Annotated in this window: 226 protein-coding genes, 1 tRNA gene, 1 other RNA gene and 1 pseudogene (2 of these 229 only partly in view); 137 read left to right on the top strand and 92 right to left on the bottom strand. The window is 66.5% G+C overall.

Features of this window, described 5'->3' with window-relative positions; translation table 11 throughout:
- Window positions 1–643: the 5' portion of a 2-hydroxyacid dehydrogenase gene (locus LZ586_RS09375; protein WP_235076040.1), read on the bottom strand. It extends 326 nt beyond the left edge of the window; the window shows 643 of its 969 coding nt (coding positions 1–643); it begins with the start codon at window positions 641–643; its stop codon lies beyond the left edge, outside the window.
- 202 nt (window positions 644–845) lie between these two features.
- Here LZ586_RS09375 and LZ586_RS09370 point away from each other — a divergent pair, with 202 nt between their 5' ends.
- The 9 genes from LZ586_RS09370 (at window position 846) to LZ586_RS09330 (ending at window position 9,770) form a co-directional block, all read left to right on the top strand.
- A complete protein-coding gene (locus LZ586_RS09370) occupies window positions 846–1,247 on the top strand; it encodes a glycine zipper 2TM domain-containing protein (RefSeq protein WP_235076039.1) in 402 nt (133 codons plus the stop codon).
- A gap of 203 nt (window positions 1,248–1,450) precedes the next feature.
- Complete coding sequence (locus tag LZ586_RS09365; RefSeq protein WP_235076038.1) at window positions 1,451–3,931, top strand: circularly permuted type 2 ATP-grasp protein; 2,481 nt, start codon at window positions 1,451–1,453, stop codon at window positions 3,929–3,931.
- 6 nt (window positions 3,932–3,937) lie between these two features.
- Window positions 3,938–4,831: a transglutaminase family protein gene (locus tag LZ586_RS09360; protein ID WP_235076037.1), complete on the top strand. Its 894-nt coding sequence runs from the start codon at window positions 3,938–3,940 to the stop codon at window positions 4,829–4,831.
- Window positions 4,832–4,926: 95 nt separating this feature from the next.
- Window positions 4,927–5,850: a DnaJ C-terminal domain-containing protein gene (locus LZ586_RS09355; RefSeq protein ID WP_235076036.1), complete on the top strand. Its 924-nt coding sequence runs from the start codon at window positions 4,927–4,929 to the stop codon at window positions 5,848–5,850.
- 90 nt (window positions 5,851–5,940) lie between these two features.
- The gene (locus LZ586_RS09350) at window positions 5,941–6,813 is read left to right on the top strand and encodes a YihY/virulence factor BrkB family protein (protein ID WP_235076035.1); all 873 of its coding nucleotides are present in this window, start codon (window positions 5,941–5,943) and stop codon (window positions 6,811–6,813) included.
- Window positions 6,810–7,613: an enoyl-ACP reductase FabI gene (gene fabI, locus LZ586_RS09345; RefSeq protein ID WP_235076034.1), complete on the top strand. Its 804-nt coding sequence runs from the start codon at window positions 6,810–6,812 to the stop codon at window positions 7,611–7,613. Before LZ586_RS09350 ends, fabI begins: the two co-directional genes overlap by 4 nt.
- The gene (locus tag LZ586_RS09340) at window positions 7,610–8,137 is read left to right on the top strand and encodes a GNAT family N-acetyltransferase (protein WP_235076033.1); all 528 of its coding nucleotides are present in this window, start codon (window positions 7,610–7,612) and stop codon (window positions 8,135–8,137) included. Before fabI ends, LZ586_RS09340 begins: the two co-directional genes overlap by 4 nt.
- On the top strand, window positions 8,134–9,201 hold the full coding sequence (aroC, locus tag LZ586_RS09335; protein ID WP_235076032.1) for a chorismate synthase: 1,068 nt from the start codon (window positions 8,134–8,136) through the stop codon (window positions 9,199–9,201). The genes LZ586_RS09340 and aroC overlap by 4 nt, the downstream gene beginning before the upstream one ends.
- Before the next feature lie 131 nt (window positions 9,202–9,332).
- A complete protein-coding gene (locus tag LZ586_RS09330; protein ID WP_235076031.1) occupies window positions 9,333–9,770 on the top strand; it encodes a hypothetical protein in 438 nt (145 codons plus the stop codon).
- Between the two features lie 39 nt (window positions 9,771–9,809).
- On the opposite strand, the gene LZ586_RS09325 is transcribed toward LZ586_RS09330, so the two are convergent.
- Window positions 9,810–11,099 (bottom strand): adenylosuccinate synthase, encoded by a 1,290-nt coding sequence (locus LZ586_RS09325; protein ID WP_235076030.1) that lies wholly within the window; start codon window positions 11,097–11,099, stop codon window positions 9,810–9,812.
- A gap of 134 nt (window positions 11,100–11,233) precedes the next feature.
- On the opposite strand from LZ586_RS09325, the gene LZ586_RS09320 reads away from it, so the two are divergent.
- Entirely contained in the window at window positions 11,234–12,241 is a 1,008-nt protein-coding gene (locus LZ586_RS09320) for a fumarylacetoacetate hydrolase family protein (protein ID WP_235076029.1), read from the top strand.
- Between the two features lie 11 nt (window positions 12,242–12,252).
- Here the strand turns inward: LZ586_RS09320 and LZ586_RS09315 are convergent, their stop codons facing one another.
- The 6 genes and pseudogenes from LZ586_RS09315 to LZ586_RS09295 all read right to left on the bottom strand — a co-directional run bounded on the left by LZ586_RS09315 (window position 12,253) and on the right by LZ586_RS09295 (window position 18,801).
- Window positions 12,253–12,825 (bottom strand): 2'-5' RNA ligase family protein, encoded by a 573-nt coding sequence (locus tag LZ586_RS09315; protein WP_235076028.1) that lies wholly within the window; start codon window positions 12,823–12,825, stop codon window positions 12,253–12,255.
- Between the two features lie 11 nt (window positions 12,826–12,836).
- Entirely contained in the window at window positions 12,837–16,199 is a 3,363-nt protein-coding gene (locus LZ586_RS09310) for an error-prone DNA polymerase (protein ID WP_235076027.1), read from the bottom strand.
- Window positions 16,196–17,179: a DUF6504 family protein gene (locus LZ586_RS18280; protein ID WP_413777334.1), complete on the bottom strand. Its 984-nt coding sequence runs from the start codon at window positions 17,177–17,179 to the stop codon at window positions 16,196–16,198. The genes LZ586_RS09310 and LZ586_RS18280 overlap by 4 nt, the downstream gene beginning before the upstream one ends.
- Before the next feature lie 228 nt (window positions 17,180–17,407).
- Window positions 17,408–17,704, bottom strand: a pseudogene (locus tag LZ586_RS18275) (DNA polymerase Y family protein); the annotation flags it as partial.
- A gap of 58 nt (window positions 17,705–17,762) precedes the next feature.
- Window positions 17,763–18,185, bottom strand: coding sequence for a hypothetical protein (locus LZ586_RS09300; protein WP_235076025.1), 423 nt, complete (start codon window positions 18,183–18,185; stop codon window positions 17,763–17,765).
- Complete coding sequence (locus LZ586_RS09295) at window positions 18,106–18,801, bottom strand: ImuA family protein (protein ID WP_235079773.1); 696 nt, start codon at window positions 18,799–18,801, stop codon at window positions 18,106–18,108. Before LZ586_RS09295 ends, LZ586_RS09300 begins: the two co-directional genes overlap by 80 nt.
- 277 nt (window positions 18,802–19,078) lie before the next feature.
- Between LZ586_RS09295 and LZ586_RS09290 the strand changes: the two genes are divergently transcribed.
- The 6 genes from LZ586_RS09290 (at window position 19,079) to rarD (ending at window position 26,618) form a co-directional block, all read left to right on the top strand.
- Window positions 19,079–21,178 carry a M3 family metallopeptidase gene (locus LZ586_RS09290; RefSeq protein ID WP_235076024.1) on the top strand — a complete coding sequence of 700 codons (2,100 nt, stop codon included), beginning with the start codon at window positions 19,079–19,081 and terminating at the stop codon, window positions 21,176–21,178.
- Window positions 21,179–21,412: 234 nt separating this feature from the next.
- Window positions 21,413–22,678: a 3-methyl-2-oxobutanoate dehydrogenase (2-methylpropanoyl-transferring) subunit alpha gene (locus tag LZ586_RS09285; RefSeq protein WP_235076023.1), complete on the top strand. Its 1,266-nt coding sequence runs from the start codon at window positions 21,413–21,415 to the stop codon at window positions 22,676–22,678.
- A gap of 32 nt (window positions 22,679–22,710) precedes the next feature.
- Window positions 22,711–23,715, top strand: a complete 1,005-nt coding sequence (locus LZ586_RS09280) for an alpha-ketoacid dehydrogenase subunit beta (RefSeq protein ID WP_235079772.1) — start codon at window positions 22,711–22,713, stop codon at window positions 23,713–23,715.
- 5 nt (window positions 23,716–23,720) lie between these two features.
- Window positions 23,721–25,037, top strand: a complete 1,317-nt coding sequence (locus LZ586_RS09275; protein ID WP_235076022.1) for a dihydrolipoamide acetyltransferase family protein — start codon at window positions 23,721–23,723, stop codon at window positions 25,035–25,037.
- Between the two features lie 16 nt (window positions 25,038–25,053).
- Entirely contained in the window at window positions 25,054–25,530 is a 477-nt protein-coding gene (locus LZ586_RS09270; protein WP_235076021.1) for a GNAT family N-acetyltransferase, read from the top strand.
- Window positions 25,531–25,712: 182 nt separating this feature from the next.
- Window positions 25,713–26,618: an EamA family transporter RarD gene (gene rarD, locus LZ586_RS09265; RefSeq protein WP_235076020.1), complete on the top strand. Its 906-nt coding sequence runs from the start codon at window positions 25,713–25,715 to the stop codon at window positions 26,616–26,618.
- Window positions 26,619–26,620: 2 nt separating this feature from the next.
- Here rarD and LZ586_RS09260 read toward each other — a convergent pair whose 3' ends face one another.
- On the bottom strand, window positions 26,621–27,400 hold the full coding sequence (locus tag LZ586_RS09260) for a crotonase/enoyl-CoA hydratase family protein (protein WP_235076019.1): 780 nt from the start codon (window positions 27,398–27,400) through the stop codon (window positions 26,621–26,623).
- 56 nt (window positions 27,401–27,456) lie between these two features.
- On the opposite strand from LZ586_RS09260, the gene LZ586_RS09255 reads away from it, so the two are divergent.
- Together LZ586_RS09255 and LZ586_RS09250 are read left to right on the top strand one after the other, a co-directional pair.
- Window positions 27,457–27,906, top strand: coding sequence for a PaaI family thioesterase (locus LZ586_RS09255; RefSeq protein ID WP_235076018.1), 450 nt, complete (start codon window positions 27,457–27,459; stop codon window positions 27,904–27,906).
- Entirely contained in the window at window positions 27,903–28,280 is a 378-nt protein-coding gene (locus LZ586_RS09250) for a PaaI family thioesterase (RefSeq protein ID WP_235076017.1), read from the top strand. Before LZ586_RS09255 ends, LZ586_RS09250 begins: the two co-directional genes overlap by 4 nt.
- Window positions 28,281–28,445: 165 nt before the next feature.
- Here the strand turns inward: LZ586_RS09250 and LZ586_RS09245 are convergent, their stop codons facing one another.
- Both LZ586_RS09245 and LZ586_RS09240 read right to left on the bottom strand, forming a co-directional pair.
- Window positions 28,446–29,636 carry a PQQ-dependent sugar dehydrogenase gene (locus LZ586_RS09245; RefSeq protein ID WP_235076016.1) on the bottom strand — a complete coding sequence of 397 codons (1,191 nt, stop codon included), beginning with the start codon at window positions 29,634–29,636 and terminating at the stop codon, window positions 28,446–28,448.
- Window positions 29,633–30,775, bottom strand: coding sequence for a PQQ-dependent sugar dehydrogenase (locus tag LZ586_RS09240; protein ID WP_235076015.1), 1,143 nt, complete (start codon window positions 30,773–30,775; stop codon window positions 29,633–29,635). Before LZ586_RS09240 ends, LZ586_RS09245 begins: the two co-directional genes overlap by 4 nt.
- A gap of 214 nt (window positions 30,776–30,989) precedes the next feature.
- Here LZ586_RS09240 and rimP point away from each other — a divergent pair, with 214 nt between their 5' ends.
- From rimP to uvsE, 11 genes are all read left to right on the top strand, one after another.
- Window positions 30,990–31,535: a ribosome maturation protein RimP gene (gene rimP, locus LZ586_RS09235; RefSeq protein WP_235076014.1), complete on the top strand. Its 546-nt coding sequence runs from the start codon at window positions 30,990–30,992 to the stop codon at window positions 31,533–31,535.
- Window positions 31,536–31,538: 3 nt separating this feature from the next.
- Entirely contained in the window at window positions 31,539–33,161 is a 1,623-nt protein-coding gene (nusA, locus tag LZ586_RS09230; RefSeq protein ID WP_235076013.1) for a transcription termination factor NusA, read from the top strand.
- Window positions 33,162–33,220: 59 nt separating this feature from the next.
- A complete protein-coding gene (locus LZ586_RS09225; protein ID WP_235076012.1) occupies window positions 33,221–33,922 on the top strand; it encodes a DUF448 domain-containing protein in 702 nt (233 codons plus the stop codon).
- Window positions 33,923–33,930: 8 nt separating this feature from the next.
- On the top strand, window positions 33,931–36,756 hold the full coding sequence (gene infB, locus LZ586_RS09220) for a translation initiation factor IF-2 (protein ID WP_235076011.1): 2,826 nt from the start codon (window positions 33,931–33,933) through the stop codon (window positions 36,754–36,756).
- Between the two features lie 129 nt (window positions 36,757–36,885).
- Entirely contained in the window at window positions 36,886–37,287 is a 402-nt protein-coding gene (rbfA, locus tag LZ586_RS09215; RefSeq protein ID WP_235076010.1) for a 30S ribosome-binding factor RbfA, read from the top strand.
- A 31-nt stretch (window positions 37,288–37,318) separates the two neighbouring features.
- Window positions 37,319–37,906, top strand: coding sequence for a thymidine kinase (locus LZ586_RS09210; RefSeq protein WP_235076009.1), 588 nt, complete (start codon window positions 37,319–37,321; stop codon window positions 37,904–37,906).
- Between the two features lie 33 nt (window positions 37,907–37,939).
- A complete protein-coding gene (truB, locus tag LZ586_RS09205; RefSeq protein ID WP_235076008.1) occupies window positions 37,940–38,938 on the top strand; it encodes a tRNA pseudouridine(55) synthase TruB in 999 nt (332 codons plus the stop codon).
- Window positions 38,939–38,959: 21 nt separating this feature from the next.
- On the top strand, window positions 38,960–39,229 hold the full coding sequence (gene rpsO / locus LZ586_RS09200; RefSeq protein ID WP_235076007.1) for a 30S ribosomal protein S15: 270 nt from the start codon (window positions 38,960–38,962) through the stop codon (window positions 39,227–39,229).
- 174 nt (window positions 39,230–39,403) lie between these two features.
- On the top strand, window positions 39,404–41,848 hold the full coding sequence (gene pnp, locus LZ586_RS09195) for a polyribonucleotide nucleotidyltransferase (RefSeq protein WP_235076006.1): 2,445 nt from the start codon (window positions 39,404–39,406) through the stop codon (window positions 41,846–41,848).
- 294 nt (window positions 41,849–42,142) lie between these two features.
- Window positions 42,143–43,378, top strand: a complete 1,236-nt coding sequence (locus tag LZ586_RS09190; RefSeq protein WP_235076005.1) for a YihY/virulence factor BrkB family protein — start codon at window positions 42,143–42,145, stop codon at window positions 43,376–43,378.
- A gap of 65 nt (window positions 43,379–43,443) precedes the next feature.
- Window positions 43,444–44,532 (top strand): UV DNA damage repair endonuclease UvsE, encoded by a 1,089-nt coding sequence (gene uvsE / locus LZ586_RS09185; protein WP_235076004.1) that lies wholly within the window; start codon window positions 43,444–43,446, stop codon window positions 44,530–44,532.
- 119 nt (window positions 44,533–44,651) lie between these two features.
- On the opposite strand, the gene ssrA is transcribed toward uvsE, so the two are convergent.
- Window positions 44,652–45,032: a transfer-messenger RNA gene (gene ssrA / locus LZ586_RS09180) on the bottom strand.
- Window positions 45,033–45,090: 58 nt separating this feature from the next.
- Between ssrA and LZ586_RS09175 the strand changes: the two genes are divergently transcribed.
- Window positions 45,091–45,519, top strand: coding sequence for an RrF2 family transcriptional regulator (locus LZ586_RS09175; RefSeq protein ID WP_235076003.1), 429 nt, complete (start codon window positions 45,091–45,093; stop codon window positions 45,517–45,519).
- Here LZ586_RS09175 and mscL read toward each other — a convergent pair.
- The gene (gene mscL, locus LZ586_RS09170) at window positions 45,516–45,974 is read right to left on the bottom strand and encodes a large conductance mechanosensitive channel protein MscL (RefSeq protein WP_235079771.1); all 459 of its coding nucleotides are present in this window, start codon (window positions 45,972–45,974) and stop codon (window positions 45,516–45,518) included. The genes LZ586_RS09175 and mscL overlap by 4 nt on opposite strands.
- Window positions 45,975–46,105: 131 nt before the next feature.
- Between mscL and LZ586_RS09165 the strand changes: the two genes are divergently transcribed.
- From LZ586_RS09165 to LZ586_RS09150, 4 genes are read left to right on the top strand one after another with little or no spacing between them, the layout of a single operon-like run.
- A complete protein-coding gene (locus LZ586_RS09165) occupies window positions 46,106–46,687 on the top strand; it encodes a LemA family protein (protein WP_235076002.1) in 582 nt (193 codons plus the stop codon).
- Window positions 46,688–46,722: 35 nt separating this feature from the next.
- The gene (locus tag LZ586_RS09160) at window positions 46,723–47,565 is read left to right on the top strand and encodes a TPM domain-containing protein (protein WP_413777333.1); all 843 of its coding nucleotides are present in this window, start codon (window positions 46,723–46,725) and stop codon (window positions 47,563–47,565) included.
- Between the two features lie 2 nt (window positions 47,566–47,567).
- The gene (locus LZ586_RS09155) at window positions 47,568–48,236 is read left to right on the top strand and encodes a TPM domain-containing protein (RefSeq protein WP_235079770.1); all 669 of its coding nucleotides are present in this window, start codon (window positions 47,568–47,570) and stop codon (window positions 48,234–48,236) included.
- Window positions 48,233–48,757: an NUDIX hydrolase gene (locus tag LZ586_RS09150; RefSeq protein ID WP_235076000.1), complete on the top strand. Its 525-nt coding sequence runs from the start codon at window positions 48,233–48,235 to the stop codon at window positions 48,755–48,757. Before LZ586_RS09155 ends, LZ586_RS09150 begins: the two co-directional genes overlap by 4 nt.
- A gap of 196 nt (window positions 48,758–48,953) precedes the next feature.
- Here LZ586_RS09150 and LZ586_RS09145 read toward each other — a convergent pair whose 3' ends face one another.
- Both LZ586_RS09145 and hrpB read right to left on the bottom strand, forming a co-directional pair.
- Complete coding sequence (locus LZ586_RS09145) at window positions 48,954–49,235, bottom strand: NADH dehydrogenase ubiquinone Fe-S protein 4 (protein WP_235075999.1); 282 nt, start codon at window positions 49,233–49,235, stop codon at window positions 48,954–48,956.
- 27 nt (window positions 49,236–49,262) lie between these two features.
- Window positions 49,263–51,806 (bottom strand): ATP-dependent helicase HrpB, encoded by a 2,544-nt coding sequence (gene hrpB, locus LZ586_RS09140; RefSeq protein WP_235075998.1) that lies wholly within the window; start codon window positions 51,804–51,806, stop codon window positions 49,263–49,265.
- Between the two features lie 60 nt (window positions 51,807–51,866).
- Between hrpB and LZ586_RS09135 the strand changes: the two genes are divergently transcribed.
- A complete protein-coding gene (locus tag LZ586_RS09135) occupies window positions 51,867–52,088 on the top strand; it encodes a hypothetical protein (RefSeq protein ID WP_235075997.1) in 222 nt (73 codons plus the stop codon).
- A gap of 113 nt (window positions 52,089–52,201) precedes the next feature.
- On the opposite strand, the gene LZ586_RS09130 is transcribed toward LZ586_RS09135, so the two are convergent.
- On the bottom strand, window positions 52,202–53,215 hold the full coding sequence (locus LZ586_RS09130; RefSeq protein ID WP_235075996.1) for a polyprenyl synthetase family protein: 1,014 nt from the start codon (window positions 53,213–53,215) through the stop codon (window positions 52,202–52,204).
- A gap of 94 nt (window positions 53,216–53,309) precedes the next feature.
- On the opposite strand from LZ586_RS09130, the gene LZ586_RS09125 reads away from it, so the two are divergent.
- The 5 genes from LZ586_RS09125 (at window position 53,310) to LZ586_RS09105 (ending at window position 58,207) form a co-directional block, all read left to right on the top strand.
- Window positions 53,310–53,594 (top strand): chorismate mutase, encoded by a 285-nt coding sequence (locus LZ586_RS09125; protein ID WP_235075995.1) that lies wholly within the window; start codon window positions 53,310–53,312, stop codon window positions 53,592–53,594.
- Window positions 53,591–54,331 (top strand): hypothetical protein, encoded by a 741-nt coding sequence (locus LZ586_RS09120; RefSeq protein WP_235075994.1) that lies wholly within the window; start codon window positions 53,591–53,593, stop codon window positions 54,329–54,331. The genes LZ586_RS09125 and LZ586_RS09120 overlap by 4 nt, the downstream gene beginning before the upstream one ends.
- A gap of 15 nt (window positions 54,332–54,346) precedes the next feature.
- Window positions 54,347–55,468 (top strand): glycosidase, encoded by a 1,122-nt coding sequence (locus LZ586_RS09115; protein ID WP_235075993.1) that lies wholly within the window; start codon window positions 54,347–54,349, stop codon window positions 55,466–55,468.
- 172 nt (window positions 55,469–55,640) lie between these two features.
- Window positions 55,641–57,212 (top strand): alpha-amylase family glycosyl hydrolase, encoded by a 1,572-nt coding sequence (locus tag LZ586_RS09110; RefSeq protein ID WP_235075992.1) that lies wholly within the window; start codon window positions 55,641–55,643, stop codon window positions 57,210–57,212.
- The gene (locus LZ586_RS09105) at window positions 57,209–58,207 is read left to right on the top strand and encodes a glycosyltransferase family 4 protein (RefSeq protein WP_235075991.1); all 999 of its coding nucleotides are present in this window, start codon (window positions 57,209–57,211) and stop codon (window positions 58,205–58,207) included. The genes LZ586_RS09110 and LZ586_RS09105 overlap by 4 nt, the downstream gene beginning before the upstream one ends.
- A 1-nt stretch (window position 58,208) precedes the next feature.
- On the opposite strand, the gene smc is transcribed toward LZ586_RS09105, so the two are convergent.
- The 4 genes from smc to LZ586_RS09085 are packed head-to-tail and all read right to left on the bottom strand — an operon-like array spanning window position 58,209 to window position 63,710.
- Complete coding sequence (gene smc / locus LZ586_RS09100; RefSeq protein ID WP_235075990.1) at window positions 58,209–61,613, bottom strand: chromosome segregation protein SMC; 3,405 nt, start codon at window positions 61,611–61,613, stop codon at window positions 58,209–58,211.
- Between the two features lie 29 nt (window positions 61,614–61,642).
- Entirely contained in the window at window positions 61,643–62,398 is a 756-nt protein-coding gene (locus tag LZ586_RS09095; protein ID WP_235075989.1) for a thioredoxin domain-containing protein, read from the bottom strand.
- Between the two features lie 32 nt (window positions 62,399–62,430).
- The gene (locus LZ586_RS09090; protein ID WP_235075988.1) at window positions 62,431–63,150 is read right to left on the bottom strand and encodes a thioredoxin domain-containing protein; all 720 of its coding nucleotides are present in this window, start codon (window positions 63,148–63,150) and stop codon (window positions 62,431–62,433) included.
- Window positions 63,147–63,710, bottom strand: a complete 564-nt coding sequence (locus LZ586_RS09085; protein WP_235075987.1) for a DUF721 domain-containing protein — start codon at window positions 63,708–63,710, stop codon at window positions 63,147–63,149. The genes LZ586_RS09090 and LZ586_RS09085 overlap by 4 nt, the downstream gene beginning before the upstream one ends.
- A gap of 27 nt (window positions 63,711–63,737) precedes the next feature.
- Between LZ586_RS09085 and LZ586_RS09080 the strand changes: the two genes are divergently transcribed.
- The 3 genes from LZ586_RS09080 to nudC are packed head-to-tail and all read left to right on the top strand — an operon-like array spanning window position 63,738 to window position 66,930.
- Entirely contained in the window at window positions 63,738–64,799 is a 1,062-nt protein-coding gene (locus tag LZ586_RS09080; protein WP_235075986.1) for an A/G-specific adenine glycosylase, read from the top strand.
- Window positions 64,787–66,064, top strand: a complete 1,278-nt coding sequence (locus LZ586_RS09075) for a serine hydrolase domain-containing protein (protein ID WP_319937973.1) — start codon at window positions 64,787–64,789, stop codon at window positions 66,062–66,064. Before LZ586_RS09080 ends, LZ586_RS09075 begins: the two co-directional genes overlap by 13 nt.
- Window positions 66,061–66,930 (top strand): NAD(+) diphosphatase, encoded by an 870-nt coding sequence (nudC, locus tag LZ586_RS09070; protein ID WP_235075985.1) that lies wholly within the window; start codon window positions 66,061–66,063, stop codon window positions 66,928–66,930. Before LZ586_RS09075 ends, nudC begins: the two co-directional genes overlap by 4 nt.
- Window positions 66,931–66,933: 3 nt before the next feature.
- Here the strand turns inward: nudC and LZ586_RS09065 are convergent, their stop codons facing one another.
- Window positions 66,934–67,824, bottom strand: a complete 891-nt coding sequence (locus LZ586_RS09065) for a prephenate dehydratase (protein ID WP_235075984.1) — start codon at window positions 67,822–67,824, stop codon at window positions 66,934–66,936.
- Window positions 67,825–67,927: 103 nt separating this feature from the next.
- Between LZ586_RS09065 and LZ586_RS09060 the strand changes: the two genes are divergently transcribed.
- On the top strand, window positions 67,928–68,623 hold the full coding sequence (locus LZ586_RS09060) for a c-type cytochrome (protein ID WP_235075983.1): 696 nt from the start codon (window positions 67,928–67,930) through the stop codon (window positions 68,621–68,623).
- A gap of 54 nt (window positions 68,624–68,677) precedes the next feature.
- Here the strand turns inward: LZ586_RS09060 and LZ586_RS09055 are convergent, their stop codons facing one another.
- Together LZ586_RS09055 and LZ586_RS09050 are read right to left on the bottom strand one after the other, a co-directional pair.
- Window positions 68,678–69,547 carry an LOG family protein gene (locus tag LZ586_RS09055; protein WP_235075982.1) on the bottom strand — a complete coding sequence of 290 codons (870 nt, stop codon included), beginning with the start codon at window positions 69,545–69,547 and terminating at the stop codon, window positions 68,678–68,680.
- Window positions 69,548–69,592: 45 nt separating this feature from the next.
- Window positions 69,593–70,270 (bottom strand): extensin family protein, encoded by a 678-nt coding sequence (locus LZ586_RS09050; RefSeq protein ID WP_235075981.1) that lies wholly within the window; start codon window positions 70,268–70,270, stop codon window positions 69,593–69,595.
- Window positions 70,271–70,383: 113 nt separating this feature from the next.
- Between LZ586_RS09050 and LZ586_RS09045 the strand changes: the two genes are divergently transcribed.
- The 5 genes from LZ586_RS09045 to LZ586_RS09025 all read left to right on the top strand — a co-directional run bounded on the left by LZ586_RS09045 (window position 70,384) and on the right by LZ586_RS09025 (window position 75,967).
- Window positions 70,384–71,271, top strand: a complete 888-nt coding sequence (locus LZ586_RS09045) for an alpha/beta hydrolase (protein WP_235075980.1) — start codon at window positions 70,384–70,386, stop codon at window positions 71,269–71,271.
- Window positions 71,272–71,360: 89 nt separating this feature from the next.
- A complete protein-coding gene (locus LZ586_RS09040) occupies window positions 71,361–71,849 on the top strand; it encodes a hypothetical protein (protein WP_235075979.1) in 489 nt (162 codons plus the stop codon).
- Window positions 71,850–71,975: 126 nt separating this feature from the next.
- The gene (locus LZ586_RS09035; RefSeq protein WP_235075978.1) at window positions 71,976–73,130 is read left to right on the top strand and encodes a phosphoserine transaminase; all 1,155 of its coding nucleotides are present in this window, start codon (window positions 71,976–71,978) and stop codon (window positions 73,128–73,130) included.
- Window positions 73,131–73,268: 138 nt separating this feature from the next.
- A complete protein-coding gene (gene serA, locus LZ586_RS09030; RefSeq protein WP_235075977.1) occupies window positions 73,269–74,846 on the top strand; it encodes a phosphoglycerate dehydrogenase in 1,578 nt (525 codons plus the stop codon).
- A gap of 20 nt (window positions 74,847–74,866) precedes the next feature.
- Window positions 74,867–75,967 (top strand): ATP phosphoribosyltransferase regulatory subunit, encoded by a 1,101-nt coding sequence (locus tag LZ586_RS09025; protein WP_235075976.1) that lies wholly within the window; start codon window positions 74,867–74,869, stop codon window positions 75,965–75,967.
- A 34-nt stretch (window positions 75,968–76,001) separates the two neighbouring features.
- Here the strand turns inward: LZ586_RS09025 and LZ586_RS09020 are convergent, their stop codons facing one another.
- From LZ586_RS09020 to LZ586_RS09005, 4 genes are all read right to left on the bottom strand, one after another.
- Window positions 76,002–77,435: a mannitol dehydrogenase family protein gene (locus LZ586_RS09020; protein ID WP_235075975.1), complete on the bottom strand. Its 1,434-nt coding sequence runs from the start codon at window positions 77,433–77,435 to the stop codon at window positions 76,002–76,004.
- A gap of 30 nt (window positions 77,436–77,465) precedes the next feature.
- Window positions 77,466–78,437, bottom strand: coding sequence for a retropepsin-like aspartic protease (locus tag LZ586_RS09015; protein ID WP_235075974.1), 972 nt, complete (start codon window positions 78,435–78,437; stop codon window positions 77,466–77,468).
- A 50-nt stretch (window positions 78,438–78,487) separates the two neighbouring features.
- Window positions 78,488–80,878 carry a ligase-associated DNA damage response DEXH box helicase gene (locus tag LZ586_RS09010; protein ID WP_413777332.1) on the bottom strand — a complete coding sequence of 797 codons (2,391 nt, stop codon included), beginning with the start codon at window positions 80,876–80,878 and terminating at the stop codon, window positions 78,488–78,490.
- 85 nt (window positions 80,879–80,963) lie between these two features.
- Window positions 80,964–81,155 carry a hypothetical protein gene (locus LZ586_RS09005; protein WP_235075973.1) on the bottom strand — a complete coding sequence of 64 codons (192 nt, stop codon included), beginning with the start codon at window positions 81,153–81,155 and terminating at the stop codon, window positions 80,964–80,966.
- A 96-nt stretch (window positions 81,156–81,251) separates the two neighbouring features.
- On the opposite strand from LZ586_RS09005, the gene LZ586_RS09000 reads away from it, so the two are divergent.
- Window positions 81,252–82,247: a ligase-associated DNA damage response exonuclease gene (locus tag LZ586_RS09000; protein WP_235079684.1), complete on the top strand. Its 996-nt coding sequence runs from the start codon at window positions 81,252–81,254 to the stop codon at window positions 82,245–82,247.
- A 142-nt stretch (window positions 82,248–82,389) separates the two neighbouring features.
- On the opposite strand, the gene LZ586_RS08995 is transcribed toward LZ586_RS09000, so the two are convergent.
- The 6 genes from LZ586_RS08995 to LZ586_RS08970 all read right to left on the bottom strand — a co-directional run bounded on the left by LZ586_RS08995 (window position 82,390) and on the right by LZ586_RS08970 (window position 87,052).
- Window positions 82,390–82,788, bottom strand: a complete 399-nt coding sequence (locus LZ586_RS08995; protein WP_235079683.1) for a hypothetical protein — start codon at window positions 82,786–82,788, stop codon at window positions 82,390–82,392.
- 27 nt (window positions 82,789–82,815) lie between these two features.
- Window positions 82,816–84,330, bottom strand: a complete 1,515-nt coding sequence (gene rpoN, locus LZ586_RS08990) for an RNA polymerase factor sigma-54 (RefSeq protein ID WP_235079682.1) — start codon at window positions 84,328–84,330, stop codon at window positions 82,816–82,818.
- 6 nt (window positions 84,331–84,336) lie between these two features.
- Window positions 84,337–85,113 carry an LPS export ABC transporter ATP-binding protein gene (gene lptB, locus LZ586_RS08985; RefSeq protein ID WP_235079681.1) on the bottom strand — a complete coding sequence of 259 codons (777 nt, stop codon included), beginning with the start codon at window positions 85,111–85,113 and terminating at the stop codon, window positions 84,337–84,339.
- A 118-nt stretch (window positions 85,114–85,231) separates the two neighbouring features.
- The gene (locus tag LZ586_RS08980) at window positions 85,232–85,795 is read right to left on the bottom strand and encodes an LptA/OstA family protein (protein WP_235079680.1); all 564 of its coding nucleotides are present in this window, start codon (window positions 85,793–85,795) and stop codon (window positions 85,232–85,234) included.
- Window positions 85,795–86,439, bottom strand: coding sequence for an LPS export ABC transporter periplasmic protein LptC (gene lptC / locus LZ586_RS08975; protein WP_235079678.1), 645 nt, complete (start codon window positions 86,437–86,439; stop codon window positions 85,795–85,797). Before lptC ends, LZ586_RS08980 begins: the two co-directional genes overlap by 1 nt.
- Window positions 86,432–87,052 (bottom strand): ribonuclease D, encoded by a 621-nt coding sequence (locus LZ586_RS08970; RefSeq protein ID WP_235079677.1) that lies wholly within the window; start codon window positions 87,050–87,052, stop codon window positions 86,432–86,434. The genes lptC and LZ586_RS08970 overlap by 8 nt, the downstream gene beginning before the upstream one ends.
- 366 nt (window positions 87,053–87,418) lie before the next feature.
- Here LZ586_RS08970 and LZ586_RS18230 point away from each other — a divergent pair, with 366 nt between their 5' ends.
- Window positions 87,419–88,276, top strand: a complete 858-nt coding sequence (locus LZ586_RS18230; protein WP_319938053.1) for a cold-shock protein — start codon at window positions 87,419–87,421, stop codon at window positions 88,274–88,276.
- Between the two features lie 197 nt (window positions 88,277–88,473).
- Complete coding sequence (gene pncA, locus LZ586_RS08955; protein WP_235079676.1) at window positions 88,474–89,118, top strand: bifunctional nicotinamidase/pyrazinamidase; 645 nt, start codon at window positions 88,474–88,476, stop codon at window positions 89,116–89,118.
- 31 nt (window positions 89,119–89,149) lie between these two features.
- Here the strand turns inward: pncA and LZ586_RS08950 are convergent, their stop codons facing one another.
- The 3 genes from LZ586_RS08950 to LZ586_RS08940 form a co-directional block, all read right to left on the bottom strand.
- On the bottom strand, window positions 89,150–90,742 hold the full coding sequence (locus LZ586_RS08950) for a cisplatin damage response ATP-dependent DNA ligase (RefSeq protein WP_235079675.1): 1,593 nt from the start codon (window positions 90,740–90,742) through the stop codon (window positions 89,150–89,152).
- 85 nt (window positions 90,743–90,827) lie between these two features.
- Window positions 90,828–91,325 (bottom strand): Dps family protein, encoded by a 498-nt coding sequence (locus LZ586_RS08945; RefSeq protein WP_235079674.1) that lies wholly within the window; start codon window positions 91,323–91,325, stop codon window positions 90,828–90,830.
- Window positions 91,326–91,430: 105 nt separating this feature from the next.
- Window positions 91,431–91,994, bottom strand: a complete 564-nt coding sequence (locus tag LZ586_RS08940) for a TMEM165/GDT1 family protein (protein WP_235079672.1) — start codon at window positions 91,992–91,994, stop codon at window positions 91,431–91,433.
- A gap of 168 nt (window positions 91,995–92,162) precedes the next feature.
- Between LZ586_RS08940 and rpmG the strand changes: the two genes are divergently transcribed.
- Window positions 92,163–92,330, top strand: coding sequence for a 50S ribosomal protein L33 (gene rpmG, locus LZ586_RS08935; RefSeq protein WP_066808222.1), 168 nt, complete (start codon window positions 92,163–92,165; stop codon window positions 92,328–92,330).
- A gap of 15 nt (window positions 92,331–92,345) precedes the next feature.
- On the opposite strand, the gene LZ586_RS08930 is transcribed toward rpmG, so the two are convergent.
- Entirely contained in the window at window positions 92,346–92,759 is a 414-nt protein-coding gene (locus LZ586_RS08930; RefSeq protein ID WP_235079670.1) for a response regulator, read from the bottom strand.
- A gap of 37 nt (window positions 92,760–92,796) precedes the next feature.
- Here LZ586_RS08930 and LZ586_RS08925 point away from each other — a divergent pair, with 37 nt between their 5' ends.
- The 9 genes from LZ586_RS08925 to LZ586_RS08885 all read left to right on the top strand — a co-directional run bounded on the left by LZ586_RS08925 (window position 92,797) and on the right by LZ586_RS08885 (window position 99,240).
- Window positions 92,797–93,063 carry a DUF3572 family protein gene (locus tag LZ586_RS08925; RefSeq protein WP_235079668.1) on the top strand — a complete coding sequence of 89 codons (267 nt, stop codon included), beginning with the start codon at window positions 92,797–92,799 and terminating at the stop codon, window positions 93,061–93,063.
- The gene (locus LZ586_RS08920) at window positions 93,060–93,707 is read left to right on the top strand and encodes an HAD family hydrolase (protein WP_235079666.1); all 648 of its coding nucleotides are present in this window, start codon (window positions 93,060–93,062) and stop codon (window positions 93,705–93,707) included. Before LZ586_RS08925 ends, LZ586_RS08920 begins: the two co-directional genes overlap by 4 nt.
- Window positions 93,704–94,174, top strand: a complete 471-nt coding sequence (locus LZ586_RS08915) for a RidA family protein (RefSeq protein WP_235079664.1) — start codon at window positions 93,704–93,706, stop codon at window positions 94,172–94,174. The genes LZ586_RS08920 and LZ586_RS08915 overlap by 4 nt, the downstream gene beginning before the upstream one ends.
- Window positions 94,175–94,241: 67 nt before the next feature.
- On the top strand, window positions 94,242–94,688 hold the full coding sequence (locus tag LZ586_RS08910; RefSeq protein ID WP_235079662.1) for a hemerythrin domain-containing protein: 447 nt from the start codon (window positions 94,242–94,244) through the stop codon (window positions 94,686–94,688).
- A gap of 4 nt (window positions 94,689–94,692) precedes the next feature.
- Window positions 94,693–95,745: a glycoside hydrolase family 5 protein gene (locus LZ586_RS08905; protein ID WP_235079660.1), complete on the top strand. Its 1,053-nt coding sequence runs from the start codon at window positions 94,693–94,695 to the stop codon at window positions 95,743–95,745.
- A 117-nt stretch (window positions 95,746–95,862) separates the two neighbouring features.
- On the top strand, window positions 95,863–96,285 hold the full coding sequence (locus LZ586_RS08900) for a hemerythrin domain-containing protein (protein ID WP_235079659.1): 423 nt from the start codon (window positions 95,863–95,865) through the stop codon (window positions 96,283–96,285).
- 39 nt (window positions 96,286–96,324) lie between these two features.
- Window positions 96,325–96,864: a hypothetical protein gene (locus LZ586_RS08895; RefSeq protein ID WP_235079657.1), complete on the top strand. Its 540-nt coding sequence runs from the start codon at window positions 96,325–96,327 to the stop codon at window positions 96,862–96,864.
- A 367-nt stretch (window positions 96,865–97,231) separates the two neighbouring features.
- On the top strand, window positions 97,232–98,272 hold the full coding sequence (locus tag LZ586_RS08890) for a D-cysteine desulfhydrase family protein (RefSeq protein WP_235079655.1): 1,041 nt from the start codon (window positions 97,232–97,234) through the stop codon (window positions 98,270–98,272).
- The gene (locus LZ586_RS08885) at window positions 98,269–99,240 is read left to right on the top strand and encodes an alpha/beta hydrolase (protein ID WP_235079642.1); all 972 of its coding nucleotides are present in this window, start codon (window positions 98,269–98,271) and stop codon (window positions 99,238–99,240) included. The genes LZ586_RS08890 and LZ586_RS08885 overlap by 4 nt, the downstream gene beginning before the upstream one ends.
- Before the next feature lie 5 nt (window positions 99,241–99,245).
- Here the strand turns inward: LZ586_RS08885 and mutS are convergent, their stop codons facing one another.
- A complete protein-coding gene (mutS, locus tag LZ586_RS08880; RefSeq protein WP_235079767.1) occupies window positions 99,246–101,822 on the bottom strand; it encodes a DNA mismatch repair protein MutS in 2,577 nt (858 codons plus the stop codon).
- 179 nt (window positions 101,823–102,001) lie between these two features.
- Here mutS and LZ586_RS08875 point away from each other — a divergent pair, with 179 nt between their 5' ends.
- Window positions 102,002–104,260 carry an NADP-dependent malic enzyme gene (locus LZ586_RS08875; RefSeq protein WP_235079641.1) on the top strand — a complete coding sequence of 753 codons (2,259 nt, stop codon included), beginning with the start codon at window positions 102,002–102,004 and terminating at the stop codon, window positions 104,258–104,260.
- A 9-nt stretch (window positions 104,261–104,269) separates the two neighbouring features.
- Here LZ586_RS08875 and LZ586_RS08870 read toward each other — a convergent pair whose 3' ends face one another.
- From LZ586_RS08870 to LZ586_RS08845, 6 genes are all read right to left on the bottom strand, one after another.
- Entirely contained in the window at window positions 104,270–105,058 is a 789-nt protein-coding gene (locus tag LZ586_RS08870) for an SDR family oxidoreductase (RefSeq protein WP_235079639.1), read from the bottom strand.
- 243 nt (window positions 105,059–105,301) lie between these two features.
- The gene (locus tag LZ586_RS08865) at window positions 105,302–106,180 is read right to left on the bottom strand and encodes an NAD(P)H-hydrate dehydratase (RefSeq protein WP_235079637.1); all 879 of its coding nucleotides are present in this window, start codon (window positions 106,178–106,180) and stop codon (window positions 105,302–105,304) included.
- Window positions 106,177–106,956: a histidine phosphatase family protein gene (locus tag LZ586_RS08860; RefSeq protein ID WP_235079635.1), complete on the bottom strand. Its 780-nt coding sequence runs from the start codon at window positions 106,954–106,956 to the stop codon at window positions 106,177–106,179. Before LZ586_RS08860 ends, LZ586_RS08865 begins: the two co-directional genes overlap by 4 nt.
- Window positions 106,957–107,005: 49 nt before the next feature.
- Window positions 107,006–107,956, bottom strand: a complete 951-nt coding sequence (locus LZ586_RS08855; protein WP_235079634.1) for an aldo/keto reductase — start codon at window positions 107,954–107,956, stop codon at window positions 107,006–107,008.
- Window positions 107,953–108,123 carry a hypothetical protein gene (locus tag LZ586_RS08850; protein ID WP_235079632.1) on the bottom strand — a complete coding sequence of 57 codons (171 nt, stop codon included), beginning with the start codon at window positions 108,121–108,123 and terminating at the stop codon, window positions 107,953–107,955. Before LZ586_RS08850 ends, LZ586_RS08855 begins: the two co-directional genes overlap by 4 nt.
- A gap of 31 nt (window positions 108,124–108,154) precedes the next feature.
- Complete coding sequence (locus LZ586_RS08845) at window positions 108,155–108,397, bottom strand: lipoprotein (protein WP_235079631.1); 243 nt, start codon at window positions 108,395–108,397, stop codon at window positions 108,155–108,157.
- Window positions 108,398–108,509: 112 nt separating this feature from the next.
- On the opposite strand from LZ586_RS08845, the gene LZ586_RS08840 reads away from it, so the two are divergent.
- From LZ586_RS08840 to alr, 5 genes are all read left to right on the top strand, one after another.
- The gene (locus LZ586_RS08840) at window positions 108,510–109,463 is read left to right on the top strand and encodes an ArsR/SmtB family transcription factor (RefSeq protein ID WP_235079625.1); all 954 of its coding nucleotides are present in this window, start codon (window positions 108,510–108,512) and stop codon (window positions 109,461–109,463) included.
- Entirely contained in the window at window positions 109,460–110,377 is a 918-nt protein-coding gene (metF, locus tag LZ586_RS08835) for a methylenetetrahydrofolate reductase (RefSeq protein ID WP_235079620.1), read from the top strand. Before LZ586_RS08840 ends, metF begins: the two co-directional genes overlap by 4 nt.
- Before the next feature lie 154 nt (window positions 110,378–110,531).
- Window positions 110,532–111,578, top strand: a complete 1,047-nt coding sequence (locus LZ586_RS08830) for a homocysteine S-methyltransferase family protein (RefSeq protein ID WP_235079617.1) — start codon at window positions 110,532–110,534, stop codon at window positions 111,576–111,578.
- Between the two features lie 134 nt (window positions 111,579–111,712).
- Window positions 111,713–114,385, top strand: coding sequence for a methionine synthase (metH, locus tag LZ586_RS08825; RefSeq protein WP_235079616.1), 2,673 nt, complete (start codon window positions 111,713–111,715; stop codon window positions 114,383–114,385).
- Between the two features lie 67 nt (window positions 114,386–114,452).
- Window positions 114,453–115,481 (top strand): alanine racemase, encoded by a 1,029-nt coding sequence (gene alr / locus LZ586_RS08820; protein WP_235079614.1) that lies wholly within the window; start codon window positions 114,453–114,455, stop codon window positions 115,479–115,481.
- Window positions 115,482–115,484: 3 nt separating this feature from the next.
- On the opposite strand, the gene LZ586_RS08815 is transcribed toward alr, so the two are convergent.
- From LZ586_RS08815 to LZ586_RS08800, 4 genes are all read right to left on the bottom strand, one after another.
- A complete protein-coding gene (locus tag LZ586_RS08815) occupies window positions 115,485–116,474 on the bottom strand; it encodes a 2OG-Fe(II) oxygenase (protein ID WP_235079613.1) in 990 nt (329 codons plus the stop codon).
- Between the two features lie 119 nt (window positions 116,475–116,593).
- On the bottom strand, window positions 116,594–119,992 hold the full coding sequence (locus tag LZ586_RS08810; protein WP_235079611.1) for a TonB-dependent receptor domain-containing protein: 3,399 nt from the start codon (window positions 119,990–119,992) through the stop codon (window positions 116,594–116,596).
- A gap of 187 nt (window positions 119,993–120,179) precedes the next feature.
- Complete coding sequence (locus LZ586_RS08805; protein ID WP_235079609.1) at window positions 120,180–121,361, bottom strand: acetyl-CoA C-acetyltransferase; 1,182 nt, start codon at window positions 121,359–121,361, stop codon at window positions 120,180–120,182.
- Between the two features lie 34 nt (window positions 121,362–121,395).
- Window positions 121,396–122,388 (bottom strand): alpha/beta hydrolase, encoded by a 993-nt coding sequence (locus LZ586_RS08800; RefSeq protein ID WP_235079608.1) that lies wholly within the window; start codon window positions 122,386–122,388, stop codon window positions 121,396–121,398.
- An 88-nt stretch (window positions 122,389–122,476) separates the two neighbouring features.
- Here LZ586_RS08800 and phaR point away from each other — a divergent pair, with 88 nt between their 5' ends.
- Entirely contained in the window at window positions 122,477–123,046 is a 570-nt protein-coding gene (phaR, locus tag LZ586_RS08795; protein WP_235079607.1) for a polyhydroxyalkanoate synthesis repressor PhaR, read from the top strand.
- A 4-nt stretch (window positions 123,047–123,050) separates the two neighbouring features.
- Here phaR and LZ586_RS18135 read toward each other — a convergent pair whose 3' ends face one another.
- Window positions 123,051–124,112, bottom strand: a complete 1,062-nt coding sequence (locus LZ586_RS18135) for a methyl-accepting chemotaxis protein (protein ID WP_413777321.1) — start codon at window positions 124,110–124,112, stop codon at window positions 123,051–123,053.
- Between the two features lie 136 nt (window positions 124,113–124,248).
- On the opposite strand from LZ586_RS18135, the gene LZ586_RS08785 reads away from it, so the two are divergent.
- The gene (locus LZ586_RS08785) at window positions 124,249–124,401 is read left to right on the top strand and encodes a hypothetical protein (protein WP_235079598.1); all 153 of its coding nucleotides are present in this window, start codon (window positions 124,249–124,251) and stop codon (window positions 124,399–124,401) included.
- Between the two features lie 6 nt (window positions 124,402–124,407).
- On the opposite strand, the gene LZ586_RS08780 is transcribed toward LZ586_RS08785, so the two are convergent.
- The 10 genes from LZ586_RS08780 to LZ586_RS08735 all read right to left on the bottom strand — a co-directional run bounded on the left by LZ586_RS08780 (window position 124,408) and on the right by LZ586_RS08735 (window position 136,786).
- Window positions 124,408–125,553, bottom strand: a complete 1,146-nt coding sequence (locus LZ586_RS08780) for an aspartyl protease family protein (protein WP_235079596.1) — start codon at window positions 125,551–125,553, stop codon at window positions 124,408–124,410.
- Between the two features lie 68 nt (window positions 125,554–125,621).
- The gene (locus LZ586_RS08775) at window positions 125,622–127,187 is read right to left on the bottom strand and encodes a CpaF family protein (RefSeq protein ID WP_235079595.1); all 1,566 of its coding nucleotides are present in this window, start codon (window positions 127,185–127,187) and stop codon (window positions 125,622–125,624) included.
- Window positions 127,188–127,288: 101 nt separating this feature from the next.
- On the bottom strand, window positions 127,289–128,815 hold the full coding sequence (locus tag LZ586_RS08770) for a hypothetical protein (protein ID WP_235079593.1): 1,527 nt from the start codon (window positions 128,813–128,815) through the stop codon (window positions 127,289–127,291).
- A gap of 53 nt (window positions 128,816–128,868) precedes the next feature.
- Window positions 128,869–129,120, bottom strand: a complete 252-nt coding sequence (locus tag LZ586_RS08765) for an ATP synthase F1 subunit epsilon (protein WP_235079766.1) — start codon at window positions 129,118–129,120, stop codon at window positions 128,869–128,871.
- A 125-nt stretch (window positions 129,121–129,245) separates the two neighbouring features.
- Window positions 129,246–130,697, bottom strand: a complete 1,452-nt coding sequence (atpD, locus tag LZ586_RS08760) for a F0F1 ATP synthase subunit beta (protein ID WP_235079765.1) — start codon at window positions 130,695–130,697, stop codon at window positions 129,246–129,248.
- Window positions 130,698–130,742: 45 nt separating this feature from the next.
- A complete protein-coding gene (locus tag LZ586_RS08755; RefSeq protein WP_235079591.1) occupies window positions 130,743–131,621 on the bottom strand; it encodes a F0F1 ATP synthase subunit gamma in 879 nt (292 codons plus the stop codon).
- A 100-nt stretch (window positions 131,622–131,721) separates the two neighbouring features.
- Complete coding sequence (gene atpA / locus LZ586_RS08750; protein WP_235079589.1) at window positions 131,722–133,251, bottom strand: F0F1 ATP synthase subunit alpha; 1,530 nt, start codon at window positions 133,249–133,251, stop codon at window positions 131,722–131,724.
- 11 nt (window positions 133,252–133,262) lie between these two features.
- On the bottom strand, window positions 133,263–133,817 hold the full coding sequence (locus LZ586_RS08745; protein WP_235079588.1) for a F0F1 ATP synthase subunit delta: 555 nt from the start codon (window positions 133,815–133,817) through the stop codon (window positions 133,263–133,265).
- Between the two features lie 183 nt (window positions 133,818–134,000).
- On the bottom strand, window positions 134,001–135,419 hold the full coding sequence (locus tag LZ586_RS08740; protein ID WP_235079587.1) for a DEAD/DEAH box helicase: 1,419 nt from the start codon (window positions 135,417–135,419) through the stop codon (window positions 134,001–134,003).
- A 197-nt stretch (window positions 135,420–135,616) separates the two neighbouring features.
- Window positions 135,617–136,786 carry an alpha/beta fold hydrolase gene (locus tag LZ586_RS08735; RefSeq protein WP_235079585.1) on the bottom strand — a complete coding sequence of 390 codons (1,170 nt, stop codon included), beginning with the start codon at window positions 136,784–136,786 and terminating at the stop codon, window positions 135,617–135,619.
- 61 nt (window positions 136,787–136,847) lie between these two features.
- Here LZ586_RS08735 and pncB point away from each other — a divergent pair, with 61 nt between their 5' ends.
- Genes pncB through ada form a run of 3 tightly spaced genes read left to right on the top strand, consistent with a single transcriptional unit; the run spans window position 136,848 to window position 139,740 of the window.
- Window positions 136,848–138,152 (top strand): nicotinate phosphoribosyltransferase, encoded by a 1,305-nt coding sequence (pncB, locus tag LZ586_RS08730; RefSeq protein ID WP_235079584.1) that lies wholly within the window; start codon window positions 136,848–136,850, stop codon window positions 138,150–138,152.
- Between the two features lie 58 nt (window positions 138,153–138,210).
- Entirely contained in the window at window positions 138,211–138,639 is a 429-nt protein-coding gene (locus tag LZ586_RS08725; protein WP_235079583.1) for a PilZ domain-containing protein, read from the top strand.
- 60 nt (window positions 138,640–138,699) lie between these two features.
- On the top strand, window positions 138,700–139,740 hold the full coding sequence (gene ada / locus LZ586_RS08720; protein WP_235079580.1) for a bifunctional DNA-binding transcriptional regulator/O6-methylguanine-DNA methyltransferase Ada: 1,041 nt from the start codon (window positions 138,700–138,702) through the stop codon (window positions 139,738–139,740).
- 115 nt (window positions 139,741–139,855) lie between these two features.
- Here ada and LZ586_RS08715 read toward each other — a convergent pair whose 3' ends face one another.
- From LZ586_RS08715 to LZ586_RS08700, 4 genes are all read right to left on the bottom strand, one after another.
- A complete protein-coding gene (locus LZ586_RS08715; RefSeq protein ID WP_235079578.1) occupies window positions 139,856–141,391 on the bottom strand; it encodes a S1C family serine protease in 1,536 nt (511 codons plus the stop codon).
- 66 nt (window positions 141,392–141,457) lie between these two features.
- The gene (locus LZ586_RS08710; RefSeq protein WP_235079576.1) at window positions 141,458–142,981 is read right to left on the bottom strand and encodes a hypothetical protein; all 1,524 of its coding nucleotides are present in this window, start codon (window positions 142,979–142,981) and stop codon (window positions 141,458–141,460) included.
- A gap of 72 nt (window positions 142,982–143,053) precedes the next feature.
- Entirely contained in the window at window positions 143,054–145,225 is a 2,172-nt protein-coding gene (locus LZ586_RS08705) for a primosomal protein N' (RefSeq protein ID WP_235079574.1), read from the bottom strand.
- Window positions 145,226–145,266: 41 nt separating this feature from the next.
- Window positions 145,267–145,941, bottom strand: a complete 675-nt coding sequence (locus LZ586_RS08700) for a DUF2490 domain-containing protein (protein WP_235079572.1) — start codon at window positions 145,939–145,941, stop codon at window positions 145,267–145,269.
- A gap of 108 nt (window positions 145,942–146,049) precedes the next feature.
- On the opposite strand from LZ586_RS08700, the gene LZ586_RS08695 reads away from it, so the two are divergent.
- The 3 genes from LZ586_RS08695 (at window position 146,050) to LZ586_RS08685 (ending at window position 148,187) form a co-directional block, all read left to right on the top strand.
- The gene (locus LZ586_RS08695) at window positions 146,050–146,442 is read left to right on the top strand and encodes a hypothetical protein (protein ID WP_235079570.1); all 393 of its coding nucleotides are present in this window, start codon (window positions 146,050–146,052) and stop codon (window positions 146,440–146,442) included.
- 25 nt (window positions 146,443–146,467) lie between these two features.
- The gene (gene fsa / locus LZ586_RS08690; RefSeq protein ID WP_235079569.1) at window positions 146,468–147,124 is read left to right on the top strand and encodes a fructose-6-phosphate aldolase; all 657 of its coding nucleotides are present in this window, start codon (window positions 146,468–146,470) and stop codon (window positions 147,122–147,124) included.
- Window positions 147,125–147,296: 172 nt separating this feature from the next.
- A complete protein-coding gene (locus LZ586_RS08685; protein WP_235079567.1) occupies window positions 147,297–148,187 on the top strand; it encodes a tyrosine recombinase XerC in 891 nt (296 codons plus the stop codon).
- Here the strand turns inward: LZ586_RS08685 and LZ586_RS08680 are convergent.
- The 3 genes from LZ586_RS08680 to LZ586_RS08670 are packed head-to-tail and all read right to left on the bottom strand — an operon-like array spanning window position 148,184 to window position 150,160.
- Window positions 148,184–148,774, bottom strand: a complete 591-nt coding sequence (locus LZ586_RS08680) for a DedA family protein (RefSeq protein ID WP_235079565.1) — start codon at window positions 148,772–148,774, stop codon at window positions 148,184–148,186. The genes LZ586_RS08685 and LZ586_RS08680 overlap by 4 nt on opposite strands.
- A 10-nt stretch (window positions 148,775–148,784) precedes the next feature.
- Window positions 148,785–149,744 (bottom strand): glutathione synthase, encoded by a 960-nt coding sequence (gshB, locus tag LZ586_RS08675; protein WP_235079560.1) that lies wholly within the window; start codon window positions 149,742–149,744, stop codon window positions 148,785–148,787.
- A gap of 41 nt (window positions 149,745–149,785) precedes the next feature.
- Window positions 149,786–150,160, bottom strand: a complete 375-nt coding sequence (locus LZ586_RS08670; RefSeq protein WP_235079558.1) for a YraN family protein — start codon at window positions 150,158–150,160, stop codon at window positions 149,786–149,788.
- 99 nt (window positions 150,161–150,259) lie between these two features.
- Here LZ586_RS08670 and LZ586_RS08665 point away from each other — a divergent pair, with 99 nt between their 5' ends.
- Entirely contained in the window at window positions 150,260–150,457 is a 198-nt protein-coding gene (locus LZ586_RS08665) for a hypothetical protein (RefSeq protein ID WP_235079557.1), read from the top strand.
- On the opposite strand, the gene rsmI is transcribed toward LZ586_RS08665, so the two are convergent.
- Window positions 150,454–151,287: a 16S rRNA (cytidine(1402)-2'-O)-methyltransferase gene (rsmI, locus tag LZ586_RS08660; RefSeq protein WP_235079556.1), complete on the bottom strand. Its 834-nt coding sequence runs from the start codon at window positions 151,285–151,287 to the stop codon at window positions 150,454–150,456. The genes LZ586_RS08665 and rsmI overlap by 4 nt on opposite strands.
- A gap of 11 nt (window positions 151,288–151,298) precedes the next feature.
- Between rsmI and LZ586_RS08655 the strand changes: the two genes are divergently transcribed.
- A complete protein-coding gene (locus tag LZ586_RS08655) occupies window positions 151,299–152,510 on the top strand; it encodes a penicillin-binding protein activator (protein ID WP_235079555.1) in 1,212 nt (403 codons plus the stop codon).
- A 197-nt stretch (window positions 152,511–152,707) separates the two neighbouring features.
- Here LZ586_RS08655 and hemW read toward each other — a convergent pair whose 3' ends face one another.
- A complete protein-coding gene (gene hemW / locus LZ586_RS08650; RefSeq protein ID WP_235079553.1) occupies window positions 152,708–153,853 on the bottom strand; it encodes a radical SAM family heme chaperone HemW in 1,146 nt (381 codons plus the stop codon).
- Between the two features lie 199 nt (window positions 153,854–154,052).
- Here hemW and LZ586_RS08645 point away from each other — a divergent pair, with 199 nt between their 5' ends.
- From LZ586_RS08645 to LZ586_RS08635, 3 genes are all read left to right on the top strand, one after another.
- Complete coding sequence (locus LZ586_RS08645) at window positions 154,053–154,841, top strand: TIGR04255 family protein (RefSeq protein ID WP_235079546.1); 789 nt, start codon at window positions 154,053–154,055, stop codon at window positions 154,839–154,841.
- 125 nt (window positions 154,842–154,966) lie between these two features.
- Window positions 154,967–155,314, top strand: a complete 348-nt coding sequence (locus LZ586_RS08640) for a hypothetical protein (protein ID WP_235079544.1) — start codon at window positions 154,967–154,969, stop codon at window positions 155,312–155,314.
- Window positions 155,292–155,744, top strand: coding sequence for a hypothetical protein (locus LZ586_RS08635; RefSeq protein ID WP_235079543.1), 453 nt, complete (start codon window positions 155,292–155,294; stop codon window positions 155,742–155,744). Before LZ586_RS08640 ends, LZ586_RS08635 begins: the two co-directional genes overlap by 23 nt.
- Here the strand turns inward: LZ586_RS08635 and LZ586_RS08630 are convergent.
- From LZ586_RS08630 to LZ586_RS08610, 5 genes are all read right to left on the bottom strand, one after another.
- On the bottom strand, window positions 155,741–157,339 hold the full coding sequence (locus LZ586_RS08630; RefSeq protein ID WP_235079542.1) for a recombinase family protein: 1,599 nt from the start codon (window positions 157,337–157,339) through the stop codon (window positions 155,741–155,743). The two genes, LZ586_RS08635 and LZ586_RS08630, sit on opposite strands and share 4 nt — an antisense overlap.
- A 129-nt stretch (window positions 157,340–157,468) precedes the next feature.
- Window positions 157,469–157,915 carry a hypothetical protein gene (locus LZ586_RS08625; protein ID WP_235079540.1) on the bottom strand — a complete coding sequence of 149 codons (447 nt, stop codon included), beginning with the start codon at window positions 157,913–157,915 and terminating at the stop codon, window positions 157,469–157,471.
- A complete protein-coding gene (locus tag LZ586_RS08620; RefSeq protein WP_235079538.1) occupies window positions 157,912–158,394 on the bottom strand; it encodes a hypothetical protein in 483 nt (160 codons plus the stop codon). Before LZ586_RS08620 ends, LZ586_RS08625 begins: the two co-directional genes overlap by 4 nt.
- Window positions 158,391–158,582, bottom strand: a complete 192-nt coding sequence (locus tag LZ586_RS08615) for a hypothetical protein (protein WP_235079537.1) — start codon at window positions 158,580–158,582, stop codon at window positions 158,391–158,393. Before LZ586_RS08615 ends, LZ586_RS08620 begins: the two co-directional genes overlap by 4 nt.
- Window positions 158,583–158,665: 83 nt before the next feature.
- Entirely contained in the window at window positions 158,666–159,442 is a 777-nt protein-coding gene (locus LZ586_RS08610) for a S24 family peptidase (protein ID WP_235079535.1), read from the bottom strand.
- 55 nt (window positions 159,443–159,497) lie between these two features.
- Between LZ586_RS08610 and LZ586_RS08605 the strand changes: the two genes are divergently transcribed.
- The 32 genes from LZ586_RS08605 (at window position 159,498) to LZ586_RS08450 (ending at window position 184,916) form a co-directional block, all read left to right on the top strand.
- Window positions 159,498–159,797: a hypothetical protein gene (locus tag LZ586_RS08605; RefSeq protein WP_235079534.1), complete on the top strand. Its 300-nt coding sequence runs from the start codon at window positions 159,498–159,500 to the stop codon at window positions 159,795–159,797.
- Complete coding sequence (locus tag LZ586_RS08600) at window positions 159,794–160,192, top strand: hypothetical protein (protein ID WP_235079532.1); 399 nt, start codon at window positions 159,794–159,796, stop codon at window positions 160,190–160,192. Before LZ586_RS08605 ends, LZ586_RS08600 begins: the two co-directional genes overlap by 4 nt.
- Window positions 160,189–160,656, top strand: a complete 468-nt coding sequence (locus LZ586_RS08595; RefSeq protein WP_235079531.1) for a phage regulatory CII family protein — start codon at window positions 160,189–160,191, stop codon at window positions 160,654–160,656. Before LZ586_RS08600 ends, LZ586_RS08595 begins: the two co-directional genes overlap by 4 nt.
- Window positions 160,656–161,000 (top strand): hypothetical protein, encoded by a 345-nt coding sequence (locus LZ586_RS08590; protein WP_235079528.1) that lies wholly within the window; start codon window positions 160,656–160,658, stop codon window positions 160,998–161,000. The genes LZ586_RS08595 and LZ586_RS08590 overlap by 1 nt, the downstream gene beginning before the upstream one ends.
- On the top strand, window positions 160,997–161,569 hold the full coding sequence (locus LZ586_RS08585) for a hypothetical protein (RefSeq protein ID WP_235079526.1): 573 nt from the start codon (window positions 160,997–160,999) through the stop codon (window positions 161,567–161,569). Before LZ586_RS08590 ends, LZ586_RS08585 begins: the two co-directional genes overlap by 4 nt.
- Window positions 161,500–162,687, top strand: a complete 1,188-nt coding sequence (dnaN, locus tag LZ586_RS08580) for a DNA polymerase III subunit beta (RefSeq protein WP_235079525.1) — start codon at window positions 161,500–161,502, stop codon at window positions 162,685–162,687. The genes LZ586_RS08585 and dnaN overlap by 70 nt, the downstream gene beginning before the upstream one ends.
- 11 nt (window positions 162,688–162,698) lie before the next feature.
- Complete coding sequence (locus LZ586_RS08575) at window positions 162,699–162,944, top strand: hypothetical protein (RefSeq protein ID WP_235079520.1); 246 nt, start codon at window positions 162,699–162,701, stop codon at window positions 162,942–162,944.
- Between the two features lie 508 nt (window positions 162,945–163,452).
- Window positions 163,453–163,650, top strand: a complete 198-nt coding sequence (locus LZ586_RS08570) for a DUF2312 domain-containing protein (RefSeq protein WP_235079764.1) — start codon at window positions 163,453–163,455, stop codon at window positions 163,648–163,650.
- 2 nt (window positions 163,651–163,652) lie between these two features.
- A complete protein-coding gene (locus LZ586_RS08565) occupies window positions 163,653–164,243 on the top strand; it encodes a hypothetical protein (RefSeq protein ID WP_235079518.1) in 591 nt (196 codons plus the stop codon).
- Complete coding sequence (locus LZ586_RS08560) at window positions 164,240–165,094, top strand: hypothetical protein (RefSeq protein ID WP_235079512.1); 855 nt, start codon at window positions 164,240–164,242, stop codon at window positions 165,092–165,094. The genes LZ586_RS08565 and LZ586_RS08560 overlap by 4 nt, the downstream gene beginning before the upstream one ends.
- Window positions 165,091–165,585, top strand: a complete 495-nt coding sequence (gene ssb, locus LZ586_RS08555) for a single-stranded DNA-binding protein (protein WP_235079510.1) — start codon at window positions 165,091–165,093, stop codon at window positions 165,583–165,585. The genes LZ586_RS08560 and ssb overlap by 4 nt, the downstream gene beginning before the upstream one ends.
- Before the next feature lie 92 nt (window positions 165,586–165,677).
- On the top strand, window positions 165,678–168,545 hold the full coding sequence (locus LZ586_RS08550) for a phage/plasmid primase, P4 family (RefSeq protein ID WP_235079508.1): 2,868 nt from the start codon (window positions 165,678–165,680) through the stop codon (window positions 168,543–168,545).
- 187 nt (window positions 168,546–168,732) lie between these two features.
- Window positions 168,733–169,311, top strand: a complete 579-nt coding sequence (locus LZ586_RS08545; protein ID WP_235079507.1) for a hypothetical protein — start codon at window positions 168,733–168,735, stop codon at window positions 169,309–169,311.
- 177 nt (window positions 169,312–169,488) lie between these two features.
- Window positions 169,489–169,839 carry an HNH endonuclease gene (locus LZ586_RS08540; protein ID WP_235079506.1) on the top strand — a complete coding sequence of 117 codons (351 nt, stop codon included), beginning with the start codon at window positions 169,489–169,491 and terminating at the stop codon, window positions 169,837–169,839.
- 73 nt (window positions 169,840–169,912) lie between these two features.
- Window positions 169,913–170,392, top strand: coding sequence for a hypothetical protein (locus LZ586_RS08535; RefSeq protein WP_235079505.1), 480 nt, complete (start codon window positions 169,913–169,915; stop codon window positions 170,390–170,392).
- Between the two features lies 1 nt (window position 170,393).
- Window positions 170,394–172,157, top strand: coding sequence for a terminase large subunit (locus LZ586_RS08530; RefSeq protein WP_235079504.1), 1,764 nt, complete (start codon window positions 170,394–170,396; stop codon window positions 172,155–172,157).
- Window positions 172,157–173,413, top strand: a complete 1,257-nt coding sequence (locus tag LZ586_RS08525; protein WP_235079503.1) for a phage portal protein — start codon at window positions 172,157–172,159, stop codon at window positions 173,411–173,413. The genes LZ586_RS08530 and LZ586_RS08525 overlap by 1 nt, the downstream gene beginning before the upstream one ends.
- 1 nt (window position 173,414) lies before the next feature.
- Complete coding sequence (locus LZ586_RS08520) at window positions 173,415–174,293, top strand: S49 family peptidase (RefSeq protein WP_235079502.1); 879 nt, start codon at window positions 173,415–173,417, stop codon at window positions 174,291–174,293.
- A gap of 81 nt (window positions 174,294–174,374) precedes the next feature.
- Window positions 174,375–175,676, top strand: a complete 1,302-nt coding sequence (locus tag LZ586_RS08515) for a phage major capsid protein (RefSeq protein ID WP_235079501.1) — start codon at window positions 174,375–174,377, stop codon at window positions 175,674–175,676.
- A 70-nt stretch (window positions 175,677–175,746) separates the two neighbouring features.
- A complete protein-coding gene (locus LZ586_RS08510; RefSeq protein ID WP_235079500.1) occupies window positions 175,747–176,196 on the top strand; it encodes a hypothetical protein in 450 nt (149 codons plus the stop codon).
- Window positions 176,197–176,206: 10 nt separating this feature from the next.
- Window positions 176,207–176,872 (top strand): hypothetical protein, encoded by a 666-nt coding sequence (locus LZ586_RS08505; RefSeq protein WP_235079499.1) that lies wholly within the window; start codon window positions 176,207–176,209, stop codon window positions 176,870–176,872.
- Between the two features lie 19 nt (window positions 176,873–176,891).
- Window positions 176,892–177,428 carry a head-tail connector protein gene (locus tag LZ586_RS08500; protein WP_235079763.1) on the top strand — a complete coding sequence of 179 codons (537 nt, stop codon included), beginning with the start codon at window positions 176,892–176,894 and terminating at the stop codon, window positions 177,426–177,428.
- Window positions 177,428–177,769: a phage head closure protein gene (locus LZ586_RS08495; RefSeq protein ID WP_235079498.1), complete on the top strand. Its 342-nt coding sequence runs from the start codon at window positions 177,428–177,430 to the stop codon at window positions 177,767–177,769. The genes LZ586_RS08500 and LZ586_RS08495 overlap by 1 nt, the downstream gene beginning before the upstream one ends.
- On the top strand, window positions 177,766–178,179 hold the full coding sequence (locus tag LZ586_RS08490; RefSeq protein ID WP_235079497.1) for a hypothetical protein: 414 nt from the start codon (window positions 177,766–177,768) through the stop codon (window positions 178,177–178,179). Before LZ586_RS08495 ends, LZ586_RS08490 begins: the two co-directional genes overlap by 4 nt.
- A 2-nt stretch (window positions 178,180–178,181) precedes the next feature.
- Window positions 178,182–178,553, top strand: a complete 372-nt coding sequence (locus LZ586_RS08485; RefSeq protein ID WP_235079496.1) for a DUF3168 domain-containing protein — start codon at window positions 178,182–178,184, stop codon at window positions 178,551–178,553.
- Between the two features lie 16 nt (window positions 178,554–178,569).
- The gene (locus LZ586_RS08480) at window positions 178,570–179,049 is read left to right on the top strand and encodes a phage tail tube protein (RefSeq protein ID WP_235079495.1); all 480 of its coding nucleotides are present in this window, start codon (window positions 178,570–178,572) and stop codon (window positions 179,047–179,049) included.
- A gap of 2 nt (window positions 179,050–179,051) precedes the next feature.
- The gene (locus tag LZ586_RS08475) at window positions 179,052–179,432 is read left to right on the top strand and encodes a hypothetical protein (RefSeq protein WP_235079493.1); all 381 of its coding nucleotides are present in this window, start codon (window positions 179,052–179,054) and stop codon (window positions 179,430–179,432) included.
- 125 nt (window positions 179,433–179,557) lie between these two features.
- Window positions 179,558–179,728 carry a hypothetical protein gene (locus LZ586_RS08470; RefSeq protein WP_235079492.1) on the top strand — a complete coding sequence of 57 codons (171 nt, stop codon included), beginning with the start codon at window positions 179,558–179,560 and terminating at the stop codon, window positions 179,726–179,728.
- Window position 179,729: 1 nt separating this feature from the next.
- A complete protein-coding gene (locus LZ586_RS08465) occupies window positions 179,730–183,248 on the top strand; it encodes a phage tail tape measure protein (RefSeq protein ID WP_235079491.1) in 3,519 nt (1,172 codons plus the stop codon).
- Window positions 183,245–183,838 carry a hypothetical protein gene (locus tag LZ586_RS08460; RefSeq protein WP_235079490.1) on the top strand — a complete coding sequence of 198 codons (594 nt, stop codon included), beginning with the start codon at window positions 183,245–183,247 and terminating at the stop codon, window positions 183,836–183,838. The genes LZ586_RS08465 and LZ586_RS08460 overlap by 4 nt, the downstream gene beginning before the upstream one ends.
- Window positions 183,835–184,482, top strand: coding sequence for a hypothetical protein (locus LZ586_RS08455; protein ID WP_235079489.1), 648 nt, complete (start codon window positions 183,835–183,837; stop codon window positions 184,480–184,482). The genes LZ586_RS08460 and LZ586_RS08455 overlap by 4 nt, the downstream gene beginning before the upstream one ends.
- A gap of 14 nt (window positions 184,483–184,496) precedes the next feature.
- On the top strand, window positions 184,497–184,916 hold the full coding sequence (locus LZ586_RS08450) for a DUF6950 family protein (protein ID WP_235079488.1): 420 nt from the start codon (window positions 184,497–184,499) through the stop codon (window positions 184,914–184,916).
- On the opposite strand, the gene LZ586_RS08445 is transcribed toward LZ586_RS08450, so the two are convergent.
- Window positions 184,913–185,236, bottom strand: coding sequence for a hypothetical protein (locus tag LZ586_RS08445; protein WP_235079487.1), 324 nt, complete (start codon window positions 185,234–185,236; stop codon window positions 184,913–184,915). The genes LZ586_RS08450 and LZ586_RS08445 overlap by 4 nt on opposite strands.
- Window positions 185,237–185,429: 193 nt before the next feature.
- On the opposite strand from LZ586_RS08445, the gene LZ586_RS08440 reads away from it, so the two are divergent.
- The 10 genes from LZ586_RS08440 to LZ586_RS08395 all read left to right on the top strand — a co-directional run bounded on the left by LZ586_RS08440 (window position 185,430) and on the right by LZ586_RS08395 (window position 194,753).
- Window positions 185,430–188,279, top strand: a complete 2,850-nt coding sequence (locus LZ586_RS08440) for a hypothetical protein (protein ID WP_235079486.1) — start codon at window positions 185,430–185,432, stop codon at window positions 188,277–188,279.
- Window positions 188,279–190,261 carry a hypothetical protein gene (locus tag LZ586_RS08435; protein ID WP_235079485.1) on the top strand — a complete coding sequence of 661 codons (1,983 nt, stop codon included), beginning with the start codon at window positions 188,279–188,281 and terminating at the stop codon, window positions 190,259–190,261. Before LZ586_RS08440 ends, LZ586_RS08435 begins: the two co-directional genes overlap by 1 nt.
- Window positions 190,262–190,360: 99 nt before the next feature.
- Window positions 190,361–190,648: a hypothetical protein gene (locus LZ586_RS08430; protein WP_235079484.1), complete on the top strand. Its 288-nt coding sequence runs from the start codon at window positions 190,361–190,363 to the stop codon at window positions 190,646–190,648.
- Window positions 190,645–190,920 (top strand): hypothetical protein, encoded by a 276-nt coding sequence (locus LZ586_RS08425; RefSeq protein WP_235079483.1) that lies wholly within the window; start codon window positions 190,645–190,647, stop codon window positions 190,918–190,920. The genes LZ586_RS08430 and LZ586_RS08425 overlap by 4 nt, the downstream gene beginning before the upstream one ends.
- 24 nt (window positions 190,921–190,944) lie before the next feature.
- A complete protein-coding gene (locus tag LZ586_RS08420) occupies window positions 190,945–191,220 on the top strand; it encodes a hypothetical protein (RefSeq protein WP_235079481.1) in 276 nt (91 codons plus the stop codon).
- Complete coding sequence (locus tag LZ586_RS08415; protein ID WP_235079479.1) at window positions 191,204–191,767, top strand: lysozyme; 564 nt, start codon at window positions 191,204–191,206, stop codon at window positions 191,765–191,767. Before LZ586_RS08420 ends, LZ586_RS08415 begins: the two co-directional genes overlap by 17 nt.
- Window positions 191,764–192,162: a hypothetical protein gene (locus LZ586_RS08410; protein ID WP_235079478.1), complete on the top strand. Its 399-nt coding sequence runs from the start codon at window positions 191,764–191,766 to the stop codon at window positions 192,160–192,162. The genes LZ586_RS08415 and LZ586_RS08410 overlap by 4 nt, the downstream gene beginning before the upstream one ends.
- The gene (locus tag LZ586_RS08405; protein ID WP_235079477.1) at window positions 192,056–192,382 is read left to right on the top strand and encodes a hypothetical protein; all 327 of its coding nucleotides are present in this window, start codon (window positions 192,056–192,058) and stop codon (window positions 192,380–192,382) included. Before LZ586_RS08410 ends, LZ586_RS08405 begins: the two co-directional genes overlap by 107 nt.
- A gap of 28 nt (window positions 192,383–192,410) precedes the next feature.
- Entirely contained in the window at window positions 192,411–192,716 is a 306-nt protein-coding gene (locus LZ586_RS08400) for a hypothetical protein (protein ID WP_235079475.1), read from the top strand.
- Window positions 192,717–193,055: 339 nt separating this feature from the next.
- Entirely contained in the window at window positions 193,056–194,753 is a 1,698-nt protein-coding gene (locus LZ586_RS08395) for a hypothetical protein (protein WP_235079473.1), read from the top strand.
- A 9-nt stretch (window positions 194,754–194,762) separates the two neighbouring features.
- Here LZ586_RS08395 and LZ586_RS08390 read toward each other — a convergent pair whose 3' ends face one another.
- From LZ586_RS08390 to LZ586_RS08355, 8 genes are all read right to left on the bottom strand, one after another.
- Window positions 194,763–195,053, bottom strand: coding sequence for a hypothetical protein (locus tag LZ586_RS08390; protein ID WP_235079472.1), 291 nt, complete (start codon window positions 195,051–195,053; stop codon window positions 194,763–194,765).
- Between the two features lie 96 nt (window positions 195,054–195,149).
- On the bottom strand, window positions 195,150–195,542 hold the full coding sequence (locus LZ586_RS08385) for a type II toxin-antitoxin system HicB family antitoxin (RefSeq protein WP_235079471.1): 393 nt from the start codon (window positions 195,540–195,542) through the stop codon (window positions 195,150–195,152).
- A 45-nt stretch (window positions 195,543–195,587) separates the two neighbouring features.
- The gene (locus LZ586_RS08380; protein ID WP_235079469.1) at window positions 195,588–195,773 is read right to left on the bottom strand and encodes a type II toxin-antitoxin system HicA family toxin; all 186 of its coding nucleotides are present in this window, start codon (window positions 195,771–195,773) and stop codon (window positions 195,588–195,590) included.
- Between the two features lie 94 nt (window positions 195,774–195,867).
- The gene (locus LZ586_RS08375) at window positions 195,868–196,167 is read right to left on the bottom strand and encodes a hypothetical protein (protein WP_235079467.1); all 300 of its coding nucleotides are present in this window, start codon (window positions 196,165–196,167) and stop codon (window positions 195,868–195,870) included.
- A gap of 3 nt (window positions 196,168–196,170) precedes the next feature.
- Window positions 196,171–196,431 (bottom strand): hypothetical protein, encoded by a 261-nt coding sequence (locus tag LZ586_RS08370; protein ID WP_235079466.1) that lies wholly within the window; start codon window positions 196,429–196,431, stop codon window positions 196,171–196,173.
- A 5-nt stretch (window positions 196,432–196,436) separates the two neighbouring features.
- Window positions 196,437–196,673 (bottom strand): YozE family protein, encoded by a 237-nt coding sequence (locus LZ586_RS08365; RefSeq protein WP_235079464.1) that lies wholly within the window; start codon window positions 196,671–196,673, stop codon window positions 196,437–196,439.
- 176 nt (window positions 196,674–196,849) lie between these two features.
- Window positions 196,850–197,500 (bottom strand): SOS response-associated peptidase family protein, encoded by a 651-nt coding sequence (locus LZ586_RS08360; RefSeq protein WP_235079462.1) that lies wholly within the window; start codon window positions 197,498–197,500, stop codon window positions 196,850–196,852.
- A gap of 1 nt (window position 197,501) precedes the next feature.
- Window positions 197,502–197,834: a hypothetical protein gene (locus LZ586_RS08355; protein ID WP_235079460.1), complete on the bottom strand. Its 333-nt coding sequence runs from the start codon at window positions 197,832–197,834 to the stop codon at window positions 197,502–197,504.
- 160 nt (window positions 197,835–197,994) lie between these two features.
- On the opposite strand from LZ586_RS08355, the gene LZ586_RS08350 reads away from it, so the two are divergent.
- Window positions 197,995–198,474, top strand: coding sequence for a hypothetical protein (locus tag LZ586_RS08350; RefSeq protein ID WP_235079458.1), 480 nt, complete (start codon window positions 197,995–197,997; stop codon window positions 198,472–198,474).
- Window positions 198,475–198,693: 219 nt separating this feature from the next.
- On the opposite strand, the gene LZ586_RS08345 is transcribed toward LZ586_RS08350, so the two are convergent.
- From LZ586_RS08345 to LZ586_RS08325, 5 genes are all read right to left on the bottom strand, one after another.
- Window positions 198,694–198,924, bottom strand: coding sequence for a hypothetical protein (locus tag LZ586_RS08345; RefSeq protein WP_235079457.1), 231 nt, complete (start codon window positions 198,922–198,924; stop codon window positions 198,694–198,696).
- 74 nt (window positions 198,925–198,998) lie between these two features.
- Window positions 198,999–199,072, bottom strand: a tRNA-Gly gene (locus LZ586_RS08340).
- A 90-nt stretch (window positions 199,073–199,162) separates the two neighbouring features.
- Window positions 199,163–199,576: a YbaN family protein gene (locus tag LZ586_RS08335; protein WP_235079762.1), complete on the bottom strand. Its 414-nt coding sequence runs from the start codon at window positions 199,574–199,576 to the stop codon at window positions 199,163–199,165.
- Between the two features lie 113 nt (window positions 199,577–199,689).
- Window positions 199,690–202,470 (bottom strand): TonB-dependent receptor, encoded by a 2,781-nt coding sequence (locus tag LZ586_RS08330; RefSeq protein ID WP_235079455.1) that lies wholly within the window; start codon window positions 202,468–202,470, stop codon window positions 199,690–199,692.
- Between the two features lie 164 nt (window positions 202,471–202,634).
- On the bottom strand, window positions 202,635–203,567 hold the full coding sequence (locus tag LZ586_RS08325) for a Gfo/Idh/MocA family protein (RefSeq protein WP_235079454.1): 933 nt from the start codon (window positions 203,565–203,567) through the stop codon (window positions 202,635–202,637).
- Between the two features lie 124 nt (window positions 203,568–203,691).
- On the opposite strand from LZ586_RS08325, the gene LZ586_RS18130 reads away from it, so the two are divergent.
- From LZ586_RS18130 to LZ586_RS08305, 5 genes are all read left to right on the top strand, one after another.
- Window positions 203,692–203,823: a hypothetical protein gene (locus LZ586_RS18130; RefSeq protein ID WP_261346043.1), complete on the top strand. Its 132-nt coding sequence runs from the start codon at window positions 203,692–203,694 to the stop codon at window positions 203,821–203,823.
- Between the two features lie 27 nt (window positions 203,824–203,850).
- A complete protein-coding gene (locus LZ586_RS08320) occupies window positions 203,851–205,008 on the top strand; it encodes an aldose epimerase family protein (RefSeq protein WP_235079452.1) in 1,158 nt (385 codons plus the stop codon).
- Between the two features lie 26 nt (window positions 205,009–205,034).
- Window positions 205,035–206,180, top strand: a complete 1,146-nt coding sequence (locus LZ586_RS08315) for a cellulase family glycosylhydrolase (RefSeq protein WP_235079761.1) — start codon at window positions 205,035–205,037, stop codon at window positions 206,178–206,180.
- Complete coding sequence (locus LZ586_RS08310; RefSeq protein ID WP_235079451.1) at window positions 206,180–207,196, top strand: family 43 glycosylhydrolase; 1,017 nt, start codon at window positions 206,180–206,182, stop codon at window positions 207,194–207,196. Before LZ586_RS08315 ends, LZ586_RS08310 begins: the two co-directional genes overlap by 1 nt.
- A gap of 114 nt (window positions 207,197–207,310) precedes the next feature.
- Window positions 207,311–208,678, top strand: coding sequence for a cryptochrome/photolyase family protein (locus tag LZ586_RS08305; RefSeq protein WP_235079449.1), 1,368 nt, complete (start codon window positions 207,311–207,313; stop codon window positions 208,676–208,678).
- 3 nt (window positions 208,679–208,681) lie between these two features.
- Here the strand turns inward: LZ586_RS08305 and LZ586_RS08300 are convergent, their stop codons facing one another.
- Complete coding sequence (locus LZ586_RS08300; RefSeq protein ID WP_235079448.1) at window positions 208,682–209,422, bottom strand: FadR/GntR family transcriptional regulator; 741 nt, start codon at window positions 209,420–209,422, stop codon at window positions 208,682–208,684.
- A 194-nt stretch (window positions 209,423–209,616) separates the two neighbouring features.
- Here LZ586_RS08300 and LZ586_RS08295 point away from each other — a divergent pair, with 194 nt between their 5' ends.
- From LZ586_RS08295 to LZ586_RS08285, 3 genes are read left to right on the top strand one after another with little or no spacing between them, the layout of a single operon-like run.
- Window positions 209,617–211,239: a sodium/sugar symporter gene (locus LZ586_RS08295; RefSeq protein WP_235079760.1), complete on the top strand. Its 1,623-nt coding sequence runs from the start codon at window positions 209,617–209,619 to the stop codon at window positions 211,237–211,239.
- Window positions 211,240–211,243: 4 nt separating this feature from the next.
- Window positions 211,244–212,119, top strand: a complete 876-nt coding sequence (locus LZ586_RS08290) for a 2-dehydro-3-deoxygalactonokinase (RefSeq protein ID WP_235079447.1) — start codon at window positions 211,244–211,246, stop codon at window positions 212,117–212,119.
- Entirely contained in the window at window positions 212,116–212,742 is a 627-nt protein-coding gene (locus tag LZ586_RS08285) for a 2-dehydro-3-deoxy-6-phosphogalactonate aldolase (RefSeq protein WP_235079442.1), read from the top strand. The genes LZ586_RS08290 and LZ586_RS08285 overlap by 4 nt, the downstream gene beginning before the upstream one ends.
- A gap of 447 nt (window positions 212,743–213,189) precedes the next feature.
- Here the strand turns inward: LZ586_RS08285 and LZ586_RS08280 are convergent, their stop codons facing one another.
- The 3 genes from LZ586_RS08280 to LZ586_RS08270 all read right to left on the bottom strand — a co-directional run bounded on the left by LZ586_RS08280 (window position 213,190) and on the right by LZ586_RS08270 (window position 219,356).
- Window positions 213,190–214,755 carry an efflux transporter outer membrane subunit gene (locus LZ586_RS08280; protein WP_235079759.1) on the bottom strand — a complete coding sequence of 522 codons (1,566 nt, stop codon included), beginning with the start codon at window positions 214,753–214,755 and terminating at the stop codon, window positions 213,190–213,192.
- A 128-nt stretch (window positions 214,756–214,883) separates the two neighbouring features.
- Window positions 214,884–218,078, bottom strand: a complete 3,195-nt coding sequence (locus tag LZ586_RS08275) for an efflux RND transporter permease subunit (RefSeq protein ID WP_235079441.1) — start codon at window positions 218,076–218,078, stop codon at window positions 214,884–214,886.
- A complete protein-coding gene (locus LZ586_RS08270) occupies window positions 218,079–219,356 on the bottom strand; it encodes an efflux RND transporter periplasmic adaptor subunit (protein ID WP_413777331.1) in 1,278 nt (425 codons plus the stop codon).
- A 570-nt stretch (window positions 219,357–219,926) separates the two neighbouring features.
- On the opposite strand from LZ586_RS08270, the gene hisS reads away from it, so the two are divergent.
- From hisS to LZ586_RS08250, 4 genes are all read left to right on the top strand, one after another.
- Entirely contained in the window at window positions 219,927–221,276 is a 1,350-nt protein-coding gene (gene hisS / locus LZ586_RS08265) for a histidine--tRNA ligase (RefSeq protein WP_235079438.1), read from the top strand.
- Window positions 221,273–222,346, top strand: a complete 1,074-nt coding sequence (prfA, locus tag LZ586_RS08260) for a peptide chain release factor 1 (protein WP_235079436.1) — start codon at window positions 221,273–221,275, stop codon at window positions 222,344–222,346. The genes hisS and prfA overlap by 4 nt, the downstream gene beginning before the upstream one ends.
- A gap of 628 nt (window positions 222,347–222,974) precedes the next feature.
- Window positions 222,975–223,784 carry a peptide chain release factor N(5)-glutamine methyltransferase gene (gene prmC / locus LZ586_RS08255; RefSeq protein ID WP_235079430.1) on the top strand — a complete coding sequence of 270 codons (810 nt, stop codon included), beginning with the start codon at window positions 222,975–222,977 and terminating at the stop codon, window positions 223,782–223,784.
- Between the two features lie 270 nt (window positions 223,785–224,054).
- On the top strand, window positions 224,055–224,882 hold the full coding sequence (locus LZ586_RS08250) for a DUF4167 domain-containing protein (RefSeq protein WP_319938052.1): 828 nt from the start codon (window positions 224,055–224,057) through the stop codon (window positions 224,880–224,882).
- 66 nt (window positions 224,883–224,948) lie between these two features.
- Here LZ586_RS08250 and LZ586_RS08245 read toward each other — a convergent pair whose 3' ends face one another.
- Window positions 224,949–225,251: a hypothetical protein gene (locus LZ586_RS08245; RefSeq protein WP_235079426.1), complete on the bottom strand. Its 303-nt coding sequence runs from the start codon at window positions 225,249–225,251 to the stop codon at window positions 224,949–224,951.
- 65 nt (window positions 225,252–225,316) lie between these two features.
- On the opposite strand from LZ586_RS08245, the gene LZ586_RS08240 reads away from it, so the two are divergent.
- Window positions 225,317–225,638: the 5' portion of a CBS domain-containing protein gene (locus tag LZ586_RS08240; RefSeq protein ID WP_235079425.1), read on the top strand. The gene runs 107 nt beyond the window's last position; the window shows 322 of its 429 coding nt (coding positions 1–322); the start codon lies at window positions 225,317–225,319; the stop codon falls past the right edge of the window.

Here is a 225,638-nt window from a genome sequence, read left to right as displayed (position 1 = left end):
CAATCAGGTTCCGCGTTCCAGCGCCACCCGGCACGATCGCGATCAGCACGTCGGACGCTTCCGTCAGGCCGACCAATGTCGGATGATAGTCGAACAGCACGTCTTCCTGCTTGGACCGACCGTGATAGGCGACCGCGACGTCGAACCCTTCCAGTCGGCGGGCCACTGCCTTGCCGATATTACCCAGCCCGACGATACCGATCCGGCGTCCGCGCAGCGTCGGCGACAGCGGAAATGCCCCCTTCAGCCACTGCCCCTCACGTAGAAAGCGCTCGGCCTGCGGTATCTGTCGCACCGTGGCGAGCAGCAAGCCAATGGTCAGGTCGGCGACTTCCTCATCCAGAACGCCTGGGGTGTTTGTGACCACCACGCCCCGCGCCGCGGCGGCGGCAGCATCGACATTGTCATACCCGACCCCGAAGCTTGCGACGATCTCCAGCGCGGGCAGCTGCGCCAGAAACGCATCGTCGATTCGGCCGTGATAGGTGCTCGTCGCGGCGCCTCTAATATGCGGGCCCACACTGTCGAGAAATGCGTGCCTATCGGGTTGTTCCCATAGCCGGTGGGTCGTGAACGCTGATTCCAGCGCGTCCATCACCGACGGGAGCAGCGGGGCGGTGATCAATATCTCGGTTGAATTCATCTGAAACCCTTTAGCGCGCATATTGCCCGTTCGTCAGGGTGCCTCACGCTTTTCGCGTGGAAGCTCGGCAGTCTCCGGACGATCTATTCCCACGCTGCGGAACCCTAACCCAGTCAACTCCGTTCCTCAGACCTCGGACATATGTCCGCCTGGTGCTGCGGCCTGCCCCCCTGCCGTGCGCCGTCCTGAGGGAGTTCAGTATATGAAGAAGTTTCTGGCCGCATTCGTAATGGCATCTATGGCCGTGCCGGCGATGGCAGCTCCGGCCGACGCTCAGTCGAATCGTGAATATCGTTCGCAGAGCAACAACCGTGATTATCGCTGGCGCGACAACGACCGCAACTGGGAGCCGACGCGCAGCTACCGTGAAGGCCGCCGCGACCGCGAACGCCGCCTTGGCCGCAACGACCGCATCTACAAGGGCCGTGACGGCCGCGCCTATTGCCGCCGTAACGACGGCACCACTGGTCTGGTGATCGGCGGCATCGGCGGCGGCGTGCTCGGCAACCTGGTCGGCGGCGGCACGCTCGGTACGCTGCTCGGCGCCGGCGGCGGTGCGCTCCTCGGTCGCGAAGTCGATCGCGGCAACGTTCGCTGCCGCTAAGCTAAGTAAAGATCCAATCGCCCTCTCCCGCTTGTGGGAGAGGGCTCTTTCCGTGGGTGCCGCCATCAGCGGCTACGCAAGCGGCCGATGAACTTGTGATGCTTGTCGGCATGTAAGCCGCGCTCCTTCGCGCCGATCCCTTGTTGCCAGCCCACCTGCTTTCCCGCATCACGCACGTACTCAGCCCATTTGGGGAAGCGTTCTTGGCCAGCCGTGCCGCGCCTTTGTTCGACGCTGCGACCATCGCCGATCGCTGGATGGCCGATTATTGCGCCCGTGCCGCGACGGGCGACGTACTGTGCTCTAAAGGTCAGGACGCTGCATGGACGGCGCTGTTCGAAGAACTGGCGACGATCGGCGGTGACGACTGGGGCTTGGTACGCGAACGCGCCCGGCGTCATGCTGACGATATCGGGACCGGCTTTCGCGTCGTAGGTGAGGGCGAGGAACGTCCCTGGCCGCTCTCCCCCGTACCGCTCCTCTTGGAAAAGGCCGAATGGCAGGACATCGTCGCTGGCGTTGTGCAGCGCGCGGACCTGCTCGAGGCGGTGCTTGCCGACCTTTACGGCCCCGGCGATCTCGTCGGCGAGGGGCATGTCCCCGCCATGCTGGTCACCGGCAGCCCTTATTTCCTCCGGCCGCTGGACCGGCTGGAGCCGCCGGGAGGGCGGCACCTCCATTTCGTCGCCTTCGATCTTTGCCGTGGCCCCAGTGGCGAATGGCGGGTCCTCGCCGATCATCTCCGCGCACCGGCCGGCGCCGGCTTCGCACTTGAGAACCGCCTGGCGATGTCACGGACCGTCGGCGGGCTCCAATCGCGCCTCAATATCGAGCGCCATGCGCCCTTCTTTGCCGCGTTCCGCGACGGGCTCGCCGCGCGCTGCCGCCGCGTCGACCCGCGGATCGCGCTGCTAACGCCGGGCCGGCTCAATCCGAGCTATGCCGAACAGGCGCACCTCGCGCGTTATCTCGGCTTTCTGCTGGTCGAAGGGCCGGATCTCGTTGTGCTCGACGACCAGCTCTATGTCCGCACGATCGCCGGGCTCAAGCGTATCGACGCGCTGTGGCACCGCCTGGATCCGCGGCTGCTCGATCCGCTCGCCCTCGACTCGCATTCGACCATCGGCGTGGCGGGTCTCGTCGACGCGATGGCGGCCGGAAACGTCGTCGTCGCCAACGCTCCCGGGGCGGCCCTGCTGGAAGCTCCCGCCTTCGCTGCCTTCCTGCCCTCGCTGGCGGAACGCCTGCTAGGCGAACCGCTTTCACTACCGAACATCGCCACGTGGTGGTGCGGCGGCGATGCGGAACGCGGGTATGTCGCCGATCATCTCGACGAGTTGGTCATTGGACCCGCATTCGGTCCAGCGCCGCTCGGCTTGCCCGGCGACAAGCCGGTTCTCGGCGCATCGCTGAGCGTCGTTCAGCGTGCCGCGCTGCTCGACGATCTCACGCGCCGTCCGCAGGACTATGTCGGCCAGGAAGCCGTCCAACTCTCGACGATGCCAGTGCCCGATCACGGCGACCTGGTGTCACGTCCTTTCACGCTGCGGGTCTTCGCCGCCCGAGGTGCCGATGGCGGCTGGTCGGTGCTTCCCGGCGGCTTCGCCCGGATCGGCATGCACGAGGATGTCCGCGCCGCAGCGATGGGGGAGGGCAGTTTGTCGGCCGATGTCTGCGTCCACGGTCCTGATCCGGTCGCGCCGGTTTCGCTGCTGCCGGCGCAGGAGGGCGTACGCCTCCGTCGGAATCCAGGCACATTGCCGTCGCGCGTTGCCGACAACCTCTTCTGGCTCGGCCGCTATCTGGAACGCGGAGAGGCGCTGCTCGGCGTGTTGCGCGTGCTGCTCGGCCACTCGATCAGCGCGGACACCGGGGCGGCGCTTTCAGCCGATACCGTCGAACGGCTCGCCCGTCTCGTCGTTGCCGCCGATGCAGCGCCCGCGCCCAAGGGCCTGCGCCGCGCGGACCTGACGCAGCTCGTGCGCACGGCGATGGAAGCCGAGGACCGCTGGCACAGCGTCCGCAAGATCAACACGCAGGCCCGTTTCATCGGCCAGGTGTCCCGCGATCGGCTCTCGGCAGACATGATCCGCTTGCTCGATGCGCCTTTTCCGGAACGTGGCGTGCTGCTCGATCGGGCCGGCTCGCTTCAGCGTCGCTATTCGGCGCTCGCAGGACTCGCCGCCGAGCATATGGCACGCACCGATTCCTGGCGCTTCCACGACCTCGGCCGGCGGGTCGAGCGGGCGTCGGCGATGCTTCGTTTCCTCCGCGCGTTCGGTGGCAAGGATGCGACCGCGGACGATCTCTCGACCTTGTTGGACCTCGCCGACAGCCAGATCAGCTATCGCCAGCGCTACCTGGCCGGCATCGCCCGGGCGGCGGTGGTGGATCTGGTCGCCCTCGACCCCGGCAATCCGCGTGGCGTCGCTTTCCAGGTAGCGGCGATCTCGGCGCATTTGAACACGCTTCCAGTGCTGTCGGACGATGGGTTGGCCGAGCCGCAACAGGAACTGGCCAGGTCACTCGCAGCCAGCTTCGTCACGACAAAGGTCAATGTGTTCGACGCGCCTGTCATTGATTCGTTGTTGCTGCGGCTGGGTGAACTTTCCGAAGCGATATCAAAGCGATATTTTCTGCAAGGCCCAGAGCCGCTGCGGTCAGCTTCACTGATTTGGGTGTAGATCGGGATGCTCTACCAAATTTGCCACGTCACTCGGTTTCAATATGCCCGACCGGTCGCGTTCGCCCGAAACAACCTGCGCCTCAAGCCCATCCTCTGGTCGGGTCAGCAGGTCGAGGACTACCAACTCCTGATCGACCCGCAGGCCCGAACCTATCCCGCCCGCGCCGAGGCCGGTCTCGCCAATGTGGTCCGTCTCGTACTCGACGCGCCTTCCGATTCCCTGACGATCGAAAGCCGTGCCCGCGTGCGGGTCGAGCGCCCGATCCCGATCCCGCGCCCCGACGATCCCAGCCTGGAGCAGATCGCCGCTTGGGCTCGTGCGAGCCACGATGCGTCGCCCGCCAGCCCGGCGGCCTATCTGTTCCCGTCGCCCCTCATCGCGCTCGACCGGGACATAGCCGCCTGGTGTGCGCCCGATCTTTCCCCGAGCCGCGGGATACTCGAAGCCGCGATGGCCCTGGCACACCGGATCCAGCGCGAGTTCGCCTTTGACCCCCATGCCACGCTGGTCGACACTTCTCCCAGTGAAGCTTTTTCCAAGCGCGGCGGTGTCTGCCAGGACTTCGCTCAGATCATGATCGCCGGCCTGCGCGCAGCCGGTCTTCCCGCCGCCTATGTCTCTGGGTATCTTCGCACCTTGCCCCCTCCGGGTCAGCCCCGCCTTGTTGGTGCCGACGCTACGCATGCCTGGGTCCTGGTCTGGGGTGGCCCGCAACTCGGCTGGGTGGGGGTCGATCCGACAAACGGTATCTGGATGGCCGAGGACCATGTCGTCGTCGCCATCGGCCGGGACTATGCCGACATCGCGCCGATCGACGGCATCGTGCTGGGCGCCGGCGCGCAGAAGATGAGCGTGTCGGTGGACGTGGAGCCGCTCGAAAAGGCGGTCGCCGCTTGACGAGCCTTGCGTAACGCGCCGCGCGCGACAATCTTCCATTCAAACCATCCGCCTCTAAGAGCGGATATGCATTCGTTTGTCCGACGGGGAATTTAGTGGCCGATCCTTACGCAACTCTGGGCGTGGCGCGAGGCGCGAGCGAAGCCGACATCAAGAAGGCGTATCGCAAGCTCGCCAAGGAACTTCATCCCGACCGCAACAAGGACAATCCCCAGGCTTCGGAGCGGTTCAGCAGCGTGACCCACGCCTATGACCTGCTCACTGACAAGGACAAGCGAGCCCGGTTCGATCGCGGTGAGATCGATGGCGATGGTAATCCGACCTCGCCGTTCGGCTATGGCGGCGGTGGCGCACCGCAGGGCGGCTTCCAGGCCGACTTCAACGGCGAAGGCGGCGACTTCAGCGACATCTTCGACGGGTTGTTCGGCGGCGGCGCGCGCCGTGGCAGTGGAAGCGGCTTCAGCGGCGGCTTTGGCGGCTTCGGCCGCCGCGCGGCGCCGAAAGGGGCGAATGTTGCCTATCGCCTGGCCGTCACCTTCGAAGATGCGGCCAAGCTCAGCCCGCAGCGCATCACGCTACGCGATGGCAAGACGATCGATCTGAAATTGCCTGCAGGGGTTGAAAGCGGAACCCAGATGCGCCTTGGCGGCAAGGGCGAAGAGGGGCCAGGCGGACCCGGCGACGCGATCGTCACTATCGAAGTCCAGCCGCACCGCTTCTACACCCGTATCGAGGACGACATCCGCCTCGATCTTCCGATCAGCCTGTCCGAGGCTGTGCTCGGCGCCGAAGTGCGCGTGCCCACTCCCGACGGCCCAGTGATGCTTCGGGTGCCGAAGGGGTCGACGTCGGGCAAGACGCTGCGCCTCAAGGGGCGTGGCTTTCACAAGAAGGGCGGCGGACGTGGCGACCTGCTGGTGACGCTCATGGTCGATCTGCCGGTCGATGACGACGCGCTGATCGAGTTCGCGCAAGGTTGGCAAGATAAGGGGAACCCGCGGGGTCGCATGGGCGTCTGAGCCCATGTGATAGAACAGGGGATATCGCCGGAATCGCCGGAAGCACGTCGGCGAGGGCTCGGCAGCACGCTGCATGGACGACTCAGTCAGATGGGTCTGTCGGAGCGCTTCTTCGTCGTGCTTAAGCGCGTGGCGGTTGGAACCTACACCGACGGGTTCACCTACGCGGGCAACCTCGCCTATCTGTCGCTGGTCACGCTGTTTCCCTTCTTCATCGTGGCGGCCGCGATCGCGCAATTGGTCGGCCGCAGCAGCGAAGGCATACGGACACTCGAGGTGTTCCTGCAGACCGTGCCTCCCGATGTCGCGGACGTGCTGCGCAAACCGGTCTCGGACGTGCTTCAGGCGCGGACTGGCAACCTGCTTTGGTTCGGCGGCCTTGTCGGACTGTGGACGACCGCCGGCTTTATCGAGACGCTGCGCGGGATCCTCCGCTCGGCGTACGGAACGCAGTCGAGCACGCCCTTCTGGCGCTATCGCCTGGGGGCAGTCGGAATGATCGTCGCGGCGGTGATGCTCGCAATGGCGGCGCTCAGTCTCCAGGTCATTCTCAGCGCAGCGGAGCAGTTTCTCTACAAGATCCTGCCGCTTGCGACCGATGCGCAGAAGCTCGTATCGCTTTCGCGCTACGCGCCCTCCCTTGCATTGTTCGGTGCGCTGTACCTGCTATTCTACTCGCTTACGCCCCATCGATACCGCAAGCGTAGCTTTCCGAAATGGCCGGGGCCCGCGTTCGTCACGATCTGGTGGCTGGCGACCACCTGGGCTTTGCCGCTCAGCCTCTCCACCCTTGGCGGATATGACCTGACTTACGGCAGCTTGGCTGGCGTGATGATCGCGCTCATCTTCTTCTACATAATCGGTCTGGGCGTGGTGATTGGCGCCGAACTGAACGCGGCTCTGGCGGAAGTGCCCCCCGACAAGCTAGGGGAAGCTCCTGAGAAGGAGGAAGTGGCGTCGTGACAGGATTGATGCAGGGTAAGCGCGGGCTGATCATGGGGCTCGCCAACGATCGTTCGCTCGCTTGGGGCATCGCGCAGAAGCTGCATGAACAAGGCGCAGAACTCGCGTTCAGCTATCAGGGCGATTCGCTTGAAAAGCGCGTGCGTCCGCTGGCAGAGCAGCTGGGCAGCGACTTCCTGATCGATTGCGATGTCGCCGATATGGGGGCGCTGGATGCTGCGTTCGAGACGTTGGCGGCACGCTGGCCGACGATCGACTTCGTCGTGCACGCCATCGGCTTCTCCGACAAGAACGAGTTGCGCGGCGGCTATGTCGACACCAGCCTCGACAACTTCCTCATGACGATGAACATCAGCGTCTATTCGTTCGTGGCGGTGGCAAACCGCGCGTCGAAGATGATGCCGAACGGCGGCAGCCTGTTGACGCTGAGCTATTACGGCGCGGAAAAGGTGATCCCGCACTACAATGTGATGGGTGTCGCCAAGGCCGCTCTGGAAACGAGCGTCCAGTATCTCGCGGTCGATCTCGGTCGCGACAAGATCCGCGTCAATGCGATCTCGGCCGGCCCGATCAAGACGCTGGCGGCGAGCGGGATCGGCGATTTCCGCCTGATCCTCAAGTGGAACGAACTAAATTCGCCGCTCAAGCGCAACGTCACGATCGAAGATGTCGGCGGCGCGGGCCTGTATCTGCTCAGCGATTTGTCGAGCGGCGTCACCGGCGAGACCCACCATGTCGATGCGGGTTACAACGTCATCGGCATGAAGGCCGAAGACGCCCCCGACATCGCACTCGCGTGAGCATCGCGATCCGCCCGGCGACGGGCGGCGATGTGGCGGCGATCGATGCGCTACTGCGCCAGGTCTTCTCAAAGGCCGAGGAAGCGGTCTTCGTCCAGCGCCTGTGCGTGGACGGCGACATGGTGCTCATGCTCGTCGCCGATGACGAGGAAAGCGGCGCATTGACTGGCGCAGTGGTCTTTAGCCGGATGGGCGCCGATATCGATGGCAAGCCGATCGCCGCGGTCGCGCTGGCACCGCTTGCCGTGGCAGCCGAGTATCGCGACCAAGGCATTGGCGAGGCCTTGGTACAGGCCGGCCTTTCACAATTGAAGGCGGCGGGAGCCATGCTCTGCTTCGTCTTAGGAGAGCCGGGCTTCTATGAGCGGTTCGGCTTCTCGGCCGATTGGGCGCGCGGATTTGCCTCTCCTTATGCCGGTGACTATTTGATGGCGCTGCCGTTGCAGGACGGTGCCATGCCGTGCGGCGAGCGCGGTGCAGCGACGCATGCCGCGGCGTTCGAGCAACTGAGCGGGGACTGGTGAGCTACAACAGCTTTGGACGGGTATTCCGTTTCACCACCTGGGGCGAGAGCCACGGGCCGGCGCTGGGCGCCGTGATCGATGGCTGCCCGCCTGGGCTGCACTTGTCCGAAGCCGACATCCAGCCGTTTCTCGATAAGCGCCGCCCCGGTCAGTCCCGCTTCACCACCCAACGTCAGGAGCCGGATGAGGTTCGTATCCTTTCGGGCGTGTTCGAAGGGCGTACGACCGGAACGCCGATCAGTCTGCTGATCGAGAATGTCGACCAGCGCTCAAAGGATTATTCGGAAGTCGCGCGGGCGTATCGGCCGGGCCATGCTGACTATGCCTACGACCAGAAGTACGGCTTCCGCGACCATCGCGGCGGCGGCCGTTCGTCCGCCCGCGAGACCGCGGCTCGCGTAGCGGCTGGGACAGTTGGGCGGCTTGTGATCCCGGAGGTGCGCATCCGCGCCTGGGTCGAATCGATCGGCGGCGACTCCATCGATCCTTCTGCCTTCGATGCGGACGAGATCGACCGAAACCCGTTCTTCTGTCCCGATGCGCAGGCGGCTAAGCGTTGGGAAACGCTGATTGATGGCGCGCGTAAGGCGGGATCGTCGCTCGGAGCTGTCATAACGTGCGAAGCCACTGGCGTTCCCGCGGGCTGGGGGGCGCCATTGTACGCGAAGCTCGACAGTGAGCTGGCTGCCGCTTGCATGTCGATCAACGCCGTGAAGGGCGTTGAGATCGGCGACGGGTTCGCTGCCGCCGCCTTGACCGGCGAACAGAATGCCGACGCGATGCGTCCCGGAAATGACGGCCCTGAGTTCCTCGCGAACCACGCCGGGGGCATCGCTGGCGGCATCTCGACCGGCCAGCCTGTGCTGGTGCGGGTGGCCTTCAAGCCCACCAGTTCGATCCTGACGCCTGTTCCGACGATCGACCGCGCGGGGGCGGCAACCGAGATCGTGACGAAGGGGCGGCATGACCCTTGTGTCGGTATTCGCGGTGCACCCGTGGTGGAGGCCATGATGGCGTTGGTGCTGGCGGATCAGAAGCTGTTGCACCGCGCCCAGGTCGGTTGATATCCTAACTAAAGTGTAGATCCTGCGATAAGCGGGGCGTAACATGCGGCGAGTATTCAAAGGGTTGCAACTTAAGGCGCCGCTAGTCCGTTCGACACTTGCAAGCTTTGATAAACGCAGGAGTCGGATTTATGCGAAACTTTTATTTGATCGCCGCAGGCGCGTTGTTGCTCCCGGCGGCTGCATTTGCTCAGTCGACTACTGGCGGCAGCACCACCGGAACGACGGGTAGCAGCACCATGGGCACTACTGGCTCCGACCAGAGCACCACGACCGCCAGCCCGCAGGGCCAGCCCACTACCGGCACCAGCGCCAATCGGCGCCAGGGCGACCGCACAGGCACGACCAGCACCCGCCGCGGCGGCCGCGCCGGCACGACTGGAACTACCGGTACGCACGGTACGACCGGGTCGGGAACGACGACGACTGCTCCTGATACCATGGACTCCGGCAGCGACACGCTTGGCCGTCCAGACACGAGCACGGGCACCGGCACGACCGGGACCACCACCAATCCGGGCACGACCACCGGGACCACCACTACGACCGGCACTGTGCCGCAGCGCTAAGGCTTCAGGGGAGTTCGGCGGCATCGGCCGCCGGACTCCTCAGTCGGCGAACGGATCCCGGACCAGGATGGTGTCCTCGCGCTCCGGGCTCGTCGAGACCAATGCCACCGGGCACTGGATCAATTCCTCGACGCGCCGGATATACTTGATCGCAGCGGCCGGAAGCTCGGCCCAGCTACGCGCGCCGGCGGTCGATTCCGTCCAGCCTGGCATCGTCTCGTACACTGCCTCGACCAAAGCCTGATCCGCGGCATTGGCGGGATAATAGTCGAGTGCTTCGCCGCGCAGCCGGTAGCCGGTGCATACCTGGATCTCCTCGAAGCCGTCCAGCACGTCCAGCTTCGTCAGCGCGATGCCCGTGATGCCCGATACCGCCACCGATTGGCGCAACAGTACGGCGTCCAGCCACCCACAGCGGCGCTTTCGACCCGTGACCGTCCCGAACTCGCGGCCCCGCGTGCCAAGCCGCTCGCCGACATCGTTTTCCTGCTCAGCCGGGAACGGACCCGACCCCACCCGGGTAGTATAGGCCTTGGCAATGCCCAGGACGAAGCCGACTGCGCTTGGCCCCAAACCCGATCCGCCGGCGGCCGCTCCCGCAATGGTGTTGGAAGACGTCACGAACGGGTAGGTGCCGTGATCGATGTCGAGCAGCACGCCTTGGGCGCCCTCGAACAGAATGCGACGGCCGCGCGAACGCGCTTCGTTCAGCATCCGCCAGACTGGCTGTGCAAAGGGTAGCACGAAGCCAGCGATCTCGCGCAGTTCCTCGACAAGCGCCGCACGGTCGATCGGCGGCTCTCCGAATCCCGCCCGCAAAGCGTCGTGATGTGCAGCCAGACGATCAAGCTGAGGCTCAAGCTCGTCGAGGTGCGCCAGGTCGCACACCCGGATTGCGCGCCGACCGACCTTGTCTTCATATGCTGGACCGATGCCACGCCGCGTCGTGCCGATCTTACCCGCGCCGCTGGCATCTTCGCGCAGCGCATCCAGGTCGCGGTGAAACGGCAGGATCAACGGACAAGTGTCGGCAACCATCAGTGTCTGGGGCGTGACGTCGACGCCTTGGCCGCGAATGCGCTCAACCTCGTCGCGCAACGCCCAGGGGTCGAGGACCACGCCATTGCCGATCACGCTTGGCGTGCCGCGGACGATGCCCGAAGGAAGCAGCGAGAGCTTGTAGACATTCTCGCCTACCACCAGCGTGTGGCCGGCATTGTGCCCGCCCTGGAAGCGCACGACCACGTCGGCGCGCTCCGCCAGCCAGTCGACGATCTTCCCCTTGCCCTCATCGCCCCATTGGGCGCCGATCACTGCGACGTTTGCCAAGTCCGCTTCCTTTCGCGGGCGCCCTAATCGTCTGCGGGGGCTGCGTCCATGTCCTTGTGCGGTTTGCGGCATCGCGCATGAGGGAACTCGACACCTTCGGCGACCGGACTATGGTTGGGGAAAGGAGAGTGTGGATGAAGCTGGCTAGCCTCAAGCATGGACGCGACGGTAAGCTCGTGGTGGTGTCCGACGATCTGGCATGGTGTGCCGATGCCAGTCACCTCGCTCCGACTCTACAGGCCGCACTCGACGGCTGGGACTTGCTTGAAGGCGATCTGCGCAATCTCGCCACCGATCTGGCGCACGAGACGATCCCGCGTGAGCGCTTTCATGAGCGGATGGCCGCCGCACCGCTGCCACGCGCATATCAATGGGCGGATGGCTCGGCCTATGTGAACCATGTCGCGCTGGTGCGTCAGGCGCGGGGTGCCGAGATGCCGGAGAGCTTTTGGCACGACCCGCTGATGTACCAGGGCGGTTCCGACGGTTTCCTCGGCGCGCGCGACCCTATCCCGCTTGCCGACGAAGCCTGGGGCTGTGACCTGGAGGCAGAGGTGGTGGTGGTCACCGGCGACGTGGCGCGGGGGGCGACGCGGGAAGAGGCGCTGGCAGCGGTGCGGCTGATCGGCCTCACCAACGATGTCTCGCTGCGCAATCTCATTCCCGGCGAGCTCGCCAAGGGATTCGGCTTCTTCCAATCCAAGCCGGCGAGCAGCTTCTCGCCGGTATTCGTGACGCCCGATGCGCTCGGCGAACGGTGGCGGGACGGCAAGCTGCATGGCAAGTTGATGGTCGATCTGAACGGCCAACCGTTCGGCCGTGCCGAGGCGGGCGAGGACATGACGTTCGACTTCGGTACGTTGATCGCCCATGCCGCCAGGACGCGGCGGCTGGGCGCAGGCACGATCATCGGCTCGGGCACGGTGTCAAACCGCGACGCGGGCGGCGGCCCGGGCAAACCGATTGCCGAGGGCGGTGTCGGCTATTCCTGTCTCGCAGAGGTGCGCACGGTGGAGACGATCCTGCGCGGCAAGCCCGAGACTCCATTTCTCAAGGGCGGCGACACCGTGCGCATTTGGATGGAGGACGAGCGGCACCACCCGATCTTCGGCGTGATCGAACAGGCAGTGGAGGCGGGCTGAGCGTCAGTCGCTCAGCCCTGTGTCGGGATCATGAAGTCGAACGCACCTTGACTGGCTTTTAGCTTCCAGCGACCCAGTAGCTGGTGACCTTCGCCACGGATGCTGTTGATGAGCAGCAACTCATCCATGCGCCACTGCAATGGTGAGATTGTTTCATTCCGCTTCTGCCAGTCGCTGTAAGCGAGTGTCAGGTGCGGATTGAAATCGTACTCAGGGAGGGGCACATCCAGGCTGATTAGGCGCCGCACAAGCTCTCTTTGCAGCGCGCGCAACGCGCGCGCGTTAGAACTCACGAGCGCATTGCCCTCCAGTCGATTGAGCATAACCAGGAGTGGTTCTGCTTGTAGCGAGGCGACCGTGGAGCAAATCTGTTCCAGCTGCGTGGCAGATAAGGCTCTAATATCACCAAAGGGTTGGAGCGTGATGTGAAAGCGCTCCAGCGGGTACTTGGCTTGCAGGCCGAGCAGACGACGCTCTCGATCGATCTCTAAGGCCAGCGCATGCGGCGGCTTTGCCATGAGATAGAGCTGTTGTTCGCGATGGAATGGGGGAAGGGTGGTTGCTTCGGACGTGGCGCTAAGCATGTTTGATACTCCTAGTGGAAATCGCGCGACTTCACGGGGATGACCGTGTCGTCATAGGGGCCGGCCAACGCGGCGTAGCGCGAGGGCGGCGGGTTCCAGTGTTTCCGGGTGCGGGGGTCGGCACCGCCATTGCGGGCGCCGTCCGATGGCGCGGTCATGCGCGGCAGATCGGCATTGCCGACCTGGCGGAGCAAATGGGTGAGGTCGATCACCTCTTCGGCGATGACGTGCACCACCAGCCCCTCGCGCTGCACGCGGCCGCACACCGCGATCATCGTCGCAGACATGATGATGCGGCGGAAGATGCGGAAATTGCGCTCCCATACGATCGTATTGGCGATGCCGGTTTCGTCCTCGATCGTGACGAACACGCTCTTGGCGCTGCCCGGCTTCTGGCGGACCAGGATGATGCCGGCGACGGTGATCCGAGCGCCGTCCTTGAGCACGAAATTTCCCTCGCCATGCTCCTCAACCAGCTTGCCGCACGGCGTGATGCGATCGCGCGCCAGTCCCTGGCGGAGAAAGGCGATCGGATGCGCGCGCAGCGTCAGCTGGGTGGCGCGGTAATCCTCGACCACTTCACGGCCGGCAGTCATCGGTACTAGGGCAACCGGCGCCTCCGCTGCCTCGGGCTGGATCTGCCCTTCGCGCACATCGGCCGCGGCAAACAAGGGGAGCGGGGCGTCACCCAGCGCCTTGATCGCCCATAGGGCTTCGCGCCGGTTGTGCCCGAAGCATTGGAACGCATCGGCGCGCGCGAGCTTCTCCAGAGCGGCCACCGGCACACCGGCACGCCGCCAGACATCATGGACCGACGTGAAGGAGCCGGAGGCGCGAGCATCGATGATCTTGGCAGCCTGTTTGGCGTCTAAGCCATGCACGATACGCATGCCGAGCCGCAGCGGCCGGAGATCGCACCAGTCCTGCTCGGTACCGGCAAAGCGCAGCGGCGGCACGCGTAGCGGGGCGGTCGCCTCCATCACGCTGGTATCCCAGTCACTGGCGTTGACGCAGACGGGGTGCACCTCCACGCCATGCTCACGCGCGTCGCGGACGATCTGCGCAGGCGCGTAGAAGCCCATCGGCTGGGCGTTGAGCAGCGCCGCGCAGAAGATGTCCGGGTGGTGGCACTTCACCCAGGACGAGGCATAGGCGATCTTGGCGAAGCTGGCCGCATGGCTTTCGGGAAAGCCGTAGCTGCCAAAGCCTTCGATTTGTCGGAAAGTTCGTTCCGCGAAGTCGCGTCCGTAATCATTTGCGACCATGCCTTCGACCATCTTCTCTTTGAAATGCGTGACGCCGCCGGTCATTTTGAACGTGGCCATCGAGCGCCGCAGTCCATCCGCCTCTGCCGGGGTGAAGCCGGCGCCAACGATCGCCACCTTCATTGCCTGCTCTTGAAACAGCGGTACGCCAAAAGTCTTTTTGAGCACCGCTTCCAGATCAGCCTTGGGATATTCGGGCTTCTCCTTGCCTTCGCGGCGGCGAAGATAGGGGTGCACCATGTCACCCTGGATCGGCCCAGGGCGTACGATTGCGACCTGGATAACGAGGTCATAGAATTCCCTCGGCTTCAGCCGCGGCAGCATCGACATCTGCGCCCGGCTCTCGATCTGGAAAGTGCCGAGCGTGTCGGCTTTCTGGATCATCTTGAACGTTGTGTCGTCGTCGTCCTGCATCTGGCGTGAAGCCAGCGTCAGCCGGATGCCCTTATGCTGTTCGAGCAGTTCGAATGCCCGGCGCATGCAGCCGAGCATGCCCAAACCGAGGACATCGACCTTCATCAGGCCGAGCATCTGGATGTCGTCTTTCTCCCATTCGATGACCCGGCGCTCCGCCATCGTCGCCGGCTCGATCGGCACGATCGCGTCGAGGCGATGCTGCGCCAGCACGAACCCGCCGGGATGCTGGGACAAATGGCGCGGCGTGCCGATCAGCTGTTGCGCGAGGTCGAGTGTCAGGGCCAGCCGAGGGTCCGTCGCGTCGAGGTTCAGCGAATCGAGATGTTCCTGCGGAACGCCGGCCTCGGACCAGCCCCATACCTGGCTGACTAGGCTGCCCGTCAGGTCCTCGGGCAGCCCCAGAACCTTGCCGACCTCGCGCACTGCGCCACGCGTACGGAAGCGGCTGACCACCGCGGTCAACGCAGCATGATCATGACCGTAGGTCTGATAGATCCATTGGATCACTTCTTCGCGACGCTCATGCTCGAAATCGATGTCGATGTCGGGTGGCTCGTTGCGTTCACCCGAGATGAAACGCTCAAACAGTAGCTCATGCTTGATCGGATCGATCGAAGTGACCCCGAGTACATAACAAATCAGCGAGTTGGCCGCGGATCCACGGCCTTGGCACAGGATTTCCTGACTACGTGCATATCGAACGATTGAGTTGACCGTCAGGAAGTAGGGCGCATAGTCGAACCGCTTCACGAGGCGGAGCTCCTTGTGGAGCATTTTGGAATAAGCGCGGGGCTTATGGCCACTGAATTGCTGTCGCAACGCCGCCCAGGCGAGCTTTTCCAGCGCCCGCTGCGGTGTTTGGCCGCTCATCACGATTTCGTCGGGGTATCGGTAGCTTATATCCCGCAACGAAAAGGTACAGCGCTCCACGATCGCTTCGCTTGCGGCTAGCGCTTCAGGATAGTGGCGGAAACGCCAGTCCATCGCTTTAGGCGACTTGAGGTGGCGATCGGCATTCCGCTCTCGGCGAAAGCCCAGTTCGTCGATCGTGCACTTCTCCCGGATCGCAGTCATCACGTCCTGGAGCAGGCGATTGTCGAGATGATGGTAAAGCACGTCGCCTGTCGCGAGCGGAACAAGACCGTGGCTGCGTGCGGATCTACTCAGTTGATATAGTCGCATCGCATCGCCTGGACGGCGTTGCCGCGTCAGGCAGACATGGCCACGCGCGCCAAAGATTTCGGCCATCCACTCCATGGACAATGGATCGGCGGCATCGGCAAAGCCTGGCACCAAGGCACCGACCAAACCCTGGGCATGAGCAGCTACATCCTCCCAGTGGAGGAAGCATTTTCCTTTCTCGCCATGCTGCGCGTCGGCACGAGCCTTGCCCAAGGTGAGCATCCGCGTCAGCCGGCTCCAAGCCGCTACGTCCTCCGGCCAAACCAACAGCGACGTACCGTCCACCAGATCGAGCCGACACCCTAGAACCGGGCGAACCCAGATCCCTTCTTTTTTCTTGATTTCCTCGGCTGCGTGCAGCGCGCGTACCACCCCCGCTACGGAGTTTCGGTCGGTGACGCCCAGCGCCGGCATGCCCATCGCCGCTGCTGCTATGAACAATTCCTCTGGTGCCGACGCGCCGCGCAGGAACGAATAATGCGTGGTTACCTGGAGCTCGGAATAGGTCATCCGAACACCCCGTGCAGGTACCAGCTGAGGTCGCCGGTCACCGGGCGCTCGCCGTCGCCCGAGCGGAATAGCCAGTAGCGGTGGCCGGCATCGTCCTCGACATGGAAATAGTCGCGTACGGCGTGGCGTTCGGCGTCGCGCTTCCACCACTCGCCGAACACGCGCTCGGGGCCGTCGGCGCGGATGACCTTGTGCGACTGGCCGCGCCAGGTGAAGCGCCGGGGCGGCTGGTCGGGCAGTTCGGCCATGACATGGTCGAGCCGCTCAGGGCGGCGCAGCAGCCGGGCAGGCTTGGGCCAGCCCGGGTGCCAGGGATGCAGCGCAGCGTTGCGGTCTAACCGGCGAATGTCCTGCGCCTTGAGCGCAGCCGCGGCGCGTTCGGGCGGGTCCAGCACCGGGGCGCGGGCGGCGCTGCGTTCGGGGACGTCGCTTTCGACCGGGCGGGTGCGCCACATGCGGCGCTCGCCGATGCGCGTGGCCAGTGTGTCGACCAGCGCGGCGAGGTCGGGCGGGCTTTCGGTTTCGAGGCGTTCGTTGAAGGGCTCTGGCCCTAGCCGCTCGCTGCGGCGCAGGTGGAGCGTCATCGCGTCGATGCCGTAGCCGGGCTCGATCTCCTCGATGCGGCGCAGGAGCAGGCGGAGCAGGTGGGCGGAGTCGCGGTTGGGTCGGGAGAGGCCGATCGCGATGCGCTGCGGTACCCCGTCGATGCGGTCGGCGACCAGTTCTACGCGTCGCGCGCCCAGGCCGGCCTGGGCGAGTTCGGTCGCGAGGCGGGGAACCAGTTCGCCTAGCCAATGGGTAATCGCCTCTGGGCTGGCGATGGGTTCGGCGAAGCGCTGGGAGACGGCGATGGGGTCGGGAGGGATCACGGGCCGCAAGGGTTCGGCGATATGACCGAGCGCCTGGTCGAGGCGCAGGACGATGCTGGCGCCGAAGCGGCGCACCAAAGGACCACGGGGCAGGGCGGTCAATTGGAGCATCTCGTTGACGCCCAAGCGGTGCAGGAGCTCGATCTGGGCGGGCTCCAACCGTAGGGATTCTATGGGAAATCTGGACAAGAGGGCGGCGTGTTCACCCGGCGGACAATGCAAAACCGCGCTTTTTCGGCTGTTTTGGCACTGATTTCCCGCAGAATCCGCATGCGCGAGCGCCCAGGCGGCACCCGGGGTGTCGGCCACCGCCAGCCGCGCGGTGACGCCCAGCCGGGCGAGCATGCGCACCAGCCGCCGCGCCATGCGCACCTCTCCGCCATGCAGATGCGCGACCCCGGTCAGGTCGAGGAACAGCGTGTCGTCGCCCTCGACCGCGACGGTGGGCGACCAGCGGCGGGCGAGCGCCATCGCCAGCTGCTCGAGATCGGCGCGGTCGCCGTCGGGATCGGCCGGGCGGATGTCGAGCCCCGCCAGCTGCGCGCGCGCCTGGGCCAGCGCCATGCCCGGCGTGATACCGAGCGTCTGGGCAGCCGGGGAAGCGGCGGCGACGATCTGGCGGTTGGCGGTGCGCAGTGCAGTGACGAGCGGGGCACTTAAATCCTCCCCGACACGGGGAGGGGGACCGCTCGCGTCAGCGAGTGGTGGAGGGGGCGCCACGGGCGGCGCGCTCGCGGCGATCCCCCTCCACCATGCTGCGCATGGTCCCCCTCCCCGTTCCGGGGAGGATTTTGGGGTGTCCCCACGCGTCTGACTTGATCCGCTTGAAGGCATGCTCCGCCGCGACGTCGCAGCGGCCGAGGTCGCGGATCGGCGGGCGCTGGTGCTGGGGCAGCGCGTCGATGTGGCGCTGCCGCTCCTCGCGGGCCCAGCGCGCGCCGGGACGCCAGCCGCCGCCGCGCGGCACCGAGCAGCCCTTGGCATGCTCGGTGGCCATGGCCGCGCCGATCGCCGTGAAATCGGCAGGTGCGCGCGCCTCAGGCGACGCGCGTCGTTCCGCCCGCCGCAGCCGGTCGATTGGCCAGCTTGGCAGGAAGATCGCAGCGACCCGTTGCATCGCATGCCTCCACTTCTAGTTCGAATGAATCGCCGCCGCGTTGCCGCGCGACACTGAGCCGCCAGCGCGGCCGACCGATGCCCTCGACGGGCAGGGGGGTGGATGGCGCCGAGGCGACTCGCCAGCGCGTCACCGCCGCCGAGGGTACGCCGAGCGGATCGACGCCCTCGCGCGAGTGGCGCTTCATGAGCAAGGCGATGGTGCGCCCGCCCTCGGCCGCCAATTGCAGCCGCCGCGTGGCGGGCATCGCCACGCGCTTCACTTCGCCAATCACGGCGCCCAGGCCGCGGTGCCGGAGCCCTTCCTCCATGATCGCCAAGGCTTCGGCATCATCCATCGCCTCGGCATAGATCAGCCTTTTGTGATCGAGCCCGACCTGCGACAGCCCCGGCGCGAACAGGTCGTGGCGGCGCACCACCCAGAGCACCGGTCCCCAGGCGCGCGCGGCGATGCCGGCCATGAACAGAGTCGCGGCGCAGTCGTCGCCCATGTCGGGAGTGGTGCCGGCAACCTCGTGCAGCGCATCGAGCCTGAGGCCGCCATCGCCCAGCCGCGAATCCAGCGCGCCGATGCCGAACGGCAGCACCGGGCGGCGCTTGAAACCCGTGGTTTCCATGGCGCGGAGTTGCTCGCGAAGCTGGGTCAGGATAGCGGGATCTGGCACGGCGCGACTCGAACTGGGGACTCGGGAACTGGTATGTTCCTATTCTGTTCCAACCGGCCGCCGAGTCAACCAGCCATTGCGATTCATCCACAAACCATTGCCATGCAGTGGATATTCCCTAGGCTGCGCGCTTTCCGCACCGGTTTTGGAGCCAGACCGAATGATCCTCAGCCTGCGTCTTGCGTTGCTTGCATCCCCGGCACTTCTCGCCCTGCCTTTCGGAGCCGCGATGTCCCAGACCGCCCCCCAAGCCGCCCCCGCCACTAGGCCCGCGACCACGCCGGCAATCGATCCCGCGCCGCTGCTGGCGCCCTGGCCCGGCGGCCATGAAGGGGTACCGCCCTGGGACAAGGTGAAGCCGGCGATGTTCCCGGCCGCCTTCGAGCAGGCGATGGCGACGGCGCGCGCCGAGTTCGTGAAGATCCGCGACAATTCCGCCGCGCCGACGTTCGAGAACACGATCCGTGCGAGTGAATTGTCGGGCGAGCAGATGGGCCGGCTGTTCGCGGTGTGGGGCGTGTACCAGAGCAACCTGGCGACGCCCGAGGTGCAGGCGATCGCCACCGAATGGAGCCCCAGGATCTCGGCGTTCTTCACCGAGCTGAGCCTGGACCTCAAGATGTTCGCGCGGGTGAAGGCGCTCTACGACAGCCGCAAGAGCCTGGGCCTCAACGCCCAGCAGATGCGGTTGCTCGAGCGCGAGTATCGCAGTGCCGTGACGTCGGGGGCGCTGCTGAACGAGGCGCAGAAGACCGAAGTGAAGCGCATCAACCAGGAGCTGTCGCGCGCCTATACCGAGTTCAGCCGCAAGGTGCTGGCCGACGAGGAAAAGGCGATCGTCCTGGACAACGAAGCCGAGCTTGCCGGACTGTCCGACAGCTTCAAGGCGAGCCTGGCCGAAGAGGCCAAGGCGATGGGCCAGCCGGGCAAGTGGGCGGTGAAGAACACGCGCTCGTCGGTCCAGCCGCTGCTGATGTACGCGACCAACCGGCCGCTGCGGCAGCGCATCTACAACGCGTTCATCAACCGCGGCGACAATGGCGACGCCAACGACACCAACGCGACGATCGCCCAGATCCTGAAGCTGCGCCAGGAGCGCGCCAAGATCCTGGGCTTCAAGAACCATGCCTGGCTGCGCATGGACGATACCATGGCAGAGACGCCCGAGAACGCGACCAAGCTGATGATGTCGGTATGGCCCGCCGCGGTCGGCCGCGTTCGCCAGGAAGTCGCCGACATGCAGGCGTTGGCCAATCAGGAAAGCGCCAAGATCACCATCGAGCCCTGGGACTATCGCTTCTACGCCGAGAAGGTGCGCAAGGCGAAATACGACCTCGATGAGAATGAAGTGAAGCCGTATCTGGAGTTGAGCAACATCCTCCAGGGCGCCTTCTGGGCGGCGGGGCAGCTCTATGACCTGGATTTCAAGGAGAATACCGGCCAGATCCCGGTGTTCCAGAGCGACGTGCGCACCTTCCAGGTCAGCGACCGCAAGACCGGCAAGGAAGTCGGCATCTTCTATTTCGATGGCTATGCCCGCGCCGGCAAGCGATCCGGCGCGTGGGCGACGAGCTATCGCGGGCGCTCGGGGCTGCGCGGCAACCACATCGTGCTGGCGTCGAACAACAACAACTTCACCAAGGGTGGCGCCGGGCAGCCGACGCTGATCAGCATCGACGATGCGACGACGCTGTTCCACGAGTTTGGCCATGCGCTGCACAGCCTGCTGAGCAACGTCTATTACCCCGGGCTGGGCGGCACGCCGCGCGACTTCGTCGAATATCCCAGCCAAGTGAACGAGAACTGGCTGATGACGCCCGAGGTGCTCAACCGCTTCGCGAAGCATTACCAGACCGGCGCGCCGATGCCGGCTGCCCTAGTGGCGAAGATCGAGAAGGCATCGACCTTCAACCAGGGCTTCGACACGGTCGAATATCTGTCCTCGGCCATCGTCGACATGAAGCTGCACGACCGCGACGTGGCGGTCACCGATCCGGACGCGTTCGAGCGCGAGACGCTGGCCAGCATCGGCATGCCTCAGGAGATCGTGATGCGGCACCGGTTGCCGCAGTTCAATCACCTGTTCTCTAGTGACGCCTATTCGGCGGGCTATTATTCGTATCTGTGGTCCGAGACGATGGATGCCGACACTTGGGCCGCGTTCCAGGAAGCCGGCAGCCCGTGGGACAAGAAGACCGCCGACCGGTTCCGCGCGACGTTGCTGTCGACCGGGAACGAGACCGACCGCAAGGACGCGTACAAGGCGTTCCGCGGTCGCGATCCCGATGTGAAGGCGCTGTTCAAGCGGCGAGGCTTCCCGACGCAGTAAACCCGTCCTTTCTATCTCCCTCTCCCTCCGGGGAGAGGGGCATTAAGCGAGCGATCCCAAGACAGCTTGCGACAAGCAGCCTCTCTCCTCCTCTCCCAAACAAGTCTCTCGTGAAACTATCTATGTCAGGGCTGCTGTCCCAACTCGACAGCGGGTTTGAAATTTTATAACACGCATCAGAAACACGATTCCGAGCGTTCTTCTTGGGCGACACGGATCCATTCTGGAGAGCCCATGGACGCCTCGCGCGCCAATCTGCCGCCGCTTTCGCTGCACGTGCCGGAGCCCAAGTTCCGCCCGGGCGACCAAGCCGATTTCAGCGATGTCGAGGTGCCGCCCGCGGGTTCGGCGCGGCGTCCAGATACGGCCGACCGGGCCGACAGTTTCCACGAGCTTGCCTATACGCTGATCCGGGTGCTCGACGAGAACGGCCAGGCGGTGGGTCCGTGGAACCCGCGGCTGGATGCGGATGCGCTCCGGAAAATGCTGCGGTCGATGGCGCTGACCCGCGCGTTCGACGAGCGGATGTTCCGCGCGCAGCGCCAGGGCAAGACCAGCTTCTACATGAAATCGACCGGCGAGGAGGCGGTGTCGGTTGCGGCCACCATGGCGATGGCGTCGGACGACATGTGCTTCCCCAGCTATCGCCAGCAGGGCATCCTGCTCACCCGCGGCTATCCGCTGGTGGACATGATGAACCAGATCTATTCCAACAGCGCCGATCCGCTCCAGGGACGGCAGCTGCCGATCATGTATTCGTCCAAGGAATACGGGTTCTTCTCGATCTCCGGCAACCTCACCACCCAATATCCGCAGGCAGTGGGCTGGGCGATGGCGAGCGCGGCCAAGGGCGATACGCGCATCGCGGCGACCTGGTGCGGCGACGGCTCGACCGCCGAGGGCGACTTCCACTCGGCGATGATCTTCGCGACGGTGTACAAGGCGCCGGTGATCCTCAACGTCGTCAACAACCAGTGGGCGATCTCCAGCTTTTCCGGCTTTGCAGGCGCCGAGGCGACGACCTTCGCGGCGCGGGCTATCGGCTATGGCATCGCCGGGCTGCGGGTGGACGGCAACGACGCGCTGGCGGTCTATGCCGCGACGCAATGGGCGGCCGAGCGCGCGCGGACCAACCAGGGGCCAACGCTGATCGAGCATTTCACCTATCGCACCGAAGGGCATTCGACCTCGGACGATCCCACCGCCTATCGCTCGGCGGGCGAGCCGACGGCGTGGCCGCTGGGCGATCCGATCCGGCGGCTGAAGGATCATTTGATCGCGATCGGCGAGTGGGACGAGGCGCGGCAGGTGGCGATGGACCGCGACTGCGCCGAGGAGGTGAAGCGCGCGCAGAGGGAAGCCGAGAAGAACGGCATCCTGGGCCACGGCATGCACCAGCCCTTCGAAACTATGTTCGAGGGCGTGTTCGAGGACATACCCTGGCACTTGAAGGAACAGCAGCAGCAGATGATCGCCGAGCGCAAGGCGGCGGGGATATGAGCGACGCCGCAGAAGCGGGCGCGACCCCGCGGATGAACATGATCCAGGCGATCAATTCGGCCATGGACGTGATGATGGAACGCGACCCCGGCGTGGTCGTGATGGGTGAGGATGTCGGCTATTTCGGGGGTGTGTTTCGCGCGACCGCCGGGCTCCAGGCCAAGTACGGCAAAACCCGCGCGTTCGACACCCCGATCACCGAGATCGGCATCATCGGCGTGGCGATCGGGATGGGCGCGTACGGGCTGCGGCCGGTGCCGGAGATCCAGTTCGCCGATTACATCTATCCTGCGCTCGACCAGCTGGTGAGCGAGGCGGCGCGGCTGCGCTATCGCTCGAACGGCGACTTCATTTCGCCGATCACGGTGCGTTCGCCTTATGGCGGCGGCATCTTCGGTGGGCAGACGCATTCGCAATCGCCGGAGGGCATCTTCACGCACGTTTCGGGCATCAAGACGGTGATCCCGTCGACGCCCTACGACGCCAAGGGGCTGCTGATCGCCGCGATCGAGGACAATGATCCGGTGCTCTTCCTCGAGCCCAAGCGCATCTATAACGGGCCGTTCGACGGGCATTACGACCGCCCGGCCCGCAACTGGACCGCGCACCCCGCGAGTGACGTTCCCGCCGGCCATTACCGCGTCGAACTCGGCAAGGCGGCGACGGTCCGCGAGGGCGAGGCGGTGACCATCCTGTGCTACGGCACGATGGTGCATGTCGTCGCCAGCACGGTCGAGGAAATGGGCGTCGATGCCGAGATCATCGATCTGCGCACGCTCGTCCCGCTCGATATCGCGGCGATCGAGGCATCGGTGAAGAAGACCGGGCGCTGCATGATCGTCCACGAAGCGACGCGCACTTCGGGCTTCGGCGCCGAATTGTCGGCATTGGTCCAGGAACGCTGCTTCTACCATCTCGAAGCGCCGATCGAGCGCGTCACGGGCTTCGACACGCCTTATCCCCACAGCCTCGAATGGGCCTATTTCCCGGGCCCGGTCCGCATCGGCGAGGCACTCAAGAAGATCCTGAAGGACTGATCGGCATGGCACGCTTCACTTTCCGTCTGCCGGACATCGGCGAAGGCATTGCCGAGGCCGAGATCGTCGCCTGGCACGTCCGCGTCGGCGAACGCGTCGAGGAAGACCAGCAGGTCGCCGACATGATGACCGACAAGGCCACAGTCGAAATGGAATCGCCGGTGTCGGGGATCGTCGTCGAGCTCGCGGGTGAGGTCGGCGATCAAGTGCCGATCGGCTCGGCGCTGATGATCGTGGAAACCGATGCCGAGGTGGCGGCGGCGCCGGTGCCCGAAGAGATAGAGGCGCAGATCGAGGCCGAGAATCCCGGGGTCGAGGAGGTGGCTGAGACCACTCTCCTTCCTTCCAGGGAGGGACCGGGGGCGGGTGGCGAGCAAAGCGAGCCTACCGCAGCCGAAGCACAGCCAGCTCCTTCGGCGCCGGCACCCACCCCCAGCCCCTCCCTTGCAGGGAGAGGAGAAGAGAAGGTGCTCGCTTCGCCGGCGGTCCGCGCGCGCGCTGCGGACCTGGGCATCGACCTGGCCGAAGTGAAGTCGGATGGCGACCGCGTGCGGCATGCCGATCTCGACGCGTTCCTGCGGTACGGGCAGGGGCAGGGCTATCACGCGCCGCATGCATCGCGGGCGCGCGAGGATCAACCCGTCAAGGTCATCGGCATGCGGCGGCGCATCGCCGAGAACATGGCCGCGTCGAAGCGCGCGATCCCGCACTTCACCTATGTCGACGAGATCGACGTGACCGCGCTGGAGGCGATGCGCGGCGACTTGAACGCCAATCGCGGCCAGCGTCCGAAGCTGACCATGCTGCCCTTCCTGATCGTCGCGATCTGCCGCGCGATCCCCGATTTCCCGATGCTCAACGCGCGCTATGACGACGAGGCCGGCGTGGTCACGCGCCATGGGCGCATCCATCTCGGCATGGCGGCGCAGACCGATGCCGGGCTGATGGTCCCGGTGATCCGCGACGCGCAGGACAGGAATGTCTGGCAGCTTGCCGCCGAGATCACGCGGCTTGCCGAGGCGGCGCGGACCGGCAAGGCCAAGTCGGAGGAGCTTTCGGGCTCGACGCTGACGGTCACGTCGCTCGGGCCGCTCGGCGGCATCGCCACCACGCCGGTGATCAACCGGCCCGAAGTGGCGATCATCGGGCCCAACAAGATCGTCGAGCGGCCGATGTTCCATGGGGACGACATCGTGCGGGCCAAGCTGATGAACCTGTCGATCAGCTGCGATCACCGCGTGGTCGACGGGCATGACGCGGCGAGCTTCGTCCAGGCGGTGCGCAAGCTGCTCGAAACGCCCGTGCTGCTGTTCGCCGACTGAGATGCAGTGGCGGGCGATGACGGCGGACGATCTCGACGGCGTCGTCGCGGTCGCCGCAGTGGCGTTTCCCGAGCATCCCGAGGGACGCGCCTGTTTTGCCGAGCGGCTGGCACTGTGCCCGCAGCTCTGCTTCGTCCTCGACGATGACGGCGCCGTCGCCGGATACCTGATCGCCTATCCCTGGCCCCAGGGCGCCATCCCGCCGCTCGACACGCTGCTGGGTGGGCTGCCCGAGGATCGAACCGCGCTGTACCTGCACGACCTGGCGCTGTCGCCGAGGGTGCGGGGCGGAGGGCAGGCGGCGGCGGGTATCGCGCTGCTGCTCGAGCGTGCCCAGACGATGGGCGCGGCGACGATTTCGCTGGTTTCGGTCAATGGTTCGGCTGGTTTCTGGGAGCGGCTTGGCTTTGAAGCCGTCGCGGCGCCTGCCGGCAAGCTTGCCAGCTATGGGGATGCTGCGCGGTACATGCGGCGGGAGGTTCCGGGTTCCTAGTTGGTCCGGGGTCCGGGGACGTGGCGTGTAGGCGCTCTGGCACCCGACGAGATTCCTGGACGGCGCGCGGTCCCTCTCACCCGCTTCGCGAGGGAGGTATGGTTCATGACCTTGGTTGGCGCGGGCGCTATTATCGTCCTGCCGCTTGCCGCACCGCACAAGCTGGGCAATGACTCCTAGCTGTGAAACCATCCACTTCTTCGGGCGAACCCGGTGGGCTGCTGCTCGCGGTCGGTGCCTATACCATCTGGGGCTTCCTGCCGCTCTACTTCCATGTGCTCAAGGCGGTGCCGGCGCTGCAGGTGCTCAGCCACCGCGTGGTCTGGTCGGTGATCCTGCTGGTGGTCGTGGTGCTGCTGCTGCGCCGGGCGCGGGCGATCTTCCTGGCGGTGCGCGGTCGTACGCTGCTGCTGTTGTGCGCCAGCGCGGTGCTGATCGCCACCAACTGGCTGGTCTATATCTGGGCGGTCCAGCACGAGCATGTGCTGGAGGCGAGCTTGGGCTATTTCATCAATCCCCTAGTAAGCGTCGGGCTGGGCGTCGCGCTGCTTGGCGAACGCTTGCGGCGGTGGCAGGGGATCGCCATCGCGATCGCCGCTGCCGGCGTGCTGGTGCTGACGCTGACCGGCGGCGGCGCGATCTGGATCCCGCTGACGCTGGCGCTTAGCTTCGGCTTCTACGGGCTGATCCGCAAGGTAGTGGCGATCGACGCGCTGGGTGGATTGACTGCCGAGACCGTGCTGCTGGCGCCGCTGGCGATCCTGGTGCTGGCCCATGCCAGCGCGCAAGGCGAGAGCGCCTTCGGCCAGACCTCGAGCACCGACATGCTGCTGGTCCTGGCCGGTGCGATCACCACCGCGCCGCTGTTGATGTTCGCGGCCGCGGCACGGCGCATGCCGCTCGCGACCATTGGCCTGCTGCAATATATCGCGCCGTCGCTGCAATTCGCCGAGGCGGTGATCCTGTTCCACGAGCCGGTGACCAGGATCCACATCGTCACCTTTGCGCTGATCTGGAGCGGGTGCGCGATCTACGCCTGGGACAGCCTCAGGGCCGCGCGGGCACGCGGGGTGATGGAGCCGGGCTGACTTCAGTCGGTGAAGACGGGGTCGCGCTTCTGGAGGTTGGCCATTACCGCCTCCATCTGGTTGGGCGTGCGGAGCAGCGCGGCCTGTTCGCGGCTCTCGGCAGCAAGAATCGCCGCCGCATCGCCCTCCTGGTTGGCCAGCCGCTTGGCGGCGCGGATCGCATCCGGGCTGCGCGCGGCGATGCTGCGAGCCAGCGCCAGGGCCTCGGCATGCGGATCCTCGGCAATGCGAGTGACGAAGCCGAGCCGTGCTGCCTCCTCCGCCTCGAAGGTGCGGGCGGTGTAGGTGAGTTCGCGCAGCACGTCGTCCCGGATCAGCCCGCGCCATAGCGCGAATCCCGCCATGTCGGGGACGATGCCCCATTTGAGCTCCATCACCGAAAGCTTCGTTCCAGGTGCGGCGATCCGGACATCGGCGCCGCTGGCGATCTGGAGCCCACCGCCGAGCGCCATGCCGTGCAATGCGGCGATCACCGGCACGCGCAGCGTCCGCCAGCCCCAGGCGACCTGCTGAAACAGGTTGGCGGGGCCGTGGCTTCGGTCCTCGATCGAGGCGCCGGGGCTGCCCGCCGCCATACTCGCCATGTCGAGGCCGGCGCAGAAGCCGCGGCCCTCGCCCGAGAGCACCACCGCGCGCAGGCCGGGCGCGGCACCCAGCCGGTCGATCGCCGCCGCCAGTTCGGCGAACATCGCAGGGTCGAGCGCGTTGAGCTTGTCGGGCCGGGCAAGGCGCACATCGGCGACGCCGTCCTCGATAGCGATGGTCACGGGGGGTTCGGTCATGCGCTGCTCCTTCTGGACGCTTTCGTACCGCGGCGCGTGCATGCTACCAAGCCGCGATGAACGAGGATGAAGCGGCCGGGGCCCGCCGGTTCGACCCCAAGCGCCTGTTCGAAAGCCGCTTTGCCGGGCATGGCGCGACCCTGGGCATCGACTATCATGACCATGGCAGCGACTGGGCGGAACTGGCGCTGCCTTATGCCGAGAAGCTGATCGGTGACCCGGCCTCGGGGGTGATCGCCTCGGGTCCGATCCTGGCGCTGATGGACATGGCGACGAGCGTCGCGGTGTGGCTGAAGGTCGGCATGTTCTTGCCGCACGCGACGCTGGACCTGCGCATCGACTATCTGCGGCCCGCCAAGCCGGGGGGGACGGTGATCGGGCGCGGCGAGTGCTACCGCATCACCCGATCGGTCGCGTTCGTGCGGGGGCAGGCGCATGACGGCGACCCTGGCGACCCGGTTGCGAACGTCGCGGCGACCTTCATGGCGGCGGAGAGCTATCGATGAGCATTCCGCCTTATGCCGCGCTGCTGGGGCTGCGCATCGAGCCGGGCGAGACCGCGCCGACGCTGGTGATGCCCTTCGCAATGGACGTGGTCGGGCGTCCGGGATTCCTGCACGGCGGGGCGATCGGCGGGCTGCTGGAGATGGCGGCGATCACCGCGCTGGATCAGGCGCTGGATCGAGAGGGCGGCGGCCGCTTCAAGCCGATCGGGATCACCGTCGACTATATGCGCGGCGGCCGCGACAAGCCGACGCATGCCCGGGGGACAGTGACGCGGCTGGGCAAGCGTATCGCCAACGTGGAAGCGATCGCCTGGCAGGACGATGCCGGCCAGCCGATCGCCAAGGCGCGGACGAATTACCTGATCCTGCGATAGGGAAGCCAGTTCGAGGGAGCGCCTTTTCTTCGTCACCCCGGCCTGGAGCCGGGGCCGCTGCGCAGCGCCATTAGAAGAAGCGGGATCCCGGCTCCAGGCCGGGATGACGGAGGATCTGTCCGGTTCTCGCCCTGAGAAGCGAACCGCGCCTTACCACGCCCCGCCTCAGCGCGGGACCAGCCGAATCAGCCGTCCGTTGGCGTTGTCCTCCAATACCCAGATCGCGCCGTCGGGGCCCTGCTCGACTTCGCGGATGCGTTGACCCAGGCCGATGCGCTGCGCCTCGCGGCCGCTGGTGCCGTCCAGGTCCACGCGGATCAGCCCCTGGCCGACCAGTCCGGCCAGGATCGCATCGCCCTTCCAGGCGGCGAACAGGTCGCCGGTGTAGATGATCATGCCGCCCGGCGCGATGACCGGGCTCCACGATACCACCGGCGCCTCATAGCCGTCGCCAGGGCTGTGATCGGGGATATTGCTCCCGTCGTAATTGTTGCCGTTGGAGACATTGGGCCAGCCATAGTTGCGGCCCGCGGTGATCAGGTTGAGCTCGTCGCCGCCCGCGGGGCCCATCTCGCTTTCCCACAGCCGGCCCGCCGCGTCGAAGGCGAGGCCATACGGGTTGCGGTGACCCAGCGTCCAGATCTCGGCAAGCGCGCCGGCGGTTCCCGCGAACGGGTTGCCCGAAGCGGGGGTGCCGTCGTCATTCAGGCGGACGACCTTGCCGATGGTGGTGGCGTTGCTCTGCACCTGGTTGATCGCCCGCCGATCGCCGGCAGTGACGTACAGCTTGCCGTCGGGCCCGAACGCCATGCGGCCGCCATATTGGCCGGGGTCGGAGACCTTGGGCGTCTGGCGCCAGATCACCGTGACATTGGCCAGGCGGGCGCCGCCGGCATCCTCGGTCAGCGTGCCGCGCGCGATCGCCAGCCCGCTGATGCCGCCCTGCGGCTCGGCGTAGCTCAGATACACCAAGCGGTTGGTGGCGAAGCCGGGATGCAGCGCCACGTCCAGCAGTCCGCCCTGTTCCTGGTTGCGCACGGCGGGCACGCCGCCAAGCGGCGCGGACTTGAGCCCGGCGGTGGTGGCGATGCGCAGGGTGCCGGCCTTCTCCGTCACCAGCATGCGCCCGTCGGGCAGGAAGGTCATCGCCCAAGGGCTGTCGAAGCTGGCAACCACCGTCGACTGCACCGCGGTGATCGGCGGCGCGGGCGTCGGGCTGGAGGTCGGTGAGGGCGACGGGCTTGGCGACGGGCTCGGCGTCGGCGTCGGCGCGACGACCGCGCCATTGCCGTCGCTGCCGCCGCACGCGGTCAGGGCGAGCAGCGCCGCGGCTGCCAACCAGCGGGCGGCGCTCACTTCGCGCGCTCCAGCTTGAGCAGGCGGCCCTGCGAGTCGCCGCCATCCTCCAGCAACCAGATCGCGCCGTCGGGGCCTTCCTCCACTTCGCGGATGCGCGCGTTCATCGGCCATTGGTCGCCCTTCGTTGCGTTCGCGCCGTTGACGTCGACGCGGACCAGCGACTTGCTCGAGAGCCCGCCGATGAACAGGTCGCCTTTCCATTGGGGGAACATCCTGCCCGAATAGACCATCAGGCCGCCCGGGCTGATCACCGGGTTCCACCAGACCTTGGGCGCCTCATAGCCGTCGCCGGGCTTGTGGTCGGGAATGTCGCGGCCGTCATAATGGCTGCCGTTCGAGGCATTGGGCCAGCCATAGTTGCGGCCGGGCAGGACCAGGTTGACCTCGTCGCCACCCTTGGGCCCCATTTCCTGTTCCCACAGATTGCCGGCGCCATCGAAGGCGATGCCGAGCAGGTTGCGGTGGCCATAGGACCACACCGCGGGGTGGAAGCCCTTGGCTGCCAGCGGATTGCCCGCAGCCGGCGTGCCGTCGTCGTTGAGCCGCAACACCTTGCCCAGCGTGACCTTGGGATCCTGCGCGGGGGTGAACTTCTGGCGCTCGCCATTGGTGAAGAACAGCTTGCCGTCCTTGGCAAAGGCGATGCGGCCGGAGAAATGGCCATTACCCTCGACATAGCTGTTGGCGCGGAACAGCGTCTGCACGCCGTCGAGGCGGGGGGAGGCGCCGTCGACCAGCTTCCCGCGCGCGAGCACCACGCCCTTCAGCCCCTGGGCATTGGCTTCGGAATAGCTGAAATAAACCCAGCGATTCTGCGCGAACTTGGGATGAAGGACCACGTCCATGAGGCCGCCCTGGCCCTCGCTCATTACCGGGGGCGTGCCGCTGACCGGTGTCTTCTGCCGACCGTCGGCGGAAACGAGCAGCAGCGTGCCGGCCTTTTCGGTCACCAGCATGCGGCCATCGGGGAGGAATGTCATCGCCCAGGGCGATTCGAAGTCCGCCACCGGCGTGACGGTGAACGGCTGGCCGGCGGCCTGCGGCTGCGCCGCGCCTTCTTTCGCACTCGCGCCGCTTTCGGCATTGCATGCGGCGAGCAGGATCGGGACGAGGAGAAGGCGAGCTTTGACGGTCATATACGCTGGTCCTCACGGAGCTGGTTGCTACGCAACGCATGGACGCCGTTACGGCTCCGTCATCGCTTTGCGTCTTCCGTGCAGAAGCCGCTCTTGCCGACCCGGTAGGGAACGCGTATATCGCACGTGCTTTCTCGACATCGTCAAACATGCCGAGGTCGGGGCCCGCAGGGCTCCGGCGCCGAACCTGCTTATCTATTGCCGGAGACCCTGCTTGGCGGACATCGCCGCATTGACTGCCCTGATCGAACCCGAAGCCAAGGCGCTCGGGCTCGCGCTCGTGCGCGTCAAGATGTTCGGCGGCCAGTCCGATCCGACGTTGCAGGTGATGGCCGAGCGCCCGGATACCCGCCAGCTGACCATCGACGATTGCGCCGACCTGTCGCGCCGCATCTCGGACCGGCTGGACGAACTGGAGGCCGCGGGCCGCGACCCGCTCGATTATGCCTATCGCCTCGAAGTGAGCTCGCCGGGCATCGACCGCCCGCTGACGCGGCTCCAGGATTTCGAGGACTGGAAGGGGCATGAGGCACGGATCAACCTGACCGAGCCGACCGCCGACAACCGCAAGCAGCTGACCGGCGACCTGATCGGCGCCGAGGGCGACCAGGTCTCGATCGACGTGCGCAAGCACAAGGCCGTTACCGTGCCGTTCGCGCAGATTGCCGACGCCAAGCTGCTGATCACCGACAAGCTCATCGCCGCCACCGCGCCGCTCTCCACCGAGGGCGCCGAAGACATCATCGAAGTAGAAGGGTAAGCCATGGCCACTGCCATCACTGCCAACCGGGCGGAACTGATCGCGATCGCCGATTCGGTCGCGAAGGAAAAGCTGATCGACCGCGCCATCGTCATCGAGGCGATGGAGGACGCGATCCAGCGCGCCGCCAAGAACCGCTATGGCATCGAGAACGACATCCGCGCCAAGCTGGACCCGACCACCGGCGACCTCCGCCTGTGGCGCGTGGTCGAAGTGGTCGAGGCGGTCGATGACTATTTCAAGCAGGTCGACGTCGCCCAGGCGCAGAAGCTCCAGAAGGGCGCTGCGCTGGGCGACTATATCGTCGATCCGCTGCCCCCGATCGAGTTCGGCCGCATCCAGGCCCAGGCCTCGAAGCAGATCATCTTCCAGAAGGTCCGCGACGCCGAGCGCGAGCGCCAGCATGAAGAGTTCAAGGATCGCGTCGGTGAGATCATCACCGGCGTCGTCAAGCGCGTCGAGTTCGGCCATGTCGTGGTCGATCTGGGCCGCGCTGAGGGCGTGATCCGCCGCGACCAGCAGATCCCGCGCGAAGTGGTCCGCGTCGGCGACCGCGTCCGCTCGGTCGTGCTCAACGTCCGCCGCGAGAACCGCGGCCCGCAGATCTTCCTCAGCCGCGCGCATCCCGACTTCATGAAGAAGCTGTTCGCGCAGGAAGTGCCCGAGATCTACGACGGCATCATCGAGATCAAGGCAGCTGCCCGCGACCCGGGCTCGCGCGCCAAGATCGGCGTCATCTCGCACGACTCCTCGATCGATCCGGTCGGCGCCTGCGTCGGCATGAAGGGCAGCCGCGTGCAGGCCGTCGTGCAGGAGATGCAGGGCGAGAAGATCGACATCATCCCCTGGTCGCCCGACACCGCCACCTTCGTGGTGAACGCGCTCCAGCCGGCCAACGTCGCGCGCGTGGTGATCGACGAGGAAGAGGACCGCATCGAAGTGGTCGTTCCCGACGACCAGCTGAGCCTCGCCATCGGCCGTCGCGGCCAGAATGTCCGTCTCGCCAGCCAGCTGACCGCCAAGGCGATCGACATCCTGACCGAGACCGACGCGAGCGAAAAGCGTCAGCAGGAGTTCGTCCAGAATTCCGAGAGCTTCCAGAACGAGCTGGACGTCGACGAGACGCTGGCCCAGCTGCTGGTCGCCGAGGGCTTTTCGAGCCTCGAGGAAGTCGCCTATGTCGAGCTCGCCGAGATCGCGAGCATCGAAGGCTTTGACGAGGAACTCGGCCAGGAGCTGCAGAGCCGCGCGCAGGAAGCGCTCGACCGCCGCGAGGAAGCCAATCGCGAACTGCGCCGCGGCCTGGGCGTCGAGGACGATCTGGCGACCATCCCCTACATGACCGAAGCGATGCTGGTCACGCTGGGCAAGGCGGGCATCAAGACGCTCGACGACCTGGCCGACCTTGCCACCGACGAGCTAGTTGCCAAGAAGCGCGCCGAGCCGCGCCGTCGCGGCAACGACAGCCAGCGCTCCGAACGGGCCGAGGACAAGGGCGGGATCCTCGCCGAATACGGCCTGTCGGACGAGCAGGGCAACGAGATCATCATGGCCGCCCGCGCACACTGGTTCGCGGACGAAGCGCCCGAAGCTACGGAGGACGCTGTTGCGGAATCCGAACAATGATACGGCTCGCGTAGTAGCGGCATTCCAACGAACCCCTCCCTTGCAAGGGAGGGGCATGGATGAGTGATCCCATTCGCACCTGCATCCTGGCGCGCGAGGAATCGCCGCGTGAGGGGCTGATTCGGCTCGCCTTGTCGCCGGACGGCGAAGTGCTGCCCGATGTCCGCGCCAAGGCGCCGGGCCGCGGCGCCTGGATCGGCGTGGCTCGGGCCGAGCTCGATGCGGCACAGGCCAAGGGCAAGCTCAAGGGCGCGCTGTCCCGCGCGTTCAAGACCGGCGAGCTGCGCATTCCGGAAGATCTGGGCGCCCGCATCGCCGCGCAGCTGGAGCGCCAGTTACTCGACCGGTTGGGCCTGGAGTTCAAGGCCGGGCATGTCGCGATAGGCGGCGAGCGCATCCAGAACGCGGCGCGTTCGGGCCAGCTTCACCTGTTGCTGCACGCCAGCGACGCCGGCGCCGACGGGGCGGGCAAGCTCGCCCAGGCATGGCGTGTTGGCTCGGACGCGGAAGGTTCGGGGAAGAGGGGCTTAACATTGCCGCTCCCACGCACCATATTGTCCTTGGCGCTGGGCCGCGAAAATGTGGTACACGCCGGCGTGACAGACGCCAAAGCCGCCAGGCGGGTGAGCGACGTGCTCGACCGATGGCTGCATTTTATCGGACCCGATCTCGGCTCCAGCGCTTGCGAATCCGGTTCGCAGGGCGCATCGGCGCTGCCGCAGGGTGCGCCGCAAGACGAACGACTGACTGAAGGATTTTGAAGGCCCGCATGAGCGACTCCGACAACGAAAAGCCGAAACTTGGCATGCGCCAGCCGCTGGGCCTGAAGCGCACGGTCGAGACGGGCAAGGTGAAGCAGAGCTTCAGCCATGGCCGCTCGAACACCGTGGTCGTGGAAGTGAAGCGGCGCCGCGTGCTGGGTCCGCAGGGCGGGCCTGCACAGGAAGAACAGACGCAGGCAGCGGCTCCCGAGCCGGTTGCCGCAGCGCCCGCGCCTGAGGCGCCGCGCGCTCCCGCGCCCGCGCCGCGTCCGCCTGTCTCCAACGAAACGGCACAGGAGCGTCAGGCGCGCCTGCTGCGCGAAGCCGACGACCAGCGCATGCAGTCGCAGGAAGAGGCGCGCCGCCGAGAGGAACGCGCGCGTACCGAGGCTATCGAGGCACAGCGCCGCGCCGCCGAAGAGCGTGCCCGCGCCGAGGCCGAGGCCGCCCAGGCTCCCCAGGCAGCCGCGCCCGAGCCCAAGTCGGAGGAGCTCGCTCCCGCGCCTGCGCCCGTGGTCGAAGCTGCGCCGGCGCCTGCCGCCGAGCCCGTAGCGACGCCAGCACCCGCTGCGACTCCGGCGCCTGCGCCTGTGGCGGCACCGACGCCCGCGCCCAAGCCCAAGCCCGCTCCGGCGCCCGTACCCGCGGCACCGCCGCGTCCGGTTACCCTCCAGCTCGATCCGTCGCTGCCCGCGCCGCGCCGGTTCACGCCCGTGCAGCGCCCGGAAATCCCCCGGCCGCAGCCCAAGCCAGCGCCTGAGCCCGCACCTGCGCAGCAGGCGCAGCCGGCGCAGCAGCGTCCCGCCGGCGCCGCTCCGGCCGCCGGGGCCGCGCGCCCCGGCGTCGCTGGCTCTGCAGTGGGTGGTGGCCTGCCGCCGCGCCGTGGGCCCGAGCCCGCGCGTCCGCAGCAGCGCGACCGCAAGGGTGACGACCGCCGCCAGTCAGGCAAGCTCACCGTCACGCGCGCCCTGGGCGGCGACGATGGTGCCCGCGCCCGCAGCCTCGCGGCGCTCAAGCGCGCCCGCGACAAGGAAAACCGCCGTCACTTCGGTGGCCCGCGCGAGCCGCAGATCAAGCAGGTCCGCGACGTCGTGGTGCCGGACGCGATCACCGTTCAGGAACTCGCCAACCGTATGGCCGAAAAGGGCAGCGACCTGGTGAAGGCGCTGTTCAAGATGGGCATGCCCGTCACGATCAATCAGACGATCGACCAGGACACGGCCGAGCTGCTGGTGACCGAGTTCGGCCACAACATCCAGCGCGTGAGCGAAAGCGACGTCGATATCCAGGCAGACACGGTCGTGGAAGCCGACGACAAGCTGCAGCCGCGTCCGGCGGTGGTGACGATCATGGGTCACGTCGATCACGGCAAGACCTCGCTGCTCGACGCGCTGCGCGGCACCGATGTGGTGCGCGGCGAGGCCGGTGGCATCACCCAGCATATCGGCGCCTATCAGGTCACGCTGAAGGACAAGTCGAAGATCACCTTCCTCGACACGCCGGGTCACGAAGCCTTCACCGAGATGCGCGCACGCGGTGCCAATGTCACCGACATCGTCGTGCTGGTGGTGGCCGCGAATGACGGGCTGATGCCGCAGACGATCGAGGCCATCAATCACACCAAGGCGGCTGGCGTGCCGATGATCGTGGCGATCAACAAGGTCGACCTCGACAGCGCCAATCCGCAGCGCGTGCGCGAGCGTCTGCTCGAGCATGAAGTGGTGGTCGAGGAAATGGGCGGCGACGTCCAGAACGTCGAAGTCTCCGCGCTCAAGAAGATGGGTCTCGACGAGCTGATCGAGAAGATCCAGATTCAGGCCGAACTGCTCGAACTGCGCGCCAACCCCGACCGTGAGGCCGAGGGCACGGTGATCGAAGCCAAGCTCGACAAGGGCCGCGGCCCGGTCGCGACGGTTCTCGTAAACCGCGGCACGCTGCGTGTCGGCGACGTGTTCGTCGTCGGTGCCGAAAGCGGCAAGGTCCGCGCATTGGTCGACGACAAGGGTCGCCAGATCAAGGAAGCGGGTCCGGCGATGCCGGTCGAGGTGCTGGGTCTCTCCGGCGTGCCGATGGCGGGTGATCCGCTCCAGGTCGTCGAGAACGAAGCCCGTGCCCGCGAAGTGGCCGAATATCGCCAGGGCGTCGCGCTCCAGAAGCGCACCACCAATGCCCCCGCCAGCCTCGAGAGCATGTTCTCGGCGCTGAAGGAGAAGCAGGCGATGGAATATCCGCTGGTTGTCAAGGCGGATACCCAGGGCACGGTCGAGGCGATCGTCGCGGCGATCAACAAGATCTCGACCGATCTGATCCGTGCGCGCGTGCTCCATTCGGGCGTCGGCGGCATCACCGAGAGCGACGTGACGCTGGCGGGTGCCAGCGGCGCGCCGATCATCGGCTTCAATGTCCGTCCGAACGCCAAGGCACGCGAGATCGCCGAGCGTCAGAAGGTCGCGTTCAAATATTATGACGTGATCTACGATCTCACCGACGAGATCCGCGCCGGCATGGCCGGGCAGCTCGGGCCGGAAGCGTTTGAAACCGTGGTCGGCCGCGCCGAGATCAAGGAAGTGTTCTCCGCCGGCAAGCACGGCAAGGCGGCCGGTCTGCTGGTCACCGAGGGCATCATCCGCAAGGCGCTCAAGGCGCGCATCACGCGCAACGATGTCATCATCTACCAGGGTGAGATCGCCTCGCTGCGGCGCTTCAAGGACGATGTCGCCGAAGTGCGCGCAGGCCTTGAATGCGGTGTGACGTTCACGCAGAACTTCACCGACATCAAGGCGGGCGACTATCTCGAGACCTTCGAAGTCGAGATGCGCGAACGCACGCTCTAATTTTTCCCTCTCTCCGCTTGCGGGGAGAGGGTGCCGAGCGAAGCGAAGGCGGGAGAGGGGCAAGTCAGGCAGTGCGGAACTGCCCCTCTCCCCAGCCCTCTCCCCTGAAGGGGAGAGGGAGTCTGAAGAATGAAACACGCCGAGACCACTGAAACCCGCTCCGTCCGCCTGCTCAAGGTCGGCGAACAGGTGCGCCATATTCTGTCCGAAATCCTCCAGCGCGGCGACGTGCATGACGATGTGCTGGCCAAGCACATGGTGTCCGTCACCGAAGTGCGGATGTCGCCGGATTTGCGCCACGCCACGGCGTTCGTGAAGCCGCTGCTCGGCAAGGACGAGGAAGCGGTGCTCAAGGCGCTTCGGACCAACACCGCCTATCTTCAGCGCGAGGTCGCGGCCCGCGTGAAGATGAAGTACGCGGCCAAGCTCAAGTTCCTGGCCGACGAAAGCTTCGACGAGGGCAGCCATATCGACAAGCTGCTGCGCGATCCCAAGGTCGCACAGGATCTGGGCGAAGAGGCGCAGGACTGACAGACGCAGCCGCTGCGCCTAGGAGCCTCGCATGGCCAAGCTCTATTTCTACTACGCCTCGATGAACGCGGGCAAATCGACCACGCTGCTCCAGGCCGACTTCAATTATCGCGAACGCGGTATGCGGACGCTGCTGTTCACCGCCGGGGTGCATGATCGCGGCGGGAAAGGCGTGATCGATTCGCGGCTCGGAATCCAAGCGGCGGCGGTGCCGTTCGACAGCGAGACCGACCTTCAGACCATCGCCCAGGATGCGCATTTCCAGACGCCGCTCGCCTGCGTGCTGGTGGACGAGGCGCAGTTCCTGACCGCGCAACAGGTGCATCAATTGGCGGCGCTGTGCGACGAGGATGATATTCCGGTGCTCGCTTACGGCCTGCGCACTGACTTTCAGGGGGCGCTGTTCCCCGGCTCGGCCGAATTGCTCGCGCTCGCCGACGCGCTCATCGAGATCAAGTCGGTATGCGAATGCGGGCGCAAGGCGACGATGAACCTGCGCGTCGACGATTATGGCCGCGCGATCCGCGAAGGCGAGCAAAAGCAGATCGGCGGCAATGAGCGCTATGTCGCCTTGTGCCGCCAGCATTTCATGCAGCGCATGGGCCGCACGTCGCGGTAGCGCCGCGCCGCCGGCTCCGATAGGCGCCGGGCGATGCATGGATGGATCATTCTCGACAAGCCGCTGGGGCTCGGCTCCACTCAGGGGGTGAGCGCGGTCAAGCGCGCGCTGCGCGACGGCGGCTATGGCAAGTTCAAGGTCGGGCATGGCGGCACGCTCGATCCGCTGGCGACCGGCGTGCTGCCGATCGCAGTCGGCGAGGCGACCAAGCTCGCCGGCCGCATGCTCGACAGCGACAAGGTCTACGACTTCACGATTGCGTTTGGGGTGCAGACCGACACGCTCGACCTTGAGGGGGTGGAGATCGCCGCATCCCCGGTGCGTCCGACGCTGGCGCAGGTCGAAGCCGTCCTGCCGCGCTTCACCGGCCCGATCGAGCAGGTCCCCCCGGCCTATTCCGCGCTCAAGGTCGACGGCGAGCGCGCCTACGACCTCGCCCGCGCCGGTGAGGACGTCGTGCTCCCGAGCCGCAGCGTGACGATATATGCTCTTCATTCCTCCCCGGTACGGGGAGGGGGACCGCTCGCCGAAGGCGAGGGGTGGAGGGGGCGCTCCACAAGGGAGTCGCCTGGGGAAAACCCCCTCCCCGATGCTCCGCATGGTCCCCCTCCCCGTGCCGGGGAGGAATTGCGTGAAATCACCCTCACCGCCCATGTCTCCAAGGGCACCTATATCCGCAGCCTCGCCCGCGACATCGCGCTCGCGCTCGGCACCGTCGGCCACGTCACCATGCTCCGCCGCATCAAGGCCGGCCCGTTCACGCTGGGATCCGCGATTCCGCTGGACAAATTGGCCGATACCGCTAAGGCGCGGCAGCTTGAACGCATACTCCTGCCGTTGAGGGCGGGGCTGGACGACATCCCGGCTCTATCCCTCACCCCCGACCAGGCAGGGCTGCTCCGACAGGGGCGGGTTCTGGCCGGGATACACGCTGACGAGGGCCAATACTTCGGCTGTTCCGGGGAAATCCCGGTGGCGCTGGTGGAGGTCCGCTCCGGAGAGGTCCGGGTCGTCCGCGGTTTCAATCTGTAGAACGATGTCGAAGGAAAGCCTATGACGATCACGGCAGAGCGCAAGGAAGCGCTTATCACCGAACATGGCCGCGAGAGCGGTGACACCGGCAGCCCCGAAGTTCAGATCGCGATCCTCACCGAGCGCATCGTGAACCTGACCGAGCACTTCAAGACCCACGCGAAGGACAATCATTCGCGCCGCGGTCTGCTGCTGATGGTCAACAAGCGCCGCAGCCTCCTCGATTATCTTCGCAAGAAGGATCAGGCCCGCTACACCGATCTGATCGGCAAGCTCGGCCTTCGCAAGTAACCGGAAAGGCGGCCCTCGGGTCGCCTTTTTGTCATTTCGGCGCTTTATCGCCGGATTGTCCCCCATTGCGGGGGCACAAAGGGGAGCGGCAATTCGGCTGGTCCCCACGAGCCACTATCGGCTCGACCAAATAGGCCCCCGCTCGCATCGGGCAGCGGGAGTGAAGGAAAATCTATGTTCGACAAGAAAACCGTATCGATCGAGTGGGGCGGCAAGACGCTGACCCTCGAAACGGGCAAGGTTGCCCGCCAGGCCGATGGCGCCGTCATCGCAACGCTGGGCGAGACCGTGGTGCTCTGCGCCGTGACTGCCGCCAAGTCGGTGAAGGAAGGCCAGGACTTCTTCCCGCTGACCGTTCACTATCAGGAGAAGTTCTCGGCCGCGGGTCGTATCCCCGGCGGCTTCTTCAAGCGCGAGCGCGGCGCGACCGAGAAGGAAACGCTGGTTTCCCGCCTCATCGATCGTCCGCTCCGCCCGCTCTTCCCCGAGGGCTTCTACAACGAGATCAACTGCATCGCGCAGGTCCTGTCCTATGACGGCGAGAACGAGCCGGACATCCTCGCGATGGTCGCCGCTTCGGCAGCGATGACGCTGTCGGGCGTGCCCTTCATGGGTCCGATCGGCGCCGCGCGCGTCGGCTATGACGGCACCGATTATATCCTCAACCCCACCGACGAGCAGGTCGATGCCGGTCTTCTGGACCTCGTCGTCGCCGCAACGCACGACGCAGTGATGATGGTCGAATCCGAAGCCAAGGAGCTTTCGGAAGAAGTCATGCTGGGCGCCGTGATGTTCGCGCACCGCGAATCGCAGCGCGTGATCGATGCGATCATCCAGCTCGCCGAGCAGGCCGCCAAGGAGCCTTGGGAACTCAAGACCCAGGACGACAAGGTCGAAGTGAAGGCCAAGCTCAAGAAGCTGATCGGCAAGGATCTCGAGGCAGCCTACAAGCTGACCGACAAGCAGCAGCGCCAGACCGCGATCAATGCGGCACGCACCAAGGCCCGCGAAGGCATGGCCGATCTCAAGGACAGCGATCCCCAGGCCTATCTCGCCAGCCTCAAGCTGGTGAAGAAGCTCGAGGCCGACATCGTCCGCACGGCGATCCTCAAGGAAGGCCGCCGCATCGACGGCCGCGACACCAAGACGGTCCGTCCGATCGAGGCGGAAACGCACTTCCTGCCGCGCGCCCACGGTTCCGCTCTGTTCACGCGTGGCGAGACTCAGACGATCGCGACCTGCACGCTCGGCACCCGCGACGCCGAGCAGATGATCGACGGTCTGGGTGGCCTGTCCTACCAGCACTTCATGCTGCACTATAACTTCCCGCCTTATTCGGTCGGTGAAGTCGGCCGCTTCGGCGCGCCGGGCCGCCGCGAAGTCGGCCATGGCAAGCTGGCGTGGCGTGCGCTGCACGGCGTGCTGCCCACCAAGGAAGAATTCCCCTACACGATCCGCCTGACCTCGGATATCACCGAGAGCAATGGCTCGTCGTCGATGGCGACGGTGTGCGGCGGTTCGCTGTCGCTGATGGACGCCGGCGTGCCGATCAAGGCACCCGTTGCGGGCATCGCGATGGGCCTGATCCTCGAGGGCAAGGACTTTGCGGTCCTCAGCGACATCCTCGGCGACGAGGATCACCTCGGCGACATGGACTTCAAGGTTGCAGGCACGGCCGAAGGCATCACCACGATGCAGATGGACATCAAGATCGCCGGCATCACCGAAGAGATCATGAAGGTCGCGCTGAGCCAGGCCAAGGACGGCCGCATCCACATCCTGGGCGAAATGGCCAAGGCACTGGGTGAGACTCGTTCGGAGCTCTCGGCGCACGCACCGCGCATCGAGACCTTCTCGATCGACAAGTCGAAGATCCGTGAAGTGATCGGTACCGGCGGCAAGGTAATCCGCGAGATCGTCGCCACCACCGGCGCCAAGGTCGACATCGACGACGAAGGCGTGATCAAGGTCTCGTCCTCGGATCCGGCACAGATCGAAGCGGCGATCGCTTGGATCAAGGGCCTCGTCGAAGAGGCCGAAGTCGGCAAGGTCTATAACGGCAAGGTCGTCAACATCGTCGATTTCGGTGCTTTCGTGAACTTCATGGGCGGCAAGGACGGTCTCGTCCACGTCTCCGAAATGAAGAACGAGCGTGTCGAGAAGCCGACCGACGTCGTGTCGGAAGGCCAGGAAGTGAAGGTCAAGGTCCTCGAGATCGATCCGCGCGGCAAGGTTCGCCTGTCGATGCGCGTCGTCGATCAGGAAACCGGCGAAGAGCTGGAGGACACCCGTCCTGCACGCGAGCCGCGCGGCGACCGTGAAGGTGGGCGCGAAGGCGGCCGCAGCGGCGGCGGCGATCGTGGCCCGCGCAGCGAAGGCGGCGATCGTCGTCGTGACGGCGGCCGTGGTGGCGATCGTGGTCCGCGTCGCGAAGGCGGCGGTGACCGTGGTCCGCGCAGCGAAGGCGGCGATCGCGCACCCCGCGAGGGTGGTGATCGCGGTCCCCGCGGCGAAGGCCGCGGAGATCGTGGCCCGCGTCGCGAGCGTTCGGAAGGCGGCAAGGAAGAAGGCGGCGAGAATATCGGCCTGCCCTCGTTCCTCACCGGCAACGACGACTAAGCGTCCGCTTCAAACGGAAACAGGAAGGGGCCCGGGAAACCGGGCCCCTTTTCTGTGCAATCCTCCCCCGCAAGGGGAGGTGGCAGCCCACAGGGCTGACGGAGGGGTATCCCCGCCCGAAGCAGCGCCACGGCGCTCCGCACGCCGCTTCCCCTAGCACGGGAGGATTGAAGATCCCGCCCTCCGGAACGTCCAGCCCCCAGGCGCGCTATGTCCGCCTAGGCGGCAAGCCGCCGCACCTAACAGGGGCTAGGAATGGATGCCAAGGGAAGGGACGCCACGAGTCCCTGGAAGATGCCGCTCGCCGGCTGGAAGCAGGTCGCGGTCCGGACGTGGAAGGAATCCTCGGACGACAATGTCGGCCTGATCGCCGCGGGCGTCGCCTTTTACGGGTTCCTCGCGCTCGCGCCGACGCTTGCCGCGATCGTGCTTTGTTATGGCATCTTCGCCGATCCGCAGGCGGTGATGAAGGACATGCAGGCACTGACGTCGATGGTGCCGGCCGACGTCGCGGAAACCATCGGCGAGCAGCTGATGCAATTGGTCCAGTCGTCGGACGGCAAGAAGGGCATGGGCGCGCTGATCGCGCTGGGGATCGCGATCTTCGGTGCGCGCAACGGCGCCGGGGCAGTGATCACGGCGCTCAACATCGCGTATGAGGAGCATGAGAAGCGCAGCTTCGTCATGGTCAACCTGACCGCGCTGGCGCTCACCGCCGCGGCGGTGGTCGCCGCGATCCTCGCCGCGCTGGCGCTTGCCGCGCTCGCCACGCTGGGCCGGCTGATGCACTATGATGCCAGCGCGCTGCCCGTCGTCGGCACGATCGTCACCTATGTGCTGCTCACCCTGGCCGGGGCAGCCGCCGCGGCGGCGCTCTATCGCTTCGGCCCCTCGCGCAGCAAGGCGAAGTGGACCTGGCTCACTGCCGGCTCGCTCTTCTCCGCCATATTGTGGCTGGGCCTCACCCTCGGCTTCGGCGCCTATGTCCGCTACGTCGCCAAGTTCGATGCGACCTATGGCTCGCTGGGCGCCGTCGTGGCGCTGCTGACCTTCCTCTATTTGGCGTCCTACGTCCTGCTGTTCGGCGCCGAGCTCAATTCCGAGCTCGAGCACCAGACCACCGAAGACACCACGACGGGCGCCGAGCGGCCGATGGGCGCGCGGCGCGCCTGGGTCGCCGATCACGTCGCCGGAGACGGCGATCCCAAGCCCGAAGGCACTGGCCTAGCGCCGAAGATCCCCGATCCCGAGCCCGCCGTGCCGGCAAAGCCCGCGCCAATCCCCGTCGTGCCGTTCGCGCGCATGTCCAGCGCTGCCCCGCCCGCCCGCGAAACCCCCGGCACCGGCTTCGTCGCCGGGCGGGCAGCGGTGCGGGCGGCGCGCATCTCGGGCCTGCCCAAGGTCGGCTGGCTCACCACCGGGCTCGCCGGATTCGGCCTGTCGATGGTCCGCAAGCGGGGCAAGGCCGGGGCAGGGGTGGCGCTGATCGCCGCGGCCACCGGCCTGTCCTGGCTGCGCAGGCGCGACTAAGCCGCGCCTCGCGCGTTCGGCCGCACATGGTTGAATCGACAGCACTTCCGGCCCGCCCGCTCCGCTTGGGCTTTCCCGTCAAGGTGATAGGAAAGCCCGAGCTCAAGAGCAACGACACGCGCCGTTGGCAGAACGGGCCGCATCTCAAATATTCGCTCGAGCAAGTCGATCGGATCCTCGACTATCTCCACGCGCATCAGCTCGACATGTACCGGCTGTCGTCGGATCTCGCGCCGTACGCCACGCACCCCGATCTGCCGCAATTCCACAATCAGGTGGCGGAGAGCGATGCCGAACTCCGCGCCTTGGGCGCCAAGGCGCGCGACTTCGACATCCGCTTGTCCTTCCACCCCTCGCAATATGTGCTGCTCAATTCGCCCGATCCCAAGCTCACCGCCAAGAGCATCTGGGATCTGTCGAGCCAGGCCGAGATGCTCGATCGGATGGAGTGCGGGCCAGAGGCGGTGATGGTGACGCATGTCGGCGGCGTCTATGGCGACCACGCCGCAAGCCGCGCGCGCTGGATCGAGGGTTGGGAGCAATGCCCCGAGCATGTCCGCCGCCGGCTGGTGCTCGAGAATGACGACATCCGCTTCTCCGCCGCCGACGTGCTGTGGATCCACGAGCGCACCGGCGTGCCGCTGATCTTCGACTATCAGCATTTCTGGTGCCTCAATCCCGAACGGCTCGACATCCGCGACACGCTCGAGCGCTTCCTCGCCAGTTGGCCGCAGGGCGTGCGTCCCAAGATCCACTTCTCCTCGCCGCGCACCGAGCTGCGCGAGATCAAGCAGAAGCTCACCGACAAGCAGCGCGCCGCGGCGGGGACCAAGGCGCGCACGCGCACCGTGCTCCGCCCGCCGATCTGGACCGGCCATTCGGATTTCACCAACCCGTTCGAATTCGCCACCTTCATGCGGATGGCGCAGGGGCTGGAGTTCGATGTGATGATGGAAGGCAAGTCGAAGGATCTCAGCCTTTTGAAGCTGCGCCCCGATCTGCTTCGCTTCGCTCCCGACGTGGCGGCCCGCTTCGGCATCCGCGCCGAGGACGCCGACGCGCTGGCCCGCGACGAAGCCGCGCTGGAAGCGGGCGTGGATGCCGAGGAGTCACCCGACGTCGACGAAGGCGCACAGCCCCTCGCGGCGGCGTAAAGCAGGCCAGGCATATCCACGGCTGGCTCCCCGGCGAAAGCCGGGGCCAGCTGCGATGCCGTCGAGAAGGCGGCACTTCAGAGCGCCTGCACCTCGAGGGTCGAACCGAATGTTGGCTGAGTGGGGAGCTTCTGTTGCCCGGTGCTCCCCGTACCGCTGGAATCCGCTTCTGTTGCCCGGTGCGGTCCAACCGCGCATTTTAGAATAACCTTAGGCCGTTAAGCCTTGGGGTTACGCCGCAATAGCGAGTGCTTCGTTATCGTTGGCACTTGTGTTTCAGACCGTCACAGTGGCCCACGCTGAGAGATAGATGGCGCTTTTCAACACACGTCGATCCTAGTTCGGCCCCGTCATGAACCCCGATCGCTCGAGGATTATGGTGGAGCCGCCGGGTACCGCCCCCGGGTCCGCTGCGCCTATTGTACGCCTTCGTTTATCCCCATAGCCGAGCAAGCCCGGCAAGAAGGCATATAGGGGCTGTTTCGGTTCATGAAAAGGCCAGTCGTGCATTGCTACGGCCCTTCACAGAATCGCATTCACTTGCCATGGGGAAGCACCATGTTGACGCAGCGTTCCCGCTACGCGCTCCGCGCGATGCTGTTCCTGGCGGAGCAGCCTGTCACCGCGCCCACCGCGATGAACCGGATCGCCACCGGGGCGACGGTGCCGCGCAAGTTCCTCGAACTGATCCTCGCCGATCTGCGCGATGCCGGGTTCCTGCTCTCGACGCGCGGCAAGATGGGCGGATACCGCCTCGCCCGCGCGCCGCACCTCATCTCGCTGGGCGAGATCATCCGCGTGATCGAGGGGCCGTTGGCGCTGGTCCCCTGCGTCAGCCGTACCGCCTACCGCGCGTGCAACGACTGCAAGGACGAAGCGACCTGCGCCATCCGCATCGCCATGTCGCGCGTGCGGGACGAGACCGCGCGCATCCTCGACGGCACCAGCCTGGCCGACGCCACCGCCACGGAGCTCGCCGCCGCCTAAGCCGCGTCGTTGCGCTGCTTGAGCGCGTCGCGAATCTCGCGCAGGAGCTTCACCTCCTCGGGCTCGGGGACCGGTGCGGCGTCGCCCGCAGCCTTCTCATGCTCGACGACGCGGATCGCTCGGTTGACGCCGCGCACCAGCAGGAAGACCATGAACGCCAGGATCAAGAAGTTGATCACCACGGTGGTGAACTGGCCGAAGCCGAACAGCGGCACGCCCGCCGCCTTGAGCGCGGCGTAATTATCCGGGGATCCGGCATAGCTCGCCGGGATTGGTCCCAGGCGAATGAAGTAGCTCGAAAAATCGAACCCGCCGAAGGCCCAGCCGACCAGTGGCATAATCAGGTCGTCGGTCAGCGACTTGGTGATCGTGCCGAACGCGGCGCCGATGATCACGCCTACCGCGAGGTCGAGCACGTTGCCGCGCGCGATGAAGGTTCGGAACTCCTTCCACATGCCGTCCATTCTCCCGTCCACTGTCCTGCGGTTCGTTACATGTCCGATTTCGCTTTCGGGCTCCAGTGTTCTTGCCGTATAAGACACCGGCCCCATCTAAGGGCCTCAACTGGGTTGGAGGATCTTACCCGATGAAGTTTCGTGCTGCGACCGCGCTTGTTCCCGCCATCCTGCTGGCGGGCTGCGGCCTCAACAGCGTTCCCACCGCCGAGGAAGAAGCCAAGGCGAAATGGGCCGATGTCCAGACCAACTACCAGCGCCGCGCCGACCTGATCCCCAACTTGGTCGCGACGGTAAAGGGTGCCGCGGGATCCGAGGGCAAGATCCTCAACGACGTGGTCAGCGCCCGCGCCCGCGCAACGCAAGTCCAGGTGACCGGCGACGACCTGACCGATCCAGCCAAGATGTCGGCGTTCAACCAGGCGCAGAACGGTCTGTCGCTGTCGCTCCAGCGGCTGCAGGAGGCATATCCGCAGCTGCAGAGCCAGGACAATTTCAAGACGCTGATGTCGCAGCTGGAAGGCACCGAGAACCGCATCGCGATCTCGATCCGCGACTATAACGGCTCGGTGCAGGCCTATAACACCCGCATCCGCACCTTCCCCGACGCGGTCGGCGCGAAGATCTTCTACGGTGCCAAGCCGATGACGCCGTTCCAGGCCAAGGCGGGCGCCGACACCGCGCCGACGGTGGACTTCGGGAACACCAACTGATCCCGCGTCTCGGGATCAAAGGAAACAGCGTGACCATCCACCGCGCGTTTGCGTTCGTCCTCAGCCTGCTCCTGCTGCCGCTCGCGGCGCAGGCGCAGAGCTTTCCCAAGCTGACGGGTCGCGTGGTCGATGCCGCCAACCTGCTCTCGCCGGAGCAGGAGGCGCAGATCACGCAGCTCTCCGAACAGGTCCAACAGGCCTCGTCGCGTCAGTTCGTCGTCGCGACCATTCCGGATCTCGGCGGCTATGATATCGCCGATTACGGCTATCGACTTGGCCGCGCCTGGAAGATCGGCCAGTCGGAGGCGAACAACGGCATCGTGCTGATCGTCGCTCCGGCCGAACGCAAGGTCCGCATCGAGGTCGGCTACGGTCTCGAACCGATCATGACCGACGCGCTGTCGAACGCGATCATCACCGAACAGATCATTCCGCGCTTCAAGGCCGGCGACCTGGGTGGCGGCGTAGTAGCCGGCGCGCAGGCGATCGGCGAGCAGATGAAGCTGCCGCTCGAGGCCGCCGAGCAGCGCGCCCAGCAAGAGACGCAGAAACAGGCCAAGGCGGCCCCGCGGCAGACGCGCAGCAGCGGCGGCGGCGTCCCCTGGGGGCTGGTATTCTGGGGCGTGATCCTGGTTTTCGTCATCCTTCCCATGCTGTTCCGTGGGCGTGGTCGCCGCGGCGCCCGGCGCTATCGCGGCGGGGGTGACGGCGGCGCGCTGCCGATCATCCTGTGGAGCATCGCCAGCGAGATGAGCCGTGGCGGCGGCTCGGGCTGGGGCGGCGGTGATGGTGGCGGCTGGGGCGGCGGAGGCGGCGGTGGCGGCTTCTCGGGTGGCGGCGGATCGTTCGGCGGCGGCGGCGCTTCGGGGAGTTGGTGACGATGCGATTGAGCGAGGCCGATCATAGCCGCGTCACTTCCGCGGTAACACGGGCAGAACTGTCCACTGATGGCGAGATCGTCACGGTAGTGGCGGGGCGCTCCGATGCCTATCACGATGTCGCGCTGCACTGGACGGTGCTGGCGATGCTGCTGGTGCTGGCGCTGCTCGCCTGGGTGCCGAGCCCGGTGGAATGGCTTCACTCCCACCTGATCGACGCGTGGTCGGACACGCCGCCGCGCTGGTACCTGACCTTCGCGCTGTTGCTGATGGCGGTGACGTTTCTCGCCGCGCGGCTGCTGCTGGCGCTCGACGGCGTCCGCATGCTGCTGACCCCGCGCGCCACCAAGGCGCGCCGGGTCCACCGCGCCGCGATGAAGCTGTTCCGCACAGCCGCCGAGAAGCGCACCAAGGCGTCGACCGGCGTGCTGCTCTACCTCAGCCTCGCCGAGCACCAGGCCGAGATCATCGCCGACGAGGCGATCCATGGCCGCGTGGAGCCGGAAATCTGGGGCGCCGCCATGGCCGCGTTGATCGCCGACGTGAAAGACGGCCGGCCCGGTGACGGCATGGCCGCGGCGGTGGAGCAGATCGGCGCCATCCTCGCACAGCATTTCCCGCGCAGCGAAGGCGACACCAACGAGCTTCCCGACCGTTTGATCGAGCTATGAGCGAAGAGCCTGTCGAGATCGCCTGGGAAGGAAAGTGGATCCAGGCCAAGCGCCAGGGCAGCTGGGAGTTCGTTTCCCGCGCACGTGGCATCAAGGCGACGGTCATCGTCGCGATAGACGAGGACGATCATATCCTGCTCGTCGACCAATACCGCGTGCCGCTCGGCAAGCGGTGCCTCGAGTTGCCCGCCGGGCTGATCGGCGACGAGCACGACACCGACACGGTGGAAAGCGCTGCGCGCCGCGAGCTGGAAGAAGAGACCGGCTATACCTGCGCGGAAGTCGAGGATCTTGGCGAGTTCTACGCATCGCCCGGCATGGTGAGCGAAAGCTTCTACCTGGTCCGCGCCACCGGCTTGTCGAAGATCGGCGAAGGCGGCGGCGTCGACGAGGAGGACATCAACGTCCACCGCGTGCCGATGGCGGAGATCTCGACGTTCGTCGCCCAGAAGCGCGCCGAAGGCTTCGGCATGGACGTGAAGATGCTGCTGTTGCTTGCAGGCGACCTGCTCCGCCTCTGAAATCCTCCCTGGGGAGGGGGACTAGCGAAGCCTGTAGAGGTATACGCCCCAAGCAATGAAGCTCAGGCAAATTCGGTGTCATCCCGGCCTTGAGCCGGATTCCGCTTCTTCTGCAGGTTAAGGCAGCGGGACCCGGCTCAAATGCGGGGAAACGAAAGAAGAACGCGGATCCTCCCCAAAAAGGGAAGATCAGAGCTTACCGGAAATTATCCGCGTAGGCCTGCAGCTTCAGCTTGCGCTCGGGGGCTGGCACGACGTGGAACGCATAGCCTTCACGCTCGGCATAGGCGGTCGCCTCGTCCAGCGTCGGGAAGGTGATGCGCACCTGGTTCGACACATCGCCGCCACCGTTCCAGCCGGTCAGCGGGTCGGCTTCCTGGGCCTTGAGCGGCTCGAGCTCGAGCATCCACACGTCCAGGCGCGAGCGCCCCGACTGCATCGAGTTCTTGGGACGCTGAAAGATACGAGCGGTCTTCACTTGGGGCCTCCAATGATCACGCCCGCTCTAACGCGCGGAAGCGCGTCTTGCATCCGCATTTTTCGTGCGCAGCGTGGCCGATGCATTGGCTGGGTCATCGGGCCATGGGTGGCGGGGATAGCGACCGCGCATCTCCTTGGCGACCGCCGCCCAGCTCCCCGCCCAGAAGCCCGGTAGGTCGCGCGTGGTCTGGATCGGCCGCCCGGCGGGCGAGGTCAGGCTCAGTACCAGCGGCACGCCGTCGCCGATCGTCGGATGCGTCGCCAGCCCGAACAGCGCCTGGACGCGCATCTCGACGCGCGGTCCGCCCTCCGCGCTATAGTCGATCGCATGGCTCGACCCCGCCGGCGTCTCCAGCCGTGCGGGTGCCAGCCGGTCGAGCGTGCGCTGGCCCTCCCAGCCCAGCAAGTTCTGCAAGGCCTGAGTCAGCCCCTCCGCCGCTACGGCGTCCAGCCGCCGCTTGCCCGCCAGCAGCGGCGTCAGCCATTCGTCCAGGCTCTCGATCAGCGCGGCATCCGACAGCGCGTCATAGCCGCCATAGGCTGCGCGGGTTCGTAGCGCCTGCGCCGTCTCCGACCAGGGCAGCAGCGCCAGCCCATGCTCGCGAACGCCTTCCAGCAACGCCGCTTCGATCTCCGTCGGATCGGCCGCCGAGTCCGGCCCGCTCGACAGCCGGATCGTACCCAGCCGCCGCTCGCGCATAGCCTCGGTACGGCCGGTGGCGGGATCGAAGCGCACACTGCGCCGTGTCTCCGTGCGCGCGCCGAACAGGGTTTCGATATCTGCGAAGTCGATCTCGACCGCCGACAGGATCCTCGCGCCCGCGGCCATTCCCTGGGTCTCTGCAACCGCCAGCCACTCGGCGCGCGCGAGCGAGGAGGTCGGATCGAGCTTGAACCCGCGCCCGCCCACCGACGCCCAGGTCTCGCCCGATCCATCCCGCCGCTTCGCCACGCGATCCGGAAAGGCCAGCGCGATGCAGGTGGCGACACCTTCTCCCCTCCCTCCAAGGGACGGGCTGGGGGTGGGTGGCGAGCGCAGCGAGCCTCCTGCGGGTGCAGTCAAGCGCTCTCCTTCGGATCGCGCGCCCACCCCGGACCCCTCCCTTGCAGGGAGGGGAGCCAATTTGCTCCACCGCTCGGCCAGCCGGCGCCCATTCTCCGCACGCTGCCCGCGCTCGCTCCGCCAGCGCCGCAGCCGCGCCTCTAGATCGGCATCGTTCCCGCCCAGCCCACGTTCGCCGAGCAGCACCGCCACTTCCGCCGCCGTCCGCGCCAACCCCATTTCGCCCGCGCGCACCAGCATATGCCCCAGCCGCGGCGGCAGCGGCATCCGTGCGATTGCCTTGCCATGCTCGGTCGGCCGCCCGTCGCCGTCCAGCGCTTCCAGCACGCCAAGCCGCGCGCGCGCCTCGGTCACCGCAGCCTCGTGCGGCGGATCGAGCCAGGCGAGTTGGCGCGGATCGCTCACGCCCCACAAGGCGCAGTCGAGCGTCAGCGCCGACAAATCGGCCTCCAATATTTCGGGCGGGTCGAAGCGCGGCAGCCCTGCCGTCGCCGCTTCCTCCCACAGCCGATAGGCGACGCCGGGTCCCTGCCGCGCCGCGCGCCCGCTGCGCTGCGTCGCCGAAGCCTGGCTCGCCCGCTCGGTTACCAGCCGCGTCATCCCTGCGGCGCGGTCGTAGCGCGGCCGCCGCGCCAGCCCCGAATCCACTACCACCCGAATGCCATCCAGCGTCAGCGAAGTTTCGGCGATCGACGTCGCCAGCACCACTTTGCGCCGTCCTTCCGAATCCGGCGCGATCGCCGCGCGCTGCGCCCCCGGTTCCAGGCTGCCGTGCAGCCGGTGCAGCACCGCGCCTGGCGGAATGTCCAGCCGCTCCGCCGTGCGCTCGATCTCCGCCACGCCAGGCAGAAAGGCGAGGATGCCGCCCTTTTCCTCACGCAAGGCCGTGCGGATCGCCGCCGCCACCGAATCCTCGATGCGCGCTTCCGCCGCCCGGCCGATATGCTTCAGCGTCAGCGGGTAGGATCGTCCTTCGCTCTCCACCACCGGCGCCCCGCCCATCAGCCCGGAGAAGCGTGAACCGTCCAGCGTCGCCGACATAGCCACCAGCCGCAAATCGGGACGCAGCCCGGCTTGCGCGTCCAGCGCCAGCGCAAGGCCGAAATCGCTGTCCAGGCTGCGCTCATGCACTTCGTCGAACAGCACCGCCGACACACCCGCCAGCTCGGGGTCGCCCTGGATGCGGTTCACGAAAATGCCTTCGGTCACCACCGTAACCCGCGTCGCCGCTGATCGCTTGGCGTCCATCCGCGTCGCATAGCCGAAGGTCCGTCCCACGGGCTCGCCCGCCAGCGCCGCCATCCGCTCGCCCGCCGCGCGCGCCGCCAGCCGCCTGGGCGACAGCAGCAGCACTTCGCCCGTACACCATGGCTCGTGCAACAGCGCAGGCGCCACCGCCGTCGTCTTTCCCGCACCCGGCGGCGCGACCAGAACGGCGTTCGAACCGGCGCGCAGCGCGTCGAGCAGCGCGGGCAACACGGCGTGGATCGGCAGAGTCTCGCTCATCGTGCGCAACCAATTGCGCGAACCCGGGTTGGGCGCAATCGAAGGATAGGAGCGAACATCATGGCAGCACGCACACTTGCACAGTTCACCATCACCACCGACGCGGAAGGCGATTACGTCCTCCACCTCGAGGATGACGACGGCGAGACGTTGGAGTTCACCGCCAGCTACGAGCAGCTCGACCTGATCGTCGAAGCGATCGAGGAACAGCTCGACAATGACGAAGAGGACATGCTCGGCGTAGACGACGAGGATGAGGCGGATACCGAAGAAAAGGAATAAGGCGTTTTTAGGCGAGCAACCGGCCTTCGGCAGAGGCCGGGCCGGTTGCCGCAGCCTCGATCCTCCCCTGTAAGGGAGCATCGAAGCGTACTGAATTCTGCGCCGCGGTCGCGTCAGTAAGCCCGCGCCACGGCGAACTCGACTGCCTCGACCATTGCATCCTTGGCCGCGCCATTGGCGAACCCGCCCAGCGCGTCGATCGCCCGTTGCCCATAATGCCGCGCCCGCGCCAGCGTGTCGTCCACCGCCCGGCTAGCCTGCACCAGCCGCACCGCCTCGGCGAAATCCTCGTCCGCGACCCGCCGCCCTGCGATCGCTTCCTTCCAGAAGCCGCGCGCCGCCTCGTCGCCGCGAGCGTAAGCCAGGATCACCGGCAGGGTCATCTTGCCTTCGCGGAAATCGTCGCCCGCATCCTTGCCCATGGTGGTCGCGTCGGAGACATAGTCGATCGCGTCGTCGACCAATTGGAACGCGATGCCCAGATTGCGGCCATAGGCGTCGAGCGCCGCTTCCTCGGTCTCGGGCCGTTCGGCGACGATCGCGGCGATCCGGCAGGCGGCGGCGAACAGCGCGGCGGTCTTCGCGCCGATGATGTCGAGATAGCGCTGCTCGGACAGGTCCAGCCGCCGCACCGCGGTCAGCTGGTTGACTTCGCCCTCGGCGATCACCGCGCTGGCGTTGCTCAGCACCTTGAGCGCCTTGAGGCTGCCGCTCTCGACCATCAGCTCGAACGAGCGGGAGAACAGGAAATCGCCGACCAGCACGCTCGCCGGGTTGCCCCAGATGATGTTGGCGGTGCGACGGCCGCGGCGCAGGTCCGAGCTGTCGACCACATCGTCGTGCAGCAAGGTGGCGGTGTGGATGAACTCCACCGCCGCCGCCAGCCCGTGGTGACGCGTGCCGGTAAAGCCCAGCAGCTGCGCGCTCGCGAGTGTCAGCATCGGTCGCATCCGCTTGCCGCCGCCCGCGATCAGGTGCCCGGCGAGCTCGGGGATCAGCGGAATGTCGGAGCGCATCCGGTCAAGGATGACCGCGTTGACCATGTTCATGTCATGGGCCACCAGCCCGAGCAGGGGTTCCAGCGAAGGCTCGGGGCGCGAGCCCAGGCGATGGATGGTGGCGCTCATGGGTGGGCCTCTGGCCTGTTGCCGCCGTAAAGGCAAGTGGATGGGGTTGCACGTCCGCGTGCCTCGGGCGAAAGGGGCCGGGGAGGGCCATCACATGCCGGACGCCACGCTTACTCGGTTTCGCCAGAGCATCGACAATATCGATGCCGCGCTGGTCTTCCTGCTCGCCGAGCGGTTCAAGGTCACGCAAGCGGTGGGCGAGTACAAGGCGCAGGCCGGGCTTGCGCCCGCCGATCCCGGGCGCGAAGAGGCGCAGATCGCGCGCCTGCGTTCGCTCGCCAAGGATGCCGATCTCGACCCGGAATTCTCCGAGAAATTCCTGCGCTTCATCATCGACGAAGTGATCCGCCACCATGTGCAGCTGCGGGACGGCGCGTGACTAGCCGCCTTGTCACAGCCGGTGGAGTTTTGGCGCTGCTGTCCGCCTGCAACGCGCTGCCCGAAGACTATGCGCCCAAGCACAAAAAGGCCGAGCCGGCGGCCAAGGCGACTCCGGTCGCCGCACCCAGTTCCGTGGCGACGGTCGCCGCGGACGATCCCGCCCGGCTCGATGCCGCCCGCGCCGTAGTGCCGGCCAAGATCGACAGCTATGTCTTCGACGGCGACGACAAGCTGGTCGACACGCCGTTCGGCCCGGTGCTGCTGCGCCACGGCCATACTCCTGATGCCGGCCACAGCGAGCCCGGCGTAATCGCGGCTTATTACCTGCGCCCGGAGGGAGAGCGTTTCGCACTGGTCAACAGCTATCCCGACGCGGCGGTGAGCGGCAGCTTCGGCAATCTCACGCGCTGGTCGGTATCGGGTGCCTTTACCGATCTGCCGGTGATCGTCGTGGAGGGCGGTGGCACCTGGCAGGGCTGCACCGTTGGCCTCACCGACTTGGTCGAGCTTCGCCCGATCGGCCCCGCGGCGATTGCCAGCATCACCACCACCTTCGACACCAGCGGCATGACCGAAGCCGCGGGCGAGGAATATAGCGGCACGATCACCGATGTGCGGCGCGACCGCGGCTTCACGGTTCGCTACAAAGGAACCGACTCGTTCGCCGAGCGATACGTTCGCCGTGGCAACCGCTTCATCCTCGAAGGAGGCGAGAGCCGCATCACCGGCTGCTGAACGAGGGGAGGGCACATGCCCGCAGGCGACGATTATCTGATCTTCCGCCCGGACGATGTCGACCTTTCCCGTTCGCCGCTGCGCCGCTCGATCGCCGAGCCGACTTATGTGCTCGGCGCGTTCAACCCGGGCCTGACCCGGCTGCCGAACGGCAATCTGCTGCTGATGGTGCGCGTGGCCGAGGCGTTGCGCGACCCGGTGCAAGGCGACTGCGCCCGCGCAATCCGCTGGACGCCTGAAGGCTACGTCCTCGACGCCCATGCCCTGCACGGCCTCCACATCGACGATCCCCGCCAGTTCGCCTTGAAGGACCGCAGCCCGCGCCTGCTCGGCCTCACCTCGCTATCCTGGTTGCTCCCTGTCGAACTCGACGCGCAGGGCCGCGAGATCGTGCGCATCCACTACGACAAGGCGATCGAGCCGACCGCGTCCTTCCTCGACTATGGCGTCGAGGATGCCCGCATCAGCCGCATCGGCGATACCTGGTGGATGACCGTCTGCGGCGTCTCGGCCGAACGCCACTGCACCGCGATGTACCGCTCATCGAACGGGCTCGACTACGCGCTGCTCGGCGTCGTGCTCGACCACCAGAACAAGGACATGCTGCTGTTCGAAGGCCAGGTCGGCGGCAAGTACATGGCGCTCACCCGGCCACTCGGCGAAGTCTATTTCGCCTATCCGCAGGACAGCGAATGGCTCGGCGGTCCGTCGATCAACATGGCCCAGTCCCCCGACGGGCTGCATTGGAAGCCGCTCGACACCCCCGGCATCCGCGCGCGCAAAGGCACCACCAGCACCCAGCGCATCGGTGGCGGCAGCCCGCCGATCCTCACCGACGATGGCTGGATGATGATCTATCACGGCGTCGAGAAACAGGGACTGGTCGGCGTCTATCGCAGCTTCTGGGCGGTGCTCGACCGCGATGATCCCGCGCGCATTCTCCGCCTGGAGGACCAGACGCCGCTGTACGAAGCCGATCCCGCGCTCACCGCCAACATCGCCCACCAGATGTACCTGCCCACCCCGGTCGTGTTCACGACAGGGATCGCCGATGCCGGCGACCACTATATCGTCGCGCACGGCGAGGCCGACCTCGCCTGCCGCATCAGCCATATCCCGAAGGAGCGGTTCCGGTGAGACTTCCTCTTTCTTCCGTCATCCCGGCCTTGTGCCGGGGCCCACGGCGCCGCACCGGAAGTGCTCCCGCCGCCACACCCTCGCGCGCCGCACGGTGGACCCCGGCACAAGGCCAGGGTGACGGAAGAAGTGAGAAGGTGCTGACTTCCTCTCGCATCGGAAGGATCACCCGGTGACCGACCCGCTTTGGTGGCAATCCGGCGTCATCTACCAGATCTATCCGCGCTCCTTCCAGGACTCGAACGGCGACGGCATCGGCGACTTGCCCGGCATCGAGGCGCGGCTCGACGCGCTGGTCGAACTCGGCGTCGACGCGGTGTGGATCTCGCCCATCTTCCCCAGCCCGATGGCGGACTTCGGCTATGACGTCGCCGATTATACCGGCATCGATCCGCGCTTTGGTACGATCGAGGACTTCGACGCGCTGCTCGAGGCCGCGCACGACCGCGGCCTCAAGCTGCTGCTAGACTTCGTCCCCAACCACAGCTCGGACCAGCATCCCTGGTTCCTCGAAAGCCGATCCTCGCGCGACAATCCCAGGCGCGACTGGTACATCTGGCGCGACGCCAATCCCGACGGCTCGCCGCCAAACAACTGGATCAGCGACTTTGGCGGCTCGGCCTGGGAATGGGATGAGACCACCGGCCAATATTACCTCCACGCCTTCCTCAAGGAACAGCCCGACCTCAACTGGCGCAATCCAGAGGTGCAGGCGGCGATGCTCGATGCGATGCGCTTCTGGTTCGACCGCGGTGTCGACGGGTTCCGCATCGATGTGCTCTGGCACATGGTCAAGCACGCCGACTTCCCCGACAATCCCGCAAACCCCGATTACGCGCCTGGCATGGGCGAGATGTTCAGCGTCCTCCAGCTGCACTCGACCGATCAGGAGGAAGTCCACGGCATCGCCGAGCGCATGCGCAGCCTTGCCGACGTCTATCCCGAGCGGGTGCTGATCGGCGAGATCTATCTGCCGCTCGACCGACTGATGCGTTATTATGGCACGCAGGCGCCCGGCGTGCATCTCCCCTTCAATTTCCAGCTGATCGACGCGCCTTGGGACGCGCCGCACCTCGCCAGGATCATCGCCGAGTACGAAGCAGCGCTGCCCGCAGCCGCCTGGCCGAACTGGGTGCTCGGCAACCATGATCGCCCCCGCGCCGCGACCCGCTTCGGCCCCGAACAGGCGCGCGTCGCCGCGATGCTGCTGCTCACCCTGCGTGGCACCCCGACGCTCTATTATGGCGACGAGATCGGCATGGCAGACGGCACCATCCCCGCCGACCAGACCCAGGATCCCCGCGAGTTGCGCGAACCCGGCATCGGCCTTGGCCGCGATCCGGTGCGCACGCCGATGGCCTGGGACGACAGCCCGAACGCCGGCTTCACTACCGGCACCGCCTGGCTGCCGCTCCACGCCGACTGGCAGACGCGCAACGTCGCCGCCCAGCGAAGCGAAGCCGGATCGATGTGGCAGCTCCACCACGACCTCCTCGCGCTGCGCCGCCAGCACCCCGCGCTCGCAGTCGGCGACTGGCACCCGGTTGACGCCGGCGGCGACCTGCTCGCCTATGAACGCCGCCACGGCGACCAACGCCTGCTGATCGTCCTCAATCTAGGCGACCAGCCGCAGGGCTTTTCGATCCCCGAATGGGCCGAAGGCTTCACGCCGCTGCTTTCCACGCGCGGCGGCACGCCTGATCCCGCGCTCCTCCTGCCCAATGAAGGCCTTATCCTCGCATGAAGATCGCAATGCTGGCGCCGATCGCGTGGCGCACGCCGCCGCGCCATTATGGCCCCTGGGAACTCGTCACCAGCCTGCTGACCGAGGCGCTGGTCGCCAAGGGCGTCGACGTCACCTTGTTCGCCACCCAGGACTCGATCACCTCCGGCACGCTCGCCGGCGTCGTTCCGGCCTCCTATGAGGAAGACCCGAGCATCGACGCCAAGGTCTGGGAATATCGCCACCTTGCCCATGTCTTCAGCCGCGCCGCCGAGTTCGACCTGATCCACAACCAGGCCGATTTCCCCGCGCACGCCTTCGCGCCGTTGGTAGACACGCCGATGGTCACCACCATCCACGGCTTCTCGTCGGACCGCATCCTGCCGATGTACAAGCCGTTCGAGCATCGCGTGCACTATGTCGCGATCTCCGACGCCGACCGGCATCCGAGCCTCCGCTACGCCGCCACCATCCACCATGGCATCCGCCTCGACGAGTTTCCGTTCGATGCTCATGGCAGCGACGACCTGCTCTTCTTCGGCCGCATGCACCCCGACAAGGGCGCTGCCGAAGCCATTGCGGTAGCGCAGGCGACTGGCCGCCGCCTCGACCTCTACGGCATCATCCAGGACCAGGGTTACTTCGACCGAGCGGTGAAGCCGCACCTCGGCGATCGCATCGTCTATCATGGCCCCGTGGGCGGCGAGGCGCGATTGAAGGCGCTGGGCGGGGCGAGAGCGCTGCTCCACCTCATCAACTTCGACGAACCTTTCGGTCTGTCGGTGGTCGAGGCGATGGCCTGCGGCACCCCGGTGATCGCGATCAATCGCGGCTCGATGCCCGAACTGATCACCCCCGACACCGGCGTGCTGGTCGACTCTGCGGATCAAGCCGTCGCAGCAGTCGAAGCGCTGGCGGTGGACCGCACAGCCTGTCGCACCCGCATCGAGCAGCACTTCTCGGTCGAAGCGATGGCAGACAACTATATCCGGCTCTACGAACGCATACTAAGCTAGCTTACTCCGCCGCCAGCAGCGTTTCCGCGCCGCCCAAGTCCACCGACACCAGCCGGCTGACTCCGCGCTCGACCATCGTCACGCCGAACAGCCGGTGCATCCGGCTCATCGTCGCGGCATTGTGCGTGACGATCAGGTAGCGTGTTTTCGTCTCTTCGCTCATCCGCTCGAGCAGCCCGCAGAAGCGGTCGACATTGGCGTCGTCCAGCGGCGCATCGACTTCGTCGAGCACGCAGATCGGCGCGGGCTTGGTCAGGAACAGCGCGAAGATCAGCGCCACCGCGGTCAGCGCCTGTTCGCCGCCCGACAACAGGGTCAGCGATTGGAGCCGCTTGCCCGGGGGCTGCGCCAGGATCTCCAGCCCGGCCTCGAGCGGATCGTCCGAGTCGATCATCTGGAGATGCGCCTGGCCGCCGTTGAACAGCGTGGTGAACAGCCGCTGGAAATGTCCGTCCACTGCCTCGAACGCGGCGAGCAGCCGCTGACGTCCTTCGCGATTGAGCGTACCGATCGACCCGCGCAGGCGATTGACCGCCTGGGTAAGCTCGTCGCGCTCCTTCGCGTTCGTCGAGAATGCCGCCTCCAGTTCCGCGAGTTCTGCCTCCGCGACCAGGTTCACCGGCCCGATCCGCTCACGCTCGGCGATCAGCCGGTCATGCGCGCCGGATTCGGCCTGGGGTTCGCCCACGCTCGCGGAGTCGAACCCCGCGCGCTCGGGCAGCAGCGGCGGCGGGCATTCGAAGCGCTCGCCCGACAGCCGCCCCATCTCGACGCGCCGCATCTCCTGATTTTCGGCACGGGCCAGCGCACCGGCCCGCGTTTCGCGCGCCTCTGCCAGCGCCTCGTTCGCGGCGCGCACCGCGCCTTCGGTCGCGCGCAGGGCTGCTTCGGCCTCGCGCTCGGCCGCCTGGGCCGCCGCGGAGTCGTTCCGCAGCGTATCGCTGTCGCGTTCCGCCTCGGCAACCGCGACCTCCAGCGTCGCCGGGCGCTCGCTGAGCGCGGCGCTCTCCTCGGCCAGCGCGGCAGCGCGCTTGTCCATCTCCGCGGCCCGGCGCGCCGCATCACCCGCGCGCGACTTCCAGCTCTTGGCTTCGGCGCCCGCCGCCGCCATTCGCTCCCGTGCTTGGCCGATCTCGCGCTCCAGGGTTCCGCGCTCCGCGCGCGCGGTGGCTACGCCCGTGCGCCGAGCCTCCGCCTCACGCGACAGCGCCGCCACCTTGGCGCGGGTGTCGGATCCGTCCGGCAGCCCCGCCTTCGCCGCCTCCGCCCGCGTCAGCTCGCCGGCCGCCTCGCCCTGCTCGCCGACAACGCGCCGCGCCCGCGCGTCCAGGTCGGCCCGCTGCCCGTCCAGCCGCTCGAGCTGCGCCGTCGCCCGGTCCTCCGCGCGCACTGCCTCGCGTGCTGCATTCTCGGCCTGGTCCAGCGCGCGGCGATAGGCCTGCGCCGCTTGCCTTGCCTCCGCGATCGCCGCGTCGATCCGCGCCAGCTCCGCGCTCGCCGTCTCGACTGTTGCCACCGCCGCCGGCCGCGCGCGGTCGATGCCCGCAAGCCGGTTCACGCGCTCAAGCCGCTCCGCCGCGGCGGCACCGCCCGATTTCGCCCGATACCCGTCCCAGCGGCGCAGGCTCCCGCCCAGCGTCACCAGCCGCTGTCCGACCGCAAGTGGCTGGTCCTCGTCCGTTTCGGCTACCAGCACCTGTGCCAGCCGCCGGGCCAGCGCCGCCGGCGCCTCCACGTGCGCGGCCAGTTTCACCGTACCAGTCGCGGCGTCAGGATCGCTCGCTTGAACCTCGGCCCCCGCCCAGAAGCGTTCCGCCCCCACATCGAGCCCGGCCTCAAGATCGTCACCCAGCGCGGCCGCCAGCGCACGTTCGAACCCGTTGTCCACGCGCACGCGATCGAGCAGCCGGTCCTTGCCGCTGGGTGCCGTCGCCTTGCGCAGCGCCGCGGCTTCGCTGTCGAGTTGCGTCAGCTCGGCATGCGCTGCTGCCCGTGCCGCTTGCGCCCGGTCGCGTCCACCGATCGCCGCCCGCTCGTTCGCATCGGCTTCGGCCATGCCGGCGCGCGCGGCCTCTGCTTGAGCAGCGGCCTGGGTTCGTGCCTCGCCCGCGCGCTGCCTGTCGGCCTTCACCGGCTCGGCGGCCGGCAGCGCCGCGATCTCCGCGTCGATTCGCGTCCGATCGCGTACCGTCCGCTCCACCCGTGCCCGCGCCGCCGCTAGCGCAGCCTCGGCTACGCGCGCCTCCGCCGCCTCGCTTGCCTGCGCCGCGAGCGCCTGGGCGAGCGCTACCTCGACGTCCCGCGCCGCACGTTCGGCATCGGCTTGCGCGGCCTCGAGCAGCGGCATTCGCGCGCCCGCCTCGGCGATCCGCGCCTCCAGGGCCTTGGCTTCTTCGCTCAGCCGCGCCAGCGCGTCGGCGGCGTCACGGGCCAACGCGCCTTCGCGCCCGCGATCCTCCTCCAGCCGCCGCGCCGCGTCGCCGAGTTCACCGATCCGCCGCGCCACGCCCGCGCGTTCGCTGCGCAGCGAGGCCAGCCGGTGCATCGCCTCGCTCGCCCGGTCGCGCAGGCCCAGCGCGTCCGCCCGCACCCCCGCCAGCGCGTGCGCTGCCTCCTGCTGCCGCGCGGCCGCGAGATCGTGCGCGGCGCTGCGTTCCGCGACCAGCGCTTCGGCGGAGGCTGCCTCCTTTTTCGCCCGGTCCGAGGCCGCCGCCGCATCGCGCCAGCGCGCGAAGATCAGCCGCGCCTCGGTAACCCGGATCCGTTCGGACAGTTCGCGGTAGCGCTCGGCCTGGCGTGCCTGGCGCTTCAAGGCGGCGGCGCGCGCTTCCTGGTCGCCGATCACTTCGTCCAGCCGTACCAGGTTCGCTTCGGTGGCGCGCAGCTTGGCCTCGGCATCGCGCCGGCGCACGTGCAGCCCGGCGATCCCCGCCGCTTCCTCCAGCATCGCGCGGCGCTCGGCCGGCTTGGCGGCGATCACCGCGCTGATCCGCCCCTGGCTCACCAGCGCGGGCGAGTGGGCGCCCGTCGCCGCGTCGGCGAACAGCAGCGCCACGTCCTTGGCCCGCACATCGCTGCCGTTGATGCGATAGGCCGATCCCGTCCCCCGTTCGATCCGGCGGACGACCTCCAGCTCCTCATTGCCCTCCTGCTCGGCGAGGATCGACACTTCGGCGAAGTTCCGGGCAGGGCGCGATTGCGTACCCGCGAAGATCACGTCTTCCATGCCGCCGCCGCGCAGCGACTTGGCGCTGTTCTCGCCCATCGCCCAGCGCAGCGCTTCGAGCAGGTTGGATTTGCCGCAGCCATTGGGGCCGACGATCCCCGTCAGCCCCGGCTCGATGCGCAAGTCGGCTGGGTCGACGAAGCTCTTGAAGCCCGTCAGCCGCAGCCGCTTGATCTGCATAAATCGCCGCCCCCCCGCGGCTCAGGCGGTTAGCGTGCGCCGGCGGCTTGGAGCGCCGGCTCCAGGCCCGACCAGGTTGCGACGTTCTGCACCTGCTTGCCGTTGATGAAGAAGGTCGGCGTGCCGCTCACGCCGTGCACGTTGACCGCGTCGCCGTTCACCTTGGCGATCTCGGCGATCTTGGCCTGATCGTTCAGGCACTGGCGCGCCTTGGCTTCCGGCACGCCGCGCTGCTTGATGAAGTCGACATAGCCCAGCGCGTCGGCGAACGCGACCGCCGCCTGTTGCGGCGTCATGTTCTGCAATTGCGCCACCAGCTGCGGGTTGGTCTGCTCCAGCTTCTGGGTGCGGTCCAGGAACTGCGTCTGGTTGGCGTAGAACTGGTCGAGCACGGGGAAGAACGCCTCGGTCGGCACGCACTGGTTGAGCAGTGCCGCCGCGAAATCGGGCGCGCCGTGGACCAGGAAGTCGCGGAACTCCAGGCTGACCTTGCCCGTGGCAATATATTTGGCGCGCAGCGGCTCGGTGCCTTCCTCGGCGAAACGACCGCACACCGGGCAGTTGCGCGAGCCATATTCGACCAGCTTGATCGGCGCGTTCGGATTGCCCTGGACGAACCCGCCATCGGCGGTCTTCGACACCACGTCGGTCCACGCCTTGCCGGCAGGCGCCGCGACCTGTGCCACCGCCGTGCTCGACGTGACCGGCGTCGAACTGTTCGCGCCATCGTCGCCCCCGCAGCCGGCGAGCAACGCGAGAGGGATCAGGGCAAGGGCTGCACGCATCGGGTCAATACTCCAAGGGGAAGGGAAGGGGATCAGGCGCCGGCCGCCCAAAGCTCGGGCTGCAGCCGGTCCCAGCTATAGGCACGCACCGCGCGCCCGTTGACGAAGAAGTTCGGCGTGCCCTGCACCTGATGGACATTCACGGCGTCGGCGTTGGTCTTGGCGATGCCGCGGATCAGCGCCGGGTCGTTCAGGCATTTGCGGGACTGGGCCTCGCTCAGCCCATGCTGCTTCATGAACGCGATGGCCCCGATCACTTCGGCGAACCGCGTCGCCGACTGGCCGGGAGGCAGCGTCTGATATTGCGCGACAAGCTTGGGCGATTTCTTCTCGAACGCTTCCAGCCGCGCCGCAAAGGTCGCCTGCGCGGCATAGATCGCGTCGAGCACCGGGAAGAAGCGCTGCGCCGGCACGCATTGGTTGAGCAGCGCCAGCGCGAAGTCGGGCGCGCCATGGATCAGGAAATCGCGATATTCATAGCTCAGCTTGCCGGTCGCGATGAACTTTTCGCGCAGCGGATCCACACCCTCGGCGGCGAACCGGCCACAGGTCGGGCAGGTGCGCGATCCGTATTCGACCAGCTTCACCGGCGCATTGGGGTTGCCCTGGCGGAACCCGCCCTCGGGCGTGCGTACCACCACCGACGTCCAGCGCACCGCCGGGGAGGGCGCGCGCTGCGGCTGCGCCGCGCCGACGCTTCCGACACCCAGCGCCAGCAGCGCCGCGCCAATCACCACCATCATCCGCATCATTCGATCCTGCCGAGTTTTGGCCTGCCCAGTGCCGATCCGCCCAGCTCCGCAGCCTCGCCTTGCGCCGCGACTCCCGCCGCCAGCGCCTCGAGCACCGCCTTGAGTTCGGGATCGACGATCCCGCGCAGGCTTTCGCCCATCGCCGCGCTGAGCGGCTTCAGGCTCGGCGGCGGCGCGGTCTTTTCCTTGCGCCGCACGTCGCCATGCTTGATCGCCAGCTTCGCCACCGCCTGATAGCCGAAGAAGCGGTTCACGCGTTCGACGATTTCGGGGCCGATATGTTGCATCATCGGCGCGTGCGCCCCCGACACCACCAGGCTCAGCACGCCATCGGCGCGCTTGCCCTGCGGAAAGCGGATCGATTCGGGAACCGACACCCGCGCATAGCGCTCGCCGACGATCTCGCCCCAGCGGCTGACCACGGCATGCTGGACGAAGCCGAACTTGCGGAATGCCGCGCCGCCCACCTCGGGCAGCAGCTCGGAAACGGGCCGCACGCGATTGGATCGCTTCGGCTCCATCTTCGCCGGTCGCGTGGTGGTGCGGGGGGGCTTCGTCATTGCAGCCAACCCATGCCATAGGGGCCCGTGCCCGACAACGTTCCTCGCGCGATCCGCCCAAGTGTCTCCGAGCCGCTGCTCCACTGGTATGATGCCCATGCCCGCCGGCTTCCATGGCGCGCGCCGCCGGGTAGCAATGCGACGGATCCCTACCGCGTCTGGCTGTCGGAGATCATGCTTCAGCAGACTCAGGTCGCGTCCGTCATTCCATATTTCGAGAAGTTCACGACGCGGTGGCCGACCTTCGAGGCATTCGCCGCCGCCGCCGACGCGGACGTCATGGCGGCATGGGCGGGCCTTGGCTATTATGCCCGGGCGCGCAATCTCCTCGCCTGCGCCCGCGAGGTCGCGAAGCTCGGGGCGCTGCCCGATACCGAAGCGGGCCTGCGCGCGCTTCCCGGAATCGGCGCCTATACCGCCGCCGCAGTGGCCGCGATCGCGTTCGGCCGCCGCGCGGTGGTGGTCGATGCCAATGTGGAGCGCGTCGTCTCGCGCCTCTTCGCCATCGAAGCGCCGCTGCCGGCTTCACGCCCGCGCATCCGCGCCCTTACCGATGCGATCACGCCCGACGCCCGTGCGGGCGACTTCGCCCAGGCGATGATGGATCTCGGCAGCGGCATCTGCACCGCCCGCGCGCCGCGTTGCCTGGCCTGTCCGATCCACGACCAGTGCGATGGCTATCGCAGCGGCGCGCCGGAAACCTATCCGCGAAAGGCGGCGAAGCAGCCCAAGCCGCAGCGCTACGGCACGATGTTCTGGGCCGAACGCGACGATCATGTCCTGCTCGTCCGCCGCCCGGCCAAGGGGCTGCTCGGGGGGATGCGCGCGCTTCCGACCGGGCCCTGGGAAGCGACACCGCCGGGCCTCCAAGGGGCGCCGCTGCCGGCCGACTGGCAGCTGACCGGCGAAACCGTCACGCACGGCTTTACCCATTTCAATCTCCAAGTCGCACTTGCGGCTGCAACAATGGGCCCGCATGGGATTTCGGAAGGCGAGTGGTGGCCGATCGCGGACCTAGCGTCCGCCGGTCTGCCTACCGTCTTCGCCAAGGCGGCAAACAGGTTCGGGAGTATGCGATGCGCAAGCTGATCGGGTTCAGTCTCACCGGAGCGCTCGCGCTCGCCACACCGGCTTCCGGGCAGGCGCTGTCCCGGCAACAGGTCGCAGCCCCCTCCGCGATAACCCAGCTCGCAGACCGCTGGGTCGCCGAGAACCGCGTCCCCGGGATCGTCATCACTGTCGGCCGGGGCGATGTAGCCCCGCAGGTCGCCGCCGCGGGCCGGATCGCCAACGAAGCCACGGCACATCGCGCCGACATCGACAGCCTTTGGCGCGTCTATTCGATGACCAAGCCGATCACCGGCATCGCCGCGATGATCCTGGTCGAACAGGGCAAGCTGAGCCTCGATCAGCCGATCAGCGACTTCATTCCCGCGTTCAAGTCGATGAAGGTGCTGGTGGATCCCGCCAAGGACCTGACCAGCCGTGCCGCGACTCGCCCGATCACCGTGCGCAACCTGCTGACCCATACCGCTGGTCTCGGCTACAACATCATCACCAAGGGGCCTTTGCTCGACGAATATACCCGTCTGGGCATCAACCCCGCCGCGGTCAGCGCGGCGATGGAGCCCAGCATGCGCGCGGTGCGCCCGGTCAGCCTCGAGGAGTTCGCCAATCGCGTCGCCACGCTCCCGCTGATCGCGGAACCCGGCGCCAAGTGGAGCTATTCGATCGGGCTCGACGTGCTGGGGCGCGTGATCGAGGTCGCCAGCGGCGTCGCCTTCGACCAGTTTGTCACCACGCGGATCTTCCAGCCGCTCGGCATGACCGCCAGCTATTGGACCGTGGCTGCCGGCAAGGCGAACCTGCTCGCCACCAACTATGCCCTGCTCGGGGACAGCCGCGCGCCGCTCGATCCCGGCGCGACGTCGGTGTGGCTCCAGCCGCCCAGCTTCCCCTATGGCGGCGCCGGGCTGGTCATGTCGGCACGCGACTATGACCGTTTCCTCCATATGCTGGTGAACGGCGGCACGCTGGACGGCGTGCGCATTCTCAAGCCGGAGACGGTTCGCCTCGCAATGTCCGATTTGCTGCCGGCAACCACCGACCGCAGCCTGCTGCAGGCCCAGTCCGGCGGAGATCAGGTCGGCTTCGGTGCTGGCGGCTCGGTCAGCCTGGCCGATCGCCCGGGCGGTCCTGGAAAGGGCACCTTCGGCTGGGCAGGCGCGGCCGGGACCTTCGCCTGGGTCGATCCCAAGAACCAGGTGCGCGCGACTGCGATGATCAACCTGTTCGGCCAGACTCCGCTGAAGCGCGACGTCATCCAGGCTGTTTACGGCGAGAACGCGCGGTGATGGCACCCGGCTTTACCGGTGCATCCATCGACCGCGCCGATCGCGTCCGCCACGATCCAGCGCTGCTTGCGGCTGCGCGCGCGGACTCGCGCGCACGCCTGCTGATCCTGCATGGCCTCGATCCCGAGCTCACCCCGGACGGCAAGCTGCTATGGACCGGGACGGGCGACGCGGCGGGGGAACCCCTCTTCCTCGGCTTCGACCGCGAAGACGTTCCGCTGTTCGCGCCCGCGCCACCGCCAGGCATTCCGCTGCCGGGGGGCCGCTCGGCTGAGTTGAGCGCGATGCTCGACCACTTCCAGCCCGAGGATGCCGCGCTTTATGCCGCCGCCCGCAGCCTGGTCGATTGGCATGCTCGCCACGGCTTCTGCGCGGTATGCGGAACCACCACCGCCATCTTCCGCGCCGGCTGGGGCCGCAAATGCCCAGCCTGTCATGCCGAGCATTTCCCGCGCGTCGATCCGGTGGTGATCATGATCGCCGAGCATGAGGGCCGTGCGCTGCTCGGTCGTCAGCCGAGTTGGCCGCAGGGCCGCTACTCGGCGCTGGCGGGTTTCCTCGAAGTCGGCGAATCGATCGAGGAAGCCGTGGCCCGCGAAGTCGGCGAAGAGGCCGGGGTGCGAGTCGTGAACGTGCGTTACGTCGCCAGCCAGCCCTGGCCGTTCCCGTCGTCGCTGATGATCGCCTGCATCGCACAAGCGCAGGACGACGCGATCACGATGGATGTGCATGAGCTCGAGGACGCCCGCTGGTTCACGCGCGACGAAGTGCGGCTGGCACTGACAGGCGATCCGCAGGCGCCGTTCAAGGCGCCACCGGCCTATGCCATCGCCCACACGCTGCTTACCGCCTGGGCGGAGGGCTGACGGTCAGGGCCGGGCGCGGGCCTGGCGATAGGTTCCCAGCACCCGCAGCCATTTGGAGTGGAATCGCAGCTCCTCCAGCGCCCTATCCAGCGCGGGCTCGCCCGGCCGCCCAACGACATCGGCGTAGAATTCAGTCGCGGCGAAGGTCCCGCCGCGCTGATAGCTTTCCAGCTTGGTCATGTTGACGCCGTTGGTCGCGAACCCGCCCAGCGCCTTGTACAGCGCCGCCGGCACGTTCTTCACTTCGAACACGAAGGTCGTCATGAACGGCCCCGCTTGTTCGATCGCCACCGCTTCGCGCGCGAGAACGACGAAGCGCGTCATGTTGTGGTCAGCATCCGCCAGGTCGGTCGCGAGCAACTGCAGGCCGTAGAGGTCCGCCGCGCCGGGCGGCGCCAGCGCGGCCACCGTCGGGTCGTTCATCTCCGCCACAACCGCCGCCGCGCCGGCGGTATCGGGATAGGCGACCGGCGCGATGCCATTCGCCTTCAGCCAATGGCGGCATTGTCCCAGCGCCTGGGGGTGGCTCATCGCCTGGGCGATGCCCTCGATCGGGCCGGTCGCCATCAGCCCGTAGCGGATCGGCAGGAAATGCTCGCCGACGATCGTCAGGCCCGATTCCGGCAACAGGAAATGGATGTCCGCCACGCGCCCGTGCAGCGAATTTTCAATCGGGATCATCGCCCGGTCGGCGCGGCCTTCGCGCACCGCGTCGATCGCGTCCTCGAACGAGAAGCAGGGAAGCGGCAGGCCGTTTGGGAACGCTTCCAGCGCGGCGATGTGCGAATTGGCGCCCGGGGCACCCTGAAAAGCGACCGCCCGCGCAGGCTCGGCGGCGGCGTCTTTGGACATCGCGGCGACGATCGGCCGGGCTGGGGCAGCGAAATTTTCCATGATGATCTGCGGCTAGCGGTGACCGCGCTCGACGGCAACCCGTGCTTGCGGCGGACAAAACCGCGTCTTAAAGGGCAGAACGACTATTCTTCAGGGGCATGCGATGGACGATCGGTTCAATACGATTGCGGGTTGGGCTCTGGCTGGCGGCATCGCGGCGCTCGGCCTTACGATCGTCAGCGGCATGGCCTTCCATTCCGAACGCCCCGAAAAGATGGGCTATGCCATCGAAGGCGTCGAGGATGCGGGCGAGGCTGGCGCCGCCGCCGTCGAGCCGATCGCGACGCGTCTCGCCAAGGCCGATCCCGCCAAGGGCGCCGACGTGTTCAAGCAGTGTACCGCCTGCCACACGATCAATCAGGGCGGCCCATCGGGCATTGGCCCGAACCTGTACGCCGCGGTCGGCAAGCCGCACGGCCATGTTCCCGGCTTCGCCTATTCGGATGCGCTGAAGGCGGTTCCGGGCAACTGGACCTTCGACGCGCTCGACGCATGGCTCACGAGCCCGCGCAAATACGCACCGGGCACCAAGATGACCTTCGCCGGCCTTGCCAATCCGCAGGATCGCGCCAACGTCATCGCCTATCTGAACAGCCAGGGTTCCAACCTGCCGCTCCCGGCGGCACCCGCGGCGGGCGAGGCACCGGCCGACAACGAAGCCCAGGCCAATGTCGCCGAGGGCGCCGACACCGCGACGGTATCGAACCAGGCCACGCCGGGACAGGGTACGCCCGAGCAGAGCAAGCAGAACCAGATCCAGGCCGAGGAAAAGGCCGGGCTCCCGAAGAGCAACAAGTGATCTGAACTCCTCCCTCGCAGCGGCGAGGGAGGAGAAAAGGCGCGGGCGTCCGGCTCAGCCCGCGTTCTTGGCCTGCCAGAAATCCTGGACGATCTCCCAGCCCTCTTCCGCCGTCTCGACGAAGTGGAACAGGTTCAGGTCGCGCGGGCCGATCACGCCTTCCTCGCACAGCGCCTCGAAGTTCACGACGCGCTGCCAGAACTCCTTGCCGTAGAACAGCACCGGGATCGGGTCGATCTTGCCGGTCTGGATCAGCGTAAGCAGCTCGAAGCTTTCATCGAACGTGCCGAAGCCGCCGGGGAACACCGCCACCGCGCGGGCGTGCAGCAGGAAGTGCATCTTACGCAGCGCGAAATAGTGGAACTGCATCGACAGGCCCGGCGTCACATACGGGTTCGGCGCCTGCTCGTGCGGCAGCACGATGTTGAGGCCCACCGATTCGGCGCCGACATCCTGCGCGCCGCGATTCGCCGCCTCCATGATCGAGGGTCCGCCGCCCGAACACACCACGAAGTGCCGCTTGCCGGCCTCGTCGAGCGGGAAGTTGCTGACCAGCTGCGCCAGTTCGCGCGCCACGTCGTAATATTTGGACTTCGCGATCAGCCGCTCGGCGACGATCTTCTGCTCGGGCGTGTCGGCAAGCTCGAGCAGTCCCTGCGCCTTGCTCGGCTCGGGAATCCGCGCCGACCCGTACATCACGAAGGTCGAGGCGATGTTCGCCGCGTCCAGGATCAGCTGCGGCTTGAGCAGCTCCAGCTGGAACCGCACCGGTCGCAGGTCTTCGCGCAGCAGGAAATCCATGTCCTGAAAGGCGAGCCGATAGGCGGGATGCTCGGTCTGGGGGGTGCCGCTGCCGGTGTTGGCGGTGCCGGCTTCTTCTTGAGCGGGGCGAAAGACCCGGCTCGGTACGCGTGTATCGTTCATTTATATCCGCTTACGACCAACCCGGGCGCGCTGCAAACATCCAGATCAGGCGCAGAACGGCCCGCGTCCCATGTCGAGGTGGAGGTGGTTGTAGTGCGCGGCGTTGTAATCCGGGCTGAGCACCGTCTTGAACCGCTTGCACGCCGATCGGTGGATCACCGCGAAGAAGTCGCGCACCCGCTCGTCTTCCGACCGCCATCCCCCCTCGACTCGCACTTTGCGGCCATCGGCCAGCACGAAGCCGCCGATATCCACGGCATTGCCCAGGCCATGCTCCGACAACCGGTTGGACGCGCCGCCGACGATCGCCCGGCACGAATAGGTGCCGAAGCTTTCGACCCGCACCAGCTCGCTGCCCAGTATCTGCTTGGCCGCCGGGGCCACCGCGAAACGGATCCAGCCGATGAAACTGCGCGCCAGCGGGCAGCGCATCGACTTGATACCGGTGATCGGCACGCCGACGTCGAGCAGCTGCACCGCACCCAGCACCTGGCACCCGCCGCCGAAGTCGCGGTCGGGAAGCGGGCTGAACCGGATCTCCTCGCGCGACAGGTCGGTGAAGCATTGCTGCGTCTCCCTCGGCGTCGGGCGGTTGAGCGTGATCGGCGCCGAACCGCGCGGCCGCGCCGTCGGCGGCCGCTTCGGCGCATCACGCCCGCCCCCGAATACGCAGGCGGCAAGCAGGGCAGGGGCGAGCACGGCGGACCATCTAACCAGGTGCATGTCGGCCCCTTAGCACGGCGCAGCTGAACCGCGCCTGTTTGACTTGGCTCCTGTTAGCGATACCATCCTCGCAACGGTCGCCGGCAACGTACGGCGCCGCACGGAGAGGTGCCATGACCAAGCTGCTTGCCGCGCTCGCCTGGGCGTTCGTCCTGTTCGCGTCCCCTGCTCTCGCGCAGGATCCGCCGGCCACTCCGCAGCGGATCGCGCTGTGGGCGAACGGCGCGCCGGGATTCGAATCGCGCAAGGCGATCCCCGAACAGGCCGAATCCTATTGGCTCAAGCCGGTCAACGACCCCAGCATCACCTATTACCCGGCGCGCCCGGGCCGCGAGACTGGCGCGGCGGTGCTGATCATGCCCGGCGGCGCGCACGAATTCCTCGTCATCAACAGCGAAGGCAATGACGTCGCGCGCTGGTTCAACGAGCGCGGCGTCGCCGCCTTCGTGCTGCGCTACCGCCTCTTCCGCGGCAAGGACTCGCCGTACAGCTTCGACAATGCCCGCCAGGATGCCGAGCGCGCGGTCCGCACGATCCGCGCCCGTGCCGCCGAATGGAAGCTCGATACCAGGCGCATCGGCGTGATCGGCTTTTCGGCCGGCGGCGAGCTTGCCCGGGTGACCTTGCTCAGCGCTCCCGTCGCAGCCCCCGGCCGTGGCGACGCCATCGACAAGCTTTCGGCCCGTCCCGACTTCGGCGTGCTCGTCTTCCCCGGGCCGCTGCACCGCGAGGAAAAGATCACCGCCAACTCGCCGCCGCTGCTGATGGTCGCGACCAACGACGATGCCTGTTGCTCGCAGCCGATCCTGGATCTGCTCACTGCCTATCGTGCCGCGGGGGCCTCGTCCGAGCTCCATATGTATGCAGCCGGTGGCCACGCCTTCAACTTCGGCGAGACCACGCCGATGCTGTCGCTGCGCAACTGGCCGCCGCGCATCACCGACTGGATGACCGACCGGGGTCTGCTGACTCGCTGGCCGCCGGAACAGCCCAGGCGCTGAGTTGCTTCGCCGCCGCTTGGCTACCGGCCCGGTGGAGACTAGGAGGCGGCTGTTCGAAGCAGCAGGGCTGTAATGATGGGAATGGGCACATGCTTGAGGCGTTGATCGCGGCGACCAGCCTGTTCCTGATCAGCGCCGAAGCGGCTCCTGCTCCAGCGGCTTACACCTGGCGGACCTATGTGAATGTCCGGTTCGGCTACCGCATTTGTTATCCGGCCAACCTGCTGCTCCCCCAACCCGAGGCACCCAATGGCGACGGCCGCGTCTTCGTCGCCGCCGACTCCGCCACGCTGACGGTGTTCGGGCGCAACAATGCCGAGCAGGCCTCGCTTTCGAAGACCGCCGCGGAACTCGCATCCGATCGCGCCGGCAGCAAGGGCAGTGTTCGCTATCGGCTAGTGCGCCGAAACTGGGCCGTCTCCTCGGGCGAGGATGGAGGATCGAAGCTCTTTTACGGCAAGACGATCCTTCGGGACGATCAATTCATCATCTTCGACCTGGTCTACCCCAAGGCCCTCGCCGCGCAGTACAAGCCGGTGGTGGAACAGCTCGCGAGGTGTTTCGCGGCGTCGGGCTGAGGCTCCACGCCAACCTGGCGGACCCGCGGGACCGCAATCGGATTGACCTATCTCCGAAAGTCGCTAGGGCCGTCGACGGGCCACGCGGTCCCAACGCCGCGCGTGCTCTCTGCAAGGAGAGACTACATGACTGATACTATTGTTTCCGACGCCACAGCTGCGTCCTCGAAGCCCGCTACCAAGCCGGCGCGCCCTTATTTCTCCTCCGGCCCCTGCGCCAAGCCTCCAGGCTGGGATGCCGCCAAGCTCGCGACCGACGTGCTCGGCCGTTCGCATCGCTCGAAGCTCGGCAAGACCCGCCTGCAATATTGCATCAACCTGATGCGCGAGATGCTGCAGCTCCCCGATACCCACCGCATCGGCATCGTCCCCGGCTCCGACACTGGCGCGTTCGAAATGGCGATGTGGACGATGCTGGGTGCGCGCCCGGTCACCACGCTAGCGTGGGAGAGCTTCGGTGAGGGCTGGGTCACCGATGCCGTCAAGCAATTGAAGCTCGACCCGACCGTGCTGCGCGCCGACTATGGCCAGATCCCCGACCTCAGCCAGGTCGATTGGTCCAACGATGTGCTGTTCACCTGGAACGGTACCACCAGCGGCGTGCGCGTGCCGAACGGCGACTGGATCCCCGACGATCGCGAAGGCCTGAGCTTCGCCGACGCGACCAGCGCGGTGTTCGCCTATGATCTCCCCTGGGACAAGATCGATGTCGCCACCTTCTCCTGGCAAAAGGTGCTGGGCGGCGAGGGTGGTCATGGCGTCCTGATCCTCGGCCCGCGCGCGGTCGAACGCCTCGAAAGCTACACCCCCGCCTGGCCGCTGCCCAAGGTGTTCCGCCTGGTCTCCAAGGGCAAGCTCGCCGAGGGCGTGTTCAAGGGCGAGACGATCAACACGCCCTCGATGCTCGCCGTCGAAGACGCGATCTGGTCGCTGGAGTGGGCGAAGAGCCTCGGACCAAAGGGCCTGATCGCCCGCTCGGACGATAACGCCGCCGCGCTCCAGAAGCTCGTCGCCGAGCGTGACTGGCTGGGCAATCTCGCCGCCGACGAGGCGATCCGCTCGACCACCAGCGTCTGCCTGACGGTGGAAGGGGCCGACGCCGACTTCATCAAGAAGTTAGCCTCGCTGCTAGAGAAGGAAGACGCCGCCTACGACGTCGCCGGCTACCGCGACGCGCCGGCCGGCCTGCGCATCTGGTGCGGCGCCACGGTCGACACCGCCGATATCGAGGCGCTCGGCCTCTGGCTCGACTGGGCCTACGCGACCGCCAAGGCGGCCTGATCTAAAAAGCCCTCTCCCGCCTGCGGGAGAGGGCTGGGTGAGGGTGAGTCCCTCCCCACACGCAACACAGCCGCGAAAAGACACCCTCACCCCGACCCTCTCCCGCAAGCGGGAGAGGGAGCAGAAGGTAGAAGAACCATGCCAAAAGTCCTCATCAGCGACAAAATGGATCCCAAGGCCGCGCAGATCTTCCGCGAGCGCGGCGTCGAGGTTGACGAGATCACGGGCAAGACCCCCGACGAGCTGAAGGCGATCATCGGCCAATATGACGGCCTGGCGATCCGCAGCTCGACCAAGGTCACCAAGGACATCCTCGAGCACGCGACCAACCTCAAGGTCGTCGGCCGCGCCGGCATCGGCGTCGACAATGTCGATATCCCCGCCGCCTCGGCAAAGGGCGTGGTCGTGATGAACACCCCGTTCGGCAACTCCATCACCACCGCCGAGCACGCCATCGCATTGATGTTCGCGCTCGCCCGTGATCTGCCCGAGGCGGACAAGTCCACCCAGGCCGGCAAGTGGGAAAAGAACCGCTTCATGGGCGTCGAAGTCACCGGCAAGACGCTCGGGCTGATCGGCGCCGGCAATATCGGCTCGATCGTCGCCGACCGCGCGCTGGGCCTCAAGATGAAGGTGATCGCCTATGATCCCTTCCTGACGCCTGAGCGTGCGATCGAAATGGGCGTCGAGAAGATGAGCCTAGACGATCTGTTGCTGCGCGCCGATTTCATCACGCTGCACACGCCGCTGACCGACCAGACCCGCAACATCCTCAGCCGCGAAAATCTCGCCAAGACCAAGAAGGGCGTGCGCATCATCAACTGCGCGCGCGGCGGGCTGATCGACGAAGCCGCGCTCAAGGAATGCCTCGACTCCGGCCATGTCGGCGGCGCCGCGCTCGATGTGTTCGTGACCGAGCCGGCCAAGGAATCGCCGCTGTTCGGTACCCCGAACTTCATCTCGACGCCGCACCTGGGTGCCTCGACCAGCGAGGCCCAGGTCAATGTCGCGATCCAGGTCGCCGAGCAGATGGCCGACTATCTCGTCTCCGGCGGCGTTACCAACGCGCTCAACATGCCCAGCCTGTCGGCCGAGGAAGCGCCGCGCCTCAAGCCGTACATGGCGCTGTCGGAAAAGCTCGGCAGCCTGGTCGGCCAGCTCGCCACCAGCGAGCTGTCGAATATTGCCATCGAAGTCGAAGGCGCCGCCGCCGAGCTCAACCAGAAGCCGATCACCGGCGCGGTGCTGGCCGGGCTGATGCGCGTCCATTCCGACACGGTGAACATGGTCAACGCACCGTTCCTCGCCAAGGAACGCGGCCTCGACGTGCGCGAAGTGCGCCACGAGCGCGAGGGTGATTACCACACCCTCGTCCGCGTCACCGTCGGCACCCAGGCCGGCGACCGCTCGGTTGCGGGCACTTTGTTCGGCAACCAAGCGCCGCGTCTGGTCGAGCTGTTCGGCATCAAGGTCGAAGCCGATCTAGCGGGCCCGATGCTCTACATCGTCAACGAGGACGCGCCCGGCTTTATCGGCCGCCTGGGCACCACGCTGGGCGAGGCGGGCGTGAACATCGGCACCTTCCACCTTGGCCGTCGCCAAGCTGGTGGCGAGGCGGTGCTGTTGTTGTCGCTCGACGATCAGGTCTCGGGCGATCTGATCGCCAAGGTCCGCGCGCTGCCCGGCGTGAAGACCGCCATGGCGCTCAACTTCTGAATCCGTTAGCGGGCAGCGTCATGACCGGATTGCTGCCCGAAGGATTTCACGACCGTCTGCCACCCGCCGCCGACGCGGCGGCCCGCCTGGAGGCGCGCGTGCTCGGCCATGCGCGCCTCTATGGCTATGAACAGGTTGATCCACCGCTCGCCGAGTTTGCCGACGAGCTGGCGACCCGCCTGAAGGCCGGTGGCGTCCGCGACGCGGTGCGCTTCATCGACCCGGTGTCGCAGCGCACCCTCGCCATTCGCCCGGACCTCACCGCGCAGGTCGGCCGCATCGCCGCCACCCGAATGGGCCACCATCCGCGGCCGGTGCGCCTGTGCTATGCGGGCCAGGTGCTGCGGCTCAGCGGCTCCGAACTCGATCCCCAGCGCGCGATGCGCCAGATCGGCTGCGAATTGATCGGCCTCGACTCGGTCGCCGCCGCGACGGAGATCGTCCAGGTCGCCATCGAATCGCTGCACGCCGCCGGCCTCAACGGCCTTGCCCTCGACTTCACCCTCCCGGACCTGGTCGACACCCTCGCCGCCGGGCACCTCGACCCCGCCACGCTCGAAGTCCTGCGCGACCGGCTCGATGCCAAGGACGCCGCTGGCGTCGCCGCGATCGACCGCCGCTATCTGCCGCTGATCGAGGCAGCCGGTCCGTTCGACGGCGCGATGGCCAAACTTCGCAGCATCGACGCCGGCAACGCGCTCGCCAGCCGCCTTGAAGGGCTGTCGCAGATCGCCGCCAGCCTGGACGGCAAGGTCGCGCTCACGCTCGATCCCACCGAACGCCACGGCTTCGAATATCAGAGCTGGCTCGGCTTCTCGCTGTTCGCGCAGGGGTTGCGCAGCGAGATCGGCCGCGGCGGCACGTACACCGTCGTCCATGGCAAGGGCCGCGAGGAACCCGCCGTCGGCTTCTCGCTCTACGCCGATCCGGTGCTCGACGCCGGCCTCGGCACCGCCGAGCGCACCCGCCTGTTCCTGCCGCACGGCACGCCTGTCGCGGTCGGGGCGGCGCTTCGCCAGCGAGGCTGGGTCACCGTTGCCGCGCTGGAAGCGGGCGACACTCCGCAAGCCCAGCTCTGCACCCACGTGCTGCAAGACGGCGAACCGATACCTTTGTCCTGAATTCCTCCCTCGCGGAGCGGGGGAGGAATAGAAATCAGCGCGCGAGCAGCCCGGCGACCGCACCCCGCTCGAATCCCGCAAACGCTCCAGCCACCGCCTCCCGGAACCGCGCATCCTCCGCCACGCGCGCCGAAAACACCTGCCGCATCCCCAGCAGCGCCGCCACCGGCGTCTCGCCTCCAGCTGCCCCTGCCAGCGCCCCTGCGAGCGGATCGGTGATCGTCTCCCCGGCCAGCGCCTTGCGCCGCACGAATGCCATCCACGCCGCCACCGGCACCGCCAGCCGCTCGACGCTCCGACCCGCCGCCAGCGCCTCCGCAACGGTGTCGAGCAGTCGATAGGGCAGTTTCTGTGATCCATCCCAGGCGATCTGCGACAGCAAGTGGCGGATCTCGGGATTGCGGAACCGCGCCAGCACCGCATCGGCATAGCCCGCGACGTCGAGCCCCTCGACCGGCTTCAGCGATGCCGCGATGTCCTGGTGCATCAGGCGCCCGACGAACGCGCCCAGCGCCGGATCGGACACCGCTTCGAACACCGTCTCGTGCCCCAGCGCCAACCCGATATAGGCAAGGCTGGAATGCGCGCCATTCAGGATGCGCAGCTTGGCCTGCTCATAGCCGCGTACGTCGCCAGTCAGCGTTACCCCCGCCGCCGCCAGGTCCGGGCCATCGGTCAAGTCGAAGCGCTGCAGCACCCATTGGGTGAAGCTTTCCCGCTGCACAGCAGCCGCGTCGTCCACCCCCAGCGCCGCCTGCACCTTGCCGAGGAACGCCGCGTCGCTCGCCGGAGTGATCGAATCGACCATCGAGTCGGGAAACGCCACCTCCGCCTCGATCCATTCGGCCAGCTCCGGGTCCTGCTCGCGCGCCAGGGCGGCGCACGCGGCGCGCAGCTTGCCGCCGTTGCCGGTCATGTTGTCGCAGCAAAGCATCGCGAACGGCGCGACCCCGGCCGCGCGCCGGTCGCGGAGCCCCGCCACGATCCAGCCGATCACGCTCGCCGGCTCGGCAGGCGCGTTCAGATCGTGGACGATGTCGGGATGCGCAAAGTCCAGCGTGCCGTCGCTGCCCAGGCAATACCCCTTCTCGGTCACGGTGCTGGTCGCGATCCGCACCGCCGGGTTCGCCAGCAGCGCCCGCAGCCGAGCGCCCTCGCCCGGGCCGATCGCCTCCGAATGTGCCGCCACCACCCGCATGCTCGGTTCCCGATCTATCACCGCCAGCGTGTACAGACCGTCCTGCCGCTTGAGCGCGTCGGTAGTGCTTCCGCTGCGCAGCGAAACCGCAGCAATGCCCCATCGCGGGTCCTGATCGAGCACGCGGTCGACATAGTGCGCCTGGTGCGCGCGGTGAAAGGCGCCCGGCCCGAAATGCACGATGCCCGTGGAAATCCCTCCCGCCTCATGCCCAGGGCGGACGATGGTGGCGGGCAGTCGGGAGAGCGAAGCGCGGGACAAGACAGTCATGCCCCAGCCAATCAAGCATTGCCCCTCATGTCAACGCGGTCGCCAATCCTGCTGCCCGGCCCAGCTCCACCGCGCGCCCGGTCGCGCGGTGTCCTTTGGCATCACGAACCGCACCTGCCGATTGGCGAAGTCGATATCGACGCGGCGAAAGCTGCGCAGCGCATCCATCCCGAGCAGCAGCGCAGGATGCTCGGCCAGCCCGAACCGGTGGAAGGGCGCGACGTCGGCGAACGCGACCGGCAGCGATCCGAACTGGACCCGCCCGACGCTGATGTTGGGGATCATGGTATAGGCCGCGTAGGTGGTGTCGCCGGTGACGCTGGTCAGCGAGATCGGCTGCGCGGCGGCTGCGCGCCGGCCGATGCGGCGGCGGAGCGCTTCATTGCCGATCGTAACGGCCGATCCGGTGTCCAGCACCACGCGGATCCGTGTCGAGCCGTAAAAGGCGTCGGTGACGATCAACTGCCCGAACAGGCTCTTGGCAGTCACCACGATCTCGTCCGGACCACGCCGCTGGCGTTTGGCGCGCTTGCTGCTCGGCTGCACCGCCATCACGTTGCGCTCGAAATCGATCGAGACCTGATGGTCGCGCAGCGTGTCGATTCCCAACAGCCCGGCCGCGCCCAGATGCCGGGCGAACAGCGCAGGGGCGATCACGCGGTGCGGCCTGCCGATCGTCCGGATCGTCAGGTCGGGCACGATCACCGTGTCCACCCGTTCGGTGCCGGTCATTGACGTGAGCGATACCGGCTTGCCGGGCTCCAGCCGCAATATCCGCGCCAGCTCGCGCGACACCACCGATCGTTCGGCGCCGGTATCGATGATGAAGTTGTACGGGCCGCGCTCCCCCACCGCCACCGGCACCGTCAGCCGCGCATCGGCCGTCTCCAGCGCCAGCAGGACGGCCTCGGGCGACGGTTCCGCGACCGGCACGTCCTGGCCCCAGGCAGTGCTCGCGGCCGCCACGAAAACCAGCAAGAGGGGACGAAGGACTCGCGCCATGGCCCGAGCGTACGCCTGTCCATGCTGCGCAACAATGCGGCTGCGAAGCCTCAGTCGACGCGCATCGCCTCCGCGGCGATCGCCGCCTCCGCCTCGGCCCACAGCGCTTCCTCGCCCGACCCCTGCACCACCTTTTCGCGCCCGATCATGATCAGCACCGGCACTGCCATCGGGCTCACCCGATCCAGATCGACGTGCAGCATCTGTTCGGCCGCGCCGTCCAGCAACCGCGCGAGCCGGCCGACATCGGTCATCCGCGCCCGCGCATCGTCCCACGCCGCGCGCAGCAACAGATGGTCGGGCTCGTATTTGCGCAGCACGTCATAGATCAGGTCGGTGGAAAAGGTGACCTGCCGCCCGGTCTTCTTCTTGCCCGGAATCTGGCGTTCGACCAGTCCGCCGATGATCGCTACTTCGCGAAAAGCGCGCTTGAGCAGCGCCGATTGCTGCACCCAGTCGACGAACTCATGCTCGAGGATGTCGGGCGAGAACAGCGCCGCCGGGTCGGTGATCTTCTCCAGCCCATAGACCGCCAGCGCATAGTCGTTGGCGACGAACCCCAGCGGCCTCAGCCCCATCGCCTCCATCCGCCGGGTGAGCAGCATGCCCAGCGACTGGTGCGCGTTCCACCCTTCGAAGCTATAGGCGACCATGTGGTGCCGCCCCTCGTGCGGAAAGGTCTCGACCAGCAGCTGTCCCGGCGCGGGCAGCACCGAGCGGCGCAGCTGCACCTCCAGCCACTCGCGCACGTCGGCCGGAAAGCGCGCCCACTGGCTCTGGTCGTGCAGGAACGCGCGCACCCGGTCGGCCAGCGTCGAGGTGATCGCCAGCCGCGCACCCATATAGGACACGAACCGCGCCTGCTTCGACGTCGCCCGCACGATCAGGTCGGTAAGCTCGACCCGCTCGACCTCCAGCGCGAGTCCGGCAAAGAAAAAGGTGTCGCCCGGCGCCAATTGGGTGCCGAACGCCTCCTCGACTTTGCCCAGCCGCCGCCCGTTCTTGAAGCGCACTTCCAGCATTGGCGCCTCGACGATGATCCCGGCGTTCAGCCGATGCTGCGCAACAAAACCGGGCTTTGTGACCCGCCACATGCCGTCCTGGCCCAGGGTCAGCCGCTTGAACCGGTCATAGGCCTTCAGCGAATAGCCGCCATCGGCGATGAAGCGCAGCACGCGGTCGAACACGTCGCCGTCCAGCGCCGAATAGGGCAGGGCGGCGCGTACCTCGTCCAGCATCTGCGGGGCGGAGAATGGCGCCGCGCAGGCGCATCCCATCACATGCTGCGCCAGCACGTCGAGCGCCCCGGCGCGAAAGATGTCGACGTCTAGATCGCCTTCCTCGACCGCGTCCAGCGCCGCGCGCGCCTCCAGATACTCGAAGCGGTTGCCCGGGATCAGCACCGCTTCGGACGGCTCGTCCAGCCGGTGGTTGGCGCGCCCGATCCGCTGCAGCAACCGCGACGATCCCTTGGGGGCCCCCATCTGGATCACGCAATCGACATCGCCCCAGTCCACGCCCAGATCCAGGCTCGCCGTCGCCACCAGCGCGCGCAGCCTCCCCTCGGCCATGGCCTCTTCGGCCTTGCGCCGCGCCTCGAGGCTCAGGCTGCCATGGTGCACGCCGATCGGCAGCTTCAGCTCGTTGTGCTTCCACAATTGCTGGAAGACGAGTTCGGCCAAGCCGCGCGTGTTGCAAAAGACGATGGTCGTCTTGTGCGTCTCGATCTCGGCCATCACTTGCGGGATCGCATAGATGCCCGAATGCCCCGCCCAGGGTACGCGCCCTTCGGGAAGCAGGATGGCGATGTTCGGGTCGGCACCCTTGTCGCCCTGCACCAGCGTGACGGTGTCGATGTCGCCATGCGGCGCCAGCCACGCACGATAGCCGTCGGGATCACGCACCGTCGCCGACAGCGCCACGCGCCGCAGCCCGGGCGCCAGCCGCTGCAACCGCGCCAGCGCCAGCGACAACAGGTCGCCGCGCTTGCCGGTGGCGAAGGCGTGGACCTCGTCGATCACCACGGTCTTCAGGTCGCTGAACATGGTCAGGCTGTCCTCATAGGACAGCAACAGGCTGAGCGACTCCGGCGTGGTGAGCAGGATCTGCGGCGGCCGCGCACGCTGGCGCACCTTGCGGTCGTGCGGGGTATCGCCGCTGCGGGTCTCCACACGGATCGGCAGGCCCATCTCGTCGATCGGTGTCAGCAGGTTGCGCTGCACGTCGACCGCCAGCGCCTTAAGCGGCGAGATATATAGCGTGTGCAGCCCCTCGCGCGGCTGCTCGACCAGATCGATCAGTGTGGGCAGGAACCCAGCCAGCGTCTTGCCCGCGCCAGTCGGCGCCACCAGCAGCGCATGGCGGTCGGCCCGCGCGGCGGCGGCCATTTCCAGCTGGTGCCGACGCGGCGTCCAGCCACGCGCGGCAAACCAGCCCTTCAGGGGTTCGGGAAGTGCGACGATGGGATCGTTCACGCGAAAGCGGTGGCGCGATCCCGCGAGCGACGCAAGGGCCTAGAATTCGGCGTCAGGCGACGCCGCCATTCTGCCGCGCTTTGTCCTCGCGATCCTGCTGGTCGTACATCTCGCGGGTCGCCGCCTCGGTATGGGCGATGTCCTTGCGCGATCCGCGGTTGTGCAGCATCGCCCAGACGATGGCGATGGCCAGCAGGATGGGACCCACGATCACCATCACGCCTTGGATGTTCGACAGATCCATGGTTGTACCTCTCCGGCGTCAGTTCCGCTCCTCAACGAAGCCAGGCGTGGTTTCGATCCAATTGGAACCGCAGGGCGCCAGGACCATATAGTCCCAATGGCATTGGGCAGCTGGATCGAACCGCATCCGAGCGGCATCTACATTCCCGTGGCGGATGCGTGGATCGACCCCTCGCAGCCGGTCGCGCGCGCGCTGGTGACGCATGGTCATGCGGATCACGCGCGCGGCGGACACGGCGAAGTCTGGGCGACGCCCGGCACGCTGGCGATCATGGACTGCCGCTATGGCGGGCAGAACGGCCGGCCCTGCGACTATGGCGAAGTGGTCCGGATGGGAGAAGTCGACATCAGCTTCGTGCCGGCGGGGCATGTGCTCGGCTCCTCGCAGATCGTGCTCGAACATGCCGGCGAACGCGTGGTGGTATCGGGCGACTACAAGCGCCGCGAGGATCCCACCTGCGAGCCGTTCCAGCCCGTGCCGTGCGACATCTTCATCACCGAGGCGACCTTCGGCCTGCCGGTGTTCCGCCACCCTGAGACGCATGACGAACTCGACAAGCTGCTGACGGCGCTACGGGCCGAGCCGACCCGCTGCATCCTGGTCGGCGCCTATGCGCTGGGCAAGGCGCAACGCGTGATCCGCGAGCTGCGGGTGATGGGGTTCGACGACCCGATCTACATCCACGGCGCGCTTCAGCGGCTGTGCGACCTGTATGTCGAACATGGCGTGGACCTGGGCGAGCTGCGCCCCGCGACCAGCGCGACCAAGGCCGAGCTTCAGGGCCGCATCATCCTGTCGCCCCCGGGCGCGCTCAACGATCGCTGGTCGCGTCGGCTGCCCGACCCGATCACGGCGATGGCATCGGGCTGGATGCGCGTCCGCCAGCGTGCGGTGCAGCGGAATATCGAACTGCCGCTGATCCTGTCCGATCACGCCGATTGGGACGAGCTGACCCACACCATCCAGGAAATCGAACCCAAGGAAGTCTGGGTCACCCATGGCCGCGAGGATGCGCTGGTCCATTGGTGCCGCATGCGTCAGATCAAGGCGCGCGCGCTGGATCTGGTCGGCTTCGAGGACGAGGACGACTGAGGCCACCGCTCCCTGGGCTGTTGCAAGGTAGGATTTGGCCTGCTTGGCTCGCGCGGTCCCCAGCATGGCTGCAGCTCTTCGCCGACCGCCATGGGGTGCGCATCGCGCTGGGCCTGAACTTTTCTAAACTTCCGCGCGGCGATCAGCTCGCGACGTGCTCCGGCGCTTCGTCCCCAGGGCTGAACAGCCAGGTCTCGGCTTCTAGGAACGTGTCGAAGCAATAGGCGCCGCGTCCCGAGAGCGCCCGCAACAGCTGACTGCGCGCCAGCGTGCGGCCGATCACGAAGGCCAGCCGCCGCGACCGGTATTCGGGTGCGCCGAGCACGCCCTGAAAGGCAGTGACCATCTCCTGCGGCTGGATCTTCATCTCGCGAAGATCGGTCAGGGTCAGATGCGCATTCCGGGGGCAGGTCAGCTTGGCATGTGCGTCATGGCGGGCCTGGAGAAACCCCGCAATGTCGTCGGGGCCAAACAGACCGCCCATGGTGATGCGGACCAGGTCACGCTCGGGCTCTACATGGAAGGAGAAGTTTGCGCTCACATTCCTATTATAGATCAAATTGGGTAATCACGAAGCTCCAGCGAGCGCCTTTTGCCGGCGCCGTTGCACCGAGCTGCCGATCCCCAGCGATTCCCGGTACTTGGCCACCGTGCGCCGGGCGATGTCGAAGCCCTTGCCGTTCAGCAACTCGACCAGCGTGTCATCGGAAAGGATCTTTTTCGGGTCCTCCGCGGTGATCAATGCCCGGATCGCGCTCTTCACGGCCTCGGCGGACACCGCATCTCCGCCGTCTGCCGCGGCGATGCCGCTGGTGAAGAAGTATTTCAGCTCGAACAGTCCGCGCGCGCAGCTCAGATATTTGTTCGACGTAACGCGGCTGACGGTCGATTCATGCATCTCAATCGCCTCGGCCACCTGCCGCAGTGTCAGCGGGCGAAGATGCGCGACGCCGCGCAGGAAGAACCCTTCCTGCTGCTTCACGATCTCAGTCGCGACCTTCACGATCGTGCGCTGGCGCTGGTCGAGCGCCTTGATAAGCCAGTTGGCACTGGCCAGGCAGTCGGTCAGCCAGGCCTTGCCCGCTTTGTCCTGTGCCCCGGCCGAGACTTCGGCATGGTAGCTGCGGTTGACCAGCAGCCGGGGCAGGGTCGCGTTGTTCAGCTCCACCACCCAGCCGCTTCCACGGCGCGCGACGAACACATCGGGCGTCACCGACGTGCTGGGCTCGCCGCCATAGCGGCACCCGGGCTTGGGATCATAGCTGCGCAACTCGCGGATCATGTCGCCCAGGTCTTCGTCGTCCACGTCGCAGATCCGCTTGAGGCGGGCCATCTCGCCGCGGGCGACCAGCTCGAGATTGTCGATCAGCCGCGCCATGCACGGATCGTAGCGGTCGGCCTCCTTCGCCTGGAGCGCAAGACATTCGGAAAGGCTGCGCGCGCCGACCCCGGTGGGATCGAAGGTGTGGATGACCGACAGGACCTGTTCGGCGCGGGCGAGCGGGATTTCCAGCCGCGTGGCGAGCTCGAGCAGCGAGCCCTGGAGATATCCGCACTCGTCGATCTGGTCGATGATCTGCGTGGCGATGAACAGGTCCGGTCCCGCCACGCTCGTTCCGGCCTGCGCCAGCAGGTGATCGGCCAGGCTCATCGCTCCGGCGGCCATGTTGTCGAAGTCGGGGCCATCTTCCGATACGCCGCCGGCGCTGCCGTTCAGGCCCAGGCCGCCGTCCAGGCCACCCATGCTGTCCGCCGCCGAGTCGTGGTGGAAGGTTTCGGCGCCAAGGTCGACGTCGAGCGCCGCCTCGCCCAGCGCTTCGCCGCCGCCGTTCAGCAGTTCGCTGGCGTCTGCAGGCCCGTCGCGCGGCAAATCCCACTCGCCGGTGTCTTCGGACGGCGCCGCGTCCGGCGCTTCCTCGCCCCCCGCCTGCGCATCGAGCAGCGGGTTCTTCTCCAGCTCCTCGGCGATGAAGGCTTCGACTTCCAGATTGGACAGCGTCAGCAGCTTGATCGCCTGCTGGAGCTGCGGCGTCATCACCAGCGATTGCGACTGCCGCAGGTCGAGGCGAGGCGCGAGGCTCATGATGTTCTAGAGCTCGAAGCTCTCGCCGAGGTACAGGCGGCGGACATTCTCGTCCTTGACGAGATCGTCGGGGGAGCCGGCGAACAGCACCCGGCCGTCATAGATGATGTAGCCGCGATCGACGATGTCCAGCGTCTCGCGGACATTGTGGTCGGTGATCAGCACGCCGATGCCACGGTTCTTGAGCTCGCAGATCAAGTCGCGAATGTCGGAGATCGAGATCGGATCGATGCCCGCGAACGGCTCGTCGAGCAGCATGATCGTCGGATCGGCGGCCAGCGCGCGGGCGATCTCTGCGCGGCGCCGCTCACCGCCCGACAGCGCCATCGAGGGCGAGGTGCGCAGCCGAGTCAGCCCGAACTCGTCGAGCAGCTGGTCAAGCCGGGCCTGCCGCTCGTCCTTGCTTCGCCCGCTCAGCTCGAGCACCGCCATGATGTTCTGCTCGACGTTGAGGCCGCGGAAGATCGATGTCTCCTGGGGCAGATAGCCCAGCCCCAGCACCGCGCGCCGGTACATCGGCAGCCGGGTGATATCCTCGCCATCCAGCATGATGCGGCCCGAATCGGGCTTCACCAGCCCCATCACCGAGTAGAAGCAGGTCGTCTTGCCGGCACCGTTCGGCCCCAGCAGCCCGATCACTTCGCCGCGGCCGACCGATACCGACACGTCGGTCAGCACCACCCGCTTGTCATAGGACTTCGCGATCGAGATGACCGCCAGGCCCTGTCCGGGAACCGACGCCGGATCCGCTACGGAAGGCTCGATCTTGGCGACTTCGTTCATGAAAGGTCCTTGGTCGCTTTCCTCAACGCCGTCGTCGTTCGATGCGCCGGCCGGGAGCCTGAAGAACAATCGCCCGGAAGGAAAGGGGGCAGTGCGTCAGGCCGTGGTTAAACCTCGATCATCGCTGCGGCGCGGGAGTGGACCGCTGCGGCACCGAGAACCGGCCGGTGACGCGGCCGCCGCTGCTCTGGACGCCCGGCTGGCCCGGTGTCGCGGCGCCGCCCACGCCCGATCCGTCGATGGTCGCGCGGCCGGTGTCCAGGTCAATCGAGAGCCGTCCACCGGTGACGTTGTTGCCGTTCTGCCGCAGCGTCACGTTGCCGATCATCGTGATGACGCGGCGGTTGAGATCGTAGATCGCATATTGCGAGGTGGCGCTCTGCTGCGGGCGCGTCACGGTGACGCCGCCCGCGGCATCCAGGCGCGACACCGACGGGGAGCCGTTGGTGATCTGCCCGGTATAGCTCACCGTCACGCGCGCGGCGGTCAGCGCCATCTCCGCCTGGGTGATGCGCACCGCGCCGGTCAGCAGCACCCGGTTGGCGCGGTCCTGCAGTTCGATGTGGTTCGCCCCGAAGTCGATCGGTGCCGCGGAATTGTGGCGCGACTGCGCAACGGCGACGCTGGACGCGGCAAGCGCCAGCGGGGCTCCGATCGAAAGCAAGGCGAGAGCGCGGGTCATCAGCGCCTATTTGCGCGGTTGGGGAATATCCGCAAGCGCGCATTGCCATCCAGCGACACGGTACGGCGTTCCAGGTCCGCGCTCAGCTTGTTTCCGCTGAACACGCCCATCGGCGTGTTGCCGCGCACCGCGCCGCCGCTTTGCAAGGTGCGGCTCTTGAGGTCCACCGTGGCATTCTGGGTGTTCAGGACATAGCCGTCCGACGTCTGGAAGCGAATCGGCCCGTCGACTGCCACCTGCTCGGTGTTCAGGTCGTACCGCCCGCTCGGGGCGACAAGCGATGCCGGGCCTTCGGGCAGGCGGATCTCGGCCTGCAAGTCGTTCAGCTGCACCACCGGCTCGGACGAGCTTTGCTGGATCGCCGACCCGGCATGAAGATGGAAAGCCTGTCCCTTGGCATCGTCGCCGCGATATTCCGCGCGTTCGATGCGAAGCCGTTCCTTGGCGACATCGACTCGGTTCTTGTCGAGCAGGAAGCTCATCTCGCCGCCCATCATCAGCGGCGCCACCACCAGGAACGCGCTCAGCACGCCGATGCCGATCGGCAACGCGATCAGCAACAGCCGAACCATGCGATCATGGCGGCTGCCGGGATGCGCCCAGCCGCGCTTGCGCGATGGAAGACGAGCGGCACCCTCAGACATGCGCGAAGATATCTACCTCCGGCCAGCCCGCCAGGTCGAGCTCGGCACGCCAGGGCAGGAAGTCGAAACAGGCTTGGGCGAGCGGCATGCGTCCTTCACGCTCGAGACGGGTGTCGAGTTCCGCCTTCATCGCATGAAGAAAGCGAACGTCGGACGCGGCATAATCCTTTTGCGCTTCGGAGAGTACGGGACCGCCCCAGTCGGACGACTGCTGCTGCTTGGACACTTCCTGACCCAGCAGCTCCCGCACCAACTCCTTCAATCCGTGGCGGTCGGTATAGGTCCGCACCAGCCGCGACGCGGTCTTGGTGCAATAGACCGGCCCTGCGGTGACGCCCAGATAGAAGCGGATCGCCGCCAGATCGAAGCGCGCGAAATGATAGAGCTTCAGCCGGTCGGGGTCCGCAAGCACCTCGCGCAGGTTGGGGGCGTCGTAGCTCGAGCGCGGCCCGAACCGCACCAGATGCTCGTCGCCCGATCCGTCCGACAGCTGCACGACGCACAGCCGGTCGCGCATGGTCACCAGGCCCATGGTCTCGGTGTCGACGGCGATCGAGGCGCCCGGCGCGAACACGCCTTCGGGCAGGTCTTCTTCATGGAAATGCACAGCCATGCCGCGCGCATAGGCGGGTTGGCGCCGTACCTCAATGGCGGCGAATCGCGGCCATGGATATTCCATCGGGCCGTCACGGCATGATCCCGCGAATCGGTGCCGGCAGTTTCGCCCAAGCGGGCGCCGGATCGGCCCGGCAGCGGCCGTGATCGCAAGCCCGGAACGCCGTAAACCAGGCCATTCACTAGCCTGTTTGCCTCGGCAATGGCGCAATTGCCGCAATCAAGTCGAATTTTGTTCGCACCATGGCTGGACTTGAGCTATGACGACCCTTGGCGGTACTTTGTCAGGCCGCGAAGACCTGCGTTATTCGTCCGACGCTCGGTTTTGATTTTGATATGGGCGAACCGGGAAGACGAGCAGGGCATGAGTTTCGATAGAGGGCGCCGTGGGGATCGCGGCGGACGCGGCAGGGACAAGCGCGACGGTTTCGGCAGCGACGACAGCAGCTTCGGCGGCGGCAGCAGCTTTGGCGGCGGTGATCGCGGCGGCTTCGGCGGCGGTGGCGGCGGCTTTGGCGGCGGTGACCGTGGCGGCTTCGGCGGCGGTGGCGGCGGCTTCAGCGGCGGCGGCGGCGGCGGCGGTTATCGCGGCGGCGGTGGTGGCGGCGGCTTCGGCGGCGGCAATCGCGGCGGCGGTGGTGGCGGCTTCGGCGGCGGCCGTGGTGGCGGCGGCGGTGGCGGCATGCCCCCCCAGGTCGTTGGCGAAGCGACCGGCGTGGTCAAGTTCTTCAACGCCCAGAAGGGCTTCGGCTTCGTCGTTCGTGACGACGGTGCTGAGGATGTGTTCGTGCACATCTCGGCAGTCGAGCAGGCTGGCCTGACCGGTCTTGCCGAGGGTCAGCCCCTGGGCTTCACGCTGGTCGATCGCGGCGGCCGCATTTCGGCAACCGAGCTCAAGATCGACGGCGAGCCTATGCCCGTCGACGACAATGGCGGCGGCGGCGCGGCACCGCGCGGCGACGCAGCCGGCGGCGCGAGCCGTGGTGGCCCGCAGCGTCAGCTGACCGGTGAGCGCGCGAGCGGCACCGTCAAGTTCTTCAACGCGATGAAGGGCTTCGGCTTCATTCAGCGCGACGATGGCCAGCCGGACGCGTTCGTGCACATCTCGGCAGTCGAGCGTGCAGGCATGCCGACGCTGAACGAGGGCGACCGTCTCGAGTTCGAACTCGAAGTCGATCGCCGCGGCAAGCATGCGGCTGTGAACCTGCAGCCCGGCAGCTAGGCCGAGCTAGAACGACAAGATCGAGGGCCTGGCGGCAACGCCGGGCCCTTTTTCGTTGAGCCCAAGGGAGGAACGGCATCGCGAGTGCGTGAAGTCGCGCGGCGGTTCGCGAGTGTCGTGCCGCAGCGAGCGCCGTGCCAAGCGGCCGGCAACCGGTACGCCGCTCTGTCGTTTCCGGATCGAGCAGGAGGCATTCAGTGAAGGACGGCGCATTTTCGATTCGTTCTGGTGACGCCCTGATCGTCATCGATCCGCAGAACGACTTCTGCCCGGGAGGAACGCTGGCCGTCGGCGGGGGTGACGCGATCATGCCCGGCATCAACGCGCTTGCCGCGAACTTCCCGACTATTGTCGTCACCCAGGACTGGCATCCGGCGGGCCATTCCTCCTTCGCCAGCAGCCACCCGAGTTCGCGGCCCTTCGATACGATACGACTCCCCTATGGCGAGCAAGTGCTCTGGCCCGACCATTGTATTCAGGGATCCCCGGGCGCAGCTTTCCACGCCGACATCGGGGAAACGATCCGGCGAGCCGCCCTGATCGTCCGCAAAGGCTATAATCCGGACGTCGATTCCTATTCTGCCTTCTTCGAAAACGACAAGACGACGCGAACCGGGCTGGCAGGCTTTCTGCGCGACAAGCGCGTGACCCGGTGCGTGTTCGTCGGTCTCGCCTATGACTTTTGCGTCGCCTGGTCCGCGCTCGACGCCGTCCGGGAAGGCTTTGAGGCCGTCGTGCTGAAAGACCACACACGGGCAATCGGAATGCCGCTCGCCGGCGGCGGAACGACGGTCAGCGAGGCGGAGGAGCGGTTCGCCGCGGCTGGAGTCGCCTTGATCTGATCTGGCGGCGCGCGCCCGCGGGTGGCGGCGGTCAGGTCACCAGTTTGTTCAGCCCCTCGATGGTGTCCGCCTCCTGCGCGGGCTTGTCGGTGCGGATGCGGCTGACGCGGGGAAAGCGCATCGCCAGTCCGGACTTGTGGCGTTTGGAAGCGTGGATCGAGTCGAACGCGACTTCGAGCACCAGCGTCTTCTCGGTCTCGCGCACTGGGCCGAATCGCGCAACGGTATGGTTGCGGACATAGCGGTCGAGCCATTTCAGCTCCTCGTCGGTGAAGCCGAAATACGCCTTTCCGACCGGCAACAGCTCGCCGTCGGGGGTCCAGCAGCCAAAGGTGAAGTCGGAATAGAAGGAACTGCGCCGGCCATTCCCCCGCTGCGCGTACATCAGCACGCAATCGGCGGTGAGGGGATCGCGCTTCCATTTGTACCACAGCCCGGCGCGCCGCCCGGCGACATAGGTCGAGTCGCGCCGCTTGAGCATGACGCCTTCGATCGCCGCGTTGCGTGCCTCGGCGCGGATCTCTTCCAGCGCGGGAAAGTCGCTCGCCTCGATTAACGACGACAGGTCGAACCGGTCGGGGTCAAGCTGCGCGGAGAATCGCTCGAGCCGAACGCGGCGCGCGGACCATGGCAGCTCGCGCACATCCTCCGCTCCGTCGAACAGGATGTCGTAGAGCCGGACGAATGCCGGGTACTCGGCCAGCGACTTGGCCGAAACGGTCTTGCGCCCAAGCCGCTGTTGCAGCGCGTTGAAGCTCGCGGCGCCGGCGCCTTCGTCCATCGTCGTGCCTTGCGCCGTGCCTTTCACCAGCAATTCGCCGTCGAGCACGCCGGGGGTCGTGTAGGCGGAAGCCACTTCGGGAAAGCTGTGCGTGATGTCGTCGCCGGCGCGGCTGAACAATCGCGTCTGCCCAGCGACATGGACCAGCTGGACGCGGATGCCGTCCCATTTCCACTCTGCGGCATAGTCTTCCAGGCTGACCTCGCCGTCTTCGAGTGGGTGCGCGAGCATGAAGGGGCGGAACACCGGCACGTTCTGCGCCGTCGGCTGCGCACCGCGCCCTTCCGCCCAGGCAAACAAGGTGAGGAAGGGCGGCGCGATCCCGTGCCAGACTTCCTCCACGGCATCGACATCCAGGCCAAAGGCTTGCGCGAGCGCGGTCTTCGCCAGTCGGGCCGAGACGCCGACTCGCAATTCGCCGGTGGCCAGTTTCAGCAATGCGAACCGTTCGTCCGAGTCCAGCCGGTCCAGCATCTCGGCTAGAGCCGCTGGGGCATCCGAGCGAGTAAGGCTGGCTAGCCGATCGATCGCTTCGGACAGCGGCAGCGGCGGTGCCGGCGTCGCGACCGGCGGCTCCGGCCATAGCAGCGCCACGGTCTCGGCGGTGTCGCCGACGAAATCGCGGCTGAGGCCGAACAGCACCGGGTCGACGCGCTCCTGGATCAATGCCCGGATCAGCGCCGGCTTCACCGCGGGAATGTCGAGCGTGCCGGTGAGTGCGGCGATCGCCCAGCCGCGGTCCGGATCGGGCGTCGCCCGCAGATAATCGCCCATCAGGCGAAGCTTGGCGTTCCGCGACCGGGTGTAGATCAGGCGGTCGAGCAGATCAGCGAAAGCGCGCATTGCACCTACTTGGGTTCGTGTCGGCGCGGCCGCCTTTATGCGACCGCGAGACGCCGACGCGCAGCCCCTCGCGGTTGTTCCGGGATCAGCCCTTGCGGCTGGCCTCGAACAGGAACCAGGCGCGCTCCTCGGCCTGGTCGGTCCACTCGTCGACGATGCCGCTGGTGGCGTTGTCGTTGGCGTCCTCGGCTGCCTGCTTCACCGTGCGGAAGCTCTCGACCAGCTTCAGATTGTCGTCGCGCAGTTCGGCGAGCATGTCGGCGGCCGACACGAACTCGGCATCATTGTCGCTGATCGTCTGGCGGCGCGCGATGTCGCCGATCGAACGCAGCGTGGTGTTGCCGGTTTTGCGGACGCGCTCGGCGATGGCATCGGTCACGCCCAGGATCTGCGAAGCCTGATCGTCGAGCATCAGGTGATAGTCGCGGAAGTGCGGGCCCGAGACGTGCCAGTGGAAATTCTTGGTCTTCAGATACAGCGTATAGCAATCGGCCAGCGCGCTGTTCAGCGCATCGGCGACGCTGCGCGTGTCGTTGCGGTTCAGGTCGGTCGGCGTCTGCAGCGCGGCTTTCGTGTCGGTCATGGTCGGTCCCTCAAGATTGGTTCGTGTGCTCAACGAAATCGATATAGGATCGGCTCCGTGTCCGGCCATGGCTTTCTTCCATGAGCGTGATCGACGCTGCCGGCCTTAGATCAGCCGAAGGGCTCCCACGCCGATCACCAGCCCTGCGCCCAGGAACAGAACGGCCGTGGCTATTCGTACCCAGCGGAGCGGCAGCGCGGTCCATGCGGTTTCGCCGAGTATCAGCGCGGCGCCGCTGACGATCGTCGCGCCTAGTGTCGCCCCCGCCGCGGCGAACCAGGGCTCGCCGCCGGTCGAAAGCGCCAGCGTGAAGAACTGGGTGCGTTCGCCGAACGCTAGAATGAACAGTCCAAGCAGCGCGGTACCGAAGCTGCCCAGGCGCCAGCGCTCTAGCCGGCTCGGCAGCTTCGACGTCCAGAACCCGGTCGCGCCGGCGAAAATCAGCGCGATGGCGAGCAGCAGCGACTTGGCTTCGGGAGTCAGGCTGGGCGTGAGCGTCGCTCCGAGCAGCGCCGCGACGATGTTGCCAGCGGCATGCGCAAGCGCGGCGGCGAGGAGGATGGTGCGTGGCCGACTCGTGCGGTCGGCCAGGATCGCCGCGAGAAGCGGCGGGCGGTCGCCTGGCTGGCTGAGCAGTGCCAGCAGAAAGGCGGGGACGAGCGCTTCCATCTGCGAGAAGCGTAGAGCATCTTGTTGACGCGGAAAAGCATGTGCCCGGCGTGACAGCGGGGTGCGTCCGCCTTGACTTTTCCCGCGAGGTGGCCCATCCGCCCGCACCTGTCAGCGGTGCGCAGACGCGCGCCGCTTTTCCATTTTAGCAATCAAGGGTTTCGGGTCATGGCCAAGCCGACCACTGTCAAGATCAAGCTCGTCAGCTCGGCGGACACGGGTTTCTTCTACGTCACCAAGAAGAATCCGCGTACCCAGACCGAGAAGCTGAGCTTCCGCAAGTATGATCCCGTCGTGCGCAAGCATGTCGAGTTCAAGGAAGCCAAGATCAAGTAAGCCGAAGCGGGGGATTCATTCCCCCGTATCGTCTTCTTCTTCCACTTCCTCCGGCTCGGCGCTGCCCGGCACCAAGGTGCGCACTTCGTCCATGAAGCGCGCCAGCGAGATCGGCTTGGAAACATAGGCATTCGCGCCAGCCGTGCGGATGCGCTCCTCGTCATCGCGCCCGGCATAGGCGGTCACCGCCATGATCGGAATCGCCCGCAGCCGGCTATCCAGCTTCATCTCGCGAATCAGCTCCAGGCCGGTGACATGCGGCATCTGTATGTCCATCACGACCAGATCGGGGCAGAACTCGCGCGTCTTGGCCACCGCCTCGCGCCCGTCCTTGACCGGCTCGACCACGAAGCCGTGCGCCCGCAGCAGATCGCAGAAGAGCTTCAGATTGAGTTCGTTGTCCTCGACAACGAGCACCCTTTTTGCCACGCCAGCACCCGCAATGATTACAAGGACCTATTAGGCGATGGCGCCCGCTGAGACAAATGCCGATGCGCTCGCGCTGCAGGCTTTGGTGTGGACGCTCGGCGACTCGCAGCGGGCGAATCGGCTGCTCGATCTGACCGGCCTCACGCCCGAGGAACTGCGCGCCCGCATCGGCGATCCCGCGCTGCTCGCCGCCGCGATCGGCTTTCTGGAATCCTACGAGCCCGACCTGATCGCCTGCGCCGCCGCGATCGGCGCAACCCCCGCCGAACTCGTCGCCGCGCGGGCGGCGCTGGAGACTGCATGAAACCGCTGCTGATCACCGATTGCGACGAAGTCCTGCTGCACATGGTGCGCCATTTCGGCACCTGGCTGGACGAGGCGCACGACATCGAGCTGTCGCTCGCCAAGGGTGGCTTCGAGAACGCGATGCGCCGCCGCGCCGACGACAGCATCGTCGAGGCCCCGGCGATGTGGCAGCTGCTCGACGGCTTCTTTCCCGGCGAGATGGCCCGCCAGACGCTGGTGCCGCATGCCCGCGAGGCGCTGGCCGCCATCGCCGCCAAGGCCGACATCGTCGTGCTCACCAATTTGGGCGACCATTGCCGCGCCCATCGCGTCGCCCAATTGGCCGAACACGGCATCGAGCACCGCGTCGAAACCAACCAGGGCCCCAAGGGTCCCGCGGTCGCCCGGCTGGTCGCCGAATATGGCGACCCCGTCACTGTGTTCGTCGACGATCTCGCCCAGCATCACGAATCGGTCGCCAAGACCGTGCCGCAGGTCCACCGCCTGCACATGGTGTCCGAGCCCGACATGGCGCCGCACATCGCCCCGGCGCGCTTCGCCCATGCCCGCATCGACGATTGGCAGCAGGCGCTCGCCTGGATCGAAACCCGCTTCGCGCAGGGCTTGACCGCCGCCGCGGCGAATGGTTCAGCGCAGGCATGACCGCTGCAATCGACGCCAAGCTGGCCCAACTGGGCCTTTCCGTTCCCGAAGCCGCCGCGCCGGTCGCGGCCTATGTTCCCGCAGTAGAGGCGGGCGGCATGCTGCACTTGTCCGGGCAGCTGCCGTTCAAGGACGGCGAGCTGATGACCGGCCGTCTGGGCGAAGACCGCGATCTCGCATTCGGCCAGGAAGCGGCACGGCGCTGCGGGCTGATGATCGTCGCGCAGATCAAGAAGGCGCTGGGCGGCGACCTGTCGCGAGTCGAGCGCATCGTGAAGCTCGGCGTGTTCGTCAACTCGGCCGGCAGCTTCACCGATCAGCCCAAGGTGGCGAACGGCGCGTCCGAGCTGATGCAGGCGCTGTTCGGAGATGCCGGACGCCATGCCCGCAGCGCGGTCGGCGTGCCGGTGCTGCCGTTGGGTGCCGCGGTCGAGATCGACGCGGTGGTTCAGGTCCGCGCCGGATAAGCCGGTTCCGGCGCTCGCGCCGGCATTGCTCTCTTCGAAACAGCCGCTAGGCTCGCCGAAGGAGAGGATGATGCAGGCGTTCACGAGTCTGTTCGCGGAGCATCGCGCGATAGAGCCGCTGGTGGTGGGATTGAAGGTGGCGCTGATGCAGCCGCTGCAGGATCCTGCCGAGGTGGCGGCGGTGCGCTGGCGGCTGGTGCGGGCATTGCTCGACCATTTCGATCATGAGGACCGCGACGTCTGCGGATCGCTACTGGCCAGCGGCAACGCCCAGGCCGTGGCCGCGGCGCTGGGCTTTCGCGAGTCGTTCGGCACGTTGCGCGCCGTGGTCCTCCACTATCAGCAGGACTGGCCGTCCGACCGGATGGAACGCGACTGGGATGGCTTTTGCGACGCCTCGCACGCGCTGCTCGCCGAGGTCGCCCGCCGCGTGGAGAGCGAGGAGCGTGCGCTATATCCCGAGGCGGCCCGCCTGCTGAAGCTGGTGCCGGTCCCTCCCGCGCCGGAGGGGTGAACGCATGACGCGCAAGCTGGCAGCCGCACTGGCGATCGCGTTCACGCCGGGAGCCGCGGCAAGCGCGCAAGGCGTGCCCGCGGCGCGTACTTATGTGCCCGCCGCCCCGGCGCGCCCGGCCACCGGGATCAGCCTGCCGGTCGGCAAGTGCGTCAACATGGGCAACCATCTCGAGGCCCCACGCGAAGGCGCCTGGGGCCGGGCGATCGCGGACACCGATTTCGCGGTGATCAAGGCGGCCGGCTTCCAGACCATCCGCCTGCCGGTGCGCTGGTCCGCCCATGCCCAGGCAAGCTCGCCTTACACGATCGACTCGGCCTTTCTGGCGCGCGTCCGCCATGTGGTGGCCGGCGCGCGCGGCGCCGGGCTGAACGTCATCCTGAACCTGCATCATTATGACGCGCTCTATGCCGATCCCGCCGCGCACCGGGCGCGGTTCGCGGCGCTGTGGGCGCAGATCGCCGCCGCCTTCGCCGAGGAGCCCGACGGCGCGCTGTGGTTCGAGCTGCTGAACGAGCCCATGGGCGCCCTGACTCATGCCAATCTGCCGTCGGTGCTGAACCCGGCCCTAGCCGAGGTCCGCAAGACCAACCCCACGCGCCCCGTGATCGTCGGCGGAGAGAATTGGAGCGGGGTCGACTCGCTCCCGACTCTGCCGCTACCCGACGATCCCTATGTGGTGCCGACGATCCACAGCTACGATCCGTTCGCCTTCACCCATCAGGGTGCGACCTGGGTGACGCCGACCCCGCCGACCGGCCGCCACTTCGGCAGCCCTGCCGATTATGCCGAGATCGACGCCAATCTGCGGAAAATACGCGATTTCATGACGCGTACCGGCCGCGTGCCGTTCGTCGGCGAATATGGCGCAACCGATCGCGGCGGAATTCCGCCGGCTGAACGCGTCGCTTATTACGGCGCGGTCTCGTCGGCCTATGCCTCGATCGGCGTGCAAAGCTGCGCCTGGGCCTATGCCAACGCCTTCCCCCTGCGGCAGGGCAACCGCTGGTTGCCGGGAATGGTGGAGGCGATCGCGACCACTGTCCCGGCGCGATGAAGCCCGGACGCCCTATGGTGTTTCCCTGGGAGGACTAAGTGCCCAATCGCGCTACGGAATCTACCTAATCCCAAAATGCCACCGGTTCCCGTAACGGGAAGGAACAGGGAGGTGGGCATGCTCATCGCAGAGCTTTGTGCGGAACATCGGGAACTGGAAGCGCACACCGCCGAGCTGTTGCGGATCGTCGCGGCCGAGGCACCCGACAGCGCGACCGTCGCTGGCATGCGCTGGCGCATCGTCCGCGCGCTAGCCGATCATTGCGAGCGCGAAGACCGCCAGGTCTATGACCGGTTGCTCGGGTCCGGCGATGCCATCGCCACGGTGCTGGCGCTGCGCTGCCGACAGGAACATGGCGTCCTGGTGGATCGCTTCACAACCTATATTCTCGACTGGCCGGTGGATCGGATTACCCGCGAATGGGCGTCGTTCGGCGAGGCGACCCGGGCAGCCGTGGCACTGATCGCCGCGCGCACCGCCCGCGAGGAGCAACTGCTCTTCCCGCATGCGAGCCGAGTCATGGCACGCCGCGCCGCCTGAACGGTTGAGGCGAGCGCCCCCTTTCCCCATAAGCGGGACATGCGTTCCGCCATTGCATCAAGCCTGACCCTCGCCGCGCTGTTCGCGTTGGCCGGGTGCGTCGCCCCCAGCGAGCCCGAGCCGCGCCCGGCGCCCCCCGTGCCCACCCCCATGCCTGCACCGGCGCCTACCCCCCGCGCGACTCCGTCGGCCGACTGGCGGGACTGGCCCTTGTCGCCGGGAAGCTGGAGCTACCGCCGGGAGGCCGGCACCACGGTTGCGGCATTTGGTGCCCCGGGCGCGGCTTCCGAGCTTAGCCTGCGGTGCGATCCCGCCGCTGGACGCATCACCCTGGCACGTCGGGGGCAGGCGGCGGCGCCGCTTTCGGCGACGATCCGGACCAGCTCGACCGCGCGAACCGTGGCGCTTGCCCCCGGGGCCGCCGGAGAGCTGACCACCAGCCTTGCCGCGCGCGACGGGCTGATCGACGCGATGGGCTATAGCCGCGGACGCTTCATCGTGGAAATGGCGGGCCAGCCGCCGCTCGTGGTGCCGGCCTGGGCGGAGATACTGCGTATCGCGGAGGATTGCCGTTCCTGAGCGGCGTGCCGATCCGCGCGGCCCAGAATTCCAGGTTTGCGCAGAAAGAAATTCAAAACAAGGCTTGTTCTGCGACTCGCACTGATTCACACTCGCGGCGTGTCGAAAGGCACAGGCTCTTTAACTAGCGAAAGGAGGTGATCCGATGTCTCATGGTTCAGCAGTGAGGTCGGTTCAGTTCGTTCGGGAGACGCGCCGCTGAGCTGGGCCGCGGATGGCCAATCGCCATCCGCATGTCCGGCAAAGCGGCCCGCATGGTCTCCCGGGCTGGAACACTCCGGCCGCTGACCATGTCGGAGGTCGCCGGGTACCCTGACGGGGCCCGGCGGCCTCTCTCATTTTTGGGATCATCGATTTGGAGACCGGCATGGGCGCGGCACGCATCCGTTCGGCATTGGCTGGTTTCGCGACGGAATCGCTGCTGGAAGGTGTGACGCCGATCCAGCGGCTGCCCCGGCTGGAGGCGGCGCTGGGGCCCGCAGCCGGCGGCGTCCCGATATTCGTCAAGCGCGATGACCTGATGGGGCTGGGCGGCGGCGGCAACAAGCTGCGCAAGCTCGAATTCCTGCTCGGCGATGCCAAGGCGCAGGGGTGCGACACCTTCATCACCACCGGCGCGCTGCAATCCAATCACGCCCGGCTGAGCGCGGCGGCGTCGGCGCGGGCTGGGCTCGCCTGCGAGCTGGTGCTGCGGCGCGTGGTGCCGCGCGAGGACCCGGACTATCTGCACAGCGGCAACCAGCTGCTCGACCCGCTGTTCGGCGCGCGGGTGTACCGCCTGCCGGGCGACGCCGATGCCATGGCTTTCGCCGACGCGCGGGCGGCAGCGCTCCTGGCCAAGGGTCGGCGGGCCTATGTCGTCGGCGCGGGCGGATCTTCGCCGGTCGGCTGCCTCGGCTATGCGGCCTGCGCCGCCGAGATCCTGGAGCAGGAAGCGTCGCTGGGGCTCCGCTTCGCGCGGATCGTCGTCGCCAATGGCAGCGCGGGGACGCATGCCGGTCTGGCCGCGGGGATGGCCTTGGCGGGCGAGGCAGTGGGGCGGGTGCAGTCCTATACCGTGCTGGCACCGCTCGACCCGGCGAGGGCAGAGACTGCAGCGCTTGCCGATGCGACGCTGGCGGGCCTGAGCGCCGCTCCGCTGTCCGAGACGCTGGAGATTGACGGATCGCAGCTGGGCGACGGCTACGGCATCCCGACGGGAGCGATGCTGGATGCCGTGCGGCTGATGGCGCGCACCGAGGGACTGCTGCTCGACCCCGTTTATAGCGGCAAGGCGTTCGCGGGATTGCTGGCGGCAGTGCGGGAGGGGCGCTACGCCCCCGGCGAAGCGGTGCTGTTCGTCATGACCGGCGGGACGCCGGGCCTCTACGCCTATCGCCCGATATTCGAAGGAGAGGAAACCGCATGACACCCACACGACGTGCCGTGCTCGGCGCCGGCGCCGCGATGCTGGGCGCCGCGGCCGGTCCGGGGGCGCTCGCCCAGACGGCGCCGGGCGACGAAGTGGTTCGGCTCTGGCCGGGGCGCCCGCCGGGAGCGCGCGGCACGGGGATCGTCCGCAAAGTGACCGACAATTCGAAGGATCCGGCGCATCCCGATCGCTGGGTGATGGGCATCGACGATCCGGTGCTGGTGGTGCGCCGCCCGGCGCGGCCCAACGGCGCGGCGGTGATGCTGGTGCCCGGCGGCGGCTATGGATTCCTCGCCTATGACAATGAAGGCACCGAGCAGGCGGCGTGGCTGAACGCGCGCGGGATCACCGCCTTCATCCTGGTCTACCGGCTTCCGGCCGAGGGCTGGGACCAGCGCGCGCTGGTCCCGCTCCAGGATGCGCAGCGCGGCATGCGGGTCATCCGTTCGGGCGCGGCGCGGTTCGGCATCGATCCCGCACGGCTGGCGGTGCTGGGGTTCTCCGCGGGCGGCCATTTGGCCGGCTCGCTGGCGACGCGGCATGGCGAGGCGGTGTATGCGCCGGTGGATGCGGCGGACCGGATGTCGGCGCGGCCGGATCTGGCGGGGCTGGTATATCCGGTGGTGAGCCTCGACGCCGGCATCACCCATGTCGGGTCGCGCGACAATCTGCTCGGGCCCAGCGCGTCGGCAGAGGCACTGCTTCACGCCTCGGTGGAAAAGCGCGTGACGGCGGAGACGCCGCCGCTGTTCCTGGTGCACGCCAGCGACGACAGGCTGGTGCCGGTCGCCAACAGCCTGGTGCTCTACGACGCGGTGATGAAGGCGGGCCGCAAGGCGGAGATGCACCTGTTCGACGAGGGCGGGCATGGCTTCGGCGCACGGTTGCCCAAAGAGGCGCCGGGCTCGGCCTGGCCGGCGCTGTTCCACAGCTATGGCGTGCGCAAGGGCGTCTTCCGGGCCTGACCCGCTCAGTCGGCGGCCAGCGCCTTCAGCCGGTAGAGCGCCTCCAGCGCGTCGCGGGGGGTGAGGGCGTCCACGTCGAGCGCCCCCAGCTCGGTGCGCAGCGCGTCCGCCTGTGCCTCCTCCTGCTGGGCCATGGCGGCGAACAGCGGCAGGTCGTCCAGGCCTGCCGCCAGGCCGCCGGTCTTCTCGCGGCCCGCTTCCAGCTTGTCGAGCACTGCCTTGGCGCGCTTGATCGCGCTCGGCGGCATGCCCGCCAGCCGGGCGACGGCGATGCCATAGCTGCGATCCGCCGGGCCGTCGGCGAGTTCGTGGAGCAGGACCAGGTCCCCCTTCCACTCGCGCGCGCGAACGTGGTGGAGGCTGAGCGCGTCGCAGCGCTCGGCCAGCCGCGTGAGCTCGTGATAATGCGTCGCGAATAGGCAACGGCAGCGATTCTCTTCGTGGATCGCCTCCACCACCGCCCAGGCGATCGCCAGGCCGTCATAAGTCGACGTGCCGCGCCCGACTTCGTCCAGGATCACGAAGCTGCGCGGCGTCGCCTGCGCCAGGATCGCGGCGGTCTCCACCATCTCGACCATGAAGGTCGATCGGCCGCGCGCGAGATTGTCCGATGCGCCGACGCGGCTGAACAGCCGGTCGACCAGCCCCAGCGTGGCACTGGCCGCGGGCACGTAGCTGCCGGCCTGCGCGAGGACGGCGAGCAGCGCGTTTTGACGCAGGAACGTCGATTTACCGCCCATATTGGGGCCGGTGACGAGCCAAAGCCGCGAATTTTCCGACAATTTGCAGTCGTTCGCGACGAATCTTCCGCCACTGCGCGCGACCGCATCCTCGACCACCGGGTGGCGTCCGCCCTCGACTTCGAAGCAGCTATGCTCGACCAGCGCCGGGCGCGCCCAATCGCTCTCCGCCGCGCGCTCCGCCAGGCCTGACGCTACGTCAAGGCGGGCCAGCGCGTCGGCGGTGGCGGCGATTGCCTCGCGACTGTCGAGGGCGGTTGTGGTCAGATCCTCGAGGTGCGCGGCCTCCGCCGCCAGGGCATGCGCGCCCGCTTGCGTCACCTTGACGGCGACATCGTGCAATTCCGGTGCGTTGAAGCGGACGACGCCCGCCAGCGTCTGCCGATGGGTGAAGCCGCTGTCGGGCGCCATCAGCGCATCGGCAAATCGTGCCGCAACTTCAATATGATAGCCAAGGACGCCGTTGTGGCGGATCTTCAGTGCGGTGATGCCGGTGCGCCCGCGATACTCCGCTTCCAGCGCCGCGATCGCCCGCCGCCCACCCGCTCCGGCGTCAACCAGATCGTCAAGCGCCGCGTCATACCCCTCCGCGATATACCCGCCATGCGCCGCATCCACCGGCGGCTCGGGCACCAGCGCGCGCGACAACAGGTCGATCAGCGCGCCGTGGCCGCGCAACTGCGGGATCAATCGCCCGAGCAGTTCGGGCACGTCGTCAAGTCCCGCCAGCCGCTCCCCCAGCCGCCACGCCCCGTCCAGTCCGTCACGCAATTGCCCCAGATCGCGCGGCGACCCCCGGCCCGCCGCCAGCCGTCCCAGCGCCCGGCCGATGTCGGGAAGCGCCCGCAACGCACTGCGCACCATGTCACGCACTCCGGCATCGTCGTGGAAGCGCTGCACCAGGTCGAGCCGCGCCTCGATCGCCGCTCGGTCCATCAGTGGCGTGGCGATGTCCTGCCCCAGCAGGCGTGCGCCAGCTCCGGTGACAGTGCGGTCGACGCTGTCGAGCAGGCTGCCCTTGCGGACGCCGCCCTGGCTGACACAGAGTTCCAGGCTTTCGCGCGTCGCCGCGTCGATCGCCATGAACGCCTCGGTCCGGCTGACGCGTGGCGGGCGCAGGAAGGGCAGGGATCCCTTGGCGGTGTGATCCAGATAAGCGACGAGCCCGCCCGCAGCCGCCAGCGCCGCGCGCGAGAAGCTGCCGAACCCGTCCAGCGTGGCGACTCCGAACAGTGCCTTCAGCCGCTCCTCCGCGCCAACGCTGTCGAACCCCTGACGCGGGCGCAACATGGTCGCGAGCGCATCGAACGTCGACGCGTCGCACGCGACGGTTTCGGCGGGCGAAAGCCGAGCGATCTCGGCGGAGACGCGCTCGGCATCGGTCTCGATGATCTCGAAACGCCCGGTGGAAATGTCGGCGCAGGCAATCGCGACGCTGCCGCCCGCCTCGCCGATCGCCGCGCACCAATTGGCCGAGCGGCTGTCGAGCAGCGTTTCCTCGGTCAGCGTGCCGGCGGTCACGACGCGAACGATCGCTCGGGCGACCAGCGCCTTCGATCCGGCTCGCTTCCTCGCCTGTTCCGGCGTTTCGGTCTGCTCGGCGATAGCGACGCGGTGGCCCGCCTTGATCAGCCGGGCGAGATAGCCCTCCATCGCGTGCACCGGCACCCCGCACATCGGGATGCGCTCGCCCTCATGCTCGCCACGCGCGGTCAGTGCGATGTCGAGGCACGCGCTTGCGATCTTGGCATCATCGAAGAACAGCTCGAAGAAATCGCCCATACGGTAGAAGAGCAGGCAGTCCTCGGCTTCAGCCTTGAGGGCGAGATACTGCGCCATCATCGGCGTGGGTGCGGCGGAGGACATGCACTGTCGGTAGCCGATGCGTGGCCACGATCAACACCCGCCTGCCGCTTTCCTGGGGACGACTCGGGCAGCAACATTTCGTTTCCGCCTGAGTGCGATCGTCCGATTGCAGCTACGGAATCGTCACCCTAAAGGAAGGAGACCAGGAGAGTTGAATGTCTGAGGAATCGAAGGTCCAGTTTTCCGAGCGCGAGGCGCTTCGCTACCATTCGGAAGGCAGGCCCGGCAAAATCGAGATCGTCGCGTCCAAGCCGATGGCGACTCAGCGTGATCTCGCGCTGGCCTATTCGCCCGGCGTCGCGGTGCCGGTCCGCGCCATCGCCGAGGATCCCTCGCTCGCATACGACTATACTGCCAAGGGCAATCTGGTCGCGGTGATCTCCAATGGCACCGCCATCCTCGGCCTCGGCAACCTCGGTGCGCTGGCCTCGAAGCCGGTGATGGAAGGCAAGGCGGTGCTGTTCAAGCGCTTCGCCGACGTCGACTCGATCGATATCGAGTTGAAGACCGAGGACGTGAACCGCTTCATCGACGCAGTCGAGCTGATGGAGCCGAGCTTCGGCGGCATCAACCTGGAGGACATCAAGTCCCCCGAATGCTTCGTCATCGAGCAGACGCTGCGCGAGCGCATGAACATCCCGGTTTTCCATGACGACCAGCACGGCACCGCGATCATTGCCGCCGCCGGTCTGATCAACGCGCTCCACCTGACCGGGCGCGACATCAAGCATACCAAAATCGTGATGCTGGGTGCCGGCGCCGCCGCGATCGCGTGTGCCGAACTGATCAAGGCGATGGGCCTGCCTCACGACAACCTGCTGATGTGCGACTTGAACGGCGTGATCTATCAGGGCCGCCAGGAAAGCATGAACCAGTGGAAGTCGGCGCATGCCGTCGCCACGGACAAGCGCACCTTTGCAGAGGCCATCGACGGCGCCGACGTGTTCGTCGGGTTGGCTTCGGCCAACTCGCTGCCGCCCGAGCTGCTGAAGACCATGGCGCCGCGCCCGATCGTGTTCGCGATGGCCAACCCGGATCCCGAGATCAGCCCGCCGGTCGCCAAAGAGGCGCGCCCGGATGCGATCATCGCCACCGGCCGTTCGGACTATCCGAACCAGGTCAACAACGTGCTTGGTTTCCCGTTCATTTTCCGCGGCGCGCTCGACGTACGCGCTACGACGATCAACGACGCGATGAAGGTTGCGGCCGCCCGCGCGCTTGCCGAACTGGCCCGCCAGCAGGTGCCCGAGGAAGTCGCCGCCGCCTATGGCACGCAGCACAGCTTCGGCCCGGACTACATTATCCCCGCGCCGTTCGATCCCAGGCTGATGGAGATCGTGCCTGCCGCCGTCGCCCAGGCGGCGATGGACTCGGGGGTCGCGACCAAGCCGATCGTCGACATGGCTGCGTATCGTCAGTCGCTGCGCGCGCGGCTCAACCCAACCACTTCTGTGCTCAGCCTTGCCTATGAGGGTGCGCGCGCGCACCCCAAGCGCGTGATCTTTGCCGAGGGCGAGGAAGAAGTCGTGCTGCGCGCCGCCATCGCCTTCAAGGAAGGCGGATACGGCATTCCCGTGCTGGTCGGTCGCGAATCGGTGCATGACCGGCTGAAGGCGTTGGGTGCAGATCCCGAAGGCTTCGAGTTGCACAACAGCGTCAATTCGCCGCTGGTGCCGCGCATGGTCGAGTTCCTGTACGAGCGGCTTCAGCGTCGCGGGTATCTGCGCCGCGACATCGAGCGGCTGGTCAACCGCGACCGCAACATCTTCGGCGCGCTGCTGCTCCAGCTAGGCGAGGGCGACGCGATGCTGACCGGCGTCACCCGCACTTATGCCGAGACGATGCGCCAGGTGCGCCGCGTGATCGACTATGCGCCGGGCCGCATCGCCTTTGGCATGCACGTGCTGGTCGGCCAGTCGCACACGGTGTTCATCGCCGACACGACCGTGAACGAGCGCCCGAGCGCCGAGGAACTGGCTCAGATCGCCGAGGGCGCAGCCCAAGTTGCGCGCCGCATGGGCCACGAGCCCCGTGTCGCGTTCCTCAGCTATTCGACCTTCGGCAATCCCGAAGGCCGCTGGCTCGAGCATGTCCGCGGGGCGATCAAGCTGCTCGACGAGCGCTCGGTCGAGTTCGAATATGAAGGTGAGATGTCGCCCGACGTCGCGCTCAATCCCAAGCAGCTGGCGAATTATCCATTCGCGCGGCTGTCCGGTCCGGCCAACGTGCTGATCATGCCAGGGCTTCAGTCGGCCAACATCTCGGCCAAGCTGCTGCGCGAGCTGGGTGGCGACTCGACCATCGGCCCGATGCTGATCGGCATGGAAAAGCCGGTCCAGATCGCCCCGATGACCGCAACCGCCAGCGAGCTGGTAACGCTCGCGGTCCTGGCAGCGGGTGGCATCGCCCGCTGAGCCTGCGTTTCAGCCGTCGATGCTGCCGCCCAAGCTGGCATTGACCAAGCCGCCGTCGACGGTGAGGGTCTCGCCGACGACATAGTCGCCGGCACGGCTGGCGAGGTAGATGGCGGCGCCGGCCATGTCTTCATCGCTGCCGATGCGGCCGGCGGGGATACGCTTGGCGACGCCGTCGCCATGATCCCGCGCGGCCTTGTTCATGTCGCTGGGAAAGGCGCCAGGAGCGAGCGAGGATACGACGATGTGGTCGCGGATCAATCGCGCCGCCATGCGCCGGGTCAGGTGGATCAGCGCTGCCTTGGACGCCTGATAGCTGTAGGTCTCCCAAGGATTTACCCGCTGGCCGTCGACGGAGGTGATGTTGATCACCTTGGCGGGGCGGTTCTGGTTGCCCGCGGCCTTGAGCAGGCCGTGGAGCGCCTGGGTAAGGAAGAAGGGCGACTTAACATTGAGCGCCATCACCTTGTCCCAGCCTTGCTCGGGGAAGGTGTCGAACGCCTCGCCCCAGGCGGCTCCGGCGTTGTTGACGAGGATGTCGAGATGCGGCTGGCGGGCAGCGAGTTCGGTCGCGAGGGCTTTGCAGCCCTCTACCGTGGACACGTCCATCGGGAGCGCGATGCAACTGGGCCCCAACGCGGCGGCGGCCTCATTACAGGCTTCTGCCTTGCGCGAGGACACATAGACCTTGGCACCTTGTGCGACGAAGCCAGCAGCAATCATCCTGCCGATGCCTCGAGATCCTCCCGTCACCAGTGCGACCCGGCTGTCCAGGCGGAACAACGCGTTTGTGTCCATCTTACCCCGCTCCCTTCAGGAAGAGCGTCGTGCGACACCCTCCCGGTCCATGCTCATCTTTGCGAGCGAGCGAAGAAACTTGGCTACTAACTCGCTGCGCATCCTGCGGACGACATAAAGCAGGCTAGCGAAGCTGGCCGACCATCGTCACGACTGCATACCTGCCTTCTAATTTGCCCTGAGGTTATCTTGGTGCGGGCAAGGGTACAAGCCATACCCTATCTTCGAAATGCCTCTTGTGTCCTAGCGCGAGGTAGCCAGCAGGCGCGGGATCAATGGAAGCAGGTCCCGTCCCAGGAAGCCGAGCGGACCAACGGTTTCGGCGAGCCGCCGTCCGGCCTCGCCGTGGAGCCACACCCCCCATGCCGCGGCGGTTTGCGGCGACGCACCGCGTGACAAAAGTGCGCCGATGATGCCAGCGAGGATATCACCCGAGCCGCCGGTGGCGAGACCGGGTCCGCCACCGGGGTACCGGAGCACCGGCTGTTCCGGGCAGGCGACCAAGGTCTGCGCTCCCTTGAGCAGCACCGTGGCGCCGAACCGGTCGGCGGCTTCGCGAACCAGCGCGGCTGGATCGTGTTTGATGCGGCTTTCGTCGCAGCCCATGAGCTGAACCATCTCGCCAGGATGCGGCGTCAGCACCACGCGCCCTTCATGCGCACGCAGTCGCTCTGTCATGTTGCCGGCAGCGCCCAGCGCCGCGGCGTCGACGACAAGCGAGAGCCCGGCGCGCGGTTCGGCAATCGCGCATGCCAGGATAGCTTCTGCTGCGGCGTCCGGGCCCATTCCAGGACCGAGAACCAGCGAGTCACAGCGTTCCAGATACCCGGCAAGCACCGGTCCCGCGGCATCCCCCAGTTCGCCCGACGCATTCGCCGCGAGTGGGAACACGGCAGCCTCCGGCATCGTCATGCCAAGTGCCAGCGTGACACGCTCGACGGTCGCGAGCTGAACCTTTCCCGCGCCCGCACGGAGTGCCGCCTCGCCCGTCAGCCGCAGGGCACCGGGCACCGTCTCTGAGCCGCCAGCGACGAGCACCCGGCCGCGTCGGTTCTTGTCGGTGTCGCCCTCCGGCTGCGGAAGCGGGTTTTCGGCCAGCCAAGCGGAGTCGAGCGGCGTCATCCGCGTGCCGCCACGGGGGTGTCGGGTTCCGACGTGACCTCAGCCACCGCGTCCTGTTCCATCGAAGCGGTGACGTTGTAGCGGACCAGGGTGAGGCCGCCATCCTTGCCTGCGGTGGGATCGAAGGCGTATTCGGTAACCGAGCAGTTGGCGACGTCGCCTGCCTTGTCGATGGCGAGTATCTCTGCCTCGGACAGGTTTTCGATGATGTAGCGCAGACACAGCACCACCACCTGATGCGCGACGATCATGACCTGCCGGCCACCATAGTGCAGCGACACCGTGTCCAGCAGCGAGCGCAGGCGAAAGATCACGTCGCACCAGCTTTCTCCGCCGGGCGGGCGATGATAGAATTTCCCGAGCAGGCGGCGAAAGTCGGCCTGGTCGGGCTGAAGGGCGCGGATTCCGGCGGTGGTCAGGCCATCCAGGATCCCGAACTCCTTTTCGCGTAGACGCTCGTCGGCGCAGATCGGTTCGTCTGCGTCGGCACCCCCTGCGTCTCGAAAGCGGCGTGCGGTTTCCCTCGCGCGGACATACGGGCTGGCGAGGATCACGTCGGGGCGGCCGTGCCCCTGGCCCTGCGCGAACCAGCGGCCAAGCGCATCGGACTGTTGCTCGCCGAGCTCGGAAAGCGGCACATCGACATCGCGCATGTCGATGTCGATGTGATGCTCGCCGGCCTCATGCGCGCGGTCGCGTGCGACATTGCCGGCGCTCTGGCCGTGGCGGACGATCCAGAGACGGGTCGGCCAGCGGGGATGTGTCTGTTCAGGCATTGCCTGGGTCAATGCGGGGACATGGATTTGGTTCACGCAAAGGCGCGAGTTAAGCCCCCGCCTCGACCAGACGGTCGAGTTGCGCATCCGTCAGTGCCACGTCCCAAGCGCCGAGCAGTTCGTCGAGCTGTTCGATCGAAGTCGCGCTGGCAATCGGCGCAGTGACGCCGTCCTGTGCAGCCAGCCAGGCAAGGGCGATCTGGGCATGGCTGGCACCCGTCTCGGCCGCTATCGTGTCCATGGCGGCGAGGACCGCGCCGCCCTTTCCGGCCAGCAACTCGCCCATGCGGCCGCCACGAACGCTTTTGCCGAGATCGGCCTCGCTGCGGTACTTGCCGGTGAGGAAGCCCGAGGCGAGTCCGTAATAAGGCAGCACGCCGAGATTGTGAGTCACGCAGAGGTTCTGGAGTTCGCCCTCGAACTTGTGCCGGCTCACCAGATTATATTCGGGTTGGAGGACTCGATAATGCGGCAGCCCCTCTCGAGTGGCGAGGTCGAGTGCAGCCTTCAAACGCACCGCGTGGAAGTTGGACGCGCCGAGGACGCGCACCTTGCCCGCGTCGATCAGCGTGCCGAAGGCGGCAAGGACGTCCTCCTGCGGCACGCTCTCATCGTCCTGATGCGCGTAGTAGAGATCAATCGTCTCGACGCCCAATCGGCGAAGGGACGCTTCCGCCGCCGCAGCTATGCGGGCAGGAGCCAGCTTCTCACCGCCCTCGCCGGGCAACATGCCGACTTTGGTGGCGAGCAGCACCTTGTCGCGCTTGCCCGACTGCCGCAGCCATTCGCCAATGATCGCTTCGGACTCACCGCCCTGATGGCCCGAGACCCAGGCCGAATAAACGTCGGCGGTATCGATCATCACGCCCCCGGCTTCAGCGAAGCGGTCGAGGATGCGGAAGCTCTGCGCCTTGTCGACCGTCCAGCCGAACACATTGCCGCCAAGTACCAGCGGCGGAATTGCGAGGCCGCTCGCACCGAGTTCGCGCGTGGGGGTCATTGGGCATCCTCCGAAAGATTGACGGGCGTGCTGGAATTGATGTCGATCGCCGCCGCGGCCTCGTTCAGCTGGCGCGCCTCGTCGGGTGTCAGCCCGCTCGGATCTTCGTCAGCCTGTCCGCAGGCGGCGAGCGCCAATGCGAGTGGCAGCAACGGCAAAAGACGCATTCCGGCTTCTCCTGTGGAGGACCCTCAACGGTCAGTCGGTGATCTCGTTGCCTGCCACGCCTTCATCGGTGACATTGGCCTCGTAGCTGTTCTCGGCCGCGTCAAAGGCGGCGTCGGTCGCGGCGTTGGCTGCGTTCACGTCGGCGACGGCTTCGCCCATCGTGTTGCTGTCGCCGGTGATCGTCTCGTTCGCTTCCGCGGCTTCGTTCTGCGCCTTGTTGTTGCAGGCCGACAGCGCGAGCAGGGCGAGGGCGGGGAAGAGGATCGTGCGCATTGATTGACCTTCTGGTTGACGCTGAAGCAATGGCTACCGGCTGCCGCGCGGGGAGGCAATCGGGCGCTCTCGATTGACCTGATATAAAGATATCTTTATATCTCGATCCGACATGACATCCGCCCTCTCCATCTTTCGTGCATTGGCCGACCCGACCCGCCTCCGCATCGTCGCGCTGCTGCGCGCGATGGAACTGAGCGTCGGCGAGCTGGCGCAGGTGTTGGGACAGAGCCAGCCGCGCGTTTCGCGGCACGTGAAGATCCTGTGCGACGCCGGATTGGCCGAGCGGCGCAAGGAAGGAAGCTGGGTCTTCGTGGCGCTGGGCGCGGCTGCGAAGGTCCAGCCGATCCTCGCCGCGTTCGACAGCTGGGATGAGCAGGATCACTGGACCCTTGCCGACGAAGCGCGGCTGGCGGCGGTACGTGCCGACCGTGCGACCGCCGCGGCCGAGTGGTTCGAGGCGCATGCCGGCGAGTGGGACGCGATCCGCTCGCTTCATGTGGCCGAAAGTCAAGTCGAGGCGGCGATGGTCAAGGCGCTGGGCGACGGCCGCCTGGGTACGCTGATCGACATCGGCACGGGCACCGGACGCATGATCGAGCTGTTCGGGCCGCGCGCGGATCAGGCACTGGGCGTCGACCGGTCGTCCGAGATGCTGCGCCTGGCCCGGGCGAAACTGGCGGAACGGAAATTGGACAATGCCGAGCTGCGCCAGGCGGATTTGTATGCGCTTCCGCTGGGCGATTTGGGGGCGGACACGGCGATCCTGCATCACGTGCTCCATTTCGCGCAGCAGCCAGGCGCGGCGATCGGCGAGGCGGCGCGGGTGCTTCGGGATGGCGGGCGATTGCTGATCGTCGACTTCGCGCCGCACGAGCGCGAGGAACTGCGCACCCGCGACGCCCATGCCCGCCTCGGCTTCTCCGACGAGCAGGTACTGGGCTGGTTCAAAGGAGTCGGGCTCGCTCCCGTGCTGGTGGAGACCCTCGAGGGCGGCGAACTCACCGTGAAACTATGGCTGGGCCGCAAGGCCGGCGAGAAGATGAGGGAAGTGAAGGCGGCATGAGCAACGTGGATCCCCTTGGCGCGCCGCTGTTTGCCGATGTGGCCGGCGACATCGATGTGAGTTTCGAGTTTTTCCCGCCCAAGAGCGAGAAGATGGAAGAAACGCTGTGGGAGTCAGTGCAGGCGCTGTCGCCGCTCGGGCCCCGCTTCGTCAGCGTGACCTATGGCGCCGGTGGGACGACGCGGGAGCGGACGCACAACACGGTGGCGCGGATCGCACGCGAAACGGCGATCCCGGCGGCCGCGCATCTCACCTGCGTCGAGGCGACGCGCGAGGAAATCGACGCGGTCGCGGATGAATATTGGGCCTCGGGCGTCCGCCACATCGTCGCCCTGCGCGGGGACTCCCCCCGCGCTGGCGAGAAGTACAGCACCCATCCCGGCGGCTATGAGAATGCCGCCGATCTGGTCGCGGGACTTCGCAAGCTGCATCCTTTCGAGATTTCGGTTGCCGCCTACCCCGAATGCCATCCGGATTCCGAGCACGCCCAGGCCGATCTCGACAATCTCAAGCGCAAGATCGATGCCGGCGCCAACCGGGCGATCACGCAGTTCTTCTTCGAGCCCGACACCTTCTTCCGCTTCCGTGACGACGCGGCCAAGGCCGGCATCGATGCCGAGATCGTCCCCGGCATCATGCCGGTGATGAACTATGCCAGCGTCGTCCGGATGTCGGCGATGTGCGGGACGTCGGTGCCGAGCTGGATGGAGAAGCTGTTCGAAGGGTTGGACGACCGCCCTGCGGCACGCCAGCTGGTCGCGGCCACGCTGACCGCCGAGCTGTGCCGCAAGCTGTATGCCGGCGGCGTGCGGCAGTTCCACTTCTACACGCTCAACCGTGCCGAGCTGAGCTACGCGATCTGCCATTTGCTGGGGGTGCGGCCGGTTAGCGAAGTCTCGATGGCGGCAGCTTAGCTATTCCTCCCCGGCACGGGGAGGGGGACCGCGACGTGCAGCGGCGTGGTGGAGGGGGCTCTCCACCAGCGGAAAGGCAGGAGGAGAGCCCCCTCCACCACCAGCTTGCGCTGGCGGTCCCCCTCCCCGTGCCGGGGAGGAATTAGGAAGTACCATGACTGCACGCGAGAAACTGCTGGCCGAAGCCGCAAAGCGCATCCTGATCACCGATGGCGCATTCGGAACCGAGATCCAGAACTGGAAGCTCGACGAGGCGGCTTATGCCGGCAATCTCGGGCTGAGCCATGACCAGAAGGGCAACAACGACATCCTCGCGCTGACCATGCCGGAAGTGCCCGCGAGCATTCACCGCGCCTATTTCGAGGCGGGGGCGGACATCGCCGAGACCAACACCTTCTCAGCCAACCGGATCAGCCAGGCCGATTACGGTGCCGAGCATCTGGTGCGCGCGATCAACGTCGAAAGCGCGAAGCTCGCGCGGTCGATCGCCGACGAGTTCGAAGCCAGGGATGGTCGCCCGCGTTTCGTCGCGGGTGCGCTCGGGCCTACCAACAAGACGCTGTCGTTGAGCCCCGACGTCAACGATCCTGGCTATCGCGAGATCGACTTCGATCATTTGAAGGACGTGTATCGCGAGCAGATCGATGCGCTGGTCGAGGGGGGAGTCGACTTCATCCTGATCGAGACGGTGTTCGACACGCTCAACGCCAAGGCCGGGATCATGGCGGCGATCGAGGCGGCGAACGATCTGGGCCGCGACTTGCCGATCATGATGTCGATGACGCTGACCGATCTGTCGGGGCGCAACCTGTCTGGCCACACGGTCGAGGCGTTCTGGCACGCGGTGCGGCACGCCAAGCCGGTGACGATCGGGCTCAATTGCTCGTTCGGGGCGGAACAGCTGCGGCCGCATGTGAAGACGCTGAGCGCGCTCTGCGACACGCTGATCATGGTTTATCCGAACGCCGGGCTGCCCAACGAACTGGGCGCCTATGACGAGGCGCCGGCGACGACTGCGGGGCTGGTCAAGGAATGGGCCGATGCGGGGCAGGTGAATGTGCTCGGCGGATGCTGCGGGTCTACGCCGGCGCATATCGCAGCGATCGCGGAGGCAGTGAAGACGCTGCCGCCGCGCGCGATCCCGACGCCTCCGGTGCAGACGCGATTGGCTGGGCTCGAACCGTTTACAATGGCAGCCTGATCGAGCCCTCTCCCGCTTGCGGGAGAGGGTTGGGTGAGGATGTTTCCGCCTCATCCCCTATTTGAAGATCACTTCCTACTCACCCTCACCCCGACCCTCTCTCGCAAGCGGGAGAGGGGGAAGAAAAGAAAAGCATGACCCTCTCCTCCACCGGTTTCGTCAATATCGGCGAGCGCACCAACGTCACCGGATCGGCACGCTTCAAGAAGCTGGTCATGAACGGCGACTATGCCGCCGCGGTGGAAGTCGCGCTGCAGCAGGTCGAGGCCGGCGCGCAGGTGCTCGACGTCAACATGGACGAGGGGCTGCTCGACGCGCACGAGGCGATGACCACCTTCCTCAAGCTCATCCAGGCTGAGCCCGACATCGCCCGGATCCCGGTGATGGTCGACAGCTCGAAATGGGACGTGATCGAGGCGGGGCTGAAGTGCGTCTCGGGCAAGCCGATCGTCAATTCGATCAGCATGAAGGAAGGCGTCGACCAGTTCCTGGAGCATGCCCGCAAGTGCATGGCGTACGGTGCCGCGGTGGTGGTGATGGCGTTCGACGAGGTCGGGCAGGCGGACACCAAGGAACGCAAGGTCGAGATCTGCTCGCGCGCCTATGACCTGTTGGTCGGGATCGGCTTCCCGCCCGAGGACATCATCTTCGATCCCAATGTGTTCGCGGTGGCGACGGGGATCGAGGACCACAACAATTACGGCGTCGACTTCATCGAGGCGTGCCGCGAGATCAAGGCGCGTTGCCCGCATGTCCACATTTCGGGCGGACTGTCGAACCTGAGCTTCAGCTTCCGCGGCAACGAGCCGGTGCGCAAGGCGATGCACTCGGTGTTCCTATACTATGCGATCCCCGCGGGCATGGACATGGCGATCGTCAATGCCGGCCAGCTCGACGTCTATGACCAGATCGATCCCGAGCTGCGCACCGCGGTCGAGGACGTCATCCTCAACAAGGATCCCGAGGCGGGCGACCGGCTGGTCGCGCTGGCCGAGAAGTATCGCGGCACCGACGCGGTGGCGGAGAAGGCCGCGGCGGAATGGCGCAGCCTGCCGGTCACCAAGCGGCTGGAATATGCGCTGGTGAAGGGCATCGACGCGCATGTCGTCGATGACACCGAGGAATGCCGCCAGCAGTTCGCACGGCCGATCGAAGTGATCGAAGGCCCGCTGATGGACGGCATGAACGTGGTCGGCGACCTGTTCGGATCGGGCAAGATGTTCCTGCCGCAGGTAGTGAAGTCCGCGCGTGTGATGAAGAAGGCGGTGGCGCACCTGCTGCCCTTCATCGAGGCCGCCAAAGAGCCCGGCGCCAAGGGCAAGGGCAAGGTCATCATGGCCACCGTGAAGGGCGACGTTCACGATATCGGCAAGAACATCGTCGGCGTGGTGCTCCAGTGCAACGGCTTCGACGTGGTCGATCTGGGGGTGATGGTGCCCTGGTCGAAGATCCTGGAATCGGCCAACGAGAACGACGCCGACATGATCGGGCTTTCGGGGCTGATCACCCCGTCGCTGGACGAGATGGTGACGGTGGCCGAGGAGATGCAGCGCGCGAGCATGACGATGCCGCTGCTGATCGGCGGGGCAACCACCAGCCGCGTGCACACCGCATTGCGGATCGAGCCGGCGTATAAGGGGCCCGTGGTCCATGTGCTCGACGCGAGCCGGGCGGTGGGGGTGGCGACCGCGCTCGTCTCGGACACCCAGCGCGACGACTATGTCGCCAAGGTCGCCGCGGAATATGAGCAGGTGCGCGTCGCGCGCGCCGGCAAGGGGCAGAGCGAGCTGCTGCCGCTGGAGGCGGCGCGGGCGAACGGGTTCCAGGCCGACATGACGCTCAAGCCGGCGGCGCCGAAGCAGCCGGGGGTACACACGTTCGACGACTGGGATCTGAACGACCTGCGCGCTTATATCGACTGGACGCCGTTCTTCCGCGCCTGGGAACTCGCGGGCAATTATCCGGCGATCCTGCAGGACGAGGTCGTCGGCGAAAGCGCTACCGGCCTGTTCGAAGACGCACAGAAGATGCTCGACCGGATCATCGCCGAGAAGTGGCTGACCGCGCGCGGCGTTGCCGGGCTGTGGCCGTGTCATCGCAGCGGCGACGATATCTGGGTGCAGACCCGGCATTCGAACGACCATCGCAGCCCCGACGGCGCCAGCGTGCCCGAACATTTCCACATACCCGATCTGGACCGCACCAACGAGGCCAGCGTGCGCCTGCCGATGCTGCGCCAACAGATCGCGAAGCGCGAGGGGCGGGCGAACATGTGCCTGGCCGACTTCATTGACTCCACAGGCGACTGGATCGGCGGCTTCGCGGTGTCGATTCACGGCATCGACTCGCATCTCGCGCGTTTCAAGGAAGCGATCGACGATTATTCGGACATCCTGCTCAAGGCGCTTGCCGACCGTCTGGCGGAGGCATTCGCCGAGCGGCTGCACCAGCATGTCCGCACCGAATTGTGGGGTTATGCGGTCGGCGAGCAGCTCGACAATGATGCGCTGATCCGGGAGAAGTATCGCGGCATCCGCCCGGCGCCCGGCTACCCGGCCTGCCCCGAGCACAGCCTGAAGCCGATCTTGTTCGATATGCTGGATGCGGAGGCGCGCACCGGCACGACGCTGACCGAAAGCTTCGCGATGTTGCCGACCGCGGCCGTGTCGGGCTTCTATTTCGGGCATCCGCAAGCCGAGTATTTCGGCGTGGCGCGCGTGGGGCAGGACCAAGTGGCGGATTATGCGGCGCGGCGCGGCATCCCGCTGGATCTCGCGGCGCGGTACCTGCGGCCCAATCTGGACTGAGCCGCACCGGGGGCGGGAAGCGGCATCCTGCTTTGCGTCGGGGCGAACGGGCGGCTAACCGGAAGGGATGGCATCCTCTCCCCTTCGCCTGCGGCTCGACGGCGCCGCGCTGGTTCATAACTGGAAGACGCTCGCGGCGATGAGCGGCAGCGCGACCTGCGGTGCGGCGGTGAAGGCGGACGGCTATGGCCTGGGCGCGCACGAAGTCGTCAAGCGGCTGGCGGCGGCAGGGTGCCGGGACTTCTTCGTCGCGCATTGGAGCGAGGCGCGCGCGCTTGCCGATCTGGGGGTGACACTATCGGTGCTTCACGGCGTCCGCGAGGAAGATATCGCGGACCGGCCCGCCGGCGTGCGGCCGGTGCTGAACTCGCCCGAGCAGATCGCGCGCTGGCGGCAGGCGGACGGCGGCGCCTGCGACGTGATGGTCGATACCGGCATGAACCGGCTGGGCGTATCGACCGCCGACGTGGCGGCAGGGCTGCTCGAGGGATTGCAGATCGAGACGCTGATGAGCCATCTCGCCTGTGCGGACGAGGACAGCGCGATGAACGATCGCCAGCGCGAACGCTTCGCGGCGCTGGCGGGGCGCACGACGGCCAAGCGGATGAGCCTGGCGAATTCGGCGGGGATCGCGCTGGGGAGCGGCTATCATTTCGATCTTACGCGTCCGGGACTGGCGTTATACGGGGGGATCGCCCGCGCCGAATTCGCCACGGCGATCCGGCAGGTCGTACAGCCTGAGGCCCAGGTGCTGCAGCGGCGATCGGTGCGGGCCGGGGAAACCGTGGGCTATAACGCCACCTTCACTGCGCCTGCGGATACCGAGGTGGCGATCCTCAACATCGGCTATGCCGACGGCTATCTCCGTTGCTTCTCGGGCAAGGGGCGCGCTCGGTTCGGCGGCGCCGAGCTGCCCGTCCTCGGGCGCGTGTCGATGGACTTGCTCGCGATCGATATTGCTGCCGCACCGGGGGTAGCGGAAGGCGACTGGGTCTCGCTAAGCTACGCGCTGCCGGAAACCGCGGCTCTGACCGGCTTGTCCGAATATGAGCTGCTCACGGCGCTGGGCGGAAGATATGCGCGGCTTTGGTTTTGAGGATCAGACTGCGCTTTCGGGACCGTTCCAGACGTCGAACGGGCGAGCGCGGATCCAGCGGGTCGCGAGCCACTTCACTCCCTGGGAGACCGGCGCCCCTGCATGGATCGCGCGGGGATCCGGCGATCCGTCGGGAAGGGTGTTGCGAAAGAGGATCGCGTCGCCGGCCTTTGGCCTGACGTCCAAGCCATAGGCCGGAAAGCGCGTTTCGCCGCCGCGGAGCGTGTCGTTCAGGTAGACCAATGCCGTCATTGTGCGCTGGTTTCGCGTGGCAGGAAGCGCGTCGAGATGGGGGCGGAACTCCTGGCCCGGCACGTAGCGGAGCACGATCAGTGCCTCGCCTTGGTCGACGGCCGTTCCGCTGATCGCCGCAATCCGCAGGTTGATCGCGCGGATCGGGAGCGTTTCGCGCGTGGGGCCCAAAACCGCGCCATCGGAGGTGCGATGCGGATGTCGGACCTGCCGGCCGCTCTGTGGATCGACGACGACTGCGGGTTCAAGCCATCCGACGGCCGCGCGCGCGACTTGCTCGCACTCCGCTGTGGACAACAGGCCCCGGAAACGCGTGACGGCACCATCTGGAACAAGTTTTTCAGCTTCGGGCAGGCGGGTTGGCGTACCGTCCTCTGCCAAGTCCATCTCTTCTACGAGCTTCAGTTCGGCTGCTGCCGCAGAGTTGCGCAGCGCCGCGGCACGGAGCAGGCGCAGTGCGCCGGGCCAGTCCGCGGGTGCTCCGGTCCCATTGGCCGTCAGCGCGATTTCCATCGAGGCTGCGTCAGGATCGCCCAGTTCGCGCGCCGTGCGAAGGTAGGATCGCGAGCGCGCAAGGTCGCGCGGCACGAACCGGCCGGCAAGGTGCCACAACGCCAAACAGAAACACGCGTCTGAATCGTTGCGGGCAGCAGCATCGTGCAGGAGCGCCAGCGCTTCTGGCAATCTGCCGTTCTGCGCCAGCGTTTCGGCGTGGCTGGCGATGGGCACGTGGCTAGTCATGGGAATTAGGTGCCACGCTCGCAGGGCCCATGCCATCCCAAAGCGGAAGCTTCACCTTGCAGCCACGAAAAGGGGATCGGAACATCGTTCCGATCCCCTGAATATGCGCTCGTCCTGCTTTAGAAGCGGGCGCGGAAGCCGGCATACACCTTGCGGCCGAATGCGTCGTAGATCGAGGCGTTACCGGTGCCGCGGTCGGTGGTAGCACCGGTGCCGGTTCCCGAAAGGCCGAGCGGCGGGTGCGTGTTGAGGATGTTGTCTGCGCCAACATAAAACTCGAACTGCTTGTTCACGTCATAGGCGAAGCGCAGGTCGTGATAGAAGATCGAGGGGTACTTCCGCGGATCGACCACATCCACGTTGTTGGGCGGGCAAGTCGTAGGAGTGGAGCAGGCGCTCGGCAGCGACTCGAAGTTCTCGTACGAGCTGGTGTACATCGGGCCGATGTAGCGCATGCGATAGCCCAGCGTGAACGCACCGATGCCGATATCGGTATCCCAGCGGAACTCGTCCTTGGGATCGCCCAATTCGCTCAGCACGCGATTCTCGAAATCAGGCAGCGCCGGATTCTCGAAGTTGCTGATCTGAAGATTGTGCGTGTAGATCACGTTGGTGCTGAGCGTGACATTGCTGCCCAGGTTGGTGCGATATGCCAGGTTGGTGTCGATGCCGCGGCGCTTGCGGGCCGCGAAGTTCACACCGGCCTGGATCAGCGTGTTGCCGGCAATCTGCCCCTGCACTTCTGCAAGCGGGCCCGGCGTTGGGCCGAGGTAGCGCTGGAAGAGGCCGCAGAAGACATTCTCGGTGGTTGGCTGGTCGACGCAGTTGTTGGCGATCTGCTGCGCAGTCAGCGAGACGATGACGTTCTCGACCTTGATGTTGTAATAGTCGACGCTGAGCGACAGGCCAGGAACGAACCTGGGCTGGAACACGCCGCCGAACGTCCAGGACGAGGACTTTTCCTCTTCAAGGTTGGGATTGCTGCCGCTGATGACGGCCAGCGACTGCGTTACGTTGGGAATGCCGGCAAGGATTGCTGCGTTGCCGCCGACCTGTGCCAGGCAGTTCGCCGGACGGTTCGGGTTGTTGGCAAGCTGATTGGGCGAGCAAGGATCCACGAAGCCGGGTGCGAAGTTCGCGATTGCCGGGAAGTACAACTCCGACAGGTTCGGCGAACGAACCGCGCGGCTATAGTTCGCGCGGAACCGCAGATCCTGAACCGGAGCCCAGTCGACGCCCGCATTGTACGTCCAGACGGTGCCGGTGGCGTTGTTGTAGTCCGCCACGCGCGCCGCGCCGCTCAGGCTGAGTTCGTGCAGAAGGAACACGTCCTTGACGAGCGGCACGCGAAGTTCGCCGAACAGTTCCTTCACGGTGAAGGCCGGGGGATCAAAATTGCCGATCACGACCGTGTTGGTGTTGCTCTGCGTTCCGGCGGTGGCGTCACCCTCGGTGACGAACGGATCGTCGAAATAGGTGCCATCTTCACGCCGGTATTCTGCACCGAGCGCGAACCCGATCGGGCCGCCGGGCAGTTCGAACAACTGGCTCAGATCGCCCGAGACGAACGCCGATGCGACGAACTGCTCAAGCGACGCGTCGGTGTGTATGCTCCGCGTGAAGTAATTCACCGCCGCCTGATTGTTGGCGTTGCCGAACGGATTATACGCCACGCAGGCGGCGACGTCGGACGCGAGCCTGCCGGGCTGGCCCGGGCTGGTGCGACCCGCCGAGCCGGTCTGGAATGCGCCGGAGTCGAACGCCACGGCAGCGGCCGGGTCGAACTGCGAGCGGCACTGGATCGCGCCGGTCACCGGATTGCGTCCTGCGTCGAGCGCGAGCATGAAGCGCTGACGATCGACATAGCCGTTGGTGTCTACGGTCTGCTCGAATTTGCCGTAGTTCAACGAGACTTCGTAACCCCAATCCTCGTTGAACGTGCCGCGCACGCCGCCGACGATCCGGTAGGTGTCACGCCGGAACACTTCGTCGCGATTGCCGACGTCCTCGAGCGAGCGCGCGGTGACGAAGCGATAGGTGCCGGCGTTGATCGCGGCGATGTCGGCGGCGTTGAGCTGACCGCCCGTGCCCTGGCCGGCAGTCGCCGACCGTGCAGCAAGCGCACCCGCTGCAGTCGAGCAGGCGACCTGAAGGCTGGTGTTGCAGCCCGACGCCAGGATGAGACCGGCGATCTGGCCGCGCTGGGCCGGCGTCAGGAACGGATTGTCGAGCCGGGTGCGTTCGCGGAAGTCGAACTGGCTGAAAATGCCCTGAATACCGGTTGGGCTTGCGTTGTTGCCGACCGCGTCGACGCGCGTGTACTTCGCCTCGATGAAGGGTTCGAAGGCGTCGCTGATCGCGAAGTGCGCGAGCAGGTTGAAATTGTACCGCTTCACCTCAGGCTGGATGGAGAGCAGCTTGCCTTCGCGTCCGGTCTGTCCGTTACCACCCAGGATGCCGCCGATGATGCCGGCACCGTAGCGCGTGCCGGTCTGCGCAACGAGGTTGCCGCCGGGCTGGAACAGATAGGTGCAGTTGTACGGCGTGCCGCCGACGGATGAGGGCGGGCCGTTGGAGGCGCCTGCGCCGATCCCGCAACCCGCTTGGGTGGCACGCTGGCTGATCGGGATCAGACCGAAGCGGTTGATCGACGCGCTGCGTACGTCGCGAAGGAAGATCGAGTCCGGGAATCCATCGCTACCACCGGTAAGGCCGGAGGGGTCCACATCGACCACGCCCGTGCCGTTGACCTGCCGGAGCCACGGAAGCTCCGAACCGAACACGCGGTCCTGGTTCGAATATTCGGCATGCAGCGTCACGTTGCCGCGGCCATCTGCAAAGTTCTTGCCGCCCATCGCAGAGATATACTGGTTCGCGCCGAAGCCGTCAGGCGAGATGCCGGTCTGCCCGCGGATCTGCAGACCGTCATAATCGCGGCGCAGGACGAAGTTGACGACGCCAGCGATGGCGTCCGAACCATAGATGGCGGAGTTGCCGCCGGTCACGACGTCGACCCGCTCGATCAGATCGTTCGGAATGCTGTTGATGTCCGGCGAGACAGCGTTGTTCAGGATGTCTGCAGCGACATGGCGGCGGCCGTTTACCAGGACGAGCGTACGCGACGTTCCGAGGCCGCGCAGATCGAGCAGGTTGAGGCCGGCGATGCCGATACCCAGGCCGGGATTTTGCTGCGAAAAAGTGCTGCGCAGCTGGGGCAGTTCGTTCAGCGTTTCGCCGACGTTGGAATCGCCTTGCGCGAAGAACTGTTCGCCGGAAAGCGACGTGATCGGAACCGTCGATTCCAGGTTCGGGCGACGAATGCGCGAACCGGTGATGGTGACGGTTCCAGAGTTGTCCTCGGCACCGGTCGCATCCTTCACGCAGTCCGGACCACCATTTGGATCCTCATTGCACGGCGCCGCCTCGACGGGCTGGCTGCCTTGTGCAAATGCGATCTGAGGGAAGAGGAAGGCTGCGCTAGCAAGCGCGGTAGCTCCCATCAGATTAGAAAGTTTCATTATTATTTGCCCCTGGGCGTGATGCCCGGAGCGATGAAAGTGCTTTCCCCCGCCACCAGCAAGAACGATTATTATGTCGGCGATGTTTCTAGCGGAGGTGTTGCAGCAATGTTACGCCTTATATCCGTTAGTTGCCAAAGGGGCGGGGCGCGCGCAATATTAATTCAAGGTTCATATTGGTATTATCTTATCGCTCCACGCACATAGCGATGCCCATGCCGCCGCCGATGCACAGAGTCGCCAGCCCCTTCTTTGCATCACGCTTCTGCATCTCATGCAGCAGCGTCGTAAGAACCCGCGCGCCGCTGGCGCCGATCGGGTGGCCGATGGCGATGGCGCCGCCGTTGACGTTGACCTTGTCGGCGTCCCAGCCGAGCTCCTTGCCAACTGCAAGCGCCTGCGCGGCAAAGGCTTCGTTGGCTTCGATGAGGTCGAGGTCGGCGATCTGCCAGCCCGCCTTTTCCAAAGCGCGACGGCTGGCGGGAACCGGGCCGATGCCCATCACCGAAGGGTCGACTCCCACGCTTGCCCAGCTGGCGATGCGCGCGAGGATCGGAGCGCCGCGGCGCTCGGCCTCGTCGCGGCGCATCACCACCAGCGCCGCTGCGCCGTCATTGATGCCTGAAGCGTTGGCCGCGGTCACCGTGCCGTCCTTCTTGAAGGCGGGACGCAGGCCCGACACGCCCTCCACCGTGGCGCCGGCACGGATATACTCGTCCTGGTCCACCACCGTGTCGCCCTTGCGGCCCTTGATCGTCACCGGCGCGATCTCGTCGGCGAAGCGCCCGCTCGCGCGCGCCTTTTCCGCCAGGTTCTGCGAGCGCACGGCGAAGCTGTCCTGGTCCTCACGGGTGACCTGATACTGGTCGGCCAGGTTCTCGGCGGTGATGCCCATGTGATAGCCGTTGAACACGTCGGTCAGCCCGTCCTTGATCATCGTGTCGACCAGGCTGACGTCGCCCATCTTGGTGCCGGGCCGCAGCGATTGCGCGTGCGGGCTCATCGACATCGACTCCTGGCCGCCGGCGACGACGATCGTCGCGTCACCGGTCGCAATCGCCTGATAGGCCAGCGCCACTGCGCGCAGGCCCGAGCCGCAGACCTGCTGCACGCCCCAGGCCGGTACTTCCTTGGGGATACCGGCAGCCATGGCGGCCTGGCGCGCAGGGTTCTGGCCCTGTCCGGCAGTGAGGACCTGGCCCAGGATCACTTCCGAGACCTCCTCGCCCTTCACGCCCGATTGCGCCAGTGCGGCTTCGATCGCGGCGCGGCCCAGCTCGTGCGCCGGGGTCGTCGCGAAGGCGCCGAGGAAGCTGCCGACCGGCGTGCGCTTGGCGGCGGTGATGACGATGTCGGCGGGCGAGGTCATGGCGGGCTCCTGCGGTGTCTGTTCTGGTTGGGCGCTATCTAGTCGCGGGCAGGCGGGTTAGCCAGTCGGCCAATGGCTGCCACAGCGCGGCGCGGGCGCGGCTGCCGACCACCATTCCGACATGGCCGAGCGCGCTTTCACGGCGTTCGTCGGCAGGGGGTGCGCTTGCGCCGGGAACGATGCGGTCGGTAGTGGAGACGAACGCCAGGCTGGGGCAGTCGAGCGCAGCGGGGTCGACGGTGCGGCCCTGCACCTGCCAGCGGCCGGTGCCGGACAGGTCGGCGGAGAAGAAGTCGTCGAACAGCTGGCGCCCGGCGGCGTAAGGGAGCGGCGCGCCGCCGTTCGCCCAATCCTCCAGCGCGACGAAGGCGCGGGCGGCGGGACTGGCAGGATCCAGCCGGCCGAAACGTTCGAACTTGCTCACCGTGCGGGCGGGATCCAGCTGCCAAAAACCCGCCTGAAGCACTTCCATCGGCACCACGCCGAGCTGCTCGCAGGTGGCGTGGGCTTGCGACCACAGCTTCGCGATGGGCGCGGTCGCGTCGCCATATCCGCCGAAATGCCACGGCGCGGCGATGGTGGCGACGCCCGCCGTCCGTACCGCGCCTGCCGCGGCGATCGCCAGCGTGCCGCCCAGGCAATAGCCGACCAGCACCGGCGGCCGATCGAGGCTGCGCAGCATCGGCAGCAGCAGCGCCTCGACATGCGCAGTGACGTCCATGCCGCGATCGGCAGGCGTGGGGGTGCCCCAATCCACCAGCAGGGGACGTACTCCCTGGCGTGCGAGCCAGCGGAGCAGCGAATTGCCGCGTGAAAGGTCGAGGACGCGCGGTGGGTTGATCAGCGACGGCACGAAGACGACGGGCCGCCCGCTTCCGCCGTAATCGCGCAGTCGCGCCCGACCGGCGGCGGCGATCGCGGGCTTGGACGGGCGCGGTTGGGGACGCGCCGCCTCCTGATACCTGCGCAGGCCGGCAAGTGCCGCGGCACGGCGCTCGGGCGATGCTGCAGTTTCGTCGTGCAGCATCGCAAGAAACAAGGGGAGCGGACGCGGTCCGTGTTGCGGCGCGGAATGAAAATCTGATAGGTGTCCGTCAAACACGCGAGAGGGTCCCATGAAGAAGGCAGCACCTGGAAGCGGTCCGGTCATCATAAAGAAATACGCGAACCGGCGGCTCTACAATACCGAGACTTCTTCCTACATCACGCTGGAGCATCTGGCGGCGATGACGAAGGAAGGCCGAGACTTCAAGGTGGTCGATGCCAAGTCGGACGAGGACATCACCCACAACGTCCTCACCCAGATCATCATGGAAGAGGAATCCCGCGGGCAGACGATGCTGCCGGTCAGCTTCCTGCGCCAGCTGATCTCGCTGTACGGCGACTCGATGCAGGCGATGGTGCCGGGCTATCTGGAGGCGTCGATGGACAGCTTCCGCCACAACCAGGAGCAGTTCCGCACCGCGGTGGAAGGGGCGTTCGCAGGGTCGCCCTTCGCCGAATTGGCGAAGCGCAACATGGCGATGTTCGAGGCGGCGGCGAGCGCGTTCAAGCCGGCGGTGGCGACCACGGGCGCTGCCGCGCCGGTGGCGAGCGAAGCGCAGGCGGGAAGCGGGGACGACGTCGCGGCGTTGAAGGCGGAACTGGCGCGGCTTCAGGACAAGATCGAGAAGCTCGCCAGCTGAGTCGTCACGGCGCGTGGCGTCCCTTGAAGCCGCCGAGCGATGCGCGGATCTCTTCGGCGCTCAGCATCTTCTGCTCGATGACGCAGCGCAGGCCTAGCCCGTCGAACCCGTGATAGTCCGACGCGCTGGCAAAGGCGATCGTGGCGTCGGGCCGTGCTTCCGCGCCACGAACGGCTTTGGTGGGAAGCGGCAGCACCTCGCCGTAGCGCGATCCGCTGGAATCGGCGACGATGCGCGCTGCTTCGTCCACAATCGAGATATGCGTGCGTGCCCAATCCTTGTCGCCGAACAGAGTGCGGTCGGAGATGATCGCGGGGATGTGGCCCTGCCAGTCGAATTCGACATAGAACACGCCGGCCGGAACCCCAGATTGCCCGCGCGGCCGGATGCCGGTGACGAACACGAGGACGGCGCGGTGATCCGACCAGGGATTCTGCCATACCTCGTCGGTGAACCATTGTTCGCGCTGCGTGCTCGCCATGGCCTTCAGGAACTGCGACGCGGTGCTGAGGTTCGTCGTGCGGACGCGGGCGTTCGGATCCGACGTGAGCAGCACGCGCCCGTCGGCATCGGCGACGAAGGCATTGAGATAATAAGGCGAGGTGGCCGTGAAGAGGGCGAGGCGCGCCTGCGCCGCCGCCAGTTTCTCGGGGGTCGGATCGAGCGTCGCTTCGATGACCTCCGCGTCGGATGCCATGATGCGCAGGTCGATGCTGCGCCCGTACAGATGGCGCGTGACGTTCTGGATGAGTGCCTGGGCGAGCTCGACAAGGCGGGTGCCCTCGATCTCGTTCACCATCTCGTCGGCGATGCCGGCGCCGAGTGCCAGCCGCTCGCGCACTTCCGAGCGGAAATCGTGGCTGGCGGTCCGCGCCTGCTGGGCCAGTGCCTTTACCTCCTGAGCGACCACCGAAAAGCCGCGTCCGGCCTCGCCGGACCTCGCCGCCTCGATCGCCGCGTTCAGCGCAAGCAGGTTGGTTCGCGCGGCGATCTCCTCGCTCGTGCTGGCATAGGTGTCGACTTCATCGCGAAGGACCGACAGGAGGGAGCGGATTCGACGTGGCACGAAGAATATTGGTAAAGCGCAATGGTTAAGGGTTCGTTGGTGACCAACTTGAGTTATGGTCGTGCAGTAGCAGCCTCATCGCATCCAAGGACCTTTGCGCGTGCATCCTGAACTGTGGATAGGGGCAGGGGCGGCCGTGACGGTGGCGATCGCGAGCGGCATTGGCGAGCACCGCCGCCGCAATCGGAAGGACCTGGACCGCGTCGGCCTGGTGCCCTGGCCGCTCATCCAGCTTCTCGCGCTGCTGGCGGCCTTGATCCTGGTCAGCGTCGCCTTGAACCTGCGCTAGGGCGGCTCAGTAGAAGCGGCGCAGCGTCAGGCTGCGCCTGGTGCCGTCGCACAGCGTGAGCCGGACGGTCGTGCCCGGCGCGCCTGCGCCCCAGTTGATGGCGCCGCCCAGCCGAGTCAGGTCCGCCACGGCCACGCCGTTGACGTCGCAGATCGCCTCGCCGTCACGCCAACCGCCAGCGGCTGCGGGCGAATTGCGCATGACGTGGATCACGCGAAGCTGAGTCGGATCCTGGTGCATCAACAGCCCGCTGGTGGAGCGGATGACCGGCGCGTCGATCTGCTGCCCCGGACGCAGCACCATGCGGCCGGCCCCGGGGTCCATCAGCACGCGGAAGCGCATCAGCAACCCGCTGCCGATCCGGCCCGCGCTGCTGCTGATTGTCAGAAACCCGCCCGGATCCTCGATACGGATCTCCGACTCGGGCACCGCGAGCGTGCCGAGCGCCACCGGGGACACCACCGCCGTGTCGGCGATCGAAACGCCGCCCATGCCCCAGCCGAGGGTCGTGGTGAGCCGCGTGTTTCCGAGCCCGGCGGCGATCCAGTTCGCGCGGCTGATGGTGAGGCTGGAGCCGTCGCCCGTGTCGACCACCACCGGCCGCAGGCGATGCCCCGCGACGCTCACTTCCGAGCGGAACAGCCCGGTGCTGGCGCGCGACAGCGGCACAGTGGTGCCGGTGAACGGCATGCGCCCGCTCGGCAACAGGCGGAAGCGTCGCGCGTCGTAATCGATGTCGAGCGCGCAGCAGGACAGCACGTCGGCCCCGACGAACATGTCCGCCCCGAACGGAAACAGGCCCTCGGCTCCCGAGATGCCGATACGGCTGCCGGCGCGCGTGAGGCCGCCAAACGCGATGGTCCCACCGCGCGCCCAGCCGATCTCGACCGAGCCGCCGATCGCAGTCGCCTGTTCGCGGGCGCGCGCCTTGAGCCCGATCCGGTCGGCGAAGGCGGCGGTGACGAAGCTGTCGGTGACGCCGCTGTCCAGTATCGCGAAGGCGGGGCGGCCATTGACCTGGATCGCGAAGCGCAACTGATTGCCCGCGGTCAGCTCGAAGGGCACCCAGCGCGACTCGGCATCGTTCGCAAGCTGCGTACTCGCCTGCGGCTGGACGGCGATCATGGCGGGAAGCAGCAGCGTCGTGAACATGCCGCTATTTAGCGGCTGCAAGGCCCGGCCTTCAATCCTCCCCGGCCCCGAGAGGCCGGATCAGCGCGTCAGAGGCACGCCTCGAGCATCGCCTGGTCGAATCCGTACTGCTTGGCCTTTTCCAGAGTGTAGGGGCGCAGGCCCATCGACCGGTACTCGCCGATGATCTTCCCGTCGGCGCTCTCGTCGAGATATTCGAACTTGAACAGCTCCTGGGTGACGATCACCGGGCCTTCCATGCCGATCACTTCGGTGACGTTGGTCACGCGGCGCGAACCGTCGCGCAGGCGCTTCACCTGGATGATCAAGTCGACCGAGTCGGCGATCTGGCGCGAGATCGCTTCCTTGGGCACCTTGATGTCCGACATCATCACCATGTTCTCCATACGCGCCAGCGCTTCGCGCGGGGAGTTGGAGTGGAGCGTGCACATCGAGCCGTCGTGACCGGTGTTCATCGCCGAGAGCATGTCGAAGCACTCGGATCCACGAATTTCGCCCAGGATGATGCGATCCGGGCGCATACGCAGCGCGTTCTTGACCAAGTCGCGGATCGTGATCTCGCCCTGGCCCTCCAGGTTCGGCGGGCGGGTTTCGAGCGGCAGCCAGTGCGGCTGCTGCAGGCGGAGTTCGGCGGCGTCCTCGATGGTCAGCACGCGCTCGCCCGGGTCGATCATCTTCGACAGGGCGTTGAGCATCGTCGTCTTGCCCGAACCGGTACCGCCCGAGATGACGACGTTGAAGCGGCTGGCGCCGGCGATCTTCAGCATCGTCGCCATCTTGTCGGACATGGACCCGCCCTTGGCCATCATGTCGAGCGTGATCGGCTTGGCCGAGAATTTACGGATCGAGATCGCCGTGCCGCGCAGGCTGAGCGGCGGCACGATCACGTTGACGCGGCTGCCGTCCTTGAGGCGGGCGTCGGCAAGCGGTGTCGTCTGGTCGACGCGGCGGCCGACCGAGTTGCAGATTCGCTGGGCGATCTGGAACAGATGCTCCTCGTCGCGGAACTGGATGTTGGCGAGTTCGAGCTTGCCCTTGCGCTCGATGAAGGTCTGCTCCGGGCCATTGACCATGATGTCGGAGATGGCCGGATCGGCAAGCAGTTCCTCAAGCGGCCCGAGCCCGAGCAGTTCATCGACCAGCACCTTTTCCAGCGCGAACTGCTCGCGACGGTTGAGGGTCAGCTTGAGCTCGGCGAGCACTTCGCCGATGATCGGGCGGAATTCCTCCGCCAGTTCATCCTTGGACAGGGTCGCGGCCGCTTCGGGATCGACGCGCTCCAGCAGGCGCGGCAGCACCTGTTCCTTGATGCGGTGGATCGAGGCCTCGAAACCTTCCATTCGCGAATTGCCTGCGTCGCCCGATGCGGCCTGGCGGTCGGCAAGCCGCTGCATCGCATCGCTGCTCGCCAGGCTGGGGCCGGTCGGATCCTGTTGCGCGAACGGATCAGGGGAGGCGCTGGCGGCACCCGGGAGCGGGACGGCGTTCAAGGGGGGGAATTGATCACCCCCCAGTGCCGAGGGTTCCGGGCGCGACGACGCCGGGCCGGAGCCCTGCATCGGACGTGCGACTCCGAAAGCCGGACGCCCGCTTCCCGGGCCACTCATTCCACTGCGTCGACCAAAAGCGCTCATTGCAAACTCTATGACCCCGGGTTGCCGGTAGAGGTAGCGCGCAAGGATTTAGATTTGCCTAACCAAAGGCTTCCCGGCCGTTCGCCGAGGTCGACCGCTCGTCAGAGTTGCTTGACCGGAAGGTCTGTCCGACGCCAGACAAGCAAGATTTGTTGGTACTGAGCTGTCCTTCGGAAAGGCAAATGCGCGATGAGCCGGTACTCCTGACGCAAGGTCTTCGCGAGCAGCGCATCATTGGTGTGGTTGCGCATCGCCCAGTGGGAGTTTGCGACGGTCAAGATTGTGCCTGGGCGGCGTTGCAGCGCCTGACGCAGTGCCAAATGGGCAGGCACGGGCAGCGCGGGAGCTTCCGCCGAGGATCGTAGTTGATCGATGAACAGGTACGGCGTCACCAGGCAGGCGTGCGTCAGAACATAATAGGCTGCCGGAACCTCGTAGCCGAGCAGGCACTGTGTCGGTGCGTCGCTAGGAATGGCTGCGAGGGTGGTGTTTAGAACGTCGCGCCCCTGCGCTTCATCAATGCGGTCAAAGATCTGCGAGTCGACCAGTGGCCAAGCGGAAAGGGACAGGAATACCGCCAACCCGACCCGCGGCATCGCGAACAGGGGCGCGGACAAGATCGCTGCCGGAATCGTGAAAGGCAGCGTATAGTGCCGCCAGAAATTGCCCAGTACGAACGTGTCCGCAAATGCGCACATCGCCCAAGCGACCAAGAACGTGCGAGTCCCCGAAGGCTTGAGCCGAAGCGTGCCAAGTATGCCGACGACCGCCAACATCACCAAGCTTGGTGCAAGGCCGAGAAGCCGCTGCAGCGCATCTGGTGACAGTCCGCCTTCTTTCTGCAGTTGCGACACCATGTTGGCGAACCACCAGCTGTCGAAGTGACCGATCCACGCATAGCCGGCCGCCACCATCAAAGTGGGAGCCAGGCCGATCACCGCAAAAGCTGTGGCGCGCTGGAGAAGCAGGGCCACGGGCACGCGCCCCCACATGCGGACCATCAACCAGCAACCAAAGCACACCCCCTCAAAAACGGCATTCGTCTTGATCTGAATGGCGATCCCACAAAGCAGCATCGCGGCCATCGCACGCTTCATGTCCTGCCGGCCATCTAGCGCGTGGTTCGTCGGGAGGATCAGCCAGGCGGCCGTGACGATCAGCAGATTATAGAAGACCGGCGTCTGGGCAGCGTCGCCGCCGAGGACGGAGAGGAGCAGCAGATAGAAGATGCCGGCGCCGGCTGCAGCGGCAACGTTCGTGAAACGACATGCGATCAGCGCGATGACGAAGGCGGTTGAAGCGGCTGAAAGCGTCGCGGCAGTCTGTGCAACCAGAAAGCCGTCTGAATTGATCAGCCAAAATGATGCGAAAAGCGCAAAAAGGCCGAACGGCTTGCGATCCCAGATGTCGACGTAAGGAACCGAACCATGGAGCATGCGCTCGCCGACCAGCAGGTAGAACTGCTCATCTTCACCGAACAGAGAGTTCCCAAACTGCGGCAAGCGGATAAGAAACGCTGCTGCCAGTAGCAGCAGGGCAAGCTGCATGTTCTGAGAGGGCAGGCGCCAGGAGAAGCGCCGAAGCAGCGGCGGGCGCACTGGCGAGCCGACTACATTCTGAAAGGCCAAGCGATTTCTCCAAGCGAGGCATCACTTTTAGGCCATTCTTGGTTTAAGCGCCGTTAATCAGCTCTTTCGGCCAATACCGTCAGGCCGCGGTCGTTCACTTCGGCGAACCCGCCTTCGATCCGGATCGTCTCCGGAGCCGATCCGGCGCTGCGGTAAATCTCCAGCGCGCCGTCGCGCACCGTCGACATGAACGGGGCATGCCCCTCGAGAACGCCGAAGTCGCCTTCGGTGCCGGGAACGACGACCATGTGGACGTCCTCGGAGCGGACGAGGCGTTCGGGCGTGACGAGTTCGAAGTGCAGCATGTCCATACCTTACTCCCTCTCTCCGCTTGCGGGGAGAGGGTGGGGGAGAGGGGGAGAGCAATGCGCCTTGTTACAGGCCCCTCTCCCCGACCCTCTCCCCTGAAGGGGAGAGGGAGTAGTTCGGGTTACGCTTCGCCGGCCATCTTCTGGGCCTTGGCGACCGCCTGGTCGATGCCGCCGACCATGTAGAAGGCCGCTTCGGGAAGGTGGTCGTACTCGCCGTTCACCACTGCCTTGAACGACTTGATGGTGTCCTCGATCTGCACGAACGCGCCCGGGATGCCGGTGAACACTTCGGCGACGTGGAAGGGCTGGCTGAGGAAGCGCTGGATCTTGCGAGCACGGCTGACGGTGAGCTTATCCTCTTCCGAAAGCTCGTCCATGCCGAGGATCGCGATGATGTCCTGCAGCGACTTGTACTTCTGCAGGATCGCCTGGACGGCGCGTGCGGTCTCGTAATGCTCCTGGCCGACGATGCGCGGCTCAAGCACGCGGCTGGTCGAGTCCAGCGGATCCACGGCCGGGTAGATGCCCAGTTCGGAGATCGCGCGGTTGAGCACGGTGGTCGCGTCCAAGTGGGCGAACGAGGTTGCCGGCGCCGGATCGGTCAGATCGTCCGCGGGAACGTACACGGCCTGGACCGAGGTGATCGAACCCTTGTTGGTCGAGGTGATCCGCTCCTGCAGCGCGCCCATGTCGGTCGACAGAGTCGGCTGGTAGCCCACTGCCGACGGGATACGGCCGAGCAGTGCCGACACTTCTGCGCCCGCCTGGGTGAAGCGGAAGATGTTGTCGACGAAGAAGAGCACGTCCTGGCCCTCCTGGTCGCGGAAATACTCGGCGATCGTCAGGCCCGAGAGCGCGACGCGGGCGCGGGCGCCGGGCGGCTCGTTCATCTGGCCATATACCAGCGCGACCTTCGAACCCTCCGACTGCGGATTGCCGTCGGCATCCTTGGCGATAACGCCTGCGTCGAGGAACTCGTGGTAGAGATCGTTGCCCTCGCGGGTACGCTCGCCCACGCCTGCGAACACCGAGGTGCCGCCATGGCCCTTGGCGATGTTGTTGATCAGCTCCTGGATGAGCACGGTCTTGCCGACGCCGGCGCCGCCGAAGAGGCCGATCTTGCCGCCCTTTGCGTAAGGCGCGAGCAAGTCGATAACCTTGATGCCGGTGACCAGGATCGCGCTCTCGGTCGACTGGTCGACGAACAGCGGAGCCGGTGCGTGGATCGGCGCGGTCAGCTCGGCACCGACGGGGCCGCGCTCGTCGATCGGCTCGCCGATGACGTTGAGGATGCGACCGAGCGTCTTCGGGCCGACAGGCACGCGAATCTGCGAGCCGGTATCGGTGACGGTCTGGCCGCGGGTCAGGCCCTCGGTCGAATCCATCGCGATCGTGCGCACGGTGTTCTCACCCAGATGCTGGGCGACTTCGAGCACCAGGCGCGTGCCGTTATTGTCGGTCTCCAGCGCCGACAGGATCGCCGGCAGGTTCTCGGCGAAGTGCACGTCGACGACGGCGCCGATCACCTGGGCGATCTTGCCGACATTGTTGGTGGTACCCGGTCGGGTCATTTCAGCGGCGGTTGCCATCGTCTGCTTCCTTGCTTCTGATCGTTCTTAGAGCGCTTCGGCGCCCGAAATGATTTCCACCAGCTCGGTGGTGATCGCGGCCTGACGGGCGCGGTTGTACTGGATCGACAGCCGCTTGATCAGGTCGCCCGCGTTGCGCGTGGCATTGTCCATCGCGGTCATCTTCGAGCCTTGCTCCGACGCGGCGTTCTCACGGATCGCGCGGAACAGCTGGATCGCGATGTTGCGCGGCAGCAGGTCGTCGAGGATCGCTTCCTCGCTCGGCTCATATTCCACGACAGCAGCGCCGGCAGGCTCTGCCACCGCGGTCGGAATGGCGACCGGAATGATCTGCTGTTCGGTCGGATCCTGCGTCAGCACCGACTTGAAATGCGAATAGAACAAAGTCGCGACATCGAACTCGCCCGCGCGGTAGCGCGCGATGATGTCGTCGGCATAGGCGCGCGCTTCGGCGAAGCCCAGCTTGCCCAGATCGCCCGGCTCGATCGAGTGGACGATGTTCGCGCGGAACTGGCGAGCCAGGAGGGCGAAGCCCTTGCGGCCGATCGTGTAGATCTTGACCGTCTTGCCCTGCGCGGTGAGCTCCTGGGCACGGCGGCGGGCAAGGCGCGCGATGTTGCTGTTGAACGCGCCGGCCAGACCCTTGTCCGACGTGGCGACGATCAGCAGGTGCACCTGATCCTTGCCGGTGCCGGCGAGCAGCGGCGAGCTGCCGGGGCCGCCCGCGACCTTGGCGGCAAGGCTCGCCACCACGGACTCGAGCCGCTCCGCATAGGGGCGGCCGGCCTCCGCCGCTTCCTGCGCACGGCGCAGCTTGGCGGCGGCGACCATCTTCATCGCCTTGGTGATCTTCTGGGTCGACTTGACCGAGTTGATCCGGACCTTGAGTGCCTTGAGGCTAGCCATTCCATTCCCTTATCCGTCACCCCGGCCTTGAGCCGAGGTCCCGCTACCTTGATCCCGCCAAGAAGCGGGACCCCGGGTCAAGCCCGGGGTGACGAGGTAGTTACGCGAAGGTCTTGCCGAACGCGGTGAGCGCGTCCTTGAGCTTGTCGCGCACGTCGTCCTTCAGATCCTTGCTGTCGCGGATCGCGCCGAGGATGTCGCCATGGCTGGTCCGCATCTCGGTCAGCATCGCCTGCTCGTAGCGGGTGACGTCCTGCACCGACACGGCATCGATGAAGCCCTGCGTACCCGCGAAGATCGACACGGTCTGCTCTTCGAACGGCAGCGGCGAGAATTGCGGCTGCTTGAGCAGCTCGGTCAGGCGCGCGCCGCGGTTGAGCAGCTTCTGCGTCGAGGCGTCGAGGTCCGAACCGAACTGCGCGAACGCCGCCATCTCGCGATACTGGGCGAGCTCGAGCTTGATCGAGCCCGACACCTTCTTCATCGCCTTGGTCTGCGCGGCCGAGCCGACGCGGCTGACCGACAGCCCGACGTTGATCGCCGGGCGGATGCCCGCGAAGAACAGGTCGGTCTCGAGGAAGATCTGGCCGTCGGTGATCGAGATCACGTTGGTCGGGATGTAGGCCGACACGTCGCCGGCCTGGGTCTCGATGATCGGCAGTGCGGTCAGCGAGCCGCCGCCATTGGCGTCCGACATCTTGGCCGCACGCTCGAGCAGGCGGCTGTGGAGGTAGAACACGTCGCCCGGATAGGCTTCGCGGCCCGGCGGGCGGCGCAGCAGCAGCGACATCTGGCGATAGGCGACCGCCTGCTTGGACAGATCGTCGAACACGATCAGCGCGTGCATGCCGTTGTCGCGGAAATACTCGCCCATCGCGGTGCCGGTATAGGGCGCCAGGAACTGCAGCGGTGCGGGCTCGGACGCGGTCGCGGCGACCACGATCGAATATTCCATCGCACCCTGCTCTTCGAGCGTCTTGACGAGCTGCGCGACGGTGGAGCGCTTCTGGCCCACGGCGACATAGACGCAATAAAGCTTCTTGCCCTCGTCGGTGCCGGCGTTGACCGTCTTCTGGTTGATGAACGTATCGATCGCGACGGCCGACTTGCCGGTCTGGCGGTCGCCGATGATCAGCTCGCGCTGGCCGCGGCCGACGGGAACGAGCGCGTCGATCGCCTTGAGGCCCGACTGCATCGGCTCGCTGACCGACTGGCGCGGGATGATGCCCGGGGCCTTCACTTCGACGCGGCTGCGTTTCTCGGCGACGATCGGGCCCTTGCCGTCGATCGGATTGCCCAGCCCGTCCACGACGCGGCCGAGCAGGCCCTTGCCGACCGGAACGTCGACGATCGTGCCGGTGCGCTTGACGACGTCGCCTTCCTTGATCTCGGCGTCCGAGCCGAAGATCACGACGCCGACATTGTCGGCCTCGAGGTTGAGCGCCATGCCCTGCACGCCATTGGCGAACTCGACCATCTCGCCGGCCTGGACATTGTCGAGGCCATAGATGCGGGCGATGCCGTCACCGACGCTGAGCACTTGGCCGGTTTCGGAGATCTGGGCCTCGGTGCCGAAGCTGGAGATCTGGTCCTTGATGACCTTCGAGATTTCTGCGGCGCGGATATCCATGAGTCTAGCTTTCAGCCTTTCATCGCGTGCGCGAGGGAGTTCAGTCGGGTCTTGATCGACGAATCGATCATCTGGCTGCCGATCTTCACGACCAGGCCGCCAAGGAGCGAGGGGTCGACCGAAAGGTCGACATTGACGTCACGGCCAAGCCGGGTGCGCAGCTGTGCTTTCAGCGCGTCTACCTGACCGGCATCGAGCGGGTGGGCCGAGACGACTTCGGCCGTCGTCTCGCCACGGTGGCTCGCGGCAAGCTGGCGGAACGCGCGGATCATCGCCGGCAGATCCTTGAGGCGCCGGTTCTGTGCCAGCACGCCCAGGAAATTGCTGGTCGTCGGATCGATCTGCAGCGCAGCCGCCGTCGCCGCGACGGCGCGGGTGGCTTCGGCGCGAGTCACGACCGGGCTGTTCACCAGCAGGCGGAACGTGCCGGATTCCGTCAGTGCCTGACGCACCGCGTCGAGGCTCGCCTCGACCTGGGGCAGGGTGTTCGCATCGCGTGCGATCTCAAACAGGGCGGTCGCATAGCGTCCGCTTAGGCTGGCCTGGATACCGCCGGAATTCTCCACGCGATTCGGTTCCTCTTGGAGGTTCGGGTTGTCGTCCCATGCACAAAAAGCGGGGGCGCCGAAAGCGTCCCCGATGGGTCGCCGCGCGGTTAGCATCGGTGTCACAGGGATGCAACCTGAGTCACGGTTGATTAAGGTTGGAACGGGCTCCTCCCCCGCAAAAGCAGGGGAGGATCCCGGCGATCAGCGCGCGCGGCCGCCCTGGCTGCGGTTGCCGCCATTGGCGGGCTTGGCGCTGAACTTGCTCTTGGGGCGCGCATAGTTGCGCGGACGGTCGCCGCCTGCGGCCTCGCCCTGCGGCGCGTCGAAGCGGCGGGGACGTGCCTCGCCGCTTCCACCCTGCGGCCGGCCACGCTGCGGCTGGCCGGGACGGCCGCCACCGCGCTGCATCTCGCGGCCACGCTGACCGGCCTGCTGATCACGGCTCGGCGCGATGTTGATCCGCGAGCTGCTGATCTTCGCCGCTTCGGACAGGAAGTTCTCCGGCAGCGGCATTACCGTCAGCTTCTGACGCGTCAGCCGCTCGATGTCGCGCAGGTACGGACGCTCGTCCTCGGCGCAATAGCTGATCGCCAGGCCCGTCGCGCCGGCGCGCGCGGTGCGGCCGATGCGGTGGACATATTGCTCGGGCACGTTGGGCAGCTCGAAATTGAACACATGGCTGACGCCCGACACGTCGATGCCGCGAGCGGCAATGTCGGTCGCGACCAGGATCTTGACCTTGCCGCTGCGGAACTCGCCCAGTGCGCGTTCACGCTGCGGCTGGCTCTTGTTGCCGTGGATCGCGTTCGAAGCGATGCCGTTGCCTGCCAGCAGGCGGACGACGCGGTCGGCGCCGTGCTTCGTGCGAGTGAAAACCAGCGCGCGATCGATGCTCTCGTCACGCAGCGCCATGGTGAGCAGCGCCTGCTTCTCGCCCTGCGTGACATGAGTCACCTGCTGTTCGACGCGCTCGGCGGTGGTGGCGACCGGAGTCACCTTCACTTCGACCGGATCCTTGATGAACTGGCCGGCGAGCTCGCGAATCGTCTTGGGCATGGTGGCCGAGAAGAACAACGTCTGGCGCTTTGCCGGCAGCTCGCGAACGATGCGCTTGAGTGCGTGGATGAAGCCAAGATCCATCATCTGGTCGGCTTCGTCGAGCACCAGGATCTCGATGCCGAGCAGAATCGCGTAATGCTGGTCGATCAGGTCGACCAGGCGGCCCGGGGTCGCCACGACGATGTCGACACCGCGCGCCAGGTCCGTCTTGTTCTTGTGCACCGACGTGCCGCCGAACAGCGTGCACACCGACAGCTTGGTGCCCTTTGAATACAGGCGCGCCTGGTCGGCGATCTGGCTGGCCAGCTCGCGCGTCGGGGCGAGCACCAGCATGCGGCAACCGCGCGGCTGGGGACGCTTGCCGCTGGCGATCAGCCGGTCGATCGACGGCAGCATGAACGCCGCGGTCTTGCCGGTGCCGGTCTGGGCGATGCCGAGCAGATCGCGCCCTTCGAGCAGCGACGGGATCGACTGTGCCTGGATCGGCGTCGCTTCGGTATAGCCCTTGGTGGCGAGCGCAGCGAGAACGGTCTCGGAAAGACCAAGTTGATTGAATTGCATTGAGGAACCTTGCGAAAAACGGCCCGCGGGCCCGGACGGAGTCCAGGCGCGGAGGCGGGGTCAAAAATGACGACCCGCGTGACTAGGGAAGCCGCTACATCAACCGAGGCAGAGCCGGGGCGGAGCCATGGGCTCTCGTCCGATCACGCTGCTAAATGCCTCGATGGTCGGTCATATGGTAGAAATGCTGTCCTAAGTCAAGGCTGTGGCGTTGCCGCCGTAGCCGCGCCGCCTTGCGCCGCCATGGTCGCCGGCTGCACCGAAGCGGCGAACTCGCCGATCAGCCGGTTGTAGACATCGGCGCGCTCTAGAAATCCCATATGATTGACGCCTTCGATGCGCTCATAGCGTGCCGTTCTGGCCTCGCCTGCGATCCGCTGCCCGGCCTCTTCCTTGGTGATGATGTCTACGCCCCCGCCGACCACGAGCAGCGGCACGTCCAGGTCGCGAAACGGCATCCCCGAATCCCAGCGGAACATCGCCAGATCGCCGCGCGACTGCACCGCCGGCGAGTTGCGCGTCATCAGCAGCGCCGTGTGCGAAAGCTGGCTGCGCGTCACGTAGCGGCCGAAGCCGAGCCGGCAGGCGATGTGAGTCGAGCCGCTCAGATAGCTTTGCCACTGGCTGAGCCATGCCAGCGGAGACAGCAGGATGCTCAGCCGCATCATCGGCTCCAGCACCGGCCAGCGCAGCGCCTGCAACAGCCGCGGCATGATCATCGTCTTGAGGGGGTTGGTATAGGTCGTGTTGAGCAGCACCACGCCGGCAACTTCCCTGCCGAACAATTCGGGATGGCCGCGCGCCAGCGTCTGGATCGTCATCCCGCCGATGCTGTGGCCGACCAGCACCGCCGGCCGGCCGGTTTCGGCAAGCAGCGTCCGCAGATGCTCGGCGAACTCGGGCAAGCCCAGCTTCGCATGCGCGCGCCGCGACTTGCCGAGTCCCGGCAAGTCCCACAGGATCAGCTTGAAACGGCTGCCCAGATCGCGCTTCGCATAGCCCCAGACCGTGCTGTCCAACCCCCAGCCATGGGTGAACAGGATGGGCGGCGCGTCCTGTACCCCATGCGTCTCGACATAAAGCGAGGCGCCGTCCTCGACTCTGCTGCCATTGCCACGTGCGACCGGAAGCGGGTCGTCGTCCCGCTTGGCGAGCAGGGGGACCAGCACGAACCTGCCGAGAACCGACCAGGCGAGCAGGCCGGCGCCTATCCACAGCTTGGTGTCGTCACGAACATGGCGAAGCACGCCATCGACGTCGTGGGCCCATTCGCCCTCCAGCCCCTGCCACAGCAGGATCCCTCCCGCCGCGAGGACCGCGAGAGAGAGCAGTGCCAGGGCGATCCTGGCAAGTGCGGTGATACCCAAGACGCCTCTCCTGCTGCGGCTGCAGGGTGAACCCTTCGCGGAGTTGGCCGTTCCGCTGGCGATGGCCGTTACCGATATCGCAACCCGCACCTACAACCATAATTGGCGGCTGGACCCGATCGTCCGCAGCCTGCTCGACACCGATTTCTACAAGCTGTTGATGTTGCAGATGATCCGGCACCTCTATCCCGATGTGCAGGTCACCTTCCAGTTGATCAACCGCACCAGCACGGTGCGCCTGGCCGACGATATCGACGAAGCCGAGCTGCGCGCGCAGCTGGACCACGCCCGCACCGTCCGCTTCGTCAAGAAGGAGCTGATCTGGCTCGCCGGCAACAGCTTCTATGGCCAGCAGCGCATGTTCGCGCCCGACTTCATCGACTGGCTGAGCCGCTTCCAGTTGCCGGAATACGACCTGCGCGCAGTCGACGGTCAATATGAGCTGCACTTCGAAGGGCCCTGGACTCACACGAGCATGTGGGAAATCCCTGCGCTGACGATCGTCAACGAGCTGCGCGCCCGCGCGGCGATGCGCAACCGCGGGCGCTTCGCGCTCGACGTGCTCTATGCCCGCGCCAAGGCCAAGCTGTGGGAAAAGGTCGAGCGGCTTCAGCAACTCCCCGATCTCGTCCTCTCCGATTTCGGCACGCGGCGGCGGCACGGTTTCCTGTGGCAGCGCTGGTGCGTCGAGGCGCTGAAGGAGGGGCTGGGAAGCCGCTTCATCGGCACGTCCAACGTCCTGCTGGCGATGGACAACGATTTGGAGGCGATCGGCACCAATGCACATGAATTGCCGATGGTGCTCGGTGCCCTGGCGCCGGACGACGCAGCCCTCAAGCGCGTCCCCTATCAGGTGCTCGAACAGTGGCAGCGCCATTATGGCGGCAACCTGCTGATCGTGCTTCCCGATGCCTTCGGCACCGCTGCCTTCCTCCGCGCCGCGCCGGACTGGGTGGCGGACTGGACCGGCTTCCGCCCCGACAGCGCGCCGCCGATCGAAGGCGGCGAGGCGATCCTCGACTGGTGGCGCGCGCATGGCCGCGATCCGCGGCAGAAGCTGCTGATCTTTTCCGACGGCATGGACGTCGAGTCGATCGAAGCGGCCTACCGCCACTTTCATGGCCGGGTGCGGATGAGCTTTGGCTGGGGCACCAACCTGACCAACGATTTCCGGGACTGCGACCCGGAGGATGCCGCGGGCCTCAAGCCCATTTCGCTTGTCGCCAAGGTGGTCGAGGCGAACGGCCGCCCCGCGGTCAAGCTGTCCGACAATCCCGCCAAGGCGACGGGAAGACCCGAGGAGATCGAGCGCTACCTTCGCCTGTTCGGCGGCGATGGCCGCACCGTGCGCACAGTTTTCGTGTAGATTTTACGCCACCTTAACTCGCGCCAGCCAATGCCCGGCTCCTTGTCGGGAGTTGCGTGTGCTGGTCGCGAGGCTGGAAGTATTGGGTGAGATCGACCAGCGGGGCGCGGTGCGATTCTATGTCGCGGGCGAAACGCGGTTGCGCGGTGGCGACGGCAAGCCGGTCGATGTCGCGATGGAGAACCTGTCGCGTACGGGGTTCCTGTTCCTGTCGGAGCTCGAATATCCGATCGGCACGTTGGTGACGATCGGCCTGTCCGGCGCGGGCCTGCGCGAGGCGCGCATCGTCTGGCGCGACGGCGAACGTCATGGCTGCGAGTTCCTGGTGCCATTGCCCGAATCGCAGATGGACCTGGCGTATCGCGGCCAGGCTTCGGTGCTGGCCGAGCTGCAAGAGGCGTTGACGCGGCGCTGGCCGACGATCGAAGCCGCGCCTGACGGCGACGATCCGCTGCCGGATAACGTGACTCGCTTTCCCCCGCGCTGATCACGGTTTGACCGCAAGCTGCGGGATGCGGCATCGCCGCGGCGGGCGTATAAAGCGGGCATGACACAGCAGCCACTCTTGTCGGACGATGCGGCCTGGGCCGCTTTCGAGGCGCGCGACCGTGCCTATGAGGACCGGTTCGTGGTCGCGGTCACCACCACCGGCATTTATTGCAAGCCGACCTGCCCGGCGCGGCGCCCGAAGCGCGCGCATGTCCGCTTCCTGCCCGATGTCGCGGCAGCGCAAGCCAGCGGATTTCGGGCGTGCCTGCGCTGCAAGCCCGACGACGTCGCGCGTGAGCGCGTCGCGGTAGCCAAGGCGGTGTCGCTTCTTGATGCCGCCGAGGAGCCGGTGACGCTCGATCTGCTGGCCGAGGCGGTCGGCTACGCGCCGCATCATTTCCAGCGGCTATTCAAGCGCGCGACCGGCGTGAGCCCCGCCGCCTATGCACGCGGGCTTCGTGCCCGCCGGGCGGCTGCCGCGTTGAACGCGCAAGGCAGCGTCACCGATGCGATCTACGCCGCGGGTTATTCGGCGCCCAGCCGATTCTATGAAACCGCCCCCGCGCGGCTCGGCATGACGCCTAGCGCGTGGCGGCGGGGTGGCGCCGGGGTGACCATCCACTGGACGGTGGCATCCACCAGTCTGGGCGCACTGTTGATCGCCGCGACCGAGAAGGGCCTGTGCCGAGTGGCTTTCGGGGAAGACGAAGCGGCGCTTTCCCGCCGCTTCCCGGCAGCCGAGATCGTCCCTGGCGGGGAGGCATTGAAGGCGCTCGCCGCGCAGGTGGTGGCGGAGGTCGAGACGCCGGGCCGGGATCTCGGCCTGCCGCTCGATGTGCAGGGCACGGCGTTCCAGGAGGCGGTGTGGCAGGCGCTGCGCGCGATCCCGCCGGGCCAAACCCGCAGCTACTCTCAACTCGCGGCCGAGGCCGGTCGTCCCGGCGCGGTACGTGCGGCAGGCACCGCCTGCGGCGCCAATCATGTGGCGGTGCTGATCCCCTGCCATCGCGCGCAGCGCGGCGACGGCAGCATGGGCGGCTATGCCTATGGCATCGATCGCAAGCGGATCCTGCGCGGGCGCGAAGGCGTGAAGGACTAGGGTGCCGGGACGCGAGCTACTTCGAAGAACGAGACCGGAGCCCCTCGCGCCTCGGCAGGCAATGCTTCACCCGAGCATTGTTTCGGTACGATGACAAACCACCCGCCAGTCCGCCTCACTCCACCGCAGATGCGCCCGGCGCGGCACGGCAGCCATAGACCAGCTTCTCGTTATAGACCGGCGGCAGCGCACCGCGGATCGCCTGTTGCTGGGTCGCCAGATTGGCCCGCGCGGTCTGGTCGGACGAACAGGATTTGAGCGGCACCGCCGCGCGAAGCTGCCGCGCCCGCGTCATCTGCGCCGCCGACAGCAGGTAGCGCGTATTGGTATAGGTCCGCGTCGCCGGATCATAGTCGAGGACCGACACCGACTGTTCCTGCCCGGGTACAAGGATCCGCTGCCAGCGCTGGCCCGCTTCGGCGTATTGCGTGCGCCCGTTGATGCAGCCGTCGCGGCCGATGTCGAGCGTAACGCTTTGCGTCGCGGTGACCGTCACGCGGCTTCTCTCCGGCACCAGCGTGCAGATCATCTTGCCCCGGCTGGCATCGGGCGATGGCAGTGCCGCCGACCCGGTCGCCTTCGGCAGCGCCATGACCTGCGCCGGATCGAAGTTGGGCCGGCTCAGGAACAAGGCGATCGCGCCCAGCATCAGCACGCCGCCGCCGATCGCGACCCACACCGCTTCGCGCCGCCGGTCGCGCGAGAGCAGCAGCCCGGCGCCGCCCAGTGCCAGTGCCCCCAGCACCAGCAGCACTGCGGCGCCCGCCATGAAGTTCTCGCGGGTCGCCTCGTTGCGGGCGCGTGCCTTCTCCAGTGCCTGCTGGCGCTCGGTCTCGGCCTTGGCGGCAGCCGCGCGCGCTTCCTGTTCGGTCAGCAGCCGCGCCTGGTCGTCGGCGTTGCGGTCGCGCGCCATCTGCTCCTCGACGGTCGTGCAGGGAATGCCCACCGTCGCCACCGGCTGCTTCGCCTCGCGCAGGAAAGCGGCAAGCTCGCTCTGCGCGATCGCGAAGGCGAAGGTCGCGTCGCCCTCGTCGGCGCGGGTGATCGCGGAGTTCACGCCGATCACTCGGCCGCAGCGGTCGAGCAGCGGCCCGCCCGAATTGCCCCGGGCGATGTTGGCGGTGTGCAGCAGTACGTTGGTGCCCTCCAGCGTCCGCGCGCCGGCAAAGCCACCCTGCGAGCGCACCGGCGATTGCGGCGTGATGAAGTCCGCCGCCGAGCGCGCCGTCGCCAGATCGACATTGCCGGGATAGCCTAGCGCGATCAGCGTCTCGCCATCGGTGGGCGCGCCGGTGAACAGCGTGAGCGGCGCCAGGCGCACGCCGGAGAACTCGATCAGCGCCAGGTCGCGTGCGGGATCGATCGCGATCAGCTTGCCCTGGTACGACTTGTCGCCTTCCGACGGGACCACCCCGATCACGACATTGTCGGGATAGCGCGATGCGAGCTCGACGACATGGGCGTTGGTGACGATGCGATTGGGCGCGACGGCGAAGCCGCTGCCATGGCCGAAGCCGACCACTTCATCATCGACCACGGCGATGGTGACGATCCGCACCACGCCGCGTCCCGAGGCGGAAATATCGTCCGCGCGCGCCGGCGCGCTCCACACCAGCATCACCGCAATCAGCGCCAGCAACCGCCGAACCATCGTATCCCGACCCTTTCGTTGCGGCGCAGCTTTCGGGGAAAATGGCCCGGGGTTCAAGCGGACTGGTTATGCTTCGGGCTCTTCCTTTTCGTCCTCGGGCGCGTCGAGCTTGCGGAGCACTGCGTCGATGTCGCCGCTGTCGATCAACTTGATCAGGCTGCTCGCGACCAGCGCCAGCCCCTTGCCGTGCGGCTGATAAGCGAGCGGAGCCAGCGTGGCGCGCGCGCCATCCTTGTCGCGGTCGCGCAGCAGCACGGTGGCGACGTTGAAGCGCAGCTGGTCGTCCTGCGGCGCCAGCATGAAAGCTTTGTACAACCCCTGCTTCGCATTGTCGCTCGGCGGGGTGTCGGCCTCCACGAAGCTGCGGTAATATAGCGTGAGCGGCTCGGGGTCCTCCGGATCGATGCGGTTGCCCGCCGCGATGATCTTGCGGATCGCGCTCCAGGTCGCGGGTGTCTTGTCGTTCGCCTTGTGCGCCATCCCCATCCGCGCCATCGCCCTGTAGACATAGCCGTCCACTGCCTTGGGGTTCGCCTTCAGCGCGCGCTCGGCGGCGGCCTCGGCCGCGGCATAGTCGCGCGCGTCATAGGCGGTCTCGGCCAGCACAAGCTGCGCGCCGGGATCATCCGGGTAGGGCGCCGCCGCCCGCTTGGCACGCTCGTACACGCCCGGCGCGGTCTTCCTGTTCACGCCGACCTTGGACCGGATCCGGATGTCCATCGTCGCGGCTTCGCCGGGCGTCAGCTTGCGCACCTCGATGGGGCCCGTCTTGATCACCGATCCCGCCAGCTTGAAGACCTTGAACGTGCCGCCCTTGTACTTCTCCAGCTCGCGGTCGAGCTTGCGCAGGTCGCCGAACGCCTTGGCCGCCTCCAGCGTCGGCTTCCCGGCATTCAGATCCTTCAGATACCCGTCGAGCTGCCCCTTACGCTGCCCCGACAGCAGCAGATAATGCGACAGGAGCCAGCCCCGGCCATATAGCCCGTCGCGCTGCTGGTCGTTGAGCTTCAGTGTGTCCGCGACCAGCAGCTTTTCGATCGGGAGCGCATTGCCGCTCATCAGCCCAGCCGCGCGATATTGCGGTGGCCGGCCCAGATCGACTGCGCCGTCGTCGTAGAACTTCACCGTCGCCAGCGTCTCGGCATAACCTTCGATGTACCAGGCGGGGTAGACCGCGTTGGGGGAGAAGGTCCACATCAGGTGATGCGCATATTCGTGCAGCAGGATCGCCTGCGCGCTCAGATCGGTTTCCCCCGCGCCGGCGTTGCGCGGCACCACCGCCAGCGATCCGCCGGCGCGCGGGTGATAGAATCCGGCGGCGTTGCGGAAGGCGAGCTTCTCGACATCGCCGGTATCGTCGACGACATACACCGTGACTCGGTTCGCCTTGCCGATCGGCTCGTCCTTCAGGTTGCGCAGCCAGCGCATCGCTGAGTCGAACCGCTCCAGCCTGGCCGCGAACTGCTGCAGCTTCGCTGGAGACTGCTCCGAATATACCACGAAGTGGTCGGTGCTGGCTTCATACCAGTCGGCCGCCCGGGCGCTCACAGGCGCAAGCAGTGCCGCCAGCAACAGCGAAATGCGTTTCATCCATATCCCCCGCCTATCGTCCGCCGACGATATCGCGGCGTCTCGCGTTCGACTTGCAGAAAATCGACAGGGCTAGAGGAAATTATAGGGGTCCACGTCCACCGCGACCCGCACCTTGGCGCCCCATTCCAGCCCGCCCAGCCATTCGCGGATCACGTCCTGCACATCGAAGGCGCGGCGGGCATGCACCAGCAGCCGGAACCGGTGGCGTCCGCGCAGCATCGCCAGCGGCGCGGGGGCGGGGCCATAGACATGCATCTCGTCCATGCGCGGCGCCGTCCGACCGATCATCCGCGCGACATCCTCGGCCGCGCTCTTGTCCTCGCTCGACACGATGATCGCGGCATAGCGTCCGAACGGAGGCGCCTCCGCCTCGCGCCGCGCTTCGGTCTCGGCTTCGTAGAACGCCTCGCTGTCGCCGGACACCAGCGCCTGCATGACCTGCGCGTAGGGAGCATGGGTCTGGATGAACACCGTTCCCGGCTTCTCGCCCCGCCCGGCGCGGCCCGACACCTGCATGATCTGCTGGAAGGTCCGCTCGGCCGCGCGCAAGTCGCCGCCGTCGAGGCCCAGATCGGCGTCCACCACGCCCACCACCGTCAAATTGGGGAAGTGGTAGCCCTTGGTGACCAGCTGGGTGCCCACGACGATGTCGATATCGCCATGCTCCATGCGCGCGACGAACTCGGCTGCCTTGGCCGGCGACCACAAGGTGTCCGACGTGACGATCGCCGTCTTCGCCTGCGGCCACAGCGCCGCGACTTCGTCGGCGATCCGCTCGACCCCCGGTCCGCAGGCGACCAGGCTGTCGGGCTCTTCGCACTCGGGGCAGATCTCCGGCGTCGGCACGGTGTGTCCGCAATGGTGGCACGACAGCCGCCGGATCAGCCGGTGCTCGACCATCCAGGCGGTGCAGTTCGGGCATTGGAAGCGGTGCCCGCAGTGGCGGCACAAGGTGAGCGGCGCGTAGCCGCGGCGGTTGAGGAACAGCAGCGACTGCTCGCCGCGCTCCAGCGCGGCGTCGATCGCCAGCACAAGCTTGGGGGCCAGCCAGCGCCCGCGCTCGGGCGGCGACTGGATCAGGTCGATCGCCTCGATCTCGGGCAATTCGGCGACCCCATAGCGCCCAGGCAGCTTCAACTCTTCATAGCGCCCAAGCTCGACCTGATGCCGTGTCTCGATCGCCGGAGTGGCAGAGGCGAGCACCACCGGGCAGCTTTCGAACTTGCCGCGCATCACCGCCACGTCGCGGGCATGATAGTGGACGCCGTCTTCCTGCTTGAAGCTGGTCTCGTGCGCCTCGTCGACGACGATCAGGCCAAGGTTGCGATAGGGCAGGAACAGCGCCGAACGCGCGCCCACGGTCACCATCGCCTCGCCGCGTGCGATCGCCCGCCAAGCGCGCCGCCGCTGCGACGTGCGCAGCCCCGAATGCCAGGCGATCGGCTCGCACCCGAACCGCTTGGCGAAGCGGGTGAGGAACGGCTCGGTCAGCGCGATCTCGGGCAGCAGCACCAGGGTCTGCTTGCCCGCCGCGAGCGCCGCCGCCACGGCTTCGAAATACACTTCGGTCTTGCCCGATCCGGTTACGCCGTCGAGCAGGAACGGCTGGAACGCCTCGGCGCCCACCGCCTGGCGCAGGATCGACGAGACGTCGATCTGTTCCTTGCTCAGCACGGGCGGGGCGAAGTTCGGGTCGGGGAGGGGGTAGGGCGAGTCGGTATCCACCGTCACCGCCTCGATCGCGCCCAGCTTGCACAAGCCCCGGATCACAGCCTCCGATACGTCGGCGATCGTGGCAAGCTCGCGCACCAGCCCCTGCCGGTCGCCGATCCGCTCCAGCGCCTGTTCGCGCTGCGGAGTCATGCGGTCGGGTACCACGCCGGTGGCGCGATACTCGACGATCGTCGGCGCGTTCTCGAACGCGGCGGTCGACGACAGCGCCATGCGCAGCACCGACGATAGCGGCGCCAGATAGTAATTGGCGGTCCACTCCACCAGCCGCCGAACGGCGGCGGTAAGCGGCGGCGCGTCGGCGACCGAAAGCAGGTTGCGCAACCGGTTGTCGCCCACCTCCTCGGTGGGCAGCCGCTCGGGCTCCCACACCACCCCGGCATATTGCCGGGGCCCGATCGGCGCGACGACGATCGACCCCGGCTCGACCTGCATGCCGTGGGGCACACGATAGTCGAGCGGGCCAAGGGCTGGATGCAGCACGAGGACACGGGCGCGGTTGCCGGGCATTGCTTCCCATATGGGCATTTTCCGCCGCGACGGAATCCCCTTCAGAGGTTCACGGTCAGCGTCAGCGAAAGCGCATGGTCCATCTGCGCCCCGGCGCCGCCGCGGGCGAACCGGTATTGGTTGAGATAGCCGATATCCGCGGACACGTCCTTCACCAGCGGCAGCGTGACGCCGATCAGGTTGCGCATCCGGTCATAGCCGGCGCGCTGGCCCCACTGCGTGGTGTTCGCCATGAAGAAGCTTTCATGGCTGGCGAACAGCGCGACGTTCCTGGCGAGCGGATGATTGTAGCGCAGCAGGGGGCGGATCCGCACCCCGATCTCGTTCCCATCGGGGTGGAAGCGCTCATCGATTCGGAAACGCGCCGTGATCCGTCCGAAGTTGAGCACGACATACTGGCGCAGCCGGTTCTCGTCGTCGGCGGTGTTGCCGCCATACCCCGCGACATGGCGATAGCCGATTCCGATCTCGACATGCTTTGAAAGCTTGTGGCTGACGATCCCGCCCAGTTCGGTGTGGAACAGGCCGTCCTGCCGGTCGCTCCAGCGTGCGATCCCCTCCAGCGTGACGCGGGTGTCGTCGCCCAGCCCGACATTGACGTTGGTCTGCGTCCAGAGCTGCGCGTCTTCGCTCTGGGCCTGCGCCGCCAAGGGCAGCAGCGACAGGGCGACGGCAAGGATGGGCAGGCGCAAGGCGGTCAGCTCCCGGTTCGACACCGCGCCCTAGCATGTGCGGTGGGATGATGTCACAAAAGTGCGGACTTCTCGGCGTTGCCGACCGCAGGGGCGCCGGTACGCCGTGGAAGCCAACCGGGGAGGGTAACGATGTTCCTGACTGCACTCGCACTTAGCCTCACGCCTGCACCGTGCCGGACCTATGATGCGGCGCTGCCGCAGCCGCTGCGTGGGTGGACGCGCACCGGACGCGGCCTCGATACCCGCCATGCTGTTACGCTGAACGCCGGAAGGGACCACGGCCTCACCACCACGCTCCAAATACGCAAGGGCGGGACTTTCGGCATCGCGCTGGATCAGGCCGGCTGGATCGATGTGGCGCGCGGCCGCGGCAAGCCGCTGGCCTACGCCGCGCTCGGCAACGGCCCGCAATGTTCGACCATCCGCAAGATCGTCCGCTACCGGCTGCAACCCGGCACCTATCGCGTGACCGTCTCGCGGCTTAAGGGAACGCGCGCGCGGCTGATGCTGGTGCGCTACTGATTCCTGCTGATCCGAGGATCCGACCATGAAGTTCTTCGCCGACACCGCCGACACCAACGACATTCGCGAGCTGGCCGATGCCGGGCTGCTCGACGGCGTGACCACCAATCCGTCGCTGATCCACAAGGCGGGCCGCAACTTCCTCGAAGTGGTCGCGGAGATCTGCGGGATCGTGCCGGGCATGCCGGTCTCGGCCGAAGTCGTCGCGCTCGACTATGAGACGATGATGAAGGAAGCCGAGATCGTCCGGAAGATCGCCGACAACGTGGCGGTCAAGGTTCCGCTGACCATCGACGGCCTCAAGACCTGCAAGGCGCTCACCGACGACGGCACGATGGTCAACGTCACGCTGTGCTTCTCGGCCAACCAGGCGCTGCTCGCCGCCAAGGCCGGTGCGACCTTCGTCTCGCCCTTCGTCGGCCGCCACGACGATGTCGGCTTCGACGGCATGGACCTGATCGAGGACATCCGCCTGATCTACGACAATTATGATTTCGACACCCAGATCCTGGTCGCGAGCGTGCGCCACCCGATCCACATCCTCCAGGCCGCCAAGATCGGCGCCGACGTGATGACCGCACCGCCATCGGTCATCAAGCAACTGGTCAAGCACCCGCTGACCGACAAGGGCATCGAAGGCTTCCTCGCCGACTGGGCCAAAACCGGCCAGACCATCGCCTGACCTCGGCCAAAGCGGCGCTTTCAGATCCTCCCCCGGAGGGGGAGGGGGACCGCCGCCGCTAGGCGGTGGTGGAGGGGTATTGGCCACGAGCGATATGCTTGTGGAGACTACCCCTCCGTCACGCTTTGCGTGCCACCTCCCCCTCCGGGGGAGGATCGAGTAAGCCACAGGCGTGACCACACCCCTCCCTCTCCTCTACGCCCAGCACCTCGCCCGCGATCGCCGGCGCTCGGTTCACACGGTGCGTGCCTATGAAGCCACTGCGATCCGCCTGCTCGCCTTCCTCCAGTCACACTGGGGCGGGCCGGTAACGCGCGAGGCTTTGGCGAAGATCACCCCGGCCGACCTCCGTGCCTTTCTCGCCCACCGCCGGAACCAAGGCCTGTCCAATGCCTCCGCCGCGCGCGAACTCTCGGCAGTGCGCGGCTTTCTCAAATTCGCGGCGGGCGATGGCGCCGAACTCCCCCGCCTGCGCGGCCCGCGCGTGAAGAAGGGGGTACCCCGCCCGATCTCGCCGGCCGAAGCCGTCGCGCTGGCCGAAACCGTGTCGGAAGATGCCCGCGAACCCTGGATCGCCGCGCGCGACTGGGCGGTGCTGCTGCTGCTCTACGGCGCCGGCTTGCGCATCGGCGAGGCAGTGGGCCTCACCGCCGCGATCCTGCCGCTCGCCGAGACCCTGTCGGTCACCGGCAAGCGCAACAAGACCCGCCTGGTGCCGCTGCTCCCCCAGGTCCGCGCCGCGATCGAAGCCTATGCAGAGGCGTGCCCCTATGCGCTTGGCCGCGACGCTCCGCTGTTCCGCGGCGCCAAGGGCGGGCCCTTATCCCCGGGTATCATCCGCAAGTCGGTCCAGGCCGCCCGCACCACGCTCGGCCTGTCGGAACGCACTACCCCCCACGCGCTGCGCCACAGCTTCGCCACCCATCTGCTGGGCCGCGGCGCCGATCTGCGCGCGCTCCAGGAACTGCTCGGCCATGCCAGTTTGAGCTCGACGCAGATCTACACCGCCGTCGACGCCGCCCACCTGCTCGACGTCTACCGCAACGCGCATCCGCGCGCCTAGCGCTGCGCCCGCGGCTTCCACGTCGCGATCCGCCACAGATAGCCGCCCACGCCCAGCGCAGCGAAGCCGATCAGCACCGGCAGGATGAACCGCTCGATATCGGCGATATGCGTGTCCAGCCCCATGCCCACCGATACCAGCAGGCAGTTCCACAACAGGCTGCCGGCACAGGTGAACAGCGAAAATCGCCAGAACGGCATGTGCATCATGCCCGCGGGGATCGAGATCACCGTCCGCCCGAACGGCAGGAAGCGGAACACGAATACGGTGATCCCGCCCCACCGGTCGAAATAGCGGTGCAGCTTCTCGACATCGTCCCATTCCAGGGTCAGCCAGCGGCCCCAGCGCGCCACCAGCGGCTGCAAGCGCTCGTAGCCCAGCCGCCGCCCGATCTCCCACCAGAACAGGTTGCCGACCAGCGTGCCCAGCGTGCCGACCGCGATCACGCCGACCAGGTCCAGCTTGCCCTTGGCCACGGCGATTCCCGCCATGCCCATGATCGCCTCCGACGGGATCGGCGGCACCACGTTCTCGAGCATCATCAAGGCAAAGATGCCCCAATAGCCCCAGTCCAGCCATCCGGTCATGATGCGTGGCTCAGCGCGCCATGGCGGCGACGCGGCGCTCGATCGCGTCCCAGATCACGCCGCCGGTGTCGGTGCCGTTGAACTTGTCGATCGCGACGATGCCGGTGGGGGAGGTGACGTTGATCTCGGTCAGCCATTCGCCGCCGATCACGTCGATGCCGACGAACAGCAGCCCGCGCTTCTTGAGCTCGGGCCCCATCGCCGCGCAGATCTCCTGCTCGCGCGGCGTCAGCTCGGTCTTGGCCGCCGATCCGCCCACCGCCAGGTTCGACCGGATCTCGCCTTCGCCCGGAATGCGGTTGATCGCCCCGGCCACTTCGCCGTCGACCAGCACGATGCGCTTGTCGCCCTGCGCCACCGAGGGCAGGAACGCCTGCACCATGTGCGGCTCGCGATAGCCGGTGTTGAACACTTCGATCAGCGCCGACAGGTTCGCGCCGTCGCGGCCGACCTTGAAGATCGCCTTGCCGCCATTGCCGTGCAGCGGCTTGATCACGATCTCGTCATGCTCGGCCAGGAACGCCCGCGCCTCGTCCAGACTGCGGGTGATCAGCGTCGGCGGCATGAAGCGCGCATAATCGAGCACGAAGATCTTCTCGGGCGCGTTCCGCACGCTGGCCGGATCGTTCACCACCAGCGTCTTGTGCGCGATCCGCTCGAGCAGATGCGTCGCAGTGATGTAGCCGAGGTCGAAGGGCGGGTCCTGGCGCATCAGCACGACATCGGCTTCCTCGCCCAGGTCTAGCTTCACCGCTTCGGCAAAGGCGAAGTGATCGCCCTCGACCCGCTGCACCGTCACCGGATGCGCCTGCGTCCAGACCCGGCCGTCCGAGTAATTGAGATCCTCGGCACGGTAATGGAACAGCCGGTGCCCGCGCGCCTGTGCCGACAGCATCAGCGCGAAGGTCGAATCCCCGGCGATGTTGATGTCCTTAAGCGGGTCCATCTGCACGGCAACGACAAGCGACATTCGGCCTCCTTCAGGACATCCGGGTGACGTAACGAACCAAGTCACCCGATCCAGGCATTCTCGATATGACGAGGCGGCGTGCGCGGGGCAATCAGGATCACGTCGACTCGAATGTCCTCGCCGGCCAAAGCGTAGCGCGGCATCAGATATTCGGCGGCTGCCGCCACCCGCGCCAATCGCCGTTCGTCGATGGCGAAGTCCAGGTCCGCCGCGGTTGCGCGCGTCTTCACTTCCACAAACGCGATCAGCTTACCCTTGCGCACCACCAGGTCGACTTCGCCCGCCGGCGTGCGCACCCGGCGGTCGAGGATCTTCCATCCTTTGAGCCACAACCACCATGCAGCCCGTCTTTCTCCGTCGCGGCCGCGGTTTTCGGCGTCTTTCCGGTCTCTTGCCGCAGGTTTTGCTCGTCTCATCTGCAAGGACTCGCCAGCTGTGGATAACCTGGATTAGACCTGTTGCGACCGAACCGAAATGAGTCGGGTCGCTTATCGCCACCGGGGGGTGTCGAAGCCATGGAATCCAACGAACGTTATTATCGTCGTCGCGCCATTCAGGAGATGACGGCCGCACGCCTGGCGGTGACCGAGGGTGCCAAGCAGCGCCGTCGCGAGCTGGCCGAAGGGTATGTCCGCCGCCTGGCCGAGCTTACCGGCTCGGACGAGCGGTTCCTGCTGGACTCGGTCACCGCGCACCAGGCGCAGCTGGCCTAGGGCTTTATCGCCAGGGCGCGGGTATACAGCGCCCTGCGGTCGAGCCCCAGCTTCTTCGCGACTTCACCCGCGGCCTTTGCGGGGGGTAGCCGCGTCAGCGCTTCGGTCAGTGCCGCGTCGGCATCGTCTTCGCTGGCAGGGGGTGCTTCGCCCGGGGGGGCAACCACCAGCACGATCTCGCCCTTGGGCGGCGCCTCGGCATAGCGGGCAGCGAGCTGCGACAGCGTGCCCGTCACGCATTCCTCGAACTTCTTGGTGATCTCGCGCGCCACCGCCGCCTCGCGGTCGCCCAGCCCCTGCGCCAGTGCGCCCAGCGTGGCGGCCAGCCTGGGGCCCGATTCGTACAGCACCAGCGTCGCCCGGATCGCCGCGACTTCGGCGATCGCCTCGGCCTTGGCCTGAGCCTTGGGCGGCAGGAAGCCGATGAACAGGAACCGGTCGGTCGGCAGCCCCGCCAGCGTCAGTGCCGCCACCGCCGCGCAGGGGCCGGGAATCGTCGTCACCGCATGCCCGGCAGCCCGCGCGTCGCGCACCAGCTTGAACCCGGGATCGGAGATCAGCGGCGTCCCCGCGTCCGACACCAAAGCCACCGCCTCGGTCGCCATGCGTGCCACCAGCCCGGGCCGCACCCCGTCGGCATTGTGGTCGTGATACGGAATCATCCGCCCCTTGGCGCCCAGGTGCCGGAAGAGTCCCGCTGTCACACGCGAGTCCTCGACCGCAACGATATCGGCGCTCAACAGTATTTCAGACGCGCGCGGCGAAAGGTCGCCGAGATTGCCGATCGGAGTGGCCACGATATAGAGGCCGGGCGCGAGAACAGAAGTCATCGGGGAAGTTCATGGCAGACGGCAATGGGGTACCGCAACGTGCGGTTTGGAACTTGGTACGATCCGCCACGCTCGCAGCGACGATGCTGGTGGCCGCTTGCGTAGCACCACGAAACGCGCCGGAGCCCGCGCGTGTACCGCCGCCGGTCGAAAGGCCGCGGCCGGTGGCGCCACGCCCGATCGAGCCGGGCCTGCCGCAGGACACCGAGCGTCACCGCATCGCGCTGCTCGTGCCGCTCAGCGGCTCGAATGCCGGCGTCGGCCGCTCGCTCCAGAACGCCACGCAGCTCGCGATCCTCGACGCGCGCAACGACGATCTGCGCATCACCACCTATGATACCGCCGGCCCAGGCGGCGCCGCGAGCGCCGCGGAGCAGGCGATCGCCGAGGGCAACCGTCTGATTCTCGGCCCGCTGCTTGCCGAGGATGCGCGCGCGGTGGCGCCGATCGCCCGCCAGGCGCGCGTGCCGGTGCTCAGCTTCTCGAACGACGCGACCGCGGCCGGCAACGGCACCTATATTCTTGGCTATTCGCCCTCGCAGTCGATCGAGCGCGTGGTCGACTATGCCCGCAAGAGCGGCATCACCGATTTCGCCGGGCTGATGCCGGCCGGCACCTATGGCAATCGTGCCTCCACTGCCTTTTTGCGCACCGTGGAAAGCGCGGGCGGCAGGGTGTTGGCGATGGAGACCTATGAGGCGCGCCCCGGTTCGATGACCAGCGCCGTCGCCAAGATCGGCCGCTCGCCGTTTCAGGCGATCCTGATCGCCGGTGCCGCCGACAGCGCGGTCGCCGCGGTGCCGCTCGTCCGCCGCTCGGCCAGCGGCAAGACCGCGCGCGTGCTCGGCACCGAACTCTGGAACACCGATTCCAGTGTCGGCGCGCGCACTGCGCTCAACGGCGCCTGGTTCGCCAGCGTGCCCGACAATTATTACCGCCAATATGCCGGCAAGTACCGCGCCCGCTTCGGCGCCGCGCCGTATCGCCTGTCGACGCTCGGCTATGACGCGGTGCTGCTGACCATCCGCGTCGCGCGCGACTGGCGTCCCGGCTCGGAGTTCCCCGAACGCCGCCTCACCGACCGCGACGGCTTCTCCGGCCTGGACGGGGCCTTCCGCTTCGGCCGTGACGGCGTCGCCGAACGCGCGCTCGAGGTCCAGGAGATCCGCGGCGGCACCACCGCCACCGTGTCGCCGGCGCCCACCGGCTTCACCGGCAACTGATCCTCTGAAACCCTCCCTCGCTGAAGCGAGGGAGGAACAGGCCATCAACACCGCCACCGCGTCAGCGGGGAAGGGGGACCGCCGCCAAAGGCGGTGGTGGAGGAGGGTCGAACATGCCCGCATGTTCGACCCTGCATGTTCCACAAGCAACGAAGCTTGAGGAACATCCCAGCAACACCCGCAACTAACCAGGAACCCTAAGCCACCACCAACGCGCGCAAGATCGCTTCGAGCACCGGCATCCCGGCGTCGGTCACGCGCAGCCGCTCCGCGTCGTGTACGACCAGCCCCTGCCGCGCCATCCCGGCAAGCGCGTGCCCGTCCAGCGGCAGCTCGCCGCCCGCCAGCGCGGCGATCCGGGTCAGATCGACGCCTTCGCCCAGCCGCAGGCCCATCAGCAGCGCTTCCACGCCGCGCTCGTGCGGCACCAGCGGATCCTCGCGTTCGATGCCGTGGCCGTTGCGCTGGACTGCCGTCAGCCAGTTCTCCGGCTTTTTGCGGCGCAGGCTCGCCACGCCGCCGCGCCGGCCGTGCGCGCCCGGGCCGATGCCGGCATAATCGCCATAGCGCCAGTAGGTGAGGTTGTGCCGGCTCTCCGCCCCCGGCCGGGCGTGGTTGGAGATCTCATAGGCCGGCAGTCCCGCCGCCGCCGTCATCGCCCGCGTCGCCTCGAACAGATCCGCGGCCTCGTCGGAATCATAGGCGGCAAGCTCGCCCTTTTCGAACAGCGTGGCGAAGCGCGTCCCCGGCTCGATCGTGAGCTGATACAGCGAAAGATGCTCGGTCCCGAAGCTGAGCGCCCGTGCCAGTTCCGCCTGCCAATCGGCAAGCGTCTGCGTCGGCCGCGCATAGATCAGGTCGAAGCTTACGCGCTCGAACACGGCTTGCGCGGTGTCCAGCGCCGCCAGTCCCTCCGCCACGCCATGCGCGCGATCCAGGAAGCGCAGCGCAGTGTCGTCCAGCGCCTGCAACCCCAGCGACACGCGATTCACGCCGGCCCGGCCGATATCGGCAAAGCGCGACGCCTCCACTGACGAGGGATTGGCCTCCAGTGTGATCTCGATATCCGGCTCGAACCGCCAATGCCCGGCTGCGGCATCGATGATCGCCGCAACGGTTTCGGGGGGCATCAGCGACGGTGTGCCGCCCCCGAAGAAGATCGATCCCAGCCGTCGACCGGGGAGCAACGCGGCCTCATGCGCCAGATCGGCCAGCAATGCCGCGCGCCACAGTTCCTGGTCGACGGTCTCGCGGACATGGCTGTTGAAGTCGCAATAGGGGCATTTCGACACGCAGAACGGCCAGTGGACGTAGAGCGCCAGCGGTGCGGGGTCAGCGGTCATCGGTTCCAGGTCGGTGGAGCGGGTAACGGGAATCGTGTTGCATCAGGCATCATCATTCATCACGGTTGTCGACGGCGGGTCGATCCATTTGGGTGGGGCAAGGTAGGCATCGGCAAATTTTTGTAGCATGACGGGAGCCGCCCTATAATAGGCTGGGCACCTATAGCCGACCGGAGATTCGATGACGCGGCCCGCGCACTTGCCTGACTTCGGATCGCCCCCTTTGAATGAGGCGGTCCTCGGCATTCAGTTCCGTGAGGCTGAAGGGTATCAACAAATTCGTGCTGGCGAGGTTTGGAATCTCTATCGTGCGGATTACCCGGCCGTCGAGGAGCAGCAGGCTTTGCCTCCGACGTTCGAGACTTTTGGACCTCTTCAGATTCATACCTCTGAGTTCCAGTTGATTCAGGGCGCGCAGCATGATCGCTTCTGGTTTCTGAATTCGCGAGGTGACGAGTTAATCCAGTTTCAGAGTGACCGGCTGTTCCACAACTGGCGTAAGCGCGAGGACGTTGATCGACCCTACCCGCGCTTCGAGAGCATGATTGCAGCCTTCGAGCGGGAGGCCGAAGCCCTGGAGCGATACTTCGGGGAGCTTTGGCCGCAAAAAATCGAGATCACACAAGCCGAGATCGGTTACATCAATCATTTTCCGCTCGGCCAGCCTGGTGAATTCTCCGGATTAGATGACTACCTCAGCATTGTGAACCTCGCCCACCTAGCTCCCGAAGCTGCACAGATCCGCTATCGGCGCATCGTTCCTGGTAGGGATGGGAAGCCTACAGGCCGTCTGCATGTCGAAACTAACATTGGGCAGAACGCCGCCGGCGAGGTCGTAGGCATTCTCAACCTGACCTATCGCGGAGCTCCGTCGGAACCAGGTATTGCCGGAGCGGTTGGGCATTTGACGGCTGGCCGAGAAGTGATAGTGAATGAATTTACCGCTATAACGACAGACAAAGCGCACAAGCTTTGGGATCGGAAGTAATGCGCGAGCGATCGAATTTCGTCTGGGGGAACGTGAGAGAGTTCCCTAGCTCCTTCGTCTCGGGAGGGGCTCGTGTTGTTGTGTCTACGCCGCGCCGGGACTGGGCTCGCGAAGTTACGCGGAAGTTGAACGAGCTTGCAGCATTGCCGCGAGGTTGGGACGGCTATCGTGCGCGTCCGGTCAGCTTCGACACTGCTCATTTTGCCCTAAATATGCTCGAAAACATCTGCCAAGAAGACGCTCCGGCGCCTCAGATCATCCCTGGAACGGCGGGTGATTTGCAGATTGAGTGGCACACCGAAAACGGTGATCTTGAGCTTCACGTGAGGAGCCCAAACAATGTCGGCGCTTGGTTCGCGCCGGCTGGGGATTATGAAGGAAACGAAGTCTCACTCACGAACGACTTCACCGATGTTGCTCGGTGGGTTCGTGAAGTGACGGAGCCTGCTCTTGCCCACGCCTCCGCCGCGTGATGCGGCCGGGGCTGTTACTCCCCACGATCATACAGACATTGATGACGCTGACGTTGTAATCCGCCGTATCTCCGAGCTTCAGGTTTCGAGAGACAAGGACGGGAAGCGGCGCATCTCGTCATTGGCGTATCAGGGATCCGGCTCGAACGGTGGCATGTCTGTTGACGTGTTGCCGTTCGTTGTCGCTGACGGACGAGATCCCAGAGAGTGGGTGACGACTCCCCGTTGGATTGGATCCGTGAAGTTTTCGGCCGGCTTCCTGCGGGGGCTCTCTCTGAAGGTCGGCTATAATCCTATTCCGGAAGTCGACGGTTTGCCCGCTAACCCTTATCACGGGGAGGTTTGGGGTATTTCAAGCAAGGGTCAGAAGAATGCCCTCAAGAGGGCTGCAGAGTGGTTCGTCGAGATCGACGGCGTCGAGGTAGGTTAGGCCCTCTGGCTCACAGTCGCCACTCGATCCACAGGGAGCGGGGTGCCGGCAAGCCGCAGTATCTCCTGAAGCCGTCCGAACACTTTCACGGTGACGCCGCGCGGGCCTTCGGCTGGGTGCAACTCGATCCGATCGACAAGAGCACGAAGCTGCGGCATCGCGTTGCGGCGTGCTTCCTCATCGCCCGCAAGAGCCTCGGCCAGCGCGGCGACCTGTCGGCGATAGTCGTCGGCAAGACCAGTGTGCAGTGCGACCACGCGCGGGGCGTCGATCTCGGTTAGCTCTGCGCTGGCACGGTCTCTGTCGGTCCTCGCCGCCGCTAGCGCAGTACGCATCTCGGCGAAATCCCCGTCACCATCGGCGATGAACGCAACGAGGCGTTTCACCTTCCTGTCCGCTTCGGCGTGGCGGCGTTCGATCGAAGCGCGGCGGCTGGCGCTCTCCGCAGAGCGCTTCGCGTTCTCGCGATGCCAAGTCCTCACATAGTGGTCGACCAGGTCAGGGTGGAGCAGTTCGGTTTCCAGCCTGCCCAGCACTTCGCGTTCGTATCGAGCCGAGGTGATGCTCCGCCGGTTGGTGCAGGCGCCGTCGCGCGAGCGGGAGCACTCCCACTGCGACACGTTCACCTTGACCCACGATCGGCCGCACACACCGCAGCGGCCGAGGCCTGAGAGCAGGTGCTTCGGGCGCGGCTGCAATTGGAACGGCGTGCCCGACCGGCTTTCCAGCTCGGCCTGCACGGCAAGCCATACCGGCTCGTCGATGATTCGCAGTTCGGGCACCTGCTGCACCGCCCATTCGCTCTCCCGATTCGGGCGGATCACCGTCTTGCGGGTGCGCGGGTTGGTGATCTTGGACGTGCGCTGCGCCACCAGCTCGCCGCGATATAGCCGGTTCTTCAGCATGCCATCGGTTCGCTTGCGTCCGCCGAGGATCGTGGAGGTGCGCCAGGTGCCGCCGCGCGGGCCGGGGATGCCCTCCGCGTTCAGCGCCGTGGCTATGGCCCTGGGGCTCTGGCCGGCCGCGTATTCGCGGAAAATACGGCGGACGATCTCCGCCTTTTCGTCGTCGATCGCGCGCAGGCCTCGAACAGGTATGCCGCGCTCGTCGATCCGATTGGCACTCTTATATCCATAGGCGAGGCCGGCCGGTGCGCGGCCCTCGGCGACGCGGCCGCGCTGCGCCCGGCGGATGTTGTGCGCCAGATCTTTGCGGAAGCGCTGATCCATCAGGCCCTTGAAGGTGCCGGTAATGTCGTCGACCTCGCCGTCGGCCAGTGTGAAGAGCCGGCAGCCGGCGAACTCCAACCGCTCGCGGATGGCAATGGTGTCGCCTAGGTGGCGGGCCAAGCGGCTGGTGGTGTCGGTTAGCACCTGGTCGATGCCGCCCGCCTCCACGGTGGCGAGCAGGGCGTTCAGGCCGGGGCGCTGCGCTTCGTCGATGCCCGCGGCGCCGCTGATCGCCGCGTCCTGAAACTCGGCCACCACCGTCCAGCCTTCGCGCGCCGCACGCTCGCGGCAGACGCCGAGCTGGTCGGCGATCGAGCGGTTATTCTGAAGCTGGCTGCTGTAGCGGGCGTAGATGACCGTGCGCACGGTCCAATTCCTTCGATTCGGGGAGCGCGGCATGCTTTCGTGCAACGTCGGCGCGCGCAAGCGCTTCCACAAGCGCGAACAGTTCCGGCGCTGGGCGAGCGGGGAAGCTGGAGGCGAGGCGGGTGGCCATCAGGCGGCCTGCCTCTGCTCTACGGGCGCGGGGCGCATGGCGAGGTTGGCGGCGTGGACGTGCAGGATCCACGGCAGATCGTGCCCGGGCAGGCAGGGGCGGTGGTTCCACTTCAGCGCCGCGGCGTAGGTGGCGAGGCGCTGAAGGGCGGTGTCGTCGGGGCGTGCCGCCGCGCGGTGCTTCGTGTCGAAGGCGAGTGTCAGCAGGTCGTTGCGGATCTCTGCATGGTAGGCGTCGAGCTTGGGAGCCTCGGCTTGGTCGACGACGGCGCGCCACATGGTAGCGAGGGCGCCCATGATCCGCGAACGGTCGTCGGCCTCGGCCTGCGTGATCTCGCCGGCTTCCACGCGCCTGGCGTCGCCCTCCCGACGGCGGGCGAGCAGCTGCGCGGCGGTCGCCGCTAGACCGTGCCAGCGGTTGTAGAAGGGCGGGGGAGCCTCGGTCACATCAGGCTCTCGCCATCCGTGCCTACCGAGATCCTGCCCCATGGGTAGAGGTGGAGGTAGGCATAGCTGTAGCCGTAGCCGTCGCTGCGGCTGTCCCAAAAACCAAGTTCCAGTGATGGGATGTAGCTGCGCCCGGTGCGAGCTATGTGGCGGTCGACTTGTCGCTGGGTGTGCCGGCGATTGATCAGCAGCGAGCCGCTGGCCACCAGCGCGCGCCAGAACGTCCATTCCTCGCCGCGCTGGCGGACGTAGCCATCATAGACTGTCCAGCCCTTCCGACAGTCAAGGGGGCGATCTTTGATGGCGGGGCCCCACAGCATGCGGAAAGCCGCCCAACGCTGCTGCCGATCATACCCGCGCAGCTCACGAAGCATTTCGCGCTTGAACTCGGGCGTCAGGTCGTCCCAGTCGTCGGCTTTTTCGGTTGCCAGATCGCCGCGGTCGAACGCTACGCCGCAATGAACGACGGTGATATTCATGCCGCCACCGCCATGGCCGCGATGAAGAGCGCGGCGATCAGGGCGCCGGAGGCGATTGCCTCCACCATGATGCGGCTGGGGCGGGGGAGGCGACTGGCGCTTGCCGTGCGCTGCCCTGCTACGGCGAAGGGTCTCCGCTTGTCGGCTTCGATGTGAAGGGTTCGTGCGTCGCGAAAGTGCGTGGCCATTGGTGCCTCCGTGTTAGCGGAAGCACGCTTACATTCAGCGCACGCTGACAGTCAAACGGTTTTGTTAGCGCATGCTAACATTGTCAGAATGCGACCAGTTCGTCCCAAGGTATGATCCGGTGGATGTGCGCTACGCGCTTACGGTCGATCCTGAAGGTTGCGGCTGGATTGAATTGCTCCAGCTCGATGAAGCTCGCCGACTGCTTCACCAGCCTCTTTGCCATCGCAACCACGGTGCGGTCAGCATCCTCTCCCTCGCCGCGGCGGAGCTGGACGATCACGTAGTCGCGGGGGCGCGCTGGGCGCATCGGGTCGACGTACCCGATTTCGCCAGGTTCGTAGCGTGGCGCCATCGAATGTCCGCGAAAGTAGATCGCATACACATCGCGCCGGTTGTCGAGAGAGACGGGGCGGCGCGCGTAGTCGACTACATCAGCCATATCGAGTTCAAGTGTCTCCACGGGGATGCTCACACCACCATCCGCTTCGAAGTCGATGTCGGCGCATTCCGCGGTGCCAACGATGGGAATGTCGCGCGGGCGATCATCACCACGAAAGGCAAGGCGAGGCGCCCGCACAACTGCCGATGGAGCTTCTTTCTGCTCCTGCTTTACCCCCGCATGAAACTCCGCCTTTGTGAGCCCGATAAAGTCGAGCAGCTTGTCGACGGTGTCGGGGTGCGCAGCGTCCCGCTTCTTGATGTCAGCGAAGATACTCCGATTCACCTGCGCTCCCGTGGCCCAGGCATTCATGGAGAGGCCATCCGGCTTCACAGCCATAAGGCGGTCAAACAGGGTAATTGGATCGCTTGCCATGATGTCAGTTCTAGCTGACAGGGGCGTTTCGGTCGATTTCAGCATGGGCTGACAAAATGTGCTTGCAATGTCAGCGCGCGCTGACGTACTCAGCGCAGCCATGGAACTGCCAACGATCCCCGAGATACTAGCGTCCATCGATCGCTTTCTGGAGCGACATGGCAACATGGCGCCGACGCGGTTCGGGCGTGAAGCGACGCGTGAGCCGCAGCTCATCGAGAGCATGCGCAACGGTCGCATCCCCAACCTGGGCACGCTGCACCGGGTCAAAGCCTACATGGATGCTAAGGATGCGGAGGCGGGTTGCGGTGCTGATCATGCTGACGGCGATACCGCATCGGCGGACGAAGCGTCATGCGGAAAGGCGGACGAAGTTTCCGCGGCGCAGGTGCTGGCATGAGCGTGGTGACTGGCCCGCTGAAGCTCGAAACGGTCGGGCTCGACGCCGCTCTTCAGTCAATCGCGTCGCTAGGAGCGGCGGTCCATGTCTCTGACCGCGTCGCGCAGCGCCTCGTTGATGCTTTCGACAGCGGCCTCGTACTGGGCGACGATTTGGTCAGCCTGTTCCGGCGTGAACCGATCGACGGCGCCGCAGGTGGGGCAAGTGAACTCCATCGTGTGCGGGTCGTGCCCAGTGACCGTTACATCGAACTCGTGTCCGCAATCTGCGCGGACGGGGACCCAACTTTCTCCCGGACTGTGCTGCATGGTTGGCCGATCCTCTCCCTCAATCGCAGGAGTGTAGCCGAAGGGCAGGTCCGCGCAACGGGGTCAAGCGAAGGCTGCGCAGCATGAAGCCCGAAAAGATCGCAGGCAAGCTGGCCACGCAGGAGCTGATCAAGGGCGTTGGCGGGCTTGAGGCCGGCGCGGGCTTCTGCCGGGTCGGCAAGAGCGTGCTGGGCGATGCGCAGAATGTGAACTGCCCCGACCGCTGGCTGCCGGTCGACGTGGTCGCCGACCTGGAGCCGCTCGCGCGGGAGCGCGAAGGCTGGCCGCATGTCACGCGCTGGCTGTGCCAGCAGATGGGCGGCACCTTCGTGGCGCTGCCGCGTGGCGGCGCCCAGCGCGAGGATCTGCTCGGGTCGGTCGGGCGCCTCGCAAAGGAACATGGCGACATCGCCACGGCGATCTGCACGGCGCTGGCCGATGGCAGCGTGTCCGCCGAGGAAGCCGCCGCCGCTCGCGTCCAGGTTCAGGAGGCGCAGGCCGTGCTGGCCGCGCTCGACCTTCAACTCGCCACCATCATGGGAGATCGTTGATGCTGCACCAGACCATGGTTCCGGCACCGCTGGCCGTCGTCATGCTTGAAGCGGGCGACCCACCTAATCCGAGCGTGGGCGCACACCGGCTGGTGTGGTGGCTGCTGGAGCAGCGCGATCTGCTCGCCTCCGCCAACCGGGTGGCGCTACTGTCCGGCCTGGGCGTCGACCGGCTGGAGCGGGTCGTGCTGGGCGAGATCGAGCCCGAAGACGACGCTGCGCAGCGGATCGCCGCGGCGACGGGGGGCGCGGTGCTGCCGGAGGACTGGTCGCGGCGCAGCCAGCGTCCCTGGGCGCATGCCCCAGCCTTTCGTGCGCGCCCGCGGCCCGGCAGCGTGCAGTGATCATGGAGGGCGCCGCCGCTTTCCTCTCCCTGGCATCGGGTTCCGGCATGGACGAGGCGCGCAACATCGCCTTGCCTGCCGAGCGCGTGGCAGCGTGGGTGGAAGCGGCGCGCCCGGGTGACGAGCTGGTCTATGGCAGCCGCTGGTTCGGCGTCCTGCCGGCCAAGTCGCCGACCGCCGCCAAGGTGCGGGCACTCCATGCCGAGGGGCTGGTGCTGCCGTTCCAGCGGGTGATCCAGGCAGGCGTCGAGCGGAACTATGTTGTGCGCCGGACGGCGCGGCCATGGATCGCGCCTGCCGCGCCGTCGCCGCTGGCCGAGCCGGCGCATGCCTCGCCCGCTGCGATCGACGCGCTGTTCGCGCTGCTGGCGCGGGCGGCGCGGTTCAAACGGCCGTGCCCAACCGACAAGCAATTGGCCGAGCGCGCCGGGATCGAGCGCGGCGAAGTGAAACCGGCCCTGGAAGCCATGGTCGAGGCGGGCCTGATCGACGTGGCGGGATGCGCCGCGCCGACGCTGCGCCGAGTCCGGATCGTGGCGACGGGCGAAACAACGGGGTGGGTTCGATGAAGATTGAAGTGGAGCGCGACGCGCTGTTGGGCGCGCTGCGACAGGTGGCCGACGTGGTGCAAAGCCGGCAGACGATTCCAATCCTCGCCAACGTGCTGCTGATCGCGGAGGCAGGCGCGCTGTCGATCACCGGCACGGACCTGGACCTTCAGGCGACATCGCGGGTCGAGGCAGCGGGTGAGCTTCAGATCACCACTGATTCAAGCAAGCTGGTCGCGGCTGTAACCAGCTTAAAGCCGGGCAAGATCACGCTGAGCGTCGAGGATCGTGGCCAATTGGTGCTGAAACAAGGGCGGGGCAAGCGCTCGCTCCCGACGCTTCCTGCGAAGGATTTCCCCAAGCGCGCCGCGCTGGAGAATGCGATCAATTTTCGCATGCCTGGCGCATCGCTCGCCCGCTTGCTGGATGCCACCTCTGGCGCGATGTCGATCGAGGACACGCGCTACTATCTGAAAGGCGTGTTCCTGCATGTGGCCGCCAATCGTCTGTTCGCGGCGGCGACCGACGGGCTACGCCTGATCCGCGCCGACGTGGCGGTTCCCGATGGTGCCGAGGAAATGCCCGACACCATCGTGCCGGATAAGGCGGTTGCCCATTTGCGCAAGCTGCTCGGCAAGGACGGGAGCGGCGAGATCGGCATTGAAATCACGGCTGACGCCATCGGCTTTGAACTCGGCTCTACGCGGTTCCTGTCGAAGGTCGTGGACGGCAGCTTTCCCGATTACACGCGCGTCATTCCTCCGGAAGAGGGGGGCAGGCTGGACCTGGCGCGCTCCGCTTTTCTGGAGCCCGTGCAGGGCGTCGCCTCGGTGCTAAATGCCGAGGGCGAAAAGACCAAGGTGCGGGCGCTCGGCTTCTACCTGAAGGAAGGCGAAGAGGGCTGCGAAGTTCGGGGCAAGGACAGCACCGGAGCGCAGGCGCAGGAGGTTCTGGACGCTGATTTTCGGGGCGTGCCGGTGGAGTTCGGCGTCAATCACCGCTTTGCGGTGATCGCCGGATCGATCTTCGCTGACAGCGCCAAGCTCACCCTGTGGGTGTCCGGCCCGGCCAACCCGATCCGGATCACCTCCGACAAAGACGCCGACCTGCTCGCCGTCGTCATGCCCATGCGAATCTGAGGAGAGAGCCGATGCAGACCAACCGTTTCGACGCGCCCGTGAGCTGCGGCAGCTGCGGCGCCACCACTGAAGGCCGCATGGAACACCGCTTCCTTGAGGAGCCGGCGCGGGTTCTGGACAAGACACAGGTGATGGAACTGGCGCGGGCGATCCGCTCGGGCGACATCGCCGAGGCCGAGATGCAGCTAGACCGGGTTTTCCGGGACGAGCCGCTGATCCGCGAGTGGATCGACCAAGCGCGCGCGGCAAAGCAGTGACGCTAGCGCGAAACCTGTTGGAGGAGGAAATGCTCGCCGCTTCGGTGGTCGTGCGGACGTGTCCGCTGTTCTGGACCTCTGAAGAGAAGGTACTTGCCGGTCTGGATCGTCCACAGCTTCGGCTCTTCTTCGCGGTCCAGCTGAGGCTCGTGGAGCGGCGTCGCAAGATGTTCGGGCGCGGCTGGAAACTGCGTTGGAGGTCCGCATGAGTGGTGCCCGCAAAACGCTCGACATGATGGTTACGGCTGCCGTGGGCGCGCTGCTGGTCGGGCGTGACGAGATCGAGCTGGCGCAGGCCGAGCGGGAGCTGCCGGACCATATCCGCTCGGCCGGGCCGTCGCACAAGGCGATCGCCAAGGCCATCGTGGCGGCGGGCTGGGTGGCTCGGCGGCACGCCGGCGGGCACGTCGTCTATGTCCGCGAAGCCCCGCCTACCGCTGACGGCGAAGGCGAGGATGCCGAGCGCGGGCTTGGCGACAACATCTCGGAGCAGGCGCTGCGGCTCTACATGGAGCGGATCGACCGGCTGGAGGAAGAGAAGAAGGGCATCAGCGACGACATCAAGGACGTCTATGGTGAGGCCAAGTCGACCGGCTTCGACGTTCCGACAATGCGCGCGCTGCGCAAGCTTTTGAGGGCTGAGAAGCATCAGCGCGACGAAGGCGACGCGCTGATCGACATGTACCGCCGGGTCATGGGGGTCTGACGATGGCGGACATTGCCGACATCGCGAACGACATCGAGCAGCAGCACCTGGCGCGAAGCCTCCAGCGCGTGACGCCGGCGATCCCGGCCGGCGTGGCCGGCGAGTGCGACAATTGCGGCGAGGACATGCCGCGTCTGGTGGACGGGCTGTGCGGCTACTGCCGCGACGGCCGCCGCCCGAATTATGCGGCGCGGCAGCCGGTGCCGTTGCCCGAACCCGAGACAGTGGAGGATGATGTGGCAGGCAGCGATAGCGGCGGCGTGTTCGAGCGCCGGCAAGTGAGCTTCAAGGTCGGCGGCGACGTGCTGAAGGCTATCGAAGCGCGGTCGGAAACCGACGACATCAGCCTGGGGCAGGCGGCGCTGGAGCTGGTCATGACCGGCATGCGGGTGGAGGCGCCCGCGCAGCAGTCCCCGCTGATCGAACTGCTGACCGCGCATGGCGGGAGCCTGGATGCAGTGGTCGGCGATCTGATCCGGCGCGTGGCCGATGCCGAGGCGCGGCAGGTCGACCGGAGCGAGGTCGATGCGGCGGTTGCGCGTGCGGATGTCGCCGAGGCGAAGCTGGCGGCGATCCGGAGCGCAATGGCGTGAGCTATCTCTGGCCGAACCTATGGCCAACCCTGTCGGCGCCGCTGGCGGAGCCAAAGCTGCGGGTGCTTTCGCTAGGCGCGGGCGTGCAAAGCACGGTGCTGGCGCTGGCGTCGTCGGGCGGTGACGTGGGTCCGTTACCCGACTGCGCGATCTTCGCCGATACGCAGTGGGAGCCGCGCAAGGTTCGAAAGCACCTCGCATGGCTTCGCACGCAGCTGCGGTTCCCCGTATTCGACGTGACCGCCGGCAGCATCCGTCAAAGCATTTTCGACCGGCGGAACACGACCGGCGGCAGGTTTGCAGCCGTGCCCTGGTTCATCCGCAACCCGGACGGCACGGCGGGCATGGGTCGGCGGCAATGCACGAAGGAATACAAGCTCGCGCCAATTACGAAGAAGATTCGCGAGCTGGTGGGTGCGCCGGGGCGTGAGCGGATTGTGCCTGGTTCCGTCGAAGTCTGGGTCGGCATTTCGACCGATGAAATCGAAAGGATGAAGCCGGCGCGGCAGCTGTTCCTGCGTAACCGGTGGCCGCTAATCGAGGCGGGCATGAGCCGGCGCGATTGCGAACGCTGGTTGGCCGAGCGGCAGTGGTCGGCGCCGAAATCCAGCTGCATCGGCTGCCCTTTCCACAGCAATGCGATGTGGCGCGACATGCGGGACAATGAGCCCGAGGATTGGGCGGACGCCTGCGAAATGGATCGTCAGCTGCGACTGGGCAGCAACGGGAAGATGCGCGGCGAAGAATACATGCACCCATCGCTGATGCCGCTTTCCGAAGCGCCGATCGACGAAGCGGACAGCGATCAGCTCGGCTTCCAACTCGAATGCGAAGGGATGTGCGGAGTATGAGTGGCGTCAACAAGGTCATCCTGGTCGGCAATCTCGGGCGCGATCCCGAGAGCCGGTCGTTCCAGAATGGCGGCAAGGTGGTCGAGCTGCGCATCGCCACGTCCGAGACGTGGAAGGACCGCACGACGGGCGAGCGCAAGGAAAAGACCGAGTGGCACACAGTCAAGATCTTCAACGAAGGTCTGGCCAACGTGGCCGAGCGGTTCCTGCGCAAGGGCAGCAAGGTCTATATCGAGGGCAAGCTGACGACCCGGAAATGGCAGGACCCGGAAATGGCAGGACCCGCAGGTAACGACCGCTACTCGACCGAGGTCACGCTCCAGGGCTTCAACTCGGTGCTGACGATGCTCGACGGCTCGAACAACGATCGCGGTGGTGGCGTTGCCGGCGATCGGGGCGGCGATGATCGTGGCAGTGGTGCCGGCGGGTCGGCGGGCGGCGGCTATGGCGGCGGCTTCCCCGACGATCTGGACGATGACGTGCCGTTCTAGGTTCAGCAGCGGCGGGCACACGCCGCGCCCTAACCTGCTGGCAGACCAGGTGCTGATCGTCTGCCGACAACTGAATTGAGGGGGTTCCTGACGTGGCTTCGCCCGTTGCTTTCGCGTCGCTGCTGGATGCGGCGCTCCATTACGCGGCGCGGGGTTGGCCCGTGTTTCCGTGCAGTCCGAACAACAAGCGGCCGCTGGTCGCGATGGACAAGGATCCAGACACGGGGGCCGCGATCCGCGGCACGGGTGGCGTGTCCAAGGCGACCACCGATGAAGCGACGATCCGCGCGTGGTGGCGGAAATGGCCGCGCGCGATGATCGGCGTGTCTGTTGGCCGCGCCGGCATGATCGTGATCGACTTCGATCCGCGCATCGAGGAACTGTGCGACGAAGACACCGGCGAGGTGATCGACGTTCGCGAATACACGCTCGAGGAATTGAAGGCCGAGCTTGAGGCGCAGATGGGTTGCGCGCTGCCGGTGGGGCTGGCGGTACGGACGCCTTCCGGGGGCGTCCACCTCTATTACCGGATGCCCGAGGGCGAGCCGATCGGGAACCGTGGCAACCTGCCCAAGCATATCGATGTGCGGGGGCTGGGTGGATATGTGATCCTGCCGCCCAGCATGTTCGAGGGCGACGGGAGCAATCCGCCCGTGCCGTATCGCTGGCTGCGGGGCGATGATGACGCGCCGGTGATCGACATGCCCGAGCAGCTGGTCGAGATCCTGCGTTCCCCGCCAGCCCGCGCTGTGGCCGAGCAGGCGCCGCGGGCGATCCACGAACCGCGCTTCGTGGCTGATGTCGACCAGGCGCACCGCGCCTATGCGCTGAAGGCAATGGCCGAGGAACTGGACGAGCTGGCCGGCACGCCCAAGGGCGGCGGGCGACATGGCGGACGCAATCAGGGCGCCTATTGGGCTGCGTTCAACCTGGGCCAGTTCGTGGGCGCCGGGGCGCTGTCCGAATCGATGGTGCGTGCCGCGCTGCTCGACACGATCCGGGGCTTCGATCCCGCTGCCTATCCCGCGCACGCGGGCGCGGTGGAGAACGGGCTGAACAACGGCATCGCCAAGCCTAGGGACCTGAGCGCCATCGGCGCTCACACAAGGGCACGCGGCCGCGACAGCGGCCGGGCCGCATCTTCTCCACCGCCGTCCGCGCCGCTGGAGGCCTATTCCGACGACGCCGACGACTTCCGGCCCCCGGACCCCCACGAGGGGGAGGAAGTCGATATATCCGCGTCCTTCCAATCTGGAAGCGTGAGCCTCGGCAATGCTGAGGGGGTCGGGGGGCGCATCACTGCCGACGCCGATGCCGAGCGCGATCCCGTCTGCGCGTTCTTCCCGCTGACCGATCTGGGCAATGCCGAACGGTTCAGGGCGCGGCACGGGTGGCGCTTCCGCTTCTGCAACGAACTCGGGTGGTTCATCTGGGACAATCGGCGCTGGGAGCTGCTGAGCGAGGAAAAGGACAAGGTGCCGGGGCCGGTGAGCCTGGCCGTCTATGCCACGGTGCGGGCGATCCGGAACGAAGCGGAAGTCGTGCGCGACAGTGGGCTGCGGCCGGACCTGGGCGGCGAGGAAGGCGGCTTGGACTTCGTCGCGGCATGGAAGGGGAGCGGCGATAACAAAGTGGCCGTCCTCTACAGCGAGTTGCTAGCCCAGCATGCCAAGGCAAGCGAAAGTGCGGGGCGCATGGGCTGCATCGCCAACCTGGCCAAGGCGTTCGGGGAACTGGCGATCCTGGCCGACGCAATGGACCGCGACCGCATGGCGATCAACGTGCTGAACGGCACGCTGCGGCTGACGCAGGAGGGCAAGCGGTGGGTGTCGGTCGAGGGCGTGCTGAAGCCGATCACCACCGGAAAGCGATGGGGCACGGTGCTGCACCCGCACCGGCCGGAGGATCTGATCAGCAAGATCGCGAACGTCGTGTTCGATCCCGCGGCCGCGTGCGCCGACTATGACGGCTTCCTCGACACGGTGCAGCCGGACGCCAAGATGCGGCGATTCCTGCACCAGTGGGGCGGGCTGAGCCTGACCGGCGACATCGGCGAGCAGAAGCTGGCGTTCTTCCATGGCAAGGGCCGCAACGGTAAGTCCACGCTGGTCGACGCTTGGGCGTATGTCGCGGGCGATTATGGCGGGTCGGTCGGCATCGAGACGTTCCTCGACCAGGGCAAGGGCCGGAAGGGCGGGGACGCCACGCCCGATCTGGCGCGCCTTCCCGGCATCCGCTTCCTGCGCACGTCGGAGCCGGAGAAGGGCGCGAAGTTGGCCGAGGCGCTGATCAAGCTGATCACCGGCGGCGAAGAGATCACCGCGCGTTACCTGAACAAGGGGTTCTTCACCTTCCTGCCGAGCTTCAAGGTGACGGTGTCGGGCAACCACAAGCCCAAGATCACCGGCCATGACGACGGCATCTGGCGGCGCGTGATGCTGGTGCCGTGGGAAGTGCAGATCGCGATAGAGGACATCGACCGCGATCTGCCGGCCAAGCTGCGCAAGGAAGCGTCGGGGCTGTTCAACCGGATGCTGGAGGGGCTGCTCGACTGGCGCGAAAACGGGCTGATCGAGCCTGAGAGCGTCGTCGCGGCCACGGCCAAGTATCGCGAGCAGAGCGACCAGCTGGGCCGCTTCCTGAGCGACTGCACGGTGCAGGAGGACGGCAAAAAGACCAAGTCGTCGGTGCTGCTGGCGGTGTTCAATGCCTGGTGCAAGGCGACGGGTGCGGCCGAGTGGCAGCCTGTGGGCTTCAGCCGGGCCATGGAGGACCGCGGGTTCGAAAAGAAGCAGTCGGACGGCATGCAGTGGCTCGACATCCGCCTGACCAAATCGGTGGCAGACTTCGCCGAGGCGACGGGCGACGCGGACGGCTCGCGGCCCTCGGCGCCAGACGATGGCTATGACGGGGGCTCTGACCCTCCGCGGCGATGGGATGACGAGGACGTGCCATTCTAGGCGGCATTCGGAAGGGTTCGGGGTTCCGGTCGGAAGGCGAGTTGGAAGGGTGAAAATGGCGGTTTTGTGCGGGTTTGGAAGGGATGGAATGGCAAAGCTAACCGCTGCCTCACCTGTGCGTGTGCGCATGCGCGCACGATCAATACCTTCAATTATCCTTCCAACCCTTCCGATCTGAATATTCAGCATGATCAGCAACAACAGAAACGGCGGAAATCCGCCTCTTACGGCAGGCGAAGGGCAGGACGACATGGAAGGGCAGAGTGGTTCCGAGCGGTTTCCGGTGGAAGGACAGGCCCTTCCGGGTGCGGCGTGGACATTCGAGGCGGTGCAGGAGCGGCTTGTGGAGGCGGTGATCACCTGCTGGCGCCATCCCGACCGCGAGCGGGCATGGCAGCAGGTGCGGTCCACCTGGCCCGAGGTGCTGCGCGAGCAGGCAGCGGGCGACTATGATGCGCGCGGCGGCGATGGCTCCAGCTCGGACGTGGCGATCCGGCCTGCGGCGCTGACGCGGCGGGACATGGGCGAGATGGAGGAAGCGTTCGGTTGGCTCGACTCGGTTGCGCCTGCCGAGCGCAAGCTGGTGGGGCTGGCGCTGGTGCAGCTTGCGGCGGGTAAGCGGGAGGTGTCGTGGCGCCGGCTGCTGCGGCCGATGGGACTGGCGCGCGGCTCGGACGGGCTGCGCATGCGGTACGCGCGGGCGCTGTCGGGCGTGGCTGCGCGGCTGAATGGCGGAAATCCACGGGGTTTCGCGTCAACCCCATAAAAGTGCGACGCTGCAACTTTTCCCTGTTCGCCTATCGGGTGTTTTGGGCCTATTTGTTGACACGCTGGGACGGGCCTTCGGACACGGCGCAGCGAGTAACTCCCCCTCTCCGAACCACCTGCAACGGGCGTCGCGACTTCGGTCTCGGCGCCCGTTGCCGTTTTCAGGATCATCCACTTGGGCAGGCTCAAAGGGCTGGTGCCCAGGCTGAAGCCGCTTCGGTCGAAGCATGCGCCCGCGCCACTCACGCGGCAGGAGCGCGATCAGGTTCGGGACGAACAGCCATGGCGGAAGTGGTACAAGACTGCCGCGTGGCAGAAGCTGCGAATGGCCGTGCTGTTGCGCGACCTGTTCACCTGTCAGCGCTGCGGCAAGATCGAAGCGGACACGTCGCAACTGGTGGCCGACCACAAGCGCCCGCATCGTGGTGTCGAGGCGCTGTTCTGGGACATCCTCAACCTCTGGACGCTCTGCAAGCCGTGCCACGATGGCTGGAAGCAACGCGAAGAGAAGCGGGACCGCTGGTGACCGGGGGGGGGGGTGTAAACTGAGGAAGGGCGCCGGAGCCTAGACCGCTATCCGTCTCATCTGGAGATTTTTTTTGGCTGACGGTGATTTTCCGGAGGTCGATCTGTTCGGCGACCCCGTCTTGCCGCGCCATGAAGGCCGTGGAAGGCCGGAGCATGTCCGGACGCTCGAGAATTCAAACAAGGTGCTTCTAGCGTTCGCGCGCGGGCTGAGCGTCAAAGAGGCGGCAACGGCAATCGGGGTCTCGGTCCCCACGCTGCGCAAACATTATTTTGCCGAGGTCGCGCAGCGCGAGGCGGCGGCGATCCGGTTCGAAATGGTCCAGCTGAACCGCCTCAACGAGGGCGCGAAGGCCGGAAGCGTTTCGGCGGAAAAGGAACTCGCTCGCCGGCTCGATAAGGCGCGCATCGATCTCCTATCCGATCAGGTGTCACGCAACGCTCGTGCACCGAAGCCGGAAAAGTTGGGGAAGAAGGCGTCGATGCAGCAGGCTGCCGACGAGCTGCGCGGCCAGTACGAGGCTCCGCCTCCCCCGCCTGGGCTGCTGAACTGACATGGGGTTGCCGATCGCACAGCCAGTCTGGACCACGGCGTGTCCAGACTGGGAGAAACGGATCGTTGAGCGGCGCTCGCTGGTGCCGTTTGCTCCGCTGTTCCCCAACGAAGCAGCCGCAGCGCTCGACGTGTTCAAGTCGCTTCGCATGGTGGACGTTGCTGGTCAGCCGACGTTCGGCGAAGCCTGCGAGCCATTCGTGTTCGATCTCGTTGAGGCGATCTTCGGGGCGTATGATGCGAATTGCGGGCATCGGCTAATTGAGGAGTTCCTCCTCCTCATCAGTAAGAAGAACGGCAAGTCGACCATAGCAGCTGGCATCATGCTGACGGCGCTGATCCGCAACTGGCGGCATGGCGCATCACTCAGCATCTTGGCGCCGACGCAGAAGGTGGCCGGGAACAGCTTCGGACCTGCCGCCGCAATGGTGCGCGCTGATCCGACGCTTCGCGTGATCCTGCACGTGATCGATAATCAGCGTCTGATCAGGCATCGCAAGACCGGCGCCGAGTTGCAGGTGATCGCGGCAGATACCGGCACTGTCGGTGGCAGCAAGGCCGGGTTCGTCCTTGTCGACGAACTGTGGCTGTTCGGAAAGAAGGCGAATGCCGAGGGCATGCTGGAAGAGGCGACAGGCGGTCTGGCCTCACGGCCGGAAGGCTTCGTCATCTACCTGACGACGCACAGCGACGAACCGCCACGGGGCGTGTTCAAGGACAAGCTCGACTATTTTCGCGGCGTGCGAGACGGCACGATCGACGATCCGCGCAGCTTCGGCATGCTGTACGAATGGCCCGAGCAGATGCGCGAGGACGAGGCATATCTCGACCCGGCCAACTTCTACGTGACCAACCCCAACATGGGGCGGTCGCAATCCGTGTCCTTCATCCAACGCAAGCTTAGGCAGGTGAAGGAAGGGCGTGGCGAGGACGGCGACACGTCCGAGCAGATCGTCCTGGCGAAGTATCTTAACGTCGAGATCGGCACGCGGCTGTCGCGCGATCGGTGGACTGGCGCTGAGTTCTGGGACGCTGCCGCCGACCCGTCCTTGAAGACTGTCGAGGATCTAATCCGGCGTTCGGAAGTGATCGTTGCCGGGATCGACGGGGGCGGCCTGGACGATCTTCTAGGCCTCTGCCTGATCGGTCGAGAGAAGGGTTCGAAGCGGTGGCTAGTCTGGTCCCAAGCCTGGGCATGGTCGATTGTGTGGAAGCGACGGGCCGACATCGCCACGACGCTGGACGAGCTGATCGAAGAGAGATCGTTGATCCGGTGCGAAATGCCGGAAGTTGCTGCCGTCGATCTCGATGCTGACGACGATCAGGAGTTGACGGAAGACGTTCGCGGTGTCGCCGACATTCTGACGAAGGTGCAGGACGCTGGCCTGTTCCCCGATGAAGGTGCCATCGGGCTGGACCCGGTCGGCGTCTCAAGCATCGTGGACGAACTCGCGGAGCGCGGGTTTGGTGAGGATCAGCTGCGGTCCATCTCCCAGGGTTACAAGCTCAGCGCGGCAATCAAGGGGTCGGCCCGCAAGTTGGCTGCCCGCACTATGCGGCACGCGGGCACGAAGCTGATGCAGTGGTGCGTCGGCAACGCGAAGATGGAGCCGCGGGGCACCAGCGCCGTCGCAATCGTGAAGAGATCGCCTAGCGCGAAGATCGATCCGTTCGCGGCCATGCTGAACGCCGTCATGCTGATGACGGAAAGTCCCGAGGCCGCAGGCGGCTTCGTCTATGAGGAACGCGGAATGGTGGTGCTGTGATGGGTCCTGACGATTACGTCCGCGCCCGTCGCGGGTTTTACAGCGCCGAAGGCTTCGTGCCTGCTGGCTCGACTATGAGCCGCCCCTCGCCGTCCAACGTCACGGACGGACGCTTCTTCGGCGACGAAGTCTGGGCCGCGATGTCGCAGCTGCCGATGGAGGCGAACACGCCTGAGACGGCGGCACGCGTGGCGGCCGTGTTCTTCTGCGTGTCGATCATCGCGGAGGCGGTTGGCAGCCTCGGCCTTGAGTTCAAGGATGATCGCGGCCCGCGCAACGACTTCCCGCTGGCCAACGTGCTCGCCTACGAGCCGAACCCGTTGCAGACGGGGGCCGAGTTCTGGGCGGCCATGGCGTTCACCGCGGTGCTGCGTGGCGAGGCCTTCGCAGAGCCGACCGTCGGCTTCGACAATGTCGAGATCTGGCCGCTCAACCCGCTCCGCGTAACCTCGGAATGGGGCGAGCGGAGCATGTCGCTGATCTACCAGTCCGAGCAAGGTACGCGTCGGCTGCTGCCTCAACAGCTGTTCTGGTTCACCACGCTATCGGATGGCACCCTGCGGCCGATGACTCCGTGGAAGCAGGCCAAGGGTGCCATCGACTTCCAGCTGGCGCTGGAGGTCGGCGCCCGCGCCTATTTCCGGAATGATCGCCGCCCCTCTGGGATCGTGTCGACCGAGCAGAAGCTGACGGACGAATCTCACTCGCGCCTGAAGGAAGGTGTGGCCGCTTGGAAGAAGGGCGGCACGCCCGTGTTCGAGCAGGGCGTGAAGTACGAGGCTATCTCGTCCACGAACAAGGACGCCGAGCTTGTCGACCTGTTCAAGCAGCGCACGCTGGAGCTGGCGCGCTACTGGCGCATTCCGCGCTCGATGGTGTCGGACGATGGCGGAAACGCCGGGAACAACGAACAGGATACCCGGAGCTTCGTGAACTGGGCCGTTCGTCCTCTGACGCGCCGGATCGAGCAGGCAATCACCGTGCGGATGCTTCCGCCTGACATCCGCGCTGAAGGTATCCGAGCCAAGTTCAACCTGGACAGCATGCTACGCGGCGATGCCGCAACTCAGTGGCGGAACGCCGTGCTGGCGCGCACGTCCACGATCCTGAGCGTCAACGACATCCGAACTGGGTGGTTCAATCAGCCCAAAATCAACGAACCTTGGGCTGATGATCCTCGGTGTGAGCTCAACAGCAACCGTGCCGCTGACACCGCCACGGGCGGTGAGACGGCGCCCCAAGACAAGGTGAACTAAGATGGAGCGCGCTCTTGTGGCATCCGCCCTGTGGGCGATGCACCCTGCCTTCCTCGACGCGATGCTGAAAAGTGGGTCGATCGAGGCGATGATGCCGGAAAGTCTGCGCCATCTCGCCACGGCCATGAGTGGCGGACAGCCGCAGCAGGCAAAGCAAGCCGATCCGATCCGGGAAGGTGCGACGGTGATCATGCCCATCACCGGGACGCTTGCACCTCGCGGCCTGTACGGCTCAACCTACTATGACACGATCGCCGACAGGATCAGGGATTTCGCCGCCGACGCCAAGGTTGGCGCGATCATCCTGGCGATCCGCAGCCCAGGCGGCTACGTCTGGGGCTGCGCCGAAGCCGGAGACGCGATCTTCGAAGCCCGGCAAGCTAAGCCGGTTGTCGCGGTCGCTGATCCCTATTGCTTCTCGGCGGCCTACTGGCTCGCAACTCAGTGCAGCGCCTTCCACTGCACAACCAGTGGCGAGGTCGGCTCGGTCGGCGTTCGCTCGGGTCACACCGATATGTCGGGGTTCGAGAGCAAGATCGGCATGAAGACTACGCTGATCGCTTCCTCGCCCGACAAGATCGCTGGCCATCCCTACGCTCCGCTCTCGGATGAAGATCGGGCGGAGATCCAGGCCGGTGTCGATGATGCCAATGTGCAGTTCGCGGCGGCCATCGCGCGCGGGCGCGGGATCAAGCCCGGCGATGTCGCCGGCATCCATGGCACGGGCAAGACCTTCTCTTCCCGCCAAGCCCTTGCGAACGGCGCGATCGACGGGATCAGCACGCTGCGCGAGGTCGTGGCTCAGTACAACAATAGCCGCGCCCGGCTGTCGCTGATGCGACGGCAGGCAGCGGCGGTGGAGAGCGCTCTCTCCATCTAATCAGGTTTCGCCATTCCCGGCGGACAAGGCGGCTTCGGCCGCCTTTTTTCATGGGCCACGCGCCCGAAAGGAAATGCGATCATGATCAATATCGCAGTGTTGAAGACGGAGGCGCGTGCGGTCGCAAAGCGACAGCAGGATCGCCTCAACACGGCCATCACCGAAAACCGCGACCTCACTGCCGAGGAAGAGGCCGCCGATCAGGCGGATGCCGCCACTCTTGCGCGCCTTACCGCGTCGATCCAGCGGGCGGAAACGGCAATGGCCGCCGCATCCGCTATCGGCGCCGATCCGACCTCGCCCCCGCCTGCGACTGGTCCGCCTGCCGCGACCGTGCCGGCGCAAGCCCGTCCGCCTCTCGACAACGGCGGGTTCGCCAACTTGGCCGAGTTCGCCGCCGCCGTTCGCTTTGCCAACCCGCAGGCCGGCCAGAACTTCCGCCGTGATGACCGCCTCGCCGCCCCCGCCAACGTGCATATGGAGCAGGGCGACGCGGCCGGCAGCTACCTGGTGCCTGCCGAGTTCCGGCAGCAGATCGTCAATCTCGTCTTCGACGACGGCAACGATCCGATCATGGATCTGATCTCGCCCGACCCGACTTCGTCGAACCGCGTGATCGGCCTGGGTGACGAGACGACGCCTTGGGGATCGAGCGGTATCCGTGCCGCATGGCGCTCGGAAGGCGAGCAGATGCAGCCGAGCCGCATGGAGCTGACGCCGCGCGAGACCAAGCTCGGTGAACTATACGCCTTCGTCCTCGCGACCGAAGAGCTGCTGGAGGATGCGCCGCGCGTTTCCACCCTGCTCACTACCCATGCCGCAGCGGCGATCCGCTGGAAGGCCGCCGACGCCTTCATGTACGGTGACGGCATCGAAAAGCCGCTGGGCTGGCTCAACTCTGGCGCGACCATCATGGTGCAGAAGGAAGCCGGCCAGGCTGCAGCGTCGATCGTGCGGCAGAATATCGCCAAGATGTTCGCCCGCATGATCATGCCGACGCAGGCCAGCTGGTTGCTCAACAGCGACGTGCTGCCCTCGCTGATGGAGATCAAGACCGATGCGGGCGTGCCGCTCTGGTATCCGAACTATCAGGCCTCACCGGGTGGCACGCTGCTCGGCCGCCCCGTAATCTTTAACGAGCATTCCCGCTCGATCGGCCAGGCCGGCGACATGCAGTTCGTCAATCCGAACGGCTATGAGGCGTTCCGGAAGCAGAACGGCGTTAGCTTCGCCGACTCGATCCACCTCTACTTCGACTACAACATCCGCGCCTTCCGCTGGGTGTTCCGGATCGGCGGCCAGCCTGTCCTGTCGAAGCCGGTCGTGCCCGCCAATGGCACCACGACCAAGTCCCACTTCGTCGCACTCGCTGAGCGCGCCTGAAGCCTAGCCTCGGACCCGCGCCCCGCGCGGGCCGATCGCACGTCTGCGATCGGAGCAGAAGGATCATCCAATGTTCGGTAATCTGAACCCGTCCGACCGCGCGGGCATCGCAGCGGTCATCAATCCTGCCCAGGTGGCACCTGGCACGGTGTCCACCGGATGGGTCGACGCCCGCAAGTTTTTCGCCATCCTCGCCATCCTATCGACCGGCGTGCTTGGTGCCGGCGCCACCGTCGACGCCGTGGTCGAGCAAGCCACAGACGAAGCCGGCGCTGGCGCCAAGGTCGTGGCAGGCTCAGCGATCGGGCAGGTCGTGAAAGCGACCGGCGATAGCAAGCAGATCGCCATCAACGTTCGCCCCGAAGACCTCGACAAGAACGGCGGCTTCAAGTTCGTCCGCCTGTCGGTGACCGTCGGCGGCGCGGCGAGCCTGCTGTCGGCCATGCTGATCGGCTTCGATCCGCGGTACGGTGCTGCCGGCGCCAACCAGTCCACCACCGTCGCTCAGACGATCCGCTGAGGAGGTTGCCATGATCGAGTTCCTACAGAGCTACGAAACGACGGCCGTTCCGAAGGAAACCTTCGAAGCCAAGCAGCGAGTTGACCGCTCGGAAGACAGCGAGCTGTACTTCGTTCGCCTGGGCGTTGCGGCCTATGTCACGGCAGACGGCCTGGTCGACCAGGATCATCGCCCGATTGTGACGGAGACGGTGGTTGCCCAGGTGGTCACCCCCGGCGACCGTCGGTTCGGTCTCGGTGGTCGTGCCGGCGAGCTGGCGCTCGGCCTGGACGCTCCCCAGCGGGCGACCTCGGGACCGGGGAATGCCGTGCTGGTCGGTGGCGATCAGCAGACGGCATCTGCCGGTGCCGAGATCGAGCGCCTCACCGCCGAACTGGCGAACAGCGCTGTGCTGCTGCGTGAGATGGATGAAACTCACGTCACGGCAAGGGACGCGCTAATTGCGGACCTCGACGCGGAGAAAGCCCGGCACGCTGACACGCGTGACGAGCTGGCGCGCGTGAAGACCGAACTCGCGGCAGCCGATGCTGGTCGCTCCGAGGCCGAGAGTGCGCTCGCCGCAGAGCAGACGCGCGCGGGCGAGTTGGAAGCGCAGCTTGCCGAAACAACTAAGCCTGTGATCGAGCAGCAGCAGGGCGACACCCCTGCGCCTGCGAAGCCCGGTCGCGGCAAGTAAGGGAGGGGCGGTCGTGGGTATGACTATCCGAGCGGCCGCCCCGCTCGACGCCGCAACGGCGCTGCCCGACGCGCTTGTTCTCCAGCAACTCAAGCTCGACAGCCTGGACGCGACGGCGGAAGCGCTCCGCCTCACCGCCCTCCAGTTCGTGGAGAAAAGAAGCCGGGTCTCTCTCCAGCGCCGCGCATGGGTCGCTACCCTCGACGCCTTCGGGGATGGCGTGATCACACTTCCGCGCGAGCCTGTCAGCGAAGTCACCCGCGTGACCTATGTCGACCAGTTGGGCGGCCCTCGCGATGCCGCAGGGCTTTGGCGCCTGATTGATGATCGCCTCGCTCCGGCAGTTTCGGGCTGGTGGCCAACGACCTCGCGGGGCGCGGGTGTGGTCAAGATCGAGTTCGTCGCCGGCTATGTTGACTTAGCCGTCGGCGCGCCGACCCTGCGCACCGCTGCGCTCTTGCTGATCCAGCACCTCTATGACGGCGGGAACCTGGATGAGGTGCCGAAAAGCTTTATGATGCTCTGCGACATCGATCGCGTGCCGGTGGCAGGCTGATGCCGATCAACAGCCGCGAGCTGGATCGCCGCATCACCATCCTACGAGGCGCGGTGGAGGACACCGGCTTCAGCAAAAAGGTGGGTGCGGTCGAGCCGATTGGTGGGCGCTGGGCGAAGAAGACCGATGTTAGCGATGGCGAGCGCATCGCCGCTGCCGCCCAAGAGCAGTCGATCACGGCTCGCTTTCTCGTCCGCCACGACGACTTGACGGAGACGGTCGACGGGCGGGACTTCCTCGAGTGTGAGGGGCGCCGCTATCAGGTGGTAAGCACCAAAGAAGCACGGGGCCGCCGCGTCGGCATCGAGATCAGCGCCACCGCGCTGCTGCCACAGCGGTGAAGACCGGCATCCGGCTCGAAGGCGCCGACGAAATGGACGCTTCACTGGAGCGGCTTCACGGCATGACAGACGAAGACGCGCTTCGCGCCCTCGGGTTCGAGGCGCTGGAGCCGGTGGCGGATGCTGCGCGTGGGTTGGTGCGGAAGCGCACCGGAGTGCTGGCTGCTTCGATCGGCGTCGGGGATCATCTGAGCCCTGCGCAGGCGGCGCAGAATACGCCTGAGCCCGGCACGGTAGAAGTCTATGTCGGGCCGGGGTCAATGACTCGGGCGATCACTGAAGAGTTCGGCACCGTCCGCGAGGTCGGGCACCCGTACATGCGGCCTGCCTGGATGGGGCAGCTAGGCGAGGTGCAGCAGCGTCTTCGCACTGGCGCCGCTCGCCTGCTGCGGAGCCTCACGAAAGGCTGATCATGGAAGAAGATTTTCGCGCGGCGCTGCTGGCCTGGACCGGGTTGGCGGCGATCGTCGGCGATCGCGTCGACTGGGGGCTGCGCAACGGCGTGCCGGCGGTGCGGCTGCAGGTCGCCGGCAAGTCGCCGTTCTACACGTTCTCCGGTCGCGACGGCCTGACGCCGTACATCGTCCAGGCCGACTGCTTTGGGCGCGACTTCGGCGAAGCGAAGCTGGTGGCGCGGCAGGTCGAAGCTGGCGCGGCCTCTCTCGCGCGCCCGACCTTCCAAGGAAGCTTCATCGTCGGCGAGCGCGACGATGAAGACACCGATGGGGCCGATCAGGTCCTTCATCGCACCTCGCTCGACATTCGCATCCTGCATCGAGCTTAACACCAAGGAGACGACCATGGCTGGCAACAGCGAAGCAATTTCCGGCCTCGGCCTCATCTTGCGGATGAAGGCCACCCCAGCGGCAACGGACTTCACAGAGATTGGTGAAGTGTTCGAGTTCACGCCGCCCGAGCAGATGGATGACGAGATCGAAGTGTCTCACTTCCGTTCGCCCGATGGGTACAAGGAATTCATCGGCGGCATGACCGATCCCGGTGAATGCACCTTCGGTCTCAACTACATCCCGGGTGGGCCGACGGAAGATCTGATCATGGAGGCCAAGGCTGGCAAGCGCCCCGTGCCGTTCGAGGTCGAATGGCCCAATGGCGCCGTCTGGGCCTTCAGCAACCTGATCCGCGGCTTTAATCCCACTGCGCCGCTGAACGATCGCCTCACGGCGACGATCACTGGCCGTGTCAGCGGTTCGATTGTTCGCGAAGCGGCGCCCGCTGGCGGTGCTGCTGCGATGGTCGCTGCTGACGATCAGGAAGACTGATCATGGCCGAAACCATCAAGGGCGAGGTCGCCTTCAAGGCGGCCGACCAGAATTGGAAGCTGGTCTATGACTTCAACGCGCTCTGTACGATTGAGGAAGAGCTTGAAGTCGACGTGGCGGACATCGGTGAGCAGCTGAGCAAGCCAACCATGATCCGCTCGATCTTCCGGATCGGGCTGGCCGCGCATCACGGCGCCCTGAGCGACCTGGAAGCAGGGCGGCTGATCCACGACATGGGCGTGGCCGAGGCGGCGCAGGTCGTCACCAAGGCGTTCGTGGCCGCATTCCCTGAGGCGAAGGTTGTCGGGAGCGCGGGGGGAAAGGCTCCGGCGCCGAAGCCGAAGCCGGCGCCGAAGAAGCCTGGAACTGGGCGAAAGCGCTGACGATCTGGGTCGAGCTGGATCTGGGTTCGCACGAAACCTTCTTCCGCTCGACCCCTAGGCTGTTCGTTCTGCTCGTTGAGGGCAAGCGCCGCGCGGCTGAAGTCGCGCACCAGGACCGGGCATGGTTGGCCTGGACGATCGCCGCGCTCGGCCGCGCGAAGAAGATGCCGCCGCTCAAGGACATCGTGGGCAAGCCCAAGCGCCAGCAGAAGCGGCGCGCGATGACTGCCGAGCAGATGATGACGATGGCGCGGATGTGGTCTGCCGTCGCAGGCCTCAACAAAAACGGGAAGTAGCATGAGCGGGAACGCAGTGATCGGCGCGCTTCGCGGCGTGCTGGTGCTCGATACGGGCGATTGGACGCCTGCGGTCAATCGCGCTCGTGGTGACCTCAGCGGCCTGCGCACCGTGTTCGAGCAGCTGAGCCGCACGCTCGATGATGTTTCGGCCAAGGCGCGCGGCATGGGCACTGCGCTGACGGTCGGGGTGACGGCGCCGCTCGCTGCGCTTGCCGTCACCTCGAATCGCAGTGCCAGCGGGTTCGAAGCTTCCATGAAACGCGTGGAGGCCGCGCTGAAGGGCGTGAGCGGTCGCGAGCTGAAGACGCTATCCGATCAGGCCAAGACGCTCGGCCCGGCAGTCGGCAAGGGCGCGACCGAGGCGGCGGACGGAATAGAGGCGCTTGGGCTTGCCGGCGTGTCGACCGCCGACATCATGGGCGGGGCGCTGAAGGCGTCGCTCGACCTGGCAGCTGCCGGCGCTGCCGAAGTGCCTTCGGCCGTTTCGCTGGTCACCGACGTGATGGGACAGTTCAAGGCGACTGCTGGCGAGCTGCCGACGGTCGTCAACGATGTGGTCGGCGCTCTGGATGCGTCCAAGTTCGGGTTCCTAGATTTTCAGGGTGCGGTGGCGCAGGGCGGCGGCGTCGCAGCCTCGGCAGGGCTGAGCTTCCGCGACTTCGCCACGGCCATTGCCGCGACCAGCACCCAGTTCAGCAGCGGCTCCGACGCGGGCACGTCCTTCAAGACTTACATCCAGTCGCTGGTGCCGGTGTCCAAGGAAGCCGAGTTCGCGATGAAGAAACTCGGCATCGAGTTCTTCGACATGCGCACGGGTCGCATGAAACCTCTCGCCGAACAGGCCGAGGTGCTGCGCAAGGCGTTCGCCGGGCTCTCGGACAAGTCGAAGACCGACGCGCTCAAGACGATCTTCGGCTCCGACGCGGCGCGCACCGCAATCGGCCTGATGGAAAAAGGCCGGCAGGGAATTGCCGATCTTCAGCAGGAGATTGCCGGCGGTGATGTCGGCGGCAAGATCGCCAAGCGCCTTGAGGGCGAAGCGGCAGCGACGACGCGCATGGCGAATGCCTTCGAGAGCGTGAAGATCGCTATCGGTGAGGCCGGCCTCACCGCCATGATCACCTCGGTGAAGAACTCTTTCGCGTCGTTCATGGAAGGGATCGCGAATGCCAATCCGGCATTACTGCGGGTCGGCGTCGTCATCGGCGCGATTGCGGCCGCCCTCGGGCCACTTGCCGTCGCCTTCGGCGCGCTGGCGGCATTCCTGATCGCGAAGGTGGCGCGCGGCTTCGGCGCTATCGGCTGGGCCATCAGCCTGGTGCTGGAGCCTATCAGCACGCTGGGCGCAGCGCTCGCGCAGTTGGTGGCGCGCGTAGGTCTAGGCGAGGCGCTGGCGATGCTCTCGCGGTCCTTCCTCGGCATCGTCGGCCCGATCGGTTGGGCGGTCGCCGGTGTCATCCTGTTCAAAGACAGCATCATCGCTGCGCTCGGGCAGGTGTGGAAGTACGCGCAGGAGAACCTTGGACCGCCACTCACGGCCCTGTTTCAGCAGCTGGGCACCGTCGCGTCGCAGGTTGCGAACGGCCCCATGGGCGCGGCATTCGGCTTCATCGTCACGGCGATCAAGGGCGTCGTGGATGTCGCCGGCACCTTCATCGGTGCGATGGTGCAGATGTTCGGCGTTGCCTTGGTGCAGGCGCTCCAGTTGGGCGTGCGCGCGATCTCTGGCTTCGTGGATGTCGTGAGCAACATCGTCGGTATCGTTACCGCACTGCTCACCGGCGACTTCGCTGGTGCATGGGGCTCCGCAGGGGCTGCCGTGGACGCCGCGTGCCAGACCATCATCGACATTGTGACGATGGTCTTTCCGCAACTCGTGATCCCCATCCAGGTGGCTTACGAAGCGGCCAAGTCCTTCCTCGTCGACGGGTTCACCTGGATCATGAATGCCTTCACCGGTGTGGTGGCGAGCGGCGTGAACTGGGTGGCTGGCGCCTTCCCCAACGTGGTGTCCGCCGCCAAGGGCGTGTACGATGGTGTGAAGGGTTGGCTGGTCGACAAGTTCGGCGGCCTGATGACGTGGATCGGCAATGCCGCGAAGTGGATCGGCGACAAGTATGCGGCGCTGAAGCAGCGCCTAGGCCTGGGCGGCAGCGGTGAGGCTGATGCGTCGCCGCTACCCGCCGCACCAAAGTCGGGAGCTCCCATTGCCCCACCCGTGTCCGGCACGCGCAACGTTGACTTCACGGCGCCCAAGAAGGAACGCGCTAGCCGGAAGGGCCGGGGTCGCGACACCAAGTATGATGGTGACAACCGCGAGCAGCTGCGCGTCCAGGCCGAGCTTGAGGCCGCGCGTGCTCGTGGCGACAAGGAAGCCGAGCGCCGCATTCAGGACCAGCTCGCGCTGTCGAAGCAGGTCGAAGCTTATCAGCGTACCGGGCTGACGCTGGATCAGGCACGCGTCGCTGCCCAGCGCGACATGCATGCGATCCAGGCTGCCCGCTCCGAAGCGATCGCGAAGGAAGTTGCCGACGAGCGTGCGGCGGTGGCGATCGAGGTTGCGCGCATCGGTAACGATCGTGCGCTCGAAGCGACTCTGGAGCGCCAGGCCGAGCTGAAGCGCCGTGTCGCGACCTACTACGAGCAGACCAAAAACCTTGCCGAGGCCACCCGCCTTGCCGAAGCCGATCAGGCCGCGGTCGATGCGGCTCGCGCGGATGTGCGGCGGCGGTGGTTCGCCGACGACGCGCAGGATCGTGCGCTGCGGCTCGCGCAGGAGCGCGGTGACAGTGAAGAGCGGCTTCGCCAGCTGCAACGCGAGATCGACATCCGCGAGCGGGCGCGTCGGCTCCAGGACGAAGGCATGTCGGCGCCCGCGGCGTTCGCGCAGGCGGCATCGGAAGCTGGCGAAAGTGAGAGGGCGAGGATCACCGGGCTGTGGCGCAGCACCCTCAAGGACGGCCTCCGCTCCGCCCTGGATGGCAACATCGGCGACTGGGTAAAAAACTGGTGGAAGGATAAGGTCGCGAAGGGAATGGAGGACGCCTTAAATAGTTTGGCCGACCTGATCGCCAATCTGTTCTCTAAAGCCGGGAACGGTGGTGGTTCGGGCAGCGGCGGGGGCATCCTCTCCTCTATCGGCAAGGCGCTGGGCGGTCTGTTCGGCAAGTCGAAGGGTGCGGGCGACTGGACCTCGGGCGTGACGGGCGGACCAATCGATGTCGACATCCCCGGCTTTCGCACCGGTGGCAGCTTCAAGGTCGGTGGTATGTCGGGCGTGGATGCGAACCTGGTCCAGTTCCGCGCCAGCAAGGGTGAGATCGTCGACATCCGGCGTCCCGGTAACGACAACCGGAGCGAGGGTCGCAGCCTAGTCGTCAACATGAGCGGCGTGATGACGGTCGAGGACTTCTGGGCGCGCATCCAGGCTTTGGACGCGCAGGCCGCTGCAGGAGGTGCCGCAATGGCCCGCAGCCAGTCTGCGCGTGCCGCTGGGCGGCGGCTGGGTCGCCCATGAGCATCGCCCTTCCTTCCTCGCCCGGCCCCGCCAGTGCCGAGCCTGCTTATCTGGAATGGGGCGGCACGCTGCGCCCTGTATTCGGTGGCGCCATGCAGAAGCTGCTGCGCCTGGGTGACCGCTTCGCGATCGATGTGACCATGCCTAAGCTGCGCACCGAAGCGGCGGGGCGGGTCTGGGTGTCGAAGCTGATCCAGGCACAGCGCCAAGGCGCGATCTTCGAGTGGCCGCAGCTCGGCCTCGACATCGGCAACCCCGGCGCCCCTCGCGTTAACGGCGGCGGGCAGGCCGGCTCCGCGATCAATCTTCGAGGCTTTGCTCCCGGCTATCAGGTCCGAGACGGGCAGTTCTTCTCGATCATCCATGGCGGCCGCTACTATCTGGAGATGGCGACTGCGGACGTGGCGGCCGATGGCGGTGGCAACGTTGTGCTGCCGATCGCACCGATGCTCCGCATGCAGCCCGGCAACGGAGCGATCTGCGACTTCAACCCCAAGATCGAAGGACTGATCGAGGGCGACAGCCGCAGCTGGACCCTCGACGTGGCTCGCTTCGTCGGGCTGTCTTTCCGGATCGTTGAGGCAAAATGACCAATCTGACGCCGGCTCTCGACGCCGAATTGCGGGGTGTCTCTCCGCTTGTGTTCGGCGCGATCTCGTTCGAGCTGCCCGACTATACCCTCAACCTGCTAGACGGCGCAGGCGTGATCCCCTTCGGCGGCAAAACCTATGTCGGTGAAGACGCCACGTTTGGCGTGCTGTCAGATATCGAGCAGCTGAGCGACGGCTTGGGCGACAGCGCTCCCGCGTTCGCCGTTACGCTGTTGCCGAACGGCGATGCTGCGGCCGCCGCCCTTGCCGCGCCCACTATGCAGGGTTCGCACGTGACGGTGTGGCTTGGCGCTGTCGATCAAGTCAGCGGACGGCCGATCCCAGATCCTTACCTGATCTTCCTGGGCGAGCTGGACGTGCCGACGCTGATTTCCCGCGAGCATGATCGCCGGCTGAATTACGAGGTCGTTAGCGTCTTCGAGCGCCTGTTCGAGGGCGACGAGTCTGCACGTCTTTCGCCGGGTCATCATCGCAGCATCTTCCCGAACGAAGCGGGCATGGACGACGTCACCGGCGTCGATCAGCCGGTCTATTGGGGCGTAGCGGGCAATCCCTCTCCAATCACTTATGGCGGCGCCGGGAGCTTTGGCGGCGGCTATAACTTGCAGGTGTCCTACCAATGACCGCTGTTGATCCGATGGTGAGGAAGCGAGATGCCGCGCAGGCAATCCTCGACGCATGGCGCAACCGCCCGCTCCGGCTGGGTACGAACGATTGCGTTCGGATGATCGCGGCGCACCTGCGGAAGCTGGGGCGCAAGGTGAAGCTGCCGCCCTCGGGATCGTACCGCACGGTCGCGAGCGCGACCAAGGCGCTGAAGGCGGCCGGGTTCGCGTCAGTTGGTGAGGCGCTGGACGCGCTAGGCCTGGAGCGAATCGCGCCGGCAGCGGCTGTCGCCGGAGACATCATCCAGATGCCGGCGGTAGACAGCCTGGGCGCCTTTGCCATCGCGCTGGGGAACGGCCGAGTTGTCGCGTATCATGAGGCGATCGGCGGCGGCGTACAGGTGCTACAGCCCCTAGAATACGTCGCCGCCTGGCGGGTTATGCCGGTTTAGTCTTTCAGGCCGACGCATTGCTTCCAAGCGCCGCCGATAGTTCCGAATTGTTTCCGGTACTCAATGCGCGATCCGGTGCCTTCTTCGAATACCGAGAACGCCATCGACACCCCGCCGTAGCCGTTCTTTATCAACACGACTTTGGACCCATCGTCGCGGTCCATGGCGGCGGTGTTGTTCTTGTTTGCGAGGCAGAATGCCACTTCCTTGGCACTCTGCTGCGAGTGAAATACTTCTTTGGGCTGTTTGCTCAAGACCTTGTCGGTTGAAGCGCAGCCGCTGAGCAGCGCCGCAGCGGCGGCAATCATCATCACTTTCATAGAATCCCCCTCTTCGAGGTGGTGGAAATTAAACGGGAGCCGGCTTTTGTCAAAAGTGCTCGCTACTGCTGCTGTGGTAGTCGGCGCCGTTGCCCTGGTTGCTACGGGCGTCGGCGCGTTAGCCGCCGCTGGCACCGCGCTTGCGGCTGCTGCGTCCACCGTAGCTGGAATAGCTACGGTCGCGAGCGCAGTCTTGTCGGTTGGCTCTCAGCTCACGGCGAAGAAGCCTACCGCTCAAGCGACAGGGTCTCAGACCCAATTCGCCGCCGACCCCGACGCCGGCATTCCGCTTGTCCTCGGGCGAACCGGCACGGCTGGCAACATCGTCATGCGCAAGGGCTTCAACACCAAGGATGACGGCGACAACGATCGGCAGTCCTTCGTATCGGTGCTGTCGCTGGGACCGGTCAAGTCGGTCGGCAGCTTCAAGGCGGAGAAGGTGCCGGTGAACTTCAACGCCACCGGCGGCGCGATCGGCGCCTTCGCCGGCTTCATGTGGGCGATGACGCAGATCGGTGCGCTACCGGAACCGGCAGCCCTCGGCTTCGGTGCCGGCGCCGGCTCTCCTCCGGGCTGGACGGCTGCGCACAAGCTATCGGGCAAGGCTGCCGCGTCCTGGACGCTTCGCTTCGATACCAAGGCGAAGCTGTATCAGAACGGTGTGCCCGAGCCGATGTGGGTGGTGGAGGGCATGCTCTGCTACGACCCGCGCAAGGATAGCACCTATCCGGGTGGGTCGGGGCCGCACCGCATGGCCGATCCGAGCGACCGTGCGGCCTATGATGCGGCGGTCTCGACCTGGGAGTACAGCGAAAACCCGTACCTTTGGGGCCTCAAGTGGGCGCACGGGATCTGGCAGCGCGACAAGACCAACCCGAATTCTGACTGGGTGCGCGTGATGGGCATGGGTGCGCCGCAGGCCGGGATTGATGTCGCGTCGTTCGTGGAGGGCGCGAACATCGCCGACGCGAATGGCTGGAAGGTCGGCGGCGTGGTGTTCTCCGGCGACGATAAGTGGGACTCGCTGAAGAAGATACTCCAAGCCGGCATGGGCGAACCGCTTGCTCTGGGCGCGAAGGTCGCGTGCTTCGTGAACGCCCCGCGCGTGAGCCTCGCCACCATCACGACCGACGATGTCGTAGGGGAAGCTAGCGTTGCTGCGACCCAGCCCCGCCGGAGCCGCATCAACACCATCACGCCGCGCTATCGCCTTGAGGCGAACCACTGGGAACTGTTGCCCGGCCCGCCGATCAGCGTTCCAGAGCATGTGGCGGAGGATCGCGGCCGGCGCTCCAAGGTGCAGGACTATCCGTTCATTCAGAACAGCAAGCAGGTCGCGACTGCCGTCCGGTATGACATCGAGAACGCCCGCGAGTTCGGCCCGATCAAGCTGCCCCTGAAGCTGGTGTGGATGGGGTACAAACCCGGCGACTGCGTGACGGCGCAGCTGCCGGAACTGGGCTTGGTCAATCAGCCCATCCTTCTGCTGAACCGCGATCTCGAGCCCGCGGGCGGGATCGTCACCATGACGGCGCGCAGCGAGACTGCGGCCAAGCATCCTTTCGCGCTTGGGCAGACCACGACGCCTCCGCCGACGCCGGGGGTCACTGGTCCCGTACTGATCCCCGTGCCCGGCGAGGGTGCATGGATGATCAGCGGCACCGGCATCGTATCCGGCGAAGCGACGGTGCCGGCCCTGATCGTAACCGGCGCGATGGATGCAGCCTCGCCCGATGCGATTGTGTTGGAGTACCGGGTCTTCGCCAGCGGCCAAGCCGAGGAAGCGGGCTGGAGGGGTGCGGGCGTGTTCGGCCCGGACATGACCCGGCAGGACATTAGCAGCGTCCAGGGCGGTACCGCCTATGAGGTGGCCGTCAGCTATCGCCGGCAAGGGTTCACTGGGCAGCGGCGGATCATTGGCCCTGTTACCACTAGCGGCACGACGCTGGACTTCGGCGCTGTGACAGGCCCCACGCGACCCGAGGATGGTGCAACCGTAGGCGCGCCGACCGGCACCATCATCCACGATCGCGTAGCCGAGGAGATCGTCGACAGCCTCGACATCAACACCGCCGGCATTCTGGCGGAGGCGCTGCGCCAGGACGATCTGCTCGCGGTATTCGATGCACGCACGCTGGTGGAGGGGCAGGCGGTCGGTACCCAATTCCTCACCTTCCGCAATGCGCAGCAGACCGCAACAACAGCGCTTGCGGCCAGCCTATCTTTGATGGGCGCCAAGACGCCCGACGGAACCGCGTGGAATATGAACCTCGACAAGGTGATGGCGGGGCCCGTCACCATGGCGCAAAAGTTCAGTGAGATCGGGGCGACCCTCGGCACCGTGAGCGCGTCCGTGACGGTGCTGCAGGATGCCTTTGTCAGCGAGGCCGGCGCAACCGCGAAGTCGATCCTTCGGGCCGATGCCGACGGGATCACCGGTGCCTTCAGCATCACCGCTGATGGCATCACCCGCAAATCGCGGATCGCGTTCATGGCAAACGAGTTCGACTTCGTCGATCCGAACGGCGACAATCCGATCCGTCCGCTCTTCTACGCCAACGGGCGATGGACGTTCGGTGAGATCTACGCGACGCGCATCGTCGCCGACATTGTCGAGACGAGGCACCTCAAGGCGGCTTCCGCTCAGCAGACTCGCTTCGTGGTACTCCCCGGCGACGTAAGTTGCCCTCGGGGCGTAACCACTACGGTCGCCACGCTCACCTTCACGAAGGCCGAACCGGACAGCACCGTGAAGGCGCAATTCTTCGGGATGTTCTGGAGCCCCGACGATCTCCAGTTCGCCGGCGCCTTCGTCGTCAACGGGAACACCGGCTACGCCGCTGGCAGCGTCAACATCATCCTCGATACTGAGAACAGCCAGGGACGCATGCCGATGACACCGTTCATCTATCTGCAAGGGCTCGGCGCCGGCCAGCACACGATCGCCTTCACGGTCCTCAACACAGAAACCGAGAATCTGGCGCTGACGGTGAAGGCCGGCTCGGCGCTTGAGGTCCTCGAACTCAAGAAGGCAGTGCTCTAATGCCTCTCGATGCCCAGCTGCTTCAGCAGGTCACCAACCTGCTCGGACGCCGCGATCTAACCCAGCGGGAGTCGGCGGACTGGTGGGGCGGAGCCGCAGACGGTGGGCCGAACGGAGACGGTTTGTTCCCGCTCACCGACAGCGCGGGGTACACCCGCATGGTGCCGTCGCCGGCAAAGATGATGGCGCTGGTTGCCGGGGGGTGGCAGTTCACCGTCGATGCGGTGAAGGCCGTGCCTAACGCGCAGGCCGGTGATGTTCTGCCGGCCACGACCGCATCTTCAGCGGCGGGCATCTCGCTGCTCGGCATCGACAAGAGCGGCGCGCTCAAGCGGTTTACGACCGACCTCTTCGCTTCGCGGCGCACCGCCGATCTGGAGGCATGGAACGATGCTCGGTTCGACGATCTGCTGAACGTCACGCGAGGCGGGATCGAGGGAAGCCTCAACCTCGCGTCGATTGCCAAGATCGCGAACAACCTGACGATCAATCTGTCTTCCCCGCCATACAACGTGAAGCCGGACTTTCAGGAGACGCGGGACGGCATATCGGTCGCGGGCTCGTTCTTCATCGATAGCCCCAGCGGACAGTTCAAGCCGCAGGATGTGGGCAAGGTCATGTTGCTCTCGTCAGCCTGGCTGACGGGCGGCGGACCGCTTCAGTCGACGATCCAAGAGGTGATCTCGCCCACGCGCGTCCGTATCGCCCACGCGCCGAACCGCTCGTCCAATTCGAACCGGATGGGCTGGGGCACCGACAATACCGATGCGGTGCGGCGCGCAATGGCCGATAGCGAGTCGCCCGGCTACTACAGCCGCGGTGCCGTGGTCATCATCCCGCAGGGCGGGATCATGACGCGGGCATTCCGCTACAAGGCGCGGACGGCGCTGGTGGGCTATGGCTCGGGGCAGTCGTTCTTCGTCAAGCTGCCGCCGAAGCCTGAGACGGGCAATGCGCTGGATCAGAAGGGCGTCACGTTCATCCGCAACGAAGTCGTAGTGAACAACCAGAATGTCGGCGGCAAGATCTACAAATATGCCGACGACTATGTGACGCTGATGCAATTCGGCGTGCATGGCGGGCGCTACTATCAGCCCGGTGGCGATGCCGTGACGGCGCTGGAAATGATGTCGACCCTCGGCGATCAGACGCTGGCGAATGTCGACCCCTATTGGCGGATGGCGTTCGTCGACGTGTGGGAGAGCACGAACGACGGCATCCACACCTATGGCCGTTCGTCGAGCAACGTGATGGCCGTCAACGTGCTGAACTGCAACGGCATGGGCTGGAAGTGCGAGAGCTTCGACGACAACGTCAACACGCTGGTGCTTCAGGCCAATAGTGGTGTCGGCCTGTACCTGGGGCCAAATGGCGGCTCCAACGGCAATTTCACCACGGTCAAGCTATCCTACAACGGCACCGGGACCGCTGGCCAGCGGCTCGGATCGAACATGACGATCGACGGGTCGGGCTACAACATCACCGGCATCCGTTCGCAGGAAAGCAATTCCTCCAACATTGTCATTCGCGGGAGCCGCAACACGATCACGGGCGGCACGCTCGAAGACACCGGCTGCGTCGCGCGTCACCACGGCGGCGCTGTCGCACCGCAGGCGATCTCCGCAGGCATCTTCCTGGTGCATGGGGACGTGAACGGCAATCGGCTCAACTGCTACGGTAACGAGATTACCAGCGTCGTGATCGGCCCTGCCGTGCACCGCAATGACTCGGATGGCCAGTTCGCCTCGCACGCGGTCTTCCTGGACGGCGCGGCGGGGTATGGTGGGCCGCAGTACAACTATATCGACGTTCGCACGACGGCACCCTTCGGCGTGATCCGCAGTGTCGATGGGCAAACGACGGTCGAGCCCTGGCAGTATCAAGACTACGGTTCGGGTGCCGGCGTGGCCGGTCGCGAGGTGAGTACGTCCTCGTTCAATCAGAACTCGATACGCATCGATGGCCAGCTGATCACCGATTAGCCTGCTGCCGACAGCAGGCCGCTCAACCACTCCAGACAAGGATCGTCAGATGAAAGTCAGCAGCTTGGTAACCCTCCGGGTTGCCGGGAGGACCCGCGCGTGACCACGCCCCCGGCGCCGCGCCAGCGCTGGCTGGACTATCTGCCGGCGATCTCGCTTGCCGTCGTGCTGCTCGGCGGCGCGCAGGCGGGCGGTGGATACATCTCGCAGGTCAAGGAGAACGCTCGCCGGGCCGAGGATAACACGCGCCGGATCGACCAGCTCGAAAAAGACGCGCGCGATGGCGACAAGGCTCTGACGGCGATGCTCTCCACACTCGATACCCGGACCGCGCGGATTGAGGTCAAGCTGGAGCTGATTGCCCCCGCCAAGGACAAAACGCCGTGAGCGCGGACGGCGGGCTGGTGCTGATGATCTTCGGCGCTGTTGCGCTCCTGACCTCGGTCACTGAGCGTGTGGTGGCGCATCGGCGCTGGTTGGAGTCGAGGGTCGAGACGGTGCTTGATCCGGCGCTTCGCGCGGCGTTCCCGCCGCCGCCGATCGCACCTGACCTGCAACGGCTCGTCTTGGATGCCGCGTCGGTGCTGGACAGCCAAGAACTCACCCGAGAGCGCCGCCGCTGGTTGCGGCGCGGTGGAAGAACCGCTCGCGGCCGGTAGCCGCGCATCAACAGGAGAACATCGGTGAAACTGATCGACGGCTGGCGCCAAGCCTGGCGCCTGTGGTCCGTGCGCGTGTCCGCGCTCGGCGCCATTCTCATGGGCTGGGCGACGCTCGCCCCCGACGCCCTCATGCAGGTCTGGAACGTGCTTCCCGACGACGTGCGCGCGATCGTGCCCGCGCCGATCGGCGACGTGGTGCCTTTCATGCTGTTCCTGGCGGCCCTTGCGGCCCGCTTCATCCCGCAACCCAAGGCGGCGGCCAAGATGCAGGAGGCGGCCGATGGCACCGCGCAGTAAGCCGACTGGCAAGAAGACGCTGGCCGGTGTGATCGGCTCGGTTGCCGCTGCGGCCGCGCTGTTCGTGCTGGTGCCGAAGGAAGAGAGCGGCCGCACGGTCAAGGCCGCGGTCAACGCCGACCAGTCCGTCACCGTCCAGCATGTCGCCGGCAAGCAGTACCTGAAGGCCTATCTGGACATCGTCGGCGTGCCGACTGCCTGCGACGGGATCACCAAGGGCGTGAAGATGGGGCAGACCTTCACGCCCGCCCAGTGCAACCAGCTGCTGGAAGAGGAACTGATCGCGCATGCGGAGCCGATCATCCGCTGCGTTCCCAAGCTGCACGGCCGAACGAATCAGGTGATCGCGGCGGTGTCGCTCTCCTACAACATCGGCACGGCCGGCGTGTGCAAGTCGAGCATCGCCAAACTCTGGAACGCAGGGCAGTGGCGGGCCGGGTGCGACCGCTTTCCGGCGTTTCGCATGGCGGGTGGCCGCGTCGTGCAGGGATTGGTGAACCGCCGCGCGCGCGAGCGGGCGATCTGCCTGACGGGTTTGCCGGTATGACCCGCGCCCGCACCATCATCGGCGTGGTCGTCGTGCTGGCGATCTTCGCCACGATCTTCGCCATTCGTCGTGGCGGCGAAAAGGCTGGCGAGGCCAAGGTGACCGCCCAGGCGAAGGCGCAGCATGCCGAGCGCGTCGGTGAAGCCCGCTCGGACGAACGGCAGGCCGCTGCCGTCGCGGACTCGATCGCCCGCCGCGTCGATCGCGCCGACGCACTTTCCACCTCGGCCGTACAGGCCACGATCAAGGACCTTCGCGATGCTCTCGACGCTGTCCCGCCTGCGCCTGTTGGCGCTCCTGTCCCTGCCGCTCCTGTCGACCAGCTGCGCGAAGACCTCAACGCTGGCGTCAATCGCGCGAACCGAGCGGCCGACGCTGCCGAAGCTATCCCCTGAACTGACGCGGGCGGAGCGCCTGACGCCGCACAGCGGCCGAAAGTCGGGCGAGCTGGTCACCGTCGACAAGGGTTGGTTCGGCGAGGCGCTCGAGCGCTACGCCGAAGCAGTCGGCGCCGTCGAGCGCGCGAACAACCGCGCTGCCGGCGTCAAGCTGGAGCGGCGCTGCACAGCGGCGCTGTTCGCCACAGGCCTCGCGCCGGCTGACTGCCCCCGCTGATCCACCTCCCGAATGAAGGAAGCCGACAATGGCCCGTGTACACATTGAACTTGGATCGACCGTCAAGCGTGGCGGTCCTACCGAAGACCTTCCGCTTCTCAGGTCCGCGCCGCGTGTGGCGGCCACCCTCAACAGTGCTGCAAACTCCACGACAGCCGAGCTTCAGGCTCAGGCTGGGGAGGTCTGGACCGTATCTGCTACCGGGGGAGCCGTTTTCGTCGCCTTCGGAGCTGATGCGGATGCTGGTGTGCCGGAACGAAGGATCGTACTCGACGGCCAGGCGCGCGATTTCGCAGCTACTGCTGGCGAGAAAATCGCCGTGAAGGACGCCTGAGCGATGCGGCTCGGTCTCTCCCTCGGCGTGTCTGTTGCTGCCATCGCCGCTGCTGCCACTTCGACCCCCACTCCTACGCCGACGCCGACGCCCACGCCCACCCCGACCCCGACGCCTGAGCCGGCGCCTACGCCTCCTGCTCAAGACTGGCGGATGCCGGCGACGGTGGCCACCAGCGCAGGGCTCTCCAGCGCGCAACCCGCGCTTGCCGCTGCGCAGGCCTCACCAGCGAGCAAAACCCGTCCCAGCTTCACGGTGGCGGAAGGTGCAACGGAGCGTGTCGGGTGGGGAATAGGCCCGAGTGACACAACCGTTCTTCTTACCTTCGTGGGTGCGCCGATGGGTGCAGCGAAGGTCGACGTGGACGGCGTCGACCAGGGGTTCGTTGAGAAGTTTCCCTCACCCGGCAACGCTCAGTCGGCTGACTATGTCGGCACGGGCACTGCGAAGAAAGGCCGGCGCCAGCTGGTGGCCATTCCGCCAAGCGCATCTGCTCGCACAATCGGGTTGACGGTGACCGGAGGCGTTGGGGGCAGCGCGGTATATGCGCAGCTCAACAAGGCTCCCGCGAACGGGCCTCTCGACACCTGGGCGATCTTGGGCGCCAGCCGGGAAGACATCTATGGTGCCTCGCGGTTCGTCGAAGATCTCGTCTCTTCCGCGTTTCCGGGTCGAGACCCGCTTGTGTTCGACTGGGGGAAGTCGAGCGCCGGCCTGCCTGCCTTGCAGAGCTATGCCGCCCAGATCGTGGCGGCCTATGGCGGTCTGCTCAGCCATGCGCTGATCGGCAACTGCATCACAAACTCTTGGACGTTGCCCTACGCGTCCGACCCCGGCCTAGCCGCGATCGAGGCGGGGCAGCGGGCGATCATCAACACGTTCAAGGTCGCTGGCTATCGGACGTTCGCCTCCAACATCACCTTCCGCACCACCAGCGGCAACACTCCCGAGGCGCAAGGCATCGGGCACCCGTACAATGTCGGGATCATCGAACTGGTCACGGCCGAGCTTCTGAGCGAGTGCTATGATGCCGACCTCGGCCGCTCGCGGTGGGATGCTGAACTCGTCACCCAACGCTGGCGCGCCGCGCTTCAGGATGACCGGCACCCCACCGAAACCTTGTCGAACATCGAGGTGGCCTATCTGGCCGATCAGGTCTTCCGGCGCGTCTACACGGGCGCCTGGGGCACGCCTTATGCCGAGCAGCTGGTTGCGGTGGCCGAGGCCTCACTTGGCCTGGACGATTATGCCGAGGCCGCGAACGCGCTGCGGGCACTCAAGGCGAGCCCGGCGAAGTCGGCACTGAATGCGCGTGTGGTCGCGGTCTACCCGGCTGCTATGCGCGCGACTGCCCTCGCCAAGGTGCAACTCGCGGAGGCCTCGCCAACGCAGCAGAGCGTGGCGGATGCCAATAGCGCCATCGATGCCGCAGAGGCGGCCGGCGCGGCGGTATCCGATCTGAGGGCGCGCGTTGCGCAGCTGGTGATCAGCGCCTCGAAGACGATCAAGATCGGCCTCGGGTTCGGCATATCCTCAAGCGAGCTGGCCGCCGGCTGGAACCAGGTGAATGGCGGCGGCGCGGCGGGTACGGTCACGAACGGATTGCTCGACGATCAGGGCGGCGCCACCGACGTGACCCTGACGGTGTCGAACGCGGGCACTAGCCGATATGGTGGGCAAACCCCGTCGAACGTGTCCCAAGTCCCCAGCGCTATTCTCGCCAACGGCCAGGGCGACAGCGCGGGCACGCTTGGCTTCAAGCTGGGCGGCCCTTCGTGGATTGGCAAGAAGGTCGACTTCCTGTTCATGGGCAGCCGCGCCGGCACGACTGGTCGAACCACCCGGTTCATTCTCGACGGCAAGGTGGTGGGTTTCAATGCCGGCGAACACGTCACTGGGGGCAACACGGGCGACTTTACCACGGCGACGAAATTCGAGCCGGATGCCAATGGCTACGTGAACATTCTCGCTAGCCGTGGCACCGGGAACACTAGCTACACGCACCTAAATGCGATCGTTGCGACGGTTCACGCCTAGTGGGAGGGATCAGCGGAGAGCCATATCAGCGGCATGATCAACGTTGTACCGGTGCTTACGCCGCAATATACTGGTCTTCTCTTCAGCGGATCGCCCTTGGGCGGCAGTGATCTGCCCGTTGCGCAAGGCAGTGAGGTGGTTTTGCCGCGCCAACTTTTGCATCTTCTCCAGACGGAATAGCGCTTCATTCATTTCCTTCCGGAGGTCCTCGTCGGACATTGGCAACTCGTCGGCCGGGTTGTTCTGATACAGCTCTCCATAGCGGATCACTGCATCTTCGATGTTCTGGTGATCTGTCATCCTCATCTCCTGTTTGAAGCGGCGGGCTTCAGGGCTGATCCTGGGGCGGATGGCTGATCTCCGCAATGCACGCAGGTTATACTCGAAAGCACAAAGTCAGATCGCCGCTACTGCCGCGAGCTTGGCGGCGGCGGCTTCAGCGAGGAAGCGCGAGCGGTTGGCGGCGACCCGATCAATTCGCGCGAGCAGGCCTTCCTCTATCGAGATCTGCACCCGGACCGCTTTGCCTGGGCGTTCGCCGCGGACGAGGATGCGAGCAACTTCCTCACTACCCTCGAACGCCTCGACCTCATCAACCGCCGAAGCCTCGGGGATAGCATCGCCATGCTCGGCCATAACGGCGAGGTGCCCATGAAGAGCCTCTTCGGCGCCAAGTGCGGCTTCGGTCACCGTGCGCCCGGCAGACACGCAGCCGGGGAGGTCCGGGAAATAGACGCCAAAGCCCTCGGGGCCTCGCTCGATGATCGCTGGATAGTAGGCGGTCGCCATTGTTCGTTCCTTCGTTCGATTGTTCCTGAGGTGCGTGCCCCCCTCTCAGAGGGGCACCCCAGTCTGCTTGCTGATGCTCTTGAGCGTTCCGATTGGCAGGTCGCTCTTGGGATGCGGGACCGTCGCCGTGCCGGGGCGGGTTGGGTGGCGGAAGTGCTTGTGACTCCCGGTCTGACGCACTTCGTACCAGCCTTCCGCCTCGATCTTCTTGATGACTTCCCGGCTCTTCATTCTCTCGCTCCCTGTTGTGTACGTTATACACACAGACGCGCCGGCATGCAAGCAGTGCTACACAATATTTACACAACAAAGCCGTTCCGCATGATCATCCGCGCAGCCTCTTCACGATCCGTGCCCAGCCTTCCTCGGTCGTGGGATAGATGCCGAAGTCGCGCGGCAAGTTAGCGCTGATCCCGAGCTTCACCGCGCGACGGCGGCCGCATCGGCTGCAACGGAAGTGGCGCAAGGCTCGAAACTTCTGAGTGTCCCAGCGGTGGCAGTGGAACCAGCGGACGGTCTTGTCCGCGTCGATCACGCCGACGTGGCCGCAGTCGCACCGAATTGCTAGCTCCCAGTCCGCTGCTGCAATGTCCCCGATCGTCTTGAACGTAAAGTTCGCAGCCATGGCCTATCGGGCTGACGATCCGGCGCCCCTTCGATGGCGAAGACGATAGGGTTCGGGCGGCCGAGGACGTAGCGTTTCTTCGTCCACGCCGAAAAACCGCGCGAGCTTGCGCCTATCCGGCTCTTCGAGATCATACGGCACCCGGTGGCGCAGATAGCGCGCGAGGTAGGTGTCGCCACGCCCGAGGACACGCGACAACTCGGCCGTGTTGCCGAATTCGCTCGCCAGTTCATTGAAGCGGGCGCGGCGCTCGTCCGCGAGCATGATCCTCACGCGGCGAGCCAAGCCCGCTCTGCGTCTTCCAAGGCTTCCCAATCGTCGCCGCTGGCGCGCTGCGCCTGCATCCACTTGCGCGCGTCTTCATAGGTGCCGGCTTTCGGAAAGGTCCGATCGGCTGCGGCGCTGTTCGCCAGCTGGCCGATAAAGCCGCCCTGGCCGCGCTGCTGCAACAGCCACTGGCCGAACGGCTGGGGCTCAGCTCCGTCGTGATCGTGTGGAATGGTCACGTTCCTATCCTCCCGAGAATCGCGTTGTGAGGAAGATAGATGTTCTGGGTATGTTCCGCTAGTGGCGCCGCGTGCTTAGCCGGCAAGCCAATGGCAGACGGCCGCGACCATCGCGACGACTGGCGCCACGCACAAGACGCCAATCACTAGAAATTCTACGCGGCGCGCCCAGCCTCTCACAACAGCAGCTTGGGCGGCTGCTTCTCTCGTGTGGGGAACACCGGCCCCCGCACCGTCATTCGATCGGCGGGGTAGGGCTTCTGAAGCTGCACGATGTCGTCGTAGCTGGCCGTCAGCCACCGGTCCCAGTCCTCCTGATGCAGGACGGTGATCATCGCCTTCGGGTGGATGGGCTCGACCAGCTCGTTGGGATCGCAGGTGACCATGGTGAAGCCGTTGCCTTGCGCGGTGCGCTGCCAAAACCCGGCGACGGCGAACAGGGGCTGGTCTGTTACCTCGAACCACATCTCGCCCTTCACCGGCTTCTTGCCGTCGTGGAGGTCGACCGCTTCGGGCGTCCATTCGCAGAACTCAGTGAGCGGGATCAAGCAGCGGTTCTCAGGATCTGCGGCGAGCCGCTTCCATTGCGGCAAGCCGAGCTTCCGCACGTTCGTCATTGGGTACGGTGCTAGCCCGCCCAGCACGTCCCAGCTCATCACGTCGACGCCGCGACCACGCTCATCCTGGCGGACCACCCACGCTCGGCCGCGCGGTGCCAGCTCGACCGGGTTGAAGCGGTTGTCCATCGGACGATCCGCCATCCAGTTCGCACCGAAGTGGGTGAAGAGGGTCGGCGCCTCTTTGATGTTGCGGGCTCGGTTGCACATCTCAGCTGCTCAACCAGGCCTGTTTCACAACGTCCGGCACCGGGTTCTCTTCCAGGATCTCGCCCAGCACCGTACCGCCGTGTTCGTCCTGATAAGCGCGATAACGCTTGAGGTGGCGCAGGACGTGGCTGGAGACGGCCTCGGCCCCCAACCGGAGCTTCTGCGACGTGTTCAGGTTCGTGTCGGCCGCAAGCATCATCGCGCAGGCGCGAGAGAACAGATCGATGAAGTCATCGGCGAGGGGTGCGCCTGGTGTCTGCCCCATACGGTCGAGCGAGAATATCGCCTGAGGCACGATCTGGCGGACGAGATCGTCCTTGTTGTCGTCGCTCACGTTGAACTGCGGAGTAGCCATACTTTCCTCTCACCTCTGCCGCGCAGGCAGCCCTTGAACCACAAGCTATGGTCGCGCCCGCAGATTCGCAATCGTTCCCTTAATGTTCTATATCCGCCACGCGTCGAGTCGGACGGTAACTGGCTCCCTGGAGGATAGCATGATGATGTTGGATCTCGTGGGCGGCGAGATGAAACCGGCGCCCGTTTGGGCCCTTAGCGTAGCCGAACTGGAACAGCTCGGGCTTGATGAGCGATCCGCTCGCCACGTCGCCGGGGTGTCGCCAGGCTTCGAACTGGATGGGCGCTGGGTACTGCTTGTTGATGATGAACCATACGATGCCGCCACGACACGTGTCATCGAGATCCGCGGCGCGGAAGCGATCGACCGCTCCGGGCGCCGAGGACGGGTCGAGAGGTGGCGCCGCTTTGCGCTACTCAGGTTTGCGTCGTCGTCGCCCAGCGAGCTTGAGCAATGCGTGGTGCTCTCTACGGCCCTCTCGGCCGAAAGCCTGGCCGGCATGGCCTATTGGGGCGACGATCTGCCCGCAGGTGACCCTGGCGAGCTGTGGGATGATGATGCCGAGGATCTACCTATGGCAGAGCCGGTATGGTTCTATCGCGAGGATACGGTTGGCTAATCGCCTGTAGCCGCCCCGGCTAGATGCTGTCCGTATGCCGGGGCGACGCGGAGGCACTACATCGCAGAATATGAACAAGCGGCTACGAACCGTGGCCACTTGGCGGCAGCTGGACTGAAGGCCGGGTTGTGATGCGGCGACCGTCTGTCATTATCGGCGGGCCGGAGCGGCTTAAACCCCTTTCACCGCTCCGGCGACCGCTCCCGAGTCCCCTGTCGGTCAGGCGACGTAAGGGTGCTCCTGCCGGACGACCTCGATCGCTTTCTCTATCGCATCCAAGTCACGCTTACGTCCGCGCGGGCTGACCCGCCAGTTGCAGCGGACATGGAAGTGCGTCGGCAGCTGCTCGACCTCCCCGATCGCCCGGCGCCAGTGATCGCGCGTGTTGCCGGCAGCGCCTTCAAGTATCTCGGCCAGCAGGTCCTGCATCTGTGATGGCGTCGGGATCATGCGCGCTCGACTCATTCGGCGCGAGTCGCGTTCCCTGCCCCTTGGACGTCCTGAATAGAGATACCTGATGCAAGTGGAGCGGGTAACGGGAATCGAACCCGTGTATTCAGCTTGGAAGGCTGCTGTACTACCATTGTACTATACCCGCCCGGTGCCGAGGCTTGCCTGAGCGTGCCCTGCCGCAAGACGCGGCGGAGCGATGCGCGAGCGAGTGCCACAAGCACCGGGGGCTGGTCAACTATCTGCGTGCGGGTGCCGGCCGGCTGAGGACATAGGCCGCGCAGGCGAGCAGCAGCGCCGCCACGCCCGCGGCGAGCCAGAGTGCCGGATGCGCCTGCCACAGGAACAGCGCGTAGCCGCCGGCCATGCTGGCGACCGCGACGATCTTGGCGATGGTGGGAATGGCGCCTTCGGCACGCCATGCGTGCAGCGGCGGACCGAACAGGCGGTGGTCCAACAGCCACTTCTCCAGCCGCGGCGAGGATTTACCGAAGCTCCAGGCCGCCAGGATGATGAAGATGGTCGTCGGCATGACCGGCAGGAAGGCGCCGATCACGCCCAGGCCGACGAAGCAGAGTCCGAGCACCAGATACCCGCCGCGCGCCACGCGCGACCGCGCGAGTCCCGGCGGCGAAGAAGGCTCCTGACCCATCACGCTCACTTGCCCGCGCCGCCGATACCGCACAAGCGAAAGCGCGAATGGTTCGCAAACGGAAAAAGGCCGGGAGCGGGTGCTCCCGGCCTTTCACGCTTCATGGCTGCGCTTCAGAAACGGAAGCGCGCGCCCAGCGAATAGACCCGCTCGATATAGCGGACCTGGAACGGATATTGGTCGCCGGCCATGTTATAGTCGCGGTAGGTCTTGATCGGCGTGCCCAGGATGTTGAGCATGTCGAACGCGATGGTCAGGTTCTGAACCGGGGTCACCGTTGCCGAGAAGTCGAGCGTGCCGTAGGAATCCTGCATCGTCGGCGAGACGAAGTCGGACTGGAAGTTGTTATACTCGATCGCGAAGTCCGACCGCCAGTTATAGGCAAGGCGCGTCGAGAAGCCGGGCCGTTCATACATGCCGACCAGGTTGAACGCGTGCTTCGACACGCCCGGGAAGGCCTGCTGCCCCGGCAAATTGTCGCGGAAATCGGGCTGAAGCTCGGTCCCGGCGTCGATATAGGTGTAGTTCGCCTGTACGCCGAAGCCTTGTGCCCATGCCGGCAGGCCGGCGATGTCCAGGAAGCTGGTGAACGATGCTTCCGCGCCCTGGATCCGCCCCTTGCCGGCGTTGTTGGGACGGTTGGTGATGATGTCCGGCGCGTTCGGGATCACCTGGACCGTGTCGTTGCGGAAGATGAAGTTGCTCACGTCGCGGCGGAAGACCGATCCGGTGAGCGCGCCGCTGCGCGAGAAATACCATTCCAGCGACACGTCGTAATTGTCCGACTGGAGCGGTTGCAGCGCCGGATTGCCGCTCGAGAAGGTGATGCGGCAATTCACGTCGTCCACGCCGAAATCGGTGCAGGCCGATGGCGGGGTGCCGACGGTGGTCGACGGGTTGAGATCGGCGAAGCTCGGCCGCGTGCGGGTCTGGTTATAGGCCAGGCGCAGCTGGAGCTTGTCGGTCAGCCGTGCGCGCAACGACGCGTTGGGCAGCCAGTCGGTATATTCGTTGGACTGCGAAACCGGCGTGTAGGCGCCGCTGGCGATGTCGAAGGAATTGCCGTTCACCGTCGTCTTGGTGCGCACCCCGCGCACGCCGACCAGACCGTCGATCGGCACGCCGGCCTCGAAGGTGTAGTGCAGCTGGGCATAGCCCGCATACGCCTTCTCGTTGGCCAGGAAGGTCTCGGTCTCGTTGAAGGCCGGGTCTTCCAGATCGGTGAACTGCGACCCCGGCACGCGCTGGGCGATCGCGCGCAGATCGCGGATATTGGCGAACACGCTGTCGAAGGTCGCGCCGGGGAACTGGGTTTGGCGCTGGTAATCGTCGAAGCGGAAGCCGCGCGGATATTGGCCGATCTCGACCGGAAGTGCGCTGAACGGCACGTTGAGCGGCGAAAGCGCGGCGTAGCGCGAGCCGTTGCGGCGGCTGGCGTTGCGGTCGTTGTAGCGCACGCCGATGTCGACGCGGTCGATGAAGCTGATGCCGGTCTGGTAGGTCGCGTCCAGCCGCGCCTGGACGTCGTCGCCCTGTGCTTCATACGCGCGGTCGAACAGCCCGCGCAGGCGGTAGTTCGCCGGGTCCGCGGGATTGAAGTTCAGATATTCGAACACGCCGCCGCCGGGACCTTGGCCGATGTCGAAGTTCACGTTGCGCACCGGCGAGCTGGTGAAGGCGTAGTCGATATTGGCATTGCGCTCGGAATAGGTCGAATCGGTGTACGCCACGTCGCCGGTGACGCGCAGGCTGTCGTTCGACCAGATGAAGCCGCTGGCGATCTGATAGGTGTCGGTCTTCGCCTTGGTGAAGGCGTCATATCCGTCGGGCGCGTTGGCGCCGGTGACGGTCATGCTCTGCACCGAACCATTGGGGCGCAGCACGACGTTGCTGTAGCTGGCATTGTCGCCGCCGGTGGGCGAGAACATCCACAAATTGCGGTCCTCGGCGCGATAGCCCTGGAACAGCCCGTCGACATAGATTTCGAGATTGGCCGAGGGGCGCCACTGGATCGCGCCGTTGACCGACGGACGCCAGCGATGGCCGCTGCCATAGAAGATGCCCTGGCCATTGGGACGCGTCGCGGCCAGCCCGCCCGGCGCGCCGGTCTGACCCGGCTCGGGCGTCACGAACCGGTCGACTTCGCGCGTCGCATCCAGGAAGTCGAGCGTGGTCATCGCGGCGTTCACCAGCACGCCGATCTCGCCGATGCCGGTGTCCCAGCGGTTGCTGACCAGCAGATTGCCGTTCCAGCTCAGCTTCTGGCTCTGCTCGAAATGCACGCCGTTCAGCGAGCCCGACAGCTCGAACCCGTCAAAGTCGAACGGGCGGCGCGAGCGGACGTTCACCTGGCCGCCGACGCCGCCTTCGATCAGGTTCGCGGTGCCCGACTTGAACACCTCCAGCGCCTGGACGACCCCGGCCGGGAAGTCCTGGATCGCGACGTTGCGGTTTTCGGCGGTGAAGATCTCGCGGCCGTTATAGGTCGTGGAGATGTCGGGCAGGCCGCGGATCTGGACGCCCGCGGCTTCGCCGGCGCCGCGCGTGACCTGCACGCCGGTGACGCGCGCCAGCGCGGCGGAGGCGGTCACGTCGGGCAGCTTGCCGATATCCTCGGCGACGATCGCATCGACGATCTGATCCGAGTTGCGCTTGAGGTTCTGCGCCGACTGAAGGCTGCGGCGCAGCCCCGTGACGACGATCTCTTCGGGCTGGGCGGTGTCCGCGCTCTGGGCAGCCTCGGCCGGCAGCGCGGCGTCGGCCGCTTCCACGCTCGGCGAGGTGGCGGTTTCGGCGGGCGCGGGGGCGACGGTCTGCTGCGCCAGTGCGGGGGTGGCCAGGCCGACGGCCAGCGCGATCGACGACGAATACAGGAACAACGGGGTGGTACGCATGAACATCCTCACCAAGGAACAGGCGACCGGACCTTGAACAGGCCTCTCTCTCGCGACGAGTCGCGGGCCTATGGTCCCGGCGCTCGGCCATGGCAATAGTCATATCAATATGATGCTGGAGTATGTCCCGCCCGTGTCGTTGTGTACGCGTCGCCGGGCACGTCTCAGAAGCTGAACGAAGCCCCCACGCGCCGCTCGCCGAGCAGGAAGGCGTCGGCGACGAGCTGGAGCGGCCGCACGTCGACCTCGCTCTCGCCGGCCCCGACGAGTTCTGCGAACCGCGCATAAAGCCGCGGATATTCGCGGTCGGACGCCTTTTGCGCGTCCGCACCCGGCAGCTGCAGGATGCTGCCGCCCATCGACAGCGTCAGCATGCCGGCATCGGTGTCCACTTCGATGTCCCAGGTCTGCGGCCCGGTCTGGAGGAAGTCGAAGTCGGCGGTCACCACCGCGCCGCCGCTGCGCATCGTCAGTTCGGCCTTGAGCGGCGAGGCGCGGCCTTCGGGCACTTCCATCCACGCCGAATCGAGCAGCAGCGGATCGGGCAGGATCCGCGTGGCGATCGACAGCGCGTTGATGCCGGGGTCGAACACCCCGAACCCGCCCGCGCCCAGGATCCATTCCTGCCCCGGATGCCAGCGGCGGATGTCCTCGCGCCAGGTGATCCGCACCGTCTCGATCCGCTTGCCGGCCAGCCACTCACGCGCCGGGGCCACGCCCGCCGCCTCGCGCGAATGCCAGCTGGTAAACAGCGTCACGCCGCGGGCGCGGGCCTGTTCTTCCAGCGCTGCGATCTCCGAAAGAGTCGAGGTAGGTGGCTTTTCCAGCATCACGTGCAGCCCGGCCGCGATCGCGCTTGCCGCCTGTTCGTAACGGCCATCGGGCGGAGTGCAGAGCGATACCGCCTGAAGATCGGGCACGCCCGCGATCATCGCGTCGATGTCTGGAAAGCCGGCGACGTCGTCGAGCTGCGCGTTGCGGCTGGCGGTCGCGGCCAGCGCGAAGCGCCCATCCGCCGCCAGCGCGGGGAGGTGCTGGTCGCGGGCGATCTTGCCGATCCCGACCAATCCCAGCCGGATCGTGCCTGCTTCTGCCATCACCCTACTCCTGAATTATCAGATATATATGCTTCCTATTGCGCGGCTCAGCCGTTATCAACCCTGCCAAAGTGCCGCGCGAGAACGGCAGCGAAGATGTAGTGAAGCGCTGCAGGAGAGTAGAATGCACGATGCGCCCAAGGGTTCGATCCCGATCGGCATGGAGCGCCGCTTTACGGCTCGCGGCGGCCATGCCCTTGGCAAATCCGCGCGCGCGGCTACCCTCTCCACCTTCGAGCCGCACGGCGGCCACTGACCAGATCACCGAAACCGGGAGAGAGATATGAAGACCCTTACCGCCTTGCTCGGCGCCGCCGCGATACTGGCGCTCGCCAACCCTGCCCAGGCCGCCACTGCCAAGCGCGGCACCTTCGGCAAACTCGCCGATGGCCGCCAGGTCGCCTCGGTCACGCTGTCCAACGCCCGCGGCGTGTCCGCCACCGTGATCGCCTATGGCGCCACCCTTCAGTCGGTGGTCACGCCCGATCGCACCGGCAAGCGTGCCGATGTCGTGCTCGGCTATGACAATATCGGCCAATATGTCGACAAGGGGCAGTATTTCGGCGGCACCGTCGGCCGCTTCGCCAACCGGCTCGACGCCGGCCGCTTCCAGATCGACGGCCAGACCTTCCAGACCCCGGTCAACGACGGCAAGAACGCGCTGCACGGCGGCACGGTCGGCTTCGACAAGGTGCTGTGGGAAGTCGTCTCGGTCGGCAACGGCCCCACCGCGTCGGTGACGCTGCGCTATGTCAGCCCCGACGGCGACCAGGGCTATCCCGGCACGATGACGGTGGATGCGATCTACTCGCTCGACGAAAGCAACAACCTGTCGATCGAATATCGCGCGACCACCGACAAGCCGACCATCGCCAACATCACCAACCACGCGTATTGGAACCTGTCGGGCGAAGGCTCGGCGAACGGCGCCATGGCGCACATGCTGACGATCCCGGCGAGCACGTTCCTGCCGACCGATGCCGGCGCGATCCCCAGCGGCCAGTTCAAGCCGGTTGCCGGCACCGTGTTCGACTTCCGCACCGCGCGTGCCGTCGGCGACCGTGTCCGCGACGCCAGCGACCAGCAGATCGTGTTCGGGCGCGGGTACGATCACAATTGGGTGATCGGCCGCGAAGTTACGCAGGGCCAGCATTTGATGGCGAAGGTCTATGATCCCGCCTCGGGCCGCGGCTTCGAACTGTGGTCGAACCAGCCCGGCCTGCAATTCTATTCGGGCAACTTCTTCGACGCGACCAGCCATGGCAAGTCGAACAAGATCTACCGCATGGGAGACGCCGTGGTGTTCGAGCCGCAGATCTTCCCGGATGCGCCCAACCAGAAAGGCTTCCCGAACGCGCGGCTGAACCCCGGCCAGACCTATCGCAACATCATGACCTACCGCCTCACCACCGGCGGCACCGCGGCGCCGAAGAAGCGCTGAACCCCTCAGGAGAGCCCATGACGATGATGATCCGCCGCACTTTCCTTCTTGCCGCCAGCGCGCTCGCGCTGACCGCGACGGTCGCTCCGGCCGATGCGCGCGACCAGTGGACCAAGGCGCAGGCCAATGGCTGGCACGCCACCCAGCCCTGGCAGATCGGCGCGAACTACACGCCCGCCACCGCCATCAACCAGCTCGAGATGTTCCAGGCGGCGACCTGGGATCCCAAGCGGATCGACCTGGAGCTTGGCTGGGCGCAGGCGATGGGCATGAACGTGATGCGCGTGAACCTGCACAACCTGCTGTGGGAAACCGACGCAGCCGGGCTCAAGCGCCGCATGAACGAGTTCATGACGATCGCGGCCAGGCACAACATCAAGACGCTGTGGATCTTCTTCGACAGCTGCTGGGATCCCAATCCCGTCGCCGGTCCGCAGCACCCGCCGATCCCGGGCGTGCATAATTCCGGATCGGTCCAGTCACCGGGCGCCGCGCGCCTCAAGGACGCGTCGCAGTACGGCAAGCTCGAAGCCTATGTGAAGGACGTGGTCACGACCTTCGCAAAGGACGACCGCGTCGTCGGCTGGGACATCTGGAACGAGCCGAACAATGGCGGCGGCGGCAACTACACGCCGACCCCGGACAAGAACAAATACGTCGCGACGCTGCTGCCTCGGCTGTTCGCCGTGGCGCGCGCCGCCAACCCGGTGCAGCCGCTCACCTCGGGCGTGTGGATCGGCGATCACTGGGACGACCAGAGCAAGCTCGACGCGGTGGAAAAGATCCAGATCCGCGAGTCCGACATCCTCAGCTTCCACGACTATAGCTGGCCGGAAAAGTTCGAGGAGCGCGCCAAGCAGATGCTGAGCTACGGCCGCCCGGTCTGGTGCACCGAGTATATGGCACGCGGCAACGGCTCGACCTTCGACAACACCCTGCCGATCGCCAAGAAGCTCAACATCGCGATGTACAATTGGGGGTTCGTCGACGGCAAGATGCAGACCCGCTTCCCGTGGGACAGCTGGAAGAAGCCCTACACCTATGAGGAGCCGACCATCTGGTTCCACGACGTGCTGCACTTCGACGGCAAGCCCTACCGCCAGGCCGAGGTCGACCTGATCAAGCGGATGGCGGCGGCGCCCAAGGGCGTGGTTCCGGCAGCCGCATACTGATGCGCGCCGTCCTGAATACCGCCCTCGCAGCGCAAGCTGCGGGGAAGGGGGACCGCGCCCGCAGGGCGTGGTGGAGGGGGCGCCTGGGGACCATCCTCCGGCGCAACTGGCTCCTGCCTGTTGCTCTCGCAGCGCTCGCCGCGCATCCGGCCCAGGCGCAAAACCGGTCGCTCTTCGCCGGCGCCGATCCCGACATCGAAGTCGCGGACGGACGCTACTGGATCTATCCCACCGGCGGCGAAGGGCTCGCCGCCTGGTCCTCGTCCGACAAGACGCAATGGAAGCGCGAGGAGCCGCTGATCCGGCTCAAGGACATCGCCTGGGTCCGCAACGACCGTGCGCCGATCCACTTTCTGTGGGCGCCGGACATGGTCCAGGCCAATGGCGGGTGGTTCTTCTATTACTCGGTCGGGCCGCAGAACCCGACTCCCAGCCGCATCGGCGTCGCGGTGTGCAAGGGCCCGGCGGGTCCCTGCACCGACAGCGGCAAGCCGCTGGTGAACGATGGCGGCAACGGGTTCGAGGCGATCGACCCGGCGGTGTTCGTCGATCCCAAGACCAAGACGCCGTATCTCTACGCCGGCGGCAGCGCCGGCCGGAAGCTGCGCGTCTGGGTGCTCAAGCCCGACATGGTGTCGATCGATCACGAAGTGCCGGTGGAAACCCCGCCCAACTTCACCGAGGGCGCGTTCATGCACGTCCGCAACGGCGTCTATTATCTGTCGTACAGCGCCGGGCAGTGGAACCACGGCAACTATCAGGTCCATTACGCGGTCGCGCTGTCGCCTACCGGTCCGTGGCGGTACGGCGGCGCGTTGCTCCAGGCCGACAAGACGTTCAAGGGGCCGGGGCATCACAGCTTCTTTACCGATCCCAAGGACGGCCAGTCGTACATCGTCTACCATCGCTGGGAGCATGTGGCCGGAAACGGCCCCTATGACGGCGAACGCCGCGTCGCGATCCAGAAGATCGCCTATCGCGACGACGGCGCGATCCTCCCGATCAAGATGAACTAGGCCGGCAGGCTTCCCCTCCAACAGTTCCCCGGCGAAGGCCGGGGAACTGATACACAGCGTATCGCCGCCAGCCCGGTTCGGAACCGCCAGACCCGCCCAAGCGTACGCCGCACCGTGCCCGAACCCACCCTTCTCTGGTTCCGCCAGGACCTTCGCCTTCACGATCAGCCCGCCCTCTGCGCCGCCGTGGCGGCAGGCGCGGTGATCCCGGTCTACATCCTCGACGACGATACCCCCGGTGACTGGCGGATCGGCGGGGCGCAGCGCTGGTGGCTCCATCACAGCCTGGTCAGTCTGGCCGAGAGTCTGGAAGCGAAGGGCAGCCGCCTGATCCTTCGCCGCGGCCCCGCCGCCGCCGTGCTTCGCGATCTGCTGGCCGAAACCGGCGCCGCGCGGATCCACGCGATCCGTCACCACGAACCCTGGTGGCGCCAGGCCGAGGACGCACTCGGCGATGCGCTGTGCCTGCACGAGGGCAACCATCTCGCCCCGCTCGAGCACATCACCACCGGTGCCGGGCAGCCCTACCGGATCTATTCGTCGTTCTGGCGCGCGCTGCAGCAGTTCCTCCCGCCCGAGACGCCGCTGCCTGCGCCCGAGCAGGTTCCGGCACCCGCCAAATGGCCGGCGAGCGACAGTCTGGACGACTGGGAGCTGCTACCCACCCGCCCGGACTGGGCGGCGGCATTCGCCGAGGATTGGCAACCGGGCGAAGCCGCCGCGCTGGAGAAGGCGGAGGACTGGGCCGGCAATGTCGAGCGCTATGAGGAGCAGCGCAACCTGCCCACGCAGGCGGAGGGCACGTCGCGCCTCTCTCCCCACCTTCACTTCGGCGAGATTTCTCCGCGCCAGCTTTACGCGCAGGTCAGCGGCGCCACCCATGCCGACAAGTTCCTCAAGGAACTCGCCTGGCGCGACTTCACCGACGGCGTGATCCGCGCGCTCCCCGACTATGCCAGCCGCAACGGCCGCGCCAAGTACGACGCCCTGCGCTGGCGCACCGGGCCCCAAGCCGCCGCCGACCTCAAGGCCTGGCAGGCCGGCCGCACCGGGTATCCGATCGTCGATGCGGGCATGCGCCAGCTCTGGGTCAGCGGCTGGATGCACAATCGCGTCCGCATGATCGCCGCCAGCTTCCTGGTGAAGCATCTGCTGATCGACTGGCGCGACGGCGAGCGCTGGTTCTGGGACTGTCTGGTCGACGCCGATTACGGCAACAACTCGGTCAATTGGCAGTGGATCGCCGGCACCGGCATCGACGCCAACATGTTCAGCCGGATCATGGCGCCGCTCTCGCAGTCGGAGAAGTTCGACGCCGGCGACTATATCCGGCACTGGGTGCCCGAACTTGCCGGGCTGTCCGACGCCGCGATCCACGATCCCGACGCCGCCGGCTGCCGCCCTGCGGCCTATCCGGCCAAGATCATCGGCCACCGCGAGGGGCGCGAGCGCGCGCTCGCCGCCGCCCGCGCGCTGGGCTGAGCCTCAGGGCTTGGCGGTCTCCGCCTGGCCGATCAGCGTCAGCACGTCGCCGATCAGCACCCGCATCGCCGCGCGGGCGCGCTCGGGATCGCGCGCGGCGATCGCGTCGCGCACCGCGGCATGCTCGGCCAGGCTGGCGGTGTGTCCCTTGATCCGGTTGGTGAAGCGGATCGAGCTGCGCAGCGCCGTGCTCACCACGTCGCGGAACTGGGCGTAGAACGGGTTCTCCGACGCACGCAGGATCGCGACGTGGAAGGCGATGTCGGCATCGAGTGAATCCTCCTCGCCGCGCTCCGCCGCCGCCATCCGGTCGAGCCCCAGCGAGATCGCGCGCAGATCGTCCTGGGTCGCCACCCGCGCCGCCAGCGCCGCCGCCTCGGGCTCGATCGCCACCCGCAGCTCGTTGAACTGGCGCAGCAGGTCGAGCGAGAATTTGCGCTCCAGCAGCCAGCGCAGCACGTCGGTGTCGAACAGGTTCCAGTTCTGCGACGGCTGCACCACCGTGCCCTGGCGCGGCCGCGCGCTCAGCAGCCCCTTGGCGGTCAGCATCTTCACTGCCTCGCGCGTCACCGATCGGCTCACGCCATGCTGCTTGGCAAGCTCCGCCTCGGTCGGGAACGCCTCTTGCTCGTAGCGCCCGGTGACGATCGCCCGCCCCAGGCTGTCCAACATGCCATAAGTGAGATTGCGGCCCAGCTGCGGACGCTCGTCCGCGCTCCCCAGGCTCGGATAGGTGCTGGCCATGCGTCGCTCTAAACCCTCTTCCATAATGCGTCGGTCGTCGTGCGAACCCGATTTTTGACACACGTTAGCGCCGTCGCGTCGCTGGACAAGGCAAATAAATACGATAAATGAACATGAGCGGCTGGAAAGGCCGCGTCATCATCGCGAAGAGTCCGGCTCGAACCGGCGGCGCGGGCACCACGGGGAAGGACGCCATGACCAGTCTCTCGCACATCGATCTGATCGTCGTGATCGCCTACGCGATCGGCATCTTCGGCCTGGCCCAATGGGTAAGCCGCGAGAAAGCGGGGCATGCCAAGGACACCTCGGACTATTTCCTCGCGTCCAAGTCGCTGCCCTGGTGGGCGATCGGCGCGTCGCTGATCGCCGCCAACATCTCGGCCGAGCAGATCGTCGGCATGTCGGGCTCGGGCTATGCGATCGGCCTGGCCATCGCCTCCTATGAGTGGATGGCGGCGCTCACGCTGCTGATCGTCGGCAAGTTCTTCCTGCCGATCTTCCTCAAGAACCAGATCTACACGATGCCGCAGTTCCTCGAGCAGCGCTTCGGCCCCACCATCCGCACGGTGATGGCGGTGTTCTGGCTCATCCTCTACGTGTTCGTGAACCTCACGTCGATCATCTGGCTCGGCTCGGTCGCAGTGACGCAGGTCGCCGGCGTGAACCAGGACGTCGCGCTCGTCGGCCTGGGCGCCTTCGCGCTGCTCTACCAGCTGCGCGGCGGGCTCAAGGCAGTCGCGCTCACCGACATCGTCCAGGTGACCCTGCTCGTCCTCGGTGGCCTCGTCGTCTCGTACCTCACCCTCACCAAGATCGGCGGCGATTCCGGCCTGCTCGGCGGGTTCGCCGAACTCACCCGCCGCGTCCCCGATCATTTCGACATGATCCTCTCGCCCGACAGCCCGCATTACAAAGAGCTGCCCGGCATCGCCGTGCTGGTCGGCGGCATGTGGATCGCCAATCTCAGCTATTGGGGCTTCAACCAGTACATCATCCAGCGCGCGCTCGCCGCCAAGAGCCTCCAGGAAGCGCAGAAGGGCGTGATCTTCGCGGGCTTCCTCAAGCTCCTCATGCCGGTGATCATCGTGCTTCCCGGCATCGCCGCAGTGGTGCTCGCGCCGCAGCTGACCAAGCCCGACCAGGCTTATCCGACGATGATGGCGCTGCTGCCGACCGGCCTGCTCGGCCTGGTCTTCGCCGCGCTGATCGCCGCGATCATCGCCTCGACCGCGTCCAAGATCAATTCGATCGCGACGATCTTCACCCTCGACATCTACGCCAAGTTCAAGGGCGTGCAGACCCGCGCCGAGGATGAAGAGGGCAAGGCGGCGTACGAGACCAGGCTGGTTCGCGTCGGCCGCATCGCCGCCGTCGTTTCGATCGTCATCGCGATGCTCACGGCGCGGCCGCTGCTCGGCAGCCTCGACCAGGCGTTCCAGTACATCCAGGAATTCTCGGGCTTCGTGACGCCGGGGATCACCGTGATCTTCCTGCTCGGCCTGTTCTGGAAGGGCGCGACCGAGGCCGGCGCACTGGTCGGCGCGGTCGCCTCGGTGCTGCTCAGCTTCCTGTTCTGGTTCCCGGCACAATATGGCGGGATCGAAGCGCTCAACGCGGTGCCGTTCATGAACCGCATGATGATCGTGTTCTTCCTGTCGCTCGCGCTCGCGGTGATCGTCTCGCTGCTCAGGCCGGTCCGCTCGGAGCAGAACCTGATCACGATGGAGGGCGTCAGCTTCCGGACCACGCCCGGCTTCAACATCGCGGCGGTAGTCATCATCGTGATCCTGATCGCGCTCTACGCAACCTGGTGGTGATCTGATGTCGGTGTTCGGTACGCGTTTCCTCGCCGTCGATTGGGGCACCACCAATCGCCGCGTGTTCCTGATCGAGGACGGGCAGGTCACTCGTACCGAGCGCGACGACCGCGGGGTGACTTCGGTCACGCCGGGCGACTTCGATCGCGAAGCGATCGGCATCCGCGAGCGCTTCGGCGACTTGCCGATGCTGCTCGCCGGGATGATCGGCTCCAACATCGGCTGGCAGGTCGCGCCTTATGTCGCCGCACCGGCCGGCGTGCCCGAACTCGCCGCCGGGCTGCTGTGGGTCGATCGCCGCACCGCGATCGTTCCGGGCATCTCCACCCTGATCGCCGGCCGTCCTGATGTGATGCGCGGTGAGGAGGTCCAGCTGCTCGGCGCCGTCGCCGCCGGCTTGGTTCCGCACGACGCGCTGCTCGCCCAGCCGGGCACCCATTGCAAATGGGTCTACATGGCCGGCGGCCGCGTCGCCGATTTCACCACTGCGATGACCGGCGAGCTGTTCGCATTGCTCAAGAAGCACGGCCTGCTCGCCGCGCAGCTGACCGGCGATGTCGCCCCGGGCGACGCCTTCCTGCAGGGCGTCGAGGAAGGCCGCCGCCGCGATCTCGCCGCGTCGCTGTTCGGCATCCGCGCCGCCAAGATGCTGGGCACGCGCGACGACCGCGACGCCGCCGCCTTCGCCTCGGGCCTGCTGATCGGCGCCGACGTCGCCGCGCGGCTCGAGACCAGCGGCCACGACACCGTCCACATCCTCGCCGATCCGATGCTCGGCGGGCTGTACGCCGCGGCGATTGAAGCCCAGGGCCGCACCGCCCATCTAGTCGACAGCCACGCCGCGTTCGTCGCCGGCATTAACGAGATCGCAAAGCAATGAGCCACATCCAAGCCTTCAACGACGCGTTCGCGCGCTGCCCGCTGATCGCCATCCTGCGCGGCGTGAAGCCCGATGAGGTCGAGGGTATCGGCGAGGCACTGGTCGATGCCGGCTTCACGCTGATCGAAGTCCCGATGAACTCGCCCGATCCGCTCGACAGCGTCGCCCGCCTGGCAAAGCGCTTCGAAGGGCGCGCGATCATCGGCGCCGGCACCGTGCTTCACGCCGATCAGGTCGAGGCGGTCCGCGCCGCCGGCGGCACCATGATCATCTCCCCCAACGCCAACCCCCAGGTGATCGCCGCCAGCGCCGCCGCAGGCCTGGTGTCGCTTCCCGGCATCGCCACCCCGACCGAAGCCTTCGCCGCGATCGACGCCGGCGCCACCGCGCTCAAGCTGTTCCCCGCCGAAGCGGCCACGCCCGGCGTCCTCAAGGCGATGCGCGCCGTCCTCCCCAAGGACATGCGCCTCCTCCCCGTCGGCGGCATCGCCCCCGACACCATGGATCCGTGGCTTGCGGCCGGGGCAGCCGGTTTCGGCCTGGGTTCGGCACTCTACAAGATCGGTCTCACCGCCGAGCAGGTAGGCACCAACGCCCAAGCCTTCGTTGCCGCACTGAAGTAGAGGCGAGCACGCCACCTCCTCCCTCGTCATCCCGGCCTTGAGCCGGGATCCCGCTTCTTCTTCTTCTGTGGGGCAAGGCGGCGGAACCCCGGCTCAAGGCCGGGGTGACGAAGGTCATGAAACGCCGCGCGCCAAGATCCTCCCCCGGAGGGAGGGGGACTGCTCGCGAAGCGAGGGATGGAGGGCGCACCGCAAGCACCCGCCCGCAGCCACCCTCCCTTCGCTGTCACCCCGGCCTTGTGCCGGGGTCCACCGGACGGCAGGCGACAGACAAGCGGCGAAAGGACATCCCTGGCGGGCAGGTGGACCCCGGCACAAGGCCGGGGTGACAGAAGAGGGTTACGCGCTCGCGTCTGTGCGCTCTCTCCGTCTTTGCGCGACCCCCAACGGTGCTTTCGCGTGAATCGCCCCGCGAAATCCCCCTCCGGGGGAGGGTCTCAGAAAACTCTACTGCGCCTCCGGCCCCATCAGCGCCGGACCATCTGCCCGCGCATCCAGCATCGAATCCGCCCCCAGCGTCCGGTACAGCGTCACCAGGTTGCTCGCCTGCGTAAGTCGCGTCGTCACCAGCGTCCGCCGCGCCGAATATAGCGAGCGCTGCGCGTCCAGTGTCGACAGGAACGGATCGATCCCGCCGCGGTACCGCGCCTCGGCCAGCCGGAACGTGTCCGCCGCCGCCTCGGCCTGCGCCCGAGTCGCGCGCAGCTGCTCGGTGATCGTGCCGCGCCGCGCCAACCCGTCGGCCACTTCGCGGAAGGCGATCTGGACGGTGCGCTCATACGCCGCGACCGACGCCTGGCGCTGTGCCTCGGTCAGCCGCACGCCGGCCCGCGCCGCGCCTGCGTTGAAGATCGAGTAATTGGCGTTGGCGCCCCCCGACCAGGTGAACGCGCCGCCACGGAACAGCCCGGCCAGCGCATCGCTCGCCAGCCCCAGCACCCCGGTCAGCGTGATCCGCGGGAACAGCGCCGCGCGCGCCGCGCCGATCTCGGCATTGGCGGCGCGCAGCGTATACTCCGCCTGCACCACGTCGGGCCGTCGCAGCAATACCTGCGAGTCCACCCCGGCCGGAAGTTCGCTTACGCCCGGCGCCGCCTCATCGATCGACCGCGGCAGCAGCATCTCGGCGATCGGAATGCCGACCAGCAGCTGGAGCGCGTTGACGTCCTGCGCCAGCGCCGTCGTCTGCACCGCCACGTCCGCGCGCGCGCCTTCCAATATCTGCTCGGCCTGGCGCAGGTCGGTGCGCGGCGCGATCCCGCCCTGCAGCCGCGCGCGGGTCAGCCGCACGCTGCGCTCGGCACTCTGCGCGGTATCCTGCGCGATCCCGAGCAGGCTCTTGTCGGCGGCATAGGTCAGCCATGCGTCGGCGATGTCGCCGATCAGCGTCAGTCGAGTCGCCCGCGCCGCCGCCTCGGTCGCGAAATAGCGGTTCTGCTCGGCCTCGGTCAGCGACGCGATCCGCCCGAACAGATCCAGTTCGAACGATGTCACGCCGCCATTTGCGGAGAAGCGCGTGCGGGCACCCGATCCCGAGGCGCTGCTGACAACTGTGCCGGTGCTTCCGCCGGTACCCGTACCGGTTCCGCCCGTACCACCCGTTCCCGTTCCGCCGGTGCCCGTTCCGCCGGTGCCCGTTCCGCCGGTGCTCCCGGAGGGACCCGACAAGCTGCCCGATCCGCCCGACACCGTGCCGCCGGCCCCGACGCCCACTTCGGGCAACAGGTCGGCCCGCTGGATGCGGTACTGTTCGCGCGCGATCTGGATGTTCGCCGCCGCCACCCGCAGGTCGCGGTTGTTGACCAGCGCCTGGCGGATCAACCCCTGCAACCGCTGGTCGCGGAAAATGTCGGTGTAGGTCACCGCCGGCAGCGCCGCCTCGCTCTGGCGGAGATAGGCGTCGCCCAGCGGCCAGCTCGGCGGCACCGGCGATGCGGGCCGAACATAGTCCGGCGCCATCGACGTGCAGCCCGCCAGCAGCAGCGCGGCAAGGGCAGTTACGCCCACCGTCATCCCGGCCTTGTGCCGGGATCCACCGTGCGGCTGGAGGAAGGACAAGAGGACAGAGCCTTTCGATCGCGGGCCGGTGGACCCCGGCACGATGGCCGGGGTGACGGGAAGGGGAGTGCGTGCGGGCCGTGTCATGCCGTTGCCTCCGGGCGGTTGCGGCGGCCGCGTTCGCGGATCGCCTTGAGGCCGTCGCGGACCCCGCGGCGCACCAGCACGAAGAACAGCGGGATGTAGAAGATCGCCAGCACCGTCGCGGTGATCATGCCGCCGATCACCGACGTGCCGATCGCGATGCGGCTATTAGCACCCGCGCCGGTCGAGATCGCCAGCGGCAGCACGCCGAAGATGAACGCCAGGCTGGTCATCAGGATCGGCCGAAGCCGGATGCGCGCCGCCTCGATCGCCGCGTCGATCACGCGCTTGCCTTGCTTCTCGGCCTGTTCGGCGAACTCGATCATCAGGATCGCGTTCTTCGCCGCCAGCCCCATCGTCGTCAGCAGCCCGATCTGAAGGTACACGTCGTTCTGGAGCCCACGCAGCGTCACTGCGAAGATCGCGCCGACCAGGCCGAGCGGGATGACCAGCAGCACCGCCACCGGGATCGACCAGCTTTCGTACAGCGCCGCCAGGCACAGGAACACGACCAGCAGCGAGATGCCGTACAGCAGCGGCGCCTGGCCCGAGGACAGCCGCTCCTGATAGGACAGCCCGGCCCATGCGACGCTGGTGCCCGGTATCTGGCGGGCCAGCTCTTCCATCCGGGTCATCGCCGCGCCCGAGCTTTCGCCCGCCGCCGCCTGGCCCTGGATCTCGAACGCCGGAATGCCCTGGAAGCGCGACATCGTCGTCGGCGCGGTCGACCAACTGGTCCGGGCGAAGGACGAGAACGGCACCATCTGCCCGGCCGCGTTGTTGCGCACGAACCATTCGTTGATGTTGCCCGGCGCGGCGCGGAACGGCGCATCGCCTTGGACATAGACGCGCTTCACCCGGCCGCGATCGATGAAGTCGTTGACGTAGCGCCCGCCCCAGGCGGTCGACAGCGTGTTGTTGACGTCGCCCTGCGCCAGACCCAGCGCCGCGAGCTTCTGCTGGTCGACATCGACCTTCAGCGTCGCGACGTCGGGAAGATCGGACAGGCGGACCTGCGCCAGCATCGGATCGGCATTGGCCGCGGCGAGCAGCTTGTCGCGCGCGGCGACGAAGTCTTCGCGGCTCATCCCGCTGGCGTTCTGCAGCTCCATGGTGAAGCCGGTCGACTGGCCGAGGCCGCGGATCGCCGGCGGCACCAGCGAGAAGACCTGCGCGTCGCGGAAGTTGCGGAACGCGCCCGATGCACGCGCGACGATCGCCTCGGCGGCGTTTTCCTTGCCTTCGCGCTGCGACCAGTCGGCCAGGTTGAGGAAGCCCTGGCCGGTATTCTGGCCGCTCGCCCCGCCACCGCCGCCACCGCCGGTGACGGTGAAGGTGGTGGTGACGTTCTTGGCTTCCTGCTCGCGGAAATAACGCTCGACCGCCAGCTGGACTTCCTGGGTGCGGCTCTGCGTGGCACCGGCGGGCAGGCGGAACTGCACCAGGGTCGCGCCCTGGTCCTCGGTCGGCAGGAAGCCGGTGGGCAGCCGCACGAACATCATCACCAGCAGCGCGCAAGCCGCGGCGTAGAGCAGCAGGAAGATCCACTTGCGGTCGACCACCTTGGTCACCGCGCCGACATAGCGCTCGGTGCCGCGCTCGAACCCGCGGTTGAACTTGCCCCGCGCGCCTTCGAAGAACCGCCCGACCCGCGGGAAGCGCCGCTCGACCCAGCCATTGCCATGCTCGCTCTTCTTCTTGAGCAAGGTGGCGGTGAGGGCAGGGGTCAGGATCAGCGCCACCAGCACCGACAGCACCATCGCCGCGACGATCGTTACCGAGAACTGGCGGTAGATCACGCCGGTCGATCCGCCAAAGAACGCCATCGGCAGGAACACCGCCGAGAGCACCAGCGCGATCGCCACCAGCGCCACCTGGATCTGCTCCATCGACTGGATCGTCGCCTCGCGCGGGGTCAGGTCGGGATTCTCCTCCATCAGCCGCTCGACATTCTCGACCACCACGATCGCGTCGTCGACCAGCAGGCCGATCGCGAGCACCAGCCCGAACAAGGTCAGCGTGTTGATCGAGAAGCCCAGCGCATAGAACACCCCGAACGTGCCCAGCAGCACCACCGGCACCGCCAGCGCCGGGATCAGCGTCGCGCGCCAGCTCTGCAGGAACACGAACATCACGATCACCACCAGGATGATCGCCTCGATCAGCGTCTTGCCCACTTCCTCGATCGACAGCTTGATGAAGCCGGTGGTGTCGTTGGCATAGGCGTATTTGAAGCCCGCCGGGAAGCTGCGCGCCGCGGCCTCGACCTTGGCCTTGACCAGCTCGGCGGTCTCCAGCGCGTCGGCGCCCGGGGCCAGGCTGATCGCCACGCCCGCGCCGGGATGCCCGTTGACGCGGCTGACCGCATTGTAGCTCTCCGCGCCCAGCTCCACCCGCGCCACGTCCTTCAGCAGCACATTGGCGCCGCTGGTCTCGGTCTTGAGGATGATCTGCTCGAACTGCTCGGGCCGCTGCAGCCGCGACTGCGCGGTCACCGTGGCGTTGAGCATCTGCGCGCTCGGCTGCGGCTGCCCGCCGATCTCGCCCGCCGCCACTTCGGTATTCTGGTTCTGGATCGCGGTGATCACGTCGCCCGGCATCAGCGCATAGCTCGCCAGCCGGTCGGGGTTCAGCCAGATCCGCATCGCATAGGGCGCGCCGAACACATTGGTGTCGCCCACCCCCGGCGTCCGCGCCAGCGCGTCCTGCAGGTTCGACGACAGCCAGTCGGACACGTCGACATTGGTGCGCTTGTCGGTCTCGTCATACACGCCGACGATCAGCAGGAAGTCCGGGTTGGACTTGGTGACCCGCAAACCCTGCTGCTGCACCTGCTGCGGCAAGCGCGACAGCGCCTGCTGCACCTGGTTCTGCACCTGCACCTGGGCGATGTCGGGATCGGTGCCCTTTTCGAAGGTCGCGGTGATCGTCACCTGCCCGCGCGAGGTCGAGTTGGAGCTGAAATACAGCAGCCCGTCGATGCCGGTAAGCTGCTGCTCGATCACCTGGGTGACCGAATTCTGCACCGTCTCCGCCGACGCGCCGGGATAGGTCGCCCGGATGTTGACCTGCGGCGGCGCGACGTCGGGATATTGCGCGATCGGCAATGCCATGATCGCGCCCACGCCCATCAGCATGACGATGATCGCCAGCACCCAGGCGAAGATCGGGCGGTCGATGAAGATCCGCGACATTTAGTTGCTCTTCGACTGGCCGGCGTTGCCACCCGCGGCCCCGCCGCCGCTGCCGCGCGGCCCGCCGCCGCCCTGGGTTCCCGCCTGGCCGCCACCCTTGGGCGCCTGCAGCTTCTGCGGCGTGTTCGCCGGCACCGGCCGGATTTCGGCATCGGGGCGCAGATTGGCGGTGCCCTGCACGATAACCTTGTCGCCCGGCGCCAGTCCCTGGGTCACCACCCAATAGGCGCCCTGGGTCCGTTCCGCGACCACCGTCCGCGCCACCGCGCGGTTGCCCGGCCCGACGACATAGACCGTCGCCGCGCCCTTGGGATCGCGCGACACGCCCGCCTGCGGTACCAGGAACGCCTGGGTATCGATCGACTGGGCGAACTGCGCGCGCACGAACATGCCCGGCAGCAACAACCCTTCCGGATTGGCGAAGCGCGCACGCAGCGTCACCGTGCCGGTGTTCTGATTGACCACCACTTCGGAAAACTCGACCGTCCCGGTCCGCCCGAAATCGCTGCCATCCTCCAGCACCAGCCGCACGGTGGCCGATCCCGGGATCGCCCCGCCTTTGGCCAGCGCCTTGCGCAGCGCCAGCATGTCCGCGCTCGATTGCTGGATGTCGACGAAGATCGGGTCCAGCCGCTGGATCACCGCCAGCGGATCGGCCTGGTTGGTCGTCACCAGCGCGCCCTCGGTCACCAGCGAGCGGCCGATCCGGCCGGTGATCGGCGCGGGCACCTTGGTGAAGCGCAAATTGATCCGCGCGGTCTGCACCGCGGCATTGTTCTGCGCGACCGCGGCGTTGGCCTGCTGCGCCTGCGCGGCGACGTCGGTATATTCCTGCTGGCTCACCGCCTCCATCTGCGCGAGCGGGCGATAACGCTGCGCCCGGATGCGCGCGGCACTGGCATTGGCCTGCGCGCTCTGCAGGTTCGCCTGCGCCTGCGCGGCCTGCGCCTGATAGATGCTGGGATCGATCTGGTAGAGCGTCTGCCCGGCCCGCACCACCGATCCTTCGGTGAAGAACCTTTTCTGCAGGATGCCCGCCACCTGCGGCCGCACCTCGGACATCTGGTACGCGGTCACCCGCCCGGCCAGCTCGGTCGTCACCGGCACGCTGCTCGGCTGCACCACCACATAGCCCACCTGCGCCGGGCCGCTCGGGCCGCGCCCGCCGCCCTTCTGCGCGGGATCCTTGCTGCCCCCGCACGACGCCAGCAGCGACGCCGCCGCCAGCAAAAGGACCGTGGATCGGCGGCGGCTCGTCGAATGGGGATGCTGCAAGATGTTCTGACCCGCTCTGCTGGCCCGCACAGGGCAAAATTCAGTGAGGAAACAACGCCCATAGGGCGCTGGGTGGCAGGCATCTACAGCATAAATGTATCAGGATGTGTCAGGCTATTGGCACGAAAAGACAAAAGGCCGCCTCCTGGGGGGAGACGGCCTTTCCATTGCCTAGCCGCTGCGGCGAGCGACTATGTCTACTTATGCCTTCAGGCGAAAAGTGCGCCGAAGCGAACTGAAGCCTTGGGCGCCGCGAGCGGCATGGTGCAATGAGACATCAGATCACCTCCTTCCATGTTGTTGAACTCGAACAGGAATATGGGCGCGCGGAACGCGATGTGAAGGGGCTTCTAAAGATTTCTTCTTCCTCGCTCCCCTCCCTGCAAGGGAGGGGCTGGGGGTGGGTGCGCGGCGAAGCCGCGCTCCTGCCGGTCGAGCGAAAGCGAAGCCCGGGGCATCGAGCCCCGGCCTCCGCCAGACCCACCCCTCTATCCCCTCCCTTTCAGGGAGGGGGAAAGTCCTTCGCATCCCCTCTTCCCGCCCGCCTGCAAACCCCGTATCAGCCCGCCCCAAATGGCACGCATCGAAACCCCCAAGCGCATCCGGGGCACCCAAGACATCTTCGGCGAAGAGCAGCGCCGCTTCGCCACCGTGCTCGACGCGTTCGATCGCGTCCGCCGGCTCTATTGCTTCCAGCGGCTGGAGATCCCGATCTTCGAGGCGACGAACGTCTTCGCCCGCTCGATGGGCGAAACGTCGGATGTGGTCTCTAAAGAGATGTACACTTTCGAGGATCGCGGGGGTGACTCGATCACTCTGCGCCCCGAATTCACCGCCGGCATCGCCCGCGCCTACATCACCGAGGGCTGGCAGCAATACGCGCCGCTCAAGCTCGCCACCTCGGGCCCGGTGTTCCGCTACGAACGCCCGCAAAAGGGCCGCTTCCGCCAGTTCCACCAGATCGACGCCGAGATCATCGGCGCGCCCGAGCCCGCCGCCGATGTCGAGCTGCTCGTCCTCGCCGACCAGCTCCTCCACGATCTGGGCATCCACGAAGGCGTCACGCTCCAGCTCAACACGCTCGGCGACGCCGAAACCCGCGACGCCTGGCGCACTGCGTTGGTCGCCCATTTCGAAGCGCACAAGGGCCAGCTGTCGCAGGACAGCCTGACGCGTCTGGAAAAGAACCCGATGCGCATCCTCGATTCGAAGGATCCCGGCGACCGCGCCGTCGCCGACAGCGCCCCGGATATCGACGCGTATTTGACCGAGGAAGCCGCAAGCTTCTTCAAGGCAGTGACCGACGGCCTCGACGCCGCCGGCGTCGCCTGGACCCGCAACAGCCGCCTGGTCCGCGGCCTCGATTATTACCGCCACACCGCCTTCGAATTCGTCACCGACCGCCTCGGCGCGCAGGGCACCGTGCTCGCCGGCGGCCGCTATGACGGCCTGATCGGCTCGCTCGGTGGCCCGGAAACCGCCGGCGTGGGCTGGGCAGCCGGTGTCGAACGGCTCATGTGGCTTGCGGAGTTGCGCGAGGATCAAAGTGATCGACCTATTGCCCTTATTGATGAGAGCGGTCGTTCTGATGTCGAGCTGATTAGAATAGCCGCAGCTCTTCGTCGCGCCGGCCTTTCGTTTGCGGGACCATTCAAAGGTAAGCCAAAGCGCCAGTTTGAATTAGCACAGAAGGCGAATGCGAGAGCGCGTATCAGTCTCCGGCGATGGGAGCCCAACGATGTCGTCACGCCTGAAGATCTAGCGGCTGATGATCCAGCAATCGCAACCATCCGGTATGCGTCCGACGCAGAGGTGGACGGTGAGTTGAGCAAGCGCATTTACGAGGCGCTGAGTGGGGCTTTCGAAGCGGCTCCAGCTGCAGGCTCTGACGGAATAGTGCTGTTACGGCCCAAGTCGCTATGATCTCCATCCCCGCCGACCGCATCGCCGCGATCGAGGCGCGCCGCGACGAGTTGCAGGCGCAGATGGCGACCGGCGACTTGCCCGGCGACCGCTTCGTCCAGGTCTCGAAGGAATATGCCGAGCTCGAGCCCGTCGCGGTCGCCGCCGGCGAAGTCCGCCGCCTGCGCGCCGAAACCGAATCGCTCCAGGCGATGGCGCAGGACAGCGACGAAGAAATGCGCGCCATGGCCAATGAGGAGCTGCGCGCCAATCACGACGCGCTTGCCAGCGCCGAGCGTGGCTTGGCCCTCTCGCTGCTCCCGCGCGACGCCGCCGACGAGCGCCCGGCAATGCTCGAAATCCGCGCGGGCACCGGCGGCGACGAAGCCGCGCTCTTCGCCGGCGACTTGCTGCGCATGTATCAGCGCTATGCCGAGCGGATGGGCTGGCGGATCGAACTGATCTCGGCCAGCAGTTCCGAAGCCGGCGGCTTCAAGGAAGTCGTCGCCTCGGTCACCGGCACCGGCGTGTTCGCCAAGCTCAAGTTCGAGAGCGGCGTCCACCGCGTCCAGCGCGTCCCCGCCACCGAAGCCGGCGGCCGCATCCACACCTCCGCTGCCACCGTCGCGGTCCTGCCCGAGGCCGAGGATGTCGATTTGAAGATCGACGAAAAGGACCTCCGCATCGACATCTTCCGCGCCTCCGGGCCGGGCGGGCAGGGGGTCAACACCACCGACAGCGCCGTGCGCATCACGCACTTGCCCACTGGCACGATCGTGATCCAGCAGGACGAACGCTCGCAGATCAAGAACAAGGCCAAGGCGATGAAGGTGCTCCGCACCCGCCTCTACGAACGCGAACGCGAACGCCTCGCCGCCGAGCGCACCGGCGCCCGCCGCTCGATGGTCGGCTCGGGCGACCGCTCCGAACGCATCCGCACCTACAATTTCGGCCAGGGCCGCGTGACCGACCACCGCATCAACCTGACGCTGCATCGCCTCCCCGAAATCCTCGAAGGCGAACTCGACGAACTGATCGGCGCCCTGATCGCCCAGGACGAAGCCGACCGCCTGGCCCAGCTGGATGGGTAACCTCAATCCTCCCCCGGAGGGGGAGGGGGACCATGCGCAGCATGGTGGAGGGGTATTCTCCGCAGGCGACATCGCCAGTGGATAGCTACCCCTCCGTCAGCCCTTCGAGCTGCCACCTCCCCCTCCGGGGGAGGATCCGAAAGCCGCAAACCGCTTGCCTCTAGTTGCGCGTGGATGAAAGAAGCCGCAAACTTCAAGCGGGCAGAAGAAGAAGCGGGATCCCGGCTCAAGGCCGGGATGACAGAGGACAGCGAGGGCTGCCAGGCACAACACATTCTCCCTCTCTCCGCTTGCGGGGAGAGGGCAGGGGAGAGGGGCACGACGTCCGACCCCTAGAATCGCCTGAGCCAACTTCCACCTCCCTCTCCCCCGCCTCCCTTCTCCGTCACCCCGGCCTTGAGCCGGGGTCCCGCTTCTTCTGCCGGCTCAACATAGCGGGACCCCGGCTCAAGGCCGGGGTGACAGGAAGACTGGAGCTCAATCCGAAAGATGGCGAAGAAAAGGCCCTGCTTCTCCCTATCCCCGTCCGACACTGGTAGGGGGAGAGGGGCATGACATCCAATCCAAGCGACTCGCCCGCGGCAGACTCCCCTCTCCCCAACCCTCTCCCCGCGAGCGGAGAGAGGGAGTGCGGTCAGCCCTAGCGGAAGCGACTCGCCTCCTAACCAACATCACCCCAACCCCCCGCCTCGACGCCGAACTCCTCATGGCGCACGCGCTCGGCACCACCCGCGACGACCTCCTCCTGCGCCATCTGGACGCCGCCACTCCCGCCGGCTTCCCCGCATTGCTCCAGCGCCGCCTCGCGCACGAACCCGTCGCCTACATCACCGGCACCCGCGCCTTCTGGACCATCGACCTCGAAGTCGGCCCCGGCGCCCTGATCCCGCGGCCCGACAGCGAAACCCTGCTCGAAGCCGCGCTGGAGCATTTCGCCAGGCGAACCCCGCGCACGATCCTCGATCTCGGCACCGGCCCGGGCACGCTGCTGCTCGCCGCGCTCGACCAATGGCCCGACGCCGAGGGTCTCGGCATCGACGCTTCCGAACCGGCGCTCGTCTATGCCCGCCGCAATGCCGAGCGCCTCGGGCTCGCGCCCCGCGCGGCCTTCCGCCTCGGCGACTGGACCGGGGGCCTTGCCGGCCAGTTCGACCTAATCCTCGCCAACCCGCCTTATATCGGCACGCGGGAAGCGCTCCCGCGCGAGGTGCGCGACCACGAACCCGCCTCGGCGCTGTTCGCCGGCGCCGACGGGCTCGACGACTATCGCCGCATCGTTCCCGCGCTCCCCGGCCTGCTCGCGCCGGGCGGGTGCGCGCTGCTGGAGATCGGCTGGACCCAGGCGGAAGCGGTCTGTGCGCTCGCTGCCCAACATGGGTTGGCTACCCAGCTGTACCGCGATCTTGGCGACCGTCCCCGGGCGGTGCGGCTCACTTGAACCGGCTATTTGGCACCCCATATTTCCACTTGGAGATCGATGCTGCACCGGCTAAGAACGCGGACGGGGCAAAGCAACTTCAACCACGTCAGATTACGTCGTTGAATTTTGGGGCGATCGCCCCCTCCAAGTCATGCGTGCCGCTGCAGTCCGGCGGCCATGGCAGACGGCAGGAACCGGTGTTTCCGGGGCTTGCCGCGAGTGTAACGTGCATCCGGGACCGCTGATGGATCGACGGACGGCTTAGGTAGACAGGACAAACAGACCTTGATGAACAATCGTCAGCCTAACGGCCGCCGTCGCGGCCGTGGTGGTCAGCAGCAGCGCCCCGGTGGCGGCAATTCGAACCAGGGCAATGGCAGTCGCATCGACAATCGCGCGCGGGGCAATGCCGCCCAGCTGCACGAAAAGTACAAGAACCTGGCCTCCGACGCGCAGCGCCAGGGCGACCGCGTCAACACCGAATATTACCTCCAGTTCGCCGATCACTATTTCCGGGTGCTGAGCGAAACCCGCTCGCGCTTCGAGGAGCAGAATCAGCAGCGCCGCCCGCGCGACGACATGGACGGCAACGACGACGATTTCGGGTTCGAAGGCGACGGCAACGACCAGCAGCAGCAGCCGCAGCAGCAGCAGGAACCGCGCCAGCAGCGTGAGCCTCGTGAGCAGCGCGAACCGCGTGAAGCACGCGAATCGCGCGGCGAAAACCGCGAAAACCGTGAATATCGCGAGCGGGAACCACGCGAGAATCGCGAAGGCCGCGACACTCGCGATCGCCGCAACGGCTATGCCAATGGCAATGTCGCCAACCCGCAGCCAAACGGCCAAGCCCTTGTGGAAGCAGCGGAATTCTCCGAGGTTCAGGCTCCGGCCGAGGTTCGTGACGAGGCCGAGCGGCCCCGCCGCACCCGTCGCCCGCGCCGCGACGAGGCCGTTTCGGCTCCGCTCGCGTCGGATAGCGGCGAGGGGCTGGATCTCGCGGTCCTGCCGCCCGCGCTCGGCGACGTAGTGTCGGCGCAAGTGTCTGAGGAAGAACCGAAAAAACCGCGCCGCCGGCGCACGCCGCGGGCTGAGGACGCCGAAGCCCCCGTCGCCTGACGCCCTTCGCGCCCTTGTCGCGGGCGTCAACAAGAAGCTCCATTTGATCGGCGGCTGGGCTCAAGCTCAGTCGCCGATATCTATTTGGTCCCTAAGCGGATCCTCGACTCGATCGTCATGCCCGCTGCCCGACGACAGGAACATCAGTCCCATCAGCGCCGCGGTCAGCATGATCGTCAGGAACACGCCCAGGAACGTCGCCGTTGCGGTCACCCAGTCGAGCCCGCCCAGCGACCAGTAGAGCGCCAGCTCCGCAAGTCCCGTCGCCAGCAGCGCGGCACCCGTCATCCACCACAGGATCCGCTTGAACCGCCCCCAGGCGAAGGCAGCGTAAGTGGGATCGTCCAGGTCTTGCTCATGCTCGGGCATGGCTTTGCAATTGCGCCCGAATCATGGGAGAAACAACCGCCTCAGATGTAAGGTGGAGTCGGCCAATGACCATCGCGGCGATCCTCGAAGGCAAGGGGCACGACGTCGTCTCGATCGACGCGGAGCGAACGGTGACCGAAGCCGCCGCCCTCCTGTCCGAACGCCGCATCGGCGCTGTGCCGGTGATGCAGAACGGCGAAGTCGCCGGCATCTTCTCCGAACGCGATGTGATCCATTGCTTGGCGAAGGACGGCGCCGCGGCGCTCGGCCGCCCGGTGCGTGACGTGATGACCGCCCCCGCGATTACCGTCACCCGCGTCGAGTCGGTTCTCGCCGCCCTCGCGCTGATGACTCGCCGCCGCATCCGCCACTTGCCGGTGGTCGAGG

The sequence above is a fragment of the Sphingomonas sp. S2-65 genome, assembly GCF_021513175.1.
Taxonomy (GTDB): domain Bacteria; phylum Pseudomonadota; class Alphaproteobacteria; order Sphingomonadales; family Sphingomonadaceae; genus Sphingomonas.
The sequence above is the reverse complement of the archived record's forward strand: the minus strand, read 5'-3'. Positions and strand labels throughout refer to the sequence as shown.

Bases quoted from the DNA above. Each gene is read 5' to 3' on its own strand.
- LZ586_RS09370 (WP_235076039.1), top strand. From the start codon at position 846: ATGAAGAAGTTTCTGGCCGCATTCGTAATGGCATCTATGGCCGTGCCG.
- LZ586_RS09360 (WP_235076037.1), top strand. From the start codon at position 3,938: ATGCTCTACCAAATTTGCCACGTCACTCGGTTTCAATATGCCCGACCG.
- LZ586_RS09350 (WP_235076035.1), top strand. From the start codon at position 5,941: ATGGGTCTGTCGGAGCGCTTCTTCGTCGTGCTTAAGCGCGTGGCGGTT.
- LZ586_RS09330 (WP_235076031.1), top strand. From the start codon at position 9,333: ATGCGAAACTTTTATTTGATCGCCGCAGGCGCGTTGTTGCTCCCGGCG.
- LZ586_RS09320 (WP_235076029.1), top strand. From the start codon at position 11,234: ATGAAGCTGGCTAGCCTCAAGCATGGACGCGACGGTAAGCTCGTGGTG.
- LZ586_RS09315 (WP_235076028.1), bottom strand. From the start codon at position 12,825: ATGCTTAGCGCCACGTCCGAAGCAACCACCCTTCCCCCATTCCATCGC.
- LZ586_RS09310 (WP_235076027.1), bottom strand. From the start codon at position 16,199: ATGACCTATTCCGAGCTCCAGGTAACCACGCATTATTCGTTCCTGCGC.
- LZ586_RS18280 (WP_413777334.1), bottom strand. From the start codon at position 17,179: ATGCTCCAATTGACCGCCCTGCCCCGTGGTCCTTTGGTGCGCCGCTTC.
- LZ586_RS09300 (WP_235076025.1), bottom strand. From the start codon at position 18,185: ATGCAACGGGTCGCTGCGATCTTCCTGCCAAGCTGGCCAATCGACCGG.
- LZ586_RS09295 (WP_235079773.1), bottom strand. From the start codon at position 18,801: ATGGAAACCACGGGTTTCAAGCGCCGCCCGGTGCTGCCGTTCGGCATC.
- LZ586_RS09290 (WP_235076024.1), top strand. From the start codon at position 19,079: ATGTCCCAGACCGCCCCCCAAGCCGCCCCCGCCACTAGGCCCGCGACC.
- LZ586_RS09285 (WP_235076023.1), top strand. From the start codon at position 21,413: ATGGACGCCTCGCGCGCCAATCTGCCGCCGCTTTCGCTGCACGTGCCG.
- LZ586_RS09280 (WP_235079772.1), top strand. From the start codon at position 22,711: ATGAACATGATCCAGGCGATCAATTCGGCCATGGACGTGATGATGGAA.
- LZ586_RS09275 (WP_235076022.1), top strand. From the start codon at position 23,721: ATGGCACGCTTCACTTTCCGTCTGCCGGACATCGGCGAAGGCATTGCC.
- LZ586_RS09270 (WP_235076021.1), top strand. From the start codon at position 25,054: ATGACGGCGGACGATCTCGACGGCGTCGTCGCGGTCGCCGCAGTGGCG.
- LZ586_RS09260 (WP_235076019.1), bottom strand. From the start codon at position 27,400: ATGACCGAACCCCCCGTGACCATCGCTATCGAGGACGGCGTCGCCGAT.
- LZ586_RS09255 (WP_235076018.1), top strand. From the start codon at position 27,457: ATGAACGAGGATGAAGCGGCCGGGGCCCGCCGGTTCGACCCCAAGCGC.
- LZ586_RS09250 (WP_235076017.1), top strand. From the start codon at position 27,903: ATGAGCATTCCGCCTTATGCCGCGCTGCTGGGGCTGCGCATCGAGCCG.
- LZ586_RS09240 (WP_235076015.1), bottom strand. From the start codon at position 30,775: ATGACCGTCAAAGCTCGCCTTCTCCTCGTCCCGATCCTGCTCGCCGCA.
- nusA (WP_235076013.1), top strand. From the start codon at position 31,539: ATGGCCACTGCCATCACTGCCAACCGGGCGGAACTGATCGCGATCGCC.
- LZ586_RS09225 (WP_235076012.1), top strand. From the start codon at position 33,221: ATGAGTGATCCCATTCGCACCTGCATCCTGGCGCGCGAGGAATCGCCG.
- infB (WP_235076011.1), top strand. From the start codon at position 33,931: ATGAGCGACTCCGACAACGAAAAGCCGAAACTTGGCATGCGCCAGCCG.
- rbfA (WP_235076010.1), top strand. From the start codon at position 36,886: ATGAAACACGCCGAGACCACTGAAACCCGCTCCGTCCGCCTGCTCAAG.
- LZ586_RS09210 (WP_235076009.1), top strand. From the start codon at position 37,319: ATGGCCAAGCTCTATTTCTACTACGCCTCGATGAACGCGGGCAAATCG.
- truB (WP_235076008.1), top strand. From the start codon at position 37,940: ATGCATGGATGGATCATTCTCGACAAGCCGCTGGGGCTCGGCTCCACT.
- rpsO (WP_235076007.1), top strand. From the start codon at position 38,960: ATGACGATCACGGCAGAGCGCAAGGAAGCGCTTATCACCGAACATGGC.
- pnp (WP_235076006.1), top strand. From the start codon at position 39,404: ATGTTCGACAAGAAAACCGTATCGATCGAGTGGGGCGGCAAGACGCTG.
- LZ586_RS09190 (WP_235076005.1), top strand. From the start codon at position 42,143: ATGCCGCTCGCCGGCTGGAAGCAGGTCGCGGTCCGGACGTGGAAGGAA.
- LZ586_RS09175 (WP_235076003.1), top strand. From the start codon at position 45,091: ATGTTGACGCAGCGTTCCCGCTACGCGCTCCGCGCGATGCTGTTCCTG.
- mscL (WP_235079771.1), bottom strand. From the start codon at position 45,974: ATGTGGAAGGAGTTCCGAACCTTCATCGCGCGCGGCAACGTGCTCGAC.
- LZ586_RS09165 (WP_235076002.1), top strand. From the start codon at position 46,106: ATGAAGTTTCGTGCTGCGACCGCGCTTGTTCCCGCCATCCTGCTGGCG.
- LZ586_RS09155 (WP_235079770.1), top strand. From the start codon at position 47,568: ATGCGATTGAGCGAGGCCGATCATAGCCGCGTCACTTCCGCGGTAACA.
- LZ586_RS09150 (WP_235076000.1), top strand. From the start codon at position 48,233: ATGAGCGAAGAGCCTGTCGAGATCGCCTGGGAAGGAAAGTGGATCCAG.
- hrpB (WP_235075998.1), bottom strand. From the start codon at position 51,806: ATGAGCGAGACTCTGCCGATCCACGCCGTGTTGCCCGCGCTGCTCGAC.
- LZ586_RS09135 (WP_235075997.1), top strand. From the start codon at position 51,867: ATGGCAGCACGCACACTTGCACAGTTCACCATCACCACCGACGCGGAA.
- LZ586_RS09130 (WP_235075996.1), bottom strand. From the start codon at position 53,215: ATGAGCGCCACCATCCATCGCCTGGGCTCGCGCCCCGAGCCTTCGCTG.
- LZ586_RS09125 (WP_235075995.1), top strand. From the start codon at position 53,310: ATGCCGGACGCCACGCTTACTCGGTTTCGCCAGAGCATCGACAATATC.
- LZ586_RS09115 (WP_235075993.1), top strand. From the start codon at position 54,347: ATGCCCGCAGGCGACGATTATCTGATCTTCCGCCCGGACGATGTCGAC.
- LZ586_RS09105 (WP_235075991.1), top strand. From the start codon at position 57,209: ATGAAGATCGCAATGCTGGCGCCGATCGCGTGGCGCACGCCGCCGCGC.
- smc (WP_235075990.1), bottom strand. From the start codon at position 61,613: ATGCAGATCAAGCGGCTGCGGCTGACGGGCTTCAAGAGCTTCGTCGAC.
- LZ586_RS09095 (WP_235075989.1), bottom strand. From the start codon at position 62,398: ATGCGTGCAGCCCTTGCCCTGATCCCTCTCGCGTTGCTCGCCGGCTGC.
- LZ586_RS09090 (WP_235075988.1), bottom strand. From the start codon at position 63,150: ATGATGCGGATGATGGTGGTGATTGGCGCGGCGCTGCTGGCGCTGGGT.
- LZ586_RS09085 (WP_235075987.1), bottom strand. From the start codon at position 63,710: ATGACGAAGCCCCCCCGCACCACCACGCGACCGGCGAAGATGGAGCCG.
- LZ586_RS09075 (WP_319937973.1), top strand. From the start codon at position 64,787: ATGCGCAAGCTGATCGGGTTCAGTCTCACCGGAGCGCTCGCGCTCGCC.
- LZ586_RS09065 (WP_235075984.1), bottom strand. From the start codon at position 67,824: ATGGAAAATTTCGCTGCCCCAGCCCGGCCGATCGTCGCCGCGATGTCC.
- LZ586_RS09060 (WP_235075983.1), top strand. From the start codon at position 67,928: ATGGACGATCGGTTCAATACGATTGCGGGTTGGGCTCTGGCTGGCGGC.
- LZ586_RS09055 (WP_235075982.1), bottom strand. From the start codon at position 69,547: ATGAACGATACACGCGTACCGAGCCGGGTCTTTCGCCCCGCTCAAGAA.
- LZ586_RS09050 (WP_235075981.1), bottom strand. From the start codon at position 70,270: ATGCACCTGGTTAGATGGTCCGCCGTGCTCGCCCCTGCCCTGCTTGCC.
- LZ586_RS09045 (WP_235075980.1), top strand. From the start codon at position 70,384: ATGACCAAGCTGCTTGCCGCGCTCGCCTGGGCGTTCGTCCTGTTCGCG.
- LZ586_RS09040 (WP_235075979.1), top strand. From the start codon at position 71,361: ATGCTTGAGGCGTTGATCGCGGCGACCAGCCTGTTCCTGATCAGCGCC.
- LZ586_RS09035 (WP_235075978.1), top strand. From the start codon at position 71,976: ATGACTGATACTATTGTTTCCGACGCCACAGCTGCGTCCTCGAAGCCC.
- serA (WP_235075977.1), top strand. From the start codon at position 73,269: ATGCCAAAAGTCCTCATCAGCGACAAAATGGATCCCAAGGCCGCGCAG.
- LZ586_RS09025 (WP_235075976.1), top strand. From the start codon at position 74,867: ATGACCGGATTGCTGCCCGAAGGATTTCACGACCGTCTGCCACCCGCC.
- LZ586_RS09020 (WP_235075975.1), bottom strand. From the start codon at position 77,435: ATGACTGTCTTGTCCCGCGCTTCGCTCTCCCGACTGCCCGCCACCATC.
- LZ586_RS09015 (WP_235075974.1), bottom strand. From the start codon at position 78,437: ATGGCGCGAGTCCTTCGTCCCCTCTTGCTGGTTTTCGTGGCGGCCGCG.
- LZ586_RS09005 (WP_235075973.1), bottom strand. From the start codon at position 81,155: ATGGATCTGTCGAACATCCAAGGCGTGATGGTGATCGTGGGTCCCATC.
- LZ586_RS09000 (WP_235079684.1), top strand. From the start codon at position 81,252: ATGGCATTGGGCAGCTGGATCGAACCGCATCCGAGCGGCATCTACATT.
- rpoN (WP_235079682.1), bottom strand. From the start codon at position 84,330: ATGAGCCTCGCGCCTCGCCTCGACCTGCGGCAGTCGCAATCGCTGGTG.
- lptB (WP_235079681.1), bottom strand. From the start codon at position 85,113: ATGAACGAAGTCGCCAAGATCGAGCCTTCCGTAGCGGATCCGGCGTCG.
- LZ586_RS08980 (WP_235079680.1), bottom strand. From the start codon at position 85,795: ATGACCCGCGCTCTCGCCTTGCTTTCGATCGGAGCCCCGCTGGCGCTT.
- lptC (WP_235079678.1), bottom strand. From the start codon at position 86,439: ATGTCTGAGGGTGCCGCTCGTCTTCCATCGCGCAAGCGCGGCTGGGCG.
- LZ586_RS08970 (WP_235079677.1), bottom strand. From the start codon at position 87,052: ATGGCTGTGCATTTCCATGAAGAAGACCTGCCCGAAGGCGTGTTCGCG.
- LZ586_RS18230 (WP_319938053.1), top strand. From the start codon at position 87,419: ATGAGTTTCGATAGAGGGCGCCGTGGGGATCGCGGCGGACGCGGCAGG.
- LZ586_RS08950 (WP_235079675.1), bottom strand. From the start codon at position 90,742: ATGCGCGCTTTCGCTGATCTGCTCGACCGCCTGATCTACACCCGGTCG.
- LZ586_RS08945 (WP_235079674.1), bottom strand. From the start codon at position 91,325: ATGACCGACACGAAAGCCGCGCTGCAGACGCCGACCGACCTGAACCGC.
- LZ586_RS08940 (WP_235079672.1), bottom strand. From the start codon at position 91,994: ATGGAAGCGCTCGTCCCCGCCTTTCTGCTGGCACTGCTCAGCCAGCCA.
- rpmG (WP_066808222.1), top strand. From the start codon at position 92,163: ATGGCCAAGCCGACCACTGTCAAGATCAAGCTCGTCAGCTCGGCGGAC.
- LZ586_RS08925 (WP_235079668.1), top strand. From the start codon at position 92,797: ATGGCGCCCGCTGAGACAAATGCCGATGCGCTCGCGCTGCAGGCTTTG.
- LZ586_RS08920 (WP_235079666.1), top strand. From the start codon at position 93,060: ATGAAACCGCTGCTGATCACCGATTGCGACGAAGTCCTGCTGCACATG.
- LZ586_RS08915 (WP_235079664.1), top strand. From the start codon at position 93,704: ATGACCGCTGCAATCGACGCCAAGCTGGCCCAACTGGGCCTTTCCGTT.
- LZ586_RS08910 (WP_235079662.1), top strand. From the start codon at position 94,242: ATGATGCAGGCGTTCACGAGTCTGTTCGCGGAGCATCGCGCGATAGAG.
- LZ586_RS08905 (WP_235079660.1), top strand. From the start codon at position 94,693: ATGACGCGCAAGCTGGCAGCCGCACTGGCGATCGCGTTCACGCCGGGA.
- LZ586_RS08900 (WP_235079659.1), top strand. From the start codon at position 95,863: ATGCTCATCGCAGAGCTTTGTGCGGAACATCGGGAACTGGAAGCGCAC.
- LZ586_RS08895 (WP_235079657.1), top strand. From the start codon at position 96,325: ATGCGTTCCGCCATTGCATCAAGCCTGACCCTCGCCGCGCTGTTCGCG.
- LZ586_RS08890 (WP_235079655.1), top strand. From the start codon at position 97,232: ATGGGCGCGGCACGCATCCGTTCGGCATTGGCTGGTTTCGCGACGGAA.
- LZ586_RS08885 (WP_235079642.1), top strand. From the start codon at position 98,269: ATGACACCCACACGACGTGCCGTGCTCGGCGCCGGCGCCGCGATGCTG.
- mutS (WP_235079767.1), bottom strand. From the start codon at position 101,822: ATGATGGCGCAGTATCTCGCCCTCAAGGCTGAAGCCGAGGACTGCCTG.
- LZ586_RS08875 (WP_235079641.1), top strand. From the start codon at position 102,002: ATGTCTGAGGAATCGAAGGTCCAGTTTTCCGAGCGCGAGGCGCTTCGC.
- LZ586_RS08870 (WP_235079639.1), bottom strand. From the start codon at position 105,058: ATGGACACAAACGCGTTGTTCCGCCTGGACAGCCGGGTCGCACTGGTG.
- LZ586_RS08865 (WP_235079637.1), bottom strand. From the start codon at position 106,180: ATGACGCCGCTCGACTCCGCTTGGCTGGCCGAAAACCCGCTTCCGCAG.
- LZ586_RS08860 (WP_235079635.1), bottom strand. From the start codon at position 106,956: ATGCCTGAACAGACACATCCCCGCTGGCCGACCCGTCTCTGGATCGTC.
- LZ586_RS08855 (WP_235079634.1), bottom strand. From the start codon at position 107,956: ATGACCCCCACGCGCGAACTCGGTGCGAGCGGCCTCGCAATTCCGCCG.
- LZ586_RS08850 (WP_235079632.1), bottom strand. From the start codon at position 108,123: ATGCGTCTTTTGCCGTTGCTGCCACTCGCATTGGCGCTCGCCGCCTGC.
- LZ586_RS08845 (WP_235079631.1), bottom strand. From the start codon at position 108,397: ATGCGCACGATCCTCTTCCCCGCCCTCGCCCTGCTCGCGCTGTCGGCC.
- LZ586_RS08840 (WP_235079625.1), top strand. From the start codon at position 108,510: ATGACATCCGCCCTCTCCATCTTTCGTGCATTGGCCGACCCGACCCGC.
- metF (WP_235079620.1), top strand. From the start codon at position 109,460: ATGAGCAACGTGGATCCCCTTGGCGCGCCGCTGTTTGCCGATGTGGCC.
- LZ586_RS08830 (WP_235079617.1), top strand. From the start codon at position 110,532: ATGACTGCACGCGAGAAACTGCTGGCCGAAGCCGCAAAGCGCATCCTG.
- metH (WP_235079616.1), top strand. From the start codon at position 111,713: ATGACCCTCTCCTCCACCGGTTTCGTCAATATCGGCGAGCGCACCAAC.
- alr (WP_235079614.1), top strand. From the start codon at position 114,453: ATGGCATCCTCTCCCCTTCGCCTGCGGCTCGACGGCGCCGCGCTGGTT.
- LZ586_RS08815 (WP_235079613.1), bottom strand. From the start codon at position 116,474: ATGACTAGCCACGTGCCCATCGCCAGCCACGCCGAAACGCTGGCGCAG.
- LZ586_RS08810 (WP_235079611.1), bottom strand. From the start codon at position 119,992: ATGAAACTTTCTAATCTGATGGGAGCTACCGCGCTTGCTAGCGCAGCC.
- LZ586_RS08805 (WP_235079609.1), bottom strand. From the start codon at position 121,361: ATGACCTCGCCCGCCGACATCGTCATCACCGCCGCCAAGCGCACGCCG.
- LZ586_RS08800 (WP_235079608.1), bottom strand. From the start codon at position 122,388: ATGCTGCACGACGAAACTGCAGCATCGCCCGAGCGCCGTGCCGCGGCA.
- phaR (WP_235079607.1), top strand. From the start codon at position 122,477: ATGAAGAAGGCAGCACCTGGAAGCGGTCCGGTCATCATAAAGAAATAC.
- LZ586_RS08780 (WP_235079596.1), bottom strand. From the start codon at position 125,553: ATGTTCACGACGCTGCTGCTTCCCGCCATGATCGCCGTCCAGCCGCAG.
- LZ586_RS08775 (WP_235079595.1), bottom strand. From the start codon at position 127,187: ATGAGCGCTTTTGGTCGACGCAGTGGAATGAGTGGCCCGGGAAGCGGG.
- LZ586_RS08765 (WP_235079766.1), bottom strand. From the start codon at position 129,120: ATGCTGCACTTCGAACTCGTCACGCCCGAACGCCTCGTCCGCTCCGAG.
- atpD (WP_235079765.1), bottom strand. From the start codon at position 130,697: ATGACCCGACCGGGTACCACCAACAATGTCGGCAAGATCGCCCAGGTG.
- LZ586_RS08755 (WP_235079591.1), bottom strand. From the start codon at position 131,621: ATGGCTAGCCTCAAGGCACTCAAGGTCCGGATCAACTCGGTCAAGTCG.
- atpA (WP_235079589.1), bottom strand. From the start codon at position 133,251: ATGGATATCCGCGCCGCAGAAATCTCGAAGGTCATCAAGGACCAGATC.
- LZ586_RS08740 (WP_235079587.1), bottom strand. From the start codon at position 135,419: ATGCAATTCAATCAACTTGGTCTTTCCGAGACCGTTCTCGCTGCGCTC.
- pncB (WP_235079584.1), top strand. From the start codon at position 136,848: ATGGCCGTTACCGATATCGCAACCCGCACCTACAACCATAATTGGCGG.
- ada (WP_235079580.1), top strand. From the start codon at position 138,700: ATGACACAGCAGCCACTCTTGTCGGACGATGCGGCCTGGGCCGCTTTC.
- LZ586_RS08715 (WP_235079578.1), bottom strand. From the start codon at position 141,391: ATGGTTCGGCGGTTGCTGGCGCTGATTGCGGTGATGCTGGTGTGGAGC.
- LZ586_RS08710 (WP_235079576.1), bottom strand. From the start codon at position 142,981: ATGAAACGCATTTCGCTGTTGCTGGCGGCACTGCTTGCGCCTGTGAGC.
- LZ586_RS08705 (WP_235079574.1), bottom strand. From the start codon at position 145,225: ATGCCCGGCAACCGCGCCCGTGTCCTCGTGCTGCATCCAGCCCTTGGC.
- LZ586_RS08695 (WP_235079570.1), top strand. From the start codon at position 146,050: ATGTTCCTGACTGCACTCGCACTTAGCCTCACGCCTGCACCGTGCCGG.
- fsa (WP_235079569.1), top strand. From the start codon at position 146,468: ATGAAGTTCTTCGCCGACACCGCCGACACCAACGACATTCGCGAGCTG.
- LZ586_RS08680 (WP_235079565.1), bottom strand. From the start codon at position 148,774: ATGACCGGATGGCTGGACTGGGGCTATTGGGGCATCTTTGCCTTGATG.
- gshB (WP_235079560.1), bottom strand. From the start codon at position 149,744: ATGTCGCTTGTCGTTGCCGTGCAGATGGACCCGCTTAAGGACATCAAC.
- LZ586_RS08670 (WP_235079558.1), bottom strand. From the start codon at position 150,160: ATGAGACGAGCAAAACCTGCGGCAAGAGACCGGAAAGACGCCGAAAAC.
- LZ586_RS08665 (WP_235079557.1), top strand. From the start codon at position 150,260: ATGGAATCCAACGAACGTTATTATCGTCGTCGCGCCATTCAGGAGATG.
- rsmI (WP_235079556.1), bottom strand. From the start codon at position 151,287: ATGACTTCTGTTCTCGCGCCCGGCCTCTATATCGTGGCCACTCCGATC.
- LZ586_RS08655 (WP_235079555.1), top strand. From the start codon at position 151,299: ATGGCAGACGGCAATGGGGTACCGCAACGTGCGGTTTGGAACTTGGTA.
- hemW (WP_235079553.1), bottom strand. From the start codon at position 153,853: ATGACCGCTGACCCCGCACCGCTGGCGCTCTACGTCCACTGGCCGTTC.
- LZ586_RS08620 (WP_235079538.1), bottom strand. From the start codon at position 158,394: ATGAATATCACCGTCGTTCATTGCGGCGTAGCGTTCGACCGCGGCGAT.
- LZ586_RS08615 (WP_235079537.1), bottom strand. From the start codon at position 158,582: ATGGCCACGCACTTTCGCGACGCACGAACCCTTCACATCGAAGCCGAC.
- LZ586_RS08610 (WP_235079535.1), bottom strand. From the start codon at position 159,442: ATGCTGAAATCGACCGAAACGCCCCTGTCAGCTAGAACTGACATCATG.
- LZ586_RS08605 (WP_235079534.1), top strand. From the start codon at position 159,498: ATGGAACTGCCAACGATCCCCGAGATACTAGCGTCCATCGATCGCTTT.
- LZ586_RS08600 (WP_235079532.1), top strand. From the start codon at position 159,794: ATGAGCGTGGTGACTGGCCCGCTGAAGCTCGAAACGGTCGGGCTCGAC.
- LZ586_RS08595 (WP_235079531.1), top strand. From the start codon at position 160,189: ATGAAGCCCGAAAAGATCGCAGGCAAGCTGGCCACGCAGGAGCTGATC.
- LZ586_RS08590 (WP_235079528.1), top strand. From the start codon at position 160,656: ATGCTGCACCAGACCATGGTTCCGGCACCGCTGGCCGTCGTCATGCTT.
- dnaN (WP_235079525.1), top strand. From the start codon at position 161,500: ATGCGCCGCGCCGACGCTGCGCCGAGTCCGGATCGTGGCGACGGGCGA.
- LZ586_RS08575 (WP_235079520.1), top strand. From the start codon at position 162,699: ATGCAGACCAACCGTTTCGACGCGCCCGTGAGCTGCGGCAGCTGCGGC.
- LZ586_RS08570 (WP_235079764.1), top strand. From the start codon at position 163,453: ATGGAGCGGATCGACCGGCTGGAGGAAGAGAAGAAGGGCATCAGCGAC.
- LZ586_RS08565 (WP_235079518.1), top strand. From the start codon at position 163,653: ATGGCGGACATTGCCGACATCGCGAACGACATCGAGCAGCAGCACCTG.
- ssb (WP_235079510.1), top strand. From the start codon at position 165,091: ATGAGTGGCGTCAACAAGGTCATCCTGGTCGGCAATCTCGGGCGCGAT.
- LZ586_RS08545 (WP_235079507.1), top strand. From the start codon at position 168,733: ATGATCAGCAACAACAGAAACGGCGGAAATCCGCCTCTTACGGCAGGC.
- LZ586_RS08530 (WP_235079504.1), top strand. From the start codon at position 170,394: ATGGGGTTGCCGATCGCACAGCCAGTCTGGACCACGGCGTGTCCAGAC.
- LZ586_RS08525 (WP_235079503.1), top strand. From the start codon at position 172,157: ATGGGTCCTGACGATTACGTCCGCGCCCGTCGCGGGTTTTACAGCGCC.
- LZ586_RS08520 (WP_235079502.1), top strand. From the start codon at position 173,415: ATGGAGCGCGCTCTTGTGGCATCCGCCCTGTGGGCGATGCACCCTGCC.
- LZ586_RS08515 (WP_235079501.1), top strand. From the start codon at position 174,375: ATGATCAATATCGCAGTGTTGAAGACGGAGGCGCGTGCGGTCGCAAAG.
- LZ586_RS08510 (WP_235079500.1), top strand. From the start codon at position 175,747: ATGTTCGGTAATCTGAACCCGTCCGACCGCGCGGGCATCGCAGCGGTC.
- LZ586_RS08505 (WP_235079499.1), top strand. From the start codon at position 176,207: ATGATCGAGTTCCTACAGAGCTACGAAACGACGGCCGTTCCGAAGGAA.
- LZ586_RS08500 (WP_235079763.1), top strand. From the start codon at position 176,892: ATGACTATCCGAGCGGCCGCCCCGCTCGACGCCGCAACGGCGCTGCCC.
- LZ586_RS08495 (WP_235079498.1), top strand. From the start codon at position 177,428: ATGCCGATCAACAGCCGCGAGCTGGATCGCCGCATCACCATCCTACGA.
- LZ586_RS08485 (WP_235079496.1), top strand. From the start codon at position 178,182: ATGGAAGAAGATTTTCGCGCGGCGCTGCTGGCCTGGACCGGGTTGGCG.
- LZ586_RS08480 (WP_235079495.1), top strand. From the start codon at position 178,570: ATGGCTGGCAACAGCGAAGCAATTTCCGGCCTCGGCCTCATCTTGCGG.
- LZ586_RS08475 (WP_235079493.1), top strand. From the start codon at position 179,052: ATGGCCGAAACCATCAAGGGCGAGGTCGCCTTCAAGGCGGCCGACCAG.
- LZ586_RS08465 (WP_235079491.1), top strand. From the start codon at position 179,730: ATGAGCGGGAACGCAGTGATCGGCGCGCTTCGCGGCGTGCTGGTGCTC.
- LZ586_RS08460 (WP_235079490.1), top strand. From the start codon at position 183,245: ATGAGCATCGCCCTTCCTTCCTCGCCCGGCCCCGCCAGTGCCGAGCCT.
- LZ586_RS08455 (WP_235079489.1), top strand. From the start codon at position 183,835: ATGACCAATCTGACGCCGGCTCTCGACGCCGAATTGCGGGGTGTCTCT.
- LZ586_RS08450 (WP_235079488.1), top strand. From the start codon at position 184,497: ATGGTGAGGAAGCGAGATGCCGCGCAGGCAATCCTCGACGCATGGCGC.
- LZ586_RS08445 (WP_235079487.1), bottom strand. From the start codon at position 185,236: ATGAAAGTGATGATGATTGCCGCCGCTGCGGCGCTGCTCAGCGGCTGC.
- LZ586_RS08435 (WP_235079485.1), top strand. From the start codon at position 188,279: ATGCCTCTCGATGCCCAGCTGCTTCAGCAGGTCACCAACCTGCTCGGA.
- LZ586_RS08415 (WP_235079479.1), top strand. From the start codon at position 191,204: ATGGCACCGCGCAGTAAGCCGACTGGCAAGAAGACGCTGGCCGGTGTG.
- LZ586_RS08410 (WP_235079478.1), top strand. From the start codon at position 191,764: ATGACCCGCGCCCGCACCATCATCGGCGTGGTCGTCGTGCTGGCGATC.
- LZ586_RS08400 (WP_235079475.1), top strand. From the start codon at position 192,411: ATGGCCCGTGTACACATTGAACTTGGATCGACCGTCAAGCGTGGCGGT.
- LZ586_RS08395 (WP_235079473.1), top strand. From the start codon at position 193,056: ATGGGTGCAGCGAAGGTCGACGTGGACGGCGTCGACCAGGGGTTCGTT.
- LZ586_RS08390 (WP_235079472.1), bottom strand. From the start codon at position 195,053: ATGACAGATCACCAGAACATCGAAGATGCAGTGATCCGCTATGGAGAG.
- LZ586_RS08385 (WP_235079471.1), bottom strand. From the start codon at position 195,542: ATGGCGACCGCCTACTATCCAGCGATCATCGAGCGAGGCCCCGAGGGC.
- LZ586_RS08380 (WP_235079469.1), bottom strand. From the start codon at position 195,773: ATGAAGAGCCGGGAAGTCATCAAGAAGATCGAGGCGGAAGGCTGGTAC.
- LZ586_RS08375 (WP_235079467.1), bottom strand. From the start codon at position 196,167: ATGGCTGCGAACTTTACGTTCAAGACGATCGGGGACATTGCAGCAGCG.
- LZ586_RS08370 (WP_235079466.1), bottom strand. From the start codon at position 196,431: ATGCTCGCGGACGAGCGCCGCGCCCGCTTCAATGAACTGGCGAGCGAA.
- LZ586_RS08360 (WP_235079462.1), bottom strand. From the start codon at position 197,500: ATGTGCAACCGAGCCCGCAACATCAAAGAGGCGCCGACCCTCTTCACC.
- LZ586_RS08350 (WP_235079458.1), top strand. From the start codon at position 197,995: ATGATGATGTTGGATCTCGTGGGCGGCGAGATGAAACCGGCGCCCGTT.
- LZ586_RS08345 (WP_235079457.1), bottom strand. From the start codon at position 198,924: ATGATCCCGACGCCATCACAGATGCAGGACCTGCTGGCCGAGATACTT.
- LZ586_RS08335 (WP_235079762.1), bottom strand. From the start codon at position 199,576: ATGGGTCAGGAGCCTTCTTCGCCGCCGGGACTCGCGCGGTCGCGCGTG.
- LZ586_RS08330 (WP_235079455.1), bottom strand. From the start codon at position 202,470: ATGCGTACCACCCCGTTGTTCCTGTATTCGTCGTCGATCGCGCTGGCC.
- LZ586_RS08325 (WP_235079454.1), bottom strand. From the start codon at position 203,567: ATGGCAGAAGCAGGCACGATCCGGCTGGGATTGGTCGGGATCGGCAAG.
- LZ586_RS18130 (WP_261346043.1), top strand. From the start codon at position 203,692: ATGCACGATGCGCCCAAGGGTTCGATCCCGATCGGCATGGAGCGCCGC.
- LZ586_RS08320 (WP_235079452.1), top strand. From the start codon at position 203,851: ATGAAGACCCTTACCGCCTTGCTCGGCGCCGCCGCGATACTGGCGCTC.
- LZ586_RS08315 (WP_235079761.1), top strand. From the start codon at position 205,035: ATGATCCGCCGCACTTTCCTTCTTGCCGCCAGCGCGCTCGCGCTGACC.
- LZ586_RS08310 (WP_235079451.1), top strand. From the start codon at position 206,180: ATGCGCGCCGTCCTGAATACCGCCCTCGCAGCGCAAGCTGCGGGGAAG.
- LZ586_RS08300 (WP_235079448.1), bottom strand. From the start codon at position 209,422: ATGGCCAGCACCTATCCGAGCCTGGGGAGCGCGGACGAGCGTCCGCAG.
- LZ586_RS08295 (WP_235079760.1), top strand. From the start codon at position 209,617: ATGACCAGTCTCTCGCACATCGATCTGATCGTCGTGATCGCCTACGCG.
- LZ586_RS08290 (WP_235079447.1), top strand. From the start codon at position 211,244: ATGTCGGTGTTCGGTACGCGTTTCCTCGCCGTCGATTGGGGCACCACC.
- LZ586_RS08285 (WP_235079442.1), top strand. From the start codon at position 212,116: ATGAGCCACATCCAAGCCTTCAACGACGCGTTCGCGCGCTGCCCGCTG.
- LZ586_RS08280 (WP_235079759.1), bottom strand. From the start codon at position 214,755: ATGACGGTGGGCGTAACTGCCCTTGCCGCGCTGCTGCTGGCGGGCTGC.
- LZ586_RS08275 (WP_235079441.1), bottom strand. From the start codon at position 218,078: ATGTCGCGGATCTTCATCGACCGCCCGATCTTCGCCTGGGTGCTGGCG.
- hisS (WP_235079438.1), top strand. From the start codon at position 219,927: ATGGCACGCATCGAAACCCCCAAGCGCATCCGGGGCACCCAAGACATC.
- prfA (WP_235079436.1), top strand. From the start codon at position 221,273: ATGATCTCCATCCCCGCCGACCGCATCGCCGCGATCGAGGCGCGCCGC.
- LZ586_RS08250 (WP_319938052.1), top strand. From the start codon at position 224,055: ATGAACAATCGTCAGCCTAACGGCCGCCGTCGCGGCCGTGGTGGTCAG.
- LZ586_RS08245 (WP_235079426.1), bottom strand. From the start codon at position 225,251: ATGCCCGAGCATGAGCAAGACCTGGACGATCCCACTTACGCTGCCTTC.